At 66.9% G+C, this 171,292-nt stretch carries 155 protein-coding genes and 5 pseudogenes; 71 read left to right on the top strand and 89 right to left on the bottom strand.

The window, feature by feature from the left end; all coding sequences use genetic code 11:
• Nucleotides 1-273: 273 nt before the first annotated feature.
• From pstB to pstS, 4 genes are all read right to left on the bottom strand, one after another.
• Nucleotides 274-1,053: a phosphate ABC transporter ATP-binding protein PstB gene (gene pstB, locus J7I89_RS05875; RefSeq protein ID WP_214968213.1), complete on the bottom strand. Its 780-nt coding sequence runs from the start codon at nt 1,051-1,053 to the stop codon at nt 274-276.
• A gap of 75 nt (nt 1,054-1,128) precedes the next feature.
• Nucleotides 1,129-2,238 carry a phosphate ABC transporter permease PstA gene (gene pstA / locus J7I89_RS05880; RefSeq protein WP_214968215.1) on the bottom strand — a complete coding sequence of 370 codons (1,110 nt, stop codon included), beginning with the start codon at nt 2,236-2,238 and terminating at the stop codon, nt 1,129-1,131.
• Entirely contained in the window at nt 2,239-3,171 is a 933-nt protein-coding gene (gene pstC / locus J7I89_RS05885) for a phosphate ABC transporter permease subunit PstC (protein ID WP_214968217.1), read from the bottom strand.
• A 121-nt stretch (nt 3,172-3,292) separates the two neighbouring features.
• Entirely contained in the window at nt 3,293-4,411 is a 1,119-nt protein-coding gene (gene pstS, locus J7I89_RS05890) for a phosphate ABC transporter substrate-binding protein PstS (RefSeq protein WP_214968218.1), read from the bottom strand.
• Between the two features lie 247 nt (nt 4,412-4,658).
• Here pstS and J7I89_RS05895 point away from each other — a divergent pair, with 247 nt between their 5' ends.
• Entirely contained in the window at nt 4,659-5,210 is a 552-nt protein-coding gene (locus tag J7I89_RS05895; protein ID WP_214968221.1) for a flavin reductase family protein, read from the top strand.
• A gap of 278 nt (nt 5,211-5,488) precedes the next feature.
• Nucleotides 5,489-6,853, top strand: a complete 1,365-nt coding sequence (locus tag J7I89_RS05900; RefSeq protein ID WP_214968222.1) for an LssY C-terminal domain-containing protein — start codon at nt 5,489-5,491, stop codon at nt 6,851-6,853.
• Nucleotides 6,854-6,865: 12 nt separating this feature from the next.
• Here J7I89_RS05900 and J7I89_RS05905 read toward each other — a convergent pair whose 3' ends face one another.
• The 3 genes from J7I89_RS05905 to J7I89_RS05915 form a co-directional block, all read right to left on the bottom strand.
• Nucleotides 6,866-7,798, bottom strand: a complete 933-nt coding sequence (locus tag J7I89_RS05905) for a threonine/serine dehydratase (protein ID WP_214968224.1) — start codon at nt 7,796-7,798, stop codon at nt 6,866-6,868.
• 1 nt (nt 7,799) lies between these two features.
• The gene (locus tag J7I89_RS05910) at nt 7,800-8,597 is read right to left on the bottom strand and encodes an IclR family transcriptional regulator C-terminal domain-containing protein (RefSeq protein ID WP_214968226.1); all 798 of its coding nucleotides are present in this window, start codon (nt 8,595-8,597) and stop codon (nt 7,800-7,802) included.
• Between the two features lie 177 nt (nt 8,598-8,774).
• Entirely contained in the window at nt 8,775-9,611 is an 837-nt protein-coding gene (locus J7I89_RS05915; protein WP_214968227.1) for a shikimate dehydrogenase, read from the bottom strand.
• Between the two features lie 145 nt (nt 9,612-9,756).
• Here J7I89_RS05915 and J7I89_RS05920 point away from each other — a divergent pair, with 145 nt between their 5' ends.
• Nucleotides 9,757-11,085 carry an MFS transporter gene (locus tag J7I89_RS05920; protein ID WP_214968229.1) on the top strand — a complete coding sequence of 443 codons (1,329 nt, stop codon included), beginning with the start codon at nt 9,757-9,759 and terminating at the stop codon, nt 11,083-11,085.
• A gap of 95 nt (nt 11,086-11,180) precedes the next feature.
• Here the strand turns inward: J7I89_RS05920 and J7I89_RS05925 are convergent, their stop codons facing one another.
• Nucleotides 11,181-11,675, bottom strand: coding sequence for a hypothetical protein (locus tag J7I89_RS05925; protein WP_308159815.1), 495 nt, complete (start codon nt 11,673-11,675; stop codon nt 11,181-11,183).
• A 9-nt stretch (nt 11,676-11,684) separates the two neighbouring features.
• Nucleotides 11,685-13,604, bottom strand: a complete 1,920-nt coding sequence (locus J7I89_RS05930; RefSeq protein WP_214968231.1) for a primary-amine oxidase — start codon at nt 13,602-13,604, stop codon at nt 11,685-11,687.
• 121 nt (nt 13,605-13,725) lie between these two features.
• Here J7I89_RS05930 and J7I89_RS05935 point away from each other — a divergent pair, with 121 nt between their 5' ends.
• The 3 genes from J7I89_RS05935 to J7I89_RS05945 all read left to right on the top strand — a co-directional run bounded on the left by J7I89_RS05935 (nt 13,726) and on the right by J7I89_RS05945 (nt 16,589).
• On the top strand, nt 13,726-14,316 hold the full coding sequence (locus J7I89_RS05935; RefSeq protein ID WP_214968233.1) for a TetR/AcrR family transcriptional regulator: 591 nt from the start codon (nt 13,726-13,728) through the stop codon (nt 14,314-14,316).
• 69 nt (nt 14,317-14,385) lie between these two features.
• Complete coding sequence (locus J7I89_RS05940; RefSeq protein ID WP_214968235.1) at nt 14,386-15,483, top strand: D-TA family PLP-dependent enzyme; 1,098 nt, start codon at nt 14,386-14,388, stop codon at nt 15,481-15,483.
• Between the two features lie 146 nt (nt 15,484-15,629).
• Nucleotides 15,630-16,589, top strand: a complete 960-nt coding sequence (locus J7I89_RS05945; protein WP_214968237.1) for a helix-turn-helix domain-containing protein — start codon at nt 15,630-15,632, stop codon at nt 16,587-16,589.
• A 36-nt stretch (nt 16,590-16,625) separates the two neighbouring features.
• Here the strand turns inward: J7I89_RS05945 and gdhA are convergent.
• Nucleotides 16,626-17,963: pseudogene (gene gdhA / locus J7I89_RS05950) on the bottom strand (NADP-specific glutamate dehydrogenase).
• A gap of 210 nt (nt 17,964-18,173) precedes the next feature.
• Here gdhA and J7I89_RS05955 point away from each other — a divergent pair.
• Nucleotides 18,174-18,833 carry an AmiS/UreI family transporter gene (locus J7I89_RS05955; RefSeq protein ID WP_214968239.1) on the top strand — a complete coding sequence of 220 codons (660 nt, stop codon included), beginning with the start codon at nt 18,174-18,176 and terminating at the stop codon, nt 18,831-18,833.
• Here J7I89_RS05955 and J7I89_RS05960 read toward each other — a convergent pair.
• The 3 genes from J7I89_RS05960 to J7I89_RS05970 form a co-directional block, all read right to left on the bottom strand.
• Complete coding sequence (locus J7I89_RS05960) at nt 18,810-20,285, bottom strand: APC family permease (protein ID WP_214968240.1); 1,476 nt, start codon at nt 20,283-20,285, stop codon at nt 18,810-18,812. The two genes, J7I89_RS05955 and J7I89_RS05960, sit on opposite strands and share 24 nt — an antisense overlap.
• A gap of 199 nt (nt 20,286-20,484) precedes the next feature.
• A complete protein-coding gene (locus J7I89_RS05965; RefSeq protein ID WP_214968242.1) occupies nt 20,485-21,813 on the bottom strand; it encodes an NAD(P)/FAD-dependent oxidoreductase in 1,329 nt (442 codons plus the stop codon).
• A 9-nt stretch (nt 21,814-21,822) separates the two neighbouring features.
• Nucleotides 21,823-22,167 carry a cupin domain-containing protein gene (locus J7I89_RS05970; protein WP_214968244.1) on the bottom strand — a complete coding sequence of 115 codons (345 nt, stop codon included), beginning with the start codon at nt 22,165-22,167 and terminating at the stop codon, nt 21,823-21,825.
• 182 nt (nt 22,168-22,349) lie between these two features.
• Here J7I89_RS05970 and J7I89_RS05975 point away from each other — a divergent pair, with 182 nt between their 5' ends.
• Together J7I89_RS05975 and J7I89_RS05980 are read left to right on the top strand one after the other, a co-directional pair.
• Nucleotides 22,350-22,943 (top strand): TetR/AcrR family transcriptional regulator, encoded by a 594-nt coding sequence (locus J7I89_RS05975; RefSeq protein WP_214968246.1) that lies wholly within the window; start codon nt 22,350-22,352, stop codon nt 22,941-22,943.
• A gap of 143 nt (nt 22,944-23,086) precedes the next feature.
• Nucleotides 23,087-24,499, top strand: a complete 1,413-nt coding sequence (locus J7I89_RS05980) for an aldehyde dehydrogenase family protein (RefSeq protein WP_214968248.1) — start codon at nt 23,087-23,089, stop codon at nt 24,497-24,499.
• Between the two features lie 80 nt (nt 24,500-24,579).
• On the opposite strand, the gene J7I89_RS05985 is transcribed toward J7I89_RS05980, so the two are convergent.
• Together J7I89_RS05985 and J7I89_RS05990 are read right to left on the bottom strand one after the other, a co-directional pair.
• Nucleotides 24,580-25,812, bottom strand: a complete 1,233-nt coding sequence (locus tag J7I89_RS05985) for a ZIP family metal transporter (RefSeq protein WP_214968249.1) — start codon at nt 25,810-25,812, stop codon at nt 24,580-24,582.
• On the bottom strand, nt 25,809-26,870 hold the full coding sequence (locus J7I89_RS05990) for a multicopper oxidase domain-containing protein (protein ID WP_251044988.1): 1,062 nt from the start codon (nt 26,868-26,870) through the stop codon (nt 25,809-25,811). The genes J7I89_RS05985 and J7I89_RS05990 overlap by 4 nt, the downstream gene beginning before the upstream one ends.
• Nucleotides 26,871-26,940: 70 nt before the next feature.
• On the opposite strand from J7I89_RS05990, the gene J7I89_RS05995 reads away from it, so the two are divergent.
• Nucleotides 26,941-27,615, top strand: coding sequence for a metal-dependent transcriptional regulator (locus J7I89_RS05995; RefSeq protein WP_214968251.1), 675 nt, complete (start codon nt 26,941-26,943; stop codon nt 27,613-27,615).
• Here the strand turns inward: J7I89_RS05995 and J7I89_RS06000 are convergent.
• Both J7I89_RS06000 and J7I89_RS06005 read right to left on the bottom strand, forming a co-directional pair.
• Entirely contained in the window at nt 27,612-28,982 is a 1,371-nt protein-coding gene (locus J7I89_RS06000; protein ID WP_214968252.1) for an MFS transporter, read from the bottom strand. The two genes, J7I89_RS05995 and J7I89_RS06000, sit on opposite strands and share 4 nt — an antisense overlap.
• Before the next feature lie 6 nt (nt 28,983-28,988).
• Nucleotides 28,989-30,977 (bottom strand): FAD-binding monooxygenase, encoded by a 1,989-nt coding sequence (locus tag J7I89_RS06005; protein ID WP_214968254.1) that lies wholly within the window; start codon nt 30,975-30,977, stop codon nt 28,989-28,991.
• Between the two features lie 222 nt (nt 30,978-31,199).
• Between J7I89_RS06005 and J7I89_RS06010 the strand changes: the two genes are divergently transcribed.
• The 9 genes from J7I89_RS06010 to radA all read left to right on the top strand — a co-directional run bounded on the left by J7I89_RS06010 (nt 31,200) and on the right by radA (nt 41,947).
• Complete coding sequence (locus tag J7I89_RS06010) at nt 31,200-32,720, top strand: fumarylacetoacetate hydrolase family protein (RefSeq protein WP_214968256.1); 1,521 nt, start codon at nt 31,200-31,202, stop codon at nt 32,718-32,720.
• Entirely contained in the window at nt 32,717-33,415 is a 699-nt protein-coding gene (locus J7I89_RS06015) for a GntR family transcriptional regulator (protein ID WP_214968258.1), read from the top strand. The genes J7I89_RS06010 and J7I89_RS06015 overlap by 4 nt, the downstream gene beginning before the upstream one ends.
• Before the next feature lie 9 nt (nt 33,416-33,424).
• A complete protein-coding gene (hpaE, locus tag J7I89_RS06020) occupies nt 33,425-34,939 on the top strand; it encodes a 5-carboxymethyl-2-hydroxymuconate semialdehyde dehydrogenase (RefSeq protein WP_214968260.1) in 1,515 nt (504 codons plus the stop codon).
• Between the two features lie 120 nt (nt 34,940-35,059).
• Nucleotides 35,060-36,136 carry a 3,4-dihydroxyphenylacetate 2,3-dioxygenase gene (gene hpaD, locus J7I89_RS06025; protein WP_214968261.1) on the top strand — a complete coding sequence of 359 codons (1,077 nt, stop codon included), beginning with the start codon at nt 35,060-35,062 and terminating at the stop codon, nt 36,134-36,136.
• A gap of 90 nt (nt 36,137-36,226) precedes the next feature.
• Nucleotides 36,227-37,012, top strand: coding sequence for a 2-oxo-hept-4-ene-1,7-dioate hydratase (gene hpaH, locus J7I89_RS06030; RefSeq protein WP_214968263.1), 786 nt, complete (start codon nt 36,227-36,229; stop codon nt 37,010-37,012).
• Nucleotides 36,997-37,800, top strand: coding sequence for an HpcH/HpaI aldolase/citrate lyase family protein (locus tag J7I89_RS06035; RefSeq protein ID WP_214968264.1), 804 nt, complete (start codon nt 36,997-36,999; stop codon nt 37,798-37,800). Before hpaH ends, J7I89_RS06035 begins: the two co-directional genes overlap by 16 nt.
• A 22-nt stretch (nt 37,801-37,822) precedes the next feature.
• Nucleotides 37,823-39,334, top strand: a complete 1,512-nt coding sequence (locus tag J7I89_RS06040) for an NAD-dependent succinate-semialdehyde dehydrogenase (protein WP_214968266.1) — start codon at nt 37,823-37,825, stop codon at nt 39,332-39,334.
• Nucleotides 39,335-39,377: 43 nt separating this feature from the next.
• Nucleotides 39,378-40,502: an aromatic acid exporter family protein gene (locus J7I89_RS06045; RefSeq protein WP_214968268.1), complete on the top strand. Its 1,125-nt coding sequence runs from the start codon at nt 39,378-39,380 to the stop codon at nt 40,500-40,502.
• 71 nt (nt 40,503-40,573) lie between these two features.
• Nucleotides 40,574-41,947, top strand: a complete 1,374-nt coding sequence (gene radA, locus J7I89_RS06050) for a DNA repair protein RadA (RefSeq protein WP_214968270.1) — start codon at nt 40,574-40,576, stop codon at nt 41,945-41,947.
• 146 nt (nt 41,948-42,093) lie between these two features.
• On the opposite strand, the gene J7I89_RS06055 is transcribed toward radA, so the two are convergent.
• From J7I89_RS06055 to J7I89_RS06070, 4 genes are all read right to left on the bottom strand, one after another.
• Complete coding sequence (locus J7I89_RS06055; RefSeq protein WP_214968271.1) at nt 42,094-42,843, bottom strand: YcnI family protein; 750 nt, start codon at nt 42,841-42,843, stop codon at nt 42,094-42,096.
• Between the two features lie 97 nt (nt 42,844-42,940).
• Nucleotides 42,941-43,567 (bottom strand): hypothetical protein, encoded by a 627-nt coding sequence (locus J7I89_RS06060; protein ID WP_214968273.1) that lies wholly within the window; start codon nt 43,565-43,567, stop codon nt 42,941-42,943.
• Nucleotides 43,568-43,758: 191 nt separating this feature from the next.
• The gene (locus tag J7I89_RS06065) at nt 43,759-44,979 is read right to left on the bottom strand and encodes a beta-ketoacyl synthase (protein WP_214968275.1); all 1,221 of its coding nucleotides are present in this window, start codon (nt 44,977-44,979) and stop codon (nt 43,759-43,761) included.
• A gap of 157 nt (nt 44,980-45,136) precedes the next feature.
• Nucleotides 45,137-46,750 (bottom strand): peptide chain release factor 3, encoded by a 1,614-nt coding sequence (locus tag J7I89_RS06070; RefSeq protein ID WP_214968276.1) that lies wholly within the window; start codon nt 46,748-46,750, stop codon nt 45,137-45,139.
• Nucleotides 46,751-47,148: 398 nt separating this feature from the next.
• On the opposite strand from J7I89_RS06070, the gene disA reads away from it, so the two are divergent.
• Complete coding sequence (disA, locus tag J7I89_RS06075) at nt 47,149-48,225, top strand: DNA integrity scanning diadenylate cyclase DisA (protein ID WP_214968278.1); 1,077 nt, start codon at nt 47,149-47,151, stop codon at nt 48,223-48,225.
• Between the two features lie 87 nt (nt 48,226-48,312).
• On the opposite strand, the gene J7I89_RS06080 is transcribed toward disA, so the two are convergent.
• A complete protein-coding gene (locus J7I89_RS06080; protein WP_251044989.1) occupies nt 48,313-49,026 on the bottom strand; it encodes a hypothetical protein in 714 nt (237 codons plus the stop codon).
• A gap of 122 nt (nt 49,027-49,148) precedes the next feature.
• Here J7I89_RS06080 and J7I89_RS06085 point away from each other — a divergent pair, with 122 nt between their 5' ends.
• From J7I89_RS06085 to J7I89_RS25035, 3 genes and pseudogenes are all read left to right on the top strand, one after another.
• Entirely contained in the window at nt 49,149-49,715 is a 567-nt protein-coding gene (locus tag J7I89_RS06085; RefSeq protein ID WP_251044990.1) for a hypothetical protein, read from the top strand.
• Between the two features lie 195 nt (nt 49,716-49,910).
• Nucleotides 49,911-50,747 (top strand): A/G-specific adenine glycosylase, encoded by an 837-nt coding sequence (locus tag J7I89_RS06090; protein ID WP_308159823.1) that lies wholly within the window; start codon nt 49,911-49,913, stop codon nt 50,745-50,747.
• 581 nt (nt 50,748-51,328) lie between these two features.
• Nucleotides 51,329-51,574 (top strand): annotated as a pseudogene (locus J7I89_RS25035) (hypothetical protein); the annotation flags it as partial.
• Between the two features lie 67 nt (nt 51,575-51,641).
• On the opposite strand, the gene dhaM reads toward J7I89_RS25035, so the two are convergent.
• Genes dhaM through dhaK form a run of 3 tightly spaced genes read right to left on the bottom strand, consistent with a single transcriptional unit; the run spans nt 51,642 to nt 54,042 of the window.
• On the bottom strand, nt 51,642-52,415 hold the full coding sequence (dhaM, locus tag J7I89_RS06100; RefSeq protein ID WP_214968281.1) for a dihydroxyacetone kinase phosphoryl donor subunit DhaM: 774 nt from the start codon (nt 52,413-52,415) through the stop codon (nt 51,642-51,644).
• A complete protein-coding gene (dhaL, locus tag J7I89_RS06105; protein ID WP_214968283.1) occupies nt 52,412-53,038 on the bottom strand; it encodes a dihydroxyacetone kinase subunit DhaL in 627 nt (208 codons plus the stop codon). Before dhaL ends, dhaM begins: the two co-directional genes overlap by 4 nt.
• A gap of 2 nt (nt 53,039-53,040) precedes the next feature.
• A complete protein-coding gene (dhaK, locus tag J7I89_RS06110; RefSeq protein ID WP_214968285.1) occupies nt 53,041-54,042 on the bottom strand; it encodes a dihydroxyacetone kinase subunit DhaK in 1,002 nt (333 codons plus the stop codon).
• A 358-nt stretch (nt 54,043-54,400) separates the two neighbouring features.
• On the opposite strand from dhaK, the gene J7I89_RS06115 reads away from it, so the two are divergent.
• Nucleotides 54,401-54,565: a hypothetical protein gene (locus tag J7I89_RS06115; protein WP_214968287.1), complete on the top strand. Its 165-nt coding sequence runs from the start codon at nt 54,401-54,403 to the stop codon at nt 54,563-54,565.
• Nucleotides 54,566-54,594: 29 nt separating this feature from the next.
• Here J7I89_RS06115 and J7I89_RS06120 read toward each other — a convergent pair whose 3' ends face one another.
• The 6 genes from J7I89_RS06120 to lysS all read right to left on the bottom strand — a co-directional run bounded on the left by J7I89_RS06120 (nt 54,595) and on the right by lysS (nt 62,906).
• Nucleotides 54,595-55,104, bottom strand: coding sequence for an amino-acid N-acetyltransferase (locus tag J7I89_RS06120; RefSeq protein ID WP_214968289.1), 510 nt, complete (start codon nt 55,102-55,104; stop codon nt 54,595-54,597).
• Nucleotides 55,105-55,181: 77 nt separating this feature from the next.
• The gene (locus tag J7I89_RS06125) at nt 55,182-57,314 is read right to left on the bottom strand and encodes a prolyl oligopeptidase family serine peptidase (RefSeq protein WP_214968291.1); all 2,133 of its coding nucleotides are present in this window, start codon (nt 57,312-57,314) and stop codon (nt 55,182-55,184) included.
• Between the two features lie 387 nt (nt 57,315-57,701).
• Complete coding sequence (locus J7I89_RS06130) at nt 57,702-60,194, bottom strand: ATP-dependent Clp protease ATP-binding subunit (protein WP_214968293.1); 2,493 nt, start codon at nt 60,192-60,194, stop codon at nt 57,702-57,704.
• Nucleotides 60,195-60,626: 432 nt separating this feature from the next.
• Nucleotides 60,627-60,953, bottom strand: a complete 327-nt coding sequence (locus J7I89_RS06135) for an Lsr2 family protein (RefSeq protein ID WP_214968295.1) — start codon at nt 60,951-60,953, stop codon at nt 60,627-60,629.
• Between the two features lie 136 nt (nt 60,954-61,089).
• Nucleotides 61,090-61,365 (bottom strand): hypothetical protein, encoded by a 276-nt coding sequence (locus tag J7I89_RS06140; protein ID WP_214968481.1) that lies wholly within the window; start codon nt 61,363-61,365, stop codon nt 61,090-61,092.
• 2 nt (nt 61,366-61,367) lie between these two features.
• Entirely contained in the window at nt 61,368-62,906 is a 1,539-nt protein-coding gene (lysS, locus tag J7I89_RS06145) for a lysine--tRNA ligase (protein ID WP_214968297.1), read from the bottom strand.
• 98 nt (nt 62,907-63,004) lie between these two features.
• Between lysS and J7I89_RS06150 the strand changes: the two genes are divergently transcribed.
• Both J7I89_RS06150 and J7I89_RS06155 read left to right on the top strand, forming a co-directional pair.
• Nucleotides 63,005-63,958 (top strand): alpha/beta fold hydrolase, encoded by a 954-nt coding sequence (locus J7I89_RS06150; protein ID WP_214968298.1) that lies wholly within the window; start codon nt 63,005-63,007, stop codon nt 63,956-63,958.
• A 9-nt stretch (nt 63,959-63,967) separates the two neighbouring features.
• Nucleotides 63,968-64,804, top strand: coding sequence for an alpha/beta fold hydrolase (locus tag J7I89_RS06155; RefSeq protein ID WP_214968300.1), 837 nt, complete (start codon nt 63,968-63,970; stop codon nt 64,802-64,804).
• Between the two features lie 97 nt (nt 64,805-64,901).
• Here J7I89_RS06155 and J7I89_RS06160 read toward each other — a convergent pair whose 3' ends face one another.
• The 11 genes from J7I89_RS06160 to ftsH form a co-directional block, all read right to left on the bottom strand.
• Nucleotides 64,902-66,416, bottom strand: a complete 1,515-nt coding sequence (locus J7I89_RS06160; RefSeq protein WP_214968301.1) for an MDR family MFS transporter — start codon at nt 66,414-66,416, stop codon at nt 64,902-64,904.
• A gap of 106 nt (nt 66,417-66,522) precedes the next feature.
• Nucleotides 66,523-67,452 carry a pantoate--beta-alanine ligase gene (locus J7I89_RS06165; RefSeq protein ID WP_214968303.1) on the bottom strand — a complete coding sequence of 310 codons (930 nt, stop codon included), beginning with the start codon at nt 67,450-67,452 and terminating at the stop codon, nt 66,523-66,525.
• A 1-nt stretch (nt 67,453) separates the two neighbouring features.
• Complete coding sequence (locus J7I89_RS06170; protein WP_214968304.1) at nt 67,454-68,374, bottom strand: Rossmann-like and DUF2520 domain-containing protein; 921 nt, start codon at nt 68,372-68,374, stop codon at nt 67,454-67,456.
• The gene (locus J7I89_RS06175) at nt 68,367-69,929 is read right to left on the bottom strand and encodes a PH domain-containing protein (RefSeq protein ID WP_214968305.1); all 1,563 of its coding nucleotides are present in this window, start codon (nt 69,927-69,929) and stop codon (nt 68,367-68,369) included. The genes J7I89_RS06170 and J7I89_RS06175 overlap by 8 nt, the downstream gene beginning before the upstream one ends.
• Nucleotides 69,926-70,438 (bottom strand): PH domain-containing protein, encoded by a 513-nt coding sequence (locus J7I89_RS06180; protein ID WP_214968306.1) that lies wholly within the window; start codon nt 70,436-70,438, stop codon nt 69,926-69,928. The genes J7I89_RS06175 and J7I89_RS06180 overlap by 4 nt, the downstream gene beginning before the upstream one ends.
• Entirely contained in the window at nt 70,419-70,970 is a 552-nt protein-coding gene (locus tag J7I89_RS06185) for a DUF3180 domain-containing protein (protein WP_214968307.1), read from the bottom strand. Before J7I89_RS06185 ends, J7I89_RS06180 begins: the two co-directional genes overlap by 20 nt.
• Before the next feature lie 4 nt (nt 70,971-70,974).
• Complete coding sequence (gene folK / locus J7I89_RS06190) at nt 70,975-71,511, bottom strand: 2-amino-4-hydroxy-6-hydroxymethyldihydropteridine diphosphokinase (RefSeq protein WP_214968308.1); 537 nt, start codon at nt 71,509-71,511, stop codon at nt 70,975-70,977.
• A complete protein-coding gene (folB, locus tag J7I89_RS06195) occupies nt 71,508-71,867 on the bottom strand; it encodes a dihydroneopterin aldolase (RefSeq protein WP_056631968.1) in 360 nt (119 codons plus the stop codon). Before folB ends, folK begins: the two co-directional genes overlap by 4 nt.
• A 13-nt stretch (nt 71,868-71,880) precedes the next feature.
• On the bottom strand, nt 71,881-72,798 hold the full coding sequence (gene folP / locus J7I89_RS06200) for a dihydropteroate synthase (protein WP_214968309.1): 918 nt from the start codon (nt 72,796-72,798) through the stop codon (nt 71,881-71,883).
• A gap of 10 nt (nt 72,799-72,808) precedes the next feature.
• On the bottom strand, nt 72,809-73,447 hold the full coding sequence (gene folE, locus J7I89_RS06205) for a GTP cyclohydrolase I FolE (protein WP_214968311.1): 639 nt from the start codon (nt 73,445-73,447) through the stop codon (nt 72,809-72,811).
• Nucleotides 73,448-73,457: 10 nt separating this feature from the next.
• Nucleotides 73,458-75,524, bottom strand: a complete 2,067-nt coding sequence (gene ftsH, locus J7I89_RS06210) for an ATP-dependent zinc metalloprotease FtsH (RefSeq protein WP_214968313.1) — start codon at nt 75,522-75,524, stop codon at nt 73,458-73,460.
• Between the two features lie 823 nt (nt 75,525-76,347).
• Between ftsH and J7I89_RS06215 the strand changes: the two genes are divergently transcribed.
• The gene (locus J7I89_RS06215; protein ID WP_214968315.1) at nt 76,348-76,653 is read left to right on the top strand and encodes an endonuclease domain-containing protein; all 306 of its coding nucleotides are present in this window, start codon (nt 76,348-76,350) and stop codon (nt 76,651-76,653) included.
• A gap of 138 nt (nt 76,654-76,791) precedes the next feature.
• On the opposite strand, the gene hpt is transcribed toward J7I89_RS06215, so the two are convergent.
• From hpt to dacB, 4 genes are all read right to left on the bottom strand, one after another.
• Nucleotides 76,792-77,343 carry a hypoxanthine phosphoribosyltransferase gene (gene hpt, locus J7I89_RS06220; RefSeq protein WP_056631984.1) on the bottom strand — a complete coding sequence of 184 codons (552 nt, stop codon included), beginning with the start codon at nt 77,341-77,343 and terminating at the stop codon, nt 76,792-76,794.
• A gap of 46 nt (nt 77,344-77,389) precedes the next feature.
• Nucleotides 77,390-78,439, bottom strand: a complete 1,050-nt coding sequence (gene tilS, locus J7I89_RS06225) for a tRNA lysidine(34) synthetase TilS (protein ID WP_214968471.1) — start codon at nt 78,437-78,439, stop codon at nt 77,390-77,392.
• Nucleotides 78,440-78,558: 119 nt separating this feature from the next.
• Complete coding sequence (locus J7I89_RS06230; protein ID WP_214968316.1) at nt 78,559-79,677, bottom strand: zinc-dependent metalloprotease; 1,119 nt, start codon at nt 79,675-79,677, stop codon at nt 78,559-78,561.
• Nucleotides 79,678-79,781: 104 nt separating this feature from the next.
• Nucleotides 79,782-81,296, bottom strand: coding sequence for a D-alanyl-D-alanine carboxypeptidase/D-alanyl-D-alanine-endopeptidase (dacB, locus tag J7I89_RS06235; protein ID WP_214968318.1), 1,515 nt, complete (start codon nt 81,294-81,296; stop codon nt 79,782-79,784).
• Between the two features lie 152 nt (nt 81,297-81,448).
• Between dacB and J7I89_RS06240 the strand changes: the two genes are divergently transcribed.
• Nucleotides 81,449-81,937: an inorganic diphosphatase gene (locus tag J7I89_RS06240; RefSeq protein ID WP_214968320.1), complete on the top strand. Its 489-nt coding sequence runs from the start codon at nt 81,449-81,451 to the stop codon at nt 81,935-81,937.
• Nucleotides 81,938-82,148: 211 nt separating this feature from the next.
• Nucleotides 82,149-82,748 carry a hypothetical protein gene (locus J7I89_RS06245; protein WP_214968322.1) on the top strand — a complete coding sequence of 200 codons (600 nt, stop codon included), beginning with the start codon at nt 82,149-82,151 and terminating at the stop codon, nt 82,746-82,748.
• A 49-nt stretch (nt 82,749-82,797) separates the two neighbouring features.
• Here J7I89_RS06245 and J7I89_RS06250 read toward each other — a convergent pair whose 3' ends face one another.
• Together J7I89_RS06250 and serS are read right to left on the bottom strand one after the other, a co-directional pair.
• Nucleotides 82,798-83,643 (bottom strand): HAD family hydrolase, encoded by an 846-nt coding sequence (locus J7I89_RS06250; protein WP_214968324.1) that lies wholly within the window; start codon nt 83,641-83,643, stop codon nt 82,798-82,800.
• A 107-nt stretch (nt 83,644-83,750) separates the two neighbouring features.
• Nucleotides 83,751-85,031 carry a serine--tRNA ligase gene (gene serS / locus J7I89_RS06255; protein WP_214968326.1) on the bottom strand — a complete coding sequence of 427 codons (1,281 nt, stop codon included), beginning with the start codon at nt 85,029-85,031 and terminating at the stop codon, nt 83,751-83,753.
• Nucleotides 85,032-85,166: 135 nt separating this feature from the next.
• Here serS and J7I89_RS06260 point away from each other — a divergent pair, with 135 nt between their 5' ends.
• A complete protein-coding gene (locus J7I89_RS06260) occupies nt 85,167-86,231 on the top strand; it encodes a diacylglycerol kinase family protein (RefSeq protein ID WP_214968328.1) in 1,065 nt (354 codons plus the stop codon).
• 121 nt (nt 86,232-86,352) lie between these two features.
• On the opposite strand, the gene J7I89_RS06265 is transcribed toward J7I89_RS06260, so the two are convergent.
• The 3 genes from J7I89_RS06265 to J7I89_RS06275 all read right to left on the bottom strand — a co-directional run bounded on the left by J7I89_RS06265 (nt 86,353) and on the right by J7I89_RS06275 (nt 88,026).
• A complete protein-coding gene (locus J7I89_RS06265) occupies nt 86,353-86,574 on the bottom strand; it encodes a hypothetical protein (protein ID WP_214968330.1) in 222 nt (73 codons plus the stop codon).
• Between the two features lie 93 nt (nt 86,575-86,667).
• Complete coding sequence (gene pheA, locus J7I89_RS06270; RefSeq protein WP_214968332.1) at nt 86,668-87,648, bottom strand: prephenate dehydratase; 981 nt, start codon at nt 87,646-87,648, stop codon at nt 86,668-86,670.
• Nucleotides 87,649-87,699: 51 nt separating this feature from the next.
• On the bottom strand, nt 87,700-88,026 hold the full coding sequence (locus tag J7I89_RS06275) for a rhodanese-like domain-containing protein (protein WP_214968334.1): 327 nt from the start codon (nt 88,024-88,026) through the stop codon (nt 87,700-87,702).
• A gap of 196 nt (nt 88,027-88,222) precedes the next feature.
• On the opposite strand from J7I89_RS06275, the gene J7I89_RS06280 reads away from it, so the two are divergent.
• The 3 genes and pseudogenes from J7I89_RS06280 to J7I89_RS25750 all read left to right on the top strand — a co-directional run bounded on the left by J7I89_RS06280 (nt 88,223) and on the right by J7I89_RS25750 (nt 92,110).
• Nucleotides 88,223-89,695 carry an amidase gene (locus tag J7I89_RS06280; protein ID WP_214968335.1) on the top strand — a complete coding sequence of 491 codons (1,473 nt, stop codon included), beginning with the start codon at nt 88,223-88,225 and terminating at the stop codon, nt 89,693-89,695.
• Nucleotides 89,696-89,770: 75 nt separating this feature from the next.
• Nucleotides 89,771-91,239 (top strand): annotated as a pseudogene (locus tag J7I89_RS06285) (peptide MFS transporter).
• 4 nt (nt 91,240-91,243) lie between these two features.
• Nucleotides 91,244-92,110 carry a phosphotransferase gene (locus tag J7I89_RS25750; protein ID WP_214968337.1) on the top strand — a complete coding sequence of 289 codons (867 nt, stop codon included), beginning with the start codon at nt 91,244-91,246 and terminating at the stop codon, nt 92,108-92,110.
• Nucleotides 92,111-92,162: 52 nt separating this feature from the next.
• Here J7I89_RS25750 and J7I89_RS06295 read toward each other — a convergent pair whose 3' ends face one another.
• Together J7I89_RS06295 and J7I89_RS06300 are read right to left on the bottom strand one after the other, a co-directional pair.
• Nucleotides 92,163-92,753, bottom strand: coding sequence for a DUF4190 domain-containing protein (locus J7I89_RS06295; RefSeq protein ID WP_214968339.1), 591 nt, complete (start codon nt 92,751-92,753; stop codon nt 92,163-92,165).
• Between the two features lie 106 nt (nt 92,754-92,859).
• The gene (locus J7I89_RS06300) at nt 92,860-93,912 is read right to left on the bottom strand and encodes a nuclease-related domain-containing protein (protein ID WP_214968341.1); all 1,053 of its coding nucleotides are present in this window, start codon (nt 93,910-93,912) and stop codon (nt 92,860-92,862) included.
• A 322-nt stretch (nt 93,913-94,234) separates the two neighbouring features.
• On the opposite strand from J7I89_RS06300, the gene pgm reads away from it, so the two are divergent.
• Complete coding sequence (gene pgm / locus J7I89_RS06305) at nt 94,235-95,884, top strand: phosphoglucomutase (alpha-D-glucose-1,6-bisphosphate-dependent) (protein ID WP_214968342.1); 1,650 nt, start codon at nt 94,235-94,237, stop codon at nt 95,882-95,884.
• On the opposite strand, the gene J7I89_RS06310 is transcribed toward pgm, so the two are convergent.
• Complete coding sequence (locus tag J7I89_RS06310; RefSeq protein WP_214968345.1) at nt 95,874-96,356, bottom strand: 2'-5' RNA ligase family protein; 483 nt, start codon at nt 96,354-96,356, stop codon at nt 95,874-95,876. The genes pgm and J7I89_RS06310 overlap by 11 nt on opposite strands.
• A gap of 187 nt (nt 96,357-96,543) precedes the next feature.
• On the bottom strand, nt 96,544-97,149 hold the full coding sequence (locus tag J7I89_RS06315) for a malonic semialdehyde reductase (RefSeq protein ID WP_214968347.1): 606 nt from the start codon (nt 97,147-97,149) through the stop codon (nt 96,544-96,546).
• Between the two features lie 312 nt (nt 97,150-97,461).
• Here J7I89_RS06315 and J7I89_RS06320 point away from each other — a divergent pair, with 312 nt between their 5' ends.
• Nucleotides 97,462-98,823 carry a uracil-xanthine permease family protein gene (locus J7I89_RS06320; RefSeq protein WP_214968348.1) on the top strand — a complete coding sequence of 454 codons (1,362 nt, stop codon included), beginning with the start codon at nt 97,462-97,464 and terminating at the stop codon, nt 98,821-98,823.
• A gap of 31 nt (nt 98,824-98,854) precedes the next feature.
• On the opposite strand, the gene J7I89_RS06325 is transcribed toward J7I89_RS06320, so the two are convergent.
• A complete protein-coding gene (locus J7I89_RS06325) occupies nt 98,855-99,403 on the bottom strand; it encodes a hypothetical protein (RefSeq protein ID WP_214968350.1) in 549 nt (182 codons plus the stop codon).
• Nucleotides 99,404-99,481: 78 nt separating this feature from the next.
• A complete protein-coding gene (locus J7I89_RS06330; RefSeq protein ID WP_214968351.1) occupies nt 99,482-100,381 on the bottom strand; it encodes an SDR family oxidoreductase in 900 nt (299 codons plus the stop codon).
• Between the two features lie 257 nt (nt 100,382-100,638).
• Between J7I89_RS06330 and J7I89_RS06335 the strand changes: the two genes are divergently transcribed.
• Nucleotides 100,639-101,127 (top strand): DUF6328 family protein, encoded by a 489-nt coding sequence (locus J7I89_RS06335; RefSeq protein ID WP_214968353.1) that lies wholly within the window; start codon nt 100,639-100,641, stop codon nt 101,125-101,127.
• A gap of 94 nt (nt 101,128-101,221) precedes the next feature.
• Nucleotides 101,222-101,884: a DUF6766 family protein gene (locus tag J7I89_RS06340; RefSeq protein WP_214968355.1), complete on the top strand. Its 663-nt coding sequence runs from the start codon at nt 101,222-101,224 to the stop codon at nt 101,882-101,884.
• Nucleotides 101,885-101,916: 32 nt separating this feature from the next.
• On the opposite strand, the gene J7I89_RS06345 is transcribed toward J7I89_RS06340, so the two are convergent.
• The 13 genes from J7I89_RS06345 to J7I89_RS06405 all read right to left on the bottom strand — a co-directional run bounded on the left by J7I89_RS06345 (nt 101,917) and on the right by J7I89_RS06405 (nt 114,792).
• Nucleotides 101,917-103,041, bottom strand: a complete 1,125-nt coding sequence (locus J7I89_RS06345; RefSeq protein ID WP_214968356.1) for a glycerate kinase — start codon at nt 103,039-103,041, stop codon at nt 101,917-101,919.
• A gap of 107 nt (nt 103,042-103,148) precedes the next feature.
• A complete protein-coding gene (locus J7I89_RS06350; RefSeq protein WP_214968358.1) occupies nt 103,149-103,382 on the bottom strand; it encodes a DUF6480 family protein in 234 nt (77 codons plus the stop codon).
• 320 nt (nt 103,383-103,702) lie between these two features.
• Nucleotides 103,703-105,043: a right-handed parallel beta-helix repeat-containing protein gene (locus J7I89_RS06355; RefSeq protein WP_214968359.1), complete on the bottom strand. Its 1,341-nt coding sequence runs from the start codon at nt 105,041-105,043 to the stop codon at nt 103,703-103,705.
• Between the two features lie 23 nt (nt 105,044-105,066).
• Nucleotides 105,067-106,650: a glycoside hydrolase family 32 protein gene (locus J7I89_RS06360; RefSeq protein WP_214968361.1), complete on the bottom strand. Its 1,584-nt coding sequence runs from the start codon at nt 106,648-106,650 to the stop codon at nt 105,067-105,069.
• 40 nt (nt 106,651-106,690) lie between these two features.
• On the bottom strand, nt 106,691-107,734 hold the full coding sequence (locus tag J7I89_RS06365; protein ID WP_214968362.1) for a LacI family DNA-binding transcriptional regulator: 1,044 nt from the start codon (nt 107,732-107,734) through the stop codon (nt 106,691-106,693).
• Nucleotides 107,735-107,781: 47 nt separating this feature from the next.
• Nucleotides 107,782-107,931: a hypothetical protein gene (locus tag J7I89_RS06370; RefSeq protein WP_214968365.1), complete on the bottom strand. Its 150-nt coding sequence runs from the start codon at nt 107,929-107,931 to the stop codon at nt 107,782-107,784.
• 80 nt (nt 107,932-108,011) lie between these two features.
• Entirely contained in the window at nt 108,012-108,965 is a 954-nt protein-coding gene (locus J7I89_RS06375) for a carbohydrate ABC transporter permease (RefSeq protein ID WP_214968367.1), read from the bottom strand.
• The gene (locus J7I89_RS06380) at nt 108,965-109,852 is read right to left on the bottom strand and encodes a carbohydrate ABC transporter permease (RefSeq protein WP_214968369.1); all 888 of its coding nucleotides are present in this window, start codon (nt 109,850-109,852) and stop codon (nt 108,965-108,967) included. The genes J7I89_RS06375 and J7I89_RS06380 overlap by 1 nt, the downstream gene beginning before the upstream one ends.
• 66 nt (nt 109,853-109,918) lie before the next feature.
• Nucleotides 109,919-111,202, bottom strand: a complete 1,284-nt coding sequence (locus J7I89_RS06385; protein ID WP_214968371.1) for a sugar ABC transporter substrate-binding protein — start codon at nt 111,200-111,202, stop codon at nt 109,919-109,921.
• Between the two features lie 412 nt (nt 111,203-111,614).
• On the bottom strand, nt 111,615-112,457 hold the full coding sequence (locus J7I89_RS06390; protein WP_374102002.1) for a glycerophosphodiester phosphodiesterase: 843 nt from the start codon (nt 112,455-112,457) through the stop codon (nt 111,615-111,617).
• Nucleotides 112,458-112,490: 33 nt separating this feature from the next.
• On the bottom strand, nt 112,491-112,733 hold the full coding sequence (locus tag J7I89_RS06395) for a hypothetical protein (RefSeq protein ID WP_214968373.1): 243 nt from the start codon (nt 112,731-112,733) through the stop codon (nt 112,491-112,493).
• Between the two features lie 116 nt (nt 112,734-112,849).
• Nucleotides 112,850-113,668 (bottom strand): HAD family hydrolase, encoded by an 819-nt coding sequence (locus tag J7I89_RS06400; protein WP_214968375.1) that lies wholly within the window; start codon nt 113,666-113,668, stop codon nt 112,850-112,852.
• Nucleotides 113,669-113,757: 89 nt separating this feature from the next.
• Nucleotides 113,758-114,792: a LacI family DNA-binding transcriptional regulator gene (locus J7I89_RS06405; RefSeq protein WP_308159816.1), complete on the bottom strand. Its 1,035-nt coding sequence runs from the start codon at nt 114,790-114,792 to the stop codon at nt 113,758-113,760.
• Nucleotides 114,793-114,896: 104 nt separating this feature from the next.
• On the opposite strand from J7I89_RS06405, the gene J7I89_RS06410 reads away from it, so the two are divergent.
• Together J7I89_RS06410 and J7I89_RS06415 are read left to right on the top strand one after the other, a co-directional pair.
• The gene (locus tag J7I89_RS06410; RefSeq protein ID WP_214968378.1) at nt 114,897-116,081 is read left to right on the top strand and encodes a Gfo/Idh/MocA family protein; all 1,185 of its coding nucleotides are present in this window, start codon (nt 114,897-114,899) and stop codon (nt 116,079-116,081) included.
• Between the two features lie 2 nt (nt 116,082-116,083).
• Nucleotides 116,084-117,148, top strand: a complete 1,065-nt coding sequence (locus J7I89_RS06415; RefSeq protein WP_214968380.1) for a Gfo/Idh/MocA family oxidoreductase — start codon at nt 116,084-116,086, stop codon at nt 117,146-117,148.
• A gap of 52 nt (nt 117,149-117,200) precedes the next feature.
• Here J7I89_RS06415 and J7I89_RS06420 read toward each other — a convergent pair whose 3' ends face one another.
• The 6 genes from J7I89_RS06420 to J7I89_RS06445 form a co-directional block, all read right to left on the bottom strand.
• Nucleotides 117,201-117,704, bottom strand: a complete 504-nt coding sequence (locus J7I89_RS06420) for an HAD family phosphatase (RefSeq protein ID WP_214968382.1) — start codon at nt 117,702-117,704, stop codon at nt 117,201-117,203.
• A gap of 205 nt (nt 117,705-117,909) precedes the next feature.
• The gene (locus J7I89_RS06425; protein ID WP_251044993.1) at nt 117,910-118,551 is read right to left on the bottom strand and encodes a bifunctional 4-hydroxy-2-oxoglutarate aldolase/2-dehydro-3-deoxy-phosphogluconate aldolase; all 642 of its coding nucleotides are present in this window, start codon (nt 118,549-118,551) and stop codon (nt 117,910-117,912) included.
• Between the two features lie 56 nt (nt 118,552-118,607).
• Nucleotides 118,608-119,567 carry a sugar kinase gene (locus J7I89_RS06430; RefSeq protein WP_214968386.1) on the bottom strand — a complete coding sequence of 320 codons (960 nt, stop codon included), beginning with the start codon at nt 119,565-119,567 and terminating at the stop codon, nt 118,608-118,610.
• Entirely contained in the window at nt 119,564-120,472 is a 909-nt protein-coding gene (locus J7I89_RS06435; RefSeq protein ID WP_214968388.1) for a carbohydrate ABC transporter permease, read from the bottom strand. The genes J7I89_RS06430 and J7I89_RS06435 overlap by 4 nt, the downstream gene beginning before the upstream one ends.
• 2 nt (nt 120,473-120,474) lie before the next feature.
• A complete protein-coding gene (locus tag J7I89_RS06440) occupies nt 120,475-121,482 on the bottom strand; it encodes a carbohydrate ABC transporter permease (RefSeq protein ID WP_214968389.1) in 1,008 nt (335 codons plus the stop codon).
• A 79-nt stretch (nt 121,483-121,561) separates the two neighbouring features.
• Nucleotides 121,562-122,851, bottom strand: coding sequence for an ABC transporter substrate-binding protein (locus J7I89_RS06445; RefSeq protein ID WP_214968391.1), 1,290 nt, complete (start codon nt 122,849-122,851; stop codon nt 121,562-121,564).
• A gap of 280 nt (nt 122,852-123,131) precedes the next feature.
• On the opposite strand from J7I89_RS06445, the gene J7I89_RS06450 reads away from it, so the two are divergent.
• The 11 genes from J7I89_RS06450 to J7I89_RS06500 all read left to right on the top strand — a co-directional run bounded on the left by J7I89_RS06450 (nt 123,132) and on the right by J7I89_RS06500 (nt 137,409).
• The gene (locus J7I89_RS06450) at nt 123,132-124,142 is read left to right on the top strand and encodes a LacI family DNA-binding transcriptional regulator (protein ID WP_214968393.1); all 1,011 of its coding nucleotides are present in this window, start codon (nt 123,132-123,134) and stop codon (nt 124,140-124,142) included.
• A 10-nt stretch (nt 124,143-124,152) separates the two neighbouring features.
• The gene (locus J7I89_RS06455) at nt 124,153-125,163 is read left to right on the top strand and encodes a Gfo/Idh/MocA family protein (RefSeq protein ID WP_214968395.1); all 1,011 of its coding nucleotides are present in this window, start codon (nt 124,153-124,155) and stop codon (nt 125,161-125,163) included.
• A gap of 17 nt (nt 125,164-125,180) precedes the next feature.
• Entirely contained in the window at nt 125,181-126,815 is a 1,635-nt protein-coding gene (locus tag J7I89_RS06460; protein WP_214968396.1) for an acyl CoA:acetate/3-ketoacid CoA transferase, read from the top strand.
• A 33-nt stretch (nt 126,816-126,848) separates the two neighbouring features.
• A complete protein-coding gene (locus tag J7I89_RS06465) occupies nt 126,849-129,116 on the top strand; it encodes a GMC family oxidoreductase (protein WP_214968398.1) in 2,268 nt (755 codons plus the stop codon).
• Nucleotides 129,113-129,913, top strand: coding sequence for an enoyl-CoA hydratase/isomerase family protein (locus J7I89_RS06470; protein WP_214968400.1), 801 nt, complete (start codon nt 129,113-129,115; stop codon nt 129,911-129,913). The genes J7I89_RS06465 and J7I89_RS06470 overlap by 4 nt, the downstream gene beginning before the upstream one ends.
• A 41-nt stretch (nt 129,914-129,954) precedes the next feature.
• On the top strand, nt 129,955-131,472 hold the full coding sequence (locus tag J7I89_RS06475) for an aldehyde dehydrogenase family protein (protein WP_214968401.1): 1,518 nt from the start codon (nt 129,955-129,957) through the stop codon (nt 131,470-131,472).
• Between the two features lie 26 nt (nt 131,473-131,498).
• Entirely contained in the window at nt 131,499-132,731 is a 1,233-nt protein-coding gene (locus tag J7I89_RS06480) for a glycoside hydrolase family 88 protein (protein ID WP_214968403.1), read from the top strand.
• Complete coding sequence (locus J7I89_RS06485; RefSeq protein WP_308159817.1) at nt 132,728-134,368, top strand: GMC family oxidoreductase; 1,641 nt, start codon at nt 132,728-132,730, stop codon at nt 134,366-134,368. The genes J7I89_RS06480 and J7I89_RS06485 overlap by 4 nt, the downstream gene beginning before the upstream one ends.
• Nucleotides 134,365-135,837, top strand: a complete 1,473-nt coding sequence (locus tag J7I89_RS06490; protein ID WP_214968405.1) for an MFS transporter — start codon at nt 134,365-134,367, stop codon at nt 135,835-135,837. Before J7I89_RS06485 ends, J7I89_RS06490 begins: the two co-directional genes overlap by 4 nt.
• Before the next feature lie 58 nt (nt 135,838-135,895).
• Nucleotides 135,896-136,918, top strand: a complete 1,023-nt coding sequence (locus J7I89_RS06495) for a LacI family DNA-binding transcriptional regulator (protein WP_214968407.1) — start codon at nt 135,896-135,898, stop codon at nt 136,916-136,918.
• Between the two features lie 206 nt (nt 136,919-137,124).
• Nucleotides 137,125-137,409 (top strand): hypothetical protein, encoded by a 285-nt coding sequence (locus tag J7I89_RS06500; protein ID WP_214968409.1) that lies wholly within the window; start codon nt 137,125-137,127, stop codon nt 137,407-137,409.
• 43 nt (nt 137,410-137,452) lie between these two features.
• Here the strand turns inward: J7I89_RS06500 and J7I89_RS06505 are convergent, their stop codons facing one another.
• Nucleotides 137,453-137,611 (bottom strand): substrate-binding domain-containing protein, encoded by a 159-nt coding sequence (locus J7I89_RS06505; RefSeq protein ID WP_308159818.1) that lies wholly within the window; start codon nt 137,609-137,611, stop codon nt 137,453-137,455.
• Here J7I89_RS06505 and J7I89_RS06510 point away from each other — a divergent pair.
• Genes J7I89_RS06510 through J7I89_RS06520 form a run of 3 tightly spaced genes read left to right on the top strand, consistent with a single transcriptional unit; the run spans nt 137,601 to nt 139,948 of the window.
• The gene (locus J7I89_RS06510) at nt 137,601-138,026 is read left to right on the top strand and encodes an alpha-L-rhamnosidase C-terminal domain-containing protein (RefSeq protein WP_308159819.1); all 426 of its coding nucleotides are present in this window, start codon (nt 137,601-137,603) and stop codon (nt 138,024-138,026) included. The two genes, J7I89_RS06505 and J7I89_RS06510, sit on opposite strands and share 11 nt — an antisense overlap.
• A gap of 51 nt (nt 138,027-138,077) precedes the next feature.
• Nucleotides 138,078-138,833, top strand: a complete 756-nt coding sequence (locus J7I89_RS06515) for a sugar phosphate isomerase/epimerase (protein WP_214968410.1) — start codon at nt 138,078-138,080, stop codon at nt 138,831-138,833.
• Nucleotides 138,830-139,948 carry a Gfo/Idh/MocA family protein gene (locus J7I89_RS06520; RefSeq protein WP_214968412.1) on the top strand — a complete coding sequence of 373 codons (1,119 nt, stop codon included), beginning with the start codon at nt 138,830-138,832 and terminating at the stop codon, nt 139,946-139,948. The genes J7I89_RS06515 and J7I89_RS06520 overlap by 4 nt, the downstream gene beginning before the upstream one ends.
• Before the next feature lie 78 nt (nt 139,949-140,026).
• Here the strand turns inward: J7I89_RS06520 and J7I89_RS06525 are convergent, their stop codons facing one another.
• Nucleotides 140,027-140,350, bottom strand: coding sequence for a DUF1508 domain-containing protein (locus tag J7I89_RS06525; protein ID WP_214968414.1), 324 nt, complete (start codon nt 140,348-140,350; stop codon nt 140,027-140,029).
• A 418-nt stretch (nt 140,351-140,768) separates the two neighbouring features.
• On the opposite strand from J7I89_RS06525, the pseudogene J7I89_RS25045 reads away from it, so the two are divergent.
• The 3 genes and pseudogenes from J7I89_RS25045 to J7I89_RS06540 all read left to right on the top strand — a co-directional run.
• Nucleotides 140,769-141,601, top strand: a pseudogene (locus tag J7I89_RS25045) (calcium:proton antiporter); the annotation flags it as partial.
• A 74-nt stretch (nt 141,602-141,675) separates the two neighbouring features.
• Entirely contained in the window at nt 141,676-143,385 is a 1,710-nt protein-coding gene (locus J7I89_RS06535; protein WP_308159820.1) for an FG-GAP-like repeat-containing protein, read from the top strand.
• Between the two features lie 147 nt (nt 143,386-143,532).
• A complete protein-coding gene (locus tag J7I89_RS06540; RefSeq protein WP_214968417.1) occupies nt 143,533-144,822 on the top strand; it encodes an ammonium transporter in 1,290 nt (429 codons plus the stop codon).
• Nucleotides 144,823-145,051: 229 nt separating this feature from the next.
• Here the strand turns inward: J7I89_RS06540 and J7I89_RS06545 are convergent, their stop codons facing one another.
• The 4 genes from J7I89_RS06545 to xylA all read right to left on the bottom strand — a co-directional run bounded on the left by J7I89_RS06545 (nt 145,052) and on the right by xylA (nt 149,040).
• Nucleotides 145,052-145,579: a GNAT family N-acetyltransferase gene (locus tag J7I89_RS06545; protein WP_214968419.1), complete on the bottom strand. Its 528-nt coding sequence runs from the start codon at nt 145,577-145,579 to the stop codon at nt 145,052-145,054.
• A gap of 196 nt (nt 145,580-145,775) precedes the next feature.
• Nucleotides 145,776-146,204, bottom strand: a complete 429-nt coding sequence (locus tag J7I89_RS06550) for a hypothetical protein (protein WP_214968421.1) — start codon at nt 146,202-146,204, stop codon at nt 145,776-145,778.
• A gap of 132 nt (nt 146,205-146,336) precedes the next feature.
• The gene (locus tag J7I89_RS06555) at nt 146,337-147,758 is read right to left on the bottom strand and encodes a xylulokinase (RefSeq protein ID WP_214968423.1); all 1,422 of its coding nucleotides are present in this window, start codon (nt 147,756-147,758) and stop codon (nt 146,337-146,339) included.
• Between the two features lie 94 nt (nt 147,759-147,852).
• Entirely contained in the window at nt 147,853-149,040 is a 1,188-nt protein-coding gene (gene xylA / locus J7I89_RS06560; protein WP_214968425.1) for a xylose isomerase, read from the bottom strand.
• A 191-nt stretch (nt 149,041-149,231) separates the two neighbouring features.
• Between xylA and J7I89_RS06565 the strand changes: the two genes are divergently transcribed.
• Nucleotides 149,232-150,389: an ROK family transcriptional regulator gene (locus J7I89_RS06565; protein WP_308159821.1), complete on the top strand. Its 1,158-nt coding sequence runs from the start codon at nt 149,232-149,234 to the stop codon at nt 150,387-150,389.
• A gap of 30 nt (nt 150,390-150,419) precedes the next feature.
• Here J7I89_RS06565 and J7I89_RS06570 read toward each other — a convergent pair whose 3' ends face one another.
• A complete protein-coding gene (locus tag J7I89_RS06570; RefSeq protein ID WP_214968428.1) occupies nt 150,420-151,454 on the bottom strand; it encodes a LacI family DNA-binding transcriptional regulator in 1,035 nt (344 codons plus the stop codon).
• Between the two features lie 295 nt (nt 151,455-151,749).
• Between J7I89_RS06570 and J7I89_RS06575 the strand changes: the two genes are divergently transcribed.
• The 7 genes from J7I89_RS06575 (at nt 151,750) to J7I89_RS06605 (ending at nt 159,055) form a co-directional block, all read left to right on the top strand.
• On the top strand, nt 151,750-153,072 hold the full coding sequence (locus J7I89_RS06575) for an extracellular solute-binding protein (RefSeq protein WP_214968430.1): 1,323 nt from the start codon (nt 151,750-151,752) through the stop codon (nt 153,070-153,072).
• Between the two features lie 4 nt (nt 153,073-153,076).
• A complete protein-coding gene (locus J7I89_RS06580; RefSeq protein ID WP_214968432.1) occupies nt 153,077-153,979 on the top strand; it encodes a carbohydrate ABC transporter permease in 903 nt (300 codons plus the stop codon).
• Nucleotides 153,979-154,890 (top strand): carbohydrate ABC transporter permease, encoded by a 912-nt coding sequence (locus J7I89_RS06585; protein ID WP_214968434.1) that lies wholly within the window; start codon nt 153,979-153,981, stop codon nt 154,888-154,890. The genes J7I89_RS06580 and J7I89_RS06585 overlap by 1 nt, the downstream gene beginning before the upstream one ends.
• 87 nt (nt 154,891-154,977) lie before the next feature.
• Nucleotides 154,978-156,171, top strand: coding sequence for a Gfo/Idh/MocA family protein (locus J7I89_RS06590; RefSeq protein ID WP_214968436.1), 1,194 nt, complete (start codon nt 154,978-154,980; stop codon nt 156,169-156,171).
• A 28-nt stretch (nt 156,172-156,199) separates the two neighbouring features.
• On the top strand, nt 156,200-157,204 hold the full coding sequence (locus tag J7I89_RS06595) for a sugar phosphate isomerase/epimerase (RefSeq protein WP_214968438.1): 1,005 nt from the start codon (nt 156,200-156,202) through the stop codon (nt 157,202-157,204).
• Between the two features lie 58 nt (nt 157,205-157,262).
• Nucleotides 157,263-157,961, top strand: coding sequence for a ThuA domain-containing protein (locus J7I89_RS06600; RefSeq protein WP_214968439.1), 699 nt, complete (start codon nt 157,263-157,265; stop codon nt 157,959-157,961).
• Nucleotides 157,946-159,055, top strand: a complete 1,110-nt coding sequence (locus J7I89_RS06605) for a Gfo/Idh/MocA family protein (protein ID WP_214968441.1) — start codon at nt 157,946-157,948, stop codon at nt 159,053-159,055. The genes J7I89_RS06600 and J7I89_RS06605 overlap by 16 nt, the downstream gene beginning before the upstream one ends.
• Before the next feature lie 64 nt (nt 159,056-159,119).
• On the opposite strand, the gene J7I89_RS06610 is transcribed toward J7I89_RS06605, so the two are convergent.
• Nucleotides 159,120-160,124, bottom strand: coding sequence for an ABC transporter substrate-binding protein (locus J7I89_RS06610; protein ID WP_214968443.1), 1,005 nt, complete (start codon nt 160,122-160,124; stop codon nt 159,120-159,122).
• Nucleotides 160,125-160,302: 178 nt separating this feature from the next.
• Between J7I89_RS06610 and J7I89_RS06615 the strand changes: the two genes are divergently transcribed.
• Together J7I89_RS06615 and J7I89_RS06620 are read left to right on the top strand one after the other, a co-directional pair.
• Nucleotides 160,303-160,917, top strand: a complete 615-nt coding sequence (locus tag J7I89_RS06615) for a hypothetical protein (RefSeq protein ID WP_214968445.1) — start codon at nt 160,303-160,305, stop codon at nt 160,915-160,917.
• Nucleotides 160,918-161,070: 153 nt separating this feature from the next.
• Nucleotides 161,071-162,233, top strand: a pseudogene (locus J7I89_RS06620) (ABC transporter substrate-binding protein).
• Nucleotides 162,234-162,249: 16 nt separating this feature from the next.
• On the opposite strand, the gene J7I89_RS06625 reads toward J7I89_RS06620, so the two are convergent.
• Nucleotides 162,250-162,687, bottom strand: a complete 438-nt coding sequence (locus J7I89_RS06625) for a hypothetical protein (RefSeq protein WP_214968447.1) — start codon at nt 162,685-162,687, stop codon at nt 162,250-162,252.
• A gap of 151 nt (nt 162,688-162,838) precedes the next feature.
• Complete coding sequence (locus J7I89_RS06630; protein WP_214968449.1) at nt 162,839-163,555, bottom strand: GntR family transcriptional regulator; 717 nt, start codon at nt 163,553-163,555, stop codon at nt 162,839-162,841.
• Nucleotides 163,556-163,683: 128 nt separating this feature from the next.
• Here J7I89_RS06630 and J7I89_RS06635 point away from each other — a divergent pair, with 128 nt between their 5' ends.
• From J7I89_RS06635 to J7I89_RS06655, 5 genes are all read left to right on the top strand, one after another.
• Nucleotides 163,684-165,087, top strand: coding sequence for a sugar porter family MFS transporter (locus J7I89_RS06635; protein WP_214968451.1), 1,404 nt, complete (start codon nt 163,684-163,686; stop codon nt 165,085-165,087).
• Nucleotides 165,087-166,124 (top strand): N-acetylglucosamine kinase, encoded by a 1,038-nt coding sequence (locus tag J7I89_RS06640; RefSeq protein ID WP_214968478.1) that lies wholly within the window; start codon nt 165,087-165,089, stop codon nt 166,122-166,124. Before J7I89_RS06635 ends, J7I89_RS06640 begins: the two co-directional genes overlap by 1 nt.
• Nucleotides 166,125-166,199: 75 nt before the next feature.
• Nucleotides 166,200-167,276 (top strand): SIS domain-containing protein, encoded by a 1,077-nt coding sequence (locus J7I89_RS06645; protein WP_214968453.1) that lies wholly within the window; start codon nt 166,200-166,202, stop codon nt 167,274-167,276.
• Nucleotides 167,273-168,427, top strand: a complete 1,155-nt coding sequence (nagA, locus tag J7I89_RS06650; protein ID WP_214968455.1) for an N-acetylglucosamine-6-phosphate deacetylase — start codon at nt 167,273-167,275, stop codon at nt 168,425-168,427. The genes J7I89_RS06645 and nagA overlap by 4 nt, the downstream gene beginning before the upstream one ends.
• Before the next feature lie 120 nt (nt 168,428-168,547).
• Complete coding sequence (locus J7I89_RS06655; RefSeq protein ID WP_214968457.1) at nt 168,548-168,886, top strand: hypothetical protein; 339 nt, start codon at nt 168,548-168,550, stop codon at nt 168,884-168,886.
• 112 nt (nt 168,887-168,998) lie between these two features.
• On the opposite strand, the gene J7I89_RS25755 is transcribed toward J7I89_RS06655, so the two are convergent.
• From J7I89_RS25755 to J7I89_RS06670, 3 genes are all read right to left on the bottom strand, one after another.
• On the bottom strand, nt 168,999-169,652 hold the full coding sequence (locus J7I89_RS25755; RefSeq protein ID WP_214968458.1) for a helicase associated domain-containing protein: 654 nt from the start codon (nt 169,650-169,652) through the stop codon (nt 168,999-169,001).
• A gap of 95 nt (nt 169,653-169,747) precedes the next feature.
• Complete coding sequence (gene ppk2 / locus J7I89_RS06665; protein ID WP_214968460.1) at nt 169,748-170,683, bottom strand: polyphosphate kinase 2; 936 nt, start codon at nt 170,681-170,683, stop codon at nt 169,748-169,750.
• Nucleotides 170,684-170,789: 106 nt separating this feature from the next.
• Nucleotides 170,790-171,176, bottom strand: a complete 387-nt coding sequence (locus J7I89_RS06670; protein ID WP_308159822.1) for a hypothetical protein — start codon at nt 171,174-171,176, stop codon at nt 170,790-170,792.
• Nucleotides 171,177-171,292 lie beyond the last annotated feature (116 nt).

The following is a 171,292-nucleotide window of genomic DNA, read 5'->3' on the forward strand; positions in this document are numbered from 1 at the left end:
TCTGAGCGCTCAGAAGGGCCGTTGCGGAGCAATCGACGGCGGTTGGGCCCACGCCGCCAGGGTTCCCTGGCCGAGCTTGCGAGGCTAGGGCGGTGGTGGGTGGGCCCACGCCGCCAGGGTTCCCTGGCCGAGCTTGCGAGGCTAGGGCGGTGGTGGGTGGGCCCACGCCGCCAGGGTTCCCTGGCCGAGCTTGCGAGGCTAGGGCGGTGGTGGGTGGGCCCACGCCGCCAGGGTTCCCTGGCCGAGCTTGCGAGGCTAGGGCGGTGGTGGGGACTACCCGAAGCGGCCGGAGACGTAGTCTTCCGTGGCCTTCTGCGTCGGGTTGCTGAAGATGGTGTGGGTGTTGCCGACTTCGATCAGTTTGCCGGGCTTGCCGGTGCCGGCGATGTTGAAGAAGGCCGTCCTGTCCGAAACACGCGCAGCCTGCTGCATGTTGTGCGTCACGATCACCACCGTGTACTGATCCTTGAGTTCGTTGATCAGATCCTCGATGGCCAGGGTGGAGATCGGGTCCAGCGCGGAGCAAGGCTCATCCATGAGGATCACCTGCGGTTCCACGGCAATGGCACGGGCGATGCAGAGCCGCTGTTGCTGGCCGCCGGAGAGGCCGGAGCCGGGCTTTTCCAGGCGGTCCTTGACCTCGTTCCAGAGGTTGGCGCCCTGGAGCGAGCGTTCCACGAGGGCATCGGCCTCGCCCTTGGAGATCTTCTGGTTGTTCAGCTTCACGCCGGCCAGCACGTTGTCCCGGATGGACATGGTGGGGAACGGGTTGGGCCGCTGGAAGACCATGCCGATCTGGGAGCGGACCGTGACGGGGTCCACGCCGGGTCCGTACAGGTTGTCGCCGTCGAGAAGCACTTCACCCTCGACGCGGGCGCCCGGCAGGACCTCGTGCATGCGGTTGATGGTCCGCAGGAAGGTGGACTTGCCGCAGCCGGAGGGGCCGATGAACGCTGTGACGGACTTGGCCTCGATGTTAATGCTGACGTCTTCGACGGCCAGGAAGTTGCCGTAGTAGACGTTCAGGTCTTTGACGTCGATGCGCTTGGACATGATGTTCCTTTAACTTGCTGGTATGGATTGAAGTCTAGATCCCGGCCGTCCGTTCCGGAACGGCCGGTGACCTGCCTAGCGTCCGGTCTTCGGGGCGAAAACCCTGGCAATCAGGCGGGCCCCGAGGTTCAGGAGCATCACCAGGATGATGAGGACCAGGGCGGCGCCCCAGGCCCGCTGCGAGGACGGGTCCGGGTTGGACGGCGAGGTCGGGTTCAAAATCTGCGTGTAAATGAACGTGGGCAGGGAGGCCATCCAGCCGCCGAACACGTTGTTGTTGATGCTCGTGGCGAATCCCGCGGTCACCAGGATGGGTGCTGTCTCGCCGATCACCCGGGCGATCGCCAGGGTGACGCCGGACGCGATGCCGGAGATCGCCGTCGGAATGACCACCTTGAGGATGGTGCGCCACTTGCGGACGCCCAGGGCGTAGGCCGCCTCGCGGAGTTCGTTGGGGACGATCTTGAGCATTTCCTCGCTGGAGCGGACCACCACCGGGATCATCAGCACGGAAAGCGCGACGGCGGCGACGGCGCCGGTTTTGGTGCCGGGCCCCACCACCGCGAAGAAGAAAGCGGCGGCAAAAAGGCCGGCCACGATGGACGGGATGCCGGTCATGACGTCCACGAAGAATGTGATGGCACGGGCCAGCGGGCGGTCGTTGCCGTATTCGACGAGGTAGATCGCTGTCAGCAGGCCCACCGGCACGGAGATGACCGTGGCCAGCAGGGTGATCTGGACCGTACCGAGGAGCGCGTGGTAGATGCCGCCGAGGACGGGTCCGCCTCCTTCGGCGGCCCTGTTGTCATAGACGCCGGTGACGCCGTTCATGGACGTCCCCAGGAACCCTGGCGTGATGATGCCCGGAATGCCGTTGACCAGGACGGTCCAGATTACGGAGATGAGCGGCAGGAGCGCGACGAGGAAGGATCCCACCACCAGGCAGGTGGCCAGCTTGTCCTTGGCCTTTCGTGAACCTTCGACGGCGGCGCTCCAGCCCACCAGTCCGGCGGCGAAGAGGATGGCGGAGACGATGCCCCAGCCGAAGGCGTTGAAGCCGATCAGCGCGAGGATGGCCGCGCCGAGAACCAGCGCCACGGCGAGGACCACGTACGGGGCAAACTTGGGCAGCTGGCCTTTGGTCAGTGCCGACCTTTTGCGGGCCGGGGTCAGGGTGGAGGTCATTTAGTTGGCTCCCGAGAATTCTTTGTGCCGGCTGATGATCCAGCGTGCAACCATGTTGACGGCCAGGGTTATCACGAACAGGACCAGGCCGGCGGCGATCAGCGTGCTCACCTTCAGGCCGCTCGCCTCAGGGAAGTTCAGGGCGATCTCGGCGGCGATGGTCTGGTTGCCCGACTGGATCAGGCTGGCGGTGAGGGCGCCAGAAGACAGGACCAGCGCAACGGCCATGGTTTCGCCGAGCGCCCGGCCGAGGCCCAGCATGACGGCGCTGATGATGCCCGGGCGGGCGAAGGGCAGCACGGCCATCTTGATCATTTCCCAGCGGGTGGCACCGAGCGCCAGGGCGGCTTCCTCGTGCAGCTTGGGGGTCTGGAGGAAGATCTCGCGGGACAGCGACGTGATGATCGGGAGCACCATGACGGACAGCACAATGCCGGCGGTCAGGATGGTCTTGCCCGTGGCCGACGCAGGACCGTGGAAAATGGGCAGCCAGCCCATGTTGGTCGCAAGCCAGTCGTAGGCCGGTGCGATTTCCTTGGCCAGGAAGGCGGCGCCCCAGGCGCCGTAGATGACGGACGGGATGGCGGCCAGCAGATCGACCACGTAGCCGAGGCCCGATGCCAGCTTGCGCGGCGCGTAGTGCGAGATGAAGAGGGCGACGCCGATGGCGATCGGGGTGGCGATGACCAGCGCGATGATGGCGGCGATCAGCGTGCCCACGACGATCGGCCAGATGTAGGCGAAGAAACCCTTGCCGCCCTGGATGTCTGCGGCCGGGGCCGTAAAAGCAGGAATTGCCTGGATGACCAGGAAGAGCGCAACGCCGAACAGCACGGCAAGGATCAGGCACCCTGCTGCCAGGGTTGCTCCGGAGAAGACTTTATCCCCGGCGCGGCCTGCGCCTCGGGAACTTGTCAGGGAGGTGGTGGTCATACCTGGCCCTTCGGTGTTGGTGTTGCGGAGGTATGGAACTTGGTGAAACTGCGTTTGACACGCCTAAGTTCCCCGCCCTGCCTTGCGGCTGGGCGGGGAACTTCGGCGTTCAGTTCAAACCTTACGACTTGACCTTGATGGTCTCGATGGCCTTGGCAGCCTTCTCAGCCAGGGTGGAGGACAGCGGAGCCGACTTGGCGGACTCAGCGGCAGCCTTCTGGCCCTCTTCGGAGACTACGTACTTCTCGAAGGCCTTGATCAGGTCAACGGTCTCCTGCTTGGGGTAGGTGGTGCAGACCACGTGGTAGGAAACCAGGACGACGGGGTAGGCGCCGGACTCGGTGGTGGTGCGGTCCAGCTTGACGGCAGCGTCGTTCGCGGCGCGGCCTTCGACGGCCTTGCCGGCGTCAACGGCCTTGGCAGCGGCCTCGGGCGAGATCTTGACGAACTCGGAGCCGACCTTGATCTGGGCGGTGCCCAGCTTGCCGCCCACGGCGGAGTCATCGGCGTAGGTCACGGCACCGGGGGTGTCGGTGACGGTCTTGACGACGCCGGACGTGCCCTTGGCGTTCTCGCCCTTCAGCGAAGCGGGCCAGATGCCCTCGGCCTTGTCCTTCCAGACGTCAGGCGCCGCGGCGGAGAGGTATTCGGTGAAGTTCTTGGTGGTGCCGGAATCGTCAGAGCGGCTGACCGGGGTGACCTTGAGGTCCGGAAGCTTGACATCCGGGTTCAGGGCGGCAATGGCGGGGTCGTTCCACTTGGCGATCTCGCCGCGGAAGAGTTTGGCGGCCGTGGTGGCGTCCAGCTTCAGGTCCATGACATCGGGAACGTTGAACGCGATGGCGATCGGGGAGATGTAGACCGGGATGTCGATTGCGCCCTCGGGGCCGCACTGAGCCTTGGAGGCTGCGAGTTCCTCGTCCTTCAGGTAGGCGTCGGAACCGGCGAACTGAGCCGAGCCGTCGATGATGGCCTTGCGGCCGGCGCCGGAACCGTCCGGGGAGTACTGCACGGTGGCGCCCTGGTTTGCGGCCGCGAAGTTGGTCTTCCAGACGTCCATGGCTGCGCCCTGCGCAGAGGAGCCGATGCCGGTCAGGGTTCCGGTGACCTTGGGGCCGGCAGCGGACTGCGTGCCCGCGGGAGAGTTCGTGGCGTTGTCTGAACCGCACGCGGTGAGCGCGAGTGCGCCAACGGCGATGACAGCGATAGCCGCGTGGCGGCCGAAGCGGAGTGCCTTCACTGGATGTACCCCTTCCAGGGTTTTCTGATGCGATCCGAACCGGAGACGTCCGGACAGGGAGCTGCGTACTTTTTGTACCTTCATTGAAGTTATGGGCCGCAGGTAACGAGTGTTGGGGTCCAAGATGAACGGAAGGTTAACGACGGCGGGACATTGGCTTACACATGCAGGGTCACCATTGCGTTAGGTACGTCACAGTCGTAGGGGGCCGCGTTCACGCGCACTGCTGCGTGGCAGGATGGGCTCCATGGAGACACCCGGGAACCTGGACGCCCACCGCCTTGGCGAGGGGCCGCCGTCGGACGCTGACATCGATCTCTACCGCAGGCTCAGCAGCGACATCGCCGCCGGAGTGGCCGTGGTTTCCACGGTGCTGCGCAACCGGGATTATGCCGCGACCGTCAGCGCATTTCTCTCAGTTTCCTATGATCCGCCGACACTGCTGGTCAGCCTCTATGCGGAATCGCGCATCGGCGAGGCGGTCGCAGAAGCAGGCACATGGGCGCTGAGCCTGCTGTCCGGCGAGCACCAGGGGACGGCAAACTGGCTGGCCAGCCCCGGGATCCCGCTGCACGGGATGCTCGCGCAGGTTCCGTACCGGCGCGGTCCGGCCACGGGAGCGGCCATTATCGAGGGGTCGCTCGCCTACTTTGAGCTGCGAACGGTATCCGTTCATCCTGCCGCCACCCACCTGCTCGTTGTCGGAGAGGTGCTCGCGATGGGCACCGAGGCTTCAACATCGGAGGCCCCGGACCCGCTGCTGCACTTCGGTTCGGAGTTCCGCAGGCTGGCCCCGTAAGCCCGCCGCGTCGGCTGCGATTAGTCGCAGCCGGGAACTTGTTCAGGCTCGCCTGAGAAGATCCCGGAATTTGAGCCAAAATTGCGCCAACCTAGTGGAGTCCCTGATTTCGCGGGTTCACCCTTGGGGCAGTTGAATCATCGCTCAGCCAGGGGACCTGCGTCACCGTCACGCTCCCGCTGGACTGACCACACGATTCTCGGGGGGGATCACATTGAGTATCAGTTCGCATCACTGCACCCACGGTGTCACGCACCGGTTCCAGTATTATCTTGGTCATGGCCAGGCCTTCGGTGAGGGTACCCGTCACCGGCATAGCACGTACAGCATTGGATACCGCATGGGACCGGGTCTTCTTCCTCGTCGGTGGTGTCGCCGCCGTCTGGTTGACGTACCTTCTCCTTGAGCTCAGCTTCCAGTGGGGCTGGGGCCAGATCTGGTTCACCTTCATCTTCTGGGCCATGCTCGCCTACCTCGTCCTGCCAAGGCTCCATTCGATCCTGACCCGTATCTATGTGCCCGATTACTTCATCGGGCGGGCCCGCACCAGCGACGGCCTGCTGGGCGACCCCGTGAACGTCGCCCTGCTCGGCACCGAAGCGCAGCTGCACCAGGTGATGCGCCGCGCGGGGTGGACCATCGCCGACGACGTGACGCTGGCCAGCAGCTGGAGAATCGTCACTTCCACCCTCCTGCGCCGCAGCTACCTCGAGGCCCCGGTCAGCCCGCTTTTCCTGTTCGGTCGGCAGCAGGACTTCGCCTACCAGCAGGAAGTGGACGCAAGTCCCGGCAAGCGACACCATGTCCGTTTCTGGCACTGCCCTCCCGCGTGGCTGCTGCCCGGCGGGCTGGCAGTGGACTGGCTCGCCGCCGGCACGTACGACCGCAGCGTCGGTTTCTCCCTGTTCACCCTCCAGATCACCCACAAGATCGACGAGCACACGGACGATGAGCGGGACCACATCGTCAAGACCATTTCCGACGCCGAGCCGTCCGCTGCCGTCAGGGTGGTCCGGGACTTCTCCACCGGCTACCACACGCGGAACGGCGGGGGCGATGAGATCGCGACGGACGGCGACCTCCCCAGCGTCGACCTCCGCGGAACGCCGGGTCCCGGCGGCGCCGCTCCCCGCCTCCCGAGCGACAGCCGGAACAGGCGCCCCGCACCCACCATCATCGGCGCGGCCCTCGTCGCCGGACGTGCAGTGGCCGCAGCGGCTCTGGCCATGTCCATCGCGCTCTTCCCCGACGAGCACCTGGGGCCGCTCCTACAGCCCGGTGCAGGCGCGGGTGCCGACCCCGGGCTGACCTTGGTGCAGGCCCAGCTCGTTCTGTACTTTGGCCTGGCGGTGGTGGTCCTCTTCGCCCTCGCGGAACTACTGCTCGCCTGGCTGGTTTTCCTGGGCCGCAACTGGGCGAGGACTCTGACGATGGCCGTGAGCACTGTGGCGATCGGCCTTCAGGTCATTGACGTGGCCCGCGGCGGTCCCGGGATCACGCTGCAGACCAACCTCCCCGGCCTCACGCTGGACATCCTGCTCATCCTCGCCCTTTCGAGCCAGCGGTCGCGCGTGTATGCCCGGCGCGACCGCAAGGAGCCGAAGCGGATCTCGGGCCGCCCCGGCGGGCGCGCCGCCATCTGACGGGCTGGACAGTCAGACGGTGGAGGGGTCCGTGTTGGCGCCGCACAGGATGACGGCAACGCGTTCGCCCTCCGCCGGAACGTACGCCCCCGAGGTCAGCGCGGCATAGGCGGCCGCGGCACCGTGCTCCACGACCATCCGGTACTCGGCCCACAGCAGCGAGCGCGCGGCGACGATCTCGTCGTCGGACACCAGCACGCTCTTCACACCAGTCCTGACCGCCACTTCAAAGCCGATCTGTCCGATCCGCCGCGCCCCCAGGGAGTCCGCCGCGACCCCGGCGACGGCCACGTCCACAGGGGCTCCCGCCTCGAGGGCAGCATGGAGCGTGGGGGCGGTGTCGGGCTCCACGCCCACCACAGTGGCCAGGCCTTCGACGGCGGCCGCGATCCCGGCCATCAGGCCCCCGCCGCCCACAGCCACCAGCACGGTGTCCACGGCGCCCAGCTGTTCCAGGAGTTCCGAACCAACCGTGCCGGCACCCGCGGCGATCTCCGGCTGGTCGTAGGCGTGGCAGTACACGGCTCCGGTTTCGGCTGCATATGCGATGGCGGCTTCGTAGGCGACGGCGTATTCGGCGCCGCGCTGGATGACGGAGGCCCCGGATTCCTTGAGCTTCTTCACCTTCATGGCGGGGGCGTTCTCCGGGACGAAGACGGCGGCAGGCACTCCGGCCTGCGCAGCGGCATAGGCGTTGGCGAGGCCGGCATTGCCGCCGGAGGCCACCACGATTCCGACGTCCTCCTTCAGCTCGCCGCGTTCACGGCAGGCAAGCACCCGGTTGAACGCACCTCGCGCCTTGAACGTCCCGGTGTGCTGCATGAACTCGCACTTCAGCCACACGTTCCCGGGAAAGCTCCCCTGGTCCGCTGCAATCACCGGGGTGCGGCGCACCAGCCCGGCAATCCTGGCAGCGGCTTCATCGACGTCGGCTCGCGTGATCATTTCATCTCCGGGTGGCGGTGTTGTGTGGTTCGGCGGCACGGCCGCCGTAGTCATGGCCGATCTCCCGCGCGGCGTCCTGCAGGAGCGGCACCACCGTTTTTTCGATGGCCTCCGCCGGTGCCCGGTGCGTCTGCAGGGAGACGTTGACTGCCGCGACAACGTCGGTGCCGCGCCAGACCGGAACGGCCACACCCCGGAGGCCTTCCTCGAGTTCCTGCGAAACCATGGACCACCCCTTGTCGCGGGCAAGTTCCACTTGGGCTTGCAGCTGCTCCAGCGTACCGATCGAGCGCTCGGTGAACCGCTGCAGCTGGACAGAGTTGAAGTAAGTCTTCAGTTCGGCGTCGGACAACGCACCCAGCAGCACGCGCCCCATGGAGGTGGCCCATGCAGGGAACCTCGTGCCCACGCTGATGGATACGCTCAGGAGCCTGGGCGACGGGACACAGGCAACGTAGACCACATCGGTGCCGTCAAGGATGCACAGGGACGTTGTTTCGTTGAGCTCTGCGGCCAGTGACTTGAGGTGCCGCTCCGCAATCTTCGGGAGCGCCAGGTTGGCCAGGAACGACTGCCCGATGTCCAGCGACCGTGGAGTCAGTTCGAAGTGCGGGCCGTCGGCGCGGAGGTAGCCCAGGTCAGTCAGCGTCAGCAGGAACCGCCGGGCGGAGGCCCTGGTCATGTCGGACTTCGCGGCGACCTGGGAGACGGTCAGCCGGGGCTCGTCCGGGGCGAAGGCGCGCAGCACGTCAAAGGCCTTCTCCACCGACTTCACGAAGTACGCGGGTTGTTCCGCCATGGAATCGTTTGCCCTCCCTGAAGCTGACCCTCGGCGCCCGCACGCGCTCGGCTGCCGGCTTATTTCGATCATATCCGGATAAAGCACGACGCCGACCCGCGGCGGGGAGGCATGGCCTCCTGGCGGAGGCGGCTGGCGGAGTCGCCTCGCGAATGCGCTTGGCGAAGTCCGACGACGTCAGATTTTCGCCTGGATGGCTGTGAGTGCCTGGCCCAGCAGGGTTCCGGTCTCCGGCGCCAGGCCAAGGATGGGAACCATGGCGGCCGCCTGGGCGCGCAGGTGGTCCCAGCCGTCAGCGCACTCCACGCCTTGCGCTTTCGCGCTGGCGATGGTGGCGGTCACGTGCCCCGCGTAGACGAAGTCGTAGACAAACGCGTCCGGGGACAGTTTCGCCTGCCCCCACGCCGGTTCATCGTCACTTCCCTTGCCGATGGGCGTGGCGTTCACAATCACCGAGGCCCGGGGCGCCTGAGCCTGGGCCTCCGCCCAGGTCACCGAGCTGGCATCCATGTCCAGGCTGTCGGCGAGGTACAGCAACTGCCGGGACGCCTGCGGATCCCTGTCGGTCACGGTGACCTTGCCCGTCAGTCCCTTCAGCGCGATCAGCGCCGCCCGTGCGGCTCCGCCCGCCCCCAGCATGAGCGCGTGCCGCTGGCGGCGGTTGCCGAGGAGCCCGGCGACGGCGGTTATGTCCGTGTTGTGTGCGCTGAGCGTCCGGTCACGCCGGACCAGCAGATTGGCGGCTCCGCTGAGCCGGACCTGCCCGGTGACGGTGTCAGCCGTCCGGGCGGCCCATTGCTTATGGGGCATGGTGACGTTGGCGGCCACGACGTCGGTTTCCAGCAAGGCGGCGCGGACGCCGGCCATGTCCTGCCCGGCCGGCACGTCCCACGCCTCATACGTCCAGCTGCTGCCGAGCCCACTGAACACCGGGTTCCACAGGGCCGGCGACATTGCCGCCGAAGCTTCCGAACCAATGAGGAACAGCCGGTGTCCGGGCGTTGGGTCTTCCATGATGACGCCTTTCAGTTAGGGAGGCGTTGTGAGGCACCTCACTCTGCGGTAAGCTATTCAATAATCGCATACCGCACAGCTGTTCGGAATGCGCACAAATTCAAAACCACCAGTAACCGTCTTTCAGTGCGGAAGGACCAGCACCATGACAAACACAGCAACGGGCGCCAGCGTCGGAGCGGAGCAGCGCCAGCTGAAGAGGGCGAAGAAGGCGTCGCTTGCCGCTTTCCTGGGAGGGGCCCTTGAGTACTACGACTTCTTCATCTACGCCACCGCAGCCTCGCTGGTCTTTTCCAAGATCTTCTTCCCGGCCGGAGACCCGACGGTCGCATTGATCGCCTCCTTCGCCACCTTCGGCGTAGCGTACGTGGCACGCCCCTTCGGCGCCGTGGTCTTTGGCCACCTGGGCGACAAGATCGGCCGCAAGAACACCCTGGTGCTGACCCTGGTCCTGATGGGTTCGGCTACATTCCTCATCGGCGCGCTGCCCGACTTCAACAGCGCCGGCTACTGGGCACCTGCCCTCCTGGTGCTCCTGCGCCTTATGCAGGGCCTCTCCGCCGGGGCGGAAACGGCAGGCGCTTCGGCCCTGTCCACCGAGGAAGCCCCCGAAGGACGGCGCGGATTCTTCGCCAGCTTCGCGATGGGCGGCATTTCCTTCGGCATCGTGCTGGCCTCGCTGGCCTTCCTGCCGGTGGCCGCCATGAGCGAAGCCGACCGCCTCGCCTGGGGCTGGCGCATTCCGTTCTGGCTCTCGCTCATAGTGCTGGTCGTCGCCTACCTGGTCCGGCGCTCGCTGGAAGAACCGGAAGTGTTCGAGGAGAAGCACGATCACGGCGAGCTGGTGAAGCTCCCCTTCGCCAAGATGTTCAAGACCCACCCTGCCCAGTTCTTCCAGGTGGCCCTGATGTCCTTCGAGACCGTCACCAATACGTTCATGCAGTCCTTCGGCTTGGCTTACGCAGTCTCCGTCGGCGTCCCCGCCTCCACCATGCTGTGGGTGAGTATCCTGGGCAACGTGGTAGCCGTGGCAACCCAGCCGGCCATGGCCTGGCTCTCTGACAAGTACGGCCGCCGCCCCGTCTTCATCGCCGGGGTCCTGGGCTCAGGCGTAATGATCTTCGTGTACTTCTCGGTCATCTCCACCGCCAATATTCCGATGATCTTCCTGACCAGCACGCTGATCACTGCCGGCACGTACGCCATGTCCAATGCGATCTACCCGGCCTGGTTCTCGGAGCTGTTCAACGTCAAGGTCCGCTATTCCGGCATGGCCATCGGCCTGCAGGTCGGCATCCTGTGCGCCGGCTTCACCCCGCTGCTCGGCACAGCACTCGTGGGAGCGGACAAGGCAAACTGGGGCCCCGCCGCCTGGATCGTGGCTGCTTCCTCACTCCTGGCCGTCGCCGGCGCATTCTGGGCCCGCGAGACCAGCAAGACCCCGCTGCGCCAACTGGGCAATCCGGTCCGCTGACGCATTAACAGACTGAGCCTGTCGAGACCCGGTGTCTCGACAGGCTCAGTCATTTAATGGGTTTAGCCATCTATGCGTTCCGTCACTGGGATGCCTCAAGCGATGACCCGACGGCGAAGGCGGGCGAGCAGCGTGGCGGCGAGCAGCGCCGTCGTAATTTCCATGGCGACGATGGCCAGCAACCCGCCAGCGGCAGAACCGTCCGCGGATCCGGCCGCCCCTGCTGCCGGCAGGGCAGCCGCCCCGTGACTATGGCCGGCCGCCCCGCTACCGGCAGCATCACCACCCAGGAGCAGGGCGGCGTGCAGCACCGCCATGGCCAGCCCGCATGCCATCACCTGACGCAGGGAACCAGCCCTTCCATCGCGCCAGATGTGGACAGCGCAGGGCAGGCAGACTCCCACCATGGCCAGCATCAGCAAATTCAGCCACAGCCCGTGGTGGCTTCCCGCCACGAGCCACAAGTGCACCAGGCAGGATGCAGCCGTCGCAGCGGCGACAACGCGGGAGTGGACAACTCGCGAGTGAACAAGGGGGCGAGGGCGGAGGATGGGGCCGGCGGCGCGGCCCCATCCCCGAAGGGCTGTCACGGCGTCAGCCTAGCCGTAGCAATGTCCGCCGGCGGCCGGCTGCGGACCGGCAGGCACATCGAGTACGGGGCTGCGGTCAAAGAATCCCTCGGGGCGCAGCTTGAAGCCGACAGTGTCGACCGGCATGATGGGCCAGTCCTCGGTCCGAGGGAAGTGGGTGAGGCCGAAGGTGTGCCAGACAACAATGTCCTGCCCGTCGATGTCCCGGTCCTGGGCTACGTAGGCCGGCAGGCCCGCTCCCCCGGCATGCTGGTTCACGAAGTCCCCGGTGGGGTAGCGCTCGTCTTCCGCGAAACGGGTGACCCACAGGTCCTTCGTGGCGAAGGCCGCCCGCTGCGCGATGGAGGACCCCGGATCTGCCAGCAGCGTGGGCTGGCCCTGGGCGTGAAGCTTGTAGCCAACAGGCTCGCCGAGCCTGTTGCGTGAGTCCGGGTTGGAGATGATCCAGGTCCGGCCGTTGCGCGCGTCCGCATCACGGACGCCTTCCGATTCGCGGGCCAGCAGGGTGCGCCGCCGCGAGAAGGCGTTGCCCCTTTCGTTGCCCTCCCCCATCGGCTGCCGGACAACATCCTCTTCCTCGACCCGGTTGGTGAACCCGTCGATCGCCATGTCCAGCCGGGCGCTGAAAAGGTGCTGGTGGAAGGGCGCCCCCAGCCCGGGAGCCAGCTGCGAGATGTTGTCCGAACCTCCCTCGGGGTAGGCGCTGGTGAAGACCACGCCGGTGGCCTTGGCCTCGAACTCAATGGTGCCGTCGAGGTACAGGTACCAGTAGAAGCCGTAGTCGTAGTTGCCGATGGTGGTGAAAAAGGAGATCACCAGGCGGCGGTTCCGGCGGGTGTAGGTGACGCCGGACCAGAGGTCGCTGTGCTTGGCCAGGATGCCCCAGTCCTCCTCGTGCATGCAGATGCCGTTGCGGATTTCGCGCGGATTGCCGAAAGCGTCGCTGACGACCGGGCTGAGGTAGGTGATGTCGCCGAGGCAGTCGCACCCGAGTTCGAGCGAGTTGGCGTACTGGCCCACGAGGTACTCCCCCGTGTCGAAGTAGTTCTGCCACGACCGGATGGGTGAGGGATCGCCGTAGGGGACCACCATCTCGGCAATCGATGCCCGGTTGATGATGGGGCGCTTCCGCTCTCCGTCCTGGAAGGCGATGTTGTGCAGCACCACGCCTTCGCGGACATCGAAGCCGACGTCCACGCTCCACTTTTCCCACTCCACGTGGTTGCCGCCAGTGACGGTGAAGCTGGGCCCCTCGGGCTGCGTGATGCTGATGGGCTTCTGGGTGGTGCGGAGCGGGCCGGTCAGCTCCGGATCGGTGTAGTTGCCGTGTTCCGCGGGAACCGGGACGACGCCGGTGTCCAGCACCTGGGTCACCGTCTTGCTGACGACGTCGACGTAGGCCACGAGCCCGTCCACCGGATGGGCCCAGGCGCTGTCCGCGGGGAACTCCTGGACGAACGCGAGTCCCCTGAGGATCCTGCGCCCCTTCTCTTCCGGGTATTCGAAGACGCCGGCGGACAGCGGGGCCACGCGCACCTTGCTGACGTCCAGCCCGCGCGCCGCGAGCGCGCTGAGCCACCGCTCGTCGGAGGCGAGGAGTTCCTCGACCACTTCGAACTCCTCCTCGAGAACGGGGAGTTCACCCGTCACGGAGGTGTCCAGTTCGACGGCGGAAAGCACCGCGCCGCTCGTGGCGCAGACGGTGACGTCCAGGGGTCGGCCGCCTGACACGTCATGGATGAAGACGCGGAAGCGCCGGTCCTCCGTTTCGGCCGCCGCGTCCCGGGCCGGATCGAGCAGGCCGAGATAGGCGATCCGCTTCTCCGGGCCCAGAAGTCCACCGGCGCGAAGAATGCCCTGGACGTCGGTGATTTCGGCGCCCGCTGCCAGGCGGTACGGCGTAAGCGTGTCAGTTATGGAGGGGGTCATGACGGCCTTTTGTCCGGGACCTTGGCAGGTCGGATTTTATTTTCTATAGGTGTAGAGAATAAAGCGTCCGTAAGATGGATCACAAGGGTTCGACACAAAAAAGTTCCGGGGGAGCGCCAGCGTGCCAAAGATTGTTGACCATGACGAGCGTCGCCTGGAACTGGTTGACGCGACCTGGCGGATCATCGCCCGGCTGGGCATCGAGGGCGCCACCATGCGGGAGATCGCGCTTGAGGCCGGCTTCGCCAACGGAGCCCTGAAGCCGTACTTCCCCACCAAGGACACGCTGCTGGCATTCGCATTCAGCCACGTTTTCAACCGGACCAACGAGCGGATCGAGGCGGTCACCGCCGGCAAAACCGGGATCGCCGCCCTGCGGGCGTTCTGCGTGGAAGTGCTGCCGCTGGACGAGGAGCGCATCAACGAGGCGCGCATCGTGATCCCCTTCTGGCAGAAGGCGGTCAACGACCCCGAAAAGGCTGCCATCCACCGGGAATCCATGGAGCAGTGGCACGCAGCATTGCTGGGGCACCTCGCGGAGGCGAGGGAAAGCGGCGCCGTCACAACCGCCGTCGACGACGACGCCCTCGCCGGCCAACTGCTGAACATGCTCCTCGGCGCCCAGATATGGGCAGCGCTGGCCCCGGAAGGCCAGACCGACCTCGGGCTGAACGAACAGCTCGAGGCCTTCCTGGCCCTGCTGACCCGCTAGCCTTGTGACCTCACGATCCCATCCCCCGGACCGCGACGACCGGGGACAACCAACCAGGAGACGCCGGCTGTGACCATCCCAAAGGAAATCGACACGCCGGAAATCCTGGTTGACCTGGACATACTCGAGCGGAACATCGACCGCATGGCATCGGCTGTCCGGGCGAAAGGCATACGCCTGCGCCCGCACGCCAAAACGCACAAGATCCCCGAGATCGCCGCCCGCCAGATCGCAGCGGGAGCCTCGGGCCTGACTGTGGCAACCATCGGCGAAGCGGAAGTGTTCGCAGCTGCGGGCGTCGATGACCTGTTCATCGCCTATCCGCTCTGGGTTTCTCCACAAAAAGCCGACCGGCTTCGGCGCCTGTCGGAAACTGCACAAATCGCCGTCGGCGTGGATTCCGCGGCGGGGGCGGCCATGCTGGGAGCCGGGCTGGGGAAGGAGGCGGGGAGCGTGAGCGTTCTCGTGGAGGTCGATAGCGGCCACCACCGGAGCGGCGTCAGTCCGGAGGCAGTGGTGCCGGTCGCCCAAGCAGCGGCGCGCGCCGGGCTGAAGGTCGCGGGCGTCTTCACCTTCCCGGGCCACAGTTATGCACCCGGCATGCCGGTCGAGGCTGCCCGCCAGGAGCAGCAGGCGCTGCAACAGGCGTCCGAAGTCCTTGCCGCGGCAGGGTTCGACATCACGTGCCGAAGCGGCGGTTCCACCCCGACGGCAATGCTGACTGAGAATACGGTTGCCACCGAGGTGCGTCCGGGCGTCTATGTCTTTGGCGACGCCCAGCAGCTGGAGCTGGGGCGGTGCGCCGTCGAGGACATCGCACTGACGGTGGCGGCCACAGTGGTCAGCCACCACGAAACCCCGGCGGACGGTCCCGCACGCTTCATCATCGACGCCGGCAGCAAGGTTCTCGGCAGCGATCGGCCGGCGTGGGCAAGCGGCTTCGGACGGCTGCTCGACCAGCCCGATGCCCGGATCACCGCACTGTCGGAGCACCATGCCACCGTCGAGTGGCCCGAGCACGGGACCATGCCGGCCATCGGGCAGCGCCTGCGCGTCATCCCGAACCACGTGTGCCTCGCGGTGAACCTTGCCGACGACGTCGCAGTCACCAGGCGCGGCGAGCTCGTGGACCGGTGGGCCGTGGCTGCCCGGGGAAAAAACAGGTGACGACTAAGCCGGCCGAGAAATCTTTTTTCGACATGTGTTGAAAAAAGATGACACCGCGGAACTTCGGCGCTAACCTGAAATGACTGTGTTCCAGGACACAGTATTGGGGACCCACTTCAGATGGCCATCCGTCGTCAGGAACATTCATGTCTGCAGTTACTGCCCGCCCCGGGCGGCAGGGCGTCCGAACCAGCGTGGCGGAGTCGTTCGACCACTGGCGGCACCTCGTGGCGGAGTCCTTCGTGCCGCTGCTCGCCGAGACGGACGACGCCGGCACTTTCCGCGGCAGAATGCGGTCCCGGGTAATGGACCGCCTGTGCATCGTGGAGGTCTCAGCGACGCAGCACGAGGTGCACCGCACGCCCGCCCTGCTGGCGCAATCGGACCAGCGCTACTTCAAACTCAATCTTCAGCTGGAGGGTACCGGGCTTCTCATCCAGGACAACCGCGAGGCGGTACTGCGGCCCGGAGACCTTGCCATCTATGACACCAACCGGCCGTACACCCTCGCCTTTGAAGAACAGGCCCGGATGATGGTGGTCATGTTCCCGCACGACTCGCTGTCACTGCCGCCCGACTACGTGGGGCAGCTCTCGGCGGTCCGGCTGCCCGCCGGCACTGGCCTGACGGGCATCGTGGGTCCGTTTATTGCGCAGCTCGCAGAGAACCTGGAGGCCCTCAGCGGCCCCAGCGGTTCGCGGCTGGCCACGAACGCGCTCGATCTCGTCTCAACCATGCTGCACTCGGAACTGGCCATGGCGCCGGACAGGATGAAGCCCCAGGCAGTGCTGGCAACCTCGGTTCGCGAGTACATCGAGGCCAACCTGGCGGACCCGGACCTTTCGCCGGCCAGCATCGCGGCGGCGCACTTCATCTCCACCAGGCACCTGCACAATGTGTTCCACGAATCAGGCTCGACCGTTGCCAGCTGGATCAGGAGCAAGCGGCTGGAGCATATCCGCCGCGACCTGCGGGACCCCCTGCACGCCGGCACCTCGGTCGGAGCCGTCGCGGCACCCTGGGGGTTCCTGGACGCGGCCCACTTCAGCCGCACCTTCCGCGAAGCATTCGGCGAATCCCCCACCGACTGGCGGCGCGGCGCCTGACGCCGCCTGCCGTTGTCGATCAGGCCTGGATCCGCCCTAGATGAGCCCCTGGGCCAGCATCGCATCGGCCACCTTGACGAATCCGGCGATGTTCGCGCCCGCCACGTAGTTACCCCGGCGCGCCGTACTCGTCCGCGGTCGCTGCGCAGCGGTCATGGATTCCCACCATGATGTCGGTCAGCCGCTGTTCCGTGTGCTCAAAGCTCCAGGAGTCCCGGCTCGCGTTCTGCTGCATTTCAAGGGCTGAGGTGGCGACGCCGCCTGCGTTGGCAGCCTTGCCCGGCCCGAACAGCACGCCGGCGTCCTGGAACACCGCCACCGCCTCACGCGTGGAGGGCATGTTGGCGCCCTCGCCGACGGCGAGCAGCCCGTTCAGGACGAGCCGGGCAGCGGCATCGCCGTCGAGCTCATTCTCCGTGGCGCAGGGCAAGGCCACTGCGCCATCAACGTCCCACACCGAGCCGCCCTCCACGTAGGCGACGGCGGACCGGCGAACGGCATAGTCCTTGAGCCGCCCGCGTTCCAGTTCCTTGATCTGCCGGAGCAGGCCGACGTCGATTCCCGCCTCATCGACGATGTAGCCGGAGGAATCGGAACAGGCCACCACGGCGGCGCCGAGCGACTGGGCTTTGGCGATGGCCTTGATGGCCACGTTGCCGGAGCCCGAAACCACCACCCGCCGGCCGTCAAAGGAAGCGCCCCTGGTCTTCAGCATCTCCTCGGTGAAGATCACCGTGCCGAAGCCCGTGGCCTCCGGCCTCACCAGTGAACCGCCCCAGGAAAAGCCCTTGCCGGTCAGGACGCCGGATTCGTAGCGGTTGGTGATGCGCTTGTACTGTCCGAAGAGGTAGCCGATGTCAGCCCGCCCACGCCGACATCACCGGCGGGAACATCGGTGTATTCGCCGATGTGGCGGTACAGCTCGGTCATGAACGACTGGCAGAAGCGCATGATCTCCGCGTCCGAGCGGCCGCGTGGATCGAAGTCGGAGCCGCCCTTGCCGCCGCCGATCGGCATGCCGGTGAGGGCGTTCTTGAAGATCTGCTCGAAGCCGAGGAACTTCACGATCCCCAGGTACACCGAGGGGTGGAAGCGCAGGCCGCCCTTGTAGGGACCCAGCGCAGAGTTGAACTCCACGCGGAAGCCGCGGTTGATCTGCACCCGGCCTGCATCGTCCGTCCAGGGGACCCGGAAGATGATCTGCCGTTCGGGCTCGCAGAGCCGCTCCAGCACTGCGCCTTCAAGGAATTCCGGGTGGCGGTCGTGCACCGGACCCAGGCTTTCGAACACCTCGGTAACGGCCTGATGGAACTCGGCTTCGCCCGGGTTCCTGGCCAGCACCGTGTTCCGGACAGCTTCCAGCCGTGCGTCCATCAAACTCTCCTCATCTTGCTTCCCCGCTACGGGGGCGGCCACCTGTCCGCAACGTTCGCAGCACGGTGCGCCTGGCTCCCATCCAACGGATTGCGACCGACGCCCCCGTGGGCGGTCACGCAGTCAAGCACTAACATTCCGTATTGTGATACAAACATTTCATCAAATGAAATTACAGACTGCGATGGCGCTGCGTAAGGAAGCTCACCCGTGACTCACATCTGCCTCCTCCTCTCGGGCGCAGCGCTATTGATCAATGGACTGGCGTTGCTGGGCACCCTCCCCCGCAGGGACGCGGCCGCATTCAGCCTGGTCATCGGCGGTGTTCAGCTGGCCCTGGGCGTCACCTATCTGAGTGCGGTCACTCCGGGTGCTGCCGGCGACGGCCCGCAGCTGCTCCTCGGCGCAGCCGGGATGTTCCTGTTCGGCCTGACGTATGTCTATGTGGGGCTGGATTACCTGCTGACACTCGGTTCCAGGGGACTCGGCTGGTTCTGCGGGCTGGTGGGCGCGTGCGGCCTCCTGCTCGCTGCGGCATGGTCCGGGGAGGATCCGTTCCTGGCCGTCCTGTGGCTCTGCTGGGCCTACCTGTGGATGCTGTTCTTCCTTCAACTGGCGCTGGGCTTCGCGCGCCTGGCGCCGCTGGTTGGCTGGTCCCTTGTCCTCACCAGCCAGGCATCGGCCACGGTGCCGGCGTTCATGGGACTGACCGGCCGGTGGCCCGGCGAACCGGAGACCGCCGCGGGAGCCGCGGCATCCCTGCTGGCGCTGTTGCTGCTTGCCGCCGGCCTCGCGTGGCGGGGGCGGCACCAAACCGGTGCCCGCGCCGCCGCCGCCGAAAGCCCGTTACCCGGCGAACTCAGGCTCTAGCGTCCGGGCCCACTTCTCCACCCGGAACTCCACCAGCACGCCCGCCACGAAGACCACCGGCACTGCCGCCAGCAGCGCCACGGCCGTTTCGGTGCTTCCGCCGATGAGCGAGGTGAAGTTGCTGACCACCAGGTAGAGCACCCACCCGAGGAGCAGGGCCGCGAGGGACGGGGCGATGAGCGTCTGCCAATGCTGCCCGGTCACCCGTTCCCGGCGGAAATAGCCGACGACGGCGAGCGAGCACAGCATGTACAGCACCAGCAGCGCCGCAACGGCGAGCCCGCTGAACCACGAGAAGAGCGTCAGCACCGGATCCAAGGCCAGCAGCACGAACGGCGCCACAAGCAGCACGGCCACCGCCGTCTGGATCCAGGCCGCCACCGCGGGCGCACGGTGCTTGTTGGTCCGGGCCACGACGGCGGGCATGGAGCCGCGCAGCGCCAGCGAATGGAGGTAGCGGTTGATGCCGTTGTGGAAGGCAATGATGCCGGCCAGCAGGGATGTCACCAGCAGGGCTCCGGTGGTGACGCCTGCCCACGGTCCGAACATCTCGACGATCGGGCCGATGACGAACGAGGTCGCGTCCCCCGATTCCAGTGCGGCCCCCGCGGCGCCGACCACCTGTGAGGGCCCGTAGAAACTGACCAGCATCCAGGTGATGAAGGAGAAGAACACGGCGATGATGCCCACGGAGAGATACGTGGCCCGGGCGACGGTCTTGTGCGGATCCTTGGCTTCCGCGGAGTAGATGGCCGTGGATTCGAAACCGAACATGGACGCCACCGCGAACATGATGGCCACGCCGGGCGCGCCACCCGCAATGGCCTCCGGGGAAAACGAAGCCGCGAGATTCAGGCCTTCCGGGCCGCCGCCGCGGAACAGGACAGAGAAGCCGAACATCAGGAGGATCGCCACTTCCAGGCCGACCAAAACAGCCAGCACACGGGCGCCGAGTTCGATGTTCATGGAACCCAGCACCTGGACCCCTGCCATGGTGGCCACCGCCAGCAGCCACCACGGAACAACTATCCCGGCGGATGCCAGCAGCCCGGAGAAGGCGACCCCGTACAGGCCGTACATCGCTGCCTGCACCGTGCTGTACGCCAGCAGCGCCAGCCATGCAGCCCCAGCGCCGACCTTACGGCCGAACGCCGCCGTGACGTACGCGTAGAAGGCGCCGTTGGTCTGCACTTTCCGGCTCATGGCGACGAACCCGACGGCGAAGATGACAATGACGATGCCGACGATGAGGTAGGCGCCCGGGGCGCCGGCACCGTTGCCGAGCGCTGCTGCCAGGGGCGCGGCGCCGACGATCCCGGTCAGCGGGGCCTGCGCGGACAGGACGAAGAAGAGGATGCCCAGCACGCCTATGCTGCCCGCGCGCAGGGCGGTGGAGTGTTCCTGGGGTGGACTGGATTCTGCGGTCCGGGACTCGGAATTGGAAATACTCATTTGATCCTTCTTAACGGTCATGAGTGCTGGGGAGGTGTTCCTGGGCGACGTTGCCCTGATGTGTGTGGGCTGCTTCTATATCTGCGGGCTGCTTCGAAGTGTGGGGCTGCGCATGTGGGCTGCGCCGTGAATTCCAGAATGGCACCGAAGTCCGGTTGTGCCTTGTCGTGCAGCGATCAGTTGTTGTTCCTGAGCGCAGTCACGCCAGGGACTGCCGGTCTGCCATCCTGCCGGTCGCCAGCATGGACGCAGCGCCATTGGCCGCTTCCATACCGCTCTCGATCGCGCCGTCAATAAATCCGCCCCAGCCATTGGCGATATCGGATCCGGCAAACAGGATCCGGCCGTGCGGCGCCTGCATGGCGGGGAGGTAGGTCGAGAGAAAGCCGGTGCGGTGCATGGGCCAGGTTTCACCGGACAGCGGGTCATCCACCCAGTTGTGGCTGGCCACTGCAACCACTTCGGCTCCGGGGACCAGACGGGTGAGCTGTGCCTGTACGGCGGCCGGATCCTCAACGTCAATCTCTGACGCGTCAGGACCGAAGCCGACGGCGATCGTGTCGCCGTCGAGCGCGTATTCCACCTGGAAGAAGTTCAGGGGCCAGTCTGCGCCCCCCAGCGCCACGAAGGGCGCATGTTCGCCGCGCAGCCTGAACCAGACCTTGGCACCCTTGGCGACCTGGCCCAGGCCGGCGCCTTCGGCTTTGGCCGCCGGCAGCGGCGGCTCGAAAGCCACCGCGTTCAGGGCGTGGAGCGGAACCGTGACAATCGCCGTCCGCCCGCGGACGGTCCGCCCGTCCGCACTGCGGACGACGAGGGAGGCGGCGTCATCCGAGATGGCTTCCACGGTGAAGCCGTGTTCGATGCTGGCGCTCGAGTCCTCGAGGATTGCCGCAGCCAGGGCGGCAGTGCCGCCAACGATCTTGTAGGTGGCGCAGGCTTCGAAGTTCACCGCCCAGTCGCCGTTGGTCAGCGCAACCCAGCGGAGGGCCTGGGTCAGCGCCGCATCCTCCAACGGTCCGTTGAAGTTCAGCGCCCAGAAGGATTCGAGGATGTCCCGCTGCGCGCCGGCGGGGAACTGTTCACGGATCCGCGACAGGACGGACACCTCGTCGATCGCTTTGAATTCGTCGCGGGCCAGAGGCCTGAAGGGCTCCGGAAAATACCTGCGGGAGTCCTGGACGAACTCCCCGTTCGTCTCGCCGATGAGTTTGAGCAAGTCATCCGGTCCGCCCTCGTGACGGCGGCCGTCCGCCCACCAGAATGCCCGCTCCGGCTCGGGGCTGGGCGTGGTGTCCAGGCCGTAGCGCTTCAGTTCGGCCCAGACATACGGCTGGGTCCAGTGCACCCAGGTCCCGCCGATTTCGAGGTCCCGTCCCAGCCGGTGATCCAACCAGGTCCGCCCGCCGATCCGGTCCCGCGCCTCCACGATATGGACAGCGATGCCCTGCCTGCTGAGTTCGCGGGCCGCTGTGAGCCCGGCGAAGCCGGCCCCCACCACGACGACGTCGTAGAGTTCGTGTTCCATCGCGGCCGCCTAGGAGTACACGAAGAATTCGACCGTGGGCGCGAGGACCGCCCATCTGGTGCGGGCGCCCTTGTTGAAGGAAGCGGCACCGCCGGCAGTCAGATCGTGGGTGTCCCCGCCCTCGACTTCGATCCGCAGGTGTCCTTCGACGATGGAGATCGTCTCATCTGCGTGAATCACCAGGTCAAACGGCTGGGGCGCCTCTGCGGGCGTGACGTGCCAGTACCCGCAGGCGAGCGCGGCGCGGTCGCCCTCCCCGAATCGGCGAACCCACTGCACGTTGCCTAGCTCGAAGGGTTCGTTCTTGTTCGGATCCAGCGCGGACGAAGTGGTGAAGGCGGTGGTTTCTGACATGTTGACTCCAGGGGTTTGAGGGCAGCGGCGCCAAGGCCGGGCATGTACGGGTTCCAGATGAAGCAGTGGTGCGATAACGCTCCACGTGAGCTGCATCACCTAAGGATTGAATCTAAGCAAACGCTTAGTTTTAAGTCAATAGGTGCGGCCTTCATGGTGCGGGCACTGGCTAGACTCGGCTTATGAAGACACCCGCCGCTCCTGCCCCGCCGTCGAAATACGGGACCGGCAAGGAGGCCCTGCTGCGCGCCGCTGTGGCCGTTGTGGCCGCGAAAGGCCTGCGTGGCCTCACCTACCGCTCGGTCGCGGAAGCCGCAGGGGTGAACAACACGCTGGTGGCGCACCACTTCGGCTCCCGCGACGCCCTGATCGCGGCGGCCTTGGACTGGGCCGCCGAGCAGTCCATCAGTGCATCCAGGCTCCGTGAAGCCGCAGCCCTTGGCCATTCCTTCACGGAATCCCTTCTGGAGTTGCTGCTGGCTGAACCGGAACTGCAGGTCTTCCAATACGAGATGATCCTGGAGGCGCGCCGGCGGCCCGAGCTCGCGGAAGCGGTCTCCGCCCTCTACGAGAACTACGTCAGTGCGCTGGCCGAAGGCCTGAGCGCCGCCGGACTGACCCATAACGTGCAGGTGGTGGCCAGGACGCTGTTTGCTTCCCTGGACGGCCTGGTTCTCCAGTACCTCGCGGGAGTGGAGCGCACCCTCATCGCAGCGTCGCTTGAGGAAGTTCACGACGTACTGCTGCTTCGGACCGGCGCCGGCAGGCAGACCTAGGGGCGCCCGGCGGCAGGTGTTCGCCTGGGGTCAAGAGCCGTTCGCGGATACACAAGACTCCCCGGGGGCGGCCGGGCAGACTCGAGGCATAGCCTCAGGCCACGTTGGCCGGTGCGCATTGCCTACTCGAAGTGGAGTACCCCATGGAAACTTACGACGCCCTGCTGGCCTCGATCACTGCGGACTCCGGCTCCAGCAGCCGGACCATCTTTGACCCCGCCACCGGCACCGCGGTCGGCGAAGCCCCGGTCCACACCCTTGAGGATCTTGAGCAGGCCATCACCGCCGCCACGGAAGCCCAGCCGGCCTGGGCTGCGCTGGGCCACGACGCCCGGAGCGCCGCGCTCCTCAAGGCGGCGGACGCCGTCGAACGCTCCGCCGAAGAACTCGCCCGGCTGCTCTCCCGCGAGCAGGGCAAGCCGCTCAACGGCCCCAACGCCCGCTTCGAAGTCGGCGCCTGCGCCGCCTGGCTCCGCGCCACCGCCACCACGCCGCTGGAACCGGAAGTCGTGGTGGACGACGGCGAAACCTACGCCGAACTGCACTACAAGCCCATCGGTGTCGTCGGTGCCATCGGCCCGTGGAACTGGCCCATGATGATCACCATCTGGCAGATCGCCCCCGCCCTCCGGATGGGCAACACGGTGGTGGTCAAGCCTTCCAAGATGACCCCGCTGTCCGTCCTTGCCCTGGCCAAGGTGCTCAACGAGGAACTCCCCGAAGGCGTCCTCACCGTCGTCTCCGGGGACCGCGAGGTGGGCGCACGCCTGGCCGAACACCCCGCCGTCGGAAAGATCATGTTCACCGGTTCCACCGCCGCCGGCCGGTCGATCATCAGGTCCTCAGCGGACACCGTCAAGCGCCTGACCCTGGAGCTGGGCGGCAACGACGCCGGGATCGTGCTTCCCGACGCCGACCCGGCAGCCATCGCAGAGGGGTTGTTCTGGGGCGCCTTCATCAACACCGGCCAGACCTGCGCCGCCCTGAAGCGCCTGTACGTGCACGACGACATCTACGACGCCGTCTGCGAGGAGCTCACCAAGGTCGCCGCCGCCATGCCCATGGGCGTAGGGCTCGACGAGAACAACGTCCTGGGCCCGCTGCAGAACAGGGCGCAGTACGACGTCGTTGCCGGGCTCGTGGAAGCAGCCCGGGAATCCGGCGCCCGGATCCTGATCGGCGGCAACCCTGACACCGACCAGCCCGGCCACTTCTACCCAGCCACGCTGGTGGCCGACATCGACAACGAGAACCCGCTGGTTGCCGAGGAGCAGTTCGGTCCCGCCCTGCCGATCATCCGCTACAGCACCGTGGACGAGGCAGTCGCCAAGGCCAACGCGCTCGACGTCGGACTCGGCGCCTCCGTCTGGTCCTCCGACCTGCCCGCGGCCCGCGCGGTCGCAGCCCGGATCCAGGCCGGCACCGTCTGGATCAACAAGCACGGCGCCGTTGACCCGCGCGTTCCCTTCGGCGGCGCCAAGCAGTCCGGCTACGGCCTGGAGTTCGGCGTCGAAGGCCTCAAAGCCCTCGGCGTGCCGCAGGTGATCAACGGCTAAGTTTCGGCTCCGAAGAACGACGGCGAAGGGCCGGGGCGCCAAAAGCACCCCGGCCCATCGTCACGCCGGCGACGGCAGCCCTAAGCCTGGACGAGCAGCCCTGTAGCGAACATCATGGCGATTCCGAGGATGATTCCGGTGGCGGTCAGTGGCGCAAGGGTCCGGCCGGTCCCGTCCTTGAGCATGGGCAGCAGTTTGATGGCGACCTGGCCGACGGCTCCGGCGCCCAGCCCAAGGAGGAATGCGGCGAGGGTGGGCTGGTAAACCGTGGCTCCTATGAGCGATCCGAGCACTGCCGGAGCCCCTGCGATGAGTCCCAGTACAGCGAGGCGTCCGAGCGAGGGACGTTCCCTGGCCAGCGGCGTGACGATGGCGAGGCCTTCGGTGGTGTTGTGAATGGCGAAGCCGACAATCAGGGACGCGCCGAGGGCCAGCGACCCGACGGCATAGGCCGAGCCGATCGCCAGGCCTTCGCCGAGGTTGTGCATTCCGATGCCGACGGCGATCAGCAACGCCAGCTTGCCCGGTGGCAGCGCTGCCGGCTGGCCAGTGGTGAGAGTGTTCCGGTGCCCTCGCATCCAGGCGTCGGTGGCTTCCAGGATCAGGTAGGCGATGACCGCACCAAGGATTACAACGAGGGGGCCGCCGAAGGAGGCGTTGCCGGAGACAAGTTCGAAGGCTTCGAGCGTGGCGTCGAAGGCCAGGAAGGCCAGCAGCCCGATGGTAAATCCAATAAGCCCCCGCACCCAGGCCGCGGATGAACGCCGCACGAACGGCATCCAGAGCATTCCCAAGGCCACGGGAATGACACCCACGTAGATTCCCAGCAGTGCCATGAGTCCGAAGAAGGAGCTGTCGCGTTCGGGGCTCAGCGCGGCGGCGTCGATGGCAGCGGTGATCTTGCCGCCGGCTGAAGTCACGAGCGCAAGCTCGTAGGGGTCCCCGTCCACCCAGTTATAGCTGACGGTGATGGTGCTGGCCTCCATCGGAGCCATGGTCTCCCGGGTTTGGGTGAAGGCTGCGTAGTAGTCGGAGACGTTGACCTGGGCGATGGCGACAGGGTCCGGCCCCTGGTTGCGGACCGTGAGGATGATCTGGCCCGGTGTCAGCCGGATGCCCTCGACGGCGACTTCTTCCTTGAGCGGAATTCCCTCACCGAGCCGGGACAGTCCGGGTCCGTTCAGAAGGGAGAACAGGCCCAGGAGGACGGCTATCAGCACCAGGGGGCCCAGGCCGAGCAGCCAGCGCGGCTTTGGCCGCCGTAGTGCTGTGCCGCTGTGGGTGTTCGTCGTAGGAGTGTCTGTCCGTGTCATGCTGCGCTCACCTCGAAGAAGCCCATCCAGCCCAGCTCCGCGAATTCGGTCTTGTGCGCGTGGAACATGTACTTGCCCGGGTAGGGGAAGCGAAGCTCCACGATGCCGCGCTGCCCCTGCACCTGCGAGACGGTGTCCGTGTACTCGCTCGGGGTAAGCATCGTTCCGGTCGGGTAGTAGTGGAAGAAGTTCGCGTGTACGTGGAAGGAGTTGATGGGGTCGTATTCGAGCACGTTGATCAGGTGGATCCGCACCAGCTCGTTCTGCTTGACCTGCACGGGGAAGTCCATGAAATGGAACGGCAGGCCGTTGACCGAATAAAACTCGTTGTCGTCGCCCCCGTCGGTGTTGTAGCCGTTCATCACCATGACCATTTCATTGTCGGCCTTCGGGCGGCCCTTCTTGGGTTCGACGATGAAGCCGCCGTAGAGGCCCTTGGCGATGTGCGGAGCAAGTGGCGACTGGTGGCAGTGGTACAGGTGGGTGCCGAACGGCGTGGCATCGAATTCATAGGTGAAGCTTTGCCCGGGGGCAATGGATCCGGCGCCGATGCCCGGGGTGCCGTCCATCTCGGCCCGGTGGATCCCGTGGAAGTGGATGGTGTGCGGGTGCGCACCGGCATTGGTGAAATGGATCCGCAGCGCGTCCCCCTCGCGGGCCCAGAGCGTGGGTCCGGGGATCCGGCCGTTGTAGCTCCAGCCCGGGAACGTCACGCCGGGGGCGATCTCGAAGTCCATATCCACCGCGATGATGTCCCATTCCCGCAGCGTCCGGCCGTCAGGCAGGGTGCTGGCCTTGCCGCGGTCAAAGTCGTGAAGGATTGCCGTGGGGTCGATGCCGGCCCGCGCCGGCGGCACGGAGCCGCCGGCGAATCCTGCGTGCCCGGCATGGTTCTCCATATGGGAAGGGTGGTGACCGGCTGCGGGCTGTCCCGGATCCCTGACTGCCCCTGGCACCCACGATGCCAGGGCTGGCACAGCGGCGAGCGCAGCGGCGCCGGAGAGCATCGTCCGCCGGCTCGGCAGCGCGACTGCCGCCGATTTAGGCAATCGCTCCATCAGATCTCCAATGAGAGAACAATTTTGTTAGGCCAGTCTAACATTCAAGTTCTGTTGGTAGTATCGGATCATGAGCGTCTCCGAACTGAGTTCCGCCGCCCAGGACTATCTGAAGATGATCTGGTCCGCCACGGAATGGTCGGCGACCCCGATCACCGTCGGGGCGATGGCAGAGCGCATGGGTGTGAAGCCGTCCACTGTGTCGGACGGGATAAGGCGGCTCGCCAAACAGGGGCTGGTCACCCACGCGCCGTACGGAAGCATCGAGCTAACCCAGACGGGGAAGGATCACGCGGTCGAAATGGTGCGCCGGCACCGGCTCCTGGAGACATTCCTCGTCAATGTTCTGGGTTATGGCTGGGACGAGGTGCACGATGAGGCTGAGATTCTCGAGCACGCCGTTTCGGCCATGATGATCACGCGGATTGATGAACTGCTCGGCCACCCGGTCCGCGACCCCCACGGGGATCCGATACCTTCGCCGGACGGCCAGCTGCGCCGGCCGCAAGGGGTCCGGCTGGCCGCCGTGGACCCGAACCGGCCGCTAACGATCACCAGGATTTCCGATGCGGATCCGGACATGCTGCGATACTTCACCGAGCTAGGACTGGCGCCGGACACCCGGCTGACCGTGCTGGCCCACCGCCCGTACGCCGACGTCACAACGATCCGCCTGCCGGACCGCGACCTCGACATTGACCTGGGCCCCTCAGCCGCAGAATCCATCTGGGTCATCGCCAGCTAGCCGGACAAGCGGGAGTATTCCTCGTTGAGGGCATCAGAATCCGTTGCCTCCAGGGGAACGCCCTTTGTTTCCTTCACGAGGCTGGCGCCAATGAAGGAGATGACGCAGAGAGCCATGATGTAGATGCCGATTGAGCCTGACCAGCCCGAATCCTTGAGCAGCGCCTCGGCTATGAGCGGTGCGAAGGCTCCGCCGAGGATGGACCCCAGGGCGTAGCCGATTCCGATTCCCGAATAACGGACGCTGGCCGGGAACATTTCCGCGTACATGGCAGACATTGGTCCATAGGAAAGCCCCAGGCCAACGGTCAGGACGAAGATTCCCACCCCGTACGCCCAGATGTTGCGGGTATCAATCAGCAGGAACATGGGAATCATCCACGCAAAGATGAGGACGTAGCCAACCTGGAAGGTCCGGACGCGGCCGATCCTGTCCGACAGAGCGCCGCCCAAAAGGGTGAAAATGAGCCAGCCAAAGGATGCAAGGAGGGTGGCCAGCAGCACCGGGGACGCTTCCATCTTCAGGGTCTTCTGCGCATACGATGACAGGAACGCGATCACGAGGTATCCGGCAGCGTTGTTGCCGATGAAGATGACAGCGGCCAGCAGTACCTGCTTCTTGTTCGTCCGGAGCAGCTGTGCCAACGGGGTGGCCGATTCCCGCTTGCGTTCCACCATTTCCTTGAATACCGGGCTCTCGGCCACGGCGGCACGGATGAAGTAGCCGACCACAATCAGGGCGACTGACAGCAGGAAGGGAACCCTCCAGCCCCATTCGAGGAACTGCTCAGGCGTCATGGAGAGCCGGAGCAGAAACAGCACCAGGGTCGCAATGATCATGCCGACGGGCACGCCGATCTGCGGGTAGGCACCCCAGAATCCCCGCTTGTCACGTGGGGCATGCTCCACTGCCATCAGGGCTGCGCCTCCCCACTCCCCGCCCGCCGAGAAGCCTTGCACAATGCGCAGGACCATCAGCAGGATGGGGGCCCAAACACCGATCTGGGCGTAGGTCGGGAGGAGGCCGATCAAGGCGGTGGATGCCCCCATCATGACCAAGGTGAGGACGAGCATGGCTTTCCGCCCCACCCGGTCACCGAGCCGTCCTGCAATCACCGCTCCCAGGGGGCGGAAGAAGAAGCTCACCCCGATGGTTGCCCACGAGACCAGTTGTGCGAGCCCGGGGCTGTCGGTATCCAGGGGCTTGAAGTAGAGGCTGGCGAAAACGACCCCTGCCGCCTGGGCGAAGATAAAGAAGTCGTACCATTCGATGGTGGTACCGACCATGGTTCCGGCAACCACCCGGCGGTCGGCCTGGCTCATGCGCTGGCGGAGTACGGGCGCGGCTGTGCTTAGTGACGATGACATTGGATCTCAAGCTCCGTTGCTGATGAGGGTGGAGCCTGCGGTGGGTGCCGCGTTCAGCGCTTCGGGTCCGGTCGCCTCGGGCTGTCCTGTCCGCAGGAGGGGCGCGAAGAACGCGGCGAGCTCCGCCGTGGCCGTCAGGGGCAGGACGTTGGCCACGTACTGGTCCGGGCGCACCACCACCACCACGCCGCCGCGGTCGATGCCGCGCAGGTCGAAGATGTCCGCCGCCGGATCGGTGGCGTAGACGTTCTCCAGGTAGGTGAGCCTGAACGGGCCCACTTCCGGCTTGAACGCCGCCGGCACGGCGCTTATATCGAGGTTCGTGTGGTCCTGCTGGTAGATGACCTTCACGTCGAACCAGGCGTCGCGGTCGGCGCCCGACGGCGTTGCGGCGAGCGGCGAGTCCGGCGCCTTCGCGATCCACTCGGCAAAGTCGACGACGGGTGACGCGGTCGCCTGCTGTCCCGGTGCGGCCGCTGCTGCGTCCGCTGCTGCGTCCGCGAACACGTAGATCCGCCACCGGCCGTCCGCCTTCGCCTGGTGGCCGAGCTGCAACGGGTTGGTGTCGCAGACCCGCACAACGGGCGCGGACTTGAAGCGCTTGCCGATGGTGAACCCGGTGGCCAGGTCCTGGTGCGCCGGCTCGCCGATGAGCACGGACGGGGCGTACTGGGTCATGAAGCCTGCCGGGAATTCGGCGGTGCTGACGTAGAAGTCCTCGAGCTCCGAGGGGTTCTCGAATTCCTCCGGCTTCTTCGCCATGAGCGTGGACCACTCCTTGTCGAAGTCGATGAGGTTCTTCGCGATGACCTGGCGCTCGGCCGAGTAGGTGGACAGCAGGCTCTCCGGGCTGCGGCCCTCGAGCACATGGCCGAGCTTCCAGCCCAGGTTGAAGCCGTCCTGCATGGAGACGTTCATGCCCTGGCCGGCCTTGGCGCTGTGCGTGTGGCAGGCGTCGCCGGCGATGAACACCCGGGGCGTGCGGGTGCCCCGCTGCTCCGGCAGGACGTCGTCGAACCGGTCGGTCAGGCGGTGGCCCACCTCGTACACGCTGTGCCAGGCGACGTTGCGGACGTCGAGCGTGTACGGGTGGAGGATGTCGTTCGCCTTGGCGATGATCTGCTCGATGGTGGTGCTGCGGACGGCGCCCTTGTCATGGGGGTCCACTTCGCCCAGGTCGACGTACATGCGGAAGAGGTGGCCGCCTTCGCGCGGGATCAGCAGGATGCTGCCGCCCTGGCCGGACTGGATGGCACATTTCAGGCGGATGTCCGGGAAGTCCGTGGCGGCAAGGACATCCATGACGCCCCAGGCATGGTTGGCCTGGTCGCCGGCGAGCGTGCAGCCGATCGACTCGCGCACCTTGCTCCGGGCGCCGTCAGCACCCACGACGTACTTGGCCCGGACGATGCGTTCGCGGCCTTCGTCGGGGCCGGCCGTGTGGAGCAGGGTCACGGCCACGGGGTACTCCCCCTCGCCGGTGACCTCCAGGCTGCGGAACTCATAGCCGTAGTCCGGTGACATGCGGGCAGGCGAATTCGCCATGAATTCGCCGAAGTAATCCAGAACCCGGGCCTGGTTGACGATCAGGTGCGGGAATTCACTGATGCCGGCAGGGTCGTCGACGGCGCGGGCGGCGCGGACGATGCGGGAGTGATCCGCGGGGTCCGGCTTCCAGAACGCCATTTCGGTGATGCGGTATGCCTCGGCGATGATCCGCTCGGCGAACCCGAACGCCTGGAAGGTCTCGACACTCCGGGCCTGAATGCCGTCGGCCTGGCCGATGGCGAGCCTTCCGGCCCGGCGCTCCACGATCCGCGTCGTGACGCCCGGGAACTGGGACAGCTGTGCGGCCGTGAGCATGCCCGCAGGCCCGGTGCCCACAATGAGCACGTCCAGTTCGTCGGGAAGCTGGGCGGGCCGATCAATGCCGACGCCGGCGGCCGGCTGGACTCGCGGGTCACCGGATACGTAACCGTGGTGGTGGAACTGCACGGGCTTTCCTCACTTCGTTGTGTGGCTGTGTATCGCCATTCTGTGTTCGATATTAGAACTGCCAGTTCCAATATCGAAACTTGATCGTTGATCCAGAACTGTACGCCAAATATGACGTGGGTTACAAGTGCCCCGAAAGTCCTTGCAAAACAGGGGTTGACGCCCCGCACTTCCTGAGTAATAGTTTTCGTATACGATTTCGTACTCGATGAGGAGTAACTCTTGGAACAGGTCACCGACCACATCCTGGCCGCGGCCCGCAAGGTCATCGCGGTGCACATCAACTACCCCAGCCGGGCAGCCCAGCGCGGCCGCACACCGGAGCAGCCCTCCTACTTCCTGAAGCCATCGTCCTCCCTGGCAACCGGCTCGGCGGAAGCCCCGTCAACGGTGGAACGCCCGGCCGGCTGCGAACTCCTCGGCTACGAAGGCGAGATCGCCCTGATCATCGGCAAGCCGGCCCGCCGCGTCGGCATCGAGGACGCCTGGAGCCACGTCGAGTGGGTCACGGCCAGCAACGACCTCGGCGTCTACGACCTCCGCTACGCGGACAAGGGCTCCAACCTGCGGTCCAAGGGCGGCGACGGCTTCACGCCCGTGGGCCCGGGACTGATCGCCGCGGATGCCGTGGATCCCGCGAAACTCCGGATCCGCACCTGGCACAACGGCGAACTGGTCCAGGACGACACCACCGAAGACCTCCTCTTCCCGTTCGCCCGGCTCATCGCCGACCTCTCGCAGCTGCTCACGCTCGAAGAGGGCGACATCATCCTCACCGGCACCCCGGCCGGCGCCTCCGTGGCCAAGCCGGGCGACGTCGTCGAGGTTGAGGTCAGCACCAGTACGACGACGGCGGACGCCACCGCTTCCGGCCTCTCCACCGGCCGCCTGGTCACCCGGGTGAAGGAAGGCACGGCGGCGTTCGCCGACTTCGGCGCCCGGCCCAAGACCGATGACCTGCAGCGGGAGGAAGCCTACGGCTCCCGGGAAGCGGCCGGCCTTGCCGCGGTGGAGGCCGCCGCCGTCGGGCCTGTCCTGACCCCTGAACTGAAGGCCAAGCTGGAAAGCGTCTGCACCGCCACCTTGTCCTCCCAGCTGCGCAAGCGCGGCCTGAACAACGTCAGCATCGACGGCCTCACCTCCACCCGCCCGGACAAACGGATCGTGGGCCTGGCCCGGACCCTGCGCTACGTGCCCAACCGCGAGGACCTCTTCAAGACCCACGGCGGCGGCTTCAACGCCCAGAAAAAGGCAATCGACTCGGTCAACGCGGGCGAGATCCTGGTGATGGAGGCGCGCGGCGAGAAGGGCACCGGCACCATCGGCGACATCCTGGCCCTCCGCGCCCAGGTCCGCGGCGCCGCAGCCATCATCACCGACGGCGGCGTGCGCGACTTCGCCGCGGTGGCCGCCATGGACATGCCCACGTACTACGCCAACCCGCATCCCGCGGTCCTGGGGCGCCGGCACATCCCGTGGGACACGGACATCACCATCGCCTGCGGCGGCACCACCGTGCAGCCGGGGGACATCATCGTGGCGGATGCGGACGGCATCCTGGTCATCCCGCCGGCCCTCGCCGAAGAGCTCGCGGACGATTCGATCGCGCAGGAACGCGAGGAAGTCTTCATCGCCGAGATGGTGGAACAGGGCCACAGCGTCGACGGGCTCTACCCGCTGAACGCGGAATGGCGCATTAAGTACGAGGAATGGGAAGCAATGGGAAACGGACAAAGCCAATGACTGAGACTGTCACAGCCGCGGGTACCAGCACCGGCAGCAAGTCGGAGCAGGCCTACGCCGCCGTCAAGGCCCGGATCATCGACGGCGCCTACTCCCCCGGCTACCGGCTGGTGCTGGCCAAGATCGCCGAGGACCTGGGCGTCAGCGTGGTCCCGGTCCGGGAAGCCATCCGGCGGCTCGAAGCCGAGGGCCTGGTGAAGTTCGAGCGGAACGTCGGCGCCACCGTGTCCGGCATCGACCCCACCGAGTACCTGTACACCATGCAGACGCTGAGCATCATCGAGGGCGCGGCCACGGCGCTGTCCGCCCCGCTGATCGGTGAGGCTGACATCGCCCGGGCACGTGCCGTGAACGCGGAGATGCGCGACTGCCTGCAGCATTTCGATCCGGTCCGCTTCACCCAGCTGAACCAGGACTTCCACAGCGTCCTGTTCGAGCACTGCCCCAACCCGCACATCCTGGACCTCGTCCACCGCGGCTGGAACCGCCTCGCCGCCCTGCGCTCCTCCACGTTCCGCTTCGTCCCCGGACGCGCGCACCAGTCCGTGGACGAACACGAAGCCCTGCTCCGGCTCATCGAAACCGGTGCCAGCGCCGACGACATAGAAAAAGCAGCCCGACTCCACCGCAGCGCCACCCTGGACGCCTATCTCGCCCAGGCCGCAGCAACCGACCACCACACCCCGCAGCAGTAAGGAAAAACAATGACGTTCACTGCAGAGGCAGCCAAAACCCACTACCGCCCCCAGGACCTGCCCACCCACATCCAGCACTACATCAACGGCGAATTCGTTGACTCGGTGGGCGGCAGGACCTTCGACGTCCTGGACCCAGTGTCCAACGAAAACTACGCCACCGCCGCGGCCGGCCAGAAGGAGGACATCGACCTCGCCGTCGCCGCCGCCCGCGAAGCGTTCGTGAACGGCCCGTGGCCGAAGATGAAGCCGCGCGAACGTGCCCGTGTCCTGAACAGGATTGCCGACGCCGTCGAGGCCCAGGAAGAGCGCCTCGCCGAACTCGAGACCTTCGACACCGGCCTGCCCATCACCCAGGCAAAGGGCCAGGCGCTGCGCGCGGCGGAGAACTTCCGCTTCTTCGCGGACCTGATCGTGGCCCAGTTCGACGACGCCATGAAGGTCCCCGGCTCGCAGATCAACTACGTGAACCGCAAGCCGATCGGCGTCGCCGGCCTGATCACCCCCTGGAACACGCCCTTCATGCTGGAGTCCTGGAAGCTCGCCCCGGCCCTGGCCACCGGCAACACCGTGGTCCTCAAGCCGGCCGAGTTCACCCCGCTCTCGGCCTCGCTGTGGGCGCAGATCTTCAAGGACGCGGGCCTGCCGGACGGCGTCTTCAACCTGGTGAACGGCCTCGGCGAGGAGGCCGGCGACGCCCTGGTCAAGCACCCGGACGTGCCGCTGATCTCCTTCACCGGCGAGACCACCACGGGCCAGACGATCTTCCGCAACGCCGCCGCGAACCTCAAGGGCCTGTCCATGGAGCTCGGCGGCAAGTCCCCGTGCGTCGTGTTCGCCGACGCCGACCTCGACGCCGCGATCGACTCCGCCCTGTTCGGCGTCTTCTCGCTCAACGGCGAGCGCTGCACGGCCGGCTCCCGCATCCTCGTGGAACGCGCCATCTACGACGAGTTCTGCGAGAAGTACGCCGCCCGCGCGAAGAACATCGTCGTCGGCGATCCCCACGACCCCAAGACGCAGGTGGGCGCCCTGGTCCACCCCGAGCACTACGAAAAGGTGGCGTCCTACGTGGAGATCGGCAAGTCCGAGGGCCGGCTGCTGGCCGGCGGCGGCCGCCCGGAGCACCTCCCGGAAGGCAACTACATCGCCCCCACGGTATTTGCCGACGTCGCCCCGGACGCGCGGATCTTCCAAGAGGAGATCTTCGGCCCGGTCGTCGCCATCACGCCGTTCGAGAACGACGACGAAGCCCTCGCCTTGGCGAACAACACCAAGTACGGCCTGGCGGCCTACATCTGGACCCAGAACCTGACCCGGGCCCACAACTTCTCGCAGAACGTCGAGGCCGGCATGGTGTGGCTGAACAGCCACAACGTCCGCGACCTCCGCACCCCGTTCGGCGGCGTCAAGGCCTCCGGCCTGGGCCACGAGGGCGGCTACCGTTCCATCGATTTCTACACCGACCAGCAGGCCGTGCACATCACGCTCGGCACCGTCCACACCCCTAAATTCGGCGCCTGAGGCCGGCTGGCCCAACTAGCTCGCAATTGTGGTCGTTCTGAGCCTCCAAAACGACATCTACTGCGAGTCAGTTGGGCGGACGGCACCCAAACAGACCCCTTTCAACGAAGAGAGAATCCCATGAACAACATCATCCCCAAGCCCTCCGTTCCGGCGCCGGACATCGTCCGCTGCGCGTACCTGGAGCTCGTGGTCACTGACCTCGCCAAGTCCCGCGAGTTCTACGTTGATGTCCTCGGCCTGCACGTCACCGAGGAAGACGAGAACACCATCTACCTTCGGTCCCTGGAAGAATTCATCCACCACAACCTCGTGCTGCGGAAGGGTCCCGTGGCGGCCGCTGCGGCGTTCGCGTACCGGGTGAAGTCCCCCGCAGAGGTGGACGCCGCCGAGGCGTACTACAAGGAGCTCGGCTGCCGCACCGAGCGCCGCAAGGAAGGCTTCACCAAGGGCATCGGAGACTCGGTCCGCGTGGAGGACCCGCTGGGCTTCCCCTACGAGTTCTTCTACGAGACGGAGCACGTGGAGCGCCTCACCCAGCGCTACGACCTCTACTCCGCCGGCGAGCTGGTCCGGCTGGACCACTTCAACCAGGTCACCCCGGACGTGCCCCGCGGCCGGAAGTACCTGGAGGACCTCGGCTTCCGCGTCTCCGAAGACATCCAGGATTCCGACGGCGTCACGTACGCCGTGTGGATGCACCGGAAGCAGACCGTGCACGACACCGCACTGACCGGAGGCAACGGCCCGCGCCTGCACCACATTGCCTTCGCCACGCACGAGAAGCACAACATCATCCAGATCTGCGACAAGATGGGCGCCCTGCGCATCTCGGACCGGATCGAACGCGGCCCCGGCCGGCACGGAGTGTCCAACGCGTTCTACCTCTACATCCTGGACCCGGACGGCCACCGCATCGAGATCTACACCCAGGACTACTACACCGGCGACCCCGACAACCCTGTGGTGACCTGGGACGTGCACGACAACCAGCGGCGCGACTGGTGGGGCAACCCGGTTGTCCCGTCCTGGTACACCGAGGCCTCCCTCGTGCTGGACCTGGACGGCAATCCCCAGCCGGTCATCGAACGCCAGGAAAAGAGCGAAATGGCTGTCACGGTCGGAGCAGACGGCTTCTCCTACACCCGCAAGGAGGGCTCGGACGCGGAGGGCTTCAAGCTCGGGGCGCAGGTCTAGCGTGCCGGCGCGGCCGGTCCCGCACCGCCAGGTGCCGGACCGGCCGCCTATCCCCACGAACTATCTGCCCGACCATTGAGGAGCGCACGAATGCTTGACCCGAAGACAATCGAGGCGATCGCCGACGAACTCGTGGAGGCCGGCCGCAGCCGGACGCCGGTGCCGCGCCTGACGGCCCGCTACCCCGACATGACGGTGGAGGATTCCTATGCCGTGCAGCAGCTGTGGCGGCGGCGGAACGAGGAAGCCGGCCGCACGCTGGTGGGCCGCAAGATCGGTCTCACGTCCAAGGCCATGCAGGCCGCCACCGGCATCACCGAACCCGACTACGGCGCGATCTTCGACGACATGGTCCTGGAAACCGGCTGCTCCGTGCAGTGGGACAAATACACGCACCCCCGGGTGGAGGTGGAACTGGCGTTTGTCCTGAAGGACGGGCTCAAAGGGCCCGGCTGCACCATCTTCGACGTCCTGAATGCCACCGACTATGTGGTTCCTGCCCTCGAGATCCTCGATTCCCGGATCGAGATGGAGGGCCGGACCATCGTGGACACCATCGCGGACAACGCCGCCATGGGAGCCATGGTGGTGGGCGGCAATCCCGTCCGCCCGGACGCCGTCGATCTCCGCTGGGTCTCCGCCATCCTCTACAAGAACCAGACCGTGGAGGAAACCGGGGTCGCCGCCGGCGTCCTGGACCACCCGGCGAACGGCGTGCACTGGCTCGCCAACAAGATCGCCGCCCACGGTGACGGCATGGAGGCCGGGGACATCATCCTGGCCGGGTCCTTCACCCGCCCGCTGTGGGTCTACAAAGGTGACACCGTGCACGCCGACTATGGACCGCTGGGGAGCATCACATGCCGCTTCGAGTAGAAGACACCTTCCGGGATGCGTTGGCCGCGGCGGACCGGCCGCTGGCGGGGATGTGGGTGTGCTCCGGCAGCCCGCTCGTCGCCGAAATCTGCGCCGGGGCCGGCCTGGACTGGCTCCTGATCGACGCCGAACACAGCCCCAACGGCCTGGAATCCATCCTGGCCCAGCTCCAGGCGGTGCACGGTTACCCGGGGTACGTGATGGTGCGGCCCCCGGTCAACGACACCGTCATCTTCAAGCAGTACCTGGACCTCGGCGTGCAGAACCTGCTGGTGCCCATGGTGAACTCCGCGGCCGAGGCGGAGGCCGCCGTGGCTGCCACCCGCTATCCGCCGCAGGGCGTCCGCGGCGTGGGGTCCTCGCTGGCCCGGGCCGCCCGCTGGAACCGCGTTCCGGACTACCTGGTCCGCGCCTCCGAAACCGTGAGCGTGACAGTGCAGATCGAATCCGCGGCCTCCGTAGCCGCTGTTGACGAGATCCTCGCGGTGGAGGGGGTGGACGCCATCTTTTTGGGCCCGGCCGACCTCGCAGCCTCCATGGGTCTGCTGGGCCAGCAGGAGCACCCGACGGTGCGGGCCGCCGTCGAACACTGCATCGCCGCCGCGGTTGCGGCCGGGAAACCGGCCGGCGTGAACGCCTTCGCCCCTGCCACCGCCCGAGCCTATCTCGACGCCGGTGCCGCCTTCATCCTGGTCGGGGCCGACGTCGCCATCCTGGCCCGCGGCTCCGAAGCGCTCGCCGCCGAATACATTGCGCCAGCAGTGAGCGAAACCCCCGCAAGCTACTGAACCCATTCTTAGGACTTCTTCCATGACAGTTACATCTGCTGCGATCGCCCCTGCCGTCTCACCCGAGCGTGAGGCTGCGCTGCTCGCGTCCGTCCCGACCGGCCTGCTGATCGGCGGGCAGTGGCGCGCCGCGTCCGACGGCGGCACGTTCGACGTCCACGACCCCGCCACCGGGGAGGTACTCGCCACGCTCGCTTCCGCCACCAGCGAGGACGCAGTGGCGGCGCTCGACGCCGCGGACAAGGTCCAGGCTTCCTGGGCACGGACGGCACCCCGGGAACGGGCAGAAATCCTGCGCCGGGCCTTCGACCTGGTCACCGAACGGGCCGATGACTTCGCGCTGCTGATGACCCTGGAGATGGGCAAACCGCTGGCCGAAGCCCGCGGCGAGGTGACCTACGGGGCCGAGTTCCTGCGCTGGTTCTCCGAGGAAACCGTCCGCGACTACGGCCGCTACCTCACGACGCCCGAGGGCAAGAACAAGATCCTTGTCCAGCACAAGCCCGTGGGCCCCTGCCTGCTGATCACGCCCTGGAACTTCCCGCTCGCCATGGCCACCCGCAAGGTCGCCCCGGCGGTGGCGGCGGGATGCACGATGGTGCTCAAGCCGGCCAAGCTGACGCCATTGACGGCCCAGCTGTTCGCGCAGACCATGCTGGACGTCGGCCTGCCCGCGGGAGTCCTCAACGTGGTCTCATCCAGCAGTGCGTCCGGGATCTCCGGCCCGCTGCTGGCAGATCCGCGGCTGCGCAAGGTCTCCTTCACCGGCTCCACCCCGGTCGGCAAGCGCCTCATGGCCGACGCCGCGCAGAATGTCCTCCGCACCTCCATGGAACTCGGCGGCAACGCCCCGTTCATCGTCTTCGAGGACGCCGACCTGGACAAGGCCGTCGAAGGCGCCATGGCCGCGAAAATGCGGAACATGGGCGAGGCCTGCACCGCGGCCAACCGCTTCCTGGTCCAGGAATCCGTGGCCGCCGAGTTCACCCGGAAGTTCGCCGCGGCCATGGGCGCCCTGACCACGGGCCGCGGCACCGAACCGGCCACCCAGGTGGGTCCGCTCATCGATGCTGGCGCCCGAGACGACGTACACGCCCTGGTAAGTGCCGCCGTCGACGCCGGTGCCACCGCCGCCGCGGGAGGCGGACCGGTGGACGGACCGGGCTACTTCTACCAGCCCACGGTGCTCGCCAACGTCCCCAACGACGCCGCCATCCTGCGCCAGGAGATCTTCGGACCCGTCGCCCCCGTCACCACCTTCGCCTCCGAGGAGGACGCCATCCGGCTGGCCAACGCGAGCGAATACGGCCTGGCTTCCTACGTCTACAGCCGCGACTTCAACCGGCTGCTGCGCGTGGCCGAGCAGATCGAATTCGGCATGGTGGGCTTCAACGCAGGCGTGATCTCCAACGCCGCAGCGCCCTTCGGCGGCGTCAAACAGTCCGGACTCGGCCGCGAAGGCGGTTCCGAGGGCATCGCCGAATACACCACGACGCAGTACATCGGCATCGCCGACCCGTGGGCCGCCAGATAGTATCCGGCACAGCCGGGGCCGGCTCCGGCAATAGACTGAGGTCATGCCCCAGACCGGACTCTCCGCAAGCAGACGGTTTCTTCGCGGCCGGATCCGCACAGGGCTGGTCCGCAGCCGGAACTCGCTGATCCCCGGGATTCAGATGACCGTCGGCGCGGTGGGAGCCTACGCCTTCGCCGAGTACGTCCTGGGCCATTCCGGCCCGCTGTTCGCCGCCACGTCCGCCCTGATCGCCCTGGGTTTCTCCCGCGATCCGCGCCTGCAGAGGGTGATTGAGGTGGGGCTGGGCTGCACCATTGGCATTGCCGTGGGCGATCTGCTGCTCCACTGGCTCGGAGCTGGGATCTGGCAGGCCGCCGTCGTCCTCCTGATCTCAATCCTGCTGGCGCGCTTCCTGGACAGCGGCACCATCTTCACGACCCAGCTGGCGCTCCAGTCACTGCTGGTGGTGCTTCTGCCTGCACCTGCCGGCGGGCCCTTCACCCGCAGCCTCGACGCTGTGGTGGGCGGCGTGGTGGCCCTGCTGGTGACCGTCCTGGCGCCCAAGGATCCACGGCGGGAACCTCGCAAGGACGTCCAAAAGCTGCTCCATGAACTGGCAGAAGTGCTGCGCGAGTGTGCCTCCGCGCTGACGCACAGCGACTCCACCCAGGCCTGGCACGCCCTGGTCCGCGGCCGGAGCAGCCAGCCGCTGGTGGATGCCATGCGGCACTCGCTGAGGGCATCCGGCGAGGTGGCCACACTGGCACCCGCCTACCGGAGGCACCGGGATGAAATCGACCAGCTGGACCAGTCGCTTGATTACATCGACCTCGCGCTGCGCAACAGCCGCGTCTTTGCCCGCAGGCTGACCAGTGCCATCAACCATGCGGCGCTCTCCGACGAAGCCACTGAGAACATTGCCGAGGTCCTGCACGAGACCGCAGCGGCCATCGACGAACTCTCGCTCGGGCTCGCTGAAGTGCACGAAGGCGCCCGCCGTGCCCACCTGCGCAGCGCCCGGCAGGAGCTGAGCGCGATCGCCGGCCGGGTGCATCCGAAGATGCTCGAAGTGGAGCGGCTGGAGGGCGAAACCGTGGTGATGCTTTTCCGGCCGCTGATGGTGGACCTGCTGGAGGCCGCCGGCATGGATTCCCGCGAGGCCCGCGACATCCTGCCCTCGCTGTAGCAGCCTGCACCCGCTGTAGCAGCCTGCACCCGCGGAGCAGGAATGTCGGAGCCACCGGATAGTGTGGAGCAATGGCTACAAAGACTTCCCGGGCGTCCAAGACACCGGGCTATAAGTGCGCGGAATGCGGCTGGACTACCGTCAAGTGGGTGGGGCGCTGCGGTGAGTGCCAGGCGTGGGGCACCGTTGAGGAAACCGGCGCCGCCGTGGCCCGTACGACGGCGGCCACCACCGTTTTGGAGCCCGCCCGCCCCATCGCAGAGGTGGACGCCACCACCGCCGCCTTCCTGCCCACGGGCGTGGACGAGCTGGACCGCGTGCTGGGCGGCGGCGTTGTCCCCGGAGCGGTGATCCTGCTGGCCGGTGAGCCGGGCGTCGGCAAGTCCACGCTGCTGCTGGACGTGGCCGCCAAGTTTGCGCGAACGGGCCAGAGCGTCCTGTACGTCACGGGCGAGGAATCCGCGGCGCAGGTGAAGCTGCGGGCTGAGCGGATCGACGCCATCGCGGACACTCTCTACCTGTCCGCGGAGACCGATCTTGGCCAGGCACTGGGCCAAGTGGAGAAGGTGGAACCGAAGCTGCTTGTGGTGGACTCCGTTCAGACACTGAGCAGCGCGGACGTGGAGGGCAGCTCGGGCGGGGTTTCCCAGGTGCGCGAGGTGGCGGCGTCCATCATTGCTGCCGCCAAGCGCCGCAACATGACCACGCTGCTGGTGGGGCACGTGACGAAGGACGGGTCCATCGCCGGGCCGCGCCTCCTGGAGCATCTCGTGGATGTGGTGTGCCAGTTCGAAGGCGAGCGCCACTCGCGCCTCCGGCTGCTGCGTGCGGTGAAGAACCGTTACGGGCCGACAGACGATGTGGGCTGCTTCGACCTCAACGAGGACGGCATTGTTGGCCTGGCGGACCCCAGCGGGCTGTTCGTCACCCGCACCAAGGATCCCGTGTCCGGCACGTGCATCACGGTGACCATGGAGGGCAGGCGCCCCCTGCTGGCCGAGGTGCAGTCGCTTCTGGCCGAGAGCCCCAACTCCCAGCCGCGCCGGGCCACCAGCGGCCTGGACAGTTCGCGCGTGGCCATGCTGCTGGCCGTGCTGCAGCAGCGGGCGGGCTGCCTGCTGCACAAGGACGACTCCTACGTGGCCACCGTTGGCGGCGTGAAGCTCAGCGAGCCGGCCACGGACCTTGCCGTGGCGCTGGCCGTCGCGTCTGCCAAGGCCAAGAAACCGCTGCCGCAGCGGCTCATCGCCTTCGGCGAGGTGGGGCTGGCCGGTGAGGTCCGCCCCGTGCCCGGCATCAACCAGCGCATCCAGGAGGCACACCGGCTGGGCTTCACGCACGCCGTGGTTCCCTCCAGCCACAACGGGCCGGGCCCGGTGCCGGCGGGCTTCTCGCTGCGGGAAGTCAGCCACCTCGCCGAGGCCCTGAGCCTGCTGATCAGTTAGGCTGCGCGTGTTCTAGCCTGCCGGTCGCACCGGTTGGGCCGGTGCACGCAGGCAATGCAAATGGCCCGCGCCGGGATGCCGGCGCGGGCCGGTCTGCCGGCGCGGGCCACTGCTGTTGCTGTTCGCCTCCGGCGGGGGGCCTGCGACTAGTTCTTCCGCGTGCGGACCAATGCGGTGGCGCCCGCGGCGAGGCCAAGGACGCCTGCTACCAGCCCGAACCAGCCGGCAGTTTCGCCGCCGGACGCCGCAGGGGCCGTTGACGCGGCCGGTGCCGCCTCCGGCGTCGTGGTTGCGGATCCCGTGGCTGCGGCCGCGGTGGTCACGAAGGTGGGTGCCGGGTGGTGCTCTTTTTCCTCGGTCGCAGGCGCGGACGGGGATGCTGCGGCGTGACCGTGCCCGGCCTCTTCCGTGTCAGCCCAGTTGACGGTGGTCCCGTCGGTGTAGCCCTGCGCGGCCGGCAGCGTCACCGTGATACCGGCAGCCGGGAGCCGGCCCACCGAGATGGTGAAGGTCTGGAATTCGTTCTGGCCGATCTGGTGGGCGGTGTCGGCTGTCCAGATCACGCTGGTGGGAGCCTTGGTCACGGTGGCCCCGCCAATCTCCACAGGCTTGGGCAGTGCGGTGGTGACAACCTGCGCCTTCCAGCCCTCGATCGGCTTGACCGAGACCGACGTCAGCGGGGTGTCGGTGGGGAGTTTGACCTCGAGCCGGTTGGTCTTGGCGGTCTCGGATTCATTCGGGACGCTGAAGGTCAGCTTGGTGAACCCGCCCTCGGCGGTCTTGGACGGATCGACGGTGACGTGCGCGGAAGCGGCCGCGACGCCGGCGGCGAGAAGCCCTGCCGTCATCGAGGCGGCGGCTGCGGTCTTGAGGGTACGGCGAAGGAAGCTATTCATGGCAGGGTGCCTTTCACATAAGAAAAAATCATCAGGAACAGGCCCGCAACGTGGCGGGCGCAGGAAAGCAGCTGTGAGCCGCCTTCGGTCCCTGTCCTTATGCGAAGGGAACTCTAGGCGGCCGGCGCGAACGCGGAGGTCCCCGCAGGGACGGCAAGCGCAGCCCCGGGCCGTCCGGAGGAAGGATTGCCGGCACGGAGCAGGGGCCGGGTACACGGGCCGGAACGATGCCGACCGGCTGGGGCCGACGCACCAGGGGACGCAGCCAGGACGCCAGGATTCCCAGTGCCTGTTCTCCGCGGGCCATGATCAGCGCGGTGGCCAGGGTGGCCAGGGCGTGGGCAGCAAACATGAGGCCATCGGAGGCGGCGTGGGCCGGTGTTGCACCAACGAAAGCCTCCGCTGCCAGGACTGTCCCCGAGTGCTGGGCATGGCCCGGCATCAGCGGTTGGGGCGCCGTGGCCGGCGACACGGGCTGCAGCGCTCCGAAGGCCCAGTGAAGCCAGAGCTGCCCGGCGCCGAGCAGACCTGTTAGCGCGGGGAATGTGAGCCGGAATCGCGTTAGCGCGGCCACCGGAATCATGGACACGGCGCAGAGCGCCGCGAGGATCGCGGGCTCCGGCAGCCGGCCGCCGGCAGCAAGGTGCCCGCCGGCCGAGAATCCGACGACGATGGACCCGATCAGCGCGGTCCGGAAAAGCCGGAACGAGGCGCGAGGCAACATCGGCGGTCCTTTCCGGAACATCACGGCGCGGGCAGGCCCAATTCTACTGGCCCGCCCGCGCCGCCCCTCAACGGCGGGCGATCATGACACGCGGCCACCTTTCCGCGGCGGCCTTTCTGTCCGACCGGCCTCCCGGGCACAAGGTTTTCCCACGCTGCCGTCGCACCACGGGCGGAAGGCGGGGCTTTGGCTTAGGAAGCCGTTAGCACCAGCGCCACGCTGTGGCCGCCGAAGCCGAACGCATTGACGATGCCCGCCGTCGCGGTGCTGCCGCTGACTGTTCCGGTGATGACGTTGAGGTCCACCTCGGGGTCAAGGTTGACCAGGTTGTAGGTGCCGGGAAGGTCGCCGGTCCTCATTGCCTGGAGCGTGGCGATGGCACCCAGCGCGCCGGCACCGCCGAGCAGGTGCCCGGTGAGCGACTTCGTGGACGTCACCGGCACCGCGGCGCCGATCACGGCCTTGATGGCCTGCGCCTCCAGCCGGTCGCCCACCGGAGTGGAAGTCGCGTGGGCGTGCACAAACCCGATATCCGCCCCGCAGAGGTCCGCCGAGGCGAGCGCCTTCTCCATGACCCGGCGCTGCATGTCGGGATCAGCCGCCACGATGTCGCTGGCGTCCGAGGTCACGGCGCCGCAAGCTATCGCGCCGAGGACCGCCGCGCCGCGCGCCCGGGCATGGGCCTCGCTCTCCAGCACCAGGATCCCGGCGCCTTCCGCGATGACGAAGCCGTCCCGGTCCCGGTCAAACGGACGCGAGGCTCCCTGGGGGTCGTCGTTGCGGGTGGAAAGGGCCCTGATCTGGGAGAAGCCGCTGATGATGAGATCGTTGACGCACGCATCAACACCTCCGGCAATGACGACATCGGCCGCTCCGGACCGGATCATCTCGGCACCTTGCGCAATCGCTTCGGCGCCGGACGCGCAGGCGCTGACGGGCGTGCGTGCCCCGCCGCGGGCGCCAAGGTCGATGGAGACCCAGGCGGACGGGCCGTTGACCATGATCCGGGTCAGGGTGTGCGGCGAGACCTTTCGCGGGCCGCTGTTATCCAGCTCCCGGGTCTGGGCGAGCGTGGTGTCCAGTCCCCCGTAGCCCGAACCGATCACCACGGCGAGCCGTTCGGGGTCGACGTCGGGGGTTCCTGCCTGGGCCCAGGCCTCCCGGGCCGCAACGAGGGCAAGCTGTCCGCAGCGGTCCATCCGCTTGAGCTCGCGGGTGCTGAGCAGCGACGCCAGATCGGCCGTGACGCGTCCCGCCATCCGCACCGGCAGGGCTTGCGCCCAGTCCTCGCTGAGCGCGGCGATGCCCGAACGCCCGGCGAGCAGCGCCGTCCAGGTCTCCGGAACCGTGGCGCCGAGGGGGTTGAGCGAGCCCATGCCGGTAACGACGGCCCGGGTTGAAACTGCAGACATGGCACACCTTGCTTCCAGGGACCGGACCTGAGGCCCGGCGTTAAACAATTCGGCACCGCTCGGCCGACCGGGAAAACCGGTGCCGGCCCGAAGGACCGGACAACCCCGGGTTCCAAGGAGTATTCGGATCCGTTTGGCCGGCGGATGGCCGGAGCGGCTACTTTGCGGGGTTGTGGGTTCCGATCGGCACGAGCGTGAGGTCCGGATGGTTCTTCTCGATGCGGCGCAGGGCCCAGACGTCGTTGAACAGGGCGAGGTATTCGCCGTCGGACCGCAGCAGCACCTCAGCACCGACCACGTTGGCCAGCGCGGGCATGGCGTCCGCCGTCGAAATCCTTGCCATGGAATACGGGAGGCGCTCCAGCCGCATGGGTGCGCTGAAGTCGTGGGCCATGCGGTCCTCCACCACTTCGAACTGCATGGGGCCGACGGCGGCAAGCACCGGCGCCTGGTCACCACGGACGTCGGAGCGGAGCACCTGGATGACGCCCTCGTGCTCGAGCTGCTCGATGCCGCGGCGGAACTGCTTGAAGCGGCTGGGGTCCTTGGAACGGGCCACCTGGAAGTGTTCCGGTGCGAACAGCGGGATCGCGGGGAATTCCACGGGCTCCTCGAGGAAGAGGCTGTCCCCCACCCGTAGCGAGGACGCGTTGACCAGGCCCACGACGTCGCCGGGGAAGGCCTCATCGATGACTTCGCGTTCGCGGCCGAACACCTGCTGCGCATACTTCGTGGCGAAGGACTTTCCCGTGCGCGTCTGCGTCACCACCATGCCGCGCTCGAACACGCCCGAGCAGACCCGGATGAATGCCACGTGGTCGCGGTGGGCCTTGTTCATGCCGGCCTGGACCTTGAAGACGAACCCGGCGAACGGGGAGTCCACCGCGCGCGGCTGGCCGTCCACGTCGGGGCGCGGCGCAGCGGGCGGGGCGAAGTCCACCAAGGCGTCCAGGATTTCCTTGACGCCGAAGTTCAGGGCCGCGGAGCTGAACAGGATGGGGGTGGCCTTGCCGGCGTGGAAGCTCTCCACGTTGAACTCGAGGTTGGATTCGATGACCAGCCCGGCTTCGTCCACAGCGTTGGACCAGTCATCGCCCTGGTTCGCCGCCGCTTCCTCGGGGGTGAAGTACTCGGTCAGTGCGATGTTCGCGCCGGCGTTGTTGCGCTGGAACCGGGCGAACCGGTCGTTGCGCAGGTCCCACACGCCGCGGAAGTCGCCCGAGATGCCCACGGCCCAGGTCAGCGGCATGGGCTGGAGCCCGGTGCGATCGGTGATCTCGTCCATGAGCGCCAGCGCGTCCAGGCCCGGGCGGTCCCACTTGTTGATGACGGTGATGATGGGCAGGTTCCGCTGCTTGCAGACCTCGAAGAGTTTCATGGTCTGCGTTTCCAGGCCCTTCGCCGCATCCACCAGCATCACTGCGCAGTCGACGGCGGCGAGCACCCGGTACGTGTCCTCCGAGAAGTCCGCGTGGCCCGGGGTGTCCAGCAGGTTGATCACGGTGTCGCGGTAGGAGAACTGGAGCGCCGCGGAGCTGATGGAAATGCCGCGGTCCTTTTCCATCTGCATCCAGTCGGACACTGTCTCCTTGCGGTTGGCCTTTCCGCTGGAGGCTCCAGCCGTGCCGATGACCTTGGCGTGCAGGGCTAGGGCCTCGGTGAGCGTGGACTTGCCGGCGTCCGGGTGTGAGATGACAGCGAACGTCCGGCGCCGGCCCGCCTGCTTGTGAATCTCATGGACTCGGGCGGGGCTGAGGACTTCTTGGGACACGGTGCTACTTTCGCTGCGATCCGCGGAGGATCCTGGTTTCGGAAATATATGCGGGGGGCTGAAAGGTCAGAAGCCCTGAAAAATCTGAGGCTTACGAGAATTCAGCTGCCGGGTGGCGGCGGGGAAAGCGCCAGCCAAGGCTTCAAGTTTATCGCAGGGCCGGAAACCGTGCGGAAGGCGGGCCAAAAGTGGCCGTCCGCCGGCCGCCGTCGAACGCACTCCGGAGGGCTTCGCCGCAGGCCTCCGACGGGGCACTTTGAGGCTTGTCCCTGCGGTTGTTGCGGTAATCTACGTCTAGGATGGTGCATGCGGGAAACCGAGTACTTTTGATCCTGCCGGCGGACTCGTGAAAACCGGCATACCTGCAGGCCCGCCCTGCACCTTTGAAGGGAATGTATATGGCTCGCAGCCCTGAAGAATCGCTGAAAGCGACTTTGGGGAGGGTGGCCCCGGGAACCCCGTTGCGGGACGGCCTGGAACGCATTCTCCGCGGACGCACCGGCGCATTGATTGTGCTGGGATCGGACAGGACCATCGAATCGATCTGTTCCGGCGGCTTCGACATCGGCATCGACTTCTCCCCCACGCGGCTGCGCGAGCTGGCCAAGATGGACGGCGCCATCATCTGCGACAGGGACGCCGGGAACATCCTCCGCGCCGCAGTCCAGCTCGTCCCGGACTCAAGCATTGAAACGCAGGAATCCGGCACCCGCCACAGGACCGCGGAACGCGTCGCCATCCAGACCGGCGTCCCGGTGATCTCGGTGAGCCAGTCCATGCAGATCATCGCGCTCTACGTGAACGGACTGCGGCACGTGCTGGAGGGCTCGGAGAAAGTCCTCGCCCGCGCCAACCAGGCCCTCGCCACGCTGGAACGCTACCGCTCCCGGCTGGACCAGGTCACCAGTTCGCTCTCCGCCCTGGAAATCGAGGCCATGGTGACCGTGCGCGACGTCGCCGTCACGCTGCAGCGCCAGGAAATGGTACGCCGGATCTCCGAGGAGATCTCGCAGTACGTGCTGGAGCTCGGCGAGGACGGCAGGCTCCTGTCCCTACAGCTGGACGAGCTCACGGTGGGCCGCGGGCCCGGCAGCGACATCATCATCCGCGACTACGCCGGGCCGAACGCCTCCCCGGAGGACATCGACGGCGCCGTCAACGCCCTGCTCAGCCTGGGCCCCACCGAGCTGATCGACCTCGGCAAGATCGCCGGGATCATCGGCTTCGCCGGCGGCGTGGACACGCTCGACGCCGTGGTGCAGCCGAGGGGCTACCGCCTGCTCTCCGGGCTCAAGGCTGTCCCGAAGGCCGTGGCGGACCGGCTCGTGGACCACTTCGGCGGGCTGCAGCACCTCATGGCCGCGAGTATCGACGACCTCATGACCGTGGACGGCATCGGCGACCAGCGCGCCCGCACGGTCCGCGAGGGCCTCAGCCGCATGGCGGAAGCCAGCCTCCTGGACCGCTTCCTCTAAACCCCCAACGATTGCTCCGCAACTGCCCTTTTGGGCGCCCATAAGGGCAGTTATGGAGCAACGGATGCTTGGGCGTGCTGGGCGCCGTCAGTTCAGCTGGAAGACCGCCGGCGGGCTGACCTTGGCGCCGAGCTTGGCGATGAACACGTAGTATCCGCTGCCGGCGCTTGACCCCTCGGAGATTTTCTCGCAGCCCTGCACCGATCGGCTGCGCGACCACGGGAAGTTCGCCGTCTCGCTCTTGCCGGGGGCGATGGTCTTCACGAGGTCGTCGCTGGAGGCCTGGCAGTCTCCGGACGAGAAGATCCGGTCCGAGCCGCTGGTGACCAGGAACTCCATCTGCGACGTGCCGATGTTCACCTTGCACGGTAGTTTCCCGCCGTTCGTGACCTTCAGGGTCAGCACCGGCTTTTCCTCCGGGCCGTAGGAAGCCTTGTTCGTGGCGGCTGTGACGGTCACCAGCTTCTGGTCACAGGTAGGCGAGGCCGACGGCGTGGCTGAGGGGCTCGCGGACGGCGCCGCCGCCGTCTGGCCGCCGGTGGGCTGCGGAGTGCTTCCACCCTCCGTGGAGGCCACCTGCTCCGTTTTGGCGCTGACAGCGGCGGACACTGTGGCAACACCGCCGGCGATCAGGCCCAGGACCAGCAGCAGCGCGCCGCCGGCGAACAGCCGACGACGGCGGTACACGGCAGGGCTCGGTTTCCGCACGGTCCGGGGGCGCGGACCGGCAGTGTTTTTTCCCGCGGTGTCTTTTCCCGCGGTTCGCCCGGCCGGCGCCTTCGCTGCCGGTTTCTTCTTCATCGCCGATTTCTGCGCCGGAACCCGGCCCGCGCCGGATGTCGGATCGTCTTGCCTACCCATCCTTCTAGGCTAGAGAACGGCCGGGTTTATGGAGTTCCACCACGCCGGACCCAGGACCAGCCATGTCCAATTCGTTGCTCAATTTCCGTGACAAACTCTCAGCAGGCTTACTAAAATTGAATCCCGGTTACCACTTACCGGGTCCTAGTAGGAGAGGACCACTGATGGAAAATCATGTGTCTGTCGGTCATCTTGAACGCGTCCTGCTGCCGCTGACTTTTGGAAAGCATCAGAGCCACGGAACGGAGTTCACAGTTCTCGCCGTTGAGATCTGGAACACCGGCATCGTGGTCAATCTGCACCTTGCATCAACCAACGGCTCCGAGCCCCACACCCCGGAAATTGCCATCCACGATCACTTCGGCACGGAGTACCGGCTGGATGAGGTTGCCACCGTCGGCGCCCGTCAGTTGCAGTTCTTTGCTCCGTCGATTCCCGAAGGGACGCGGAGCCTGACCATCCGCTGCGCGGATCCGGACGGTGCCAGCTTTGTGGTCGCGCTTGCCGTGCCAGCCGCCAACGGCCGGGGAGGCGAGACGCTTCACGGCCACGTGAAACGCCTGCCGGCACGGCCCAACGGGACACGGCCCAACGGAATAGACCCGGACATGCATCAGGAAGCCAGCTGACAAAGCACCGGTCGGCACGGCCGGAGCGGATTCAACTAGAGTGTTGGCATCAAAACCACAACCGATTACTCCGCCGCGTCCACGGACGCCCCTGCCGACACAGAGCTGTCAGCGATCCACCGAGCCCTGGAAGACTGGTTCGCGGACGAAGCAAGGGCCTTGCCGTGGAGATCGCCCGACTGCTCTCCGTGGGGTGTGCTGGTGAGCGAAATAATGCTCCAGCAGACCCCCGTGGTGCGGGTTCTCCCGGTCTGGGAAGAGTGGCTGCGGCGCTGGCCCGACCCCGCCGCACTGGCCGGCGAACCGGCAGGTGAAGCCGTCCGTGCCTGGGGCCGGCTTGGCTACCCGCGGCGTGCCCTCCGGCTGCACGGCGCGGCCCTTGCGATCGTGCAGGACCACGGCGGCGAGGTTCCCGGGGACTACTCCGAGCTACTCGGCCTGCCGGGCGTGGGCGGCTACACGGCGGCCGCGGTCGCCGCCTTTGCCTTCGGGCGGCGCGAAACAGTGGTCGACACCAACATCCGGCGCGTCCACGCGCGCCTCTTTTCGGGCAGCGCGCTGCCGGCTCCGGCGCTGACGGCCGCGGAAATCCGGCTGGCCGCCGAACTGCTGCCGGACGACGTCGGCAGTTCCGTCCGCTGGAACGCTTCAGTCATGGAACTGGGGGCGCTGGTCTGCACTGCGCGTGCGCCCAAATGCGCCGCGTGTCCGGTGCGGAAGCGGTGCGCGTGGCTGGCGGCGGGCGAGCCGCCGCCGTCGTACACGCCCAAGGGCCAGGCCTGGCACGGCACCGACCGCCAGGTCCGTGGCGGCGTGATGGCCGTCTTGCGGCTGGCCGACGCGCCGGTGCCGGCGGAGATGTTCCAGCAGGCGCCGGCGGACCTCGGTTTCGAGGCCACCGGCATCGGCGTCCCGCTCGCCGCGCTGCACCGTTTGAACTGCGCGCCTGAGCAGCTGGAGCGGGCACTGGCAGGGCTGCTGGAAGACGGCCTCGCCGAGCTGCATCAGGGCGGGTACAGGCTGCCGGCTTAACCTGTGCTCCGGGCCGGCTTTTATCTCAAATTGGCCGTCGTTCCGGTGCCAGGGGTAACGATGTCTGCACCAGTTTCCGCCTAGCGGTCCGCACACCATTGGGCCGGATCTACCCTGAAGTTATGGGCAAGGCAAAGGTACTTCTGGCCACATTTGCGACGACGGTGCTGGTCTCCGGATGCCACATATTCGAGGTGGCGTGCCCGGCAATCGCCCAGGCGTCAGGGGTGTCGGTGACGGTGGCGGCCAGCTACGCCCCGGCTGTGAAGACCCTCCACCTACAGGCGTGCCAGGAGGGCGTATGCAGGGAGAGCGACCTGGTGCTGGTGCCGGGCAGCATTTCCGTGGACTTGGGCTGCGTGCCCTACCTTCCGGAGCCCGGTGTTCCGAAGCCTGGCGATCCGGGGCAAAGCGTTCCGGGCGCTCCGGGGCAGGGGGTTCCGGGGCAGGTCGTTCCGGAGCCCGCTGTTCCGGGGACCGCCGTTCCAGCGCCCGTCGTTCCAGTGCCCCCCGTTCCGCCGACCGCTATTCCAGTGCCCCCGGTTCCGCCGACCGACGTTCCGGAGCACGGCGACCGCGGACCGGACCGCCCGTGCTCAGCCACGGCGTCGCCTGACGGGACCAAACGGGGAATGCTCATGCTGGATATCCTGACGGAGTCGCCCATGGACGTTACGGCCTCCGGAACTTCCATTGACGGAACTCCCCTGCCGGTGCGGACGCTGCGCTTCACTCCGAGGGGCGACTACCCGTTCGGCGAGCCGTGCGGGCGGTTTGTCTCCGCTTCGGTGGTACTGGATGAGACCGGCCTCCGCCAGGACCGATAGGCTGCCAAGCTGCTAGGCCTCGAGACCGCCAGGTGTCAGGGCCGCCAGGGCGTTCTTGAGGGGCAGTTCAGGGTTCCCCGAAGCCCGCCCTCACCAGGCCGGCCACATACGCCACGGCGCGTTCCGCATCCGGGCCGGACGCTTCCACATGGAGCACCGAGCCCTTTCCTGCCCCCAGCGTCATGAGCCCCGTCATGGAGGCGCCATCGACGCCGTTCACCGTCACCTCGGCGTCGAGCCCGGCAAGGCCTCCGGCGATCTTTGCCGCGGGCCGGGCGTGCATGCCGGCCAGGTTGACGAGTTCAAAGTCGCCGCTGGCGTCCGGAACCGCGGGAACCGCTGCGGCTACGGAACCTCCCGCCTGGGGGGGTCCTGCGCGGGCCACTCCGGCTGCGCGGACGCCGGAACCTGCGGCAACGTGTGCGGCCGACGGAATATGCTCCTCGTCCTTCGGCCGTGAGGCGGGGTAGCCGTGGGTCGCCTCGGCCGCCCGCTTGACTGCGTGGACGCTGGCGCCGCCCTGTGCGGCCACGGCGGCCGCCACGAGGCCTTCCACAATGGGCGCATCGGCGAGCAGCACGGTGCCGGGCCCTTCCGCGAATTCCAACGCCGATTCAGCGGTCATGACGGCCGATCCGAGGTCGGTGAGCACCACAACGCCTTCGCCGCCGGCCGCGAGTTCTAAGGCGGACATCACCTTTTCCAGGCTGGTGCCGATCCGGCCGTCCGAGGTCCCCCCGGCCGGGACCATCATGACGTCCGGCGCCATCTGGGCTGCCAGTTCCACAGCGCCGTCGGCGATCTTTTCACTATGGGAAACCACAACGATCCGCACTGTCACGCGGCGGCTCCCGCTGCGGCGCGGAGGATCAGGGCGCTCGAGGCCGCCCCGGGATCGCGATGGCCGGCGCTTCGTTCGCCAAGGTAGCTGGCCCTGCCCTTGCGTGCTACGAGGGGATCGGTGGCCACGGCCCCAGCCTCGGCGGCCTCCGCCGCGGCAATCAACACGGCAAGGGTGTCGCCGTCGGCGGCTGCTGCGGCGGCAGCTTCGACGGCGGGGGTCCACGCATCGACCATGGTTTTGTCTCCGGACTCAGCCTTGCCCCGGGCAACGATGCCGTCCCGGGCAGCGCCAAGCGCCGCAGCGAGCGCGGCAGCATCGACGTAGGCCGCGTCGCCGAGCGAGGTGCCGGCGCGCAGGAACGCCGTGCCGTAGAGCGGACCGGCCGCGCCGCCCACCTTCGACATCAATGCCATGGCCGTCAGTTTGAGCGCAGCCCCCGGGGTTTCCGGCGGGTTTTCAGCCAGCTTGTCCAATACCGCCTGGAAGCCGCGGTCCATGTTCTCCCCGTGATCCGAATCGCCGATGGCCCGGTCCAGTTCGATGAGCCACACCCGGTGCTCCGCCATCGCCTGCGCAGAGAGCGTCAGCCATTTCACGGCCCAGTTGACGTCCAGCCCCACGGCTACATGCCCCAGCGGAGGGCAGCGGTGTGCACGGGCGCATCCCAGAGGGCCGTCAGTTCGTCATCAAGCCGGAGCACCGAGATGGAGCAGCCCTGCATCTCAAGGGACGTTATGTAGTTCCCGACGAGTGAACGCTCCACGGTGGCTCCCCTATCCGCCAAGACCTGCGCGGCCCGGCGGTAGACAATGTAGAGCTCGCTCAGCGGAGTTCCGCCCATGCCGTTGACGAACAGCAGGACCTTGTCTCCGGAAGCCACTCCGAGGTCGCCGAGTACGGGATCCAGAAGACGGTCCGTGATGGCGTCGGCTCCTTCCATGGCGATCCGGTGCCGCCCCGGTTCACCGTGGATTCCAATGCCGATCTCGATCTCGTCATCCTTGAGGTCGAAGCTCGGGGAACCAGCATGCGGGACGGTACACGCGGAGAGCGCGACACCCATTGTGCGCACGTTCTGGTTCACCCGGTCCCCGATGGCCGCAACGGCATCAAGGTCATCGCCCCGCTCAGCTGCGGCGCCGGCGATCTTCTCGACCAGGACCGTGCCGCCCACCCCCCGGCGGCCGGCAGTGTAGAGGGAGTCCTCCACCGCGACGTCGTCATTGACCAGCACGGTGCGGATTTCCACGCCCTCCGCCTGTGCCATCTCCGCCGCCGTCTCGAAATTAAGGACGTCGCCGGTGTAGTTCTTGACGATGTGGACTACGCCGGCGCCGGAGTTGACGGCCAGTGTGGCAGGGATGATCTGGTCCGGCGTGGGCGACGTAAAGACGGCGCCGGGCACAGCGGCGTCGAGCATTCCCAGCCCGACGAAGCCGGCATGGAGGGGTTCGTGCCCGCTGCCGCCGCCGGATACCAGGCCTACTTTCCCCGCCACGGGGGCATCCCGGCGGGTAACGAACTTCGGGTCTGCGCTGACGGTCACGAGGTCGGCATGGGCGAGCCCAAATCCTTCCACTGATTCGTCCACCACAGCGCGGGGGTCATTGATGAGCTTTTTCACGGCCGGGCTCCTGGGCTCTCAGTGCTTCGTCATTGACATCGGTCAGGATGTGCTTTGACCCTACTACCGGGACCCGGCCTTCGGTAGCTCTGGCTACGGCTATGTGAGGAAAGCCCGCAAACGGCCGCAGGATCAGCCCCTGGAACACCGCCGGGAACAGCGAAAGGGACAGCCCCCAATGACTGTCCCTTCCGACCTCCCGAAAGTTTATCCAGCAAATGTATAAAAAGAAAGATGTTATGGCGGGAACGTTTGAGCAGATCTTGATCCATTCCAGCGGGAATTCCGCACTATCGCTGCCACCATCAAGGTGTTGGGCGGTCACTGGACCGATAAATCCGGAGAGCCGCGGTAATAGATGAACTCGAAGCGTCCCACTCAGGGATCCGCGGGGCTGCAGATCACTGCCGCCGCCGCTGATGCCGCTACCCTGCTGTGGTTCGTTGTCTCTGCCGAGGTTCCGGTGACCGCCCACACCCCCAGCCAGGGGGTCATCCCCGGCTGCGGAGCGTCCTGCACATAGCCGATGCGCGCCGGCGCGGCCGCTAACTCCTAGAGCGTCTTGATCATCCGGGTGTTGCCGAGGGTATTCGGCTTGACCCTGGCAAGGTCCAGGAATTCGGCAACGCCCTCGTCATGCGAGCGCAGCAGTTCGGAGTACACCTGCGGGTCCACCGCCGACTGGTCGGCCATCACTTCGAAGCCGTGCCGCTTGAAGAAGTCCACCTCGAACGTCAGGCAGAACACCCGCGAGACACCGAGCGTCGCGGCCTCCTCCAGGAGACTCTCGACGAGGACGTGGCCCACGCCTTTCCCTCGCCAGGCGTCCGAGGCGGCAAGCGTGCGGACCTCCGCGAGGTCCTCCCACATGACGTGAAGGGCGCCGCAGCCGATCACCTCTCCGTCGGCCGACTCCGCGATCCGGAACTCCTGCAGGCTCTCGTAATAGGCCACCGTCTCCTTGGCCATCAGGATCCGCTGGTCGGCCAGCGGCGCCACGAGTCTCTTGATGGCGGCCACGTCGCTGGTGCGGGCGGGGCGAATAGTGAAGGCGTCAGTCACAGCCCCCATCTTACGGCGGGCGCCTCCCCGGCCCAGTCACCCCAGCAACCGTCGCCCCCACTTCCGCCCCGCCAGACCTAGAGTCCGAGCTCGGCCGGCGGCGGCAACTCCCTGCCCAGGACGTTCCTGGCCAGGAAGTGCTCCACTACGCCGTACCAGACCTTGGCGTGCTGCGGCTGCAGGATCCAGTGGTTCTCGTCGGGGTAGAACAGGAAGCGATGGCTGGTCTGGCCGTTCTCGTCGGAGGCAAGCTGGGACTTGGAGAGCAGTTCGTACCAGAGCCGCAGGCCTTCGCCGATGGGCACCCGGTAGTCCTTGTCCCCGTGGATCACCAACATGGGCGTCCTGATGTTCTCCACGTGCAGGTGCGGCGAGTTCTCCAGCGCCATCTCCGCCGTCATTTCCTTGAGCCAGTACTGGGACGAGTCCGTCGTGGGTCCGAACTGGTCAAGCGCCCACAGGCTGGCGTGCGTCACGATCGCCTTGAACCGGTCCGTCTGCCCGGCCACCCAGTTGGCCATGTAGCCGCCGAACGATCCGCCCATCGCGGCAGTCCGGCTTTCGTCAATGTCGGGGCGTTGCACCACCGAGTCCGTGATGGCCATCAGGTCGGTGTAGGGCGCCTTGCCCCAGTCGCCCCAGCCCCGCTGGATGTGCACCTGGCCGTAGCCGGTCGACAGGGCAGGGTCCGGCAACAGGACGGCGTAGCCCTTGGCCGTCAGCGGCCACGGGTTCCAGCGCCAGGTCCACGCGTTCCAGGACCCCAGCGGGCCGCCGTGGATCCACAGCAGCAGCGGCGCCGGGCTGCCCGCCGACGCCCCTGCCGGCAGGGCAAGATAGGCGGGAACGCGCGCGCCGTCAGCCGCCGTCGTCTCCACCCGTTCCAGCGAACCCTCAAACTGCGGCCGCTCAGCGGGCGCCGGCAACCTGGTGACGGCCCCGGTGGCGAGGTCGATCCGCACCGGCTCAGACGGAAACTCGTAGGAGCTGCGGAGCGCATAGGCGGCAGCGCCGTCCGGTGAAACCACGACGTCGGTATAGGCCGCCGCGTCCGGCGTCACCCGGGTGACGCTCCCCCGGGCGACTCCTGCCGCAACGGTGACGCGGAAAACTGGCGACGCGCCGTCGTCGTCCGCGGTGACCAGCAGGGCCGAGCCGTCCGGGAGCCACGCCTCGGGGTGCGCCCAGCGGTCCCACTCGTGAGCCAGGGGCGTGAGGTCCTCAAGCCCGGCCTGACCGGATACATCCAGAAGATGAAGCTTGACCTGCGGGGCCTCCTGCGGCGTGGTGTCGCTCTCGCTGACGACGGCCAGGAACCTCCCGTCAGGGCTGACGGGCCCCGGGAAGTAGCTCATCCCCTCCCGGTCGAGGAGGACGCGCTGCGTGCCCGTGGCGACGTCCACCGCCACGAGGACAGAGCGCAGGTCCGCCTTGGCCAGGGGCTTGGCGAAGCTGGTGTAGATGGTTTTCCCGTCCGGGCTGATGACCGACTCGGCCTCCCGGAGCCTGGATCCCGCCGTCGGGGTGAGATTCCTGAGCTTCAGAGGCGCGGCGCTGTCCACAGTGCCGGGCTTGCCGGATTCCCCCTCCGAACCTGGTTCCACGGCGAACAGCCGCGGCTGGGCGGGGCCGAGGTCCGCGTCCCAGTACCGGACCGGATATTCGCTGTGCAGGATTGCCGCCACCTTGTTGTCCTTGCGGCTCTTGCGGCGCTCGGCGTCGTCGTCCTCGTCCGTCGAGCCGGCGAGCACGGAGGCAACCACGAAGGCCGCGTCGGCGTCCCGGGCCGCCATCACCTTCTCCACTCCGCCGGTCCGCGACAGCACCACCCGGGCCTCCCCGCCGTCGGCAGGCAGCAGCCAAAGAGCAGCCACGGGTTCATCGTCACTGTCCTTGCCGCCTGTGCTTTCCGGGTCGGGCCGGGCGGACGTGAAGTAGACATCGCCGTTGGCCGCGAACACGGCACCGGCCTCGCCCTTGGCTCTGCGGGTGATGCGGCGTGCCTGCCTCTGGCCCGCGGGATCAACTTCCCACAGCGCAGTGACGTACTCCGTGCCTTTGCTGTTGAGCGTGGCGACAGTCGTGACCAGCCGCCGCCCGTCGGGGCTGAGGGCCAGGCCACTGACGCGCGGGATCGCCAGGTAGTGGTCGAGGTCGTGGAAGGGGGTCGCTGGTTTTTCGCGCAGGATCGCTGCGTCATCGGAAGCCATGTGGCGATTCAACACTCTCTGTGCCCCGGATCACAGAGACGTTCACTGACGGTGAAACGGTGCTTTCAGACCTTGCCGGGCGCAGAGACGTGTGGTCGGCTTGGCGCCGCCGGCCGAGCCATTTGCCGGCGCCTGCTCGTTCCTCGCTTTGACGGCGCCTACGCAAATGCCTGACCGACACCGCCCGCTCACGGCGCACCTCAAGCGAAGCGGAGGGGCCGGTGGCATTTGTGTAGCTTGCGTCAGAGCGACGAAGGAGCAGCAAGCGGCAAATGGCGCCGGTGCCGCAGCGTCCCAGCCACCGCACGTGAACGGATGCGCAAGAAGCCCCGCCTGCTCCCTTGCGGGGCGGGCGGGGCTTCTTTGGCGCTGGAGTGCGGCTCGGGCCTAGGCGCTCGGGGCGATTTCCGGAATGCGCGGCTTGGCGTTGCCGGCGAAGGTGAACTTGGCGTCGTCGCCTTCGCCGTCCACATCCACCACCACGATGTCGCCGGAGTGCAGCTCGCCGAAGAGGATCTTCTCGGAGAGCTGGTCCTCGATCTCGCGCTGGATGGTGCGGCGCAGCGGCCGGGCACCCATGGCGGGATCGTAACCGCGGGTGGCCAGGAGAACCTTGGCCGCCTTGGTCAGCTCGATGCCCATGTCCTTGTCCTTGAGGCGCTTCTCGAGGCGCTGCACGAACAGGTCCACGATCTCGATGATCTCGTCCTGGGTCAGCTGCGGGAACACCACGACGTCGTCAACACGGTTCAGGAACTCGGGGCGGAAGTGCTGCTTGAGCTCCTCCGTGACCCGGGCCCGCATCCGGTTGTAGCCGGTCTGGGTGTCGGTGCCGGACTGGAAACCGGTGGCCACGCTCTTGGAGATGTCCCGGGTACCGAGGTTGGTGGTCATGATGATCACGGTGTTCTTGAAGTCCACCACGCGGCCCTGGGAGTCGGTCAGTCGGCCGTCTTCCAGGATCTGGAGCAGTGAGTTGAAGAGGTCCGCGTGGGCCTTTTCCACTTCGTCGAACAGGACCACGGAGAACGGGCGGCGCCGGACCTTCTCGGTCAGCTGCCCGCCTTCTTCGTAGCCGACGTAGCCCGGAGGGGCACCGAAGAGCCGCGACACCGTGTGCTTCTCCGAGTACTCGGACATGTCGAGCGTGATGAGGGCGTCCTCTTCACCAAACAGGAATTCGGCGAGGGCCTTGGCGAGCTCGGTCTTGCCGACGCCGGTGGGGCCGGCGAAGATGAACGAACCGCCGGGGCGCTTCGGATCCTTCAGGCCTGCCCGGGTCCGACGGATGGCCTGGGACAGGGCCTTGATGGCCTCGTTCTGGCCGACAACGCGCTTGTGCAGCTCGTCTTCCATCTTCAGCAGCCGCGAGGACTCTTCCTCGGTCAGCTTGAACACCGGGATGCCTGTGGAGTTCGCCAGGACTTCGGCAATCAGGTCCTCGTCCACCTCGGAGATGTCGTCCATGCCGCCGGTCTTCCAGTGGCGTTCCTTCTCCGAGCGTTCCGTGATGAGCTTCTGCTCCTTGTCACGCAGCGCAGCAGCACCCTCGAAGTCCTGCGCGTCAATCGCGGACTCCTTCTCCATCTTCAGCACGGAGATGCGTTCGTCCATCTCCTTCAGCTCCGGCGGAGCGGTCATGCGGCGGATGCGGAGCCGGGCACCGGCTTCGTCGATGAGGTCGATCGCTTTGTCCGGCAGGAAGCGGTCCGAAATGTAGCGCTCGGAGAGATTCGCTGCCGAGGCGAGGGCGCCGTCGGTAATGGTGACCCGGTGGTGCGCCTCGTAGCGGTCACGCAGGCCCTTGAGGATCTCGATCGCGTGCGCAACCGAAGGCTCCTTGACCTGGATCGGCTGGAAGCGGCGCTCCAGCGCGGCATCCTTCTCGATGTGCTTGCGGTACTCATCCAGCGTGGTGGCGCCGATGGTCTGCAGCTCACCGCGGGCCAGCATGGGCTTCAGGATCGAGGCCGCATCGATGGCGCCTTCTGCGGCACCGGCACCCACGAGGGTGTGGATTTCATCGATGAAGAGGATGATGTCACCGCGCGTGCGGATCTCCTTGAGGACCTTCTTGAGGCGCTCTTCGAAGTCACCGCGGTAACGGGAGCCGGCCACAAGGGACCCGAGGTCCAGCGTGTACAGCTGCTTGTCCTTGATGGTCTCCGGCACATCGCCGCGGACGATCGCCTGGGCAAGGCCTTCGACGACGGCGGTCTTGCCGACGCCGGGCTCGCCGATCAGCACCGGGTTGTTCTTGGTGCGGCGGGAAAGGACCTGCATGACGCGTTCCATTTCCTGCTCGCGCCCAATGACGGGGTCCAGCTTGTTCTCGCGCGCAGCCTGCGTCAGGTTCCGGCCGAACTGGTCCAGGACAACCGAGCCGGCAGGCGTGCCTTCAGCCTGTCCGGGGCCGACGCCTGCGCCGGTGGTTTCCTTGCCCTGGTAGCCGGAAAGCAGCTGAATGACCTGCTGGCGGACACGGTTGAGGTCCGCACCGAGCTTGACCAGCACCTGCGCCGCAACACCCTCACCCTCGCGGATGAGTCCCAGCAGGATGTGCTCCGTGCCGATGTAGTTGTGGCCGAGCTGCAGGGCCTCGCGCAGCGACAGCTCCAGCACCTTCTTTGCACGCGGGGTGAAGGGGATATGGCCGGAGGGCGCCTGCTGGCCCTGGCCGATGATCTCCTGTACCTGCTCGCGGACGCCGTCGAGCGAAATGCTCAAGGACTCAAGAGCTTTGGCGGCAACACCCTCACCCTCGTGGATCAGACCCAAGAGGATGTGTTCGGTACCAATGTAATTGTGGTTCAGCATGCGTGCCTCTTCTTGGGCAAGCACAACTACGCGACGGGCACGGTCCGTAAATCGCTCAAACATTTCGCCACACTCCTAGCTACGACGTACTTTGATGCTACGTGGGAGATCCGGACTTGGGGAGCTTGTTCGCCACAGGGGAAACCGTGAGGGTTGCGCCGCCTCCGCACGCGACTACCGGAACCGGCCGGCGCGCCCTCCAATACGCCTCCGCGGGCGACCTTCCGGGCTCCCGCACGGCCTGCCGTGCATTGCGCGGCCCTCAATCGCAAAACCGGTCCGGAATAACGGTTGATGGCCCCCGCAGCATTTACGGATATAGCCGCCGCCGAGGAGCCGGCATTCACGAGCTGACGGATTACTCGGCGGCCGGCAGATGATTACGCCAGGACGAGAAGCCGGCTGATTAACGCTGCAGGAAGAACAGCAGGCTTAAAGGACGGCGCCCCCGGTAAACACCGGGGGCGCCGTCCTTATGCTCAGAGTCCAGGCAGCCTAGGAATTTGCCTTTTGGTAGGCTTCCTGAATTTCAGCCTGGATGCGGCCGCGGCTATTAACCGTGTAACCGTGGTCCCGCGCCCACTGCCGTATCTGCGCCGAGTCCTGGCCGCGTCCACCCGTTGCCTTGGTGCGGGCAGGGCGGCCACCGGATGTTTTGCGGCCGGAGGAAACAAAGCGTTCCAGCGCGGACCGCAGTTCTGAAGCATTGGCGGATGACAAGTCAATTTCGTAACTCACACCATCCAGCCCAAAGCGGACAGTTTCGTCCGCCGATCCCCCATCCAGATCGTCCACGAGGACGATATTAACTTTCTGTGCCATGAAAATTCTCTCTTTTGGAAAGGGTCCTGAATCCAGAAAAGCAGGATGTAACTATTTAAGTATCTCCCGCATTAAGGCAACGCGTCAAAACGCGCAAGGGTTCCCTGTGGGAAAGTCCCGGAATGAATGTTGCCTGTTATTTGTCTGATTCAGCCGGCGGCGCGGAAGGCGCGTCCGGAGCCGAGTCCGGCCGGGGCCCGGTTGCGCTGTCCGGGCCCGCGTCGGGCCCGCCGCCGGCCGCCGGTCCACCCGAACCGGCCTGCCCGCCGCCAGCCGCCCGCGCGTCGGCTTCGGCCTGCGCCCGGGCTTCGGCCTGGCGCTCGGCCTTGTCAGCGTTGAAGATCGACTTCATGGCAAACCAGAAGAGCAGGCCGACCACTAGCGAAGGCAGCAGTACGGCTACGTAATCCACGGTCAGTGCCCTTCGGGCTTGAGGAGCGGGAAGAGGATGGTCTCGCGGATGCCGGCGCCGGTGAAGAGCATCACCAGGCGGTCGATGCCGAGGCCGATGCCACCCATGGGCGGCGCCCCGTACTCGAGGGCGCGGAGGAAGTCCTCGTCCAGCTGCATGGCCTCGACGTCGCCGGCGGCCGCGTGCCGGGACTGCTCCGTGAGACGCTCACGCTGGATGACGGGGTCAATGAGTTCGGAGAAGGCGGTGCCGCGCTCCATGCCGCCGATGATGAGATCCCAGGCCTCGATCAGGCGGCCGTCCTCGCGGTGCGGCCGCGCCAGCGGCTGGGCCGACGGCGGGTAGTCGTATACGAACGTGGGGTTCAGCAGGGTGGGCTCCACGATCTCGCCGAAGAGCTCCACGGCCAGCTTCTCGGCGTCCCACTTCGGGTCCGTCTTGACGTCGTGCTTCTCTGCCACCGCGCGCAGTTCCTCCAGCGTGGTGTCCGGGGTGATCTCCTGGCCCACAGCCTCGGAAAGGCCGGGGTACACGGACAGCCAGGCCCAGTCGCCGTCGAGGTTGATCTCGCCGGCTTCGGTCTGCAGCGTGCGTCCGGCGCCCACGGCGTCCGCGGCGTCGAGGATGATCTCCTTGATGCGGTCTGCCATGACGAACTGGTCGGCCCAGGCCTCGTAGCATTCGAGGGTGGTGAATTCGGGGCTGTGGGTTGAGTCCACGCCCTCGTTGCGGAACACGCGGCCCATGTCGTAGACACGGTCGATCCCGCCCACCACGGCGCGCTTGAGGTAGAGCTCGGTGGCGATGCGGAGGGTCATCTTCTGGTCGAACGCGTTCATGTGCGTTTCGAACGGGCGCGCCAGGGCGCCGCCGTGGACCAGCTGGAGGATGGGGGTCTCCACCTCAACATAATTGTGGCGGTACAGGCTTTCCCGGATAGAACGGGTGATGGCGGCGCGGGTGTAGACCATTTCGCGCGCCTCATCGCGGACCATCAGGTCCACGTAGCGCTGGCGGACGCGGGTTTCCTCGTTCAGCCCCGCGTGCAGCACCGGCAGCGGACGTAGTGCCTTGGACGCCATGGACCAGGAGTCTGCCATGACGGACAGCTCGCCGCGGCGGGAGGAGATGACCTCGCCCTTGATGAAGACGTGGTCGCCCAGGTCCACCAGGGCCTTCCAGTCCGCGAGTGCCTCTTCGCCGACGTTGGCCAGGCTGAGCATGGCCTGCAGCCGGGTGCCCTTGCCGTCGACGCCGCCTTCCTGGAGCGTGGCGAAACAGAGCTTGCCGGTGTTCCGGACAAACACCACGCGCCCGGTGATTCCGACAACGTCGCCCGTGGTGTCGTCGGCTTCCAGGTGCGCGTACTTTTCACGGATCTCGCTGAGTGAATGCGTGCGCTCAACACCCACCGGATATGCCTCTGTGCCGCGTTCAATCAGCTTGGCGCGCTTTTCCATGCGGATGCGCATCTGTTCGCTGGCGTCGACCGGCTCTGGGGCATTCTTGGGGGCAGGGGTGTTTTGGGAAGTCACAATCATCAAGTTTACCGGGACTTCGCGCACCCGGCTTTCGGGCCGCCGCTGCTCCGGCCTGCCCTCCCCGATTTCCTGTCAGGGGCGGGGCATAGACTCGGGCTGTGGAGACGTGGACGGTTGAGACGGACGACGGCGGCGGCCGGCTGGAGGTGCATTCCTTCCGGCCCGCGGGCCTCACCGCAGCGCACGGTGACCCGCCCGCACCGGCGCCACCCGGCGTCGTCGTGATCCACGGAACGCTGGTGACCGACGCGCTGTACCGTCCGTTCGCCCGCAAACTCAGCCTCCTGCTGAGCCGGCCGGTGCACTGCTATAACCGCAGGGGCAGGGCCGGGTCCCCGCCCCAGCCGGACGGCTATTCGGTGGCCACCGAGGTCAGCGACCTCACGGCTGTCATGCGGGCGACGGGATCGCAGGACGTGGTGGCGCACAGCTACGGCGGCTTCGTGGCGCTTCAGGCCGCGCGCAGCATCCCGCTCCGGCGGCTCGTGACGTATGACGCCGCGGTGTCGCTGTCCGGGAACCTGAACCATCGCTGGCGTCCGGAACTGGAGCAGGCCGTGACGGAAGGGCAGCTCAACCACGCCTGGGCGCATCTGGTGCAGGGCCTGGCGACGGCCGGGCCGGTCTCCTACCTGCCGCTCGGGGCGCTCCGGATGCTGAGCATCCTGTCCGCGAGGACCAACCTCGGCGCCGAGATGCGGGAGCTGCTGCCGACTGCCGTGAAGGAAATGCGGGCCGTGCTCGACGCCGACGCCCACCTGGACGATTTTGTGGGGCTGTCCACCCCCACGCTCATGCTCAGCGGCGGCTGGAGCCCCGGATATTTCGCCGACACGGGGCGCCAGCTTGCCGCGGCCGTTCCGGCGATCGAGTTCGGCGTGGTCCCGGGCCAGCTGCACGAGGGCCCCATCCGCCCCGGGAAGCGCCTGGCCATCAGGATGGCGCGCTTCCTGGACGGCACTGACGGCGGCCCGCAGTCAGTGGGCCTGCAGTCCCTGAGCAGACGGCGGCGCAAGCGGGCCGGGCTGTCAGGAGGGCCCGGCCTCGGCTAGGCTCGGAGCATGACGCGCGAGATCATCAGCACACCCGACGACGGCAGACTTGAGCTGTTCACCACGGGCGCGGAGCTCGCATCGGCGGGTTCCGGCGTCGTCGTCGTAACGGCCTCCATGGTGACGGCTGCCGACTACACGCGCTTCGCCCAGAAGCTCAGCGCCGAACTGGGCCGCCCGGTCCACACCTTCAACCGCCGCGGCCGCGGCGAATCGTCCGAGCAGCCCGGGGACTACACGCTGGACGTCGACATCCGCGACCTCGATGCCGTGATGAAGCACACGTCCAGCACCGATGTCTTCGGCCACAGTTTCGGCGGCGCCGTGGCGATTCACGCTGCCAGGACCCTCCCGGTGGAGCGGCTTGCCGTCTATGACCCGGCCGTTTCCGTGAACCACAGCGTCAAGGCTGACTGGACCACTGAATATGAACGCGCGACGGCGGCAGGAGACGATGACCGCGCCCTCGCCGTTTTGCAGCGGGGACTTGAGGCCGGCGGCGCGTTCTCGTCGCGCATGCCGCTGTCCATGCTGACCCTGGCCAACAAGCTCACGGCAGGCACCTCGGTCGGCAAGCAGCAGCGCGAGATGATGCGCACCGGCGTCCGTGAGATCAAGGCCATCATTGCCGCGGACATGCCGGCGGAGCCGTTCCTGGATCTGCCGCTGGAGACGCTCATCATTGTGGGCGAGAAGAGCCCTGCCTATTTCGGCGTGGCCTGCGGCCAGATCCACGACGTCCTGTCCGGTTCCAGCTACACCATCCTGCCGGGCTTCGGGCACGACGGCGTCAACCGCGCACCGGACAAGCTCATCACGGAACTCAGCGAGTTCTTCGCCGGCTGACCTGCCCTCCGCGAACAAGCACGTAATCCCCTCATTCGGGGGAAAACGGGGCATTATGTGCTTGTTCGCGCTCAGCGGGAGGGGCTTAAGTGTCCGTTCAGTGGCTGGCGGCGCCTGGCGTCTTTCGCATCATGGCGGACAGGACGACGGCGGCAACGGCGATGATGGTGGCCGTCAGGAAAGCGGCGTTCATCCCGGCGACGAGCCCGGATCCTGCGGAGACAACGGCGAAGATGGACACGAGCAGCGCCGTGCCGGCGGCACCGGCCACCTGCTGCAGGGTGCTCATGATGGCGGACCCGTGCGAGTACAGGTGCGGCGGCAGCGGATTCAGCCCGGTGGTGAAGGCCGGGGTGAACAGGAGCGCGAGCCCCAGGCTCAGGCCAACGTGCAGGGCGATGATCCACCACACCGGGGTCCCGGCGTTCAGCAGGGAGAACTGCCACAGCGCCAGGACCATGAGGGACGATCCCGTCACGGTCAGCGGCAACGGGCCCACTTTGTCGAACAGGCGGCCGATCGCCGGTCCGAGCAGGCCCATGGCGAGGCCGCCGGGCAGCAGCGCCAGGCCGGTCTCGAGGGACTTCAGGCCGCGGATTTCCTGCAGGTACAGCGGAAGCAGGATCACGGCACCAAACAGGGCCACCATGGCCACCACCATTAGCAGCACGGACACCGTGAACATGCGGAAGTTGAAGGCCCTCAGGTCCAGCAGCGGGGCCTCGGACTTCTGCAGCTGGAGCTGGCGCAGCACGAACGCCACCAGTCCGGTTACGCCGATGACCAGTGCAGCCAGGGCGAGCGTGCTCGGTCCGCCGTCGCCGCCGTGACCGCCGCCGATCTGGCTGAGGCCGTACACCAGGCCGCCGAACGCGGGGATGGTCAGCACCACGGACAGGAAGTCGAGCCTGGACTTTTCTGTTTCGCCGACGTTGGTCAGGAACCTGGCACCGATCGCCAGCGCCGCCAGCGCGATGGGCAGGACGAAAACAAACATGAAGCGCCACGAAAAGTGCTCCAGGATCAGGCCTGAAACCGTGGGGCCCATGGCCGGCGCCACGGAAATGGCGATGCTGACGTTGCCCATGACAGCCCCGCGGCGCGTTAGCGGCACCAAGGTGAGGATGGTGGTCATCAGCAGCGGCAGCATGATGGCGGTGCCGCCGGCCTGGACGATTCGCGCCATCAGGAGGACTTCGAAGCCGGGCGCGGCGGCCGCCAGTGCGGTTCCCCCCGCGAAAAGGCCCATGGCCAGCAGGAAGACAGCGCGGGTGGTCAGCCGCTGCAGGATGAAGCCGGTGGTGGGGATCACGACCGCCATGGTCAGCATGAAGCCCGTGGAAAGCCATTGCACCGTGGGGGCGTCCACCCTCAGGTCCACCATGAGCCGCTGCAGGGCAACGTTCATGATGGTCTCGTTCAGGATCACCACGAAGGTGGCCACGAGCAGCGTGACGATGACGGTCACGGACTCGCGGGACATCTTGTCAACCGGCAGGGTTCCGGTTGGGGCGGCCTGCTTCGTTTCAGTGGCCGCACCGGCCGGCGGGTTCAACGCAGCGCCTGGCTCCCCGGGTTCACCGGGGGAATTTGACGAGACTTCGATAGACATGGAGAGACCCTCGGGGAGTTGGGAGTGATGGCTTGCGGACGCCGCCGCTGCAGACTCCAACAGTCTAAGGGCCGGACTCATTCCCGTACACGGGCAAGAGCTGGTGCTAGGAGCTGAGCGGCACGTTGTCGATGAGCCGCACGGCGCCCACCTTGGCCGCAACGATCGCCAGTCCTTCACCGCGGAACGGTGTCTCCCGGCAGTTCTCGGCCAGCGGTTCCAGTGTCCCGGGATCCACCACTTCGAGGTAGTCCAGGTCAACCAGCGGCTGGGATTCGATGAGCGCCCGGGCAGACTCCACATCGAGGGCCTCGTTCGCGTTGGCCCGGTCCTCGATGAGCCGCAGCGAACGCGACAGGACCAGCGCGGCCTCGCGCTCCTCCCCCGAGAGGAAGCGGTTGCGGCTGGACAGCGCCAGGCCGTCTTCCGAGCGCACCGTGGGCACCGCAACGATCTCCACGGGAAAGTTCAGGTCAGCCACCATCCGCCGGACCAGGGCAAGCTGCTGGGCGTCCTTCTGCCCGAAGTAGGCGCGGTAGCCGGGCAGCCCGCCTCCGGCGCCGGTGACGAACGCGCCGTTCCCCGGGAGTCCGGTGCCGGGGATCCCCAAATGGAGCAGTTTCGCCACCACTGTCAGGGCGCCGTCGAAGTGCCCCGGACGGGACGCGCCCTCCCATTTTTCCCCCAGCGGGCCGGCCGTAATCCGGACCAGTGGCCTGCCGCCGGGGTACATTTCGTCCACGGACGGGGCTAACACCAGGTCCACTCCCTGTTCCTCGAGCAGGGCCATATCCGCCTCGAGCGTCCGCGGATAGCGCTCCAGATCCGCCGCCTCGCCGAACTGCAGCGGGTTCACGAAGATGGACGCCACCACCACGTCGTTCTGTTCGACGGCGGTGCGTGCCAGCTGCGCGTGTCCCTCGTGCAGGGCGCCCATGGTGGGCACCAGCCCCTGGGAGGAGCCGTGTTTCTGGGTCAGGAGCAAGCGGCTTTGGGCACGGAGCGACGCTCCGGTGGTCACAAGTCGGATTCCCATATCAGTGTCCTCCCGGGGCCTGGGGGCCGTCGTCATCTGTGCTGGCAAGGGCGTTGCGGATGTCCTCCAGCTGGTCCGGTTTCAGCAGCCCGCGCCCTTCAGCCCGCCTTGCCGTGGCCCTGGCCATCGCCAGGTACGCCTCGAGGATGTCGGCGCCGGCACCGCCGTCGTGCTCCCGGAGCGCCCGCGCGTGGGCGGCCACGGTTCCCGCGTCACCGCGGGCCACGGGCCCGGTGAGCGCGGACTCGCCGGAGGCGAGGGCGTTCTCCAGGGTGGCCCGCAGCAGCGGGCCGAGCATGCGTTCCGGGGCGTCCACCCCCACTTCGCGGAGCAGCTGCGATGCCTGCGCCACGAGCGTGACCAGGTGGTTGGAGCCGTGCGCGAGGGCTGCGTGGTAAATGACGCGGTCGCCCTCCGCAATGACCACGGGTTCCGCGCCCATCTCCACCACAAGGGCCTGGGCGATGGGCAGCATGGCGGCATCAGCCGTGACGCCGAACGTGCAGTCCAGGAGCCGGGTCAGGTCGAGGCTCATGCCGGTGAAGGTCATGGCCGGATGCAGCGCCAGCGGCACGGCTCCGGCGGCACGCACAGGATGGAGGACGCCGACGCCGAAGCGGCCGGACGTGTGCGCCACGAGCTGCCCCGGCTGCCAAGCGCCGAGTTTGGCCAGCCCCGCCACGAGCCCTTCCAGGGCGTCATCCGGCACGGCCAGCAGCACCAGTTCCGCGCGCTCCACGATGTCCTGGACGTCGAGCACGGGGACTCCGGGGAGCAGCGTTTCGGCCCGTTCCCGGCTTGCGTCCGAGACGGCGGAAACCCCGACGACGGCGTGTTCGGCCGCGCGCAGAGCCGCGCCCAGGACCGCGCCGACCTTGCCGGCCCCGATGATTCCGACGCCGAGGCGGCCGGGCTTAGCCACGTTGCGGGCCTTCCTGTTGGGTTGGAGTGGACGACTGGTGTTCGAGCTGGGGGCCGGGCTCTCCGGTTTCGACGGGCTCAACCGGCGAAACCGGGGGTGCAGGCTCAACCGGCGGGGACACCTGCGCTAGCCAGTGTTCGCTGGTCTGCCGTTTGCGGGCGGCGCGGGCGCGGGCCGCCTGGGCGTCGAAGAGGGCCAGGGCAGTCCCGGCGTCCGCCTGGATGACGCGCGGGGTCACCGGCCCGGCGGTGGTGTGGAGCACGAGGTCGGCCAGCCTGAACCTGCGCGCCAGCGGTCCCTGGTGCAGCGCCATCGACTGGGTTCGCTGGTGCGGCACCACCACAAGTTGCCGCCACCAGCGTCCCGATCGCATCAGCAGGGCGGTGTCAGTCGCGGCGAATCCGTTGCGCCGCCAGCCGAGGGGCGCCAGGAGCCGGGCCCGGCGCGGAGTGGTGACAAAACCGCCGTCGGAATCCAAGCCGTCCAGCCCGCACTGGAAAACCCGCTGGGGGTCGGCGGTGCCCGGATCCGGCAGGACCAGGGCCAGCATGTTCAGGACGTCACCGAGGTGCCCGACCGGCAGCAGGGTGGTGCGGGATCCCCCCTCGCCGTTGTTGCCGGCGGCCCCGTACCCGGCGACATTGACCTGCATCCGGTACCAGCCGAATATGCGCCACAGCGGCGGCTGCACCACCCTCAGCGCCTGGATCCTGCCCGGCGGAAGCGTCTGCGCCTGCGTGTCCAGGAGCCCGTACCGGAGCCGGATGCCGTCCGGGGAAATTGCCACCGTGAAGTTGTAGCCCTTGTGGAAGGAACTCCAGTACGCGGCGATCAGGCCGAGCGCCGCCGGGATCAGGTACAGGAAGAAGCCCTTGTTCTCCGTCACCGCGGACAGCACCACGGACGCCACAGCGCCCAACAGCACGAAGACGCTCTGCTCGCTGAGCAGCAGGGAACCGATCAGGCGCGACGGCGGGACCTGCAGGACCTGCTGCTCCGGCGCCTCCGGCGCGGCTGCTTCAGGACGCCCGGGATCGAGTTCCACCCCCGATGCGCGGGCCAGGATGGTGGCCCGCAACTGCCGGGCATCCTCCATCCGGAGGTACGCGAGCCTGACCGCCGACTCGCCCGCGTCCGCCACCTCGAATTTCAGTTCCGCCAGCCCGAAGATCCTCGCCAGCAGGGGCTGGACGATGTCGATCGCCTGGACCCGGTCCAGCCGGGCCTGCCGCTGCTGCTTGAACAGGAAGCCGGTGTTGACCCGGACGTAGCCTTCGGCCACCTGGTACCGGGTGAAATACCAGGACAGGATGAACCCGAGAACCGCCAGCGCCAGGACCACGGCCCCGCCGGCCAGAAGGAACGGGGTCCGGCCGGCAATCTGGCCGTCCATGAGCGGCTGGCCCTGGAGCATCCGCTCGAAGGTGTCCCGCCCGAAGAAGTAACCGATCGCAGCCAGCGCCACCCAGCCCCGCACGAACGGCGAGGCCGGATGCACCCGCAGCCACTCGCCGTCGTACTTTTCTCCGGGAGCCGCGGGACCGCCGGCGGTCACAGCCCGGCCAGCCTGGCTTCACCGCGCGCTGAGAGCTGTTCTCGCAGCCGTGCGCCTTCCTCGGCGGGAAGCCCGGGGATGAAAGCGTTTGTTGAGGCGGACGCCGTGTGCAGCTTCAACGTGCACAGCCCCAGCCGCCGCTCCACCGGCCCCACGCTGATGTCCACGTACTGCATGCGCCCGTACGGGACCACCATGACGCGCTGAAAGAAGATGCCGCCGCGGATGAGGAGGTCGTCGTCGCGCTCCGCATAGCCGATGGCGCGGACCTGGCGCGGAATCAGGACAAGGCGCCACAGCGCGAGCACCAGCATGAACGCAGGCACGGCGACGGCCAGCCAGCGGGGCGGCCACGTCCACCAGCCGAACAGGACGAACAGCAGGGGCAGGCTCAGCAGGGCAATCGCGATCAGGTTGCCGAGGGCCCATTCGACCAGGCGGACCGTGACGTATTTGGGGGAAACGCGAAGCCACGTGATCCCCGGCGGATCAATCGCCGCGGTATGCATACTCGCCTTCCCCTTTGGCCTTGCCGCGGTGGCCCTGGCCGGGCAGGCCCTGTGCCGAATCGGTGTCGCCGTCTTCGGGCGGGATCTTGCAGAAGCGTTCGACGACGAGCCCCACCACCACCATGACCAAGCCGCCGCCCGCCATGCCGAAGGCAACCCAGGTGACGTCCAGGGTGCTGCGCAGGCTCCAGATCCGCAGCTGGTCCACGAAAATTCCGGCGTGCCAGCCCAGCAGGACGGATCCCGCGTACGCGCAGGCCTGCGCGAGCACAAGGGTCCTCGCGGCGAGGATCGGATTGAGCGGAGTCCTCTTCTTGGTGCCGTTGCTCTTCTTGGTGCTGTTGCGCCAGCGCAGGACCCTGATGCCAAGGACCAGGGTGAGCGTGACGATCACGCCCATCGTGACCAGGGCGGTGGCCGGCAGCACCGGGGTGGCCATGCCGTACCTGCTGGTCAGGATGGCGGCGGCCCAGCCTGCAACGGCCACGGCGAGGCAGACCACGGCAAGCAGCAGCGGGTTCATGGGCTTCACGGCCTTACACCGCCCCCGCTGTGGGCACGCCGTCGAAGTCCCCGAACCCGTCGAACGGGGTGAGGTCCGGATAGTCGGCGGCCTTGACCGCCAGTTCGCCGACGCGCTCCCCGTTCAGGGTGGCCGAAGGTTCGATCAGGGACCAGGGATAGAGCACGAACGCCCGTTCCGCCGCGCGGGGATGCGGAACGGTGAGCACGGGATCGGAGCTTTGCAGGTCCCCGTAGACGATGATGTCGACGTCGAGCGTCCGCGGCCCCCAGTGCACTTCGCGCACCCTGTGGTGCTTGTTTTCCACCGCCTGGCAGTGCTTGAGGAGTTCCAGCGGCTCGAGGGTGGTTTCCACGGAAATCACCATGTTGAGGAAGTCCGGCTGGCCGGCAGGGCCGCCCACGGCCTTGGTCTGCACCACCGGGGACACCGCGAGGAGGCGCACTTCCGGCCGGTCGACGAGATCCGCTACGGCTTCGGACAGCGTGTCGTTCCGTTCGCCGAGGTTGCTGCCCAGGGCGAGCACCGCCCGCGTGTACTGGGTGTTCATGGGCGCTCCCGGTAGACACTGACGGCGACGTCCCCGAAGGGGACCTCGATTGGGGCCTTTGGCTTGTGCACCGTGATCTCCACGGCTTCGATCTTGAATTCCTTGAGCAGTCCCTCGGCCATGCGCACGGCCAGGGCCTCAATCAGGTTCAGGGGCTCACCGGTGATCCAGTCCGTGATGCGTCCTGCCACCTCGCCGTAGTGGGCAGTGTCCCGGACATCGTCCGACGCCGCAGCCTGGCTGAAGTCCAGGTGCAGCACGGCGTCAACGACAAACGGCTGGCCCTCGCGGCGTTCAAAGTCGAACACTCCGTGGTAGCCGGTGGCCGTGACACCGCTCAATGAGATCCTGTCCATCGTGCCCGCCTGCTCAGTGGCCGGGTCTGGGGGCCATGCGGGCGGCGACCTTGACAGCGTCCAGGCTGGATCCGACGTCGTGCACGCGGACAGCCCACGCCCCGCGGGCTGCGCTGATGGCCGTGATGGCGGCGGTGGCGGCGTCGCGCTCGTCCGGGAGCGCGGCCTTTCCGGACACGGTGAGGAGGGTTCCAAGGAAGCGCTTGCGGGAAGCGCCCACGAGGACCTTGTGCCCCATCGCTTCGAGCTGCCCGAGGTTTCCGAGGAGCTCCCAGTTCTGCTCGTCCGTCTTGGAGAAGCCGATGCCCGGGTCAATGATGATCTGCTCGGGCAGCACGCCCGCTGCGTACAGCTTGTCCCGGACCCCGCTGAGCTCGGAGACGACGTCGTTCGCGACGTCGTCGTACTCCGTCAGGGACGTCATGGTCTTCGCGTCGCCGCGGCGGTGCGTCAGGACGTACGGTGCCCTGCGCGCGGCCACGAGCTCGGCCATTCCGGGTTCGATGCTGAGACCGGAGATGTCGTTGATGATCGCGGCTCCGGCGTCCAGTGCGGCTTCCGCCGTGGACGCGTGGGTGGTGTCGATGCTGACCAGCGCACCGGCCTTGACCAGGGCCTCAATGACCGGCAGGACCCGCCGCTGCTCCTCGTCGGGGCTGACTTCCTCCGCGCCCGGGCGCGTGGATTCACCGCCGACGTCGATGATGTCGGCTCCCGCGTAAAACATCCGGAGGCCGGCGGCGATGGCGGTGTCCGGCGTGGGGTGCTTGCCGCCGTCGCTGAATGAGTCCGGGGTGACGTTCAGGATGCCCATTACCAGCGTGCGGCCGGTGGGCAGGTCTTCGAATTTTGCTGCCGGCCGCGGTTTGCGCAGGACGGGCAGGGGTGATGTGGCGGGTCCGGTTCCAGGTGCTGCAGCTAGGGAATCCATAGTCTGTTTATTACCTTCCGAGTATGAGGCTCATGGCTTCGGCACGGGTGGCCGGGTCATGAAGTTGCCCGCGGACCGCGCTTGTGACGGTTTTGGCCCCGGGCTTGCGGATGCCGCGCATGGACATGCACATGTGTTCGCATTCCACCACCACGATGGCTCCGCGCGGCTTGAGGTGCGTGACCAGTGCCTCGACGATCTGCGTGGTGAGGCGCTCCTGCACCTGCGGCCGGCGGGCGAAAATGTCCACCAGCCGCGCGAGCTTGCTCAGTCCCGTGACTTTGCCGTCATGGGAGGGGATGTAGCCCACGTGCGCCACCCCGTGGAATGGAACCAGGTGGTGTTCGCAGGTGGAGTAGAACGGGATGTCCTTCACCAGCACCAGTTCCTCGTGGTCGAGGTCGAAGGTGGTGGAGAGGACGCTTCCCGGGTCCTGGTGCAGGCCGGCAAAGACCTCGGCATAAGCCTTGGCCACGCGCCGCGGCGTGTCGTGCAGTCCGCCGCGGTCCGGGTCCTCGCCGATAGCCAGCAGGATTTCCCGCACCGCCGCTTCAATCCGCGGCCTGTCCACCTTGTGGTGCCGGCCGGATCCGCCCCCCGCCGAGTGGTCGGCGGAGGCGGAATGGTCGTCGTCGTCGAAGTGAGTCACACCAAAGAGCTTAGCCGTGGTGGCCGTCTGGACCGGCCTCCGTTACTCCGCCCTGGAAGGAGGCGTCCTCCGAAACGCCTTGCGGATGTGGCGGAAGCGCGTCCAGCGGTTCCTCCAGCCGGGCTTCCTTGGCTTCCGCCTGGGCCTCGCGTTCCGCCTTCTCCAGCCGGGACTCCACCGGGCCGGCAGTCTGGACCGGCCGGGTTTCCTTGGACAGCCACACTTCGCGGAAGTCGCGCTTGCGGATGGTGCGGAAGACGTGGGCGATCTCGGCCTGGTTCAGGGTTTCGCGCTCGAGCAGTTCCAGGGCCAGCTGGTCCAGGACGTCGCGGTTTTCCGTGAGGATGGCGTAGGCCTCGTCATGGGCCTGGTCGATCAGGCGGCGGACTTCCTCATCCACGATGTAGGCGATCTGGTCCGAGTAGTTGCGCTCGTGGCTGGCGTCCCGGCCCAGGAACGGCTCGCCGCCGCCCTGGCCCAGCCGGACCGCGCCCACACGCTCGCTCATGCCGTACTGCGTGACCATCTGGCGGGCCGTGGCCGTGGCCTTCTCGATGTCGTTCGAGGCGCCGGTGGACGGATCGTGGAAGACGATCTCCTCCGCAACGCGGCCGCCCATGGCGTAGGCCATCTGGTCGAGCAGCTCGTTGCGGGTGATGGAGTACTTGTCGGTCTCCGGCACAACCATGGTGTAGCCCAGTGCGCGGCCGCGGGGCAGGATGGTGATCTTGGTGACCGGGGCGGAGTTGCGCAGGGCCGCGGCAACCAGCGCGTGGCCGCCCTCGTGGTAGGCCGTGATCTTGCGCTCGTGCTCCTTCATGACCCGGCTGCGCTTCTGCGGCCCGGCCATGACGCGGTCAATGGCCTCGTCCAGCGCGCGGTCATCGATCAGGTTGGCGTTGGAGCGGGCGGTCAGCAGCGCCGCCTCATTCAGCACGTTGGCCAGGTCCGCACCTGTGTAACCGGGTGTTTTCTTGCCCACTGCCTTCATGTCCACGTCCGGCGCCATGGGCTTGCCCTTGGCATGCACCTCGAGGATCTGGACGCGGCCCACGAGGTCCGGCGCTTCAACGGAAATCTGCCGGTCGAAGCGGCCGGGGCGGAGCAGCGCCGGGTCCAGGACGTCGGGCCGGTTGGTGGCGGCGATGAGGATGACGTTGGTCTTGACGTCGAAGCCGTCCATTTCAACCAGGAGCTGGTTGAGGGTCTGCTCGCGTTCGTCGTTGCCGCCGCCGATGCCGGCACCGCGGTGGCGGCCGACGGCGTCGATCTCGTCCACGAAGATGATGGCGGGCGCGTTGGACTTGGCCTGCTCGAAGAGGTCGCGGACGCGGGAGGCACCGACGCCGACGAACATTTCAACGAAGTCCGAGCCCGAGATGGAGAAGAACGGCACGCCGGCCTCGCCGGCGACGGCGCGGGCCAGGAGGGTCTTGCCGGTGCCCGGAGGACCGTACAGCAGCACGCCCTTGGGGATCTTGGCGCCCACGGCCTGGAACTTGGCGGGCTCTGCAAGGAATTCCTTGATTTCCTGGAGCTCCTCCACGGCTTCGTCGGCACCCGCGACGTCCACGAAGGTCACCTGCGGCATGTCCTTGTTGACCATCTTGGCCTTGGACTTGCCGAACTGCATGACCTTCGAGCCGCCGCCCTGCATGCGGGACAGCAGGAACCAGAACAGGACGCCGAGCAGCAGCACCGGGATCAGCAGCGAGAACAGGCCGGACAGCCAGTTGCTCTCGATCGGCTGGTCCGTGTAGCCCTTGGAGGGGTTCGAGTCGGTAACGGCTTTGACCACGGCCGGGCCGCGGTCGTTGACGAAGAAGAACTGGACGTTCTTGCCCTTGTCCTGGCCATCGATGACCAGGTTGTCCTTCAGGACCAGGTCCACGCGGTTCTCGCCGTCGAAGATCTTGGCCTGTTCCACCTTGCCGTTCTGGGCAAGGAGCTCGAGGCCCGGCTGGGTGTCGATCCGTGTCGCACCGCCCGGAGCCAACGTTGCAAAGGCCAGCAGGAGCATGCCGACCACAACAATGATCCAGATGCCCGGGCCTTTGAAGAAACTCTTAGCTTTCATCTGTTCGGGGGCTGGCCCCGTCCCTCCTGGTAGTGCTGCACGGCGCGTGGAGTGCGCGCGTGTGGTGCTGCTTCGCTTCTAGCTATACACCGTCCGGAGTAAATCACGCACGATGTAGGGCAAAAGTTCCCTCTGGGCGTAGCACGGGCGTGGCTGCGTGCCCGCCGGTGCGGCCGAGTGGGCCGGTGGCTCCCGAGTGCGCATTTTTGCACCACTTCCAGGCCGGCGGGACCCGGTGCCGCGGAATTGACGGGCCCGGCCCTGCCCTGGGCGGCCAAAGCGGTGCAGATGTGCGGGACGGACCCGCCGCCATCGCGCTCCGCAGCGCCGATTCTCCCTCCACAGCACTGGCACGGGCCGGGTTGTCCACATAGCCAGCCCGGCGACTGCCGCAATTCCGGGACCCGGTGCAGGCTGGACACCATGCTTCCTGCGGATTTCCTCACCGTCCAGGGCGGAGTGACCAGGCTCGCGCACCTGCGAAGGGCAGGCTTCACGCGGGGTCAGATCGATCACGCGGTGGACTCCGGCCTGATGCTCAAGCACCGGCACGGGGTCTACCGCCTGCCCCAGGCTGATCCGGACTTCGTCCGCGCCTATGAGCTCAACGCCGCGGTCACCCTGCGTCTCGGCCGCGGCCACTACGCGCTGTGGACCGTTCGGGCTCCGGACCGTCGACATCCGGCAGCCTCGCACCGCCGCCTCCCCGCCGGCCACCTTGCCCACACGATCAGCGGAAACGTCTCGACGCTGCTTCCTCCGGTCCTGCCCCTGAAGGACGTCCTGGTTCATTGCCTCCAGTGCAGAACGCGGGTCGGATTCGTTGCTCGAGACGGTCGCCCGCGTGCTGTTCCGGAGGCACGGCTTCGACGTCCGGACGCAGGTCTACCTCGAGGGCATCGGCTACGTGGACTTCATCATCAACGGCTGCCTCATTGTCGAGATCGACGGCGTGGGCTTCCACCTCAACAAGCCGCAGTTCAAGAAGGACATCCGGCGGAACAACATTGGTGCCGCAACCGGCTACCGCGTCCTGAGATACCTTTACGAGGACGTGCTGCACCGGCCCGATGAGGTGCTGGAACAGATCCGGCTGGCCCTGGCCACGCCGCCGCGGACGCCGCGCTAAGCGGAGTGTCTCCCTTGCGCATTTTTGTACCCTATTAACCGCCTCACGCCGCCATCGAGCCTTTGTTTGCAAGGTTCGAAGGCGGCGTGGGAGCCCAAAGCGGAGCAGAATTGCGCGGCCCGCGGGAAGTTTGTCCGCTTACTCGTATACGTGCGGGGCCAGCGTGCCCACGAAGTCCAGGTTGCGGTACTTTTCGGCGTAGTCCAGGCCGTAGCCCACCACGAATTCATTGGGGATGTCGTAGCCGACGTACTTGACGTCGATCTGCACCTTCGCGGCCGTCGGCTTGCGGAAGGCCGTGCAGACCTCGACGGACGCGGTGCCGCGGGATTCGAGGTTGGTCTTCAGCCAGGACAACGTGAGGCCCGAGTCGATGATGTCCTCGACGATGAGCACGTCTTTGCCCATGAGGTCCGTGTCGAGGTCCTTGAGGATGCGCACCACGCCGGAGGACTGCGTGCCGGAGCCGTAGGAGGAGACGGCCATCCAGTCCATGGAGATGTGGCTGTGCAGTGCACGTGCGAGGTCCGCCATGACCATGACCGCGCCCTTGAGCACACCCACGATGAGGATTTCACGGCCTTCATAGTCTTTGTCGATCTGCGCCGCGAGTTCGGTGATGCGCTGCTGGATCTGTTCCTTGGTGTAGAGAACGTGCTTGAGGTCTGCCTGGACGTCGGATGAATCCACCAATTGCTCCTGTGTAGATGCGGGGATGTGTAGGTGCGGGGTGCGACTATTTACGGATCGGTTTTCGAAGCCGGAATACTAGCTTCCCACAGCGTGCGCCCTCGCGGGGAACCCCGGCGGCGCCGCTCTGCTCCCCGTCCCGCTCGCCTGCCAGCAGCTGGGCGAGCGAAAGACGGTAGACGCTCACTCCGCCGGGCAGCTCCACGGGCCCGGCCGAACCCTGCCGGCGAAGCAGCGCTTCCGCGGCGAGGAGCCGCTGGTAGCTGGGCTGCTGACCGCCGACCTCGGCGGCGGCCTTGGCGATCACCCGGAACCGGATGGCCGGCGCCAGTTCGTTGAGGGCCGCCTCCGGCAGGCTGACATCGGGACCGGTGCGCTCGGCGAGCGCGGCATAGGTGTTGTTGGCCACGTCCTCCAAATAGTCCGCGTCCAGCTGGAGGATGGCGGCGGTCCGGGCAAGGGACTCCGCAACGCCGGGGCCCAGCTTTTCCTCGAGCAGCGGCATGACTTCCACGCGGGTCCGGGAGCGCGCAAAGGCAGGGTCGGCATTGCTGGGATCGTGCCAGGGTTCGAGCTCCTCGGCACGGCAGATCTCCTCGGTGTCCCCGCGCCGGAGGCCCAGGAAGGGCCGGAGCAGCCTCCCGCGCACAGGCCGCATGCCGGCCAGCGACCTTGTGCCGGAGCCGCGCGCGAGGCCTAGCAGCACTTGCTCGGCCTGGTCATCGAGGGTGTGCCCCAGAAGAATCGCGTCCGCGCCCCACTCGGTCGCTGCGGCTTCGAGCGCGGCATGCCGTGCGTCCCGGGCCGCCGCCTCGGGGCCAGCGCCGCTGGAAGCAACGTCCACGGTGCGGATATGAACCGGGCTGAGGCCAAGCTCGGTGAGGGTTTCTGCCGTACTGGCTGCCACGTCCGCGGAACCGGGTTGCAGCTGGTGGTCCACCACCACTCCCCCCACAGCTACCGGGTGGCCGTCCACGTGGCCGCGGCGGGCGAAATACGCGGCGACGGCGGCGAGGGCCAGCGAATCGGGGCCTCCGCTGCAGGCCACGAGGATCCGTTCCGGGTAGCCGGCCTGGGACAGCGCTTCCTGCAGCATCTTCCGCGCCGTGCCGAGCACAGGCGCCAGCCGTCCGGGCGTGCGCCGGCCGCTGCGGGCGGGGCTGCCGCCGCCGGAAGCGGGCACTGAGGCGGCCGGCGACGCGCCCTGCACGGAAACTAGAGCCCCATCCTGTCGATCCAGATCCTGGCGTCGTGGATCTCCGGCTCGGTGGGGAGGTTCTGCGCCGCCTCCCAGACCCTGTTGAAGCCTTCCATTCCGGCCACGTCCACCACGGCGCGGACAAACTTGGCGCCGTCGCTGTACTGGCGCATCTTGGCGTCGAGGCCCAGGAGGCTGCGGATGAACTTCTCGATGGCGCCCCTGTCCTTGCCGCGGGCGTTGAAACGCTGCCGGATGGTCTTCACGGAGGGCACGATGCTTTCGTCCACAGCGTCCATCACCACGTTGGCGTGGCCCTCAAGCAGGCTCATGACGGCCGTGAGGTGGGACAGCGCGGCCTTCTCCTCCGGATTCTGCAGGAGATCCAGGATGGCGCCCCTGCCTGGCGTGGTGCCTGCGGCGGTGCGGTCCTTCAGCGACCGGGCGGCCGCCGACGCCCGCTCCATGAGCGAGTCGACGTTGCCCAGAAGGTGGCCGCTGAGGTTGTCGATCTCGTTCAGCATGTGGTGCCGGAGCCAGGGCGCCGCGGCGAACTGCACCCGGTGCGTCTGCTCGTGCAGGCACACCCAGAGCCGGAAATCCTCGGGGGTCACGTTGAGCTCGCGCTCCACGGAGATGATGTTCGGGGCCACGAGCAGCAAGCGCCCGCCGGACGGCGCGTGCGAACCTTCCGCGAGGGCGGCAAACGGATCGTACTGGCCCAGCACCTTGCTGGACAGGAACGCCAGCACGGCGCCAAGCTGGCTGCCGGTGATGGCTCCGCTGACGGTCGCCGCACCCGGGCTGATGGTTCCGCGGCGGTTCTCCAGCATCTTTTCGATGGCGGGCTTCAGCATGACCGCGAAGCTCTGCGTGTTGGCCTTGGCCCAGGAGGCACGGTCCACAACGAGGACCGTGGAATCGCGGAGATCGCGCGCTGCCTCGAGCCCGGTGATGTGGTGGACGTGCGGCACCGACGCATCGGCCAGTTCGCGCAGCTGGTGCACGGCCTCGCCGATCTCTGCGGGTTTCAGTGAAGGGCCGGCGGGAGCAAGCCGTGCTGCTGTGGACGCGGCAAGATCCCAGTTGATCAGGGCCTGGGCCGGGGCTGTTGTCTGGCCTGCAGTTGACTCCATACGGTCCATCAGAACACACGCGCCTGCCAACGCGCCTTAAAGTTCGCTGACCGGCGAACAGCCGGCAGCCGGGCCCGGAGCCCGCAGGCACCAGTCCCGGACGCCTAGCTGCAGCCGCAGGCGGCGAGCACCGTGGCCGAGGCGTCCAAGGCCGGCTTGTTGCCCGCCGCACCGGGGGTCAGGCCGTTGCCGATGAAGGAGAACACCAGAAGCCGGCCGTCCGCGTCCACCACGTAACCGCTCAGCGCAATGACGCTGTTCAGCGTTCCCGTTTTGGCCCTGACCAGCCCGGCGCCCTCGGCCGTGGATTCGTCGATATACCTGTCCCCGAGCGTCCCCGTGAGTCCGGCCACCGGGAAGCCGGCCAGCGCCGCCCTCAGGCGGGTGTCCCGGCCCGAGGTGATGGCCCGGACCACCTCCGAGAACTGGCGGGCGGAAACCTGGTTGTCCAGCGCCAGCCCGGATACGTCCGCCACCACCATGCCCTCCGTGGGAACTCCCAGGTCCGCGAGCTGCCTGAGGACCGCGGCGGTGGCCGTCTCGTTGCTCGCCTGCTGGCCGGTGGCAACAGCCGACATCCGGCCGAGGGTCTCGGCGAGGTAATTATCGGAGGTCTGGAGCATGTGGTCGACCTGCTGGCTGACCGTGGCCGACTGCACTTCCCCGAGGACAGCGGCATTCGCCGCCGTCTTCCCGTCAAGGCGTCCGACGGCGGGCGCCACCCTCAGTCCCGCGGCCGCGCCAACCGTTCTGAGCCGGGCCGCGAATGCCTCGCCCGCGGCGAGGGCGGAGTCCTGGGGCCGCGGCCCGATGGTCACTGCGGGATCGAACCGTGCCGAGTTAAGCGCGAGCGGGAACAGCGGAGCCATCTCCCCTGCTGCCACGTCTTCAGGGCTCCAGGCCGGGTTGAGCGAAGGCCCGGTGAAGAGTGAATCGTCCACCAGGATCTTTACATCGCCGGTGAACCCGTCTTTGCGGAGCGACTCCGCGGTCTGCTTGGCAAGAGTGGCCAGCCCGGCATGGCCGAGCACCTTGCCCTCGGCGGATTCGGCCTCGCTCAAGAGGACATCCCCGCCGCCCACCAGCACCACCGAGCGTGTCCCGGAGCGCGCAGAACCGGACGGCGTCGCCGAACCTGCAGGGGGAACGGCGACCGCCTTGGTGCTGAACCGCGCCTCAGGACCGAGCGACCGCAGCGCAGCCACGGCGGTAAGCAGTTTCATGTTCGACGCAGGGATCCTGTTGGCGGCACCGTCCCGGTCGAAGAGCACCTTGCCCGTGGCCGCGTCCTGGACCACGCCCGTGAAAGTGCCCCCGCCGTCGGTCTTGAGGACGGGGTCCAGCCGGGCCGCCACTTCCGCGGGCACGGGAACGGGCGCGGCGTTCCTGAGCGGCCCGATGCCCTGCGGGACGGACAGGCGTTCCGGCACGAGCTGCCACGCAGGGGTTTCGGCGGCTCCGGCGGCGGACAGGTCCGGGCCGGTCAGGGCCGGGGCAATCAGCATTCCGGCGGGCAGCGCCAGCACGGCAAGCAGAAGCGTGAGCAAGGCGGTGGGCCAGGACCGGATCAGCGCATGGAGTCTTTCGCGGCTGCGTGCCGTGCCCGTGGTGCCGCTCATGCTGCTGGTCCTCAAAGTCCTGAAATTACCCCATAAGTTCCTGAAACCTGGGCCTCTCGCTATATCCTCAATAGTAGTCGGCGGCACTGACTGTCCTATTTTTGGCTGATCGAGTGTGCCGCGAACACCAAGCAATCGTCGAGGAGCATTCCATGAAGCATGACGTGACCATCGAGATCCCCAAGGGATCGCGCGTCAAGTACGAAGTCGACCATGAGACCGGCCGAGTCCGCCTGGACCGCGTCCTCTTCACCTCAATGCAGTACCCCACCCACTACGGATTCTTCGAGAACACCCTCGGCGAAGACGGCGACCCGCTGGACGCACTGGTGCTCCTGCAGGACTTCGATCTGCACCCGGGCGTCATCGTTGAAGCCCGCCCGATCGGTGTCTTCAACATGACCGACGACGGCGGCGGGGACGCCAAGGTCCTGTGCGTTCCGGCCGACCCCAGGTTCGACCACATCCAGGAAGTCAGCGACGTCAGCGAGTTCCTGATCAAGGAGATCGAGCACTTCTTCACCCGGTACAAGGACCTGGAGCCCGGCAAGTGGGTCAAGGCCGAGGGCTGGGCCGACCGCGCCGCTGCTGAAGCCGAGCTCGAGGCTTCCATCAAGCGTTACGTGCCCGCGGCACACTGACCCCACCCACCGCTTTAGACACCGACGGCGGCAGGCGCGGTTCCTTGTGAACCGCACCTGCCGCCCTCGCGTTTTTCCGGACCCGCCGTGTCAGCGCGGGTGGCACAGCCGGGCAGGATATCGCACGCCGCCGGGGGCTGAAGTGAGCTCCGTGACGTCCCCGGCCGGAGATCTTGCCTCCCAGCGACCACCGGGTAGTCTGATTTCCACCATGTTCACGCTGACTATCAACCAAACAGACAGCCGGCGCGACGGCGACCGGGTCCCGCAGCTCCTCAAGGACCTGCGGCATATCCCGGCGCGCCTGGACTTCGACCGCTCCGTGGAAGACGAAGTGCAGGGGATCCTGGATTGTCCCCATCAGACCGTGGAAGCCGCCATGATCGCGCTGCGGTGCGGCAGCTGGTTTGTGGGGATCGGCGTGGGCCCTGTGAACGAGCCGCTGCCGAACCAGATCAAGGACGCCTCCGGGCACGGGCTGGTGTACGCGCGCCGGGCCGTGGACCGGCTCCGCTACGGCAAGGAGCGTATTCCCGTGGCCGTGGAGGGCCCCCTGGCGGACGTGGCAGCGGAATCCGAGTCGGTGCTCCGGCTCCTGGGCCATATTGTCCGGGACAGGAGCGAGGCCGAATGGCGTGTCCTGGATCTGCTGACCCCCGGTGTTCGCGGCCAGCAGAAAGCCGTGGCGGCGGAACTGGGCATCACCTCCCAGGCCGTCAGCAAGGCCGTGGCGAGGTCGCAGTGGAACGAGGAGCACGCTGCCCGGCCAGCCGCGGCAAGACTGCTTTCCCTCATTCTCGAGGTGCGGTAGACAGTTCCGGTCGGGTCGTCAGCGCGGGAACGCCTGAGCAGCCCGTCGCTTACAGGAGTCCGCGCAGCACGTGCGCAGCGCCGTCGTCGTACACGGACTTGGTGACCTCATCTGCCGCGGCAACCACTTCCTCCGGGGCCTGGCCCATGGCGACGCCGCGTCCAGCCCACGTGAGCATTTCGATGTCGTTGCGGCCGTCGCCGATGGCTAGGGTGCTGGCAGCCTCGACGCCGAGCCTGCGGCGCAGGCTTTCGAGCGCACTGGCCTTGGTGACCCCTGCTGCGGCGATGTCCAGCCAGGCGGTCCAGCCCACCGAGTAGGTGACGCCGGCAAGCCCGATGTGTTCAATGGCCTCGTTGAACTCCTCCGGGGTGTTCTCGGCGCTGAAGACCACGACGCGGACGGCCGTGGCCTCCAGCATGGTCTGGAAGTCGACGCCGATCGCCTCCACCCCGAAGCTCGCATCCTGGAAGCGCTCGGTGGAGAGGAAGTTGCCGTCCTCATCCTCGAGCGCGTATTTGGCTGCCGGCAGGCGCTTGCGGAGGGCGCGGAGCGCGGGGCCGGGATCGAACGTGGCCTTGTGGATGATTTCATAGCCGTCCGCCAACTCCGGATCCAGGCGCAGCGTCACGCCGCCGTTGCAGCAGACGGCGTAGCCGCGGTCGATCCCGATCTGCTCAATGACGGGAAGGGTCGCGTTAAGGGACCGGCCGGTGGCGATCATGACGTCATGGCCGGCGGCAACCACGGCCTGCGCGGCGTCGCGGACGGGGGCAGACATGTGGCCGTCGTGGTCCACCAGGGTTCCGTCCACGTCCAGGGCGATCATGAGTTTCTGCCGGATATCTTGCTGGTCTTCGATGCCAGCGGCTGAGTTTTCAGTCAATATTGTCATGCCTATTAGTAGAGCAGACGCCCCTGACACCCGCTAGGACGCAGGCCACAGCAGCGTGTGAACAGCAGGTAAATACTCACAGGTTTTCCCCGGTGTGAGTGTTTACCCTAGAGGACCGGGAGGACCTCGAGGCCGCCGATGTACTTCTGCAGGGCTGCCGGCACGCTGACGGAGCCGTCCGGGTTCTGGTGGTGCTCCAGGATGGCCACGATCCAGCGCGTGGTGGCCAACGTGCCGTTGAGCGTGGCCACGGGACGGGTGCCCTTGGGCGTGCCGTCCTCGGTGAACACCCGCTCACGGATGTTCAGGCGGCGGGCCTGGAACGTGGTGCAGTTGGAGGTGGACGTCAGCTCGCGGTAGGCGCCCTGCGTCGGAACCCATGCCTCGCAGTCATACTTGCGGGCCGCGGACATTCCGAGGTCGCCTGCGGCGGTGTCGATCACACGGTACGGGAGCTCGCACTTGGCCAGCATCTCCTCTTCCCAGGCGAGCAGGCGTTCATGTTCCGCAGCAGCCTCTTCGACAGTGGTGTAGACGAACATCTCCACTTTGTTGAACTGGTGCACACGGATGATGCCGCGGGTGTCCTTGCCGTGCGAACCGGCCTCGCGGCGGTAGCACGAGCTCTGGCCGGCGAACCGGATGGGCCCCGGCGTGAGGTCCAGGATCTCGTCCGCGTGGTAGCCGGCCAGGGGCACCTCGGAGGTTCCCACAAGGTAAAGGTCGTCTTCAGCGAGACGGTAGATCTCGGCGTCGTGCTTGACGTCAAAACCGGTGCCCTGCATGGTCTCGGGACGGACCAGCGTGGGGGTGATCATGGGGACGAAGCCGGCCTCGATGGCCTGGTCCATGGCCATCTGCAGCAGTGCCATCTCCAGCCGTGCGCCTACGCCGCGGAGGAAGTAGAACCGTGAGCCGGAAACCTTGGCGCCGCGCTCCATGTCGATCGCGCCGATCAGTTCGCCGATCTCCAGGTGGTCCCGCGGTTCGAAGTCCGGGAATTCACGCGGCGTGCCGACGGTCCTGACCACTATGTAGTCGTCCTCGCCGCCTTCCGGCACGCCGTCCTCGATGAGGTTCGGAATGGTGCGCAGCAGTTCTTCCTGCTTGGCCTGCGCGGCGTCGGCCTCGGCTGACGCGGCCTTGACCGCTCCGGCGAGCTCGCGGACCTCGGCGAGGAGCGCCTGCTTTTCCTCGCCCTTGGCCTGGGCCACTTTCTTGCCGAACACATTCTGTTCAGCGCGGAGGTTTTCGAAGCTGATCAGCGCGGCCCGGCGCGCGGCATCCGCATCGATGATCGCGTCCACCAGGGTTTCGTCCGCACCGCGGGCGTGCTGGCTGGCGCGGAACTTGTCCGGGTTGTCGCTGAGGTCTTTTACGTCGATCACCAGACAAGAGTATCGAATCCGGAGGGCTGTCCGGGCGGATGCCGTTGGCGGCCGGCTCCGGACCGGGATGACGGGACAGGTTGCCGAACATTGCTGAACTGTGGGCGGCACCGGGCGGGATAGTGTTGGAGCACCATGAGCGACCTGCTTCTCTACGTCCTGATCGCTGGGGCACTGGCGTTCGCCGTCTCCAGCTGGTGGGGTGTGCGCAGGCTCAAGGCCGCACACGCACGCAGCGCCGTCCGGGAGGACACCCACGAGCACGGCCTAGAACACCAGCGTGTTGCCGTGGTCCTGAACCCCATCGCGGCCAAGTCCGCGGAGGCACGCGCCACGATCCAGCGGGCCTGCCTGACGGCAGGCTGGGAGGCCCCCCGTTTCTTCGAGACGACGCCCGAGGATCCCGGCCACTCGCAGGTGCGGGCGGCGCTGGAATACGGGGCCGACGTCGTCCTGGTGGGCGGCGGCGACGGAACAGTACGCGTCGTGGCCGAGTCCCTTGCGCACACGGGGGTTGCGATGGGCCTGATCCCGCTGGGCACGGGGAACCTCTTGGCGCGCAACGTGGACTTGGACGTCTATGACCTTCACGGCAATGTGCAGACCGCTCTTTTTGGCCATCAGCGCTACATCGATACCGCACGGATGCGGATTGAGAATTCGCAGACCGGCCACTCGTCAAGCCATGCGTTCCTCGTGATTGCGGGCATCGGGATGGACGCCGAGGTGGTGGGCGATACCAACGCCGGGCTGAAGCGGGCCGTGGGCTGGCTCGCATACACGGAGGCAGGCGTCCGCCACCTGCCCGGGCGGCGGAAGAAAGTGTCAATCTCCCTGAACGACGAGCCCGAGCAGGCCCGCAAGATCCGGAGCGTCCTCTTTGCCAACTGCGGGCTTGTCCCGGGCGGAATCGACCTCATTCCCCAGGCCATGATCGACGACGGGATGCTGGACGTGGTGGTCATGAGCCCCCGGAGCGCCGTCGGGTGGCTGGCCATGTACGCCAAAATCCTCTTCAAGCACAAGCGGCACCTGCCCGTCATGAGCGTCTACCGTTCCGGCAAAGTGGTCATCAAGTGCCCGGAGCCGATGCCCACGCAACTCGACGGCGACACGTCCGGGGACGCGACAAAGGTCACAGTTCAGGTGGAGCCCAGGTCACTGCTGGTCCGGGTCAGGGAAGACACCGCCCGTCAGTAGCGGGAACAGCAGGATCGGCAGCCAGGGACTTGCAGTGTAAGGACTGGCGGGAAAGTTCTGGAATGGCGCGCAGGTTCTGAGGCGCGCGCCGCGGAATGGTGGGCGCGGAATGCTGGGCGGTCTAGGCCGTCTTGGCGGTGCCGGTACGCTTGGCGGCGTCGGCGGCGGCCTTGGCGGCTGCGCGGGCCTCGGACTGCTCGCGGATCATGGCCTGTTCCTCTTCGAAGCGCAGGCGGTCCGCCCGGTCTGCATCGTCCCCGTCCCAGTCCTGGTTGTCGGAGGTCGGCTTGGGATTGACGATCATTCCCTGGCCGTCGTTGTCGGTGCTGGTTCTGTCTGACATGACCCGCTCCCTTCGTTGGGGCCACCCCCCATGTTGATCAGGCAAGCATACGCACAGTAACAAGGGCAGGGAAGTGCCCCATGGGGCATTTGTCTACGCTGTGGGCGAAGCATTCACCGTCATCCCGGAGCCGAGAGTTTCGGCTGCGAGTATGTCTCGGACCCATGCATGCGCATTGCGGAATGCTTCGTCTGACGTATGCGGCGGGACCACCAGGCTTTGCGCGTCCGCGCGACCGTAGGAGCCCAGGAACCGTGTTGCGGGGCTGATGCGGTGCAGCCCGGCGAGGGCGTCGGCCACCCGGGCGTCTGCCACGTGGCCGTCGGCGTCAATGCTGAAGAAGTAGTGGCCCAGGTACTGGCCCGTGGGCCGGGACTCGATCCGGCTCAGGTTGACGCCGCGGGTGGCAAACTGGTCCAGGATCTCCATCAGGGCCCCCGGCCTGTCCTCGGGCAGCGGGACCACAACCGTTGTCTTGTCCGCGCCGGTCCGGGCGGGCAGCACTCCGGGGCGGCTGACCAGGACGAAGCGGGTCACGGCTCCGGGGTTGTCGCCGATGTTCTCCGCCAGTACATGCAGCCCGGGCTGTTCCGCGGCGACGATCGGCGCGCAGATGGCGGCGTCGTAGTGCGGGTTGTCCTCCAGCAGCCCCATGGCCGCGGCCGCGGTGGAGGAACCGGGAATGTATTCAACTCCGGGAATGTTGGCATCCACCCAGAGCCGGCACTGCGCCCAGGCGTGGCCGTGCGTGGAGACCCGCCGGATCTGCGAGATTTCCACGCCGGGCCGGGCCACAAGGACAAAGCTGATGGGCACAAGGGCCTCCCGGATGATCCGGAGCTCCTGGCCGGTGGCGATCGCATCCAGCGTGGCGGTCACGCCGCCCTCCACCGAGTTTTCAATGGGCACCATCGCGGCGTCCGCGGATCCGTCGCGGACCTTGTCCAGGGCGGTGTTGACGTTGGACGACGGGATGCGCACCGCCTCCGCCGCATCCGGAACCTGCATGAGCGCCGCCTCCGTGAACGTGCCCTCAGGGCCGAGGAAGGTATACGTGGGGCGGGACGCAGGCATGAGCGGTATTCCTTTGGTGTTATATACGGGACTGCGCGGACGGCGCCGAGGTCAGAGAACCACTGGCTTGAGGCCGTTGTCCGAGACCAGCGGCTTGCCGGATTCGAGCCACTGATCCATGCCCCCGGCCACATTCATTGCCGAGTAGCCCTGGCCCACGAGCCACTGCGCAGCCCGGAAGGACCGTCCGCCCGTGCGGCAGATGACGTAGAGGTCATCGTCCGGGTCAAGGTCGTCAAGGCGTCCGGGAAGCTGGTCCAGGGGGATGTGCACGGCGCCTTCCACGTGTCCGGCCACCCACTCGTAGTCCTCCCGCACGTCCAGGATCGTGGCGTCCGCAGGTACGTCGCTGACGGTGACGGTATCGAAGTCGCTCATGGGAGTCCTCTCCTTTGCTCAAGCTCTCTGCACCAGCGTATCGCCAGCAGCGGGCCGCGCACCCCCCGGGCTGCGCAGGTTACGCTGGTCAGCAGACCCCGAAGGAGAGCCTCATTGCCTGCCCGCCCCCTCTCAATACGTGCCGCCCCCACTGACAGCGTGGCGGGAATACCCGAGCGGCCGGAGCCCCGCTTCCGTGGCTGATATCCACCACCTTTCCGCCGTCCGGCTCAGGGATGCGATTCGCTCGGGCGAGCTCTCCGCGCGGGAGGCGGTGACTCATTTCCTCGGCAGGATCGACGAATCCAATCCCCGGCTGGGAGCATTCGTCACCGTCACCGCGGACATGGCCATGGCTGACGCAGCCGCGGCGGACCGCCTGTACGCGCGGCGACCTCCGGATCAGGAATTGCCGCCGCTCCATGGCGTGCCGCTGGCTTTCAAGGACCTCACCGATGTGGCCGGCGTGGTCACGACTCACGGCAGCGCTGCCCTGGAACGCCGCCCCGCCCCGATGGACGGGGCACTGGCGGCGGCGCTGAAAGGTGCCGGAGCCATTTCCCTGGGCAAGACGCAGGTGCCCGAGTTCGGACTGACGGCCTACAGCGAAAACCGCATCGCACCGCCGTCGCGAAATCCCTACGCCCTGAGCCGCAGCTCGGGCGGTTCTTCCGGCGGCAGTGCCGCCGCCGTGGCAGCCGGGCTGCTGCCGTTTGCGCCGGGAACCGACGGCGGCGGGTCGGTCCGGATTCCGGCTGCGGCCTGCGGTCTGCTGGGCCTCAAGCCCGGGCGGGGCCTGGTCCCCGCCGGGGAAAGCGGCGGGGATCCGGCAAAGCTGGTGGTGGCCGGGCCGCTGGCGCGCTCGGCAGCGGACGCCGCGCTGATGCTGGACGCGCTGGTTGGGGAAGGATCCCATAGCGCCGGCCATGGCGCAGATTCAGGCCATGGCACAGCAGCCCTGGAGTCCGAAGGCGGGTACCTCAAGGCCGTAAACCGCGAACCGGCAAAGCTCCGCATCGGCGTGACCCTGGACAGCCCGTGGTCCGGGATCTTCCCGTTCACGCCGGATGAAGAGGCCCTGGACGCGCTGGAGACCGGGGTCCGCCTGTTGACCGAGGCCGGGCACGACGTCGTCGAAACTGCCGTCCGCTACGACAACCGCTACCCGGACGCCTTCACGTCGGCATGGACCGCGGGGGTCGGGGCTGCCCGGATCGCGCCGCAGCGCGAAGCCCTGCTGACCCCCCTGACGCGGACGTTCCGGCGCCGCGCACAGCAGCGGAGCGCCTCGAAACTCAGCGAGTCGCTGGCCTTCCTGCGGCAGTTCCAGCGCGACACCGTGGCACAGTACGCCGAGTGGGACCTGATCCTCACGCCGTCGCTGGCGCAGACACCGCGGCCCGTGGGCTGGTTTACGGGTTCCGCCCACGGGGACGGGCACTGGCCCGTCTCGGAGTGGGCCGGCGACGCCGACGGCGACTACCGCAGGCAGTGCGAGTTCGCGCCGTGGTCCTCCATGGTGAACGTCTGCGGCCTGCCGGCCGTCAGCGTCCCGGTGCACTGGACCGGTGGAGCTGCCGGCGAAGGGCTTCCGATGGGCATCCAGCTGATCGGCCGCCCGGGCTCCGAGGCACTGCTCCTGCAGACGGCGGCGCAGCTGGGATTCTAGGCCGCCGGCCGGCGGCAGTTGCTGCAGGCAACCGAAAATGTGACAACCGGGGGCCGGGGTGTCACCCTTAAGTAAATGAGCACTACTCATTTATCCGATCGCCCCGCCACAACGCCGGGCGATACTTCATTTCTTGGCCACCCAAAGATGCTGGCCACCCTCTTCTCCGTGGAAATGTGGGAGCGCTTCTCCTTCTACGGCATGCAGGGAATCCTGCTCTATTACATGTACTTCACGGCGGCCGAGGGCGGCCTCGGACTTGAGCAGGGCCTGGCCGCCGGCCTCGTCGGCGCCTACGGCGGAGGGGTCTACCTGTCCACCATCCTCGGTGCCTGGCTTGGGACCGGCTGTTCGGTTCCGAACGGGTGCTCTTCGGCTCCGCCATCCTGATCATGTGCGGGCACATCGCCCTGGCACTGGTGCCGGGAATCCCGGGGCTGATCGCCGGGCTGGTGCTGGTGGGGGTCGGCTCTGGCGGCCTAAAGGCCAACGCCACCGCCCTCGTTGGCACGCTGTACGGCGAGAAGGATGACCGCCGCGACGCGGGCTTCTCCATCTTCTATATGGGCATCAACCTGGGCGGGCTGATCGGCCCGCTGGTCACCGGCTGGCTGCAGCAAGAAAACGGGTTCCACTGGGGCTTCGGTGCTGCCGCCGTCGGCATGGCCCTGGGCCTGGTGATCTATGCGCTGGGCCGCAAGAAGCTCCCGGAGGAGGCGCACCGGGTGCCCAGCCCGCTGCCCGCCGGGCAGCGCTCCCGGTGCGGGCTCATTTTCCTCGGCATCGGCGCCGCCCTTGCACTGCTCCTCGCCACGGGCATGGTGAACGCGGACAACCTCGCCATGACCGTGGCCTACGCCGCGATCGGCGCTTCCATCCTCTACTTCGTCCTGATCTTCGCCAGCAAGAAGGTCACCGGGACCGAACGCAAGCGCGTGGCCGCCTTCATCCCGCTGTACATTGCCTCCGCGGCTTTCTGGGCCCTGTTCCAGCAGCAGTTCACGTTCATCGCCGTGTACTCCGAGGAAAAGCTGGACCGCAACCTGTTCGGCTGGGAAATGCCGGCTGCCTGGGTGCAGTCCATCAACCCGGTGTTCATCATCATCTTCGCCGGGGTCATGGCCGCTCTCTGGACACGGCTCGGCTCCCGGCAGCCCGGCTCGCCCCTCAAGTTCGCGATCGGCCTGTTCGTGATGGGCTTGGCATTCCTGGCGTTCATTCCGCTCGCCGGGGAAGGAAAGACGCCCCTGCTGGCCCTCGTGGGGATCCTGTTCCTGTTCACCCTCGCCGAACTGTTCCTCTCCCCCATCGGCCTGTCCGTGACCACCAAGCTCGCACCGCAGACCTTCCACACCCAGATGGTGGCCCTGTTCTTCCTGTCGGTCTCGCTCGGCACCACGCTGGCGGGCATCCTGGCCGGGCTGTACAACCCCGACGAGGAACTTCCGTACTTCGTCGGCATCGGCGGCACCGGCATGCTGCTGGCTGTTGGCCTGGCCGCCGCGTCGCCGGCTATCAGGAAGTTGATGAGCGGCGTACGCTGACCGCGTGCACCCCGTGACACGCCTCCCTGTTGAGCGGCGCCTCTACGCCCCGGCGCCCGGTGAGGCATCCGACGTCGAACTCCTGCCGGCGGGCGACGTCACCGACGGCGTGGTGCGGGTGGGCGGCACCGTCCGCCGCCCGCACCAGCCGCAAAGCTACGCCGTGGCCGACTACCTCGACTGGCTGGAGGACGCCGGGTTCGAGGGCACGCCAAGGTTCCTGGGCCGGGACGAGGCCGGCCGGGATGTCCTCACGTTCGTCCCGGGCGAGTGCGCCGGGGCCGTGCCGGAACCGTGGGCGCAGTCCGAGGAGCTGCTGCGCTCCGTGGCGCTGCTGGTGCGCCGCCTGCACGAGGCGTCGGCGGGCTTTGTGCCGTCCCGGCATCCGTTTCCGCCGCATTTGTTTCCGCCTGGGCCGGTCCGCAAGGATCGGGGCGAACTGGTCTGCCATCTCGATGTGACCCCGCAGAACGTGGTTGTCCGCGGCGGCCGGGCTGTGGGCCTCATAGACTTCGACCTCGCCGGGCCAAGCACCGGCTTCAAGGATTCCTTCAACACCGCGATGCACTGGGTGCCGTTGCGGGACCCGACGGACGCCTGGGCCGGCTGGGAAGCCGTGGATCCGTTCCGGCGCCTGCGGATTTTCGCCGACGCCTCCGGGTGGACGGAAGACGAACGACGGCGGCTTCCGCAGTTCGGCGCGGAGGCCGCCAGGCTCTCGCACGACCGCATGGCGCACAACGCCCGCACTATCGGAGGTGGCTGGGCGCGGATGTGGGCCGACGGTGTGGGCGGCCTGATCCGCCGCCGCGGCCGCTGGCTGGAAGACAACACGCCGCGGCTGGTCGAAGCGCTGACGGTGAGGCGCTGACGGGCTAGGCGCCAGAAGGTGCCGGTCAGAAGGTGCCGGTCAGAGTTGCCGGTCAGAAGGTGCCGGAGGACGTGGTGGAGAGGCCCGCCAGAAGCAGCGCAAAAACAACGATCACCAGAATGGTCAGGGCGATACCGATGTACCCCATTACGAGGCCCGCAATGGCGAAGCCCCGGCCCGACGGTTCGCGCCGCAGGGCCATGTGGCCCAGGATGACTGCCGCCACCTGCGGCAGGAGGAAAACACCGAATCCCACGAATACCGCAATCCCGCAGCACAGGCTGGCGATGCTGAGGTTCTTCGGCGCGGCGGCCATGCCGTAGTAGGAAGGCTGGCCGTAGGGGCTGCCGTATTGTCCAGCGTATTGCCCCGGCTGGCCGTAAGGGCTGGCAGGTTGGGCGTAGGGGCTGCCGGGCTGCGAGTAGGGACTGCCGTACCCTTCCCCGGCCCGATCATGCTGCCGGCCCGGCTCGCTGTACTGCTGACCGTATTGCTGACCGTATTGCTGCCCATACTGCTCGCCCGGCGGCGTGTAGAGCGGCGGCGCCGGGATATCCGATCCCTGCGGCGGAATATACGACGGCGGCTGGTAGCCGTCAGGTGTTGGGTCGCCGCCCGTCCCGGCGGGGCGCTGCTCAGTCATGGAAATCCCCTCATTAAGTCCTGAACAAAACACTACCGCCGCACAGGGCTTTTTATTCCTCCCGCGTTAGCGGCGGCATGTGTTGCGAAAGGCCCCCAGCCCGGCTCTATTTGGGCAGCAACTCCCACAGCAGCCACAGGGGCGGGGCAAGCAGCACCATAGAGACGAGGCCGGCGATCAGGGCCATCCCGACGGAGCGAAGCACAGGCCTGGACTGATGCTCCCGGCCCAGAGAGTAGCGGTCCAGAGAGTGTTGGCGCAGGGAGTATTGGCGGAGGGAATATTGGCCACGGGACCCGGGTCGCTGCGGCGGCGGAAAAGCCGGCCGGGCCGTTGACGGGCGGACTGACGGCAGAACAGTTGACGGCAGGACGGTGGCGTGCCGAAAGGCGGAGTTCCGGAGGGCGACGTGCCGCGGCGCGGAAGATCGGGCAGCTGATGAGCCGGCAGCCGGCGGCTGGGTGGTTGACGCACGGGGAGCCGCCGAATCTGGGGCATCCGGACGGGCTCCCGCGTTCTTCGCCACGGCAATCCTCCCGGGACGGCCCCCGAGGCCGGTTGCCTCCGGCACGTGGGGCCGGGTCAGAAGCCGGCCGAGCTGGGCATAGAGCTCCACAACGGCCTGGGGATCCAGCACAGCCGGCATTCCGGCCACCGCTGCCACCACGTTGTCGATTCCATGGACTTCAATACCCGAGGCGGTGGTTCCGGACAGGCCGGGCTGCCCGGCCATGCAGATCAGGGAACGGACGAAGCGCCGCCGGGGCGCCGGAAGCAGGGCGGCCACAGCAGCGGCCTGCCCCAGGGCAACTTCGATGGCCGGGTGCCGTGCATAGCCGTTCTGGCGCAGCACTCCGTCAGTGACCTCCACCTTGCCGGTCCAGCTCTTGGCTCCGAGCACGATCACGCCACCGGGGCCCACCAGCACGTGATCCAGACGGGCCAGCGGCCGACCGGGCCAGTGGACGTCATGCAGGAGGAACCAACCCCGCGGAACCAGCTCTCCAAGCCTGGCCGCCATCAGCTGATCGCAGCCCGGACCCGCACCGACGCGACCTGACCCCGGGGCGTGTTCCGCCCGGTCAAGGTCGCGCTTCAGCCGCGCAATCCGCTCTGAGGCCAGCCGCGTCCGCTCGAATGCGCCATCTGCAGCCCCCATGAGTCCCCCTCAGTTCTTCGCCTTCCGAACGGCGGCCGCGCTTCCGGGCAATCGCCGCCCCGAAAGCCAGATGCGCCCTGCCGCGCTGCGCGCGCCGGGCGCGGCCGGCGCTCTCCACGCGGCCGCGCGCCCGCCGTCGTCGTTGATGTTGAAGGTAGCAGTCCCCTAATCGGCCGGTATATAGGTACTTTTTGGCCCCTGTACTCAGTTTTGGACCAAAAAAGTCCAAGTAGTCAGCCCGATTTGGAGACATCCGGCGTCACAGGGACCGGATTTCGGACATGTCGTGTTGCGCCCCGCCGCCGTCTGGCATGCTGGTGCCATGGCTAGCCGCGCGGGCACAGTTGCCCAACCCCAAGACCTTGTTGACCTGACCGCACTTCTGGATGCGTATTACGACGTCAAGCCTGATCTGGGAGACCCCGGACAGCGCGTGGCGTTCGGGACCTCCGGGCACCGCGGATCCAGCCTGAAAGCGTCCTTCAATGAAGGGCATATCGTGGCCATCACCCAGGCCATCGTGGAATACCGTGCCGGCCAGGGCATCACCGGGCCGCTGTTCCTGGCCAAGGACACGCACGGGCTCAGTGAACCGGCGCAGAATTCCGCGCTGGAGGTGCTGGCAGCCAACGGCGTGAGCGTCCTCATCGACGCCCGCCACGGATACACGCCCACCCCGGCCCTGAGCCACGCCATCCTCACGTACAACCGGAACGCCCCGGCAGGCGCCCCGCAGGCCGACGGCATCGTGGTCACGCCAAGCCACAACCCTCCCGCTGACGGCGGCTTCAAGTACAACCCGCCGCACGGCGGCCCCGCTGACACGGACGCCACGGGCTGGATCGCCAACCGCGCCAACGAACTGCTGGAAAACGGGCTCCGGGGCGTGAAGCGCATCCCCGTGGCCGACGCCCTCGCCGCCGGCACCACCGGCAAATTCGACTTCCTCAGCAGCTACGTGGACGACCTCCCGTCGGTGCTGGACCTGAACGCCATCCGCGAGGCCGGCGTCCGCATCGGAGCCGACCCCATGGGCGGCGCGTCCGTGGACTACTGGGGCGAAATCGGTGAGCGGCACCACCTGAACCTCACGGTGGTCAACCCCACCGTTGACCCGCAATGGGCCTTCATGACCCTGGACTGGGACGAGAAGATCCGGATGGACTGCTCCTCGCCGTCGGCGATGGCGTCCCTGATCAACCGCATGTCCGACGGTGCCACCTTCGACGTTGCCACCGGCAACGATGCCGACGCCGACCGCCACGGCATTGTCACGCCCGACGGTGGCCTGATGAACCCCAACCACTACCTCGCCGTCGCCATCGACTACCTCTACCGCAACCGCACCGGCTGGAACCCGCAGTCGGTGATCGGCAAGACGCTCGTCTCCTCCTCCATCATCGACAGGGTGGCCGAAAGCCTGGGCCGCAAGCTCGTCGAAGTGCCGGTCGGCTTCAAGTGGTTCGTTCCCGGCCTGCTGTCCGGCGAAGGCGCGTTCGGCGGCGAGGAGTCCGCCGGAGCCTCGTTCAACAAGATGGACGGCAGCGTCTGGACCACGGACAAGGACGGCATCCTGCTCGCCCTGCTGGCCTCGGAAATCACCGCCGTCACAGGCAAGTCGCCGTCACAGCTGTACAAGGGCCTCACGGACCAGTTCGGCGCCCCGGTGTACGCCCGGATTGACGCCGCGGCCACGCGCGAGCAGAAGGCGGCACTCGGCAAGCTGTCGCCGTCCGATGTCACCGCCACCGAGCTCGCCGGCGAAACCATCACCGCCAAGCTCACCGAGGCTCCCGGCAACGGCGCGTCCATCGGCGGCCTGAAGGTGGTCACGGAGAACGCCTGGTTCGCCGCCCGCCCGTCCGGCACCGAGGACGTCTACAAGATCTACGCGGAGTCCTTCAAGGGCGCCGACCACCTCAAGCAGGTCCAGGCCGAGGCCAAGGCGCTGGTGGACGGGGTTATTTCCTAAGCTCCCACAGCTCGAGGATGCGCCGGATGGTGTGGTTGCCATCCGGCGCCATGTCCACGAGCGCTATTTGGTCAAGAACGACGGCGTCGCCCCGGTGCACGCGCCTGTCGCCGTGATGCGACACATGGGGGCGGAAGTTCCGCCGCGTGTATTGCGGGCTGGCGACGCGTCCGGAGACTTGCTGCACGGCCTGCACTAGGGAATCATGCAGCATCTGGAGTGCCGGGTCAGTCTCGACGAGGCTGACCGGAACGGACCCCTGGCGCCCGAAGCGGTCCTCCCCGCCGACGGCCAGGACCGTGCCCAGCGCCTGCTTGGCCGGCATTTCGGCGAGTGCCGCGAACCGGGCTGCGTCGCCGTCGTTCCCGACGTCGAACCGCACCAGCGTAACGTGCAGCGGCCAGTCGCTTCGCAGGAATTCCTGGCCCACCGCCACGGGTTCGATGAACGCGACCATGATGAGGTTCCGCATACCCCAAGTTTGGCACCGGCCACCCGCCCAGCCGGGGCTGAACAGGACTAATATTGGAATTGGCCCGGATGCTTGCCGTGCAGTTCTGCTGCAGAAATGCTGTCCCGAATGCCTCCGGAATGTCCCCCATATTGCCGGAGGCATTCTGCGCCGTGACCATTTTGCGAGCCGGAACCCTTTTTCGGGATCAGACGGTGCGGACGACGTCCTCGTAGGCGAACTTCGGCTTCACATCGCCCCAGGCGCCGGCTGCGGGCTGGCCTATGTTGACCACGAGGAAACTCTTCTGGTCGCCGGCCGGGAAGAACTCGGCGTCAATGGCGGCAAAGTCCGCGCCCGTCATGGGACCCGCGGCGAAGCCGAGCGAACGCACAGCGAGGATGAAGTATCCGGCTTGCAAGTGGGCGTTGTTGTTGCCCGTGGAAGTCGCGAGGTCCGGTGAGGCGTCGTACATGGCCTTCGGTGCGTTGTAGCCGGGCAGGAAGTTGTCCCACTGCTCCTGCCAGGAGGTGTCGTAGCTGAGGACCGCCACGAGGGGCGCGGAAGCAGTCTTGGCCCGGTTCCCGGATGACAGCGCGTCCACGAGCTTGGCGCGGGCTTCCGACGAGCGCACGTAGGTGACGCGCAGGGGCTGGGAGTTGAAGGCTGTGGGGCCGAACTTGGTCAGTTCATAGATGGCGCGGGCCTGCTGCTCGGTGACCTCGCCGGTGAAGGCGTTGGCTGTGCGGGCTTCGGCGAAGATCGCGTCCACGGCGGCGGAATCGATAACGGCTTCTTCATGGGCGATTGTCATTCGGGTCCCTTTCACTTGGCCGCCGTCCCTGCCGGGACGGTCGGGCAGTCCTGCTTTCCATGGTTTCAACTTCGTGCGCGGGCGTCCTCTTCCCGTGACGGACCGTTACGGAGCGTGACCTTTCGCACACGCGCTCTCGCGCCGTGCGGGTGCACCGTGCGGGTGCACCGGCCCTTCCGCGCTGGCCCTCCTGCAGCCCGCGCATTCGCCCTCTCGCATTGGCCCTCCTGCGCCGGGCCGCAGCGCGGTATTGTTGCACCGAAAGATCCCAGCCCCCGACAGTGCGGCTACCCCCTCTGAAAGGCCCCGGCAATGAGCATGCTCGGAACCAAATGGAAGCTGCACGGCAACGGCAAAGCCGTCCGCCCGGGCGAAGTGGTGGCGCCGGGTGAACGGCTCACCTGGCCACTGACCATCGGCGTTGGCATGCAGCACGTGGTGGCCATGTTCGGTGCCACATTCCTGGTGCCCATCATTACCGGAATGCCGCCAGCCACCACGCTCTTCTTCTCGGGCATCGGCACGCTCCTGTTCCTGGTAATCACCCAGGGGCGCGTGCCCAGCTACCTCGGATCGAGCTTTGCGTTCATCGCGCCCATCATGGCGTCCCAGCAGCAGTACGGCGTGGCCGGAGCGCTGGGCGGCGTGGTGCTGGCCGGCGTCGGGCTTGCCGTGATCGGTGCGATCGTGCAGAAATTCGGCGCGGGCTGGATCAACCGGCTAATGCCGCCCATCGTCACCGGTGCCATCGTGGCCCTGATCGGCCTCAACCTCGCACCGGCCGCCAAGACCAACTTCGACGCCGCGCCCGTGACCGCGCTCATCACGCTGGTGACCATCATCCTGGTGAGCGTGCTGTTCCGCGGGATCGTGGGCCGCCTGAGCATCCTCGTGGGCGTGGTGGTGGGCTACCTCGCGGCCATGATCCGCGGCGAGGTGAGCTACGCCAAGATGGACGCGGCCCCGTGGGTCGGGCTGCCCCACTTCCAGACGCCCGAATTCCACCTCGGCGTGGTGGGCCTCTTCGTTCCCGTGGTGCTGGTGCTCGTGGCCGAGAACATCGGGCACGTGAAGTCCGTGTCCGCCATGACCGGCCAGAACCTGGACGGCGTCTCCGGCCGCGCCCTGATGGCCGACGGCGCGGCCACCGTGCTGGCCGGCTTCGGCGGCGGTTCCGGCACCACCACCTACGCGGAAAACATCGGCGTCATGGCTGCCACCAAGGTCTACTCCACCGCCGCGTATTGGGTGGCCGGCATCTTCGCCATTCTGCTCAGCTTTTCACCGAAATTCGGCGAGCTGATCGCCACCGTGCCCCCGGGGGTGCTGGGCGGCGCCGCCACCATGCTGTACGGCATGATCGGCATCCTGGGCGTGAAGATCTGGGTCCAGAACAGGGTCAATTTCTCCAACCCCGTAAACCTGACCACCGCCGCCGTCGCCCTCATCATCGGCATCGCGGACTACACCTGGACCATCGGCGACCTGAAGTTCACCGGCATCGCGCTGGGATCCGCCGCCGCCCTGGTGATCTACCACGGCATGAAGGCCATCGCGAAGGCCCGCGGAACGGCAGCCGAACCGGAGGCCGAGGGGCCGGTGCAGCACAACCTGCCCCCGGCCGCCAAGGCAGCGATCAACGCGGCCGCCAAGCGGTCTTCCAAGAAGCGGTAGGCCCAGACGGATTAGGGTTCCCGGCCCGCGGCTACCCGGCGTCGAACGTTTCGTCCTCGTCGTTGGGGGACTTTTCCTTCGGCAGGTCGTTGCCGCTGCCGTCCGGCAGCCCGGCGGCCTCCTGCCCCGGTTCCGAGGAGAACTGCCCGGAGCCCGGCTCGTCCGCATTGCCCTCATCGATTTCGGCGTCCGCAGACGGCACCGCGGCATCATCTGAGCGGGCCCCGGGAGGAGCACCGGGATCGCGCGGAATGGGCGACCCCCCTGAGTCTTGGTCGAATCCCGCCCCGCCGCTGTCACCCTCTGCGTGGAGCTGCTCGTCGGTACCTCCGAAGCGGCCTGCCCCGGGCTCGCCGGCGCTGTCCTGGTCCTCTTCGGCGAAGTGGCTGAGGTTGGGGGTGCCGGTATCGAAGGTTTCGCCGTCCGGGCTGTTCTGGTTCAGGCCCGCGGCATCGAAATCCTCCTCCTCGCGGGGCTGGGCGAATTGCTGGGCATCTCCGCCGGTTTCCTGCTCCACGGTGGGCGTGCCGTAACCTCCCGCCACCTCTTCAGGGGCTGCGTGCTGGTTGTCCTGGCTCATGTTTTTCCTCCTGGTTGGCTGGAAATGGTTGGCTGGAAATTACTGGAAGTTGCTGATGGTCAAACCCCGGCGCCGCAGTCAGAGTCCCTTGCCGCCGGTGACCGGTACCACTGCCCCGGACATGTACGAACCTGCGTCGGATGCCAGCAGGACGTAGGCGGGGGCCAGCTCGGCGGGCTGACCTGCCCGCTGCAGGGGCGTGTCCTGGCCAAATTTGGGTAGCTTGTCAGGCCATTCGGTGGCCGGAATGAGCGGGGTCCAGATGGGGCCGGGCGCCACGGCGTTGACGCGGATTCCCTTGGGTCCGAGCTCCTGGGCGAGGGCCTTGGTGAAGGCGACCTGGGCTGCCTTGGTCATGGCGTAGTCAATGAGCCCCGGGGACGGGTTGAAGGCCTGGATGGACGCCGTGGTGATGATGGACGCACCGGCCTTGAGGTGGGGCACAGCCGCGCGGGCAGTCCACAGCAGCGAGTACAGGTTGGTCTTGAAAACGCGGTCAAACTCTTCGGTGGGGAGCGATTCGAAGCTCTCCCGGTTTTTCTGGTAGGCAGCGTTCAACACCACCACATCCAGCCGGCCGAACTCCGCCACGGCGTCATCCACCAACCTCGTGCTGAACTCCTCTGTCCGGCCGTCCCCGGCGAGGAGCAGCGCACGCCGGCCGGTCTTGCGGATCCATGCGGCGGTGTCCTGGGCGTCGTCCTCTTCCTCGGGAAGATAGGAGATGGCGACGTCGGCCCCCTCCCGGGCGAACGCGATGGCCACGGCCTTGCCGATCCCGGAATCGCCGCCCGTGATGAGCGCCGCCTTGCCCTGCAGCGCGCCGCTGCCTTCGTAGCTCAGCTCGCCGTGGTCCGGCTGGGGATCCATCGGGGCAGTGAGGCCCGGCTGTTTCTGTTCTTGCTTCGGAAACGGCCCCGAGTGGTACGTCCCCCGGGGATCGGCGGGCTGGTCAGGCTGCTTCGCTGAATCACTCATAGTCCACCTACTCAAAAGTGTCGGGCTACTAACAGTGCAGATCGTTCAGGGCCGGCACTACGGGCGGTAGGTGCAAGGTCCGTCCCCGCTCCGGCACGGCCGGCCGGTCCGGCTCTTCGAACCTAACGCAGGTTTGACGACCAAGTCCACCATCTGGACGAAAATAGACAGCAAACTTAGCAGTTGTTGAATTCGGCTAGGGTTGAGCCTAGGTTTGGAGCAAAAGAGGCAGCCGCGACGCCGATGGAGGAGGATGCATGACGGATCCCGAGAGTCCGGCTGGCAGTGGCAGGCATGAGACGCGGGAGGAACAGCTCGACCGGAACTGGATGGAACTGATCCAGGAGCTGCGCGTGCTGCAGACGGGCGTGCAGATCCTTGCCGGCTTTCTGCTGACGCTGCCCTTTCAGCAGCGGTTCGAAACGCTCGACGACTTTCAGACCAACCTTTACCTCGTGAATGTGGCGCTTGCCGCTTTGACCACCGCCTTCATCCTGCTGCCGGTCAGCGTGCACCGGAGGCTCTTCCGGCATCGGCTCAAGGAAACCCTGGTGACCAGCGCGGACAACATCACCAAGATCGCATTGGGAGGCGTGGCGGCGCTCAGCGTAGGGACCGCCGCGCTTGTCTTCGACGTCACTGCCGGGCGCAGCGCCGGCCTCATCGCGGGAGGGGTGCTCCTTGCGGTGCTCACCATCCTCCTGGCCTATGTCCCCCTGCATCTGCATCGGCAGGCGCGGAAATAGGCTGCCAGGCCAGGGCGGCGAAATTGAGGGCAGGGACATCCAGGACGGAGACACTGATCAGGCGTGGACACCATTCAACTAGCGCGGAGGACTAATGGGTAAGTGGGTCAAAGAGCACGGTTTGCTATTGGCAAACGTGGCGCTGTTCCTGATCTTTTTCGGCGGCATGATCCTCAGTGGCGCCAGCAGCTACAGCGACGACCAACTGGCCCACGGCGAGCCTGCCGTCACCATCGCGGAGTATCTGGGAACCGGCGCATTTATGGAGGCCACGTTTGAAAACTGGGAATCCGAGTTCCTGCAGATGGGCATGTACGTCATCCTCACCGTCTTCCTCTTCCAGAAGGGGTCCTCGGAATCCAAGCCCATGGGCCAGGACGCACCGCAGGACCAGGACCCGCGCGACGCCACCATCAAGCCTTCCACGCCTTGGCCCGTCAAGCGCGGCGGCGTGGTGCTCAAGCTCTATGAACACTCTCTGTCGATCATGTTCCTGTTGCTGTTCCTCGCCTCATTCGCACTGCACGCAATCGGCGGCACCCAGGAATACAACAGCGAGCAGCAGAGCCACGGCCAGCCGACAGTGAGCATCCTGGGCTACCTCGCCACGAGCCGCTTCTGGTTCGAGTCCTTCCAGAACTGGCAAAGCGAGTTCCTCGCCGTGGCGGTGCTGGTGGGCACGTCCGTCTACCTGCGCGAGAAGGGCTCCCCCGAATCAAAACCGGTGGCCGAGCCGCACTACGAGACCGGAGCCTGAGTCGGGCCCTCAAAGCGACGGACGGTCAGCGGTCAGGCTCCTTCGAGCACCTGCCTCGTGGCCCACGCGAGGTACTTTCCGGCATTGGCGACGGCGTCCTCCGGGCTGTCGGCCACGTCCAGCAGCTGCGCCGCGGCGACCACGCCGTGTTCGGCCAGATCCTCCGGAGTGACCAAAATCCGGCCGGCCACGACAATCACCGGGATACCCCGCTCCCGGGCAGCATCCGCGAGGGCGATGGGCGCCTTGCCCGTTAGGGACTGCGAGTCCATGGAGCCCTCCCCGGTGATCACCAGATCGGCGTCCTTGAGCTGTTCGGCGAGTCCCGTCAGCCCCGCCACGAGCGCGAAGCCGCCTTCCAGCGTGGCTCGCGTGAAGGCAAGGAACGACGCCGGGAACCCGCCGGCCGCTCCGGCGCCCGGAACGTTGACGTCCCGGCCCGTAGCCTCCCGGAGGAGGGACGCCCAGTTGCGCAGGCCGGCGTCGAGCTTTTCCACGGCGTCGCCGTCGGCGCCCTTCTGCGGGCCGAAGACATACGCGGCGCCGGTGCTGCCATACAGCGGGTTCTGGACGTCGACGGCGATCCTGAATGTCACGGCCGACAGGCGCGGGTCCAGCCCCGAGACATCCACGGACACCGCGTCAGCCAAGAATCCGCCGCCCAGCGGCACCACGTTTCCGGTGGCGTCGAGCGGCTTGAGCCCCAGGGCACGCAGGGCGCCGCTGCCGCCGTCGCTCATGGCCGAGCCGCCGACGCCCAGCACGATCTCGGTGGCGCCGGCATCGAGGGCAGCCGCGATCAGCTGGCCGCAGCCGTAGCTGTGCGCCCGAAGGGAGTTCTCCGGCGTGGGCTCCATGTGGGCGAGGCCGGACGCCTGGGCCGTCTCGATCACGGCCGTGGCCCCGCCGGCGCCGTCCTTCCGCAGTGCCCATGCCGCGCCGATGGGCGCCAGGATTGGGCCCACTACGGCGTTGAGCCGCTCCTCGTAACCGGCAGCGACCGCTGCCTCGAGGGTGCCTTCGCCGCCGTCGGCCACCGGAAACTGGGTAGCCACGGCGTCGGGATAGACGCGGAGGGCACCTTCGGCGATGGCGGCGGCGGCTTCGGCGGCGGTGAGGGACCCCTTGAACTTGTCCGGGGCGATGAGGATACGCATGGCACCATCCTGCCAGCAATGCAGGGGAATACGCTTGCCCTTTCCGTCATTCGGGCAGCGCGTGACGCCTGGCGGCCGGCGTGCGGCGTGCGGCGTGCGGCGCGGGACTACTCCTCGTGCCCCTGGTCCCCGCTCATCTGGTCTTCGGCGGGCGGCGTCTCCCCGGGCGGCACTCCGCCGCCGGGCTCAAGGCCGGTGATGTTGCCGTTCAGCGGATCCGGATTCGGAGAGCTGGCCGAGTCCTCGCGTTCTGCCTCGGCCTGGGGCCGTTCGTCCGCGGCGTCCCGCGGGGCGGGCCGGTCCGGGTTGGCGGGGTCGTTTTCGGGATGGTAGGTGCTCATGTTCCTGCGGTCCTCCGTGGCTAGGGTCATCTGCTGATGACACCGGGGGTCGGTGACGGTGGAGCTTGGCGCCTCCGGGCCCGGCGACACTGGACTAATTGTAAGCATGCTGATAATTCTGGACCAGTCAGATGCCGCGCGCGGCAAAGGAGCCTCGGCCGCGCCGGCGCCGCGGGCCGCACAGAAGAAGCAAGCTGATGGGTCTTTGCTTCATTTTCATACGCTTTTCGCGTGTATGCGGCCGCTGCCCTCGATGATGGTGATCCCCTGGGGTATCGCCGGGCCTGGGCGGGTTGCTGGGCCACAAGTGCACGTGCCGCCTAGAAACCGACCGTGGGTGTGGCCCTAAAGGCGTTAACAGCCCTATCTGCGATAACTTGGGCGTCACTTCCGGAATCAAGGATCGTATTCCGAGCTGATTCGGAATCGACCATGACGGCCGTAACGGCGAGGCTGTCCGAAGCCTCGGTCGTCAACAGAGCGTCCACCTGAGCCGAGAAGCAGGAGTCACTTGACTTGGAGTGAACGTCCATCGCCACCACGTGGTTGTTGGAGACGAAGTTGCCAACCCCCGCCATCAGCCGGATGATGACAGGCGTCGCACCTGTCGGCCGGATGCTCTGTGAGTCGATGATCTGGGAGAAGTGGTTGCCGACGACAGAGTTGTTGCTGCCGCTGACACAGAGAAGTCCGTCGAGGTCGTTCAGTCCGTTGTCGACTCCCAGGAAGGGCGTCCAGGGCTCATGGTCACGCAAGAAGTGATTCGTGGCCACGAGGTTTTCCGAACTATTCGCTGCGAGAATCAGCATCCCAGGGTAGAACGAATGCAAACGGTTGTTGGTGACGCTTGAACGCGTGACGCCTTCGAGATGGATGCTGCTCGCACCACGGGGGAAGACGTTGTTCGCGGTTATCAGGAGCCCGCCATGGTGCTCGGCGTAGATCGAATGACCCTTGAAGCCTGCTCCGACCATGTTGTCGGTGATCTTTGATGCCTGTCCCCACCCGCGCAGCTCGATGCAGCTTCCGCATTCAGCGATGAAGTTGTCGTGAACGGAAAGCGCGTCCGCGTTGTAGATAGTGAGGGCGTTCTCAAGGTAGACGAACCCCATGCCGGTTACGCGGAATGAGTCATTGGCGTTCGCGACATAGATACCGGTCTTGCCGTTGATGTACGTGTTCTCCGGATGCATCCCCGAGCCATCCGAGTTGAAGTGCAACCCGTCGATGCAGAAGTTGGAGAACTCGACCGAGCTGATCCGCGGGCTCCCGCTTCGCTCAACGTAGAAGGCGGCTCCCTTGGATTCCTCGCCGTCTCCGCCGAGGGGAATGTCGACGAGAATGCGACTCCCTCCGGGCCACAGCTCATGCAAGTCGGGCCATTCGTCTTCGGGAACGTTGAACCGGATGCTCGACGACGTAAAGCCGTGTCCCGAGCCATGGATCCTGAGGAAGCTGACGTCGATCACCACCTGCGTACGAAGGTGGTAGTCCCCGGGCGGAATGTAGATCACCGCGCCTGGCTTTCCTCCATTGTTCGCATCGGTGACGGTCTGCCGGTCCTTGATGTCAGCGATGATGCTGTTGATTACTTCACCGACGTCCTCGGACGGATTGCCGACGGGCCACGTAGTCACGTCGTAGTAGTTGTTGCTTGACATAGCTTCTTTCCTTTGTGTCGCGGTTAACTGAGTGTTGAGACCGCGAGCTTCAGTATTGTTGCTGAGCCTCCCTCAGCCGATAGCCAGTTCTCCGGGTTTTCGGTTTCGGGGAAGATGAGATCAGTCAGGACGACCTTGCCTCCCTGGACGAATACTTCGACCGAGCAGTGGTCCACGACGATGAGTAATTTGAGCACGCCGTTTTCAAGGTCAACTGGTGCTGACTCGACCGAAGCGAATTTCCCGTGGAAGCAGGTGTTTCCTGATTGTCTGCGGTCAAGGATGAGTTGGGCGCTGGTTGTGTTGTAGCTAAGAATGGTGCCCTTGCTCCCGTCACTGCTTCCGAAGAGTCGGAAATCAAAACGTTCGGCGCTTCCGGGCAGTATCTCCGCCTCGATGATTTGGGCGCTACCGGGTACCGCATCCGGCAATCGGAGGGCTGAATTTCGCAGCTCAAAGGTGTCTGCGTTTATTTGGTCCTTGGCAGTAGGCAGCTCTTCTCCTGCGCAAAGGTCGGCCAGGACCGGTTGCTGGATCAGACGGGCGGAGCCGTTGACTGCTGTGAGGCGCACTTCGCGGGCGAGGGTCATCGAGGACCGCCAGGGGGCCGTGGGCAGCTCGTTGGCGTAGTCCCAGTTGTTCATCCAGCCGATGAGGATGCGCCGGTCATCCGGGGCGTTGCTAAAGGAAACGGAGGCGTAGCAGTCGCGTCCCCAGTCCAGCCACAGGCAGTGCTGCAAGGCTGCAGAGCCCGCCTTGGGGTCAGGGAGGGAGGCCAGTCCCGCTGGCGCCGCGAGTGAACCGGCGTCCGGGAGGAACCGGGCGCCGTCGAAGTGCCCGATGAAGTACTGGCCGCCGGAACCTCCTGCCACTGCGCCGGGGTTAATGTTTACGATCAGTACCCATTTGATGTTGTCCGGGTCCCCGTCCACCGCCAGGGGAAAGAGATCGGGGCACTCCCATTCGCCGGCGTCGGCGTTGGCCGGGCCGAAGTCGCTCAAAAAGTCCCAGGATTTGAGGTCTTCCGAACGATAGAAGACCACCTTTTGGTGCTGCGCTTCGACGGCGACCATGACCCAGCAGGCACCTTGGTCCCCTTGATAGCGGAAGACTTTGGGATCGCGGAAGTTCGCGGAGTTTCTGGTGAGGACAGGGTTTCCTTCGTATTTTTGCCACGTCATTCCTGCGTCTGTGCTGTAGGCCAGAGACTGGGCCTGCGTGCCGCTGTGTTCGGACGCGGCTTTATAGGCACTGGTGTAAATGGCTACGAGGGCAGGTGCGTCCGCCGTGCTGAAACCGGACGTGTTGCCGTGGTCGACTACGACACTCCCTGAGAAGATGTCCTCTGTCTCGTCGCAGGCAATGGCAACAGGGTGTTCCGTCCAGTGCACCAAATCACGGGAGGTGGCGTGGCCCCAGGACATGTTGCCCCAGACGCTGCCGTACGGGTTGTTCTGGAAGAAGAGGTGGTACAGGCCGTCGTAGAAGACCAGGCCATTGGGATCGTTCAGCCAGGTATCCCTTGCCGTGAAGTGGATGGCAGGCCGGAACCTGGAGGTTCCGGCCGGGGCTGTTTCCGGGCGTGCGGCATCTAGGCAACTGGACATGTCTGGCGTTCCTCTTGGGAAGTGGAAGGGGGCTGGCTGCCTATTGCCGGGGAGCCGTGATGGAATCGCGGCGCACGAGGGGGCAGCTCAGAATGGTCGGGTGAAGTGCCATGAGGGTAAGGTCGGTCTTCCCCTCGACGGCGTCAATCAGGTGCTCGGTGGCCCAAGCACCCATCTCGTAGTGAGGCAGGGCCACGGTGGTGAGGCCCGGGTGAAGGTTGGCGGCGATCAGTTCCTGGTCATCGAAGCCGACCACTGAAAGGTCAGCGGGGATGGTGAGTCCCAACTCCGCAGCGGCGCGGTAGGCTCCCATCGCCATCCGGTCGTTGTAGCAGAACAAGCCGGTGGGCGGGTCCTCGCGTGCGAGGATCCGCCGGGCCGCTTCATAGCCGCCTTGCACCTCGGAGACCTCGGACTCAACAGGTGCCGCGTCGCCGTCGAGCCCCGCTTCAGTTAGCGTGGCCCGGAAGGCCTGGAGCCGCTGACGGGTTGCGGGGACATCATCGGTGTTGTTGATGAAGCCCACCCGGGTGTGGCCCGCTTCGAGGAGCGCGCCCACGGCGGCGCGTGCACCACCTTCTTCGTCCGGGATCACGGCTGTGATGTCTCCGCCGGTGGCCACCGAGTCGACCAGGACGGAGGGCAGGCTGCCGAGGTTGGCCGGCAGCTCCACGTTGCGGTGATACATGGTGGCGTAGAGGATTCCGTCCACCCGGCGTTCCAGGAGGGCCTCGACGTCGGCCTGCCGGGATTCGAGGCTGGCTGAGCCGGAGGTGTTGATGATCATGAGGTTGTACCCTCGGGCTTTGGCAGCCTCCTCAGCGCCGAGGATGATCCGGCCGGCGTGGGGCGTGGTGGCGATATCCTCGCTGACCAGACCCAGCATGCCGGTCCTCTGGGTGCGAAGGGCCTGGGCAAGGCGGTTGGGGCCATAGCCTAGTTGCTCCGCAATGGTCCTGACCTTGTCCCTGGTTTCGGGGCTGATTCGGGCGTAGGAAACCTCGTTGAGGACGTGCGAGACAGTTGTCACGGAAACGCCGGCGGCGACGGCCACGTCCTTGATACCGATGTTCCTGTTGCTCATCTGTCTCCCACGTCCTTATGGTTGGTGATGCTCTTGAGGGGCCGGGTTCACTCGTCCCAGAGGCCGTGTTCGGGCCAGCGGCGAGGAAGCCGTTCCTCGACCGGAGGCAGCTCGTGGTGCGTGTGCTTGCCGGTCTTGCACCAGTAGGCTACCGAGGAATAGTCGTTGCCCTTGCGCCAAACCGTTGAGCGGGCCATTTGGCTGCCAAAATTCCATGTTCGCTTGCGTACCTTTCGATTTTCCCGTGCGGGTTGTTGTTCGTTTCGTTGTTGGTGGTCTAGCCCTTGACGGCGCCGAGCGTCATGCCTGCGACGATCTTGCGCTGCAAGAGAAGCGTGAGGAGGATGACCGGGATGGAATACACGGCGGCCAGCGCCGTCATGGACCCCCAGTCCAGGCCGAACTGGGTCTGGAAGTTCGCGATCACCACGGGCGTTGTCTGGGAGCGGATCGCTGTCATCAGGAGGGCGAAGAGGAACTCGTTCCAGGAGGCGAGGAAGGCGAAGATCGCGGTGACGGCGATGCTGCCGGAGACCACCGGGATCACCACCCGCCAGAGAGCGCCGAGCCTGCTGCAGCCGTCTACCGTGGCCGCTTCCTCCAGGTCATTGGGTACGGCTTCGAAGAAGCTGGACATCAGCCAGATCGAGAGCGGCAGTGAGATGGTGGTGTGGGCGATGGACAGTGCGATCGGTGTATCTGACAGGCCCATGGATGCCATCATCGAGGCCAGCGGGATGCCGATTGCCACCGGCGGCACCATGCGGGTGACCAGTGCGGCCATGATAAAGATCCGGCCGCTGAGAGTTTTGTACCTGGTGATGCCGTAGGCGGCCGGTACTGCCAGTACAAGCGACAGCACGGTGCTGATGATGGCCGTCTGGATGCTGTTGATGAAGGAGGCCAGGACTCCGCTGCGGCCCAGTGCGTTGGTGTAGTTCTCCAGCGTCCATTCCCTGGGGAGGATGGTCGGCGGCACCGCGATGGTATCGATCGGGGTTTTGAAGGATGTGAAGAGCAGGTACAGGAACGGGAAACCGTAAAGCACCATGGCTGCCGCGAGGAGGACCCAAAGCAGGGTTCTGGTGCTCCGCCGGCCCGCTTCCAGGCCTTCACGGTTGACGCCCCGGCGCTTGCGGCCGCTGCTCCTTGTGGTGGTTGGCACGGAAGGTCCGGCAACGACCGGTGCTGCCTTCCCGCCGTCGGGCCTGGTTCGTTCAGCGACGCGCATCAGTTGTCCTTTCCTGGCCGCCAGATGGTGGACAACGCGACGAACGCGACGGCGAGCATGGCCAGCAGGTAGAGGGTTCCCATGGCGCTGGCCAGTCCGGGGTCACCGAAGCGGATCATGGTCCGGTAGATCAGCAGGCTCATGGTTTCCGAGGCGGATTGCGGGCCGCCGTTGGTTTGGATAAGGATGGTGTCGAACGCCCGGGCTGCATCGATGCCGCGGACCACCAGTGCCACGGCGATGACCGGCCGCAGGAGGGGCAGGATGATGCGGAACAGCATCGCTGGTGCGCGTGCGCCGTCCAGGCGTGCTGCTTCGATCAGGTCCCCTGGGATGTTCTGCAGCCCGGCGAAGAGCACCAGACACATGAACGATGTGGTCAGCCAGATGTCAGGAATGGCGACGGAGTAGAGCACTATATTCGGGTCGGAGAGCCAGCCGATCTGGTTGGGGTTGGACAGCATGCCGGCCTGGTGCAGGAGGGTTCCGATGAGGCCGAAGTTGTCGATCATCAGGAACTTCCAGAGGAGGCCTGCCACGATCGGGGCGATCATGAGTGGGTACATGAACACTGTCCGCCAAATTTGGGAGCTTCTCCCAAGGGTGGTGAACAGCAGCGCCATGCCAAGGCCGAGGGCGAATTCGAGGGTGACCACGACCAGGGTGTAGGCCAGGGTCCGCCATCCGGCACCCATGAAGGCTTCGGAGGCGAAGGCCCGGAAGTAGTTATCCAGACCCACGAAGTCGCGGGGGCCGCCGGCGATCGGCGAGATCTTGAAGAAGCTGTCCGCCACGAGGCGGAACAGCGGGAAGGCGACAAACACTGCCAGGAACAGCGCCGCTGGTGTCATCAGGAACAATGCGAAGCGGCGATCGGAGATACGCACGGTTTTCTCTTCCGCTGGTTGGGGACCGCGGCCGGCACCGGTCAATCAGGTGCCGGCCACGGGGTCTTACTTGAGGAGGTCCTCGATCTGCTTTTTAGCGTCGGCGAGGAGGGTTGCGGAGTCACCGCCGGCCACGGCCTTCTGCAGCATGGGAACCAGTACCGTGTCTACGATCTGCTGCCACTTCTCGGTAGCCGGCCGGGTGGCCGTGGCTTTCCCGTTGAGGGTTTCGATCAGCGGACCGAAGCTTTCGTAGCCTTCCTTGTCCTGGTACTTCTCAAAAGCTGAGATGCGCGAGGCCAGACCGAGGCTGGATTCAATGCCCATGCTGTTGTTGTCATAGGCGCACTTGATGAACTTCTTGGCTGCATCAGTGTTCTTGGTTGCCTTCGGGACTGTGAGGTACCAGGGTCCCGGGACGCCCCCGATGCCGGCAGATCCGGCGATCATGGGAGCTGCTCCCACTTTGCCGGCCACCGGTGAGTCCTTGGGGATCTGCCGGTAAGCGTGGGCCCAGAAGCGGGTCATTGCGGTCTTGCCCTGGTTGAACAGGTTTTGGGCGGCAGCCCAGTCGACCTGCGCGGCACCGGACGGAGCGGACTTGGTGAGGCTGACGTAGAAGTCCAGGGCCTCCTTGTGCGCGGCGTTGTCGATGACCACTTTGTTGTTTTCGTCCAGGATCATGGGCGAGCCGGCCTGCAGAACGTGGGCCAGCCATTCGGTTTCTACACCGCCCTTGACGTCGGTGCCGTACATGCCGTCCCTGGTGAAGAACTCGGAGATGTCCTGGTACTGCTTCCAGGTGCTGGGTGCGGCGAGTTCGTAGCCGTACTTGGCCTGGAAGTCGGCCTTGTTCTTGGCATCCTCGAAGAGGTCTTTGCGGTAGAGGATGATTTCGGCGTTGGTCCAGGCGGGCAGGCCGATGAAGTGCCCGTCCACGTTCGCTTCCTTCACGAGGGCGGGGAAGATGTCCTTCTTGGCCTCGTCGGTGAAGATTTCATCGATGGGCTGGACAGCATCCTTGAAGCTGGGCAGCCAGACGGAGTCCAGGGCTGCTACGTCAAAGGAAACGGTGCCGGAGGAGAACTCGCTGGAGAGCCGGTTGAACATGCCGTCGTAGGGCAATTCGACAAAGTTCACGTCGACACCGGCGTCCTTCTTGCACTGCTCGGCGACGCCCGTCAGCTCGGCGTGGCCGCCGGCCTCGACCAGGACGTTGACGGTGCTGGTGCCGGCGCTACCCGACGTTGCCGCCGGGCCCCCTGCGCCGCACCCGGCGGCCGCCAGGGCGACGACGGTGCAGATGCCGCCGATGGTGGCGAACCTGTTGATGGTCTTTCGAGTGGACATCGCTGTCGACTCACTTTCTCTCGAACGGAAATGGCGAGAATCTGGGGTGAAAAATCGTTTTGCTAAAACGACTTGGCATTCACACTAAGACCACTTCTTGGAAAGTGTCAAGCGTCACATCAGCCGACATTCCACCTATTGACGGCCGGGGGCAGTAAGCCCTAACGTGATCCCGGACCGGCGAAAAACCGTTTTGGCAACTTTGGCAGATCGCGCACCTGCGCAAGCAACATCAGTGTTCCGCCGGGTCAGGCCTTCCCACAGAGCTCAATGAAGGAGTTTAACGCGCAAGCCCACCCCCAGCATCCCGCCCGCAGAGCAGTGCTTCGAGCAGTGCTTCGAGCCGTGCGCACTACCGGAGCGGACCACCAACACAGCCACCGCCGAGGGCGACCAACACCCCGCAAACAGGTCAGTTCCACTCGCCGCGGCTTTGCAGCACTTCCTTGAGCAGGTCGGCGCGGTCCGTAACGAGGCCGTCCACGCCGAGGTCCAGCAGCCGGCGCATCTCGGCAGGATCGTTGACGGTCCACACGTGCACGTACAGCCCGAGTTCATGGGCGCGGCGGACATATCCCGGCGTCACCACGGGAACGGACTTGTAGCTGACCGGCACCTGCAGGGCGTCCACGCCGCCCAGCACACGGCGCAGCGCGGCCCGCACCAACGAGCCCAGCGCCGGAACGGCCAGCAGGGGCCCCAGCACGAAAACCAGGGCGTTGGCGACGATCCCTGCCGAGGACGCCGTGCGGCGGCTGAGCAGCTTCAGCACCGCCCGCCGTCGGAGGTCCGAGAAGCTTGCGATCAGCACCCGGTCATGGACGCCGTGGCGTTCGATCGCGGCGGCGAGGCTGCGCACGGAGCGCCAGTCCTTGACGTCAAGGTTGAACCGGGTGTCCGGGAGGGCCGCCACGAGATCATCGAAGGTCGGTACCGGATCCGTCCCGCGGATCCGGGCCCGTGATACCTCTTCCGCGCTGAGGCCGGAGATCCGCCCGATGCTGTCCGTGAGCCGGTCCAGCGAGGGGTCATGGAAGAGGAGCAGCACGCCGTCGGCCGTGGTGTGGACGTCCGTTTCGACGTACCGGCAGCCGAGTTCGACGGCGGCGCGGAACGCAGCCATCGAGTTCTCCAGGCCTTCGCGGGAAAATCCGCGGTGGGCCATGGCGATTGGCCGGCCCGCACCGGGAACATCCCCGGCATCAGGACCGGCCAAGGTCCCTGCAGCGGAGAAGAAAGGCAGCGGTTCGGTCACCTTCGAAGCGTAGCGGAGGGCCCGGGTTCCCGGTCAGCCCGGGAGGATCTCCACGCCGTCGCCGCAGTGCAGCAGCGTGCGGCCGCGGCCGCCGTCGAGGTCCACCCACACCACCGTGTGATCCGCCGTGACCGCAGTAATGAGCCCGCCGGTTTCGAATCCCGGACTGAGCCGCACGGTGACGCGGTCGCCCGCACGCAAGGCGGACCAGTGCGCATCCGGCTCCGCGCGGCGCAACGGAATATCGGCCGCGCTGACTGTCTTGTTCCTGGCCACGACGTCCCCTATCGCTCACACACATCAATCATCAGACGCGCCCACTCTAGGGTGCGAACGTGAACGTGAGTTGACCGCCAGCTGGGAGAACGGTGGCAAGCCGGCAACGGCAGTGTTTACGGCAGCCTGACGCCGAGCGCCGCGAGCTTTTCCTCGAGAATCTGGGCCACGCCGTCGTCGTCAAAGTGCGGCGCCTGCTGCCCGGCGGCGCGGATCGCCTCCGGGTGGCCGCTGGCCATGGCGTAACCGTGGCCCGCCCAGCGGAGCATCTCGATGTCGTTCGGCATGTCACCGAACGCCACGACGTCGGCGGCTTCGATCCCCAGCGAGGCGGCATACTCCGCCAGCGTGACGGCCTTGTTGATGCCCGGGACGGACAGCTCCAGCATGGCGATGGTGGGCGCCGAATGCGTGACGGTGGCGAGGTCCCCGACGGCGGGTGACACCTCGGCCAGGAAGTCGTCCGCGGTGCCTTCACGGACAATCGCCAGGAATTTGACGACGGCGTCATCCGCCGTGAGTGTGTCAGCCAGCGGCGCCGGCGTGAACTCGGAAAGAAGCTCGCTGGAGCCGTTTTCGATGAAGCCGGGCTCGAGGTGGAAGCCGGTCAGGGTTTCCGCGGCGAAGAGGGCCGTGGGCCGCAGTTTCTTGATGATCCGGCGGACTTCAAAGACGTCATTGAGGGCCATGGTCCGGGCGGAAACCATCTTGTCCGCCTCGAGGTCCCACACCACGGCACCGTTGGAACAGATCACCGTCCCAGTATGGCCCAGCTGCTCTTCGAGCGGATGCAGCCAGCGCGGCGGGCGTCCGGTGACGAAGACGAGTTCGACGCCGGCCCCCCGGCAGGCGTGGAAGGCCCGGATGGTGCGGTCACTGATTTTCCCATCGTGCCCAAGGATCGTTCCGTCTATGTCACTTGCTACCAACCGCATGCTGCCAGTCTACGTGGGCACGGAGGGGCGCCCGGCCGCCGTCGTCCAGGGTCACGGGGTGCGCCTCGCTTCACGGGGTGCGCCTCGCTTCACGGGGCAGAGGGCGGGTGGCTGGTGGATCCCCGTATCTGCAGTTCGCTGGACACAAGATGCAGTCGGCGCGGCAAGTCAGGGCTTCCGATGCGTTCGAGAATGAACCTGCCTGCCTGGACTCCGACGGCGAGGTTGCCGTTGTCCACCGATGTCAGGGAGAGGTGGCGGATCCGCGCGAGGTACGTGTTGTCATACCCCACCAGCGAGACGTCCCCCGGCACGGCAAGGCCGTGGTCGGCCGCAGCCGAAAGGGCGCCGATGCAGGCGACGTCGTTGAAGGCGAAGATTGCCGTTGGCCGGTCGGGGCCGGCCAGAAGGCGGTCGGCGGCCGCGAAGCCGCTTTCCTCGCTCATGCCGCCCGACACGACCCGGGGTTCCAGTCCCGCAGCCTTCATCGCATGCTCGTAGCCCGCCCGCCGGCGCCTGCCGATCTCGTCGGGGCCCTGCAGATGCGCGATGAGCTTGTGGCCGAGGGCCAGCAGGTGCTCGGTTGCCTTCCGCGCGCCGGCTTCGTCGTCGTTGACCACGATGTCCACGCCCGGCAGGGCAGGGTCAAGTGTTCCTGCCAGAACGACCGGCACAGCTGCGGCAGCTGTTTCGATGGCGGATGATTCCGTGGTGGTTCCTACCACCACGAGCCCGTCAATACGCTGTTCGAGCAGGGCTTCCACGGAACGCCGGCCCACCCTGCGGTCCGTGTAGGAGTCCGCCAGGATGGGTGAAACTCCGGCTGCGTGCAGTGAGGCGGTCAGCCCCTCCAGGAGTTCGACGAACCAGGGGTTACGGAGGTCGTTCAGCAGGACTCCGACCGTGCCGGTGCGGGGCATCGAGAGCCCGCGGGCCAGCTTGTTGGGGCGGTACCCCAGTTCCTCCATCGCCTGCAGCACCGCCCGGCGCCGGCTTTCGCTGACGTTCCCGGAACCCTGCAGGACGAGGGAGACCAGCGACTTCGATACCCCGGCGCGGGTGGCGACGTCACGGATGGTGGGCCTGCTGGCGGGCGTGCCGCTCGCGGCGGACGGGTGGGTCACGGTAACTCCTCTCGGTGCCATCTCAGCCTAAGGGGTTGACGGCTTCGTCCCGTTTCACTCATTATGGACCGGTCCAAGGAAATTCCAAGGAGGGAAGAATCTTCATGAGCGCACCGCACACACGACAGTTGCTGGCCGGCATGGTGGGAGGCGGGTCCGGGGCGGACATCGGCAAGACCCACCGCTCCGCCATGCGGCTGGACGGCCAGTTCGACCTGCGGGCCGGCGTCTTCGGCCGCGAACAGCGCCAGGCTGCGGTGCTGGCCGGCCAGCTGGGCGTGCCGGAGGACCGCGTCTACCGGGACTACCGGCACATGGCCGAAGCCGAAGCTGACCGCGAGGACGCCGTGGACGTCGTTGTTGTCGCCACGCCCAACGACAGCCATTTCGAGATCGCCCGGACGTTTCTCGAAGCGGGCATTTCGGTGGTGTGCGAGAAGCCGTTGACGCGCGATTCGGCCACCGCCGCGGAGCTGGTCCAAGTGGCCGCCGCCAACGGCGTGGTGCTGGCGGTCCCGCACTGCTACTCCGCCTATGCCATGGTGCGCCAGGCGGCCCGGATGGTCCGCGACGGCCGGCTGGGCAACATCACGTTCGTGGACGTGGAGCACGCTTCCGGCTGGGCCGCCACTCCGCTGGAGCAGCTCGGACACAAGCAGGCCGCCTGGCGCACTGACCCGGACATTGCCGGATTCCCCAGCGTTGTTGGCGATCTGGGCACGCATGCCTTCCACCTGCTGCGCTACATCACCGGGCTTGAGGCCGAGCGGCTTTCCGGGCGGCTGCACACGCTGGTGCCCGGAAGGCGCGTGTTCGACCACGCCACAGTCGAACTGCAGCTGACCGGCGAGGTTCCCGCCCGGCTCTGGGCCAGCATGGCCGCGACCGGCCACAACCACGGCCTGCGCATCCGCGTCTTTGGCGACCAGGGAAGCCTGGAGTGGGATCACGAAGACCCCCACCACCTCAGGGTGCAGGACCTCGACGGGACCACGACCATCCTCACGGAGGGTCTCCGCACACTGTCCGAGGACGCGGCGCGCCTCACCCGCGTTGGCCTGGGGCATGCCGAAGGATTCCTCGAGGCCTTCGCCAACTTCTACCGCGACCTGGCAGAGGAGCTGCGCGCCAGGCGGGATGGCACCCTGCCCGCAACGCGCGAGCTGAGCTTTCCCACCGGCGAGGACGGCCTCGCCGGCGTCAGGTTTGTCGAAGCCGTCGCGGCCTCCCACCACAACGATGCCGCCTGGGCCGTCCCGGCGGGCGCCGCAGAGAAAGCACGGGTCTAGCCATGCAACGCTTCGCACTCATCGGGGCAGGATTCATCGGATCCGTCCACGCCGCAAACCTTGCGGCCAACCTTCACGTCGACTTCCGTCTGGTTTACGACGTCGATCAAGACCGGGCCCAAACCCTGGCCGCAGCCCACGGCGCGCGGGCAGCCACCTCGCTGGATGAGGTGTTTGACCCCTCGGCCATCGACGCGGTCTTCATCGCATCCTCCACCGATACGCATGCGCAGCACCTGCGCCGCGCGGCCGAGGCCGGCCTGGCGGTGCTTTGCGAGAAACCGATCGATCTGGACCTGGAGCATGCCCGGGAGACTGCCGCCTACGCCTCTGAGCGCGCGATTCCGGTGATGATGGACTTCAACCGCCGGTTCGACAGCGACTATGCCGAGCTCAAGCGGATTGTTGACGCCGGTGAGATCGGCAAGGTTGAACTCATTCAGCTGTCCAGCCGCGGCCCCGCGATGCCGCCGCTGTCCTACATCGCCACGTCCGGCGGCCAGATGCGCGATCAGGCCGTTCACTTCTTCGACCTGGCCCGCTGGCTCACCGGCCTCGACCCGGTGGAGGTCTTCGCCACCGGATCCGCACTGGCCGAACCCCGCTTGGAGGAATACGGCGACGTTGACACCTCCGCCGTGACGCTCCGGCTCCCCGGCGGCGCCCTGGTGCAGATCGACTGTGCACGCCGCACCGGCTACGGCTACGACGAACGCATCGAGATCATGGGGTCCACAGGCATGGCCGAGGCGCGCCGCCACCGGACGGGCGCAGTATCCCGCTACCAGGCCGGGCGCGTCATCGACGACGGCCTGCACCCGGGCTGGTTCGAACGGGTCCAGCCCACCTACGCGGCCGCGCTCGCCCACTTCGTCGCGGCGTTGGACAAGTGCGCCCTGGGCGACGGCGCACTGATCGAGGGCGCACTGATCACCCCGTCGCTCGAGGACGGGCTGAAGGCCCAGGCCATCGCGGAGGCGGCCATGGCTTCGCTCCGCAGCGGACGAACCGAAACAATCAACTACGAACCCGTCCTGGTCCCTTCAGCGCTCCATGGATCGGCCTGATCACCGGCACGTTTTGTTCCGGCCCTCATGTCGTGGCGAATCGGGTGGGCCACTACCTGCGGAGTATGTTCCGGAGGCTCTCCACGGTGACGGCTTCAAGCGACGTCACAAAGTGGCGGCCGGCGGCGGAGGAGGGCCGGACAACTCCCGGGACCACCACGACTTCCATCCCGGCGGCCTGGGCACTTGTTGTGCCGCTGACGGAATCCTTCACAGCCACACAATTAGAGGGCTCAACGCCGAGGAGTTCGGCGGCCGCCAGATAGGGGGCCGGGTGGGGCTTTCCCTGCGGGACCATGTCACCGGCGACGACGGCGTGAAAGGTTCCGATGGGTGCTGCGGATGCCACGCGGGTGGCGACCGGGCTGAAGGCCATGGTGACCAGGGCCGAGGGTATCCGGGCCGCCGCTAGTTCAGCGAGGATCCTTTCGGCGCCGGGGAGCCACGGGATGCCCTCTTGGAGTTTCGCCACGACACGCCTGAGGAGCTCGCTGATGATCTCCTCGGCGGACAGGGGTACGCCGTGTTGCTGAAGTATGGCAGCGGAGACCTGCATGGCCTGCCCGACAGTGGAGCGGGCGTTGTCGGCGGTCCACTGTCGCCGTGCGTCTCCGCAAGATCCCGCTGGACAGCCATCCAGAACGGCTCTGTGTCAACCAGGGTGCCGTCCATATCCCAGAGAACGGCTTTGAGCTCATGCGGGTCCATTGAAGTCATGGCCCCGACCGTCCTTTCGGAATTCCGGAGACCTGCTGCTGCGCTCATCCACCCACCGCGTTCCCGGCGACGGATGCGAGCAGATCCCGAACCGCGTCCGCCCCCTCGTCGGAGGAGAAGTCTGAGCTCAAGCCTACGACGCTGACTTCGGCTGCGAGGTAGGTCAGCGCGGTGGCCGCCTTCATGCCGCCGGTGGCGACGAACTGCACGTCGGGGAAAGGTCCTTTCATGGCCTTGACCCAGTCGGGGCCGAGAACCGAGGCGGGGAAGGCCTTGAGCCAGGTGAGGCCGAAGGCCTTGGCGCGGAGGATTTCGCCCGCCGTGGCCACGCCCGGGAGGTGCGGCATGCCGCGGCGGATGCTCTCTTGGATGATTCCTTCATCCAGTCCTGGGGAGACTGTGAAAGATGCGTTGGCGGATGCCGCGGCGTCCAGTTGGTCGATTCTGATGATGGTGCCTGCGGCCACGGCCACGCCGCGTTCGGCGGCGGCGCTGGCCACTGCTGCCAGCGTGCGGACGGCTTCGGGGGTTTCGATGGTGACTTCGACGTGCTGGACGCCTGCGTCCCAGGCCCGGGTGGCGGACCTGACTGCCTCGCCGGGTGTGAGGCCGCGGAGTACGGCGATGACCGGGACCCGGAAGAAGTCGTCGTCAAACCAGTCGTGGAGCAATGTGTGGGCTGCCAAGGTGTTCTCTTTCATGTCGTGGTGCGGGGCGGTGTTTCCCCGGATCGCCGGTGCCGTCAGCTCACGGTTGCATGATGCTGCCCGGCGTCGTAGCTGCGGGGTTTGGTTCCGTGGCCCGGGCGGAAGTCGGCGCGGGTGCCCAGTGTCCAGGCGGCGAAGGAATGTCCCAGGGCGAGCCTGTCGTCGGGTTGGTCTCCGCGGAGAAGGCCGGCCAGGTATCCGGCCGCGAACGCGTCGCCCGCGCCCACGGGTTCGACCACCTGGACCCGGTGTGCCGGCACCCTAAAGGCGCGTTCTTCCTTGGCGTGTTCCCTGACGAATTCCACTGCCTCGGCGGCCGAATCCTTGATGACCAGATGGCGGGGACCGGGCAGGAGTGCCGATACCTGTTCCGCCGCGGTGCATCCCCACAGGGTTTCTGCTTCATCGAGCCCCACGAGGACGACAGTGGCGCTGGCGGCCAGTTCCAGCAGACGCGGTCCGGCGGCGTCGACGCCCCACAGAGCGGGGCGGTAGTTGACGTCGAAGGAGACCTTGTATCCCTTCTCGCGAGCGTGGGTGAGGAGGTGCTCCGTCAGTGCCGAGCAGCTGGCCGACAGGGCGGCATTGATGCCGCTGGTGTGGATCCAGCCGGTCTGCTCCAGCGGCCAGGCGCCGGAATCCTCCGGCGCCATCGCTGAGGCAGCTGACCCGGCCCGGTAATAGAGCGTCCTGGCGCCGTGGCCCAGGTCGGGGTCCTTGAAGTACACGCCCGTGGGGGCGGTGCTGTCGCGGGTGACCAGGCTGACGTCCACGCCCCGGGCGGCCAGGCCCTCCATGATGCGGTCACCGAACGGGTCCTGGCCGAGGCGGCTTGCCCACCCGGCCCGGTACCCGAATTCGGCCAGGTGCGCGGCGACGTTGGACTCCGCTCCCCCGTATCCCAGCAAACATTCTTCAGCCTCGCTCAGTGGCTGGGCCTTTGCCGGAGTGACGACGGCCATGGTTTCGCCGACGCAGAGCACGTCCATGCTCATTTCACGGCTCCTGCGGTGAGGCCGCTGACGAAGAACCGGCCGAGGACGAGGTAGAGCAGGACGGTGGGTGCGGCGACCAGCACGGCGCCGGCCATCAGCTCGGAGTAGTCAACGGTGGTTGTTCCGATGAGGTTGTTCAGGGTCACGGTGGCAGGCCACGCGGCCGGGGAGGCCAGGATGAAGCCGAAGAGGAAGTCATTCCAGATGTTGGTGCACTGGAAGATTCCGGCGACTACAAAGCCGGGAACGGAGAGCGGCAGCATCACTCGGAAGTAGGTTTTCCAGATCCCTGCACCGTCGATGGACGCAGCTTCGATGATGGCGCTGGGAATGCCCTCGTAGTAGTTCCGGAAAATCAGTGTGGTGATCGGGATGCCGTAGATGATGTGGACCAGGATCAGACCGATGATGCTTCCCTGCAGGTGCAGCATGTTCAGGAACTGGAAGACGGGGATGATGACGGCCTGGAACGGGATGAACATACCCACGAGCAGAACCGTGAAGAGCGCGTTGGACCCCCGGAAGGGGAACTTGGACAGGATATAGCCGTTGATCGATCCGAGGAGGCAGGAAATCAGGGCAGCCGGGACGGTGATCTGCAGTGAATTGGCCAGGGAGCCGTGGAGTTTTGTCCAGGCGCCCTTGAAGGCATCCAGGCTGGGCGCATCGGGGAAGGCGAGGAAGAAGTTCGGCGCCCCGGTGCTTCCGGAGAGTGCCGTGGTGATTATGACGTAGACAGGCACCAGCATGCCAAGCGTGGCAATGGTGCAGACAGCCAGGACGATCCAGCCGCCAAGAGACTTGGGCAGGCTCCAGGACCGGGGTTTGGGGGCCGGCTTTCCGGGGCGTCGGCGGGCCTCTCGGACAGGCTGGGACGGGGTCGCTTCGAGTGTTTCGACGGCCATTTCTATGCCTTTCGCTCTTTCCGGTATCCGCGGATGAGGTACGGGACGATTACCGCGAGGGTTAGCAGGAGCAGGATGATCGCCATTGCGGAGGCTTTGTCGTATCGGCTGGTGAGGTAGTTGTAGATGTAGATGCCGGGGACGTCCGTGACGAAGCCGGGGCCGGAGCCTGACATGGCGACGACGAGGTCGAAGATTTTCAGGGCCACGTGAAGCAGGAGCACGAAGCAGGTGATGGTGGAGGGCCACAGCTGAGGCAGGACGATGTGCCGCAGGCGCTGCCAGACATTGGCCCCGTCAACGCTAGCCGCCTCGAGATGCTCTTCAGGGATGGAGGCAAGGCCGGCCAGGTACATGGCCATCGCGAAGCCCACGAGCTGCCAGGCCGCAGCGAAGATGATCGGCAGCAGCGCCACCGGGATGCCGAACTGAACCTTCAGGAAGTCCGTACCTGAGGGGTTGTTCAGCGCCCCCAGGATGGTCGGGTCCGTGGTCCAGCCGGGCGGGTTCTCGATGCCCATGCTTCGGAGGATTTCGTTGACGCCGGTGGAGGGAGAGAAAATCCAGCGCCAGGCAACACCGGTGACGATGAAGGACAGGGCGTAAGGCAGGAGGAAGACGGTCCGGAACAGGCCCTTGCCCACGGAGACATGGTGGATGAAGAGGGCCGCGATGAGTCCGCCGAGGATGGCCAGGACCAGGAAGATGACGGTAAAGATCACCACGTTGCGGATGTCTGCCTGGAAGCGCTGTTCCTGGACGATCTCGGCGTAGGTGCCTCCGAGGGGCTGGCGCAGCGACAGATTCGGGCTAGTGCCGATCTTCCAGTTCGACAGGGAGATGTAGACCGTGATGCCAATGAAGACATAGACGAAGAGGAAGCTGACCAGAAGGCTGGGGGCGAAGATCCAGGCCGCCCGGCGGGAGGTCTTGACGTTGTGGGGGACTTGTTTCGTGGGCCGTGGGCCGGGGCTGGCCGGCGCGGGCGGCAGTGCTGTTGAAGTTGTCATGTGAGAACTGATCCTGTCCGGGGTGTGGCTGCAGTGGCCTGCAGCCACACCCTTTGCGACTTGGTTGGTTGACCGGCTGCTAGAGCTGGGTCTTCTGGGCCTGCGTCATGCTGGCGATGAAGGCATCGGCGTTGCCGCTGCCGTTGAAGGTGGAAACAGCGTCGGCGTAGGTCTGGGCGAATTCCGCCCCGGCGGCCTGGGCGTGTGCCAGGGAGGAAACCACCTTGGCCGAAGCGAAGCTCTTGGCCGCTTCCTGCTGGTATTGGGACAGGCCGGAGATGTCGGCGGACTTCACGGCGGGGATGGAGCCCTTCTTCGCTGCGAAGTCAGTCTGGACCTTGGGGTCCATCAGCGTCTTAAGCCAGGCGTTGGCCGCCTCCGCGTGCGGAATGTTGTTCGCGGGGATGGAGAAGCCGTCACCGACGTAGTCGAAGATGTCCTCCTTGCCGGGGAACGTCACCCAGGCGAAGTCGGTGCCGGGCTTCTTCTTGGCGTTGACCAGTTCGCCGTAAGCCCAGTCCCCCATGAGGTTGACGGCGCAGGCACCGTTGGCCATCTTCTTCGACGCCTCATCCCAGGTGATGGCGGAGTGGTCCTTGTTGGCAAGGGACAGGATGGTCTTGTAGTCCTCCAGGGCCTGCTTCACCTCGGGTGCGTCGAACGAGTACTCGTTGGTGAAGATTTTCTTCCAGTTATCGGCGCCCGCCCGCGACATGATGATGGACTCGAGCAGCTGGGAGGACGCGAAAATGTCCTTGTCCCCGAGGCACACCGGTGTGGCCCCGGCCGCCTGAACCTGCTTGAGGCTGCTGATCAGTCCGTCCACGCCGCCTGCCGGATCAATCTTGACGTTGGCCTTGGAGAGCACGGCGGGGTTGGTCCACAGCACGTTGCCGCGGTGGACGCCGATCGGAACTGTGTAGTACTTGCCGTTGACCTGCTGTGCCTCGGCCACGTCCTTGGGCATCTGTGATGCCCAGTCGTTCTGCGTCCACAGCTCGGTCAGGTCCGCGACCTGGCCGCCGTCGACGTAGCTCTTGAGCTGCCCGGCCGGGTGTACCTGCCAGGAATCTGGCGGGCTGCCGGCCTGAAGCCGTGCCGCCAGTGCCTGCCTGGCGTTGGAGCCGCCGCCGCCGGAGACTGCGGCGTTGTCCACGGCCAGTCCGGCCTTGGACGCCTTCACGCCGTCAATCAGAACGTTCAGGGCGTCGGCCTCCGAACCGGAGGTCCACCAGGAGGTGATTTCCAGCTTGTCGGAGCCACCGGCGGAGCTGCCGGCCGGCTGGTTGGCGGAACATCCGGTTGCTGCAATGAGGCTTGCGGCGGCCGTAACGGCCAGCGAGATCTTGAGCTTGTTTGGTGCACGCATGACTACTCTCCTTTGGGTTGTCAGACGCCGGATAAGGCCCGGCTAGAGCCTGCGTTGTGGTTCAGGTTACATAGTTAAGTAGATCGATGCAATAGATGCCTGATGAAGGCCGTTCTTTTCTACCGCCTCACGCCCCGTAAGCCAGACCCACCCTTGGATTTCGGCTTATTCACGGGAATTGTTCAGCTAAATTATTGGTAGATCGGTCTACCGCAACGTTCAAGAACATGGTAGAAATGGTGGACAGGTTTCCGGAGGAGGTGGAGAAGAAGTGAAGAAAGTGACATTGAATGACGTCAGCCGGGCCGCCGGAGTATCTCGATCTACCGCATCGCTGGTCCTGCGCGGGAATTCCCGCATCCCGGAGGCGACGGCGGACCGGGTCCGGCTCGCCATGGCCGAGCTCGGCTATGTCTACAACCGCCACGCCGCCAACATGCGCCGCAGCGAATCCATGACCCTCGGCCTCATCGTGACGGACATCCGCAACCCGTACTTCGCCGGGCTGACCATGACCATTGAGGAAGCCGTCCACGAGGCCGGCTACACGCTGTTCGTCGGCTACAGCCGGGACGACGTCGAGCGGCAGGCCCTGCAGCTCGAGACCATGGTCCAGCAGCAGGTCGACGGCATTTTCCTGCTGCCCGCCGAGGGAACCGAGCTGCCCCCGGTCTGCCAGATCATTGACCGTTCCTCGGTGCCGGTCCTGCAGCTGGCCCGGTACTTCTCCGAAGAAATGGACTACGTGGGCCCGGACAACATTGCCGCCGGGCAGCAGCTGGCCAGGCACGTTGCCTCGCTGGGCGCATCCTCCGCCGTCCTGATCGGCGGTCCGGAGCATTCGTCGGCCCGCACGGAACGGATCAAGGGCCTGGAAACCGGGTTCGCGGGGAGCGGCGTGGCCTTCGATCCGTCCCTCTCCGCGCCGACCACCAACAATGCGGCCGGCGGCGGGCACGGTGTGTCGAGGGTCCTTGACCAGGGAATCTGGCCGGACTGCATCATCGCCTACAGCGACGCGGTGGCGCTGGGGATCTACGCGGAGCTTCGCCGGCGGAATCTTGAACCGGGCCGTGACGTGTCGGTGGCGAGCTTCGACGACATCACGATGGCCGAGCTGCTGCTGCCGCCCCTGACCTCGGTGTCCACGTACCCGGACCGCATCGGCCGCAAGGCAGCGGACATGCTGCTCCACCGGATCCGCGACTCGTCGCTGGAACCTCAACGATCCCTCATCGAACCGGCTCTGAAGATCAGAGCCTCCACCGCCCAATGGCGACCCCGAACGTAGGAGAAACACCATGCCAGCACTGAATTGGGGCCTGATCGGAGCCAGCGACATCGCTGCCACGCGAGTGATCGGTGCCATCCGCGCAAGTGGAGGCACCGCCGTCGGGGTCTTCAGCGGATCCGCCGGCCGGGCGCGCGACTTCGCGGCCATCCACGGGCTGGCCAGAGCCACCGCCGACCTGGACGAGTTGCTGCGCTGGGACATCGACGCCGTCTACATCTCCTCGACCAACGACAAGCACTTCGAGCAGGCAACCAGGGCGCTCAAGGCCGGAAAGCACGTGCTGTGCGAGAAACCACTCGCCCTTGACGCCGGCCAGGCCGAATCCATGGTCAGGCTCGCAGAGGAAACCGGCCTCACGCTTGCAGCCAACCACCACCTCCCCGGCAGCCCCCTGCATGCCAAAGTCCGCGACCTCGTCACTGCCGGGACCATCGGCACCGTCCTTTCGGCAAAGGTTGCCCACGCCGTTCTCCTGCCGCAACGGCTGCGCGGCTGGCGGCTGGGGCAGGGGACGCCCGGAAGCGGCGTCATCCTGGACATCACCTGCCACGACGCGTCGGTCCTGAACCCCCTGCTGGGCACACCCGTCGCCGTCACCGCATTGGCCGTCCAGCAGGCCGATTGGAATACCGGCGGCCAGGAAGATGCCGCGATGACCGTCATCCGCTACGAGAACGGCGGCCAGGCACCGGTACTGGCCCAGACCCATGATTCCTTCACGGTGGGATACGCGAGGACCTCCCTGGAAGTCCACGGCACCGAAGGCACCATCCAGGTCCTCGACGCCATGACCCAGGACACCGAGGGACAGGTGATCCTGACAACCGGATCAGGCGTCCAGACGGTCGACGTCGACTGCTCAGAGGATCTCTATGTCACCGGCCTTCGGGCCTTCACCACCGCCGTCGAAGGCACCGGGGTCCCCACGGCGACCGGCCGGGACGGCCTGATGGCCCTCAAGGTCGCCCTGGCAGCCCAGGAATCCGCGATCTCCGGACGCACCGTCCACATCAACTAACAGCCAGAAAGAACATCATGCAGAAGGTACAGATCCTCTCAGCCCGCGAGGCAGCGGACCTCATTAACGACGACGACGTCATCACCGTCAGCTCCTCCAGCGCCCTCGGCTGCCCGGACAGCGTCCTGGCCGGCATCGGCCAGCGGTTCGAGGAAACCTCCCACCCGACCAACCTGACGTCCGTGCACCCGATCGCCGCCGGCGACATGTACGGCGTCAAGGGCATCGACCACATCGCCCGCCCGGGCCTGCTCCGCAAGGTTATCGCCGGTTCCTACCCTTCGGGCCCCTCCAGCGCCGAGCCGCCCCTGATCTGGCAGATGATCGAGCGCAATGAAGTGGAGGCCTACAACTTCCCCTCCGGCGTCATCTACCAGATGCACCGCACCGCCGCATCGAAGCAGCCCGGCGTCTTCACCCAGGTCGGACTCGACACCTTCATCGACCCCCGACTGCAGGGCGGACGCATGAACGGCGCCACCCCCGCCGCATATGTCGAAACCGCCACCGTGGCCGGGCAGGAATGGCTCTTCTTCCCCTCTGTCATTCCCAACGTGGCCATCATCCGCGCCACCACCGCCGACGAGTACGGCAACCTGACCTTCGAAGACGAAGGCTCCCCCCTGGGCGCCCTGGACCTGGCCTACGCCGCGCACAACAACGGAGGCGTCGTCATCGCCCAGGTCAAGCGCGTTGCCGAAGCCGGGAGCCTCCACCCCCAGCACGTGAAGGTCCCCGGCATCCTCGTGGACGCCATCGTGATCGCCGAAGACCAGCTGCAGACCACCCTGACCCCCAACGACCCTGCCATCTCCGGTCAGCTGCGCCGGCCCCTGAGCTCCCTCCCGCACATCGGCTTCTCCATCGAGAAAATCACCGCACGCCGCGCCGCCCAGGAACTCAAGGCCGGCGAAATCGTCAACCTCGGCTTCGGCGTCTCAGCGCTGGTGCCCCACATCCTGGTCGAAGAAAACCAGGGCCGGGAAGTCAGCTGGGTCATCGAACAGGGCGCCGTCGGCGGCATCCCGCTGCTGGACTTCGCCTTCGGATGCGCCCAGAACCCGGACGCGATCATGCCCAGCATCGACCAGTTCACCCTCCTGCAGGGCGGCGGCTTCAACCGCTCGCTACTCTCCTTCCTGGAGATCGACCGCCACGGCAACGTCAACGTCCACCACCTTCCCAAGAAACGGCACGTCACCGCCGGCGTCGGCGGCTTCGCCGACATCACCTCCTCCGCCCCGGAGATCATCTTCATGGGAGCCTTCACCGCCGGGCGCCGTGACATCGCCGCCGGGGAGACCGGCCTGGACATCCGCTCCGACGGGCCCTTCACCAAGCTCGTCAACGACGTCTCCGCCGTCACCTTCTCCGGACCGAGGGCCCTCGCCCGCGGCCAAAAGGTCAAATACATCACCGAACGCGCCGTGCTGGAACTGACCGCCGAAGGCCTCGTCGTAACCGAAATCGCCCCCGGCGTCGACCTTCAAAAGGACGTCCTGGACCGCAGTGAGTTCCCGCTGATCGTCTCGGACAACCTGCGCACCATGGATCTCGCGCTTTTCGCCGACGCGCCGGTCGGTCTCCACCTTCCCGCGCTGCCGCTGCACGAGCGGATCGAACAGCGTTCTCCCTCTCTGGCCGTGCACTGACGCCCGGCCGAAGCACCTGATAGGACTCCCGCGATGAAAAGCTTCCGCATCCTGACCCCCTACGAAACCGAGCTCGCCGACGCGCTGTTCGAAGCCATGTTCCCCTCCGACGGAGAAAGCCCCGACGTCCGCGACGCCGGGGTCACCGAATACCTGGACCTGACGCTCGAGGGCTACGGACGCAAGGACCTCCCCCGGTACCAGTGGCTCTTCGGCGCCCTGGACCGCTACGCCGAGGACAAGCACGGCCGGAACTTCGCCTCGCTGACCTTGGACGAGCGCACCGACATGGTGGCCCTGCTCGAACAGGGCGAACTGACCGGCCAGGTGCCGGTGAAGGACCAGCGCGACCTTTTCGGAGTCGTCGTGGCCCACCTGCAGGAAGGCCTATTCGCCGACCCCGCCCACGGCGGAAACAAGGACGCCGCCGGCTGGAAGTTCCTCAAGCACCCCGGTGTGTGGCTGGAAAACTCAGCCGACGAGAACCTCAGCACAGAGCACGTGACCAAGGGAGGGATCATCAAGACCCTCGCCGACGCGATGCGGGAAATCCCGCGCGACACCGACGGCCACAAGCTCAAGCAGCTCGGCTACGAGAATGCCGTCAGCCCGCAGATGACCGATGAAGTGGACGTCCTGCTGGTCGGCGTCGGCGCGATGGGCGGACTCAGCGCCCAGGTCTTCGCGGAAGCCGGCCTCAGCGTGGTGGGCCTGGAAGCTGGACCGTTCCGGCCGATGGACGAGTTCCTCCCCGACGAACTCGAACACGCCTACTACACGCGCGGCGGACTGGGTCCGAAATTCCAACAGGAAACGCCCCGCTGGCGCGAATCCACCGACGAGGAGGACAGCCGCGAAGCGACCTTCTCCCTGGGCCGGATGGTCAACGGCGTCGGCGGATCCGCCGGGCACTACGGGTCCTGGCTGCGCCGCTTCCACCCCTGGCAGTTCGCCCCGAAGAGCCACTACGACGGCCTCTACGGCACCGGCGCCCTGCCCGAGGACTGCACCCTGGCGGACTGGCCCGTCAGCTACGAGGAGCTGGAGCCGTTCTACACGAAGCTCGAGCACCTGATCGGCATCGCCGGGGACGAATCCAACCCGTTCATCAAGCGCAGCAAGCCCCTGCCGCTGCCGCCCACACGTCCGTTCATCCTAGGCAACAAATTCACCGAGACGACCAAGGCTGCCGGGCTCCACCCCCACCCCGTTCCCGTGGGATTCACCACCGAGTCCTACGGCGGGCGTCCCGCCACCGGCTACAGCGCTTGGAACAACGGCCTGGGTTCGTTCCGCGGGGACCGCTGGCACCCCGGCCTCGGCCCCGTGCCCGCAGCCATCGCCACCGGCAACTTCGAAATGCGCACCCATTCACGTGTCACCCGGATCATCATGGACGAATCCGGTGCAGCCCGCGGCGTCGAATGGGTCGATCCCCTTGGCCGGGTCCGGCGCCAGTACGCCCGCGCCGTCATCCTGTCGGCCTACACCTACGAGAACCTGCGCCTGATGTACCTCTCGGCCGATTCCCGGCACGAAAACGGCCTCGGCAACAACACCGGCCAGCTGGGCATGCACTACATGACCAAGATGTTCGGCCACGTCGACGCGCTCTTCCCGGGCACCGAATTCAACCGGCACACCGGCCCGGCCGCGCAGGGTGTCGTCCTGGACGACTTCCTCTCCCCCGAATTCCGATCCCTGGACCACGGCTTCATCGGCGGCGCCACCCTCGGCGCCGAACAGCAGGCCCTGCCGCTGCAGATCGCCCGCGAAACCCTGCCCGAGGACGTCCGCCGCTGGGGCGCCGGCTACCGCGACCACCTGAAGCTGTGGTCGCAACAGGGCGTGATCAGGATCCAGCCCGACGCGCTGCCCTACGCCTCGCACCGGCTGGAAATCGACCCGCGTCACCGCGACTCCTCAGGCCTCGGCATGCCGCTGGTCCGCGTGACCTACCGGCTGCGGGAGAATGAGCGCCGCCTCGCCTGCTGGATGGCGGACAAGGCCACGGGACTGCTCAAAGACATGGGTGCCACCAAAACCTGGCAGGGCCCGTACTTCACCGGCGTCGGCTCCAGCCACGACCTCGGCGGCGCCCGCTTCGGCCACGACCCTGCCGGTTCCGTCCTGGATGAGCACCTCGCCGTCCACGACACCCGCAACCTGTACATGTACTCCGGCGCCGCTTTCCCCAGCTGCCCCGGCATCAACCCCACCCTGACCATCTGGGCCATCGTCATGCGCGCGGCCGAACACCTGGCCGGCGAGCTCGGCGGCCAGCGAAAGGACCAGCCATGAGCACCGCAACGGATCAGATCACCGAGCAGGTCACTGTCGGGTACTCCCCGGACGGCCACACCGCCACCATCCTGATCGACAGGTCCGCCAAGCTGAACGCCCTCACCCTTGGACTCCTCGAGGACTTGGCCACGGCGGCCCGCGAGGTTTCCGCTTCGGCGGCGCGCGTGGTCATCGTGCGAACCGCAGGTGAGAAGGTCTTCTGCGTCGGCGCGGACATCAACCACTTCGCCGGCCTCTCCGCGGCGGGGATGTGGCGGGACTGGATCGCCACGGGCCACCGGGCGTTCGACGCCCTCGCCGGCCTGCGCCAGCCCAGTATCGCCGTCATCGACGGCCTCGCGTTTGGCGGCGGCCTGGAACTCGCGCTGGCCTGCGACTTCCGCGTGATCGCCGCCGAGGCACGGGTTGCCCTGCCCGAGACGGGCCTCGGCACGGTTCCCGGCTGGGGCGGCACTGAGCGTGCCACCGAACTCATCGGCAGGGCCAGGGCTAAGGAACTCGTCCTGACCCGCAGGCAGCTTTCGGGCGAGGAAGCCCTCGCCTGGGGACTGGCCACCGCCGTCGCCCCCAAAACGGACCTCGATGAGGCAGTCTCCCGGCTCAACAATGACCTGCTTGCCGGGGCCCCGCTGGCCGTGCAGCTGGGCAAGCAGCTGATCGACGCCGCCGCGGACGGTGCGCCGTCCAGGGTACTCGAGGCTTTGGCCGGCGGACTAGCCGCCGCCACCGATGACCTGGCCGAGGGCGTCGCAGCCTTTAGGGAAAAGCGCACCCCGCACTTCACGGACAACTAAATCGCCGCAGGCGAATCACTCACTTACTAAGGACACCTGAGATGGAAACCAAGAGCTACACGCTCGACGACGTCGAGCCCACCTACCGTCCGATGATCATCGACGGCGAAGATGCCCCGGCGCAGAGCGGGGAGACCTTCATCCGGCTGAGCCCGGCCCACGAAGTCGAGGTCACCTCGTTCCCCAAGGGTGGGCGGCCGGACGTTGACCGCGCCGTCAGCGCGGCGCGGAAGGCACTGGACCGCGGTTGGCGGCAGTCCAGCGGATCCCAGCGCTCCAAGCTGCTGCTGAAGGTCGCGGAGCTCGTCCGCCGGGATGCCGAAGAGCTTGCCCTGGCCGAAACCCTCGAGACCGGCAAGCCGATCACCCAGTCGCGCAACGAAGTCGCGGGCACGGCCGAACTGTGGGAATACGCCGCCAGCCTCGCCCGCAACACCCAGGGTGACGCCCACAACGCCCTGGGACCCGACACCCTGGCCCTGGTGGTCCACGAACCGATCGGCGTCATCGGCATGATCACGCCGTGGAACTTCCCGCTGCTGATCATCAGCCAGAAATTGCCGTTCGCCCTCGCGGCCGGCAACACCGCCGTGATCAAGCCCAGCGAAAGCACCTCCGCGACCACAGTGATGCTCGGCAGGCTCATCCGCGAAGCGGGCTTCCCGGCAGGTGTGGTGAACATCGTCACCGGCGACCGGGTCGTCGGCTCGGCCATCGCGGAGCACCCCGGCATCGACATGGTCAGCTTCACCGGCTCCACCGGCGTCGGCAAAAGCATCGCCGCCACCGCCGGCCGGGACCTGAAAAAGGTCGAACTCGAACTCGGCGGAAAAAACCCGCAGATCATCACGCCCAACGCGGACTTCACGGCCGCGGTGGATGCCGGCGTCTTCGGCGGTTACTTCAACGTCGGCCAGTGCTGCAACTCCGGCAGCCGCCTGATCGTGCACCGCTCCACCGCCGATGAGTTTGCCGCCGCCGTCGTCGAACGGGCCAGGCACATGCGCGTTGGCGACCCGCTGAAGGCCGACACCCTCGTCGGGTCCCTCGTCAACGACGCCCAGCTCGCCGTCGTCGAACGCTACGTGGCCGAAGGCCGCGAAGCCGGCGCCCACCTTCTCACCGGCGGCGACCGCCTCGACACGGGCCTGGACGGCCGCTTCTACCAGCCCACCGTTTTCACCGGCGTCACGGCGCAGATGTCCATCGCCACCGACGAAATCTTCGGCCCGGTTCTGTCCGTGCTTCCTTACGACACCCTCGAGGAGGCCGTCGGGATCGCGAATTCCACGTCCTTCGGACTGTCCGCCGGCATCTGGAGCAACGACATCAACGAGGCCCTCACCGCCGCGCGGGACCTGCGCGCCGGCACCGTCTGGGTCAACCGCTGGATGGACGGCTACCCCGAATTACCCTTTGGCGGCTACGGCCAAAGCGGCATCGGCCGCGAACTCGGCCGCCAGGCCCTCGCCGAGTTCAGCGAACTGAAGACCATCCAGCTCCAGGTGGGCGCCCGCGAAACCCGGTGGGTCGACGCCCCCGATGCCCCCCGCCGCTAATCCACAGATACCCCAAAGGAACAACCATGACTGCCACCACCGCAACAGCCCCGGCATCCGCCGCCACAGTGCTGCCCGCCATGCTGCCGCTTACCCTCCCCACCGGTTACGAAGTGCCCGCACCGTTCCGGGAATCCGCGTCCAAGGCCTGGAAAACCGCGTCAGCGAAACTGGACGGACTCATCACCAAACACCCGGACCGGTTCCCCCTCTACACCGAGGAAGGCAAATGGGTGGTCGACGGTGAAGCCTGGACCAACTGGTGTGAAGGGTTCCTCGGCGGCCAGCTGTGGATGCTCTCCCGCCGTGCCGACGACGCCGACCAGGCCCGCTTCCGCGGCGCCGCCGAGCACTACTCGGAACTCATCGAGCACCGCAAGGACGACGACAGCGTCCACGACCTTGGGTTCCTGTTCTGGTCCACCTACCGGCGCTGGTTTGAAGCCACCGGCGACACCGCCAAGCGCGACGTCGTCGTGGAAGCAGGACGCACCACCGCCAGCCGCTACCGGGAAGCCGGACGGTACATGCCCAGCTTCCGCCAGCCGGACAGCCTTTTCATCGACATCATGATGAACATCCACCTGGCTCTGTACGCCGCCCAGCAGACCGGCGACCAGGACATGGCCCGCAAGGCCGTGGACCACTGCCTCACCACGCGCCGGTTCCTCATGCGCGGCGACGGTTCCGCGTCCCACGAGGGCATGTTCGATCTCGCCACCGGCGCGTTCCTGAAGCAGACCACCCAGCAGGGCTTTTCCGACGACGGATCATGGGCCCGCGGTCAGGCCTGGGCCCTGTACGGTTTCGGCACCGTCTACCGCTTCACCGGCGAGCGCCGCTTCCTCGAGACAGCCATCGCGGCCGCCGACTTCTACATGGAAAAGACCGGCGAGCGCCTCGTGCCGCCGAACGACTGGGAAGAACCCGCACCGGTCCGGCCGTACGAATCCTCCGCGGCTGCCGCAGCTGCCGGCGGGTTCTGGCAGCTGGCCGGCCTCGTCGAAGACCGCACCAAGGCCAGAATCTACGCGGACTACGCCGTGAACATCCTCCGCCGCCTCACCGAGGAAGACTTCCTGGCCAGCCCGGATGAAGAGTGGGAGGGCGTGCTTAAGCACGGCAGCTACCACGAGGGCAAGGACCTGGGCGTCGATGAATCGGTGATGTGGGGCGACTACTGGTTCCTGGACACCGTCGACCAGATCCAGCAGTTCGACGAAGCCCAACGCCTCGACGAAGTCCAGCGGGGCCGGTGAGCACTGTGATCTGGAAATCCATCGACGACGCACCGCTGCCGGAGGCTCCGGCAGCGGCGGCGGCCCCGGATGAGGTGATCCGGACCGACGTCGCCATCATCGGTTCCGGCATGGGCGGCGGAACCATGGCCTACGCCCTCAAAGACTGCGGCGCCAAGGTCCTCATCATCGAACGCGGCCACCGACTTCCCGCGGAACCGCAGAACTCCGACCTGGACGAGGTCTATCTCAAGGGCCGCTACAAGAACGCCGACACCTGGTACAACGGCCGCAGCGGTGCCGCCTTCAAACCCGGCGTCTACTACTGGGTGGGCGGCAACACGAAGGTCTACGGGGCGTGCCTGCCCCGCTTCCGCGCCAGCGACTTCGAAGAAACCCAGCACCACGACGGAACATCCCCGGCCTGGCCCTTCAGCTACTCCGACCTCGAACCGTACTACACCCGGGCCGAGACGCTGTTCCAGGTCCGCGGCCAGATCGGCGAAGACCCCACCGAGCCGCTGCACTCCGAGGCCTACCCCTTCGCTGCCCTGGACCATGAACCCGCGATCCAGGACCTGGCCGACTCTCTGCGTCGGCAGGGGCTGCATCCGTTCCGGATGGCCAACGGACTCGACGCCGACACCCCGGAAAAGCGTGCCCTGTGCGCTACCAGCGACGGCGCGCCAAACGAGGCCGGGCTCAAGTCCGATGCAGAAAAGATCGCCGTCAATCCCGCGCTGGAAAGCGGCGCCGCCCTGATGACCGATACCAAGGTCATCCGCCTCGTTCCCGGTCCGGACGGCCGCAGCGTCGTCGCTGCCCTGGCCGAACGCGGTGACCAGATCATCCGCATCGAAGCCGACAAATTCATCCTCGCCGCCGGGGCAGTGAATTCTGCCGCACTGCTCCTGCGCTCGGCCACACCCGAGTTTCCCCGCGGCCTGGCCAACTCCTCGGGGTTGGTGGGCCGGAACTACATGGTGCACAACAGCACGTTCTTCATCGGCATCAACCCGTTCAAGGTCAACAGGACCCTCTGGCAGAAGACCCTCGGACTGAACGACTGGTACGAAGCCGGCCCGACCAACCGGTTTCCCTTGGGAAACCTTCAGATGCTCGGGAAATTGCGTGCCAGCATGCTCAAGATGGCCCGAAGCTGGGCACCAACCTGGCTCCTGAGGGCCATGTCGGACCGCAGCATCGACATCTACCTCACCACGGAGGACCTGCCGCGCCGGAGCAACGGAGTAACCGTGGCGGACGGCAGGATCCACGTCTGGTGGGAACCGAACAACCTCGAGCCGCACAAGGAGCTGGTCCGGCGGGTCAGCCGGGCCGTACGGAAAGCCGGATATCCGGTGATCTTCACTGAACGGATGGGCATCGAGACCAACTCCCACCAGTGCGGAACCGCCGTGGCAGGGCATGATCCCCGGACGAGTGTCCTCACGCCCGACTGCCGCGCCCACGACCTGAACAACCTCTGGATCGTGGACAGCTCGTTCTTCCCGTCCTCAGCGGCACTGAACCCCGCCCTGACCATCGCCGCCAACGCCCTGCGCGTCGCGGACGTCATCCGCGCCGAAGGCAGCGCGCCCGGCCGGACACGGTCAGCCGATCCCACCGTCAACAACAACAGACAGGCATTTACGTGAGCCTTAACTACGAAGCAACACGAGCCCCGGCGGCACAGGAACCCGGCGTTTCGACCCGCGACCTGGCCAGGGCCGCCTGGGCCAGCTCGCTGGGCAGCGCCCTGGAATACTACGACTTCGCCCTGTACAGCCTGGCCTCCGCCCTCGTGTTCAGTCCCCTGTTCTTCCCTGGCAGCAACCCGGCGACGGGCCTGATCCTGAGCTTCGGCACCTATTTCCTGGGCTTCGCCATACGGCCGCTGGGCGGCATCATCTTCGGCCGCCTGGGTGACAGGCTCGGCCGTAAATTCGTCCTGCTCGCCACCATCCTCCTCATGGGCGGCGCCAGCACGCTCATCGGTGTCCTGCCCACCTACAACGGCTCCCCCGGTGACTGGTACGGGGCCGGAGCCGGGGTCCTCGCACCGATCCTGCTCATCGTGCTCCGGCTGATGCAGGGGCTCGGTGCGGGCGCCGAGATGGCCGGCGCCTCCATCCTGATGACCGAGTACGCTCCCGCGAAGCGCCGGGGATTCATCGCTTCGCTGCCCTTCCTCGGTGTCCAGATGGGCACGGTCGCGGCGGCGCTGGTCTACTTCCTGCTGCTGAACGCGAACCAGGCCGTCAAGATCACCGACACCTGGCTTTGGCGGGTGCCCTTCCTGGCCAGCGTGCTCATCCTTGGCATCGCCATCTACATCCGGCTCCGCCTCAAGGAGTCCCCCACCTTCGCGAAGCTCGAACCCCACGAACAGGTCAGCGAGCGGCCCCTCAGGACGCTCCTGAAGCGCTCCGGGAAGACGGTCCTGCTCGGAATCGGACTGCGCATGGCCGAAAACGGCGGTTCGTCCATCTACCAGGCGCTCGCGATTGCCTACGTTTCCAGCGCCGCGATCGGCATTAACGGCCCCATCGGGGCTCTCTCGCTCGTCTTCGCCGCCGCCGTCGGCGCCGCCGTCGTTCCCCTTGCCGGCTGGCTGACTGACAGGTACGGGCGGGTCCGCACGTACCGCGCTTTCGCGATCTTCCAACTGGTCGCCGCCTTCCCCGTCTGGTACGCGCTCAGCTTCGGTGACACGGTGCTGACCATCGTGGTCGTCTCCATCGGCCTGGGCGTCGGCACGTGGGGTATGTTCGGTTCCCAAAGTGCCCTCATGTGCGAACTCTTCGGCTCACGGCAGCGGTATCTGGGCGTTTCAGTGGCCCGGGAAGGCTCTGCGGTCATCGCCGGAGGCATCGCTCCCATGGTCGGCGCCTGGCTGATGTCCCTCGCGGTCACCGCCGAGGGCGGCAGCGCCGTCCAGGGTGCCGGCGCCGGGGCCTGGCTTCCCATCGCGGGATACCTGGCCCTGCTACGGCCATCACCATTGCCGCGACCTTCGCAGTTCCCGAGACCGGGGGCCGGAGCTTGGAAGACCCGCGGGACGCAATCCACGAGAAGGCCGCCTGACGGACAGGATGTCCCCGGACCGGGACATGCACATTGGTAAAGTCGATAGGCGGGGAGCGCCGCTTCTCCGCCTATCGACTCACCGGCAGGAATACAGCATGGCCCCGCGCATCACCCTCGAAGACGTGAGCAAGGCCGCGGGCGTCTCACGTTCAACCGCTTCGCTCGTCGTTCGCGGCAGCTCCCGCATTCCGGAGTCCACGGCCCTGAAGGTCCGCGAAGCAATGGACCAGCTTGGGTATGTGTACAACCGCCAGGCGGCCAACCTGCGGCAGAGCAGGTCAATGACCATCGGCCTCATCGTTACCGAGATCATCAACCCGTACTTTGCCGAGCTGGCCATGGCCGTGGACCAGATCACCCATGACGCCGGATACACGATATTCATCGGCTACAGTCGCGACCTTGCCGACCGGCAGCACGAAATCATCGCGTCCATGATTGAACGCCAGGTCGACGGGCTGCTCCTGCTCCCGGCTCCCGATACCGACCCGGAAAGGCTCGCCAAGCAGGTCAACGCCGCCAACGTCCCGGTGGTGCTGCTCGCACGCCGGTTCGCTGGCTTCGATTACGTCGGCAGCGAGAACGTCAAAGGCGCGACGATGCTCGGGGAACACCTCTCGGCCCTGGGCTGCAGGAGCGTTGCGTTCCTCGGCGGGCGTGCCGCACCGTCCCTCACGGAGCGGGAGGAAGGCCTTCGCGCTTCGCTGGAGCACAAAGCCCGCGAACTGTGGAGCGTGGATGAGTTCCGCAGTTCCATCACCCCTGAGGGAGGCGCGACGGCGGTGGGCCGGCTGTTCGATCTGGGTCGGCTTCCGGATGCGGTGGTTGCCTACAACGACATTGTCGCCGAAGGCGTCTACGGCGAAATGCGCCGCCGCGGGCTCGAACCGGGCCGGGACATCGCCGTCGCGTCCTTCGACGACACCCGCATCGCCGCGAGCCAGGTTCCGCCGCTGACGTCGGTGGCAGGATTCCCGCAGCAGATCGGCACAACCGGCGCCGAGATGCTGATGAAACGCCTCGCCGATGGCAACTCCGACATCCCCACGCAATTGACGCTCATAGAGCCCCGACTCAAGATCCGGTCCTCGACGGCGACTTGGCGTCCAAGGACCTAAGCACGGGCTCGACGCCGGAGGCACCGCCTGACCTATCCTCAGGGACCGGCCCATGGCATCCCGTTCGAGGCTTGTACATCCAGACATCACGGTCCTTACTGGTGGGAGGAGCCCGAGCCGCCGGCCAGCGGGGCCGCCATGCCTACAAGTCGCGGTATCCAGGGGCCAAGCGGACAGCGCTCCGACCGTCGACTAGGAGGCACTTCATGTTCGCTCGTATCAGCACGTATAAGCCGGCCCCCGACAGCACAGGCGCACCGTCTGACGACACCGTCAACCGCGTGCTCCAGCTGCCCGGATGCCTGGGCATCTATTACTTGCTGGGGAAGGACAACAAGTCACTGTCCATCACCCTCTGGGAGGACGCGGAAGCCCTCGCCGGCAGCGAGCGGGCAGCCAACACCATCCGCTCCGAGACCAGCGCCGAGCAACACATGCAGATCCTCGGTGTGGAGGAATTTGAAGTGCTCATACGGCAACTTCAAGTTTGAACCCTGGCGGAGCTCACACGGGCGCAGCTCACACGGGCGGAGCTCACACGCCGGGCGGGGGCGCCGTCGTCCTGCGGATTACGAGCCGCGGGGCTACTACCGTCGACACAGCTTCCTGCCGTCCTTGGATGCGCTCCACCAGCAGCTTCGCCGCCAGCGAGCCCATCTCGATTCCCGACTGGTCCACCGATGTGAGTCCCACTTGGGCCTCCTGGCTGTACGCGGTGAAGCAGGGCGGCACCACCATCTGGGAGCGGTGGGACTCCATGCTCGCCGACGGATCCGTCAACCCGGGTGAGATGACGTCCTTCAACCATTACGCGCTCGGCGCCGTGGCGGACTGGATGCACCGGGTGGTGGCCGGCATCGCGCCGCTCGAGCCCGGCTACCGCCGGATCCTCTTCCGCCCCCAGCCGGGAGGCGGCCTCACCTCCGCCTCTGCCCGGCACGAGACCCCCTACGGAACAGCCGCCATCTCCTGGCGAAACGCCGACGGCGGGCACAGCGTCTCCACCGAGGTGCCCACCGGAGCCACCGCCCGCGTTGAGCTGCCGGGGCAGGAGCCCCGGGAGGTCGGTTCCGGCCGTTTCGAATACACCGTTGCCCAGATTTCCTAGGCTAGGCTCGCCCTAGGTTTACAGATCACCAGACTCCCGCAAAGGACTGCCGTGTCTTATTCAATCCAGCTGTACACCCTCCGCAACGCCCTGCAGGAAGACCTGCCCGGCACTATCAAGAAAGTGGCCGAGATCGGCTTCGCCCAGGTGGAACCGTACAATTTCGTGGCCACCGCCACGGAACTCGGCGCCGCCCTGCAGAAGAACGGCCTGACCGCTCCCTCCGGGCATGCCCCGCTGCTCAGCCAGGACCAGGACCAGATCTTCGCCGCCGCCCAGGAACTTGGAATCGGCACGGTGATCGAGCCGTACATCACGGCCGAACACTGGCAGTCGGCGGAGGACATCCAGGCCACTGCCGCCAAGCTCAATGCGGCCGCCCGGAAGGGCGCCGAATACGGCATCCGGGTGGGCTACCACAACCACCAGTGGGAGCTGGAGTCCACCATCGAGGGCCGGACTGCCCTGGAGTATTTCGAGGGGCTGCTCGATCCGGCACTCGTCCTCGAAGTCGACACGTACTGGGTGGCCGTCGGCGGGCAGGACCCCGTGCAACTGCTCCGGCGCCTGGGTGACCGGGTGAAATTCATCCACATCAAGGACGGCCCGCTCACCACCGACACCAAGGACCAGCAGCCCGCGGGGCAGGGCCGGGTGCCCGTCCTGGAGGTCATCGCCGCGGCCGCGTCCCTGGAAGTCGGAGTGGTGGAGTTCGACGACTACTCGGGCGACATCTTCGACGGAATTGCCCAGAGCCTGGCCTACCTGCAGGCGGACGCGGCCAGCGAGCAGGCGGCCGACGCATGAGCGGCGCATCCTCCCTCCGGGGGCCGGTGGGCATCGCCGTCATCGGCGCGGGCAACATCAGCAAGCAGTACCTGGACAACCTGACGGTCTTTCCCGACCTCAAGGTTCTCATCATCGCCGACCTCGTCGAGGAGGCCGCGGCGGCACGGGCTAAGGAATACGGCATACCCGAGTGGGGCGGGGTGGACGCGGCTCTCAACCATCCCGACGTCGAAATCATCGTCAACCTGACTATTCCGGCGGCCCATGTGGAGGTGGCCACGGCCGCCGTCAGCGCCGGAAAGCATGTCTGGACCGAGAAGCCGTTTTCGCTGGACCGGGCCTCGGGCCTGGCGCTGCTGAAGGCGGCGGATGCCGCCGGGCTCCGTCTTGGCTGTGCCCCGGACACGGTCCTCGGCGCCGGACTGCAGACTGCCCGGCGGCTGATCGAACGCGGCGACATCGGGACCCCGCTGACCGCCATGACCACGTTCCAGACGCCGGGGCCGGAATCCTGGCATCCCAATCCGGCGTTCCTGTTCCAGCACGGCGCCGGCCCCCTGTTCGACATGGGGCCGTACTACATCACCGCGCTGGTCCAGACATTTGGCTCCGTCAGCAAGGTGGCCGCCGTCGGCTCCAAGGCCCAGGACGTCCGCATCATCGGTTCCGGCCCCAGGGCCGGCGAAGAATTCGCCGTCGAGGTCCCCACTCATGTCAGCGCCATGGCGCAGTTCGACGGCGGCGCCTCCTCGCACAGCGTCTTCAGCTTCGAATCCCCGCGCCAGCGCATGGGTTTCGTGGAAATCACCGGCACGGAGGCCACAATCTCCCTGCCGGACCCCAACTACTTCGACGGCGACATCCGGCTCTGGCGGGCGGGCGACGAGGACTGGACCACCATCCCGGCAACCGGTCCCGCCAATGGCCGCGGCATGGGCGTCCTGGATATGGCTCGCTCCATCCGCGCCGGTGTCCCGCACCGCGCAACCGGACAACTCGGCTACCACGTGCTGGACACGCTGGTCTGCATCTCCGAGTCCGTGGATTCCGGAACCTTCGTCGACGTCGAAAGCTGGGCACCGGCGTCCGCAATCCTCCCCGAGGACTGGGAGCCGACGGCCGCCACCCTGTAGCAACGCCGCCTGACCGCTACAGGACGGCTACCTCGCCGCGTCAGGACTCAGTCAGGACTCAGCCACACGTGCGCTCACTCAGGCTGCACCCGTCCACCGGGGCCTGGCCGCGGCCGAACGGAGATTCCGGGCGCGGAGACCGCCTGCCGTGGATAGCGGGTTTTCGCATGCCTGCGGAACGGCGGGCTTTGCCGCTTCGGGCGATGCGTTCGGCCGACTGGAGGGGCACAGGTCGGTGACCAGCCCCATGCCGGCACACTCACGCACGGCGGCGATGCCGGCAGCAGCGCCGCGCTTGTCATCGAAGGCGGCGGACACGGCGAGCACCGTACCGTCCGCGGCCTTGAGCCGGAACCGGAAATGCGACTCCGCGTCAACGAACACTTCAAACTTGCCGGCCATAGCCATCCTTCCGGTCTGCGGGCCCCTCACCGCGAGCCTCGTTGCCGCGGAGCAGGCCCGGACGCATCGCTTTGTCCGGCTCCCGCTGGTCTGGTCGAACGGTCTCGAATTGTCCGCTCATCTAGTGATAAAAGTCTGTCGCGGACGCGCATACCCTCACAAGGCTTCCCCTGTAAACCATAGGTAAATTGAATGCAACGCCTTCGGCGGAACCTCCCCACGAGCAAGTCCCGACCTGCAAACACCGGCAGGATGGGACCATTCTTGGCGGTGAAAGACCGATTGCTCCCGTTCGGTGCGCAACCGGATTCTGCCCGACCGGGACGATTTGGGGATCTGAGGCACACCATGGACGTTACACATGCCGCCCCGGACATATCCCCGTTCCAACAGGGCGTGATTAATCGCTGAATCCGACGCTTCGGGACCCGGCAGCCGTTCCCTGGCGCGCGACACTGTTTTTGCTGCCGTGATGATCACCGCCAACGGCATCGTCGGACTGGCACTGCTTGTCGGCGCAATCCGTCACGGTGTCACCCGCTTCAACCCTGAAGGGACCGGCGCAGAACTGGCGGTCGTCGCCACCTCGCCACCGTGACGATGGTTCTGCCCACCTTCACGTCCTCCCGGCCCGGGCCGGAATTCTCGCCGCTGCAGCTCGGATTCGCCGCCATTGCGTCGCTGGCCCTGTATGGAGTATTCGTCCTGACCCAGACCGTCCGCCACCGGGACTTCTTCCTTCCGGTCGCGTTGCCGGGCGATACCCCGGAGGACGTGCACGCTCCCCCACCTACGGTTCGTGCCACCGTGACCAGTCTTGGCCTGCTGTGCCCAGCACTCGTCGCCGTCGTCGGCCTCGCGAAAACCGTGTCCCCGGCCATCGAGGCGGGCGTGACCCAGACCGGCATCCCCGAGTCATTCGTGGGGGTGGTCATAGCGCTGCTCGTGCTGTTGCCGGAGGGCCTGGCGGCGACTCGCGCGGCCGCCGCGGGCCGCGTACAGACGAGCCTGAACCTGGGCTAAGGTTCGGCGATTGCCAGCATCGGACTGACGATTCCGGCGATCGCCGTCGCCTCTGTTTGGCTTGAGGGGCCGCTGACGCTGGGGCTGGGCGGGACCCAAATCGTCCTGGTCGTCCTGACGGTGGCGGTAGGCATTCTGACGGTCTTCCCGGGGCGGGCGACCCGCCTGCAGGGGAGCATTCATCTCGTGCTGTTCGCCGCTTTTGTCTTTCTCGCCATGTTTCCCTAGCGCCTCTGCCCGCCGTTCCGCGAGCGGCCCCAGCCGGCAGGCGATTTACGGCGCCGTCCGGACATAAAATGGGGGTGGCTAAGGAGCAGTCGGAGATGGACGGCAAGGGTCATCATTCGGGGCTGGTTTTTCCCCCGGTGGAACATCAGGAACTGCCCGGCGCCCCCGGCCGGCGAGCGCGGGCGGTGGGCGGCGTGATGGCGGCATCAGCGAGGCGCCTCCTGACGGCACTTATCGTGGGCCTCGCCCTCCTCCTCGGTTTCGTTCCCGCGGCACACCGCGCGCAGGCCGCCCCGCTGAACGGTCACGACATCTCCTGGCCCCAATGCCCGACGGCGGTGGGCGGCTTTGGCCTTCCCCTTCCGCCCGCGTCATCACAGTTCGTCGTGATCGGCCTGACGAAAGGGCTGCCCTTCACCGAGAACCCGTGCCTTGCCAGCCAGGTGGCCTGGGCAAGGACGAACGGCAAGCCGGCGCAGGCCTATACGATGGCGGCCTTCCCCACCCCGGCACAGCTCTCCACCTACCGCACGCAGGGACCGTGGTCTTCCGGCACCAGGACCGGACAGCTCTCCAACGTCGGCTACGCGGAGGCGCGCTTCGCGGTGGCCAGCCTAACCCGGGCCGGCTTTGCGCCGCGGGTGGTGTGGATCGACGTTGAGCCCCGGCCCGCCCAGCCATGGCCCACTGCCACGGCCCTGCAGCAGCGTGAAAACCGCTACCTCATCGAGGGCCTGATGCGGGGCCTGCGCGACGCCGGATTCTCGTACGGCGTGTACTCGTTCGCCTCCGGCTGGGCTAGCATCACTGGCTCCTGGCGTCTCTCCGGCGTCCCGGTCTGGGCCACCGCAGGCCGCCTCGATTTCCCCTCTGAGGCCCTGGATCTCTGCAGGAAGGCCAGCTTCTCCGGCGGCCGCGTCTACCTTTCGCAGTGGTACGACGACGTGCGGGACTACGACCTGACGTGCGACCCCTACGCCTTCACTCCGCTGCCCGTTCCGGCGTCCACCCTGTCCAGGGCGACGGCAGACTTCAACGGGGACTGGAAGAACGACGTCCTCGCCCGGGTAACCGCGACGGGCGATCTGCGGATGTACCCCGGGACCGGGCTGGGCGGCAGGCTGCCCGGCGTCCGCATCGGCAACGGCTGGAACGTGTTCAACGCACTCGAAACTCCGGGCGACTTCAACGGCGACGGCCCGCTAGACGTCCTGGCCCGGGAAGCATCCACTGGAAAGCTGTGGCTCTACCGCGGCAACGGGACGGGAGGATTCCTGCCCCGCGTCCAGACGGGCAACGGCTGGAACATCTTCAGCGCCATTTTGGGTCCCGGTGACTTCAACGGCGACCAGCGCGTGGACGTCCTTGCGCGGGAGGCGGCTACCGGAAACCTGTGGCTCTACCCCGGTAACGGCACCGGCGGATTCCTGCCCCGCGTCCAGGCGGGCAACGGCTGGAACATCTTCAATGCCGTCGTGGGTCCCGGCGACATGAACAACGACGGAGCCTCCGACGTGCTGGCACGGGAAGCGGCCACCGGGGATCTCTGGCTCTACCGCGGCAACGGCACCGGAGGCTGGCTCCCCCGCGTGAAAGTGGGCAACGGCTGGAACTCCATGACCGCCGTCGTGGGCCCCGGCGACTTCAACGGCGACCGCAACCCCGACCTGCTGGCGCGCGACGGCGCCGGCGTCCTGTGGCTCTACCCCGGCAGCGGATCCGGCACATTTCTTCCCAGGGCGCAGGTGGGCCCCGGTTGGAACGGCCTGGCCCCGATTTTCTAGGCCGCACAGCGCCTCCCATTAGACCCGCGGTGACAAGCATTTTACGTGCGTGAAACCCACCGCAGTTCCGTGCGCTTTATGTTGTGTGGACAACGGCATTCGTCGGTCTCAGCAAGATGCCTCATCCCGATTACGAGTGGAGTTCCCGTGAACGCTGGAGATGTTGCCTGGATCCTCGCAAGTTCCGCCCTGGTCTGCATGATGATTCCCGCCCTGGCCCTTTTTTACGGTGGCATGGTGGGATCGCGCCGGATCCTGAACATGATGATGATGTGCTTTGGCGGGGCCAGCCTGGTGGCAGTGCTGTGGGCCCTGTTCGGTTATTCGATGGCCTTTGGCAATTCCGTGAACGGCATGGGCCTGATCGGGGACATCACGCAATACGCCGGCCTCGAACCCGTGCTGGCGGATGATCCCGAGGCTGCCCTGCCCGCAGCGCTTTTCACTGCCTTCCAGCTGTTCTTTGCCTGCGTCACCACCGCACTGGTCGCCGGGGCAGCCGCGGGCCGGATGAAGTTCGGGGCCTGGATGGTGTTCGCCGGAGTGTGGGCCACGCTGGTGTACTTTCCCATTGCGCACTGGGTTTTCGCCTTCAATTCCGCGGACGGCTCGGTGACGGGCGGCTGGATAGCAAACGGCATCAAGGCGATCGACTTCGCCGGCGGAACAGCCGTCCACATGAATGCCGGCGCCGCGGCCCTCGCCCTGGCGCTGGTCCTGGGCCGGAGTTCCGGCTGGCCCAAGATGGAGCACACCAAGCCGCACAGCCGGCCCCTGGTGCTGGTGGGCGCAGGCCTGCTCTGGGTCGGATGGTTCGGATTCAACGCCGGCTCCGCCCTGACGGCCGGACACTCCGCGTCTGTCGTGTTCCTGAACACGGCCGTGGCGGCGGCTGCTGGCCTCCTCGCTTGGGCTCTCGTTGAGCGGATCAGGCACGGCGCAACCACCAGCATGGGCGCGGCCTCCGGACTTGTCTCGGCCTTGGTGGCCATCACGCCCGCCTGCGGCGCCGTCAGCCCGCTCGGGGCGGTTGCCATCGGCGCCATTGCCGGAGCGGTCTGCTCGCTGGCCATCGAATGGAAGTTCCGCCTCGGGTTCGACGATTCCCTGGACGTGGTCGGCGTGCACCTGGTGGGCGGCATCATCGGCACGCTCCTGATCGGCATTTTCGCCACTGACAGCGCGCCGAACGGGGTCAGCGGCCTGCTGTACGGCGGAGGGCCGGAGCAGCTGGGCATCCAGGCCATCGCCACGGTGGCCGTGCTGGCCTATTCCTTCGGCCTGACGTGGGTCATCGCCAAGGTCATGGACGTCACCATGGGACTTCGCATCCACGAGGAGGACGAGCTGCGCGGCATTGACCTGGCCGCACACTCCGAGTTCGCCTACCTCACGGACGAGGACCCGGTGAACCTGGGGTCCTCCGCCCGCCCCTGAGCCCGTCGAACTGCCGGCATGCGTGAACTAGGGTCCGGTTGAAGAGAACGGCGGAAACCGATAGTTTGGTCTCAGCCCCTCCGCATTCCCCCAAGTGCGGAGTGGCTACCCAGAAGAACCCCGCGCCGGACGATTGGCGCGGGGTTCTTCGTCTCTAGGCTGACGCGGTGGACGTGCCGGAGGGCTTCCGCCGCGGTGAGGACCGCCGTCGCATCCACGGAATCCGCCGTCAGCCCTGCAGTTCCTTCGTGAAAGCCAGCGGCCCGATCGTTTCGGGGTCGGCCGCCAGGTCAAAGCGCGGCGTGTACCCGGTGTTCAGGTACAGGTGCTTGGCCTCGGGCTGGCGGGGGCCTGTGGTGAGGTAGACGCTCCGGTACCCGCGCGCCGCCGCCAGGTGTTCCAGTTCGGCCAGGACCCGGCGGGCAAGGCCGCGCCGGCGGTGCGCCGAATGCGTCCAGATGCGCTTGAACTCCGCCGTCTGCGCGTCGTACCGGCGGAACGCCCCGCCGGCCCCGGATTCACCGTTCTCCTGGATGATCAGCAGCGCCCCGGCCGGGGCCCGGAATTCCGCCGCCGGATATTTGCTCAGTTTCGCGGCGGCCGAGCCCCGGCCGAACAGGTCGCCGTAACGGGAGTCGTACTCGACGGCGAGCTCGTCCAGGAGCGGCCGGACCCGCGCGTCGTTCATGGGCAGTTCCAGGACAGTGAGGGCGGCGTCCGGCGCCGCGGGCTGCGGCGGGGCGGTTTCCAGGTGCATGATCAGGCTTTTCGGCAGCGGCGGTAGCGGTTCGAGACGGAGAAAGATCAGCCAGCACGGTGAGGATCCGTCGCGCCAGGGCATCGTTCTCACGGAACGGCGCGGCCGTTGGTGCCCGGCGGGAGCTTATGCGAGCTGTCTTTCCACGGTCAATGAGTAGCCGGTCCCGGGCTGTACCGGGCGGCCGGGCATGGCTCTAACCCAGGGCCGGGGCGATGCTGATGACGTAGAGAACACCTGTGATGTTGCCGATCCTGAAGGTTGCCTCGAATGGCCACCGAGATTGCCTGAGGCTGGTCCGCGCAGCCGATCGCCGGCCTGCGCCCGTCCATTCGCCCATTGCCCACAGTGGCAGGAACTCCCTCTGGCGAACCGCAAGGGCTGCTGCGTGAAGGCTGCACGCTACGGCGGCCAAAGGCCAAAGGCCGGCAAATCCTGTCAGAACGGGAAGTGTGGCGCAGAGGACAAGCATGAGAAGGCAGACCGCGAGTTCGACTCCGTCGAGCAACCAGTTGTAGCGCGAGTCCACACCGCGCGCCCCGGTGATGCGTTCCGGCAGTGCGCTCTTCAATACAGCGAGCATGATCACGGCTGCGACCAGGCCGTGGAAAAGCCCGCTAGGCATGGGCAATTCCCGGTGTAGCCACACTCGAAGGACCACGGCCCGAGATCACGGTTCATCCTCTCAGGGTCGCGCCCGCCCGTCCATTGACCGGGACAACGAGGTTCCGCCCGGCGCCAGGCTTCAGGCCGGCCGTTACTGAAACTGCCTGCCGGCGGCGGCGCGGTAGCTCCCGAGCACGTCGGGGGCCGGGGTTGCGGTGACGACGGCGGCCCTTGCGGCCTGCCAGTCAGGGAAGGCGCCAAGAAGCACGCCGGCAGCCTGCCGGGCGGCGCCGTCGGCCACGTACTCCCCCGGCTCCGGCACCACGACGGGCAGGCCGAAGGTGGCCGCCGCCACCTGCTGGACGGCCGCGGACCGCGCGCCTCCGCCAACGAGGATGATCCGCCCAGCGGAAACCCCCAGGTCCGTAAGCGCCTTCAGCCCGTCCGCGAGGGAACAGACAACTCCCTCGACGGCGGCGCGGGCCAGGTTCTCCGGCGTGAAATTCTGCAGCGTCATTCCGTGCAGCGAGCCCGTCGCGTCCGGGAGGTTGGGGGTCCGCTCACCCTCGAAGTACGGCACGAAGGCCAGGCCGCCGGCGCCGGGACCGGCCGAGAGCGCGAGCTCGGAAAACCGCGGCAGGCTCACCGAAAGCAGGGCCGCGGTCGCATCCAGCACGCGGGAGGCATTGAGGGTGCACACCAGGGGCAGGTAGTGCCCCGTTGCGTCAGCAAAGCCCGCAACAAGACCGGCGGGATCAGCCGTGGGCCTGTCGGCGACGGCGAAGACCGTGCCGGATGTCCCGATCGAAACCACGACGTCGCCCACTCCGGCGGCCACGCCGAGCGCCGCCCCGGCGTTGTCCCCCGCGCCGGGGCCGATCAGGGCGCCGGCGGGCGTGGCGAAGTCGCTGGCGAGCGGCGCCAGGACCGCAGGCAGGACGGGGATGTGCCCGAGCGTGCTCTCGAGCACATCGGGGAGATAGGCGCCGGTAGGGGGTGACCAGTAGCCGGTTCCGGAGGCATCCGAGCGGTCCGTCCGCAGTGCGGCCAGGCCCTCCGCGCCGCTTCCGGGTCCGAACCCGGCCAGCCGCCAGCTGAGCCAGTCGTGCGGGAGGCAGACGGCGGCCGTGCGGGCCGCGTTGTCCGGTTCGTTCTCGGCCAGCCAACGCAGTTTGGTGGCCGTTATCGAAGCGACCGGTACCGTGCCGGTGGTTCTGGCCCAGTGCAGCCGGCCAGCTTCGTCGCTCCCCCGGCCGGCTTCCTTGATCAGGGCCGCTGCGGAGGGCGCGGAACGCGTGTCGTTCCACAGCAAGGCGGGGCGGACCACCTCGCCGGACGCGTCCAGGCAGACCATCCCGTGCTGCTGGCCGCCCACTGATATGGCGGCAACGCCGTCGAGACCGCCCGCCTGGGCGATCGCTTCCTGCAGGGCCTCCCACCAGGCGTCGGGGTGCACCTCGGTGCCTCCCGGATGCGGGGCTGACCCGTGGCGCACCAGCGCACCGGTCTCTGCGTCACGGATGACGACCTTGCAGGATTGGGTGGAGCTGTCCACTCCGGCGACCAGGGGCATGGGACTATTCTTTCAGTCGGGGCCCCGCCAGGACGGGGGGCTGGTGCCGCCCGGCCCGGAGGAGCGGGCCCGGCGGCGGTTCAGGATTCCAGTATCAGCGGGCGCCGAGCAGGTGCTCAATGGCGAGCTGGTTGAGGCGGACAAAGGCGAACGAGCGCTGGGCGGCTGCGTCGGCGTCGAACTCCGCGAAAGCGGACGCGTCAGCCAGCAGATCCGCGGAGGTCTCGCCGGCAGCAAGCGTGGGTTCGCCGAGTTCGAAGACACCGGAGGTCTTCAGAGCCTCCTGGACGTCGGGGTCGGCACGGAACGCCAGGGCGCGTTCCTTCAGCAGCAGGTACATGGCCATGTTGGACTTCGCGGATTCCCAGACGCCGTCGTAGCCGTCCGTGCGGGAGGGCTTGTAGTCGAAGTGCCGCGGGCCGTCGTACTTGGGGCCGCCGTTGGGGAAGCCGTTCTCGAGCAGGTCCACCGTGAAGAACGCGCTGGTCAGGTCGCCGTGGCCGAACACCAGGTCCTGGTCGTACTTGATGCCGCGCTGGCCGTTGAGGTCGATGTGGAAGAGCTTGCCCGCCCACAGTGCCTGCGCGATGCCGTGCGTGAAGTTCAGGCCGGCCATCTGCTCGTGGCCGGTTTCCGGGTTGAGGCCCACGATGTCCCCGTGCTCGAGCTGGGCGATGAAGGCTAGGCCGTGGCCGACCGTGGGCAGGAAGATGTCGCCGCGGGGCTCGTTGGGCTTGGGCTCCAGGGCGATCCGCAGGCCGTAGCCCCTTTCCTTGATGTAGGCCGCGGCCGTATCCACGCCCTCCTTCATGCGGTCCAGCGCGGCCGAGAGGTCCTTGGAACCGTCATATTCGCTGCCTTCGCGTCCGCCCCACATGACGAAGGTTTCGGCGCCCAGCTCGGCCGTCAGGTCGATGTTCTGCAGGACCTTGCTGAGTGCGAACCGGCGGACGGAACGGTCGTTGGAGGTGAAGCCGCCGTCCTTGAAGACCGGGTGGCTGAACAGGTTGGTGGTCACCATCGGGGTCTTCAGGCCGGTCTCGGCCAGGGCTGCCTTGAAGTTCTTCAGGATCAGTTCGCGCTCGGAGGACGTGGCATCGAAGGGGACCAGGTCGTTGTCGTGGAAGGTGATGCCGTAGGCGCCGAGTTCACTGAGCTTGTGGACGGCCTCCACCGGGTCCAGGGCCGGGCGGGTTGCGACGCCGAAGGGGTCATTGCCGGTCCAGCCGACGGTCCACAGGCCGAAGGTAAAGCGGTCTTGCGGGGTTGGCGTAACAGCCATAGTGAGCACCTCATTGGGCTAGCAGGAGTGTGGTTTCGGAAAGGAAACGAATTAGTATGGAATCTGAACTATATGGCTTGTGGTGAACTTGGGTCAACAGTTTTTGGCACTGAGCCGAAAAGAAACAGCGGAAGGGCAGAAGATGCGCGGGGTAAACAGTGCAGGGTGAGGCTCCTGGCCGGGTGCAGGATGTGCGGCGGCAGAACCTGGCCGTGGCACTGGGCGCCATCCAGCGCACGGAACGCTCCACCCGCGCCGAGATCGCCGCACGCACGGGCCTGACCAAGGCGTCGGTTTCGAGCCTCGTCGCGGGCCTGCTGGAAACCGGACTGGTCGAGGAAGTGGGGGTTACGCGCGACGGCGAGCGCGGCCGGCCCGGCAGCGGGCTCGTGCTCAACCGGCAGCGGGGGGCGCTGGGCGCGGAGGTCAACGTTGACTACGTGGCTGCCGGCGTCGTGGACCTGCTCGGTGAAGTCCGCGTCCACGAAGTGGTTGAGCGGCAGGCGGGCGGCAGCCCGGATGAGGTGCTCGGGGAAATCCGTGCACTGGCGCGGCGGGTCACCACGGCAGCCGAGGCCGACGGGATGGTGCTGCTGGGCGGAGGGCTGGCGGTGCCCGGCCTCGTGGATCCGGCACACGGACTCGTCCTGACCGCACCGAACCTCGGCTGGCGAAACGCCGACCTGGCGCAGGATCTGGAGGCACTGCTCCCCGGGGCGCCGCTCGGCGTCGTCCTTTCGAACGAGGCCAACAGCGCAGCCATGGCCGAACTCTGGTACGGCCACGGCTCCTCCTTCCGGGACTACCTCTACGTCTCGGGTGAAGTCGGCGTGGGCGGCGGACTCATCTTCGGGTCCGAGCTCTTCACGGGCCCGAACGGGCATGCCGGCGAGGTTGGGCACCTCGTGGTCCAGCCCGATGGCCAGCAGTGCAGCTGCGGGGGCCGCGGATGCCTGGAGACGGTGGCCGGACAGCACGCGATCTTCTCCGCGGCGGGCATCGACGGCACCTCGACTGCCGACCGGATGGCCGCGCTGCTGCTGGCCCTCGAGGCGGGCTCACCGGAGGCGGCCCGGGCCGTGGAAACGGCCGGCCATTATCTGGGCGTGGCCCTCGTGTCCGCCGCCCGCATGGTCAACGTGTCCGCGGTGGTCCTGGGCGGGCATTTCGCCGGCCTGCAGCAGTGGATCAGGCCGAGTTTGCTGCGGAGCCTCGGCACCTACGCCCCCGGCGTGGTGCCCCCGGACGGCGTCGCCTTCTCCGACCTCGGGCAGACGGCGGCGCTGCGCGGGGCGGCGGGAGGCAGGCTGCGCGAGGTCTTTGCCAGTCCGCATGATCTGCTGACCTGACCGTTCAGGGCCCGTTCAGCGGGGCGGCCGTCAGCGGGGCGGAGCAGTCGACTCGCGGACCACAAGGTGGGTGGCCAATTCCACGCGGCGGGAGTCCAGCAGCTCACCGCGGGCCTGCCTCAGCACGAAGCGGAGTGCAGCCCGCCCCATCTCCTGCAGAGGCTGCGCCACGGAAGTCAGTGCGGGCACCGCCTCCTCGGCCTGGAACGTGCCGTCGAAGCCCGCAAGACTCAGATCGTCAGGTATGCGGATGCGCTGCCGGCGGGCCTCGGCAAGCACGCCCAAGGCGATGCTGTCACTGGCCGCAAAGATCGCCGTGGGACGTTCATCCAGTGCCAGCAGCTTCCGCAGGCCGCGCACGCCATGCTCCGGACGGAAAACGCCCGGGATGATGTACTCGTCATTCACCGCCACCCCGCTTGCCATCAGCGCGGCCATGTAGCCGTGCAGGCGGGCCTGGCTGCATTCGGCTTCCGCCGGGCCGCCCAGGTAGGCGATCCGGCGGTGTCCCAGCTCCAGCAGGTGGGCGGTGGCGGATTTTCCGCCCGCCCAATTGCTCGCACCGACACTCACCACGTCGCCCGGCGGCGGGTTGAGCGGATCGATGACGACGACGGGAATGTGCCGCCGGTAGAACGCGTCGAGCTGCGCCTCCCCAAACGCAGAAGTCACGACTATCAGCCCCACGCGGCCTTCGTCCAGGATGCGCTGGGCCCGCCGCTCGGGAGTCAGCTTTGATGCCGACTGCCGCCCGGTGACGTTCAGCATGACCTGGACATCCTCGACGGCGGCGTGTTCCATCACGCCGTTGAGGACCTCCACGGCGTAGGCGGAATTGAGGGAATCGAACACCACTTCCACGGTCGGCGTCCTGCCCTCTGCCGTCTTGCGCTGCAGGGGAGACTGGTACCCCGTCTGCTCAAGCGCGGCCAGGACCCTGGCCCGCGTGCCGGCCGCAACGTCTTCCCGCCCGTTAATGACCTTCGAGACGGTGGGAGCCGAGACTCCGGCTTCCCGCGCGACGGCAGCAAGTGTTGGCCTGCCCACGCCCTGAACTGTTGACACAAGAACTCCCAGAGGTTTCGAAAAGTTTCGACACAAACAGTTTGTCCTGCGTGGCCCATAAGGTCAACCATTCAATAGTCAACGTTCTAAACTTTTTTCCATTTCGGTCTTGACCGGTGATCTGGGTCACCGCTACTTTGGGTTGCACGAGTCGAAGGTTTTACGAAATTTTTCGGAACCCCAGACCTCACCAAATCATCATCAGCGGCTGAGCGGCCTCCCCTTGGACGGCCAGCCTGCCAGCTCTCACACCCGGGCAATCAGCGCCGACCCCGGAGGACGGATGAAAGACCAGATGAAAACCCGTAAGTTGCGCACCGCCGTCATGGCCATCTCTGCCGCAGCACTGTCCGTCAGCCTGGCGGCGTGCGGTTCCAGCGGCCCCGCAGGTTCCACTTCCGCAGGTTCCGGCACCGCCACGATGTGGGGGCTGACCGGCGGCAACCAGCCGGTGCTGCAGAAATCGGTGGCGGCCTGGAACAGCGCGCACGCCGACCAGTCCATCAAGCTGGACTTCTTCGCCAATGATGCCTACAAGACGAAGGTCCGCACGGCCGTGGGCGCCGGCGAGGGCCCCACCTTCATCTACGGATGGGGCGGCGGTGTCCTGAAGTCCTACGTGGATGCCGGCCAGGTGGAGGATCTCTCCGCGTTCATCAAGGACAACCCCGAGGTCAAAGACCGCTACCTTCCCTCCGTCCTGAAGAACGGTGAAATCGACGGCAAGACCTACGCCCTGCCTAACAACAACGTCCAGCCCGTCGTCCTGTACTACAACAAGGAAGTGTTCGACAAGGTCGGAGCCGAAGCGCCCAAGACCTGGGACGACATGATTGCCCTGGTGCCGAAATTCAAGGAGGCCGGAATTGCGCCGTTCTCCCTGGGCGGGCAGTCGAAGTGGCCTGACCTGATGTGGCTGGAATACCTCGTCGAGCGCATCGGCGGCCCCGAGGTCTTCGCCAACATCGCCGCAAACAAGCCCAACGCGTGGTCCGACCCCGCCGTGAGCCAGGCACTGACCAAGATCCAGGAACTGGTCGACGCCGGCGGCTTCGTCAACGGCTTCTCCTCCATCGCGGCCGACAGCAACGCGGACCAGGCACTGCTCTACACCGGCAAGGCTGCCATGGTCCTGCAGGGCGGCTGGATCTACCAGGGCATGAAGAAGGACGCGGCCGACTTCGTGAGCAGCGGCAAGCTCGGCTTCACCACCTTCCCCACCGTCGCGGGCGGTAAGGGCGATCCCGCCAACGTCGTGGGCAATCCCTCCAACTTCTGGTCGATCTCCGCCATGGCCACGGACGAGCAGAAGAAGGCGGCACTCAACTACGTCAAGGACGGCATGTTCACTGACACCGACACGGACGCCCTGATCAGCTCGGGGGCTGTGCCGGTGGTCAACGGCATCGAGAACAAGCTCGCGGCGTCACCCGACAAGGACTTCCTGACCTTCGTCTACGGCCTGGCCAAGGAGGCCCCGAGTTTCACCCTCTCCTGGGACCAGGCGCTGAGCCCCGCCCAGGGCGATGCGATGCTGTCCAACCTTGACCAGATCTTCCTCAAGAAGATCACCCCCGAGCAGTTTGTCTCCACGATGAACGCCACGATCGGAAAGTAGAGCCGTGGCTGCAAACAGTTCCGTCCCCCGGGCGGTCCGCGACGCGGGCCCCTCGGGGTGGCTGGCAGTGCCGGCCCTCGTCTTCTTCCTGGTGTTCGCCGTCGTACCGCTGGCGGGCGTGGTTTTCCTCAGCTTCACGAGCTGGGACGGGCTGCGTGAGATCCGCCTTGACGGCCTTGGCAGCTGGGCGACCGTCCTCACCGACCCGGTCACAGGCAACGCCCTGCTGGTGACCGCCAAGATCATGTTCTTTTCCTTCATGGTGCAGGCGCCGGTCAGCCTCTTGCTGGGGGTGTTCACGGCCGGCGGCCAGAAATACCGGGCAGCACTCGCCGTCCTCTACTTCCTGCCCCTGCTGCTGTCGTCGGCCGCTGTCGCGATCGCGTTCAAGGCTCTCCTGGACCCCAACTTCGGCCTCGGCCCCGGGCTCCAGGTGCCCATCCTGATCCAGGACTGGCTCGGAAACTCGGACCTGGTCCTGTTCGTGGTGGTGTTCGTCATCGCTTGGCAGTTCGTTCCGTTCCACACGCTCATCTACCAAGGCGGCGTGCGGCAGATCCCCACATCGCTGTATGAGGCGGCCGAAATCGATGGCGCCGGACGCGTCCGGCAGTTCCTGAACATCACCCTGCCCCAACTGAAGTACACCATCATCACCTCCTCCACCCTGATGGTGGTGGGGAGTCTGGCTTACTTCGACCTCATTTTCGTCCTGACCGGCGGAGGCCCCGGCTATAGCACCCGGCTGCTGCCGCTGCACATGTACCTGACCGGCTTCAAGGCCAACGACATGGGCGCCGCGAGCGCCCTCGGCGTCATCCTGATCGTCATCGGACTCGGCCTCGCCCTGCTCCTGCAGCGCCTGGGCGGCAAGAACCGGAACGCAAGCCAATTGGAAGGAGCCTGATGGCTTCCACGACTTCCACGACACAGCTTCCGGTTCCCCCGGCGGCACCCGTCCGCACAGCGGCGGCTCCCCGTCCGGACGTCAGGCGTGCCTCACGTTTCCGGCCGAACCTCCTCGGCGGCCTCGGGGGCTGGCTCTGGCTCGGCGTCATTATCCTGCCCATCTACTACGTGGTGATCACCAGCCTGAAGAACCAGGCCGGATTCTTCGCCAGCAATCCCATGCTGCCGCCCGCCGAACCCACACTGGACAACTACAAACTGGTCCTGGAAAACGACTTTGTCCGGTACTTCACAAACAGCGTCGTGGTCACGCTGGGCACGGTCATTCCGGCGCTGTTTGTCTCGTTCATGGCCGCCTACGCGATCGTCCGCGGCAAGGGCCGATTCGTGAACTGGACCAACAACCTCTTCCTGCTGGGGCTGGCCATTCCCCTGCATGCCACCATCATTCCGATCTACTGGATGATCACCCGCGCCCACCTGTACGACACCCTGCTGGCGCTGATCCTGCCGTCCATAGCGTTCGCCATTCCGGTCTCGGTGCTGATCCTCTCCAACTTCATGCGCGACGTGCCCAATGAACTTTTCGAGTCAATGCGGCTGGACGGCTGCTCCGACTGGGCCATGCTGTGGCGCCTGGCGCTGCCCATGACCAAGCCGGCCGTGATCACGGTGGGCATCTACAACGCGCTGCACGTCTGGAACGGCTTCCTCTTCCCGCTGATCCTGACCCAGAGCCCGGGCACCCGGGTACTGCCCCTCTCACTGTGGACCTTCCAGGGCGAATTCAGCGTCAACATCCCGGCAGTGCTGGCGTCCGTGGTGCTGGCCACCCTGCCGCTGCTGGTGCTGTACGTCGTGGCCCGGCGCCAGCTGATCAGCGGCCTGACCGCAGGCTTCAGCAAATAGATGCCCCGGTGGTCGAGCTTGTCGAGGCCCGGTTTCGACAAGCTCAACCACCAGAACCCGACCACCAAAAAACCGAAAGGACCACTCTTGACTGATACAAAGCCGCTGCGGGTCGGCATGGCCGGTTACGCGTTCATGGGTGCCGCCCACTCACACGCCTGGCGGACCGCGCCCCGTTTTTTCGACCTGCCCCTGCAGCCGCACCTCACGGCGGTTGCCGGCCGGAATGCCGACGGCGTCCGGGCCGCCGCCGGGAAACTGGGCTGGGAGTCGGCCGAAACTGACTGGCGGCGCCTGATTGAACGCGACGACATCGACCTGATCGACATCTGCACCCCCGGCGACACCCACGCCGAAATCGCGATCGCCGCCCTTGAGGCCGGCAAGCACGTGCTGTGCGAAAAGCCGCTGGCCAACTCCGTGAACGAGGCGGAGCGGATGACCGCCGCAGCCGAAGCGGCGGCAAAGCGGGGAGTCTTCGCCATGTGCGGATTCAGCTACCGCCGCACGCCCGCGCTTGCGCTGGCCAAGCGGATGGTGGAGGAAGGCCGGCTGGGAACCATCCGGCACGTACGCGCCCAATACCTGCAGGACTGGCTGGCCGACGAGAACGCGCCAATGACCTGGCGGCTGGACAAGAGCAAATCCGGCTCCGGCTCCCTCGGCGACATCGGCGCGCACAGCATCGACACAGCCCAGTGGCTCACCGGCCAGAAGATCAGCGGTGTTTCGGCGCTACTGGAAACGTTCGTGCCCGAGCGGCCCCTTGCCGGGAACCTGGTGGGGCTTGGCGGGCAGGGCGACGCCGGCGCTGATGCGCCCCGCGGAGCCGTGACCGTTGACGACGCCGCGATCTTCAGCGCCCGTTTCGACGGCGGCGCTGCTTCAGCTGGCGCAGTCGGTGTCTTCGAAGCCACCCGGTACGCTCTCGGCAGGAAGAACGCCATGCGCCTGGAGCTGAACGGCACCAAGGCATCCCTCGCCTTCGACTTCGAGGACATGAACGTACTTTCCTTCTACGACGCAGCCGAGTCCCCCGACGCCGGATTCCGCCGGATCCTCGTGACCGAACCCGAGCACCCCTACGTGGGCAAGTGGTGGCCCACCGGCCACGGCCTGGGCTACGAGCACGGATTCACCCACCAGGTGGTGGACCTCGTCAACGCGCTGGGGCAGCAAAGGCAGCCGGAACCGTCGTTCGCGGACGCCCTCCAGGTCCAGCAGGTGCTCGCCGCCGTGGAATCCAGCGCCGCCAATTCCAGCCAGTGGCAGACGGTCTAAGCGCATGAACACAGAACAGGAAAGCACGATGACCCGACCCATTACGCTGTTCACCGGCCAGTGGGCCGACCTGCCGTTTGAGGAGGTGGCCCGGCTCGCAGGCGAGTGGGGCTTTGACGGGCTGGAGATCGCCTGCTGGGGCGATCACCTGGACCCGCGCCGCGCCGCCGAGGACGATGGCTACGTCCAGGACCGGCTGGACATCCTGGAAAAGAACCACCTGCGGGTCTTCGCAATCGCCAACCACCTGACCGGCCAGGCGGTGTGCGACGACCCGATCGACCAACGCCACCGGGATATCCTCACTCCGGAGGTCTGGGGCGACGGCGACCCCGAAGGCGTCCGTTCCCGCGCCGCACGCTCCATGATGGACACTGCCCGGGCCGCGGCCCGGCTTGGGGTGAAGACCGTCACCGGCTTCACCGGCTCCTCGATCTGGAAAGCCGTGGCGATGTTCCCGCCCGCGTCCGAGGCCATGATCGACGCCGGGTACCGGGACTTCGCGGACCGCTGGAACCCGATCCTTGACGTGTTCGATGAGGTTGGAGTGCGCTTCGCCCTGGAAGTCCACCCCTCCGAAATCGCCTATGACTACTGGACCACCAAACGCACCCTCGAGGCCATCGGGCACCGGCCGGCCTTCGGGCTTAACTTCGACCCGTCACACTTCATCTGGCAGGACCTGGACCCCGTGATGTTCCTGCAGGACTTCGCCGACCACATCCTGCACGTGCACGTGAAGGAATCCGTGCGCCAGCTCGACGGCCGCAACGGCCGGCTCGGCTCGCACCTTCCCTGGGCCGACCCGCGCCGCGGCTGGGACTTCGTGACCGCCGGGCACGGCGACGTGCAGTGGAACAGGATCTTCCGGACCCTGAACGCGATCGGCTACGCGGGACCCACCAGCATCGAATGGGAAGACGCCGGCATGGACCGGCTCACCGGGGCACCGCAGGCCCTGGCCCTCGTGAAAGGCCTCGCCGCCATCGCCCCGCCCGCCGCCGCATTCGACGCCGCCTTCGCCGCCCGCTGAGCACCACCCGATGACCATCTTCCGCCGGCCACCGGCCGGCGCTCATCAAAGGAACCCCATGACAGAACGCAAGACCGCCCTCGTGGTCCGCGGCGGCTGGGACGGGCACCAGCCCTTCGAAGCCACCGAACTTTTCATCCCCTACCTCAAAGACACCGGCTATGACGTCCGCGTCGAGGAGTCGCCCAAGGTCTACGCCGACGCGGCCTTCATGGCCGGGGTCGACCTGATCCTGCAGTGCATGACCATGACCACCATCGAAAAGGAGGAGTTCGCGGGCCTGCGGACCGCCGTCGAAAACGGCACAGGCCTGGCCGGCTGGCACGGCGGCATCGCCGACTCCTACCGCAACAACTCGGACTACCTGCACCTGGTCGGGGGCCAGTTCGCCTGCCATCCCGGCAAGCACCCGGACGAATGCACCGGAGAGCAGCCAGACAATTACGTGCCCTACACCGTGAACATGCTTCCCGCCGCCGCCAGCCATCCCATCACCGAAGGCATCTCCGACTTCGACCTGGTCACCGAGCAGTACTGGGTGCTCTCCGACGACTACATCGACGTTCTGGCCACCACCACCCAAAAGGTCCGCGAATGGGACCCCTGGCACAGGGAAGTCACCTCCCCGGCCATCTGGACGCGGCAGTGGGGCCAGGGCCGGATTTTCGTCGCGACCCCCGGCCACCGCGTGGAAATCCTCCAAGACCAGAACGTACGCACCATCATCGAAAGGGGCCTGCTGTGGGCAAGCCGTTGAAAGTAGGAATCATTGGCTGTGGCGCCATCATCGCCCAGTACCTCACCAATTTCCGCCGACTCGACCAGATCGAATTGGTAGCCGTGGCGGACCTGGATCCCGCGCGCGCCCAGGCCGTCGCCATGGACTACGACGGCGTCCGTGCCGTCTCCGTGGAGGAACTGCTCGCCGCGGACGACGTCGAACTGGTGCTGAACCTGACCATCCCCGCCGCGCACGGCGAGGTTGCCCTGAAGGCCATTGCCGCCGGGAAGAGCGTCTACGGCGAGAAGCCGCTGGCGGCCGCCACCGCCGAGGCGCGGCAGGTCCTGGACGCTGCCCGCGAGGCGGGCCTCGCCGTCGGCTGCGCTCCTGACACGGTGCTCGGCACCGGGATCCAGACCGCCCGCAAGGCGATCGACGACGGCCTGATCGGCGCGCCGGTCTCGGCCACCGCCACCATGGTGACCCCCGGTCATGAGCGGTGGCACCCGAACCCGGACTTCTATTACCAGCCCGGCGGCGGCCCCCTGCTGGACATGGGCCCCTACTACGTCACCGCCCTGGTGACCCTGCTCGGCCCCGTGGTGTCGGTCATGGGCGCCGCCAGCCATACGCGCAATACGCGCACCATCGGCTCCGGACCCCGCCAAGGCCAAGAGGTCCCGGTGGACATCGACTCCCATGTCACCGGCGTCCTGGTCCATGCCTCCGGCGCGCTCTCCACGTTGTTCATGAGCTTTGACGCGGTAAAGTCCACGTCGCCCAACATCGAGATTCACGGGGAACTCGGATCGCTGGTGGTGCCGGATCCCAACCACTTCGACGGCGACGTCCAGCTGTTTCCGCTGGGCGCCGACGCGTGGGAGACCCTGCCCGTCTCGGCCGGCTACGTTGACTCCGGCCGCGGCTTCGGCATCGCCGACCTAGCCTCCACGCCGCCAGGCGCAGAGCCGCGTGCCGGCGGGACGCTGGCGTACCACGTCCTCGAAATCATGGAATCGGTCCTCGAGTCAGCCCGCAGCGGGGCAGCGGTAACCATCCAGAGCACTGCCGCTCGGCCGGACGCCGTCGAACTGACCGTGCTGTCCAGCGAAACGGTGCTGTCCAACTAGACGGCGGGGCTGACAGCAAGAATCCCCGCCGGATGGTCCCGGCGGGGATTCGTCGTCGGCGGGCCTATTTCTTGGGCAGGCCCGCCGGGTTCAGTTCGGCCTTCTGCACGGCCTCGGAGGAGAGGCCCCAGCGGTCCAGGATCTTGGCGTAACTGCCGTCCTCGATCAGGTGGTTCAGTCCGGCCTGGGCTGCGGCCGCGAAGCCGTTGCCCTTCTTGGTGGTGGCGGCAATGCTGGCCTTCAGCGGCCAGCCGCCGTCGACCAGGCCCACGAGCTTGGTCTTGGCGTCGCTGGCAGCCTTGTAGGCGGCGGTGGCGTTCGGTCCGAACGTCAGGTCCGCCCTGCCGGACTGCAGCGCCAGGTTCGAGGCGGAGTCGTCGTCGTAATACTGGAACTCAACCGGCTTGAGCCCCTTCGCCTTGTTCTCCTCGTCCCAGCGCAGCAGGATGGCTTCCTGGTTGGTGCCCGAGCCGACGATGATCCGCTTTCCGGCGACATCCGCCGCGGATTCGACCTTGGTCACCTCGCTGTCGCTCTTGGCGTAGAAACCCAGTTTGTCGTCCCGGTAGCTCGCGAAGTCGTACTTCAGCTTCCGTTCCTCGGTGACGGTGACGTTGGAGAGGACGGCCTCGTACTTGCCGGACTCCACGCCAAGCGGCCAGTCCGCCCACGCGGTCGGCACGATCTCAGCCTCCAGACCCAGCGCCTGGGCGAGCGCGACGGCGATGTCCACCTCGTTGCCCACCGGCGTCTTGTTGTCGGTTGCGTAAACCGCCAGGGGCGGCGCGAACGGGCTGACAGCCACCGTCAGCTTCCCGTCCTTCTTGATGGCCTCCGGAACGAGGGCGGCCGCCGCCTCGTCCACGGTGACGGGGACACGGTCCTGCTGCGGGGACAGGTTGAAGGTCTTGGCTCCGGAAGAGCCCGAGGAGGGTGCGGGGGCATTTTCAGCCGCGGTGGCGCCCGGATCCGAGCAGGCGGACAGGGCCAGCAGCATGGTGGCCGCGAGAGCCAGGCTGACACCCGGCCTGAGCGTGCCGGCGCCGGATTTGAGAGTGTTGCGGGCCATGATTTTCCCCTTGGAAGTAGCGGCTGAGGTTCTTGTGGCAGCAACTATCCGGCAGCCGAAAAACCCGGTCAAAGCGCCCCGAAACGGTGGGATACACGGCGTAACGGCGGTTCATCCCGCGTCCGGCGCCGTCATGTCCCCTGTCCGCCCGCCGGCAAACGGCTCTAGGCTCGACACTATGAACAATCACTTCACGGACGAACGGGACAGCTACGGCAGGCTCCTGCTGGACAGGGAAGTGTGGCGGCAGGCCACCACGCTTGCCGCGGCGGGCGAGCTGACCGCTCGCTGGCTGGAAGGCAAGAGCCAGTACCAGGCGGGCACCCTTGCCCCGAGCTTCGACGCCGAAACCGGCCCCATTGCCGCGCAGCTGGCCGAGATCAACCGCAGCGGGTTCTTCACGAAGGAATCCCAGCCCGGCCTTCCGGCGGATGCCGGTCAGGCCCAGCGCCAGTACGTGACGGGCTTCTGCTCGCCCGAGTCGGCGCGGCTCCTCCTGCAGCTTTCGACGCAGACGGAGCTCGTTGCCGTCGCCCACGCCCCTGGTGAGATGAGCAATGCGTCCATTCCGGTTTCGCTGGACGGCGACGAGGTGGTCACCGTCCTCGGGACCAGCGAGAGCCCGATCGAATCCGAGCAGATCCGGGACTGGGCCGAGGAAAGCAACGAGACGCTTGCCCTGGTCCTTGCCGACTCCTGGTACATCGAGCTGCTCGACCCCGTGTGGGGGCGGAACGACCGCCTCCTGGCTGCCGTCCTGAACACCCTGAAGGCTGCGCCGGACGCTGTTTGACGCTTGCGGCTCCCGGTGAAATTTGACGGTTTGCGACTCGCGGTGAACGTCCGCGACCTCCGGTGAATCTCTGCTACGGCGGCCGTTGTGGGCGGCCTGAGGCCCTACGTAACCTCAGTCCAACACCCCCAACACACCCCCGAAGGAAACACCATGTCGACCTCAAAGGACAACGCGGGATCCACCCGCATCGCCGCGGGCGAGACCCGCAGCCCCAAGTACTCCCGCCGGCTCAAGATCGGCGTCGCCGTCGGCGTCCTTGCCGTCCTCGGCGCCGGCGCCGCCGTGGCCTCCACGGCCGCCCAAAACACTGAACCGGCAGCCGCCAACACCGCAGCCGCCACCAGCCCGGCCGCGGAGCTGAAGCTGGGCTACTTCGGCAACATCACGCACGCCGCCGCCCTGGTGGGCGTGAAGCAGGGCTTCATCGAGAAGAACCTGGGCGGCACGAAGCTGTCCACGCAGGTGTTCAACGCCGGGCCCGCCGCGATCGAGGCGCTGAACGCCGGCGCGATCGACGCCACCTACATCGGCCCGAACCCGGCGATCAACTCGTTCGTCAAGAGCAAGGGCGAGTCCGTCAGCATCATTGCCGGCGCGGCGTCGGGCGGGGCGCAGCTGGTGGTCAAGCCGGAAATCAAGACGGCGGCGGACCTGAAGGGCAAGACCCTGGCCTCCCCGCAGCTGGGCGGCACGCAGGATGTGGCGCTGCGCGCCTGGCTGGGCAAGCAGGGCTACAAGACCAACACCGACGGCGGCGGGGACGTCGCGATCAACCCCACCGAGAATGCCCAGACATTGAAGCTGTTCCAGGACGGAAAGCTCGACGGTGCGTGGCTGCCGGAGCCGTGGGCCTCCCGGCTGGAGCTCCAGGCCGGCGCGAAGGTCCTGGTGGACGAGAAGGACCTGTGGGACGGCTCGCTGACCGGGAAGCCGGGCGAGTTCCCCACCACCATCCTGATCGTGAACAGGAAGTTCGCCGCCGAGCACCCGCAGACCGTGGAGGGCTGCTCAAGGGCCACGTCGAGGCGGTGAAGTGGCTCAACGACACCCCCGCCGCCGAAAAGGCCACCGAGGTGAATGCAGCCCTCAAGGAAGCCGCGGGCAAGGCGCTGCAGCAGGACGTCATCGACCGCTCGCTGCAGAACATCGTGTTCACCGTTGACCCGCTGGCCGGGACGTTCACCAAGCTCCTGCAGGACGGCGTGGACGCCGGCACCACCAAGCAGGCCGACATCAACGGCATCTTCGACCTCACCACGCTCAACACTGTCACCGGGCAGAAGACGTCCGCGGCCGGGCTCGGCAAGGACTGATCCGGCAAAGATGCGCCTATAACGCCGTCGGAACTTCCTCGAAGCGGTAGAGATCGTCGGCGGACTTCAACGCGTAGTGGAAGACCATGCCGCCGGGACTCTCCTGGCTTCCGATGTATTCGGCCGTCACCCACGGCTCCTCAGCCACCGCACCGGCCCACGCATGGGCTTCTTCCCAGTGAACGCTGGACGCCCTGCGGTCGGGATGAAGGTTCATGGCCACCGCCACGCCCACCGTGGCAGTCCCGTGAGCGGGAAGCCAGCGCGTGAAGCCAACGATCTGCACGGAGACGCCGGGAGTGGCCAGGCAGGGCCGGCGGGCCATGGTGGTGGCCGCTGCGTCCAGGCCTCCGGGGCCGATGTCCTGCCAGGTCAGGGCATGCACCTGGCTGCGGAAGAGATTCAGTTCCGCGCTGCACTGCGTCCGGATCCTGTGAACCAAAGCTGTGATCATGGCCCCCCGATTCAAGGAGGCGCTGGGCCACCCCGTTGATGCTTGTGGACCCACACAACCACCCGGGTACATACTTCTCAATGCCCTGCGACACCCACCGACTCAGGACGCAACACAGGTTAACGTGGCGCCGTGCAGCGTAAGGAACTGCCTAGACGTGCATCCGTGCCACGAAGCGGAACCTGTCGCCCCTGAAGACCGACTCGGTCCACTCCACGGGGCGGCCGTCCGGATCGAGGCCGAGCCGGTGCACCAGCAGCATGGGCGCCCCCATTTCGACGTCCAGCAACCGGACCTCTTCAGGGCCCGCGAGCTTGGTCTCCACCGTATCCTCGACCTCGCTGATGCGGATCCCGTAGTCCTCGCGCAGGGCAGAGTACAGCGATCCCCGGACCTCCACATTGCCCGCAAGACCCGGCAGCTCTCCCGCGAGGAAGGCCGTCTCGTGGGCAAGCGGTTCGCCGTTGACCAGCCTGATGCGCTCAACCCGGTGCACTCCGGCGCCCGGCTCCACCGCCAGCCGCTTGGCGGTCACAGTATCCGCCGGCACCTCGCTGATGTCCAGGATCCTCGCGGAGGCGGTCATCCCCTGGCTTGCCGCGTCGTCGGTAAACGACGTGAGCTGGCGGACGTGCGTCACCTTCGGCGGCGCCACGAACGTGCCCCTCCCCTGCGTGCGGTCCAGGCGGCCCTCCGCCACAAGTTCGCCGATCGCCTGCCGCACGGTGGTGCGGGACGTGCCGTATTGCTCGGCGAGCGCCCGCTCCGTGGGGATCAGCGTGCCCGGGACCGCGTCCTCGATGAGGGCCAGGATCTGCTCCTTGAGTACGTAGTACTTGGGCAGCGCGGCAGCGGCGGGGGTCTCCATGGATCCGATATTACCTATTGACAGGAAAATTGGTCTACGCCAAAATAGGAGAAATTGGTTTATACCAATCGTCCAAGGCCTCACATGGACGCACCCCAACCACATTCCCCACGCACAAGGACCCAATGATGTCGTTCCTGCAAGACCTGCGCCAGACTCCCCGTCTTGGCCTTCTGGTCGGCGGCACCGCCGCCACCATCGGAATTATCTACGGCTACGATCTGTCGAATATCGCCGGCGCCCTGCTGTTCATCACCAAGGAATTCCAGCTCTCCACCAGCCAACAGGAGCTGGTGACCACCGCCGTCGTCATCGGCGAAGTGCTCGGCGCCGTCCTGGGCGGCTGGCTCGCCAACAAGATCGGCCGGAAGGCCTGCATGGTGGGCGTCGCCGGAGCGTATGCCGCCTTCGCCGTGCTCAGCGCCCTGGCCGCGGATGTCCCCATGCTGCTCATCGCCCGCCTCCTGCTCGGCCTCACCATCGGCATCTCGGTGGTTGTGGTGCCGGTCTTTGTGGCGGAATCGGCGCCGCCGAAGGTGCGGGGCGCCCTGCTTGTCGCCTATCAGGTGGCCACCGTCATCGGCATCATCATCGGGTACCTGGCTGCTTACGCGCTTTCTGCATCCGAGAACTGGCGGCTGATGCTGGGCCTCGCCGCAGTTCCCGCCGTCGCGGTCCTGGCCGTCACGCTCCGCCTCCCGGACACCGCCCGGTGGTACATGATGCGCGGACGCAAGGAAGAGGCCCGCCGCACCCTGTCCTCCATCGAGCCCAACGCCGATGTGGACGCCGAACTGGCCGACATGCAGCGCGCCATCAGCGAAGAACGCGGCGGGGGCCTGCGCGAGATGCTGCGCTCCCCCTATCTCAAGGCGACCGTCTTCGTCGTCGGTCTCGGGTTCTTCATCCAGATCACCGGCATCAACGCCGTGGTCTACTACAGCCCGCGGATCTTCGAGGCGATGGGCTTCACCGGCAACGCCGCCCTGCTCCTGCTGCCCGCACTGGTCCAGGCCGCTGCCCTGGTTGCCGTCTTCGTGTCGCTGTCCCTCGTGGACCGGGTGGGACGGCGTCCCATCCTCCTCGGCGGCATCGGCATGATGATTGTCGCCAACATCATCCTCGTCGCCGTCTTCATGGTGGGCCGCGACTTCGGCGGCGCCCTGACCGTGGTCGGATTCCTGGGAGTCCTGCTCTTCACTGTCGGCTTCACCTTCGGCTTCGGGGCGCTGGTCTGGGTCTACGCCGGCGAATCCTTCCCCGCCCGGCTGCGGTCCCTGGGCGCCAGCGCCATGCTGACCTCCGACCTCGTGGCCAACGTGATTGTCGCGGCCTTCTTCCTGACTATGCTGCAGCGGCTGGGCGGCGCCGGCACCTTCGCCGTGTTCGGTTTGCTGGCCGTCGCCGGGTTCGTCTTTGTCCACCGCCTCGCCCCGGAAACCAAGGGCCGGAACCTCGAGGAAATCCGCCACTACTGGGAAAACGGCGCCCGCTGGCCGGAAGCCACCGGCAGCAAGCCGGCGGCCAAGTGATGCCGCGCCTCCTGGGTAAGGACCGCGTCCTGGGCCTGGATATCGGCGGCTCCAAGACCCACGCCATTCTCGCCGACGACGGCGGTGCCGGCTTCGGCGCCAACAGTACCGGCGGTGCCCGTCCGGGCGGCGGCGGAATGCTGCCGGGACACGGCGACGCCGAGTGCACGGCGGGCAGCGCAAACATCGCCTCCGTCGGGCCCGAGGCAGCGGCCTCGGCACTGGATGAGATCGCCGTCCGGCTCGGCGCAGACAACTCTGGCAGCCACGGAATTCGCACGGTCGTCGCCGGGGCCGCCGGGGCAGACACCCGCGACGGCCGGGACCGGCTGGCCGCCCTGCTGTCCCGCCGGTTCCCCGGTGCCCGGATCCGCGTGGTCCACGACACCCACATCATCCTCGCCGCCGGAGGGCTCGAGTCCGGGACAGTCCTCATCTCCGGCACCGGCTCCGCGGCCTGGGCCCGGACCGGCGATGGCCGCGAGGCAAGGGCGGGCGGCTGGGGATACCTGCTGGGTGATGAGGGAAGCGGTTACGCGGTGGCCCGCAGTGCGGTCCGCAACGCCCTTTCCGAGCACGACGGCGGCCTGCCCGCCGGGCCGCTGACGGCCCACCTCCTGGAGCGGACCGGCGTTGCCGGGCCCGCGGAACTGCTGGACCTTTTCTACCGGAATCCGGAACGCAGGTACTGGGCCGGCCTGGCCGGAACGGTCTTCGCCCTTGCGGCCCGGGGGGACCGGGTCAGCGCCGCGATCGTCGACGACGCCGCCCGGCACCTCGCCGTCATCGCCGTCGCCGTCAACGAGAGGCTGGGCACCATCCCCGCGTCCGGACCCGCCGCTCGGCCCGTCCTGCTGGCCGGCGGGATGCTGGTCAACCAGCCGGCGCTGGCGGGCCGGGTCAGGGGGCTCCTGGAAGGGCGCGGCCTGACCGACGTGCGGGTGCTGGACCGCGCCCCCGCCTGGGGTGCCGTGAAACTGGCCCTCGACGATGCCACCGCGGCGTCACCGCAACGGCACCGCCAGGTCCCGGCCTGAGTCCGCCTGCCCCAATCCATCCTGTCCCAAGCACCCAATTCCAAGCCCAAGCCCCGACCCTTCGAGGAGACCCCCATGACCCCGCCGAACACCACCCTGACCGCAGCCGGCGCGGCCACCCAGCCTCCCGGCGTGCTGATGGCCGCCGAAATCCTCGAGCAGCCGCAGGCGCTTGCCCGGCAGCTCGACCACGGCCGGCCCGAGATCCGCCGGCTGGCCGCCGTCCTTCGGGACGCGGACATCCGGTACGTCCTCCTGGCCGCCCGCGGCACCAGTGACCACGCCGCCCTGTACGCGAAGTACCTCATCGAGACCGTGCTGGGCCTGCCGGCCGGGCTCGCGTCGCCGTCGAGCCTTACCGTGTACGGCGCCGAGCCGAAGATGGACGGGGTCCTCTGGCTGGCCGTGAGCCAGTCGGGCGGATCCCCCGACCTGGTGGACTCCACCGCCGCGGCCGCCCGCGGCGGCGCGCTCACCGTTGCGGTGACCAATGCGCCGTCCTCGCCCCTGGCTGGCGCGGCCCGGCACCACCTGGACATCCTGGCCGGGCCGGAGCGTGCCGTGGCCGCCACCAAGAGCTACACCTCCCAGCTGCTGGCACTCTGGCTGCTCATCGACGCCTGGGCCGGCGGGGACGGGACCGAAGCGCTGGCCCTCCCCGGCCACGCGGCGGATGTTTTGGCCCGACCGGAGATACTGGAGGTGGCAGACCGCTACCGCTACGTGAGCCACATCATCACCACCGGGCGCGGATTCTCATACCCCACCGCGCGGGAGGCGGCATTGAAACTGATGGAAACGTCCTATCTGGCCGCGCATGCCTTCTCCGGAGCCGATCTCCTGCACGGACCCTTCGCGATGATTGACGAGGACCGCCCCGTCATCGCCATCGCCTCCCAGGGTGCGGGCGGCCGTGCCCTGCAGCCGGTGCTGGACCGGCTGGCGGAGCGCGGGGCTGACGTCTGCCTGGTGGGCGACGCCGGGGCCGCCCGTCCGCAGAACCATGTGGTGCCCCTCCCGGCCGTCAGCGAGCAGCTCGCTCCGGTCCTTGAAATACTGCCCCTGCAGCGGCTGGCGCATGCCATGGCCGCGGCCCGCCACCGGGACCCCGATGCGCCCCGGGGCCTGCGCAAAATCACGGAAACCTGGTGAGTCCGACGCTCATCTCCGCCGCCCGGGTGATCACGCCCGAGGCTGTCCTCGAGCCGGGCTGGGTGGAAGTCCGATCAGGCCGGATCAGTGCCGTGGGCGGCGGGGTTCCTCCCCGGGAGCCTGACGCCAGCTATCCCAACGGGACACTCGCGCCCGGCTTCATCGACGCCCATATCCACGGCGGCGGCGGCTTCAGCTTTAATGATGCTGATCCCGCTGTCGCCGCAGTCAAGATCGCCGCAGTGCACCGTGAGCACGGGACCACCACGCTCATGGCAAGCCTCGTCACCGCCTCCCTCGCGCACCTTGAGAGCGCGGTGGGGGCGCTGGCGGAACTGGTGGAGGAGGGCGTGCTGGCCGGGATCCACCTGGAGGGCCCTTGGCTCAGCCCGTACCACCGGGGCGCGCACACCAAAAGCCTGCTGCGGACCCCGGACCCGGCCAGCATCGACCGGCTCATGCTGGCCGGCCGTGGCACGATCAGAATGGTCACGATCGCGCCCGAGTTGGACGGCGGCCTCGCGGCCATCCGGCAGATCACCGGCTACGGCGCAGTGGCCGCCGTCGGCCACACCGGCGCCGACTATGACCTGGCCCGTCAGGCGATCGCTGCGGGCGCCACCGCCGGGACGCACGTATTCAACGCGATGCGGTCCCTGCACCACCGCGAACCCGGGCCGGCGCTGGCACTGCTGGAGGACCCGTCGGTTTTTGCCGAGGTGATCGCCGACGGCGTGCACCTGCACCCCTCGCTGGTGCGCTTCATCTCCGGAAGTCCGGCCCGGGCCGTCTTCGTCACCGATGCCATGGCGGCGGCGTGCGCGCATGAGGGAACGTACGACCTCGGCGGGCTGGAGGTCCGCGTGGCCGACGGCGAGGCACGGCTGGTCAGCAACGGCGCCATCGCCGGCAGCATCCTCACGCTCGACGCCGCCGTGAGGCACGCGGTCCGGCATGCGGGCGTTCCGCTCGCCGATGCGGTCCGCGCGGCCACGCAGAACCCGGCGGACATGCTGGGGCTCACCGACGTCGGCCGGCTTGAGCCGGGCCTGCGTGCGGATCTGGTGGTGCTCGACGAGGGCCTTGAGGTGGCGGCGGTCATGAAGTCCGGAGACTGGTGCCGTTCCGGGGCCTTCGGCGCCGCTGGTTGAGCGTGACGCAACCAGCCCCGCCGTCAGGTCAGGCCGCTGGTTGAGCTTCTCGAAACCAGCGCCGCCGTCAGCCGGTTCGAGTTCTTGTACGGCGGCTTTTCGCGGCGCAATAATGACGGCATGGTCCGCTTCAGCGCAACGGTGCAACAGCGGGGGCCCAATCCGTTCCTCGATGTTCCGGGCAGCGTCACCGTTGAGTTGCTGCCATTCGCGAGCCACGGCCGAATCCGGGTTACCGGGCGACTTGTCCAGCAAATGCCCGGAGAGGTCATGACGTGGAGCCTCGGCCTGCCGCTCGGCCTGCTAAAACGGGTCCGCACCTTCACCCTGTCGCCGCAGGCCGGTCTCACACACCTCATTGGGCTCCCCGGAAACACACGCCCGGACACCGCCCACACCCTAATCGACTACATCAACGCCGTCACGAACCGTGCCGAACTGCTCGACCGAGCCTCATAGAAACCCCAGAAGGCCAAAAGCGGCCGGGCGCCTAAGCCCCCCGGCCGCGGATTCAATGAAGCGACGGTTTATCGGCACGTTTCGGCGGAGTGAGAGCCATAGTTGAATCCGGCTATTGGGGCAGGGTGGGGGCAGCTTTCCGGCCGGTGATCCATCCTGGCAGTGCCGTATCCAGCGCCTGGGCCCGCGCGGGTTGTAGTTGGCCGTGCTTGTACTTGTACCTTTGGCCCCGCAGCCAGACGCCGAGTTCATGCTCTTTCCCGGTGACGGTGGGCGTGGCGCGCGGCCAGGGGTGCCCTGCTGCCCGGTAAGCGACCAGTTCACGGAAGCGGTCCTGCCATTTTTGCTGGCCTGCGGCTTCTCTGGGCTTCCGCTGCCAGTCAGGCAGCGCTGCCAGGCCTTCGCGGATGACCGGGTTCAGGATCCCTGCCTCGGCGTCGCGGCGCCGGCGCCGCAGCCATTGCGCGAGCTCCCGCTCCGCCCGGTCCTCGGCATTCCGCGAGGGATAACGGCCAGTTGCCTCGACCATCGCGACCACCTGATGCATGCGCTTCAGGCCGGGCACTGCACGCGCGGCGGACCCTTTGGCTGCTGCCGCATGTTCGGCGTGCAGGGCGGGATCCGCGGTCTTCGCCACGGAAATGTAGTGGGAGACGGTCGCGACGTCATTCCGGGTCAGTTCCGCGATCTTCTTCCGGGACAAGCCTTTCCGGTACATCAGAACCCACTCCGGATGGGGAGTGGCCGTTCGCCGCTTTTTCGTCACGGCTGCATCCTTCCACACCTGATGCGCCATCAACCCGCCGGGGCTCCAAAGTGCCCGGCCTGTGTAGCGCTCAGGGATTACGTTCCCGCCGTGGTTCAGTCGCCCACAGCTTCTCGGCCGCGGCGCACGATGAGCGGGTCGGGGTCGTACACGATCGAGGTGTCCTTAGCTCCATAATCGAACTGATTCAGGAAGAAGCGCATGGCGTTGATCCGCCCCCGCTTCTTGTCGTTGGACTTGACGGTGATCCACGGCGCGTGGTCCGTGTCGGTGCGCAGGAACGTTTGCTCCTTGGCTTCCGTATAGTCCTCCCACCGGTCCAGGGAGGCAAGGTCCACGGGTGAGAGCTTCCAGCGCCGAACCGGGTCAATTTGGCGGATCGCGAAGCGCGTTCGCTGCTCGTGGCGGGTGACGGAAAACCAGAACTTGCTCAGGTGGATTCCGGAATCCACCAGCATTTTCTCGAAGAGCGGCGCCTGCCCCATGAACGTGCGATACTCCTCGTCGGTGCAAAACCCCATGACCCGTTCCACATTGGCCCGGTTGTACCAGGAGCGGTCGAACATCACGATTTCTCCGGCCGTGGGCAGGTGCTGGACGTAGCGCTGGAAGTACCACTGGCCCTGTTCACGGTCGGAGGGCTTGCTCAGCGCCACGGTCCGGGCCGAGCGGGGATCCAGATGCTCGGTGAAGCGCTTGATCGTCCCGCCCTTGCCGGCGGCGTCACGGCCCTCGAAAACGATCACGTTCTTGAGGCCGAGATCCTGGCCCCAGTACTGGAACTTCAGCAGTTCGACCTGCAGGCGGTATTTGTCGAGCTCGTATTCCTCCCGGGACATCCGCTCGTGGTAGGGATAGTCCTCCCGCCACGTCTCCACCGCGGAGCCTCCCGGGTCGATGAGCTCCGGGTCCTCGCCTTGCCCGCCGCGCACCGTGTACCCCAGCTTCACGAGACGGTCAATGGCCTCGCGCAGATTGTCCCTGACCCACCACGGATCCCCGGGCGTCCATGGGCTGCGTGCCTGCGCCATCCGGGTCTCCTTCCGGCATCGCCAAAGCGTAGACGGCAGTCCAACAGGACAGGCCAACGAGCCGTAGAACACATTTTATACGGCCCACGCAAGCACGTGCCGGGAATCAGCCGACCGCAAGGATCAGGTAGAGGACGGTGAGGAGCAGGGCGGTGGGCGTCATGACGAGGCGCTCCGGCTTGCTGCGGGAGATCCCGTTCATGATCACACCGAGGGCGAAGTACGCCGTCAGCACCCACATAAAGATCGAAGTGACAGGCTCGCTGCCCAGCAGAGGAACCATGCCGGCTTTGGCCAGCGCCGCGTACCCGAAAAGAGCGTAAAGGACGATTGATAGTGCGCTTCCGGCCCTCAGCCTGGCCGGCAGGACATCGTGCTGTCCTCCCCAGGCAAATCTTCCAAGGGGCGCGCCGCCGATAAGGGCGCCCTGAAAGACGGCCAGAACGGCCAGAACCGTGCAGGCGGCCAACGCGGCTAACTGGTCCAACAGCATAATGACCCCATCTTCCTGTCTTCCAAGAACAATCTCCGTGACCTGCCGATCGCCGAAGCCTCGCCTGACCACCCGTGCACCGGTGCCTCAGGAGCTAGTGTCACGTGTTAATGGTT

The organism is Arthrobacter sp. ISL-5 (assembly GCF_018613835.1).
GTDB lineage: Bacteria > Actinomycetota > Actinomycetes > Actinomycetales > Micrococcaceae > Arthrobacter.

Bases quoted from the DNA above. Each gene is read 5' to 3' on its own strand.
- J7I89_RS06015 (WP_214968258.1), top strand. From the start codon at position 32,717: ATGACTGAGACTGTCACAGCCGCGGGTACCAGCACCGGCAGCAAGTCG.
- J7I89_RS06135 (WP_214968295.1), bottom strand. From the start codon at position 60,953: ATGGCACAGAAAGTTAATATCGTCCTCGTGGACGATCTGGATGGGGGA.
- J7I89_RS05960 (WP_214968240.1), bottom strand. From the start codon at position 20,285: ATGAGTATTTCCAATTCCGAGTCCCGGACCGCAGAATCCAGTCCACCC.
- J7I89_RS06345 (WP_214968356.1), bottom strand. From the start codon at position 103,041: ATGCGTATCCTCATCGCCCCGGACAAGTTCAAGGGGTCCCTCACCGCC.
- J7I89_RS06460 (WP_214968396.1), top strand. From the start codon at position 125,181: ATGCAGAAGGTACAGATCCTCTCAGCCCGCGAGGCAGCGGACCTCATT.
- J7I89_RS06645 (WP_214968453.1), top strand. From the start codon at position 166,200: ATGACCCCGCCGAACACCACCCTGACCGCAGCCGGCGCGGCCACCCAG.
- J7I89_RS06545 (WP_214968419.1), bottom strand. From the start codon at position 145,579: ATGCACCTGGAAACCGCCCCGCCGCAGCCCGCGGCGCCGGACGCCGCC.
- J7I89_RS05910 (WP_214968226.1), bottom strand. From the start codon at position 8,597: ATGGCGGAACAACCCGCGTACTTCGTGAAGTCGGTGGAGAAGGCCTTT.
- J7I89_RS06465 (WP_214968398.1), top strand. From the start codon at position 126,849: ATGAAAAGCTTCCGCATCCTGACCCCCTACGAAACCGAGCTCGCCGAC.
- J7I89_RS06115 (WP_214968287.1), top strand. From the start codon at position 54,401: ATGAACTCGAAGCGTCCCACTCAGGGATCCGCGGGGCTGCAGATCACT.
- hpaD (WP_214968261.1), top strand. From the start codon at position 35,060: ATGAACAACATCATCCCCAAGCCCTCCGTTCCGGCGCCGGACATCGTC.
- J7I89_RS06275 (WP_214968334.1), bottom strand. From the start codon at position 88,026: ATGAGCGACTTCGATACCGTCACCGTCAGCGACGTACCTGCGGACGCC.
- J7I89_RS06330 (WP_214968351.1), bottom strand. From the start codon at position 100,381: ATGAGTGATTCAGCGAAGCAGCCTGACCAGCCCGCCGATCCCCGGGGG.
- J7I89_RS05945 (WP_214968237.1), top strand. From the start codon at position 15,630: ATGTCTGCAGTTACTGCCCGCCCCGGGCGGCAGGGCGTCCGAACCAGC.
- J7I89_RS06640 (WP_214968478.1), top strand. From the start codon at position 165,087: ATGCCGCGCCTCCTGGGTAAGGACCGCGTCCTGGGCCTGGATATCGGC.
- disA (WP_214968278.1), top strand. From the start codon at position 47,149: ATGGCTCGCAGCCCTGAAGAATCGCTGAAAGCGACTTTGGGGAGGGTG.
- J7I89_RS06265 (WP_214968330.1), bottom strand. From the start codon at position 86,574: ATGTCAGACAGAACCAGCACCGACAACGACGGCCAGGGAATGATCGTC.
- J7I89_RS06055 (WP_214968271.1), bottom strand. From the start codon at position 42,843: ATGAATAGCTTCCTTCGCCGTACCCTCAAGACCGCAGCCGCCGCCTCG.
- J7I89_RS06435 (WP_214968388.1), bottom strand. From the start codon at position 120,472: ATGGCCGTCGAAACACTCGAAGCGACCCCGTCCCAGCCTGTCCGAGAG.
- J7I89_RS06310 (WP_214968345.1), bottom strand. From the start codon at position 96,356: ATGCGGAACCTCATCATGGTCGCGTTCATCGAACCCGTGGCGGTGGGC.
- ftsH (WP_214968313.1), bottom strand. From the start codon at position 75,524: ATGAAAGCTAAGAGTTTCTTCAAAGGCCCGGGCATCTGGATCATTGTT.
- J7I89_RS05970 (WP_214968244.1), bottom strand. From the start codon at position 22,167: ATGTCAGAAACCACCGCCTTCACCACTTCGTCCGCGCTGGATCCGAAC.
- J7I89_RS06375 (WP_214968367.1), bottom strand. From the start codon at position 108,965: ATGCGCGTCGCTGAACGAACCAGGCCCGACGGCGGGAAGGCAGCACCG.
- J7I89_RS06065 (WP_214968275.1), bottom strand. From the start codon at position 44,979: ATGTCTGCAGTTTCAACCCGGGCCGTCGTTACCGGCATGGGCTCGCTC.
- J7I89_RS06455 (WP_214968395.1), top strand. From the start codon at position 124,153: ATGCCAGCACTGAATTGGGGCCTGATCGGAGCCAGCGACATCGCTGCC.
- J7I89_RS05930 (WP_214968231.1), bottom strand. From the start codon at position 13,604: ATGACCCCCTCCATAACTGACACGCTTACGCCGTACCGCCTGGCAGCG.
- J7I89_RS06365 (WP_214968362.1), bottom strand. From the start codon at position 107,734: ATGAGCAACAGGAACATCGGTATCAAGGACGTGGCCGTCGCCGCCGGC.
- J7I89_RS06410 (WP_214968378.1), top strand. From the start codon at position 114,897: ATGAGCGCACCGCACACACGACAGTTGCTGGCCGGCATGGTGGGAGGC.
- J7I89_RS06420 (WP_214968382.1), bottom strand. From the start codon at position 117,704: ATGCAGGTCTCCGCTGCCATACTTCAGCAACACGGCGTACCCCTGTCC.
- J7I89_RS06155 (WP_214968300.1), top strand. From the start codon at position 63,968: ATGACGCGCGAGATCATCAGCACACCCGACGACGGCAGACTTGAGCTG.
- J7I89_RS06610 (WP_214968443.1), bottom strand. From the start codon at position 160,124: ATGGCCCGCAACACTCTCAAATCCGGCGCCGGCACGCTCAGGCCGGGT.
- J7I89_RS06080 (WP_251044989.1), bottom strand. From the start codon at position 49,026: ATGAAGAAGAAACCGGCAGCGAAGGCGCCGGCCGGGCGAACCGCGGGA.
- J7I89_RS06670 (WP_308159822.1), bottom strand. From the start codon at position 171,176: ATGCTGTTGGACCAGTTAGCCGCGTTGGCCGCCTGCACGGTTCTGGCC.
- J7I89_RS06085 (WP_251044990.1), top strand. From the start codon at position 49,149: ATGTCCAATTCGTTGCTCAATTTCCGTGACAAACTCTCAGCAGGCTTA.
- J7I89_RS05915 (WP_214968227.1), bottom strand. From the start codon at position 9,611: ATGGAAGACCCAACGCCCGGACACCGGCTGTTCCTCATTGGTTCGGAA.
- J7I89_RS06635 (WP_214968451.1), top strand. From the start codon at position 163,684: ATGTCGTTCCTGCAAGACCTGCGCCAGACTCCCCGTCTTGGCCTTCTG.
- pgm (WP_214968342.1), top strand. From the start codon at position 94,235: ATGGCTAGCCGCGCGGGCACAGTTGCCCAACCCCAAGACCTTGTTGAC.
- J7I89_RS06370 (WP_214968365.1), bottom strand. From the start codon at position 107,931: ATGGCCCGCTCAACGGTTTGGCGCAAGGGCAACGACTATTCCTCGGTA.
- J7I89_RS05920 (WP_214968229.1), top strand. From the start codon at position 9,757: ATGACAAACACAGCAACGGGCGCCAGCGTCGGAGCGGAGCAGCGCCAG.
- J7I89_RS06615 (WP_214968445.1), top strand. From the start codon at position 160,303: ATGAACAATCACTTCACGGACGAACGGGACAGCTACGGCAGGCTCCTG.
- J7I89_RS06600 (WP_214968439.1), top strand. From the start codon at position 157,263: ATGACAGAACGCAAGACCGCCCTCGTGGTCCGCGGCGGCTGGGACGGG.
- hpaE (WP_214968260.1), top strand. From the start codon at position 33,425: ATGACGTTCACTGCAGAGGCAGCCAAAACCCACTACCGCCCCCAGGAC.
- hpaH (WP_214968263.1), top strand. From the start codon at position 36,227: ATGCTTGACCCGAAGACAATCGAGGCGATCGCCGACGAACTCGTGGAG.
- J7I89_RS06245 (WP_214968322.1), top strand. From the start codon at position 82,149: ATGTTCACGCTGACTATCAACCAAACAGACAGCCGGCGCGACGGCGAC.
- J7I89_RS06250 (WP_214968324.1), bottom strand. From the start codon at position 83,643: ATGACAATATTGACTGAAAACTCAGCCGCTGGCATCGAAGACCAGCAA.
- folK (WP_214968308.1), bottom strand. From the start codon at position 71,511: ATGAACACCCAGTACACGCGGGCGGTGCTCGCCCTGGGCAGCAACCTC.
- folP (WP_214968309.1), bottom strand. From the start codon at position 72,798: ATGGATTCCCTAGCTGCAGCACCTGGAACCGGACCCGCCACATCACCC.
- J7I89_RS06350 (WP_214968358.1), bottom strand. From the start codon at position 103,382: ATGAGCACCTACCATCCCGAAAACGACCCCGCCAACCCGGACCGGCCC.
- J7I89_RS06625 (WP_214968447.1), bottom strand. From the start codon at position 162,687: ATGATCACAGCTTTGGTTCACAGGATCCGGACGCAGTGCAGCGCGGAA.
- lysS (WP_214968297.1), bottom strand. From the start codon at position 62,906: ATGATTGTGACTTCCCAAAACACCCCTGCCCCCAAGAATGCCCCAGAG.
- J7I89_RS06630 (WP_214968449.1), bottom strand. From the start codon at position 163,555: ATGGAGACCCCCGCCGCTGCCGCGCTGCCCAAGTACTACGTACTCAAG.
- J7I89_RS05980 (WP_214968248.1), top strand. From the start codon at position 23,087: ATGGAAACTTACGACGCCCTGCTGGCCTCGATCACTGCGGACTCCGGC.
- J7I89_RS06480 (WP_214968403.1), top strand. From the start codon at position 131,499: ATGACTGCCACCACCGCAACAGCCCCGGCATCCGCCGCCACAGTGCTG.
- J7I89_RS06125 (WP_214968291.1), bottom strand. From the start codon at position 57,314: ATGGCTTCCGATGACGCAGCGATCCTGCGCGAAAAACCAGCGACCCCC.
- J7I89_RS06415 (WP_214968380.1), top strand. From the start codon at position 116,084: ATGCAACGCTTCGCACTCATCGGGGCAGGATTCATCGGATCCGTCCAC.
- J7I89_RS06180 (WP_214968306.1), bottom strand. From the start codon at position 70,438: ATGCATACCGCGGCGATTGATCCGCCGGGGATCACGTGGCTTCGCGTT.
- J7I89_RS06260 (WP_214968328.1), top strand. From the start codon at position 85,167: ATGAGCGACCTGCTTCTCTACGTCCTGATCGCTGGGGCACTGGCGTTC.
- J7I89_RS05965 (WP_214968242.1), bottom strand. From the start codon at position 21,813: ATGGAACACGAACTCTACGACGTCGTCGTGGTGGGGGCCGGCTTCGCC.
- J7I89_RS06360 (WP_214968361.1), bottom strand. From the start codon at position 106,650: ATGTCCAGTTGCCTAGATGCCGCACGCCCGGAAACAGCCCCGGCCGGA.
- J7I89_RS05985 (WP_214968249.1), bottom strand. From the start codon at position 25,812: ATGACACGGACAGACACTCCTACGACGAACACCCACAGCGGCACAGCA.
- J7I89_RS06430 (WP_214968386.1), bottom strand. From the start codon at position 119,567: ATGAGCATGGACGTGCTCTGCGTCGGCGAAACCATGGCCGTCGTCACT.
- J7I89_RS06585 (WP_214968434.1), top strand. From the start codon at position 153,979: ATGGCTTCCACGACTTCCACGACACAGCTTCCGGTTCCCCCGGCGGCA.
- J7I89_RS06355 (WP_214968359.1), bottom strand. From the start codon at position 105,043: ATGTCAAGCAACAACTACTACGACGTGACTACGTGGCCCGTCGGCAAT.
- radA (WP_214968270.1), top strand. From the start codon at position 40,574: ATGGCTACAAAGACTTCCCGGGCGTCCAAGACACCGGGCTATAAGTGC.
- J7I89_RS06165 (WP_214968303.1), bottom strand. From the start codon at position 67,452: ATGGGAATCCGACTTGTGACCACCGGAGCGTCGCTCCGTGCCCAAAGC.
- J7I89_RS06320 (WP_214968348.1), top strand. From the start codon at position 97,462: ATGAGCATGCTCGGAACCAAATGGAAGCTGCACGGCAACGGCAAAGCC.
- J7I89_RS05900 (WP_214968222.1), top strand. From the start codon at position 5,489: ATGGCCAGGCCTTCGGTGAGGGTACCCGTCACCGGCATAGCACGTACA.
- J7I89_RS06500 (WP_214968409.1), top strand. From the start codon at position 137,125: ATGTTCGCTCGTATCAGCACGTATAAGCCGGCCCCCGACAGCACAGGC.
- J7I89_RS06060 (WP_214968273.1), bottom strand. From the start codon at position 43,567: ATGTTGCCTCGCGCCTCGTTCCGGCTTTTCCGGACCGCGCTGATCGGG.
- J7I89_RS06035 (WP_214968264.1), top strand. From the start codon at position 36,997: ATGCCGCTTCGAGTAGAAGACACCTTCCGGGATGCGTTGGCCGCGGCG.
- J7I89_RS06550 (WP_214968421.1), bottom strand. From the start codon at position 146,204: ATGCCTAGCGGGCTTTTCCACGGCCTGGTCGCAGCCGTGATCATGCTC.
- J7I89_RS06335 (WP_214968353.1), top strand. From the start codon at position 100,639: ATGACGGATCCCGAGAGTCCGGCTGGCAGTGGCAGGCATGAGACGCGG.
- pstB (WP_214968213.1), bottom strand. From the start codon at position 1,053: ATGTCCAAGCGCATCGACGTCAAAGACCTGAACGTCTACTACGGCAAC.
- J7I89_RS06230 (WP_214968316.1), bottom strand. From the start codon at position 79,677: ATGGAGTCAACTGCAGGCCAGACAACAGCCCCGGCCCAGGCCCTGATC.
- J7I89_RS05995 (WP_214968251.1), top strand. From the start codon at position 26,941: ATGAGCGTCTCCGAACTGAGTTCCGCCGCCCAGGACTATCTGAAGATG.
- J7I89_RS06315 (WP_214968347.1), bottom strand. From the start codon at position 97,149: ATGACAATCGCCCATGAAGAAGCCGTTATCGATTCCGCCGCCGTGGAC.
- tilS (WP_214968471.1), bottom strand. From the start codon at position 78,439: ATGCTGCAGGAAGCGCTGTCCCAGGCCGGCTACCCGGAACGGATCCTC.
- J7I89_RS06555 (WP_214968423.1), bottom strand. From the start codon at position 147,758: ATGCCCCTGGTCGCCGGAGTGGACAGCTCCACCCAATCCTGCAAGGTC.
- folB (WP_056631968.1), bottom strand. From the start codon at position 71,867: ATGGACAGGATCTCATTGAGCGGTGTCACGGCCACCGGCTACCACGGA.
- J7I89_RS06495 (WP_214968407.1), top strand. From the start codon at position 135,896: ATGGCCCCGCGCATCACCCTCGAAGACGTGAGCAAGGCCGCGGGCGTC.
- J7I89_RS06000 (WP_214968252.1), bottom strand. From the start codon at position 28,982: ATGTCATCGTCACTAAGCACAGCCGCGCCCGTACTCCGCCAGCGCATG.
- J7I89_RS06575 (WP_214968430.1), top strand. From the start codon at position 151,750: ATGAAAACCCGTAAGTTGCGCACCGCCGTCATGGCCATCTCTGCCGCA.
- J7I89_RS05975 (WP_214968246.1), top strand. From the start codon at position 22,350: ATGAAGACACCCGCCGCTCCTGCCCCGCCGTCGAAATACGGGACCGGC.
- J7I89_RS06655 (WP_214968457.1), top strand. From the start codon at position 168,548: ATGGTCCGCTTCAGCGCAACGGTGCAACAGCGGGGGCCCAATCCGTTC.
- J7I89_RS06525 (WP_214968414.1), bottom strand. From the start codon at position 140,350: ATGGCCGGCAAGTTTGAAGTGTTCGTTGACGCGGAGTCGCATTTCCGG.
- pstC (WP_214968217.1), bottom strand. From the start codon at position 3,171: ATGACCACCACCTCCCTGACAAGTTCCCGAGGCGCAGGCCGCGCCGGG.
- J7I89_RS06040 (WP_214968266.1), top strand. From the start codon at position 37,823: ATGACAGTTACATCTGCTGCGATCGCCCCTGCCGTCTCACCCGAGCGT.
- J7I89_RS06385 (WP_214968371.1), bottom strand. From the start codon at position 111,202: ATGTCCACTCGAAAGACCATCAACAGGTTCGCCACCATCGGCGGCATC.
- J7I89_RS06520 (WP_214968412.1), top strand. From the start codon at position 138,830: ATGAGCGGCGCATCCTCCCTCCGGGGGCCGGTGGGCATCGCCGTCATC.
- xylA (WP_214968425.1), bottom strand. From the start codon at position 149,040: ATGGCTGTTACGCCAACCCCGCAAGACCGCTTTACCTTCGGCCTGTGG.
- J7I89_RS06475 (WP_214968401.1), top strand. From the start codon at position 129,955: ATGGAAACCAAGAGCTACACGCTCGACGACGTCGAGCCCACCTACCGT.
- J7I89_RS06440 (WP_214968389.1), bottom strand. From the start codon at position 121,482: ATGACAACTTCAACAGCACTGCCGCCCGCGCCGGCCAGCCCCGGCCCA.
- J7I89_RS06045 (WP_214968268.1), top strand. From the start codon at position 39,378: ATGCCCCAGACCGGACTCTCCGCAAGCAGACGGTTTCTTCGCGGCCGG.
- J7I89_RS06130 (WP_214968293.1), bottom strand. From the start codon at position 60,194: ATGTTTGAGCGATTTACGGACCGTGCCCGTCGCGTAGTTGTGCTTGCC.
- J7I89_RS06295 (WP_214968339.1), bottom strand. From the start codon at position 92,753: ATGACTGAGCAGCGCCCCGCCGGGACGGGCGGCGACCCAACACCTGAC.
- pstA (WP_214968215.1), bottom strand. From the start codon at position 2,238: ATGACCTCCACCCTGACCCCGGCCCGCAAAAGGTCGGCACTGACCAAA.
- J7I89_RS06470 (WP_214968400.1), top strand. From the start codon at position 129,113: ATGAGCACCGCAACGGATCAGATCACCGAGCAGGTCACTGTCGGGTAC.
- pheA (WP_214968332.1), bottom strand. From the start codon at position 87,648: ATGCCTGCGTCCCGCCCCACGTATACCTTCCTCGGCCCTGAGGGCACG.
- J7I89_RS06340 (WP_214968355.1), top strand. From the start codon at position 101,222: ATGGGTAAGTGGGTCAAAGAGCACGGTTTGCTATTGGCAAACGTGGCG.
- J7I89_RS05895 (WP_214968221.1), top strand. From the start codon at position 4,659: ATGGAGACACCCGGGAACCTGGACGCCCACCGCCTTGGCGAGGGGCCG.
- J7I89_RS06400 (WP_214968375.1), bottom strand. From the start codon at position 113,668: ATGCGGTTGGTAGCAAGTGACATAGACGGAACGATCCTTGGGCACGAT.
- J7I89_RS05905 (WP_214968224.1), bottom strand. From the start codon at position 7,798: ATGATCACGCGAGCCGACGTCGATGAAGCCGCTGCCAGGATTGCCGGG.
- ppk2 (WP_214968460.1), bottom strand. From the start codon at position 170,683: ATGGCGCAGGCACGCAGCCCATGGACGCCCGGGGATCCGTGGTGGGTC.
- J7I89_RS06595 (WP_214968438.1), top strand. From the start codon at position 156,200: ATGACCCGACCCATTACGCTGTTCACCGGCCAGTGGGCCGACCTGCCG.
- J7I89_RS06160 (WP_214968301.1), bottom strand. From the start codon at position 66,416: ATGTCTATCGAAGTCTCGTCAAATTCCCCCGGTGAACCCGGGGAGCCA.
- J7I89_RS05990 (WP_251044988.1), bottom strand. From the start codon at position 26,870: ATGGAGCGATTGCCTAAATCGGCGGCAGTCGCGCTGCCGAGCCGGCGG.
- J7I89_RS06325 (WP_214968350.1), bottom strand. From the start codon at position 99,403: ATGAGCCAGGACAACCAGCACGCAGCCCCTGAAGAGGTGGCGGGAGGT.
- J7I89_RS06300 (WP_214968341.1), bottom strand. From the start codon at position 93,912: ATGGGGGCTGCAGATGGCGCATTCGAGCGGACGCGGCTGGCCTCAGAG.
- dacB (WP_214968318.1), bottom strand. From the start codon at position 81,296: ATGAGCGGCACCACGGGCACGGCACGCAGCCGCGAAAGACTCCATGCG.
- J7I89_RS06240 (WP_214968320.1), top strand. From the start codon at position 81,449: ATGAAGCATGACGTGACCATCGAGATCCCCAAGGGATCGCGCGTCAAG.
- J7I89_RS06445 (WP_214968391.1), bottom strand. From the start codon at position 122,851: ATGCGTGCACCAAACAAGCTCAAGATCTCGCTGGCCGTTACGGCCGCC.